We start from the raw sequence: 228276 nt of genomic DNA, 5'->3' as shown, positions 1-228276 counted from the left end.
ATCGCGGCGGCGCCGTCGGAGATCTGGGAGGAGTTGCCCGCGGTGTGGACGGCGGTCGGCATGACGGGCTTGAGCCGGGCGAGCGCCTCCATGCTCGTGTCGCGCAGGCCCTCGTCCCGGTCGACGAGCCGCCACATGCCCTGCCCCGCGGCCTGCTCCTCCTCGGTGGTCGGGACCTGGACGGCGAAGGTCTCGCGCTTGAAGCGCTCCTCGGACCAGGCGATCGCGGCCCGCTCCTGGGAGAGCAGGCCGAGCGAGTCGACCCGTTCGCGGGTGAGACCGCGGCGCCGGGCGATGCGCTCGGCGGCCTCGAACTGGTTGGGCAGGTCGACGTTCCACTCGTCCGGCCAGGGCTTTCCGGGCCCGTGTTTGGAACCGGAGCCGAGCGGGACCCGCGACATGGCCTCGACACCGCAGCTGATGCCGACGTCGATGACCCCGGAGGAGATCATGTTGGCGACCATGTGGCTCGCCTGCTGCGAGGAGCCGCACTGGCAGTCGACGGTGGTGGCGGCGGTCTCGTAGGGAAGTCCCATGGTGAGCCAGGCGTTGCGCGCCGGGTTCATGGACTGCTCGCCGGCGTGGGTGACCGTACCGCCGACGATCTGCTCGACGCAGTCGGCGGGGATGCCGGTGCGACCGAGGAGTTCACGGTAGGTCTCGCCCAGCAGATAGGCGGGGTGCAGATTGGCGAGCGCGCCTCCGCGCTTGCCGATGGGGGTGCGTACGGCTTCGACGATGACGGGTTCCGCGGCCATGAGCTCGTCCTCTCCTCGCCCGGGCGGGGTGTCCCGGCACTCCGCGTCGGGGGGCGTACGGGGAACTGGTACGCGTTCTAGTTCTGTGTGCAGTCTTATGACTGCTACCGCCGGTACGCAAGGGTTGTGCACACACCCGCGTGCGCCGATTACCGGCAACAGTTGCCGTCGCATCCCTTGCCAGTTGTAGAACCCGTTACTACCTTGCGGGCACCTTCTGATGGACCGTCAGACATGGAGCGTGTTGCCGATGCCGTGCCCCCACCTCCCCGAAGGGTTCGACGCCACCGACCCCGATCTGCTCCAGAGCCGCATCCCCTTCCCGGAGTTCGCGCAGCTGCGGCAGACGGCGCCCGTCTGGTGGTGCCCGCAGCCGCGCGGCGTCACCGGCTTCGACGACGAGGGCTACTGGGCCGTCACCCGGCACGCGGACGTCAAGTACGTCTCCACGCATCCCGAGTTGTTCTCCTCCACCGAGAACACCGCCGTCATCCGCTTCAACGAGCACATCACCAAGGACCAGATCGAGGTCCAGAAGCTGATCATGCTCAACATGGACCCGCCCGAGCACACCCGGGTCCGCCAGATCGTCCAGCGCGGCTTCACGCCCCGCGCGATCCGGGGCCTGGAGACGGCCCTGCGCGAGCGCGCCCGGGCGATCGTCGAGGAGGCGAGGCGGAACGCCGGCCCCGACGGCTCCTTCGACTTCGTCACCCGGGTCGCCGTCGAGCTGCCGCTCCAGGCGATCGCCGAACTCATCGGCGTCCCCCAGGAGGACCGCACCCGGATCTTCGACTGGTCGAACAAGATGGTCGCGTACGACGACCCCGAGTACGCCATCACCGAGGAGATCGGTGCCGAGTCCGCGATGGAGCTCATCGGCTACTCGATGAACCTGGCCGCCGCCCGCAAGGAGTGCCCCGCCAAGGACATCGTGACCCAGCTGGTCGCCGCGGAGGGGCAGGGCAACCTCTCCTCCGACGAGTTCGGCTTCTTCGTGCTGCTGCTCGCGGTGGCCGGAAACGAGACCACCCGTAACGCCATCAGCCACGGCATGCACGCCTTCCTCACCCACCCCGACCAGTGGGAGCTCTACAAGCGCGAGCGGCCGGCGACCGCGGCCGAGGAGATCGTGCGCTGGGCGACCCCGGTGGTCTCCTTCCAGCGGACGGCGACCCAGGACACCGAGATCGGCGGCCAGAAGATCCGCAGGGGCGACCGGGTCGGGCTCTTCTACTCCTCCGCCAACAACGACCCCGAGGCCTTCGAGAACCCTGAGGCCTTCGACATCACCCGCGACCCCAACCCGCACCTCGGCTTCGGCGGCGGAGGCCCGCACTTCTGCCTCGGCAAGTCGCTGGCCATCACCGAGATCGAGCTGATCTTCAACGCCCTCGCCGACGTGCTGCCCGATCTGACGCTCGCGGGCGAGCCGCGCCGGCTGCGCGCGGCCTGGCTGAACGGGATCAAGGAGTTGCAGGTCCGGGTCGGCTCCTGACCGACCGGAAACAGACGGGGAGGCGGGGGCTCATCCCTCCTACGCCTGGGGCTCCCGCCTCCCGCCGGACCAGGCCCCCGCGGGCCCGGAACCGGATCTTCATGCTCCGCGTCTGAGGGAACATGCGGGGGACACACAGAATTCTGGCCATGATCGTCGCGCTGATCGCGCTCCAGCTCGGCTCGCTCATCGCACCGGCGTACGCGTGCGGCTGCGGAGCCATGATCCCGGACCGGAACCACCGGATCGGCGTCGACCGGGAGACCTCGGCCGTGCGCTGGGACGGCCGTACGGAGCAGATCGTCATGCGCTTCACCGTGCGCGGCGACGCCGAACGGGCCGCCTGGATCATGCCCGTACCCGGCCGGGCCGACGTCACGCTCGGCGACCCGGAACTCTTCGACGAGCTCGAACGGCTCACCCGCCCGGAGCACAAGAAGCGGTACTACTTCTGGCCGCGCGGCAAGGACTGGCCCTTCGACGGCGGCGCCTCGGACGGCGCGGGCGCCGCCCCGCCGCGTGCGGGCGCGGTCGGGGTCGTCGGCCGCGAGCGGCTCGGTCCCTTCGACGTGGCACGGCTCACCGCCACCGACCCGAAGGCGCTCAGCGGCTGGCTGGAGAAGAACGGCTTCGAACTCTCCGACGGGCTCGCGGCCGAACTGCGGCCGTACGTCGAGCAGAAGTGGGAGTACGTCGCGGTGCGCCTCGCGCCCGACGCCGACGGCACGACGCTCCGCGGCGAGCTCGACCCGCTGCGGATCAGCTTCGCCAGCGAGCGGCTGATCTACCCCATGCGGCTCTCCCGCCTCGCGAAGACCCCGCAGTCCCTCGGCCTGTACGTGCTCGCCGACCATCGCATGGAGCCCCGCGACGACATCGGCGGGCGGGCGCCCGAGGTGACCTTCGCCGGCGCGATCGAGCCGGAGGGCGCGGTCGCCGAACTCGCGGGCGGCGGCGGGCAGACGTATCTGACCGCGATCGACCAGGAGTTCCCCTTCCCGGAGCGGATCGACGGCGACCACGAGCTGGCCGCGGCGGCCGCCGACACTCCGTACCGGGAAGTGATCCACCACGACCGGCTCCTCACGGCCGGCGGCGTCCCGGTCTGGCTCCTCACGGTGGTCGGCGTGCTGGCAGCCGTCGGGACGGCCGTGGCGGTACGCGCTCGCCGACGGCGCCCTGCGGTACGTTCGGCCGCATGACCCAGGATCAGTGGACCACCGTCGACCGCTACTTCACCGACCTGCTCGTCCCGGCCGACGACGCGCTCGCCGCCACCCTCGCCGACTCCACGGCCGCCGGGCTCCCCGAGATCGCCGTCGCCCCCAACCAGGGCAAGCTCCTGAACCTGCTCGTGACCATGCAGGGCGCCCGCACGGTCCTGGAGATCGGCACGCTCGGCGGCTACAGCACGATCTGGATGGCCAGGGCACTGCCCGCCGACGGCCGGATGATCTCCCTGGAGTACAACCCGACCCACGCGGACGTGGCCCGCGCCAACATCGCCCGGGCCGGCCTCGACAAGATCGTCGAGGTCCGGACCGGCGCGGCCCTGGACACCCTGCCCCAGCTGGAGACGGAGGGCGCCGGACCCTTCGACTTCGTCTTCATCGACGCCGACAAGGCCAACAACCCGCACTACGTGGCCTGGGCGCTGAAGCTCTCGCGCCCCGGCACGGTCATCGTCGTGGACAATGTCGTGCGCGGCGGCAAGGTCCTGGACGCCGACTCCGACGACCCCGCGACCACCGGCACCCGCGAGATGTTCGAACTGGTCTCGCGCGAGCCCCGGTTGGACGCGACCGCGTTCCAGACGGTGGGTACGAAGGGCTACGACGGGTTCCTGCTGGCCCGCGTCGTGGCCTAGCGGGGCGCGCTCGACTGCCAGCCGGCGAAGAGCGGCACCGCGCCGGAGGCGTCGAGCACGACCACCCCGAAGGGCCGGTCGAAGGCGACCCTCGCGATCAGCTTGTGGCGGGGCGGAGCGCCGCCGCGGGTCATCGCGACGACGGTGACCGCAGCGGCCTCCACGCCCTGCTCGGCGACCTCGACGACGGCCTCCTGAACGGCGGCGGAGATCCACAGCGGCCGCTTGGCCGCGAGCCCGGTGAAATCGGCGGCCTCCGGCAGGCTCGCCGCCCCGACGCCCAGGGCGTCGAGCTGCGCATGCACATCGGTCTCCGTACGGAGCGTGAAGCGTGGCAGCGCGAGATCGACGGCCTCGGCGGCGAGCGGTTCGCGCCGGGCGTCCGGTGTCCAGGCCGCGGGCAGCACCTCGGCCGCGCCCGCGCCCTCCGCCCCCAGGAGGAAGCGGACCCGCGGGCCCGCCTCCCCCTCGCACGGCAGCTCCACGACGGTCGTCCCGTCCACGGTCCACACCCAGCGAGCGGGCACCAGCTGACGCATCGTCGGTACGGGGACGGTGTCGCCGTACACGTCCGTGAAGGGCTCGTCCCGGGTCAGGGCCGCGTTGAACTTCGCCCGCCAGGACGCCTTGAGGGCCAGGGCGTTGACAAGGACGAGCGCCTCGGAGCCGTCGAGCGCGAGCGGCAGCCGCCCGATCCGCCCGCCGGTGGACTCCCGTACCCACGCGTCGAGCCGCGCCTGCGCGTCCCGGTCGAGCGCCCCGAACCCGATGTCCGGCAGCGCCTGCCGGTACGCGGGGAGCAGCGGAATCCCGCTCCACACCCCGGTCGCCACGTCCAGCGCGTCCGTCCCCGCCAGCTCGCGTGCCACCACCGTCACCGCCTCGGCCGCCTCGTCGCCCGCGACCCCGAGCAGCACCCGCAGCTCCTCGGCGGTCTCCCCGCGCGCCCCGGCCGCGACCGCGCCCAGCGCCAGCCACAGCCCGGCCGGCGAACAGACGAAGTCCTCGTCGCCGTATGCGCCGAGGTGCGGCAGCCAGCGCGCACCGAGCGCGCGAACCGCGTCGGCGCGCGTGATCAGTTCCGTAGCACCCATATCCTGCCCTTCATGAGCATCGTCAAGATCAACGTACTGACCGTCCCTGCCGAACAGCGCGAGGTCCTCGAACAGCGCTTCGCGGCCCGCGCCGGGGCCGTGGAGGGCTCCGACGGCTTCGAGTGGTTCGAGCTGCTGCGCCCGCTGGAAGGCACGGACCAGTACCTGGTGTACACCCGCTGGCGCAGCGAGGAGGACTTCCAGAACTGGATGAGCGGTTCCATGAAGGCCGCCCACGGAGCCGGAGGTGCCGGCGCGGGCGGCGCAGGCGGCGCAGGCGGCGCAGGCGGCGAGGACCGGCCCAAGCCGGCGGCCAGCGGCTCCACGCTGTGGTCGTTCGAGGTCGTCCAGCAGGCCGCCCCCAAGTAATCGCGCGACGGGTACGGGTCATGCCCGCCACACTGGCCCGCATGACCTGGACCTTCCTGCCCGAGCACGTCGACACCCCGGACGCCACGGCCCTGCGCCGCGACTACTACGACGAGGTCGCGAGCCGCTACTGGAAGCGGCCGGCGACCGAGGCGGAGATCGACGAGGGGCTGACGAACGACGGGGTGGAGCTGCTGACCCCGCCGACCGGCCAGTTCCTGGTGGCCCGCCTCCAGGGCAGGCCGGCCGGTTGCGGCGGCGTCCTGATGCTGGACGGCGAACGCGCCGAGCTGACCCGGGTGTTCCTGCGCCCGGCCTTCCGCGGCCACGGCGGCGCGGGGATCCTGCTCGACGGCCTCGAGAGCGAGGCCCGGAAACTGGGCGCTCGCCGGATGGTCCTCAACACGCGCCTGGACCTGATCGAGGCGCGCACGCTGTACACGCGCCACGGGTACGCGGAGATCCCGGCGTACTGCGAGGGTCCGTACATGGAGATCTGGTACGGCAAGGAGTTGTAGACCTCAGGCGTGGTGGTCGCGGGGCGGCTCGGGCAGGTGGGGCCGGTCCGCGTCCGATCCGCCCAGCTCGGCCGTCAGCTCCTCCACCAGCTGTACGAGGTCCGTGGGCCGGTCCGGCCCCCACCAGTCGCCCAGCAGCTCGGCGAGCGACTCCTCGCGCGCCTTCGCCAGCTTGACCGCCGCCGCGACGCCTTCCTCGGTGAGGATCAGCTGCAGCCCCTCGCGGCGGGCGAGACGGCGCTCCTCGACCTGGCGGGACGCCGCGGTGATGGCCCGCAGCGGTACGGGGGTGGTCTCGGCGAGCCGGGCCGGTTCCACGGTGCCGTGGCGGCGGATGCGCAGCAGCAGCCAGCTCGCGGCGGGCAGCAGATCGAGCCCGGCCTTCGCGGTGATCGTCTCGTAGATCGCCTTGCGTCCCTCGCGTGAGCCCAGCACGGACAGGGCGCGGCAGCACTCGTCGTACGAGGAGCGCTCCACCGGGTTGGAGGCCAGCGTCTGGCTCGTGTCGGGGGCGGTGACCGAGCCGCGCAGCTTGTCCTCCTTGAGGAACCAGGCGACGCCGAAGGCGACGAGGACCACCGGCGCGGCGTAGAGGAAGACGTCGGTGATGGAGGTCGCGTAGGCGTGCAGCACCGACGGCCGCAGTGAGGACGGGAGTTCGGCGATGGCGCGCGGGTCGGCGGCGATCTGCTCGGGTCCGGTCCCGGGCGGCAGCGTCTGTCCGGCCAGGGCGTCGTCGAGTTTGACGGTGAGCCGGTTGGTGAAGATCGTGCCGAAGACGGCGACGCCGAAGGAGGCTCCGATGGACCGGAAGAAGGTCGCGCCGGAGGTGGCGACACCGAGGTCCTGGTAGGAGACGGCGTTCTGCACGACGAGGACGAGGACCTGCATGACCAGGCCGAGTCCGGCGCCGAACACGAAGAAGTAGATGCTCATCTCCCAGGCCGGGCTGGTCTCCGTCATCTCGTTGAGCAGGAGCAGCCCGAGGCCGGTGACGCCGGTGCCCAGGATCGGGAAGACCTTCCAGCGTCCGGTGCGGGAGACGATCTGGCCGGAGGCGGTGGAGGTGAGGAGCATGCCGAGGACCATGGGCAGCATGTGCACGCCGGACATGGTCGGGGTGACGCCCTGGACGACCTGGAGGAAGGTCGGCAGATAGGTCATCGCCCCGAACATCGCGAAGCCCACGACGAAGCTGATGACCGAGACGAGGGTGAAGGTCCGGATCCGGAAGAGCTTCAGGGGCAGGACGGGCTCGGCGGCGCGCCGCTCGACGTACACGAAGCACACCAGGAGGACGGCTCCGAGGACGGCGAGTCCGATGATCTGCGGGGAGCCCCAGTCCCAGGTGGTGCCGCCGAGGGAGGCCACCAGGACCAGGCAGGTGGCGACCGAGGCGATGAGGAAGGTGCCGAGGTAGTCGATGGTGTGCCGGGTGCCGCGTGCCGGGATGTGCAGCACGGCGGCGATCACGAAGAGGGCGACGACGCCGATCGGCAGGTTGATGTAGAAGACCCAGCGCCACGAGAGGTGTTCGGTGAACAGCCCGCCGAGCAGGGGGCCGAGGACGCTCGCGGCACCGAAGACGGCCCCGAAGAGCCCCTGGTACTTTCCGCGTTCCCGGGGCGAGACCAGGTCGCCGACGATCGCCATGGACAGCACCATGAGGCCACCGCCGCCGAGCCCTTGGAGACCGCGGAAGGCGATGAGCTGGGGCATGTTCTGCGCGATGCCGCAGAGGGCGGAGCCGATGAGGAAGATGACGATGGCCGCCTGGAAGAGCTTCTTGCGGCCGTACTGGTCGCCGAGCTTGCCCCACAAGGGGGTCGCGGCGGTCGACGCGAGCATGTACGCGGTGACGACCCAGGAGAGGTGCTCCATGCCGCCGAGTTCACTGACGATGGTCGGCAGGGCGGTGGAGACGATGGTCTGGTCGAGTGCGGCCAGCAGCATGCCGAGCAGCAGCGCGCCGATGGCGACCATGACGGTGCGGTGACTGTGCCCCTCCCCCGGCGCGGGGCCGCCGCCGACGTCCGGCGTGCGTACTTCCTGGGCCATGGGCGTCTCCGGGGCGTCTCCTCGGTGTCCGTACCTCTCCATCCTGGGCCGTATGTCCGGTTATGGCCTGCGGAAGGACAAGGCCGTTCATCTTCTGCTAGCGGGCGGCCTGCATAATCGCTGGCAGTTAACTGGGGAGGGACCCACACGTGGTCGGAATCGTCTGTCCTGAATGCGGTGTACACAGACCGGGTTGCGCCTGCGCCCAGGCGGAGATCGCCGCGGCGGAGGACTTCGACCCGCTGCGGATCCGGCCGTACGTGACGCTGGAGGCACCCGAGCCGGGGGCGCACGGGGTACCGCCGGTGCCGCCGGTGCCGCCAGCTCCGCCGATGCCGCCTGCTCCGCCCGTACCGGGCTCCATGAACCCCGGCCCGCTGCCTCCGGAGGCGGCCGCTCCGGACCCGCGGCTGATGCCGACCCCGGAGCCGGTACCCGTACCCGTATCCGTATCCGTACCCGCACCTGTACCCGTACCGCCGCAGCCGATGGCGCCGCCGGTGCCGCCGGCCGGGGAAGACGGGTATGCCAGGGAAGCCGGGTACGCCGGGGACCCCTCCGACACCGCGCCGCTGCTCCTGGGCGGGATCGGGGCGGACGCGGACTTCGACCGGCGCGGCAGGCGCGAGCGCCGTCTTGAGCAGGAGCGGCCCGCCGCGCGCCGGCGCGGTGCTCTCGTGGCCCTCGGAGCGGCCACCGCGGTGGCGGTCGTCGCCACGGCGGCGGTGGCGGCCGGTCTGCTCGGCGACGAGGGCGAGACGGACGACCGGGCGGCGGTGCCCACGGTCACCACGAGCGCGTCCGAGAACGTCGCCGTCTCCGAGGCGCCGCCCTCTCCGTCCGCTTCGACCTCCACCTCGGCCTCGGCGTCGGCCTCCGAGTCGGCGTCCGAGTCGGCCTCCCCCTCCCCCTCCCCCTCCGCGGCACGGGACACCTCGACCGCGCCGGCCGGACCGCCGTCGGCCTCGGGCGACCGGGCCACCACCTCCGCACCCGCGCCCACCCAGAACACGGCGGCCCCCACCCTGCGTTCAGGGGACTCCGGCGCCGAGGTCCAGGAGCTCCAGCGGCGGCTCAAGCAGGCCGGGTTCTACGGCGGGCCGGCGAACGGCGAGTACAACAAGAAGGTCGAGGACGCGGTCAGGTACTACCAGTCGTACAACGGCATCGAGGGGGACGCGAAGGGCGTCTACGGGCCGGCGACACGCCGCGCCCTCGAGGCGCAGACCACGGGCTGACCCCCGGTCGACCCCCGGCCGACCACGGACTGCCCCCCCGTCCGGCCCCCCGGCCGACCACCCGAGCTCACCGGCAGACGACCGTCCGCGCGCCGCGCGCGAGTCCGCGATGCGGGACGGATTGGCGGAGACGGCCCTTTGTTTTGTATCGTGAAGGAACAAAGTGGCCCCGCCCGCACTCCCTGACCGGTGGGCGGGACCGCTCTGTTCTCCTCCCACCCCTCTGGAGACCGTCGATGCCTGCCCCCACCCCGGCAACGCTCACCGCCCGCGCCCTCCTCCTGGACATGGACGGCACCCTCGTCAACTCGGACGCGGTGGTCGAGCGCTGCTGGCGCCGATGGGCCGAGGAGCACGGGCTGGACCCGGAGCAGGCGCTCAAGGTCGTCCACGGCCGCCAGGGGTACGCGACGATGGCCGTCCTCCTCCCCGACCGGCCCATGGAGGAGAACTACGCCGACAACCGCGTGATGCTGGCCCAGGAGACCGCCGACCTCGACGGCGTCGTCCCCGTCCCGGGCGCCCCGGCCTTCATGGACGCCCTCGACGGCCTCCCGCACGCGCTGGTGACCTCGGCCGACGAGGCCCTCGCGCAGGCCCGGATGGGCGCGGCGGGGCTGCGCGTACCGGAGGCGCGCGTCACGGCGGAGTGCGTCGGCGCCAGCAAGCCGGACCCGGAGGGCTTCCTCAAGGGCGCCGCGCAGCTGGGCTTCGATCCGGCGGACTGCGTGGTCTTCGAGGACTCCGAGGCCGGCATCCAGGCGGGCCGCGCGGCGGGCATGCGGGTGGTGGGCGTGGGCCCGAGGGCTTCGGCCTTCGCCCCGAACGTCCACGTCATGGACCTCACGGAACTGGCGGTCGAGGCGCTCCCCGACGGCACGATCCGCCTGACGTTCCCCGCGTAACACTCCCGGGCCGCGTCACACCCCCCGGCCGCGCCACACCCCCGGGCCGCGTCACACCCCCGGGCCGCGCCACACCCGCGGGCCGCCCGGCGGCCCTCAGAGCCGCGCCGGGGACGGCCGGGCCAGCCTCCCCCGCGCCACCAGTTCCAGCGCCGCCGCGACCGCCACCGCCTGGACCACGAGCAGCGCGACGAGCACGAACAGCTGCACCGCCCCGGCCTCCCACACCGACGCCCCGCCCAGCAGCATCCCCACGAACGCGCCCGGCAGCGTGACGAGCCCCACCGTCCGCGTCTGGTCGAGGCCCGGCAGCAGCGCGTCCGACGCCGCCTTGCGCGCCACCTCCAGGCGCGCCTCGCGCTCCGGCAGCCCGAGCGCGAGCCCCGCCTCCACCTCGCCCCGCCGCGTCTCCAGCTCGTCCAGCGCGCGCCGCCCGCCGAGGACCGTGGCCGTCAGCGCGCCGCCGATGAGGATGCCGGTCACCGGGATGAGCGCCACACCCCGTACCGGTACGAGCCCGGTGAGCAGGAGCGCCCCGACGACCGGCACCACGCCCGCCGCGATCGGCACCCCGGCCCACCACCAGCCGCGCCCGGGCGCGGGCACGACGCGCCGCCCGGCGGTCCACACCGCCACCCCGTACATCAGCAGCAGGAAGGCAAGGAGCAGCGGCAGATACCGCATCACCCAGCCGATCACCAGCGACACGGCCACCAGCTGGACCGCCGCGCGCCCGCCCGCGATCAGGGTGTCGCGGGCGCGTCCGAGCCGGGCGAGGGCGACCACGCCCGCGGCGAGGACGAGCAGGACGGCGAGAACCGCCCCAAAGGTGACATTCACGTCCAGAAGCACGCACCAACCCTAGGGCCGGAAAGTGGAATTGTTGTTCCGTCACACCCCTTGATGTGACGTGCCCATGTCGCCACCCTGTTACCTGGCGCACCCCCCATCGAAACCTGGCGCCGCCACGATGACCGGGCCGCCTGGCGACCCGCCCACGGACGGCACGGTCAAGACACCCCCACCCCAAGGGAGTTAGCATGCTCGCCGCAAGCATCTACGCGCGTCAAATAGCCCGTCGCGCGACCGTCCTCGCCGCCACCGCCGCCCTCACCGTCACCGGCCTCCTCGCCACCGCCCCGACCGCCCAGGCCGCGATGCCCACCCCGGTCAGCGCCGCCACCGCCCGTACCTACCTCGCCTCGCTCACGGTGAAGGCGGAAGGTTCCTCCACCGGCTACAGCCGCGACCTCTTCCCGCACTGGATCACCCAGTCCGGCGCCTGCAACACCCGTGAGGTCGTCCTCAAGCGCGACGGCGTGAACGTCGTCCAGGACTCCAGCTGCGCGGCGGTCAGCGGCAGTTGGTACTCGCAGTACGACGGCGCCACCTGGTACGCCGCCTCCGACGTCGACATCGACCACGTCATTCCGCTCGCCGAGGCCTGGCGCTCCGGCGCGAACTCCTGGACGACGAGCAAGCGGCAGCTGTTCGCCAACGACCTCACCCGCCCCCAGCTCATCGCCGTCACCGACAACGTCAACCAGGCCAAGGGCGACAAGGACCCGGCCGAGTGGATGCCGCCGCGCACCGCGTACCGCTGCACGTACGCCCGCGCGTGGGTGCACACGAAGTACTACTGGGGCCTGAGCGTCGACTCCGCCGAGAAGAGCGCCCTGCAGTCGGTCCTGAACGGCTGCTGAGAACGCTTCCTGCACCCCTTCGTCGTTCCGTACCGTACGGCGGGACGACGGAGGGGGCATCACGATGGCGGCCGGAAGACTCAGACTCGGACCACTGCTGCGGTACGTCGACGGAGTGACGGGCGACTGCGCGACGGTGTGGGTCGAGACCGACCGCCCGTGCACGGCCGAGGTCCGGGGCGCGTCCGGCGCGGGCGGCAGTACCCGCACGTTCCAGATCGCCGGCCATCACTACGCCCTGGTCCCGGTGACCGGCCTGGAGCCCGGCACGACGACCGCGTACGAGATACGGCTTGACGGCCGCCTGGTCTGGCCCCTGCCCGACTCCCGCTTCCCACCGAGCACCATCCGGACCCCCTCCCCCGGCGACGGCGTGCGCGTCGCGTTCGGCTCCTGCCGCTGGGCGGCGAAGCCCGCGACGGGCCACGACCCGGTCGGCCCGGACGCCCTGGACACCCTCGCGACACGTCTGGCCACCCACCCGGACGCCGAACGCCCCGACGTACTCCTGCTGTTGGGCGACCAGGTGTACGCGGACGAGACCTCGGCGGCCACCCGCCGCTGGCTCGCCGCGCGCCGCGACCCGCGCGACCCCCCGGGCTCGGAGGTCGGGGAGTACGAGGAGTACACCCGGCTCTACGACGAGTCCTGGCAGGACCCCGAGGTCCGCTGGCTGCTCTCCACCGTCCCGAGCTGCATGATCTTCGACGACCACGACGTCATCGACGACTGGAACACCAGCGCCGCCTGGCTGGCGGCGATGCGCGCCACGCACTGGTGGCGCGAGCGCGTGCTGAGCGGACTGATGTCGTACTGGGTGTACCAGCACCTCGGCAACCTCTCCCCGGCCGAACTGGCCGCCGACCCGCTGTACACGGAGATCCTCTCGATGCCGGACGGCACGGAGCCGCTGCGGCGGTTCGCGGCCGAGGCGGACGCCGATCCGGCCCGCGCGCGCTGGAGTTACCGCAGGGACTTCGACCGGACCCGGCTGGTGATGATCGACACGCGGGCGGCCCGCGTGCTCCGCGAGGACGCGCGAGCGATGCTGGCCCCGTCCGAGGCGGCCTGGGTACGCGAACAGGCGCTGGCCGGCCCGGGCACGTACGACCATCTCCTCGTCGCCACCTCGCTGCCCTGGCTGCTGCCGCCCCTGATCCACGACGCGGAGAGCTGGAACGCGGCGCTGTGCCGCGGCGAGCGCGGCGGGCCGGACGGGCGCTGGGCACGGTTCGCGGAGAACCTGCGGCAGCGCGCCGACCTGGAGCACTGGGCGGCGTTCCCGTCGTCGTACGAGGCGCTGACCCGCCTGCTGACGGAGGCGGGCAGCGGCCCGGACGCGCCGGCGACGGTGTGCGTCCTGTCCGGGGACGTACACCACGCTTACGTGGCGGAACCCCGCTGGCCCGACCCCGAACCGGAGGCGCGGGTGGTGCAGTTGACCTGCTCGCCGCTCCACAACGCGATCCCGCGCCCGGTACGCCTGGGCTTCCACTTCGGCTGGAGCCGGCCCGGTCGATGGCTCGGCCGGGCTCTCGCCCGGCACGGGCGGGCGGGCCGCCCGCCGGTCGAGTGGGACCGGACGGGCGGCCCGTGGTTCGGGAACCAGCTCATGACGCTGACCCTGCGGGGGCGTTCGGCGCGGCTGGCCCTGAGGCAGGCCCGCCGGGGCGGGCGCCTGGTGACTCTCGACGAGCGAACGCTCACCGAAGAACCGCGGAAAACCCCCAACGGCGCCTGAGGGCGCGGGCGTGACGCTTGCCACAGATCGCGCATGGCCGAATGTTGAACTTGCAAGCACTATTGAGGGGAGCCTAACCTGACGACCTCATCGGTTCCGTCCCCCACGTTCCGTTTCCCATGGGAACGGACCAGACCGAAGGAGTCCCGTCCCCATGAACAACCTGACGAACCGCCTGAACCAGGCCCAGCCGTACGCGCTCGGACTGTTCCGCATCGTCATCGGCCTGCTCTTCGCCTGCCACGGAGCCGCATCGCTCTTCGGCGTCCTCGGAGGCGTGATGGGCGGCACCATCCCCGCCGGCACGTGGCCGGGCTGGTACGCGGCGGTGATCCAGCTCGTCGCAGGCGCGCTGGTGGTGCTCGGCCTGGGTACCCGCAGCGCCGCCTTCATCGCCTCCGGCTCGATGGCGTACGCGTACTTCAAGGTCCACCAGCCCGAGGCCCTCTTCCCGCTCCAGAACAGCGGTGAGGGCGCGGCGCTCTTCTGCTGGGCGTTCCTGCTGCTCGTCTTCACCGGCCCGGGCGCGCTGGCGCTCGACCGGCTCTTCGGTGCCCGCGGCGCCGGCTCCACGGCCGACGAGGCGCAGCGCACGCCCGTCGCGGCGTAACCCCGCGCACCCGCTGCCACACGTTTCGGCGTCATCGGCATCAGGGGCCGGAATCCGCAAGCGGCGGTTTCCGGCCCCTGCCCCGTTTTCACGCCGTACCCCCGCGTACGCTCTAGCGCTGTGAACGTGCTCGACAGCATGGGGTCACTGCGGGCACTCACCGCGGGCCCGTGGATCTACGCGGCGGTGGCCACGTCGGTACTTCTCGACGTCTTCCTGCCGGTGCTGCCGAGCGGGGTTCTGGTGATCACGGCCGCGACGGCGGCGGCGACCGCCACGGCGGCCTCCCCGGACGTACCGTCCGTGCTCCCCCTTCTGCTCTGCGCGGCCACCGCTTCCGTGCTCGGCGACTTCGTCGCGTACCGCCTGGCCTGGCGCGGCGGGGCCAGGCTGGACCGGGCGATCGCGCGCTCGCGCCGGCTGACCGTCGCGCAGGAACGTCTCGGCGCGGCGCTCGCGCGCGGCGGCGGGCTGCTCGTGGTGATCGCGCGCTTCGCCCCTGCGGGCCGCTCGGTGGTCTCCCTCGGCGCGGGCGCGGCCCGGCGGCGGATCGTGGAGTTCCTGCCGTGGTCGGCGCTCGCGGGCGTGGCCTGGGCGAGCTACAGCGTGGCGCTCGGCTGGTTCGGCGGGCTGTGGCTGGGCGCGACCTGGTTCAGCGCGGGGGTCTCGATCCTCGCCCTGTTCCTGGCGGGCGCGCTGGCCGCCTACGTCATACGGCGTCCGGCTGCGGCTCCCGCTCCGGCTTCTTGAGCCCGCGCACCTCGAGGCCGTCGAGCAGCCGCGCGGTCGCCGCGGCGATCTCGTCCACGGCCTGGTCGAACACCTCGCGGTTGTGCGCGGCGGGCCGGTGGAACCCGGAGACCTTGCGGACGTACTGCAGCGCGGCGGCGCGGATGTCGTCCTCGGTGGCCTCGTAGGGCAGGGCGGGCGGTCGGAGGGTCTTGATGCTGCGGCACATGCCTCCAGTGTGGCGCGCGCCACTGACAACGCCAGGTGCCCGGCGTCCGGGTCCCGGCGTCGGGGGTCCCGGCGCCAGGTCCCGGCGCCAGGCTCCTGGCCGCGCAGGGCCGCCGACACCCAGGCCCCGGGCACCAGCGGGGCCGACCTCCAGTCACCGGGCCGAGATTCCGGCGCGGGGCCGCCGGCGATCTCAGGTCCCCAGGCTTCTCCGGCTCCGGGCGTTGATCTCCGCGGCGCGCGCCCGCAGCTCTCTCATCGGGGTGGCCAGCTGTACGTCTCCGGGCTCGGCCTCCCACTCGCCGCCGACGCCGCCGTTGACGGGCCGGATCAGAAACCGGCCGGCGACGCTGTCCACGTAGAAGCCGACCCGCCCGGTGGCGGTATCGCGTACGAGGTCACCGACCTCGGGCAGTGGCTGCACGAATCCCCTCCGTCCCGGAATCCCCTGAGTCGCAGATCTCTAGAGATACACCCAGAGACACCCGAAGACCCCTCCCTGTCAACGTATCTCTAGAGATGTCCCCCGATGGACGGATCGACCGCTCGGGTCGGCGCACACACGTACCCCACCACGGAGAACGGCGCCGTAGGGTGTCCCGCAGACGGAAGGGAGTGGTCCACCCATGACTGACCAGGACAGCGGTCGTCGGCCCAAGTACCAGCGCATCGCCGACGAGTTGAGAACCGCCATCCAGTCAGGCGCCTTCGCCCCCGGCGACCGGCTCCCCGGCGAGAACGATCTGATGACCACCTACGAGGTGGCCCGGATGACGGCCCGCCAGGCCCTGTCCGTGCTGCGCAACGAGGGCCTCGCGGAGGCCCGCAAGGGCGCCGGGGTCTTCGTCCGCACCTTCCGCCCGCTGCGCCGGCGCGGCATCCCGCGGCTCGCGCGGGACCACTGGGGCACGGGCCGCTCGGTCTGGTCGGCGGACATCGAGGACCGCGCGCTGGAGGTGGACCAGATCAAGGTCGACGAGGCCGCGGCGAGCCCGCGGGTCGCCGCGGCGCTGGGCCTGCCGGCCGACTCCACGGTCTGCGTCCGCAGCCGCCGCTTCGTCCTGGACGACAAGCCGGTCCTGCTCTCCATCTCGTACCTCCCGGCGAGCCTCACCCAGGGCACACCGATCACGGCTCCCGACACGGGCCCGGGCGGCACCTACGCCCGCCTGGCCGAACTCGGCCACCAGCCGGTCCACTTCCGCGAGGAGATCCGCTGCCGCATGCCGACGGCGGACGAATCGGACCGACTCGCCCTGGAGTTCGGCACGCCGGTGATCCTGATCGGCCGTACGGCCTTCACGGGAAAGGGAGTTGCGGTGGAGCTCAACGAGATGACGCTGGACTCGGCGTCGTACGTCCTGGAGTACGACTTCGACGCGTGACGGCGAAGACACTGCCGGGAGCCGCGTACGCGACCTCGCCCATGAAGACCTCGGGGGCGCTCCATACGGCCTGCTCCGGCTCACCCCGGCCTCGGCGGCGGCCCGCCCGGCCTGCTCGGCGGAGAGGCGTCCAGGCCCCTCGCCATCGGCCTCACAGACGAACAGCTCGCACCCCCGGGCTAGTTCGGTGAGCGCGGGGCACGGCTCGAAGTCCCCCGAGTACGCGATCGGCGAGCCGGTCGGCGATCCCGGGCGGCCCGTACGGCGGGAGCGGGGCGTCACTGACGACGTCGGCGGGCGTACAACAGCCCGTAATAAGCGGCCAGCAGATCGGCACAGTGGTCGGCGTGAAGATGCGAGATCCACACGGCGTCGATCTCGGCGGCGGCGGTGTGTCGGCCAGATACCCGGAACAGTGATTCCCGGGCCTGGGGTAGGGCGTGGTGGATCCCAGCACGGCGATCCGGAGGGTCAACTCCCCTCCGCCTCCCGCCGCGCGGCGGGGATCCCGTGCTGCTGGACGTCGGCGTTGACCTGCCCACCGAGGGTCATGACGTTGAGCGTCGCCGAGTTCTCGTTGGCGATGGCCTTCTCGACCCTGGCGACTAACGTCGTGAAGCAGTCGCGCTCCGAGAGGTTGTGGTACGGCCCGACCTTGGCGGCGAAGTACACCCGCTCGTGCCCGAGCAGCTGCTCGGTGGACCGGTAGTTCTTCCACTGCTCGCGGTACCGGTACACGCTCTCCAGCGACACCGACGCCACCACGATCAGACTGAGCACGGTGGCGGTCATCTTCGCGAACCCGAGATCGAGATTGACGCCCACGGGCACGAGCGCACCGCCGACGACGGAGAGGGTCCGCATGCGCAGATGCATGGCCTTCATCTTGGTGGCCTTGCGGTCGTACCACTCCTGATACTGCGTCAACCTGCTCTCGACATACCGCTAGGGCGTCATCTCGCCCCCGGCCACCTCAGCCTCGGGCGCGTCCCCCCAAGCGCCCACGCAGTCAACACGCACGACTCACGGGACGCGAACAGTGGAGACGACACGGTGGGCGCCGACCAGGTTCACGTCGTCTGCCGGGGGCAACGGGGCGCGCCCGTACTCGAACTGCCGGAACTTCGGGGCCTGCGTAATGCCGACCCGACACGATCAGGCGACGGGGCGAACATATGCCCCCGTGGCCGGCACGAGCTCGCCTCCCCTACCGTCTTCCCAGAGCCCGGTGGCATGGCAATGCCGCCGGGCTCTGCTGTGTGTACCGGTCACTCCCGCCGGGCCGGAACCAACGGCGCTGATGGGCAAACTGCCCCACGGGGACAGCCTGCAGCGCTCCAAGGCCGCCCGCCGTGTTCAACTGCCCAGCGCGGCATCGCCCCGGCGCCTGGCCCGCCGAAGGACCGCCTCGTCGCTGCTGCATCGCGCCCCCTCTCGCCTTCGGGCAGAAGGGCGGCTGCGTCATGTCCGGGGTCAGTCGAGCGGAAGCTCCTGGTGCGCAGCCACGATCGCATCGATCCGATGCGCGAGGTCGAAGTCCGCTTCGGTCAGCCGAAATCCAGCGTCGTGCGTGGTGATGGTCGCCCGCAGGTGGTCCATCCGCAGGTCGAGGTCCGCATGGGGTGCCCAACTCCCGCCGCATCCGGGCCGACCGGGTTTCCACTGCGATCTCGGCCACCGCCCGCGCGATCCCAGCCGTGGCGTGCCGCGCCATGTACACCCCGCGGTCACGGCGCGCGGTCGGCGGGACGGTATCGAGGACCTGAGGCCACAGAGCGCCGGCCTCCACGCCGAGCCCGAGGCGCCCGTAGCAGGTGGCCCTCTGCACTTCGAGGTAACCCTGGGTGCGGCGGCACGCGTTGCCCCAAGGGAGGTCGTCGTCGACCCGGCAGAGGAGCCCGTCGGCAGTGTCGATGAGGTGGTCGACGGCGGCGCGGTCGCCGATGAGGCTGGCACCGTGCGCCTGCTGCTGCAACGACATGACCCGCACCTTCGGGGCGAGCCGGTCGGTGTCGACTGGCCCGTTCTTCCTAGGGCTCGGCGGACGAGCCGGCTAACGCGCCACGCGGTAGCGGAGGTAGACGAATCTCGAGCTGAAGGTGCGGGTCTCGACGAGTTCGAGATCCACCCGGCGCTCGCGTTGGGGAAAGAACGAAATGCCACCGCCAACCAGCACCGGGTAGACCATGGCCCGGTACTCGTCGATGAGACCCAACGCGGCCGCCTCGGCGGCGAGGGTCGCGCCACCGATCGCGATGTCGCCCTCCCCCGGCTCGGCTCGCAACCGCTCGATCTCCTCCGCAAGGCCGCCGGAGGCCAGGCGGGCGTTGCCCTGCACAGCCGACAGCGTGGTGGAGAACACGACCTTTGGGAGCGGATTCCAGAGAGCGGCCCACTCGAGCGTGGAGTCGTCGAGTGACGGATCCTGGTCGGCGGTCTCCCAGTACAGCATCGTCTCGTACAGCCGTCGTCCCAAAAGGTGGACGCCGACCTCTCGAATCTCGTCGATCCAGAAGCGAAAGACCTCCTCGTCGGGCGCCGTCCAGTCGAAGTCGCCGTCCGGCCCGACGATGTAGCCGTCAAGTGAGACGTTCATCGAATAGGTCACGCTGCGCATCAGAAGTCCTCCTCGGTAACGGCTTCGACCGTGCGGCTCGCGGGATCCCTGGGACGTGTCACCTCACGAGATCATTTCGTTGAGAAAACCTCACTCGGCGAACGGTCCGCTGTGCTCGAAGTCCGTCACAGGCTGCGGCCCGTAGATCTCGGACGCTACCCGTACCCATACAGGATGGCCTGCACCTCTAGCAGCGACTCGCCCCGAGCGAACATGCCAGGCCGCATGCGCACCTGATCCAGGTCATAGACCGTCCCGGCCTTCGCCGTCACAAGCAGCCGTACCGCGTAGACCTCGGCCATCCGCTCTTCGACCTCTGCGGGCGTAAGCCAGTCCACCGCCGTCGACTCGTCCCGTGTTCGCTCGATGCCGCCCGAGGGCATGCACCGGAACACCAGGGCGTCGATGCCACAGGGCGTGTTCTTGTGGACCCCGTCATCCAGGAGCCGGCCGACCCCAGCGGAGCCCGGCGACGCATCTGGCACGTAACTGGCACGACGCCTCTCCCCCGCCTCCCCGGCTGAGGAACGAACAAGGCCCAGGGTTCCGGTTCGATACCGGTGACCTGGGCCTTTGCCGTGCTACCTGCTGGTGGGCGCGGACGGTTTCGAACCGCCGACATCTGCTTTGTAAGAGCAGCGCTCTACCCCTGAGCTACGCACCCGTGGAATGAGGCAACAGCGTACATGGCCCATGGGTGGGTCCCGCAAACCGATGCGGGGCCGGGGGGTAGCCCCACCACGGGACGGTGGGTCGCCGGATCGGCAGGGGTGGGGTGGGTTTGTAGCGTGGCGGGACAGTCAGCGCGTTACCTGGGGGTTTGAAGGTCATGGTCGCTCGTCGTCGTATCCGCACGCTCCTCGCCGCCGGTGGGGCCGTCGTCGTCGTGCTCGGGGTCGGTGGGTGTGGGAGCACGGATGCCGCGGGGGCGCCCGTGGAGGAGAAGAGCTTTGCCTTCTCCGCGGGGACGCTCACCGTCGACTCCGACAACTCCGAGCTGGAGATCGTGCCCGCCGACATCAAGGACGTGCGCGTCAGCCGGCAGGTCGAGGGGTGGGTGTTCATGGGGAATGGGCCCGAGGCCGACTGGCGGATGGAGGGTGGGCGGCTGACGCTGCGGGTGGAGTGCGACGGCGTTGCCAGTGACTGCGACTCCGTTCACCGGATCCAGGTGCCGCGCGGGGTCGCCGTCACCGTCGAGGACGACAACGGGAAGGTCACCGCCGACGGGTTCGACACCGCCCTGAAGATCACGGCCGACAACGGTGAGGTCATCGTGCGCAACGCCTCCGGCGCGCTCGATCTGAGCAGTGGCAACGGGGAGGTCGTCGTGGAGGGTGGCACCACGTCCGGGCAGGTCGTCGCGCGGTCCGACAACGGGGCCGTACGGCTCGCGCTGAGCGCCGTGCCCGCGCGCGTGGAGGCCGTCAGCGACAACGGGGAGATCGACATCGCCCTGCCCACGGGCTCGGCCTCCTACGACGTCGACGGGCGCAGCGACAACGGCAGCGTCCGGATCGACGTGCCGACGCGGAAGGGCAGCGCGCATGTCGTGACCGCGCGCAGTGACAACGGGGAAGTCGTCGTGCGCAGCGCGAACTGATCGGCCCGTGTGTTCGTCCTTACCTGGTGGGAGAATGAACCGGACCGGGCAGGGCGGGCGGACACAGCACGGGAGAGGGACGTGGCGGCGACTCACGCGAGGGGCAGTTCCACGAGCGCCGCGACGGGGGCAGGGGTCGGGCGGGTCGCGCTCATGCTTCCGCTGCTCGCCGTCGCCCTCCTTCCCGGCGCCTTCGCCGGCGGTGGCACCAGACGCTGGTTCGGTGGGCGCGGCGAGAGTCAGCGGGCCGAGGCGCAGGCCGCCAAGGACGAGGCGGCCGCCGCCTTCTACGAGCTGGACACCGCCCAGCGCGATCTGCGGATCTCCATCGAGACGATCACGGCCGTCGACAGCTCGCCGGGCGCCCGCCGCGCCGTCGACGGGTTCGCGGCCCTCGGGCAGCGGATCGACGAGGTCAGCCACGCGTACATCACCGCCGTCGACGCGCACGATCTCGACCGGGACGAGCTGGACGCGGCCACCGCAGGCCGCGCCCGCGCCGAGCTGACGCGGGCCAAGGACGAGCTCGTACGGGTCAAGGGTGAGCTGGACCGGTTCGGGGAGGGGCTCGGGCCGCTCCTCGACAAGGCCGAGACGCAGCTCGCCCGGCTCGCGCCCGCCGTCGAGCGGGCGCGACAGGCGCTCCGGAACGCGAGCACCGCTCTCGACACGGTCAGGCAGTCCGGGCTGCGGGCGGATGATCTCGCCGCGCGGCTCGCCGCGCTCGGGCCCGAGCTCACCCGGCTCAACGAAGGCGCCGGACGTCACGGCGTCGCCGAGACCCTCCAGCGCGCCGACCAGGTCCTGCGCGAGGCCGAGGCCGTTCGCACCGAGGCCGAGCGGCTTCCCGAGCGCGCCGCCGAGACCGACAGGCGCCTGGTCTCCCTCCGTACCCGCGCCGAGGCGCTCACCACCCGGGCCGGCGCGGTCGAGCCGGTCCTGTCCGAACTCCGCCGCCGCTTCTCCGCCGCCTGCTGGCAGGATCTGCAGTACGTCCCCGCGACCGCCGCCGACAACGTCCGCCAGGCCGAGGAGAAGCTCAAGGAGGCCGCGAAGGCCCGCGAAGAGCAGCGCTGGCCCGATGCCACCAGCCTCCTCGCCACCGCCCGCGCCCTGCTCAACTCCACCGACGAGGCCGTGTCCGCCGCCGGCGACCGGCTCCGCCGGCTCGACGCCGTCGCCAAGGACCCGAAGGCGGAGATCGACCGCGCCCGCTTCGCGATCCGGGACGCCCAGCGTCTGGCGATGGCGGGCCGCCACACGCCCGACCCCCGCCATGCCCGCCCCCTGGACGACGCGGTCGGACGGCTCGACCGGGCGATCGCGGCCCTCGACAGCGGACGCCACCCCGACTACTGGCACTTCCTCACCGAGCTGGAGGCCATCCGCGCCACCGCCGCCCACGTCGTCGAGCTGATCCGGGAGGAGCGGGGCGGGGGCGCGGGTCACCGCTAGGGCCGGCGCGGGTCACCGCTAGGGCCGGCGCGGGGAGCGCTAGGTGCCCGGGCCGCCGGGTGCCCAGGACCCGCCCGGTTGAGCGGGTCGCGGGAAAGCGTCAGGCTGGTTGCACGCGACCTCAGCGCGAACCTGGGCGCGAGGGTGAGGACGAGCGCGAGCTGGTGGTGTCGGCGTTCCGACAGGCCTCGGTCTCGATGTCCCTGTTCGACCTCGAGCAGCGCTACCTGCGGCTCAACGACACCGCGAGCCAGGTGATGGGGCTGCCGGAAGAGGCGCTGCGGGGGCGGTTCTACCTGGACACCGTGCCGGAGGACGTGACCAGCCTGGGCGTCCTGCGCTCGCTGCGGGAGGTGGCCGAGACCGGCCGGCCGGTGCATTACGAGAGTTACACGCGGGCGCCCTCCGGGATCCGCGAGCACGCCTGGAACCGGGAGATGTGGCCGGTCCGGGAGGGGACGGAAAGCTCTGCGCGGTCGCCCTCTCCGCGTTCGACAGCAGCGAGCAGCACTGGGCACGGCAGCGCCTGGCCGTACTCGACCAGGCGGCGGTCTCGATCGGTACGACCCTGGACGTGACCCGCACGGCCGAGGAGCTGGCCCGGTTGGTCGTGCCGATGCTCGCGGAGTTCACCAGCGTGGACCTGCTCGACGAAGTACTGCGCGGCGAGGAACCCGCGGCCGGTCCGCCGGACGCCACGGTGGTACTGCGCCGGGCCGCGCACCTGTCGACGTCCTCGACGTCCGAGGGCACCCCGGAGGCCGTCGTCGGCCTCGGCTCGACCGACACGTACCCGCCCTTCTCCCCGCCCGCCCGCGCACTGCGCTCCGGGCAGGCGGTGCTGAGCGGCAGCGGTGAGCCGGACTTCGACCGGTGGACGCACGCCGTTCCGGCCCGCGGAGAGATGGCGCGCGCCAAGGAGCCCAGCTCCATGATGGCGGTACCGCTGATCGCCCGGGGCACCACGCTCGGCGTCGCCGTCCTGTTCCGCTCCCGCCCCGACGCGTTCACGGAGGACGACGTCACACTGGGACGCGAGCTGGCCGGCCGCGCCGCCGTGTGTGTCGACAACGCGCGCCGCTACACCCACGAGCGCTCCACCGCCCTGGTCCTCCAGGAGAGCCTGCTGCCGCACGGGCGCACCCGGCAGGCGGCCGTGACGGTCGCGACCCGGTACCTGCCGGCCGGCTCGCGGGCCGGTGTCGGCGGCGACTGGTTCGACGTGATCCCGCTCTCCGGCGCGCGGGTCGCCCTGGTCGTCGGCGATGTCGTCGGCCACGGGATCCACGCCTCGGCGACCATGGGGCGGCTGCGTACGGCGGTACGGACCCTCGCCGATGTCGACCTGCCGCCCGACGAGCTGCTGGCCCACCTCGACGACCTGGTCATCCGCCTCGCGAGCGAGGACGAGGACGACGACGTGGCCGGCACAGGTGGACACGGAGGCGGGGGCGGAAGCGGAGGCGGGGGCGGAGGCGAGACCGGCGCCACCTGCCTGTACGCGGTGTACGACCCGGTCGCCCGGGTGTGCACGGCCGCGAGTGCCGGCCATCCGCCGCCCGTCGTCGTCCTGCCGGACGGTACGGCCGACGTGCCCGCGATCACGCCCGGCCCGGTCCTCGGCGTCGGCGGCCTGCCGTTCGAGGCCACCGAGCTGGAACTGCCCGAGGGCAGCCTGCTCGCCCTGTACTCGGACGGTCTGGTCACGGCCCGGCGGCGCGACGCCGGCGCCGGCATCGAGGAGCTGCGCCACATCCTGACCGCCCCCTCCGAGCCCTCCCCCGCGGACGCGCTGGAGGCGAGCTGCGACCATGTCATCGAAACCCTGCTCCCCGAGCCCGAGCGTCCCGCCGACGACGTCGCGCTGCTCCTGGCCCGGACCAGCGCCCTGCGCGCCGACAAGGTGGGTGTCTGGGATCTCGCCGCGGACCCGTCCGTCGTCGCCGACGCCCGGAAGCTGGCCGCCGAACGCCTCGCCGCGTGGGAACTCGGCGACGAGGTCGCCTTCGTCACCGAACTGGTCGTCAGCGAGCTGGTCACCAACGCCATCCGCTACGGGGCCGCGCCCATCCAGCTCCGGCTCATCCACGACAGCAGCCTCATCTGCGAGGTGTCCGACGGCAACTCCACCTCGCCGCATCTGCGCCGCGCGCGGGTCTTCGACGAGGGCGGCCGCGGTCTGCTCCTGATCGCCCAGCTCACCCACCGCTGGGGCACGCGGCACACGGGGACCGGCAAGACGATCTGGGCCGAGCAGACGCTCGCCCGATGACCGAGGTCGCCCGCTAGCCTGTCCGTATGCCTCGTTACGAGTACCGCTGCCGCACCTGCGGCGACACCTTCGAACTCAGCCGTCCCATGGCCGAGTCCTCCGACCCCGCCGCCTGCCCCGCCGGGCACGACGACACCGTCAAGCTGCTCTCGGCCGTCGCCGTGGGCGGTACGGCGACGGCGACGGGCGGCGGCCCTGCCCCCTCCGGAGGCGGAGGCGGAGGCGGCTGCTGCGGCGGAGGCTGCTGCGGCTGATCAGCTGCCCAGGCAGCGCAGGATCGCGAGGACCCGTCGGCTGTAGCCCTCGCCCGGGGAGAGCGGTGGGGTGGAGTCCCGGGCGAGCAACCTCCCCGGCGTCCCGGCCCCAGCCCCAGCCCCAGCCCCAGCCCCAGCCCCAGCCGAGTTTGCTCATGATCCGTCACGCCGGTCGGCGCACCCCACCGCCCGTCGCCCCGTGCGGGTCAGGTGTCCTCAGGCCGGGTCGGGCAGCGCGGCGGGGGAACCGTTGAGCTGCGCGGGCAGGGTCGAGCGGTGCTCGGCCACCGCCGCGCGGAAGCGGCGCAGGATCTCCTCGCCCGCCGCCACGCCCCGCTCGGCGAGCACGTCGAGGTGCGGGGCGGTCCAGGCCGTGTCGGCGAGTTCGCCGTGGCCCGGGCGCCAGGCGCGGTCGGCGGCGAGCAGCAGGTCGGCGTCGAGGAGCGAGTCCCCTGCGGCCAGGGTGAGGGTGGCGCCGCAGCGGCGGGCGACCTCCCGCATGGCCGCGCTCTTGGTGAGCGGCTTGGGCACGGCGTACACCTTGCGGCCCTGGAGCGAGACCGCCCAGCCGCGGTCCTCGGCCCACTCGCCGAACCGCTTCAGCCACTCCTCCGGCAGCCGCTCCCGATCCACGACGAGGTACGCGAAGAGGTCCTCGGCGACCCGGTGCTTGCGCACCCAGGACAGGTCGGTGGTGGCGGTGAAGTACGCGCGGATCTCGGCGAGCGGCGCGCACTCCTCGGCGAGCCGGCGCACGACCGCCTCGTGCCAGTCGCGGTCGGCGACACCGTCGACGAGGAGGTGCCCGCCGTTGGCGCAGATCGCGTACTTCGGTACGGGGCCGGGGAGTTGGATGCGCTGGTACTGCTTGCGGGTGCGGGTGGTGGTGGGGACGAAGACGGCTTCGGCGGCGAGCTCCTCCAGGAGCACGGCCGCGTCCTCGGTCATGTACGACAGCGGCTTGGACTCGTGCACCTCGATGCTGAGCAGCCGGGGCGCCTGCGCGTCGGGCATGCCGAGCGCGAGGGCGGCCGAGGAGTAGATCAGCGTACGGTCGAGGTCGCTGGCGACCATCACGACGGGAGCGGTACTCACTGGGAGACCACCGCCTTGCCGTCGGCGCCTGTGGCGCCTCTCGTGTACTGGGGGTGGATCAGTCCCACGCAGGTGTACGGGAGTCCGTCGACCTCCTCGACGGGCACGCCGCGCTGTTCGGCGAGCAGGCGTACGTGGGCGAGGTCGGCGCCCGCGCCGCGCTGGGCGAGGATCTTCCAGGGGACGCGGCGCAGCAGGACCCGGGTGGTCTCGCCGACGCCGGGCTTGACCAGGTTGACGTCGTGGATGCCGTACTCCTCGCTGATCCGCTCGACGGCCGCCCAGCCCTCCCAGGTGGGGGTGCGGTCGGCGCTCAGAAGCTCCTTGACGTCGGTGTCGACGGCCTCGGCGACCTCGTCGAAGCGGGCCGCCACGGCGTCGAGGAAGACGCCCGAGACATCGGCGCCGGCCAGCTCGCGGTAGAACTTGCCGCCGTGGAAGTCGTCGGGTCCGACGAGGTCGGCGCGCAGGACCGTACGCGATATCAGGCCGGAGACGGTGGAGTTGAGGCAGGCGGAGGGGATGAGGAAGTCCTCGCGGGTGCCATAGGTGCGGACGCACGAGCCGGGGTCGGCGAGGACCGCGATCTCCGGGTCGAAGCCGTCGAACTCCCTGAGCGCCTCGGCCAGTTCGCGGGTGATGGCGCCCTTTCCGGTCCAGCCGTCGACGAAGACGACGTCGGCCGGGTCGTGGTGGGCGGCGAGCCAGCGCAGCGCGTTGGCGTCGATACCGCGGCCGCGGACGATGGAGACGGCGTAGTGGGGCAGGTCGAGGCCGTGGCGGGCCTGCGCCCAGCGGCGCATGAGGACGCCGACGGGCGTGCCGGCGCGGGCGAGCGAGACGAGCACGGGCCGTCCGCTGCCCCGGCCGGACCGCTCGGCGAGCACGGTCTCGGTGACGGTGCCGACGGCGCGGGCGATCCGCGCGGCGGAGGTCTCCAGGGCGGCGTGGAACAGCTCCTGGTACCGGTCGCTGGGCTGGTACTCGACCGGCAGCGACTCGGCGTAGTGGGCGCCGCCGCTCTGGATCGCCTCCTCGCGCTCCTCGGTCGGGGCCTCCAGCTCGACGTCCGAGAGGTCCTGGAGCAGCCAGCCGACCTCCTCGGGCGCGTACGAGGAGAAGGCGGGGCCGCGGAGGGGCTCGGGCAGCATGGAGCTCCTTTCGGGAGCTTCGGTGGCGGGAGCGGGTACGGACGAAGGGCCGTACGACGGGACGTACGAGGGGACGGACGAAGGGCCGTACGACGGGGTGTGCGAAGGGACGGACGAAGGGACGTACGACGGGGTGTGCGAAGGGACGTACGACGGGACGACGGCGAGCAGCACGTGCGGGATGTGCGCCGCGAGCTGGGCCAGCAGGCCGTCGGGGGCGTGCAGTTCGGGGGTGTCGGCGACGGAGTCGACGACGGCGACGACCGCGTCGAAGCCGCCTCCGGCGACGTTGTAGGCGTACCGCTCGCCGGGTCCGTCGGCGGGCGCGTCGTGGGCGGGGAAGACGAGCCGGGTGCGTATGGCGTAGCCCGGGTCGTCGACGGCGAGGACGGGCGAGCGGGTCGTGGTGGAGTACGAGACGTCGTGCCCCGCCCGCTCCAGCGCGACGGCGAGCCGCAGCGGCGCGTACATCAGCTCCTCGAAGCCGAGGACCAGGACGCGCCGCGCACCGCCGAGGGCCGTGGCCAGGCGCTCGGTCATGGCCGGCAGGACGTCGGCGAGGGCCACGGCGTGCGGCGCGGTGAAGCCGTGGCGCCCGCCGTCCGGAACGGCCGCCGGCCAGCCGAGCTCGACCCGTACGGGCACGGTCCGGGTCGACCGGGGCGCCCGGGGCGGCGGGACCGGGGCGGTCTCGTGCGCGGCGACGAGCGCCTGGCCCTTCTCCAGGACGCCGTCGGGCAGCCGTACGGTGCCGGCCGCACCGGCCACCAGGTCGATGCGGGCGCCGATCTCCCGGGCGAAGCTCTCCAGCCGGCCCAGATCGGCCGCCGAGCGCATGTCGACCAGCGCGACGATCACGTACCGCTCACGCGGGTAGCGCTCGTGCAGGTCCCGGATGGTGTTGAGGACGGTGTTGCCGGTGGAGAACTCGTCGTCGACGAGGACCAGCGGGCCGTCCCCGGCGAGCAGCTTGGGGTCCTCGGGGAGCAGCAGGTGCGAGGTGGCGTGCGAGTGGGACTCCTCGAAGCCGCCCGCGCTCGCGACCCCGTCGACGGGCCGCCGCGTGGAGTGCAGATAGGGCGCGAAGCCCATCCCGTCGGCGACCGAGTGGCCGAGGCCGGTGGCCGTCTCCGCGTAGCCGAGGACCACGCTGCGGGCGGTCTCCGCGCGCCCGAGGAGGTCCCGTACGCGCAGGCCCAGGGCGAAGCCGGAGCCGTAGACGACGCTCGGGCGCTGCGGTACGTGCTTGCCCAGCACCTGGGAGACCAGCAGATGCGCGCGCTTGGGGTTGCGGCGCAGTGCGAGGCCCAGCAGGCCCGGTAGCTTCTCGTCGCCGATCAGTTCGACGCCCAGTCGCTCCGCGACCCAGGTTCCCGACCACACCACGTCCCGATTCACCTTCCGTCAGCCGGCCAGTCCGGCGGTGAGCAGATCGACGAAGCCGACGTCCTCCTTGGCGACGCCGAAGACCTCGGCGCGCAGCAGGGTCCGCTCGGCCCACGCGCGATGCGGCTTCACCTCGTTCATCTTGTTCGTGTAGGCGGAGCGCATGACTCCGCCCCCGCCGCGCTCGGGCCGCAGGATGTCCTGGGCGTCGCTGTACTCCTCGTGGCTGACCACGGAGAGCGCGTGCACCGGCACCACATGGGTGGGGTGGATGCAGGTCTTGCCGAGCAGGCCGTTGGCCCGGTCGAGTTCGATCTCGCGCAGCAGCCCGTCGAGGTCGTGCTCGATGAGCGCGGTGCGCAGGTCCTCCGCGCGGCCCTCCAGGAAGGGGCTGCGGCGCAGCTGGGGCTTGAACATGCGCTCGCCGAGCCGGAAGTACTCCCAGACGGGTCCGGTGATGGTGAAGCCGGTGCCGTCGGAGCGGCCGAGGACGTTGACGACGTCCGCGATGACATGGGCGACGAGCTGGACGTCGTAGGCCGTCATGTCCGGCGGTCGGCGCAGTCCGTACGCGGAGCAGAAGTCGGTGACGCCGAGGCGCAGGGCGAGGACCCGCTCGCGGTACTTGTCGACGATCGCGGCGATGCCGGCGAGGGTCTCGGCGCGGGTCTCCAGGTGCAGCAGCTCGGGCGACTCGAGGACGGGCATGGCGAAAAGTCGCCGTCCGCAGGCCTTCTCGGCGACGCTGAGCGCCTCCAGGAAGGCGCGTCCGCGGGTCTCGGTGAACTTCGGCAGGACGAAGCCGGACAGCAGACGGACGGTGTCGCCGAGCCGCGCGGTCAGATCGGTGATCTGGCGGGGCTCACGGACCCGGATGAAGAGCAGGGGCACATCCTGGGGGGTCTTCCCGTCGGCGCCGGTCTCGCCCGCCGCGAGGTCGGCGAACTGACGGACGAGGTTGACCTCGGCGGCCTCCACATCGGCGTCGGCGATGGAGTCCTCCAGGCACAGCACCATGGAGACGACTCCGCGTGCGGCCTGTTTGCGCACGTCGTCGGCGAGCCGCGGCCGGGTGGCCGGGCTGTAGAGGGTGGCCCCCAGGGCCACGGCGAGCGTGCTCGCCGGCGAGTCGGCCGTGAACTCGGCCGGCTCCTGGTGGAACAGCCCGGCCCGCGTGGCGGACGGGATGTGCCCGAAATGACGCATGTAACTCCCCCGACTGCCTCTGCGGGCCCTGACGACATGTGGCCGGTAATAGTACGTAGGTGCGGGTGTCCTCAGTTCCCTTCGTGTATGAAATCCAGGTAACTCGTCCGCATCCGTCGCATGCCGCGCACCCCTCCGGGTACATCACGCCACGTCGGTACGGCCCCCGCGTTGTCCCCCGGTCGGCCGGGGAGGCAGGATGACGGTCATGACGCACGCGATGCTGAAGGGCTCCAACGTCCCTCTCGACACCGCGGCCGTACGGGCCGTGCTTCGCTGGACCCCGGGCCCCGGGGTCCCCGACGTGGACGCCTCGGCGCTGCTGCTCGGCGCCGACGGGCGCGTGCGCTCCGACGAGGACTTCGTCTTCTACAACCAGCCGCGCCACCCCTCCGGTCTGGTGCGCCGGCTGCCGAAGAAGCGGGTGGCGGAGGGCCTGACCGACACGGTCGAGGCCGATCTCGGCGGGCTCGACCCGTCGGTCGACCAGGTGGTGATCGCGGCCTCCTCGGACGGCGGCACCTTCCGGTCCGTCTCCGACCTGCGGATCCTGCTGTACGACGCGGGTGCGGCGGACCAGGAGCCGCTGGCCCTGTTCGACGTGACGGCGGAGACGGGCGAGGAGACGGCGGTCATCTGCGGCGAGCTGTACCGGCGTGGGGAGGGCTGGAAGTTCCGCGCGGTGGGGCAGGGCTATCCGACCGGGCTCATCGGCCTCGCGACCGACTTCGGGATCTCGGTGGACGAGGGCACGGACGGGGACGGCGACGGCGGTACGGACGGGGACGGCGACGGCGGTACGGACGGGAGCGGGAGCGGTTCCACGGACGTCACCGCGGACCCGGCCCCGGACCTCGACGCGACGGTCGTCCACCCTCCTGTGGCCGCCCCCGGCCCCGTACCGGTCCCTGTCCCTGTCCCGCCCCAGCCGACCGCTCCCCCGGCGCCCGTACCGGCCTACGGCTATCCGCAGCCGGCCGCGCCCGCGCAGCCCGCGTACGGCTATCCCCAGCCAGCCGCGGCCGCCGCGCCCGCACCGGACCCGAACTTCCGGCTGCCGCCCATGGGTCCGCAGTTCGTCCGCCCGTAAGCCCATGGGCTAGGCCTTCGTCTTGTAGCCGCGCCCCCACTGCAGGCCCCATCCGTACAGCCGGTCCAGCTCCGCCTGGAAGCCGTACACGAATTTCACCTCGCGGCGGACGACCAGTTCGTCCTTGACGTTCTCGACGGTGAACACCGCGCAGGAGCGGGCCTGCGGGGCGCGCTCGTCCAGTTCGATCTCGATCCGGGGGCCGCTGCTGGGGTAGAGCGTCACCTTGGCGTGGGTGCGGTCGAACGCCGGCGTCTGGTCGTAGATGTAGACGAAGAAGAGCAGCCGCTTGATCTCGTTGCGGTGGTCGAGGTTGATGAAGATCGTCTCGCCGGAGGGCGAGCCGAAGCGGTCGTCGCCGCTGAGCTTCACGTACGGCGCCGTGTTCAGGTCGCCGAAGAAGCCGCCCAGCGGCTGCACCACGCCCTTGCTGCCGTCGGCCAGCTCGTACATGCAGCCGAGGTCCAGGTCGACGTTGACGACGCCCTGGGTGTGCGCCTGGACGACCTCGGGCTTGAAGAGCTTCGAGGGGTGGCGCAGCAGCCGGCCGCTCTGCTTGGAGCGGCCTTCTATGTCCGAGGTGCGCATCCGCCAGGAGAGGTTGACGCGCAGGTTGCCGGTGGCGGCGCCCTGTTTGGTGAGCGAGACCGTGGGGCGCCGTTTGGTGAGGTCGATGGAGTTGCTCGACGCGCTGCCCGAATCGAACTGTGCCGCCCTGCCCGGAAACAGGCCGTCCCAGAAGCCCATGCGCCCCCACCCCCACTCGAAACCGGTTCATACGCCGCGGGGCGGCCGGGTGCACCGGCCGCCCCGCAGTGAAGCGTTCCTCATTGCCGGGGCTGTCACACCCCGGACGACACCTCGGTCTTGTCCGAGGCGTCAGCTTTTCCCTCTGCCGCCGCCAGCGCCTTGTTGCGCCGGACGGAGGACCAGAAGGACCAGGCGATGAGGGCGACACCGATGAGACCGGTGACGACCTCGGGGATCTGGTACCGGATGGTGACCATGAGGATCACGGCGAGCGCGCCGATGGCGTAGTGGGCGCCGTGCTCGAGGTAGACGTAGTCGTCGAGGGTGCCCTGGCGGACCAGGTAGACCGTGAGCGACCGGACGTACATGGCGCCGACGCCGAGGCCGAGCGCCATCAGGACGATGTCGTTGGTGATGGCGAAGGCACCGATGACGCCGTCGAAGGAGAAGGACGCGTCGAGCACCTCGAGGTAGAGGAACATGAAGAAGGCGGCCTTGCCGGCGAGCTGGACGGCGGAGACCTTCTTGCCGCTGCGCTTGGCCTCCTCCTCGAGCTCGTGCTCGTGCTCCTCTTCCTCCTCCAGCTTGTTCTCGAAGTAGCCGGAGAGGCCGCCGACGACGAGGTAGGTGATCAGACCGGCGACACCGGAGAGCAGGACGGTCGCCGCCTTGTCGACGTGCACACCGCCGTGCTGGTGGGCCTGGGTCGCGAACGTCATGGCGCTGATCAGCAGGACGATCAGGGCGATGCAGACCGAGAGCATGTCGATCTTGCCGAGCTTGGCCAGCGGGCGCTCCAGCCAGCCGAGCCACTTGATGTCACGCTCCTCGAAGATGAAGTCGAGGAAGATCATCAGCAGGAACATGCCACCGAAGGCCGCGATCGACGGGTGCGCGTCGGTCACGAGCTGTTCGTAGCGCTCGGCGTCGTTGAACGCGAGATCGACGGCCTCGATCGGCCCGATCTTGGCGCTGATCGCGACGATCACGACGGGGAAGACCAGCCGCATGCCGAAGACGGCGATGAGTACACCGATGGTGAGGAAGATCTTCTGCCAGAAGGCATTCATCTTCTTCAGGATTCCGGCGTTGACCACCGCATTGTCGAAGGACAGCGAGATCTCGAGGACGCAGAGGATCGCGACGATCCCGAATGCCTCCCACCCCCCGTAGAGCACCGCTGCGACCAGACCGAGCGCCGTAATGGCGAACGACCAGCCGAAGGTTTTCAGAACCACTGTCTACCCCATCGTTTTATGTACGCGGCTTTACGAAACGTTGACCCCGAAGTCTAGAGCGATGCCCCGGAGGCCGGACGCGTACCCCTGTCCCACCGCCCGGAACTTCCATTCGCCGCCGTACCGGTACAGCTCGCCGAAGATCATCGCGGTCTCGGTGGAGGCGTCCTCGGAGAGGTCGTAGCGGGCCAGCTCCTGGCCGTCCGCCTGGTTCACGACGCGAATGAACGCGTTGCTGACCTGGCCGAAGGTCTGGCCCCGATTGTCGGCCTCGTGGATCGAGACCGGAAAAACGATCTTGTCGCAGTGGGCGGGGACCTTGGTGAGGTCCACGATGAGCGACTCGTCGTCGCCGTCGCCCTCGCCGGTGAGGTTGTCACCGGTGTGTTCGACGGAGCCCTCGGGGCTCTTGAGATTGTTGTAGAAGACGAAGTGTTCGTCGCCGAGCACCCGTCCCGACTGGCACAGCAGGGCGCTGGCGTCGAGGTCGAAGGGCGCGCCGGTGGTGGAGCGCGCGTCCCAGCCGAGGCCGACCAGCACCTGGGTGAGGTTGGGTGCGGCCTTGGAGAGGGAGACGTTGCCTCCCTTGGCGAGCGTGACGCCCATGTGTGGATCCTCCCCGGTGAGTAACTGCTGATGAGGCACGTCCGGCGCCGCACGGACTGTGCGGCGCCGGACGGATCAATGCTGTGACGCTGCGTGACTCAGACGTTGACGCCGAAGTCCGCCGCGATACCGCGCAGGCCCGAGGCGTAGCCCTGGCCGACCGCGCGGAACTTCCACTCCGCGCCACTGCGGTACAGCTCGCCGAAGACCATGGCGGTCTCGGTCGAGGCGTCCTCGGAGAGGTCGTACCGGGCGATCTCGGCACCGCCGGCCTGGTTCACGACGCGGATGAACGCGTTGCGGACCTGGCCGAAGGACTGCTGGCGGTTCTCGGCGTCGTAGATCGACACCGGGAAGACGATCTTGGCGACATCGGCGGGCACCGTGGCCAGGCTGACCTTGACCTGCTCGTCGTCGCCCTCACCCTCGCCGGTGAGGTTGTCACCGGTGTGCTCGACCGAGCCGTCGGCGCTCTTCAGGTTGTTGAAGAACACGAAGTCCTGGTCGTTGCGGACCTTGCCCTCCGCGCTGACCAGGATGGCGCTGGCGTCGAGGTCGAAGTCCGTCCCGGTGGTGGTGCGGACGTCCCAGCCCAGACCGACCGTGACAGCGGTCAGGCCAGGGGCCTCCTTGGTCAGCGAGACGTTGCCGCCCTTGCTGAGGCTGACTCCCACGAGTCCCTCCATGTGGTTTCCAGGGGCAGCGCCCCCGTCGTGCGTTGGCATCGGATCAACGAGTGGATCCTAGTGACGGGTTCCCGGACGGGACAGCCGATTCACCCCGATGTTCAGAGAGTGTCGAGCGCCTTGAGGTAGTCGTTGAGGTCGCGGGCGTCCGGGAGGGCGTTGACGACGCTCCAGCGGACGACGCCCTCCTTGTCGATGATGAAGGTGCCGCGCACGGCGCAGCCCTTGTCCTCGTCGAAGACGCCGTAGGCGCGCGAGGCCTCGCCGTGCTTCCAGAAGTCGGAGAGGAGCGGGTACTCCAGGCCCTCCTGCTCGGCGAAGATGCGCAGGGTGTGGATGGAGTCGTTGGAGACGGCGAGGAGCTGGGTGTCGTCGTTGACGAACTTCGGCAGGTTGTCGCGCAGCTCGCACAGCTCGCCGGTGCAGACGCCGGTGAAGGCGAAGGGGTAGAAGAGCAGCACCACGTTCTTCTCTCCCTGGAAGTCGGAGAGCCTCACGGTGCGGCCGTGGTTGTCCTTGAGCTCGAACTCCGGGGCCTTGGTGCCGACCTCGATCGCCATCGCGTGCGCATCCCTTCACTGGACCGGACAGGTCATTGGACCGGACAGGTCGTTGGACCGAACAGGTGAAGGCCAAGCTTAGGACCGGCCCCCGGCCCGGGACGCACAGAGCCCCCGCCGACGGTCTCGGCGGGGGCTCCTGCTGCTTGGGGATCAGCGCTTGGGGGCGACCAGTCGGCTGCCCGACCAGTCCTTGGCCACGCTGATGCTCTTGGTCTGGGAGAAGCCGGCGGTCTGCGCGGCGTCACTGATGTCGCTCGGTTCGACGTAGCCGTCACGGCCGGTCTTGGGCGTCAGCAGCCATACGACCCCGCCGTCCTCCAGCAGGCCAATGGCATCGACCAGGGAGTCCGTCAGATCTCCGTCCTCGTCGCGGAACCAGAGCACGACGGCGTCGGCGACGTCGTCGTAGTCCTCGTCAGCGAGGTCCGACCCGATGATGGACTCGATGCCTTCGCGGAGATCGAAATCGACGTCGTCGTCGTAACCGATCTCCTGGACCACCTGTCCGGGCTCGAACCCCAGCCTCGCTGCCGGGTTGGTCCGCTCCTCCGCGTGGTCCGCGGTCGCGCTCACGGCTTGCCTCCTGATCATGTATCGGAAAATGCTTCGGCCACGCGCGTACGCGCAGCGCTGGCCGTAGTCCACACGGGCTGGGCGGATCGCGCAAGTACCCGGCCGCCGAGACCGCCGAAACGGTGACGTTTGGGGCCGTCTCGCCGCATCTTCCGGGCCGGTTCCACTCCGCTCCGTGACATAGGGCACACGCTTCGTCCCGCTTTACGGGCTTCCGCCGCTTCAGTCTGCCGAACGTACTGACGAAACGCATGCGCGGGTTGGGCGTAAGGTTGCGATTTGACCCAACCAGGCACCCAGCGGGGGTTACCCCTCGGTAGAGATGACGTTTGACACCGACGGGGTACACGATGGACATCCCGGCCTCCCCGTGGGCTCCACCGAACAGCGAAGGAACAGCGTGGCTTCCGGATCCGATCGCAACCCGATCATCATTGGCGGCCTTCCCAGCCAGGTCCCGGACTTCGATCCGGAGGAGACCCAGGAATGGCTGGACTCCCTCGACGCCGCTGTCGACGAGCGGGGCCGTGAGCGCGCCCGCTACCTGATGCTCCGCCTGATCGAGCGGGCCCGCGAGAAGCGCGTGGCCGTGCCCGAGATGCGCAGCACGGACTACGTCAACACGATCGCCACCAAGGACGAGCCGTTCTTCCCCGGCAACGAGGAGATCGAGCGCAAGGTCCTCAACGCGACCCGCTGGAACGCCGCCGTGATGGTCTCGCGCGCGCAGCGCCCGGGCATCGGGGTCGGCGGCCACATCGCCACCTTCGCCTCCTCCGCCTCGCTGTACGACGTCGGCTTCAACCACTTCTTCCGCGGCAAGGACGAGGGCGACGGCGGCGACCAGATCTTCTTCCAGGGCCACGCCTCCCCCGGTGTCTACGCCCGCGCGTACCTCCTGGACCGACTGAACGAGACGCAGCTCGACGCCTTCCGCCAGGAGAAGTCGAAGTTCCCCAACGGCCTGTCCTCGTACCCGCACCCCCGGCTGATGCCGGACTTCTGGGAGTTCCCGACCGTCTCGATGGGCCTCGGCCCGATCGGCGCGATCTACCAGGCCCGGATGAACCGCTACATGGAGGCGCGCGGCATCGCCGACACCTCCAAGTCGCACGTCTGGGCGTTCCTCGGCGACGGCGAGATGGACGAGCCGGAGTCGCTCGGCCAGCTGTCCATCGCCGCCCGCGAGGGCCTGGACAACCTGACCTTCGTCGTCAACTGCAACCTGCAGCGGCTCGACGGCCCGGTGCGCGGCAACGGCAAGATCATCCAGGAGCTGGAGTCGCAGTTCCGCGGCGCCGGCTGGAACGTGATCAAGCTGATCTGGGACCGCTCCTGGGACCCGCTGCTCGCCCAGGACCGCGACGGCATCCTGGTCAACAAGCTGAACACCACGCCCGACGGCCAGTTCCAGACGTACGCGACGGAGACCGGCGCGTACATCCGCGACCACTTCTTCGGCGACGACCAGCGGCTGCGCTCGATGGTCGAGGGCATGTCGGACCACCAGATCCTGCACCTGGGCCGCGGCGGTCACGACCACAAGAAGATCTTCGCGGCCTTCGCGGCGGCCAAGGCGCACAAGGGCCAGCCCACCGTGGTGCTCGCGCAGACCGTCAAGGGCTGGACGCTGGGCCCGAACTTCGAGGGCCGCAACGCGACCCACCAGATGAAGAAGCTGACGGTCGACGACCTCAAGCGCTTCCGTGACCGGCTGCACATCCCGATCACGGACGCGCAGCTGGAGGACGGCCCGCCGCCGTACTACCACCCGGGCCGGGACTCCGAGGAGATCCAGTACATGCACGACCGCCGCAAGGCGCTCGGCGGGTACGTCCCGACCCGTGTCGTGCGGTCGAAGCCGCTGGTCCTGCCCGAGGACAAGACCTACGCCCCGGTGAAGAAGGGCTCCGGCCAGCAGTCGATCGCCACCACGATGGCGTTCGTCCGGCTGCTCAAGGACCTGATGCGGGACAAGGAGATCGGCAGGCGCTTCGTGCTGATCGCCCCCGACGAGTACCGCACGTTCGGCATGGACTCGTTCTTCCCGAGCGCCAAGATCTACAACCCGCTGGGCCAGCAGTACGAGGCCGTGGACCGCGAACTGCTGCTCGCGTACAAGGAGTCCCCGACCGGCCAGATGCTGCACGACGGCATCTCCGAGGCGGGCTGCACGGCCTCGCTGATCGCGGCCGGTTCGGCGTACGCCACGCACGGCGAGCCGCTGATCCCGGTCTACGTCTTCTATTCGATGTTCGGTTTCCAGCGGACCGGTGACCAGTTCTGGCAGATGGCCGACCAGCTCGCGCGCGGCTTCGTGCTCGGTGCGACCGCCGGCCGTACGACGCTGACCGGTGAGGGCCTCCAGCACGCGGACGGCCACTCGCAGCTGCTCGCCTCGACGAACCCGGGCTGTGTCGCCTACGACCCGGCCTTCGGCTACGAGATCGCGCACATCGTCCAGGACGGCCTGAGGCGGATGTACGGCCCCGACGCCGAGGACGTCTTCTACTACCTGACGGTCTACAACGAGCCGATCCAGCACCCGGCGGAGCCGGAGGACGTGGACGTCGAGGGCATCCTCAAGGGCATCCACCGCTTCAAGGCGGGCGAGGCCGGCGCGATCCCCGCGCAGATCATGGCCTCCGGTGTCGCCGTGCCGTGGGCGGTGGAGGCGCAGCGGATCCTCGCCGAGGAGTGGAACGTGCGCGCCGACGTCTGGTCGGCGACGTCGTGGAACGAGCTGCGCCGTGAGGCCGTGGAGGTCGACCGGCACAACCTGCTCCACCCGGACGAGGAGCAGCGCGTCCCGTACGTGACGCGGAAGCTGTCCTCGGCCCAGGGGCCGTTCGTCGCCGTCTCCGACTGGATGCGGTCGGTTCCGGACCAGATCTCCCGCTGGGTGCCGGGCACCTACACCTCGCTGGGCGCGGACGGCTTCGGCTTCGCGGACACGCGGGGTGCGGCCCGCCGCTTCTTCCACATCGACGCCCAGTCGATCGTGCTCGCGGTCCTGACCGAGCTCGCCCGTGACGGCAAGGTCGACCGCTCGGTCCTGAAGCAGGCCGTGGACCGCTACCAGCTGCTCGACGTGGCGGCCGCGGACCCGGGCGCCGCCGGCGGCGACGCGTAGCAGCCGCTCGGCGATCCGGCCGGCGAGGGGCGGTGGGACCGATGGTCTCGCCGCCCCTCGGCGTTGCCTACGATGCCTGGCATGAAGGAACGAACCCCGCAGCTGCGCTGGGAGACGCGCACCCAGACACCGCTGCTGGGGCTCGCCGTCGTGTTCGGCATCGCCTATGCCGTGCCGATCGTGGCGCCCGACGCCGAACCCTGGGTGCACCGGCTGTGCACCCACGTCGAGTGGGTCGTGTGGGGCGCGTTCGCCGCCGACTACGCCGTACGACTGGCACTGGCACCCGCCAAGTGGCACTTCGTCCGCAGGCATCCGCTGGACCTGCTCGCGGTGCTGCTCCCCCTCATTCAGCCGCTTCGGCTGCTCCGGCTGGTCGCGACACTCCTCCTCGTGGGCCGGCGGGCCCGGATGGCCCCGCAGATCACGCTCACCACGTATGTGGCGGGCGCGGTGGTCGGGCTGATGATGTTCGGCTCGCTGGCCGTGCTGCACGTGGAACGGGAAGCGCCGGACGGGAACATCAAGACGCTCGGCGACGCGGTGTGGTGGTCGTTCACCACGATGACGACCGTGGGCTACGGCGACCACGCGCCGAAGACGGGCCTCGGCCGCGCCCTCGCGGTCGGCCTGATGCTCTCGGGGATCGCCCTGCTCGGTGTGGTCACCGCCAACATCGCCGCCTGGTTCATCTCCCGCTTCGAGCGCGACGACGCCCAGGAGCGGCGTCAGACGGAACTCCTGGAGAGGCTGTTCCGGGAGGTCCGCGAGCTGCGCGCCGAGGTCGCGCGGCTCTCCTCGCCGGCCCCGGTGCCGCCCCAGGGCGAGGCCTCGACGGCCACCGGCCCGCCGCAGGGCGAGCTCCCTACCGCTCCCAGATCTTGAAGGCTCTGACCTGATACGGGGTCTGGGGCACCCAGGTCCCCCGCCCCGGATAGGTCTCGAACTCCCCGGTCTCGGCGCACTCGGCGGACTGGTACGTGGTGACCGGCCGTCCCGTCCGGTTGGCGAGGGCCTGGGCGCTCGTGCCGGGCGGCAGGGCGACACAGCTCTCGATGTCCGTACCGGCCAGCTCGTGCGCCTGGGCCTTGCCCTTGAAGTCCGCCTTGGGCCACAGACACAGCTGGCCGGGCGCGCACGCCCCGAGCTTCGGCGCCGGCGCGACGGCGGGCGCGACGGCGGGTGCGGCGGTCGGCGCGCCCGCCGCGGGCAGGGCCGCCGCGGGCAGGGCGGTGACCGCCGCGGGCAGGGCGGTGAGCAGGGTGGCCGCCAGTGCGGCCAGGAGTACGTGCTTCGTACGCATGTCGGTGAACCCCCCGTTGATCGTGACTCTCCGTAATCAGAACTCTGGCGGATGTCACTGCCTGTTGGGAAGAGGGTTCGAACCGGTTCACCCGGATAGGTGACAGCCCCGCCGGACGACGTCCGGCGGGGCTGCGGTCACGTCACGCCGACGCGTCAGATGTGGGCGCCGCCCGCACCCGCCTCCGCGTTCTCGCCACGCTTGGTCAGTGTGGCGACCAGGGCCGCGACGACGGCGACGACACCGGCGACGGTGAAGGCCAGGCCCATGCCGTCCATGAAGGTGTCGTGGATGACACCCCCGATCCGGTCGAGCATGTCCGGGGTCATGCCGGGCTGCTCGGCCAGTTCCGGCGGGACCATGCCGAACTCGGCGGCCTGCTCCAGGCGCGGGTCGGCGGGCACCGGGATGCCGGCGTCCTTCCAGTTCTCGGCGAAGGCGCTGGAGACCTTGGAGGACATGACCGCGCCGAGCACGGCCGTACCGAGCGCGCCGCCGACCTGCATCGCGGCCTGCTGCAGACCGCCCGCCACGCCGGAGAGCTCCAGCGGGGCGTTGCCGACGATGACCTCGGTGGCGCCGACCATGACCGGGGCGAGCCCCAGGCCGAGGAGGGCGAACCAGAGGGACATGACGAACGTGCCGGTCCCCGAGGAGAGGGTGATCATGCCGAACATGGCGGTGGCGGTGCACACCATGCCGCCGACCAGCGGGATGCGCGGTCCGAACCTGGTGATCAGCGCACCGGCCAGCGGCGAGGAGACGATCATCATCGCGGTCAGCGGCAGCAGGTGCAGGCCGCTGTCGACCGGGCTCAGCCCCTTCACACCCTGCAGGTAGAAGGTCACGAAGAACAGGCCGCCCATGAAGGCGAAGGCCATCAGGACCATCAGCACCACGCCCGCCGAGAGCGGGACGGAGCGGAACATGCCCAGCGGGACGAGCGGCTCCTTGACCTTGGTCTCCCAGAGGGCGAAGACGACGAAGAGCAGAACCGCGCCGCCCAGGCAGCCCCAGGTGTTGCCGCTCGCCCAGCCCCAGGACTCACCGGCCTTGATGATGCCCCAGATGAGGGACCCCATGGCGCCGGAGAGCAGCAGGATGCCGAGGATGTCGAAGGAGCGCGGGGCGTTCTCGGCGCGGTGGTCCTTCAGGATCACCAGCCCGAGGGCGAGCGCGACCACGCCGACCGGCACGTTGACGAAGAAGACGGACTGCCAGCTGACGTGCTCGACCAGCAGGCCGCCGACGATCGGGCCGCCCGCCGTGGAGGCGCCGATGACCATGCCCCAGATGCCGATGGCCATGTTGAGCTTCTCGGCGGGGAAGGTGGCACGCAGCAGGCCGAGCGCCGCCGGCATGAGCAGGGCGCCGAAGAGGCCCTGGAGGACACGGAAGGCGATCACGAGCCCGATCGAGTCGGACAGGCCGATCGCGCCCGACGCGGCGGCGAAGCCCGCGATGCCGATCAGGAAGGTCTGGCGGTGGCCGAAGCGGTCGCCGAGCTTGCCGGCCGTGATCAGGGCGACGGCGAGCGCGAGCAGATAACCGTTGGTGATCCACTGGACCTGGGCCAGCGAGGCGCCGAGGTCGGTCTTGATGGCCGGATTGGCGATGGCGACGATCGTGCCGTCGAGCGCGACCATCATCACGCCGACAGCGACGGCGAACAGCGTCAGCCAGGGGTGGCCTCGCAGGCCCTTCGCCGGAGCCGGGGCGGGGCTCCGGTCACCCCCCTGACTCTGTGGGGCCTTTTCCACGGTGGTCTGACTAGTCATGCCGCAGAGGCTAATGTCAGCGACTGACAATTGACAAAGCAATTCACGCGCCTGTAACTGTCACGTAGCTCACAGGTACGCTGAGCTGCACCGAGCATCGGAAAGTGGCGAAAAGAGGGCCATGTCGTGACGGTTTCCGGTCTGCGGGAGCGGAAGAAGCAGCGCACACGGGACGCGCTGCTCCGGGTGGCCCTGGAGCGGTTCACGACCCAGGGGTACGAGCAGACCACCGTGGACGAGATCGCCGACGCGGTCGAGGTCTCCCAGCGCACCTTCTTCCGCTACTTCTCCTCCAAGGAAGAGGTCGCCTTCGCCGTCCAGCAGATGGTGGAGGAGCGTTTCGTCCAGGCGCTGAGCGAGCGGCCCCCCGAGGAGGGCCCGCTCGACGCGATGCGCAACGCCGTGCTCTCCGCCTGGGACACCATCGGCGAGGCGATCATGGAGGTCGTGCCCGTCGAGCTGTATCTGCGGACCTTCCAGATGATCGAGTCGACCCCTGCGCTCCTCGCCGTACATCTGCGCCGCTCCACCGAGATGGAGGAGGCCATCGCCCGGCTCATCGCCGAGCGCGAGGGCCTGGACGTGGACGAGGACCCGCGCCCGCGCATCGCGGTGGCGGCGTTCAGCGGCGTCATGCGGGTGACGGGCCAGCTCTGGGGCCAGGGCACGGACCCGACCCTGGAGGGAATCCGGGCCCTCACCGAGCACTACCTCGACCACATCGGCCCGGCCCTCGAACCGGACTGGCGGAGCTGACGCCCCCTCACCCGCTCGGCGTACGCCCGCGCGTACGGAGTGTCACCACACGACACCTTCACAGTGATCCACCTCACTCGCCCGCCCTCGGCGCCGTGCCGGTCTCCTAGGGTGTGGCGCAGTGACTTCCTTCGACTCCTCCCCCACCCTCTCCATCTGGCGCATGCTGCTCGCGCTGGCCGTGGTGTTCGTGCTCCTGGCGACCACCGGCTGGACGACGATCCGGCATCAGCGCGGGCCAGGGGATTCCCGCGAGGCCGCGCTCGCCTCCTGGACGCACGGCAGGATCGGTCACCGGGCCCTGCCCGACCCGGCCGCCCCCGCCCGTACGATCGCCGCGTTCTTCGCCTCGATCGGCCCGGCGCAGGGCACCTTCCTCGCCGACGCGCACCCGCTCGTCGTCGGCAACCTCGACGGCGCGCCGGTCACGCTCCGCTACCGCGCCAACCGCCTCTCCCTCGCCCGGGCCCTCGACACCGAACGGAACAGGGTCACGGACACCCGGCTCACCGCCGACGGCCGGACCGAGGCGCTGCGCCGAGCGCACCGCTTCACCTCGCTGATGCGGCCGGACCGGCAGATCCTCGCCTTCGACCCGACCGGCGGCGGCCGGGCGGCCGAGGTGCTCGGCGATCTGGAACGGGCGCGGCGGGTCTCGGTGATCGTGCCCGGCGTCGACACCAATCTGCTCACCTTCCAGAAGACCAGCCGCAAGTACTCGGCTCCCGCCGGGATGGCCCAGTCGCTGTACGCCGCCGAACGCCGGGCCGACCCCCGGGGCCGTACGGCCGTCATCGCCTGGGCGGACTACACCGCCCCCGTCGGCGTCGGCATCGACGCCGCGATGGGCCACCTCGCCTCGGCGGGCGCGGTACGGCTCGTCGACATGACCGCCGCCCTGCCCGGCGACTCGCGCGTCAGCCTGTTCTGCCACAGCTACGGCTCCGTGCTCTGCGGGGTCGCCGCGCCCCGGCTGCCCTCCCGGGTGACGGACGTGGTCGTGGCCGGAAGCCCCGGCATGCGCGTGCGGAGCGCGGCCGAACTGTCCACCCGGGCCCGGGTCTGGGCGATGCGGGACGCGGACGACTGGATCGAGGACGTGCCGCATCTCGCGGTCGGCGGGGTCGGGCACGGGGCGGACCCGGTGGAGCCGGAGTTCGGTGCGCGGCTGCTCTCGGCGGCCGGCGCGAACGGCCACACCGGCTATTTCGAGCCGGGCACCGACAGCCTCGACAACTTCGCCTCGATAGGCGTTGGTTCGTACCAGCGCCTGACCTGTGCGAGCGCCGACAGCGCTTGTCGCAGCGGAATCTCCGGCGCGGAAGGGCTCTGACGCGCGTAGAGCGCGGGATTTCGTCCCCCGGTGCAGGGGCGACGCGCGGGCGCACGCCGCATACGATGAGGCACATGGGTGATGTGCTGGCCGGAATTCATGCCACCTGGGAGTTCGAGAGCGACGCCGTCGTCATCCGTTTCGAACGGGGGATCCGCGCACCGAAGCTGTTCCAGACGCTGCGCGAACGGCGTATCCCGCACGAAGCGTTGGCGTCGGTGACGCTTGCCCCGGGCAAGCGGGGCACCGTGGTGCTGCACGCCGTGCCGAGACCGGGCGCCGACCCGCTGATGGAGGCGGCCGCGGGGCAATTGAAGGAGGCGTGCGACCCGTACCGGCTGGTGCTCCCGGCCGAGCGGGAGGTCCTCGCCGAGTACTACCGGGATGAACTGCGGGCGCGGCTCCGGCCGGACGGGCCGTCTGACGGCTTCCTGGTGGCGGCGCCCGAGGGGCCGCAGTCCTTCAAGGCGTACGACGGTAAGGCGAGCTTCGACGGGTCGTCGGAGGTGCAGTTCCGCTGGTTCTGGACGGGCGCGTCCTCGGAGAAGTGGAAGGCGGGCGACCAGACCTTTCCGGTACGGGAGCTCAGCGGGGTCGAGTGGCGCTCGCCGGAGGTCTTCGACGGGTACCTGCGCCTGCTGACCCGGTCCGGAGACCCGCAGCCCGCGCAGGCGGACCATGATCCGGCGGCCGTCGTCTTCGGCCTCGGCTACGGCCCGGTCCACGAGTCCCTGCCGTTCGCCGCGGCGGTCCTGGCGGCGGTCCGCGGCGCGGGACGGGCGGTGGCGCCCCTGGAGGCGGAACGGCGCGATCCGGCGGGGGTCGCGGAGCGGATCCGGCACCTGGGGGAGCTGCATCAGGCGGGTCTGGTGACGGACGAGGAGTTCGCGGCGAAGAAGGCGGAGCTGCTCGCGGAGCTGTGACGCTGCGACGGGCGGCACCGGGAGCGGGGGCGGGGGCCGGGGGGCGGGGGCGTGTGGGGTGATACCAGGGTATGAGTGCGCGTCCGGCTCCCCGGTATGACGACCTCCGCCGTCCCGGCTGCCTAACCTGAGCGGGCCATGAGTACCAGACCTCCCGCCCCCGAGCCCCCCAAGACCCCCAGGCCCACCAGGTTCTCCGGGTTCTCCGGGTTCTCCGGGTTCGCCGCCCGGACCGCCCGACTGCTGGCTCCCGCCCGCGGGGTGATGCAGTCCTTCGGCGTCGCCCTCGCGACCCCGACGGAACCGGGCGCCCCGCTGCTCGCCGAAGCCCGCAACCGGTGGCTGAGGCTGCTCCCTTACGCGGTCGCCTTCGCCTTCGTCGCCTCGCTGCTCCCCACCACTATCACGGTCCTCGTCAACGACTACCAGGTCAACGGCGCCCTCGCCGGTGCCCTCGCCACCGCCCAGACCGCGCCGCTGCTGCTCGCCGTGACCCGCCCGCTCCAGGCGTGGTGGATCATCGGCGCCGCTGATGTGGCCGGAGCGCTGGTCATGCTGGCCGCCGACGGTCTCGACGGGCGCACCTGGCCGTGGACGCCGCCGCTCGTGGTCGGCTACCTCGCCCTGATGCTCGCCCTCGGGCTGCGCGAGTCGCGCCGGGCGCTGCTCGGCGTGTGGCTGGTGACCGGGGCGGCCGGTTTCGCCTTCGAGCTGGTCGCGCCCCGGAACACCGACGCCATCCATGTCCTGCTCTTCATCCTGAGCGGCGTGGTCCTGCTCCTCACGGCGGCACTGCGCGAACGCGGGGACGCCGAGCGCCGCACCGCGGCCGAACGGGCGCGCAGCACGCTCCTGGAGGAGAGGGCCCGGATCGCGCGGGAGCTGCACGACGTCGTCGCCCACCACATGTCGGTGATCACGGTCCAGGCGGACTCGGCGCCGTACCGGATCCCCGACCTGCCGGAGGCGGCCCGCGAGGAGTTCACCTCGATCGCCGCCAGCGCGCGGGAGTCGCTCGCCGAGATGCGCCGGCTGCTCGTGGTGCTGCGCAGCGAGGGCACGGAGGGCGAACGGGCCCCGCAGCCGGGCCTCGACCGGGTGCAGCAGCTGATCGAGGCGACGGTACGGGCGGGGGTGCCGGCGGAGCTGTCGATGGCCGCGGACCTCGAGGACTTCAGTGAGGTACCGCAGGCGGTGGACTTGTCGGCGTACCGGATCGTGCAGGAGGCGCTGGCGAACGTCGTACGGCACGCGCCGGGTGCGCGGACGAGGGTGTCGGTCCGTTCGGACGAGGGCTGGCTGAACGTCCTGGTCGTCAACGGCCCAGGGGCCGCCCGCACTTCGCCGCTGGAGGGCGGTTCCGGGACGGGGCACGGGCTGGTCGGCATGCGGGAACGCGTACGGTTGACCGGCGGCACGCTGGACACCGGTCCGCTGCCGGACGGTGGCTTCCGGGTGGCCGCGCGCCTCCCGCTGAACTCGAAGGACACGGTGTGACCATCCGCGTGATCATCGTCGACGACCAGGCCATGGTGCGGGCGGGGTTCGCCGCGCTGCTGTCGGCGCAGGCCGACATCGACGTGGTGGGCGAGGCGCCGGACGGGCGGGCGGGGGTGGAGGTCGCGCGGTCCGCGCACCCGGACGTGGTGCTGATGGACGTACGGATGCCGGAGATGGACGGGCTGGCGGCGGCGCGGGAGATCCTGAACCCGCCGGCCGGTGTCGTGCACCGTCCGAAGGTGCTGATGCTGACCACCTTCGACGTGGACGACTATGTGTACGAGGCGCTGCGCGCGGGCGCGTCGGGCTTCCTGCTGAAGGACGCGCCGCCGGCTGATCTGATCGCGGCGGTACGGGTGGTGGCGGCCGGGGAGGCGCTGCTGGCGCCTTCGGTGACGCGCCGCCTGATCGCCGACTTCGCGGCGTCGAAGCCGGCGCCGCGGGCGGACCGGGCGGCGCTGCGTCTGAACGGTCTGACGCCGCGTGAGACCGAGGTACTGGAGCTGATCGCGCGGGGCCTGTCGAACCAGGAGATCGCGAACCGGCTGGTCCTCGCGGAGCAGACGGTCAAGACGCACATCGGCCGGGTGCTGGCGAAGCTGGATCTGCGCGACCGGGCGCAGGCGGTGATCTTCGCGTACGAGTCGGGCCTGGTGACCCCGGGCGACGCGGGTCGCTGACGCGGGGCCCGCTGCGCGGACACTCCCCCACCCCACCCCACCCCTCCCCAAAACCCTGACGAGCCCGGGGTCCCGCCCCCGCACCCCCGCCCGCGGCTGCTCCGCGCCGCCCCCTGACCGACAGCCCGGACGCGGGCCCGGGGCCCGGGGCTCCGCATACGCGGCAGCTTCGCGCCGCAGCCCGGCCGACAGCGCGAACGTGGGACAGGGGACCCACTCCACGGCAGCTTCGCGCCGCCCACCCCGACCACCGGCCCGGACGCGGAAACCCAGGCCGGGGGGCCCGGGGCCCACGTGCCCGCGTACGCGGCGGCTTCGCGCCGCGCGTCCTGAGGACGCTGGTACCGGCCAGCCCGGCCCGGGGCCGGGGCCGGGGAGACCAGGGCTCCGCTCCGTACCCCGCACGCGGCAGCTTCGCGTCGCACCCTGACCGACAGCCCGGGCGCGGGGCCCGGGACCCACGTGCCGGCGTACGTGGTGGCTTCGCGCCGTAGGCCCCGGCCGGCGGCGAAGAGGCATGTACCGGCCCGCTTGGGGCGACGGTCGGGGAGGCTGAGGACCCGCAGGCAGCTTCGCGGCCGCGCCCCGCCCGTACGGCAACCCAGCACGGCGGCGGACCCCCGTATGCCGTGACCGCCCCGGCGCCCGTCCCCAGCCGAAGGCTGGGGCCCACCGCCCCGCCGTCCCCCGGCCACCGGGGGAAAACCCCACCCCCCGACGGGGGGCAGCGCCTCGGCCACCCCCTACCGGGGTATCGGTGCGGACTTGGCCCCCCGGTGTGACGTGCCGTCATCCGTCCGCTTCCTACCTTCCTCTCGCCACGGACGAGAGACACGAAGAGGGAGGGCGCCCCATGCGCCGCTACACAAGGACCTTGGTCGCCGCCGCGCTCGCCACGACCGTGGTGGTCGGGACGGCGGGGTGGGCGTCGGGGCAGGCGCAGCAGGCCGTGACCGGGGCGCCCGTCGGGGTGGAGGCCTGGCGGGGGGACGGGCTGCCCGATCCCGAGCGGATGACGCCCGCCCAGGTCGCCGGATTCTTCCGGGACTTGAGTCCGGAACGGCAGCGGGAGCTCGTTCGCGAGCACCCTTCCGTCGTCGGCAACCTCGATGGTGCTCCGCTGCGACTGCGGTACGAGGCGAACGCCCTCACCCTCGGCGAGCAGTACGCCGGTCAGCAGGTCCTCGCCTCCGACCCCCGGGGCCGGGGCCAGGTCGCCCTCGTCTACGGGGACGTGAGCGAGGCCGCGCACGTGGCCGTGATCGTGCCCGGTTCCGACATCGACGCCGGGAACGTGAAGCCGCTCACCGACATGGCCGAGGCACTGCGCCGGGCCACCCACGGCCGCACCGCCGTCATCGCCTGGGCCGGCTACACCACGCCGGTCGGCGTCGGCCTCGACGCCGCCACCGGGGACCTCGCCGAGGCCGGGGCGGCGCGGCTGACCCGGCTGACCGACGGGCTGGCCGCCGTCGGGGCGCCCGCCCCGTCCCTGTTCTGCCACAGCTACGGCTCCGTCGTCTGCGGACTGGCCGCCCATGACCTCAAGGCCAAGGACCTCGTCGTCCTCGGCTCCCCCGGCATGCGCGCCGACAGCGTCGCCGACCTGAACACCTCCGCCCGCGTCTGGGCCGCCAAGAACCCGTCCGACTGGATCGACAACGTCCCCAACGTCGAGTTCGCGGGGCTCGGGCACGGCGAGGACCCCACCGACCCCGCCTTCGGCGCCCGCCGCGTCCCCGCCGACGACTCCCGTGGCCACAACGGCTACTTCGCGCCCGGCACCCGATCCCTCCGTACCTTCGCCGCCATCGCCCAGGGGGATGTCCGATGAACCAGCTCGCCCAGCGCATCGAATCCCGCACCCCCGTGAACCGCGACCGCGCCATCGACGGGCTGCGCGCCCTCGCCCTGCTCGCCGTGCCCACCGGGCACTGGCTGCTCGGCGGCTTCACGCTCTCCTCCGACGGGGCCCTGCACAACGCCAGCCCCCTCGCCGCCTTCGGCGGACTCGCGCCCGTCAGCTGGATCCTGCAGATGCTCGGGATCTTCTTCCTGGTCGGCGGCTACGCCTCCGTCCTGTCGTACCGGAAGCACAACGGCTCCACCGGCGCGTGGCTCAAGGGCCGGCTCGCCCGGCTCGGCCGTCCCGTCCTCGGGGTCACCGCCGTCTGGGCGGCGCTGCTCCCGCTCCTCCACTACGGGTTCGGAGTGCCGGGCGACACCCTGCGCACGGCGTCGACCCTCGTGATCCAGCCCCTGTGGTTCGTCGGCGTGTACACGGTCGTGACCGCACTGACCCCGCTCTGTGTGCGCGCCGCCCGCCGGACGGGCGTGTGGGCCGCGGCCCCGCTGCTCGGCTCCGTCGCCGTCGTCGACTTCCTGCGCTACGGACCGTACGCGGACGCCGTGCCGTCCTGGCTGAGCGTGCTCAACATCCTGCCCGGCTGGCTCTTCGCCTACCAGCTCGGCGTCTCCTGGGGCGAGGGCAAGCTCACCCGGCGGCACGCCTGGGGACTGCTGATCGGCGGCGCCGCGCTCTTCGCCGCCCTGCTGCTCGCCTTCGGCTACCCGGCCTCGATGGTCGGCGTGCCGGGTGAGGCCCGTACCAACTCCCACCCGCCGTCGCTGCTCGTCCTCGCCCTCGCCGCCGCCCAGAGCGGCGCCGCGATCCTGCTGCGCGACCGGCTCGGGAAGCTGCTGAGGCGGCCCGCGCTGTGGGCGCCGGTCGTGGTCGTCAACCTGTCCGCGATGACGATCCTGTGCTGGCACCAGACGGCGATGCTCGCGGCCGCGATCCCCGCCTCGTACGGGGGTGAGGTCCCGGGCCTGGTCGGCGCGCCCGACACGGTCGGCTGGGTCCTCGCCCGGCTGGCCTGGATGCCGCTGTTCGCCGGGCTGCTCGTGCTCATCGGGCGGTACGCGCGCGGCTTCGAGTCCCCGTGGACGCGGGCCGGCACCGCCCGGCGGGCAGCGGCGGGGCTGCTCGCGGCGGGCTTCGCGGTCTTCGCGCTGGGGCTGGCGTGAGGCTACTCGCGGGCCGCCGACGTGAAGCTCATGTCGGGGTAGCGGTCCCCGGTCACCCGGTCGGCGATCGGTTCCAGTTCCGCGAGTTCGGCGTCGGTCAGCGTGATCCGCGTGGCCGCCGCGTTCTCCTCCAGGCGGGACCGCTTGCGGGTGCCCGGGATCGGGACGACCGTCAGACCGTGCACGGAGGCCCGCTGCTGCACCCAGGCCAGGGCGATCTGCGCCGCCGTCGCGCCGTGCGCCGCCGCGATCTTCAGGACCGGTTCGAGCAGGGCCGCGTTCCGCGCCGCGTTCTCGCCGGTGAACCGCGGCTGGTGCCGGCGGAAGTCGCCGTCCGACAGTTCCTTCGAGGCGTCCGCGAACGCGCCGGTCAGAAAGCCCCGGCCGAGCGGCGAGTACGGCACGAACGCGACGCCGAGCTCGGCCGCCGCGCCGACCGCGCTGCGCTCCACGTCCCGCGAGAACAGCGACCACTCCGACTGGACCGCGGCGATCGGGTGCACCGCGTGCGCCTCGCGCAGCTCGGCCCCGGTCACCTCGCTCAGGCCGAGGTGCTTGACCTTGCCCTCCCGTACCAGCTCGGCCATCGCGCCGACGGACTCGGCGAGCGGGACGGCCGGGTCGCGGCGGTGCATGTAGTAGAGGTCGATGGTGTCGACGCCGAGGCGGCGCAGGCTCGCCTCGGCCGCCTTCCTGATGTAGGCGGGATCGTTGTTGATCCCCCGGTAGCGCGGGTCGTCGGCGCGCCGTTCGAGGCCGAACTTGGTGGCGAGGACGATCTCGTCGCGGTGCGCGGCCAGGAACGGGGCGAGGAACTCCTCGTTGGTCCCGCTTCCGTAGGCGTCCGCCGTGTCGATCAGGGTGACGCCGGCCTCCAGGGCCGCGTCGAGGGTGTCGCGGGCGGCGGCCTCGTCCGTGTCGCCGTAGAACTCGCTGATGCCCATGGCGCCGAAGCCCTGGACGCCGGTCTCGGGTCCGTCCGTACCCAGCCGAACCGTGGAGATTCTGCTCACCGGGTCATGCCTCCCTGTAGTGACTGATCTTGATGTCGAGCACGGCGAGCGTGTCCTGGAGCTCGGCGATCCGGGACAGGACGTCCCGCCGCGTGCTCTCCAGGAGTTCGCGCCGCTCGTCGAAGGTGTGATCGCCCTCGCGCACCAGCTCCGCGTACCGCACCATCGAGGCGACCGGCATGCCGGTCAGCCGGAGTTTGCCGACGAAGTCCAGCCAGCTCAGGTCGCGGTCGGTGAAGCGGCGCTGGCCGGTGTGGGAACGGTCGACGTGCGGCATCAGCCCGATCCGCTCGTACCAGCGCAGGGTGTGCGCCGAGAGGCCGGTCCGGGCCGCGACCTCGCTGATGGTGTAATGCGCCTGAGTGGTCTGCGTGGTGCTTTCGATCACGCTCATGGGCCCCACGCTAGAACCTTGGAGTGCACTCGAAGCAAGTAGGCTCGGCTGCATGCAGAGCCTGGCGTTGATCGAGAACTGGCCCGTCCCCACCGCGGCCGCCGCCGTCGTGCGCGCGGACGGCACCCTGGCCGGGTCCCACGGCCCCACCGGACAGCGGTTCCCGCTCGCGTCGGTCACCAAGCCGCTGGCGGCCTACGCCGTCCTCGTCGCGTACGAGGAGGGGGCGATCGACCTCGACGAGCCCGCCGGGCCCGAGGGCGCGACCGTCCGGCATCTGCTGGCCCACACCTCGGGTCTCGCCTTCGACGAGCAGCGGATCATGGCCGCGCCGGGCACCCGGCGGATCTACTCCAACACCGGGTTCGAGGCGCTCGGCGACCATGTCGCCAAGGCGACGGACATCCCGTTCGCCGAGTACCTGCACCAGGCTGTCCTGGAGCCGCTGGGGATGACCTCGACGACGCTGGAGGGCTCGCCGGCCAAGGACGCGGTGTCCACGGTCGACGACCTGGTGCGCTTCGCGGCCGAGGTGCAGGCGCCCCGGCTGCTGGACGCGCGCACGGTGCTCGACGCGATGACGGTGACGTACCCGGGCCTGACCGGCATCCTGCCCGGATACGGACACCAGAAGCCCAACGACTGGGGGCTCGGCTTCGAGATCCGGGACGGCAAGTCGCCGCACTGGACGGGGGCTTCGTCCTCGCCGCGTACGTTCGGGCACTTCGGGCAGTCGGGCACGTTCCTGTGGGTCGACCCGGATGCGGGCGCCGCGTGCGTGGCACTGACCGACCGGCCCTTCGGGCCGTGGGCGGTGGAGGCGTGGCCGCCGTTCACGGACGCGGTGCTCATGGAGCTGCGCGCGTAGGCGACGGCTTCGTCCTGGGTGGCGCGTGGGTCGGGGAGGGACCGCCCGTGCCGCTCGGACGGTCCGGCGTGTCCGGGGTTTCCGGCGTGTCCGGCGTGTTCGGGGTGTCGGGGGTGTCGGGGGTGTCCGGGGTGTTCCGCGTGCCCTCGCTCGGGGTGTCCTGCGCCGCCGTGGTGGGGGTGCCGACGATGAAGTCGTCGCAGCGCTGGGCGGGGAGTTCGCCGCCCGGTCCCGACAGGACGACGGAGACCCGGCCGTCGGTCTCCTCCGCGTAGGCCGCCGTGCACACCAGCTGACGGATCGCCGTGCCCTCCAGATCGCCGAGAGGGAGGTTGAGACTGATCCGCAGCGTGTGCTCGCCGTTCGCGGCGGTTCTGACGGGCTCCTGGGACAGGAGAGGCCCCTCCTTGGCGTGCTTCCACGCGCTCGGCTCCGGCAGCCGGCTGTGGAGGCCTGCCGCACGTTCCGCCGCGTTCGGACCGTGGAGCAGCACGGTGAGCGCCTTGGGAGCGATGATCCCGCTGCCGAGCGGAGAGGTGGGCAGCACCGTGCCGGACCCGGGCTCGTACCCCTCCGAGCCGCCGAACGGTCCGCCCATGTCGCGGGCGACCGGGGTCAGTCTGCCGTCGGCGTCGACGTAGAAGAGGAGGAACCGGCTGTCCTGGACGGGAATGACGGCGATGGTCGCCGGCCCGCCGGCCTCCACGACGTCGGTCTGCTGGATGCCGCAGCCGGTGAGCGCGAGGGCGCCCGCGAGGAGGGCGCCGAGCCCGGTCCGGCGCTTCATCGCGGGATCCTCACCGTGAAGACGGCTCCGCCGTCGGGGTGGTTCGCGGCCGTGACGGTGCCACCGTGCAGCCGGACGTTCTCCAGGGTGATGGCGAGACCGAGTCCGCTGCCCGTGGAGCGGGTACGGGCCGGGTCCGCCTTGAAGAAGCGGTCGAAGACATGCGGCAGGACCTCGTCGGCGATGCCGGGCCCCCGGTCGGACACCTCGGTCACCAGCCAGTCGCCGTCGGCACGCACCCGCACGGTCACCGGCGGTCGTCCGTGCCGCAGCGCGTTGCCGACGACGTTGGCGACGACGATGTCGAAGCGGCGCGGGTCGAGCCGGGCGCGCACCCCGGCGGGCAGGTCGGTGCGGACGAGCGCCGGGTCGGTCCAGCGGCGGTGCTGCAGGGTCTTGCGCACGCAGTCGGCCGCGTCGACCTCGTCCACGTGGAGTTCGGCGGCGCGCGCGTCGAAGCGGGAGATCTCCATGAGGTCCTCCACGAGCACGGCCAGCTTGCCGGTCTCGGCGCTGATGAGCCGTACCGCCCTGGCCGTGTCGCTGTCGAGGGTGGCCGCGTCCTCGTCGAGGACCTCGGTGACGGCGAGCATCCCGGCGAGCGGGGTGCGCAGCTCGTGGGAGACGTCGGAGGCGAAGCGGCGGGCGCGGGCCTCGGCGTGGCGGAGCTCGACGACGGAGCGTTCGAGCGCGGCGGCGGACTCGTTGAAGGTACGGGCGAGGTCGGCGAGTTCGTCGCTGCCCTTGGCGTGGATCCGCGTGTCGAGCCGGCCGCGCCCCATGGAGTCGGCGGCGCGCCGCAGCTCCCGCACCGGCCGCAGCACGCTGCGGGCGGCGATCAGGGCGGGGATCAGGGCGATGGCGAGCGCGGGCAGGGCGCCGTCGCGTGCGGCGAGGACCATCGCCTCGACGTTGGCCTCCTCGGCGTCGAGTTCCATGACGGCGTACAGCACGAGGCCGGTGCGGTGGACGGCGTCGGCCGGGGTGTGCGCCCTGAAGACGGCGGGGACGGCGATGGTGAGGTAGGGCCGGCCGTTCTTGACCACCCGCTGGAAGCTGCCGTGGGCCGAGGCCCGGGCGCGGGAGCGGAGTTCGGGGGTGATGACGGTGGAGGTGGGGCGTTCGGCGGACGAGACGCGGACGGATCCGTACTCGGCGTAGACGCGCCAGGCGCGGGGCTTGCCCTGCTTGGCGATCTGTCGGAGCACATCGCGCAGCGAGTCCGCCTCGATGGGCAGCGTGACGCCGAGGGTCTGGACCTGCTCGCGGAAGGCGGAGACGGCGGTGTCCTGGGCCTGTTCGAGGATGGCGTTGCGGGCGGCGCGGTAGGTGAGGGCGGCGGTGGTGCCGCAGCCGACGGCGGCGACGAGGAGGAAGGCGAGGACGAGCCGGGTGCGGAGCCCGAAGGGGTGGCGGCGGCGTCGTGGGGCGCGGCGGCCGCTCACAGCGGCCCGAAGCGGTAGCCGAAGCCGCGCAGGGTCTGGATGTAGCGGGGAGCGCCGGCGGAGTCCTCGATCTTGGTGCGCAGCCGGCGGACGCAGGCGTCCACGAGGCGGGAGTCGCCGTGGTAGCTGTGCTCCCAGACGTGTTCGAGGAGCTGCTGGCGGCTGAAGACCTGTTCCGGGTGGGCGGTCAGGTGGAGGAGGAGCTTGAGCTCGGACGGGGCGAGGGCGAGGCGCTCGCCGGACTTGGCGACGGTGAGACCGGCGCGGTCGATGGCCAGCTCGCCGTGGAACTCGACGGCGGGGCGGCCGGCTCCGGGCTCTTCGATGCGCCGGAGGACGGCGCGGATGCGCGCCTCGATGACCTCGGTGCGGGCGGGTTTGACGATGTAGTCGTCGGCGCCGGCCTCCAGACCGATGACGACGTCGAAGTCGTCACCGCGCGCGGTGAGCATGATGATCGGCAGCTGGCTGGTCTCGCGGACCTGGCGGCAGACCTGGACGCCGTTCATGCCGGGCAGCATCAGGTCGAGCAGCAGCAGGTCGGGGCGGAACTCCCTGAGAAGGGAGAGCCCGGCCTCCCCGGTGGCGGCGGTCCGCACGTCGTGACCACGGCGACGGAGCCCGAGTTCGACCCCTTCGCGGACGGAGGGGTCGTCTTCTATGAGAAGCACGCGAGGCATTCGAGCAGTATCCCAAGGTCGGTCGAAGGGGATCTTCGGAGGGGAAGGCCGGTGGCGGGGTGTCGCGGCGGGTGTCCGCCCGGCGGTGAGCGACGGCTCCCGGTCGCGCGGCCGCGGCGGGCGTCAGCCTCGCCGCGCGAGGCCGCGCAGGCGGTGGGCCGCGCCGGTCAGCAGCGCCTGCACCTCGGTGAGCCGGAGGGGGCGGGCCAGGAGGCCGAAGACCGCGAGGACGACGAGGCCACCGGCCGCGCCCGCCGCGAGCGCCCCCGCCGGGGCGGTCACATCGGCGACGAGCAGCCCGAAACCGGCCGCGGGTACGGCGGCCACGAGCAGCCGCACGAGCGAGGACGCGGCCCCGGCCGGGCCGGCGCCGACCGCTGCCATACGCGCGGACGCGCCGGACGCGCCGGACGCTTCGAGCGTCCCGGACAGACCCGAGGCCGCCCCGCCGGCCAAGCCGGCGCCTGACGGGTCGGGCGTCCTGGCCGGATCGGCGCCTGACGGGACGGGCGTACCAGACAGACCCGAAGCCGCCCCGCCGACCGCTGCCATACGCGCGGACGCGCCGGACAGCTCCGACGCCGCCGGCCCCGACACGCCGGCGCCGGACGCTTCGAGCGTCCCGGCCGGATCGGCGCCTGACCGGCCGGGCGTCCCGGCCGGATCGGCGCCTGACGGGTCGGGCGTACCAGACAGGCCCGAAGCCGCCCCGCCGACCGTTGCCATACGCGCGGACGCGCCGGACGCGTCGGGCGTACCGGCCGGGGCGGCGCCTGACGGGCCCGCGGTCGCCGCGCCGGCACGGCCGCCGGACAGGCGGCGGCGCAGGGCGTACGCCGTCACGGCCCAGCCCGCCCACAGGGCGAGCGAGTAGCCGGCCGCCAGGCCCGCCACCGCCCAGGTCGGCGGGAGAAGGCGGTACGCGGTCAGGGACAGGCCCGCGTTGAGGGCCGCGATCACCAGGTTCAGCAGGAACGGGGTGCGGGTGTCGCGCAGGGCGTAGAAGGCACGGGTGCAGACGTATTGCCCCGAGAGCGCGACGAGGCCCGGGGCGAAGGCCATCAGGATCCAGGCCATCGCCCGGATGTCGTCGGCGCCGGTTCTGCCGTACTGGAAGACCAGGCTCATCAGCGGCACCGCCAGCGCGAACAGCGCGCAGGCCGCCGGGACGACGGCCGCCGCGCTCGTCCGGAGCGCGTACGACACGTCCCGCCGTACCCCCGCCAGGTCGCCGTCCGCCGCCGCCCCGCTCATCCGCGGCAGCAGCGCCGTCACCAGCGAGACGGTGACGATGCCGTGCGGCACGGCCCACAGCAGATACGCGTTGTTGTACGCGGCGAAGCCGAAGCCCCCGCCCGCGCCCAGCACCTCCGCCCGCGTCCCCGCCGCCGTCGCGAGCCTCGTCGTCACCCAGTACGCGGCCTGGTTGGTCAGGACGAGCAGCACCAGCCACCCGGCCGACCGCAGCGGCGCCGCCAGACCGCTGCCCCGCCAGTCGAAGCGCGGGCGCCAGCGGAAGCCGGCCGACCGCAGCGACGGCACAAGCGCCAGCGCCTGGAGCACGATGCCCGCCGTCGTGCCCCAGCCGAGCAGCGCCGTCTCCCCCGCCGTCAGTCCGCCGCCGGCCGCCGCCGTCGCCAGATAGAGCGCGAACACGGCGATGACGACGAGGTTGTTGAGGACCGGCGTCCACATCATCGCGCCGAACCTGCCCCGCGCGTTCAGCACCTGCCCGAGCAGCGTGAACAGCCCAAGGAAGAAGATCTGCGGCAGGCAGTAGCGGGCGAACGCGACCGTCATCGACTCCCGCGCGCCGCTGTAGTCGGTGTATGCGTCGACGATCGCGGGCGCCGCGAGCACCGCGCCCGCCGTCAGTGCCAGCAGCGCGCACACGCAGGCCGTGAGGAGACGATCGGTGTAGGCGACGCCCCCGTCCTCGTGCTCCTTGGCCGCCTTGACCAGTTCGGGCACGAAGACGGCGTTGAGCGCGCCGCCCAGGAGCAGCATGTAGACGATGGTGGGGATGGAGTTGGCGACCCCGTACCCGTCGGCGATCCCCCCGACGCCGAGCGCCGCGGCGACGATCGCCGAGCGGACGAACCCGGTCGCGCGCGAGACCAGCGACCCGGCGGCCATGAGCGCGCCGCTGCGCAGGACGGACGGGGCGGCCCGGCGCTGCTCCACGAGCGTCGCCGCCGTCATCGGCGGGCCAGATACGCCTGGAACGCCCGGTACAGCGCGTGGTTGGTCGTGCCTTCCAACGGTGTCTCCCACTCCCCCAGCGTCTCGACGGCCTGCCCGCCCGTGCCGAGCTTCCAGCGCAGCAGACCGTGGGCGCGGTCGTCCGGATCAAGGGTGGAGGGTATCCCGCGCATGTCGTAGACATCGGCTCCGAGGGCGTGGGCGTCGAGCATCATCCGCCACTGCAGCGCGTTGGAGGGCCGGACCTCGCGGCGGTGGTCGGCGGAGGCGCCGGTCTGGTACCAGACCCGGCGGCCGACGGTGATCATCGTGTGGGCGGCGAGGGTCTCGCCCCCGTGGCGGGCGAGGTAGAGCTTCATCCGGCCCGGTTCCTCGGCGTTGAGGACCGCGTACTGCCGTTCGTAGTACGCGAGCGAGCGGCCGAGCCGGAAGCCGTCGCGCTCCTCGGTGATCCGCAGGAGCCGGTAGAAGTCGGGCAGGTCGGCCGCCGAGCCGACGACGATCTCGACGCCGGACCTGCGGGCCTTGCGGACGTTGCGCCGCCACTCCTGGTTGAGGCCGCTCCACAGGTCGTCGGTGGTGCGGCCGGCGAGCGGGACCTGGTAGACGTGGCGGGGCTGGGCGTCGGCGCCGTCGGAGTCGCTGGTGGAGTCCCCGCCGCAGCGGCGCCAGCCGCGGGCCCGCAGGCGTTCGGCGACGGCGGTGCCGAGTGGGTCGACCTCGTCGGCGAGGACGTCGCCGAGCCGGCGCCCGGGCCCGGTGTGCGCCTTGAGGGTGGCGGCGTTCCAGCGGCGGAAGGCGGGCGAGGGCCCCATGCGTACGGCGAAGGCCCCCGCGGCCCGCAGGTGCCGGAGCAGCGGGGTGAGCCAGCCGTCGAGGTCCGGGTCGGACCAGTCGGCGACGGGGCCTTCGGGGAGGTAGGCGAAGGACTTGCGGGTGCCGGGGAACGGGCGCAGGAGGACGAGGGCGACGCCGGTGAGCTTGCCGTCTCCCGTTCGCCAGCCGAGGAGTTGAGGGCGCCAGCCTTCCTTGACGTCGGCCCAGGAGGGGAGTTGGAGGAAGCTGGGGCCCGGCTCGCTCCTCGCGAGAAAGGCACGGTACGCCTCGGCTGTTACGGGCTCCAGGCGGGTGGTGGCGTGCTGAGGTGCGGCCGTCACGAGCAGAGCTGACACAACGTGAGCCTCCTTGTTCCGCCCCCTCGGTCGGGGGGCGCACAGGATGCTCACAGCGTTCCTTGACCGTGCCGCGCGTCGTGTGTGACCGGACGATGACCGTTTCCCTGCAGCCCTTGTCACAGAGCGTTCACGGCGCTTTCGGCGGCCTACAGTCCGGGCATCCCACATCTTTTCCGGAGGCTTCCGTGATGCCCGTACGCACCCGAATACGCCAGACACTCGCGGCCGTCGCCCTCTGCGGCTCGCTCACCGCCTGTACGGCGGGTGCGGCGGGCGCGGCCCGTGACGCCGGCCCGGCCGGTGACGCCAAGCCGGCCGAGGGCCCTGCGAAGGTGACCGTCGTGAGCCCCGCGGCGGGACGGACCGTGACGATCACCGCATCCGGCGGCACCCTGACGGCGGTGAAGGTCGTGGACGCGGACGGCGGGGTGCTCGCGGGCCGTACCGGGGCCGGCGGGACGTCCTGGATCTCGGACCGCAAGGCGGTGCCGGGCACCTCGTACCGCGTGGAGGCGACGGCCCGTACCGCCCGGGGGAAGGAGACAACGACCCGGTCGACGTTCTCCACGGCCGAGGCGGCGCTGGTCAACAAGCTGACGCTGGCGCCGGGGAAGGACACGACGGTCGGGATCGGGCAGCCGCTGTCGATCGTGTTCGACCGGCCGGTGACGAACAAGGCGGAGGTGGAGAAGCAGCTCAGGGTGACCACCTCGAACGGCACGGTCGGGTCCTGGGGCTGGCTGAAGGACTGGTCGGGCAAGGACAGGGCGGACTGGCGGCCGAAGAACTACTGGAAGCCGGGGACCCGCGTGAGCCTGGACGCGACGCTCAACGGGACGGACTCGGGCGGGGGTTGGTTCGTACGGGACTACCGCACCGGCTTCACGGTCGGCGCCGCGCAGGTCGTGAAGGTCGACCTCGACCGGAAGACGCTCACCCTGGAGCGGGACGGGCGGGCGGTGCGCACGATCCCCGTCTCCGGCGGCACGCCGGGCGGCGACAAGCGGTCGTGGCGTGGCACGGCGGTCCTGATGGCGAAGGAGGGCACGATCCGCATGAACTCGGAGACGGTCGGGCTCGGCGACGCGTACGACAAGATGGTCGACTACTCGATGCGGCTGACGTGGTCGGGCATGTACGCCCACGCGGCCCCGTGGAACGGGGCGTACTTCGGCCGCGCGAACCGCAGTTCGGGCTGCATCGGCATGAGCACGGCCGAGGCGGCGTCCTTCTACGCGGCGGTACGGGTCGGGGACCCGTTCGAGATCCGCGGCGCGGACACGAAGGGCACGGTGGCGGAGGGCAACGGCTACGGCGCGTGGAACGTGAGCTGGGAGCGGTGGCGCGCGAAGAGCGCGGTGGCTCACTGAAGCGAGCGCGACCCCGACGGGGCCCGGCCGCCCGGCATGCGCCGGGACCACGGCGACGCGATGGCCGGCGGCCGGGCCGGCATGCCCAACCGCCGGGCGACGGCCCGCTCGCCCGGGACGCCGACACCACCTGGGCCATGCCCAGCACGAACCGAGGCCACAACGCCGCGGCCCGGCCGGAGCCGGAGCCGGCTTCGCCGTGCCCGGCGCGGGCGGAAGCCGTGGCCGCCCGAGTTCCGGGCGCGCCGCCGGGCTCCCGGCCCTGCCCGGAGCCCGCCCCGGCCGACGACCTGGCCCTTCGGCGTCAGGTCGCGCGCATCTCCCAGAGGAGGATCTCCGCGTCCGTCGTGGCCATGAGTGCGAGGTCGCGCGCGCCGGTGACGCGGGCCGCGTCGCCCGAGGTGAGTTCCTCGGCGTCGAGGCGGACCGTGCCCCGCACCACGTGGGCGTACACGAAGTCCGCGTCCGGGACGGCGGTGCGCTCGCCGGGCTCCAGGCGCCTGACGTGGAGCATCGCGGCCGCCTCCGGGAGGGCGTACGGAGTGGAGTCGGCGATGCCGCGGACGATCTCGTACGAGGGCTCGCCGCCCGGCTCCAGCGGTGCGAGCCACATCTGGACGAAGACCAGCGGCTCGTCGCCGTCGTTGCGCTCCTCGTGCCGGACGCCCCCGGCCGAGCTGAGCCGCTGGACGTCCCCGGCGCGGACGACCGTGGTGTGACCGGCCGAGTCGTGGTGGGTCAGCTCGCCCTCGACGACCCAGGTGACGATCTCGGTGTGACTGTGCGGGTGCTCGGCGAACCCGGCGCCCGGCGCGAGCCGCTCCTCGTTGCAGGCGAGCACGGCGCCGAAGCGGAGGTTGTCGGGGTCGTAGTGCCGCCCGAAGGAGAAGGCGTGCCGGGTGTCGATCCCGGCGTCGGGGTCGCCCCCGGGGTAGCGGTCGGCGGCGCGCTGGATACGGATCACGGGGAAACGGTAGCCGCCGGGCGGCGGCCCCCGGGACGGGGAAACAGCCCCGACCCCGCACGTCGCCGTCCCGATAAGGCAGTCTTGTCCCGTGCCAGAACCCACGAACACTCCTCACCCGCACTCCGCGACCCTGAAGCGCCTCGAACAGTCCTCCGGGCGGCTCGCCGCCAACGCCATTGCCCGTATGGACGAGACGCTGCCGTGGTACCGGGCGATGCCGCCCGAGAACCGGTCGTGGATCGGTCTGGTCGCCCAGGCCGGTATCGCCGCGTTCACCGAGTGGTTCCGGCACCCGGAGACCCCGCAGGCCATCTCCACCGACGTCTTCGGCACCGCGCCCCGCGAGCTGACCCGGGCCATCACCCTGCGCCAGACCGTCGAGATGGTCCGTACGACCATCGAGGTCATGGAGACGGCGATCGAGGAGGTCGCCGCCCCCGGTGACGAGTCCGTGCTCCGCGAGGCGCTCCTCGTCTACGCCCGCGAGATCGCCTTCGCGACCGCCCAGGTCTACGCCCAGGCCGCCGAGGCCCGCGGCGCCTGGGACGCCCGTCTCGAGTCCCTCGTCGTCAACGCGGTCCTGTCCGGGGAGGCCGACGAGGGCGCCGTCTCCCGCGCCGCCGCCCTCGGCTGGAACTCCCCCGAGCACGTCTGCGTCGTCCTCGGCACCGCACCCGACGGCGACAGCGAGCTGACCGTCGAGGCCATCCGCCGCGCCGCCCGGCACGCCAAGCTCCAGGTCCTCACCGGTGTCCTCGGCGACCGGCTGGTCGTCATCGCGGGCGGCAACGACAACCCCCTCGCGGTGGCGAAGGCGCTGATCGGACCGTATGCGGCCGGTCCCGTCGTCGCGGGTCCCGTCGTCCCCGATCTGCTCGCCGCGACCCGGTCCGCGCAGGCCGCCGCCGCCGGTCTCAAGGCGTGTTCGGCCTGGCAGGACGCGCCGCGGCCGGTCCTCGCGGACGATCTGCTGCCGGAGCGCGCCATCGCCTCTGACCCTTCGGCCCGCGAGCAGCTGGTGGAGGAGATCTACAGACCGCTGGAGGAAGCGGGCTCGGCGCTCCTGGAAACACTGAGTGTCTATCTGGAGCAGGCGAGCAGCCTGGAAGGCGCCGCCCGGATGCTCTTCGTGCACCCCAACACCGTGCGCTACCGGCTTCGACGTGTGACAGACGTCACCGGCTGGTCACCCTCCGACGTGCGTTCCGCCTTCACGCTGCGGATCGCGCTCATCCTGGGGCGCTTGGCCGACGGAGATTCGCAGTCCTAGACTTTTGTCGAACACCAACAATTCCCCCGACGGTTCTTCGTCCTAGTCCCCACGGGCGCCAGGGACCGTCCCCAAGAGAGAGTGTGAGGGTGCTCGTACTCGTCGCTCCCGGCCAAGGCGCTCAGACGCCCGGCTTCCTGACTCCCTGGCTCGAACTCCCCGGTGCCGCCGACCGCCTTGCGGCGTGGTCCGACGCCATCGGGCTCGACCTCGCCCACTACGGCACGAAGGCGGACGCGGACGAGATCCGCGACACCGCCGTGGCCCAGCCCCTTCTCGTCGCCGCGGGGCTGCTGTCCGCCACCGCGCTCGGCGAGATCGCGCCGGGCGCCGTCGCGGGCCACAGCGTCGGTGAGATCACCGCCGCCGCGTTCGCCGGCGTCCTCGACGACACCGCCGCACTGCGTCTCGTACGGACGCGTGGACTGGCGATGGCCGAGGCCGCCGCGATCACCGAGACCGGCATGTCCGCGCTGCTCGGCGGCGACCCCGAGGTGACCGTCCCGCACCTGGAGAAGCTCGGCCTGACCCCGGCCAACGTGAACGGCGCGGGCCAGATCGTGGCCGCCGGCACGCTGGAGCAGCTGGCCGCCCTGGAGGCGGACAAGCCCGAGGGTGTCCGCCGGGTCGTCCCGCTGAAGGTCGCCGGCGCGTTCCACACGCACCACATGGCGCCCGCGGTCGCCAAGCTGCAGGCCGCGGCGAAGGAGCTGACCGTCGCCTCCCCTGCGGTGCGCTACGTCTCCAACAAGGACGGTCAGGTCGTCACGGAGGGCGCGGAGGTCATCGCCCGCCTGGTCGGCCAGGTCGCCAACCCGGTCCGCTGGGACCTGTGCATGGAGACCTTCAAGTCGCTGGGTGTCACGGCGCTGATCGAGGTGTGCCCGGGCGGCACGCTGACCGGTCTCGCCAAGCGCGCCCTGCCCGGCGTCCCCACGGTCGCCCTGAAGACCCCCGACGACCTCGACGCGGCCCGCACGCTCGTCGCCGAGCACACTGCAGCCTGAGAAGGAGCCGTAGAGCATGTCGAAGATCAAGCCCAGCAAGGGCGCCCCGTACGCGCGGATCATGGGTGTCGGCGGCTACCGCCCCACCCGGGTCGTGCCCAACGAGGTGATCCTCGAGAAGATCGACTCGTCCGACGAGTGGATCCGCTCGCGCTCCGGTATCGCCACCCGTCACTGGGCCTCCCCCGAGGAGACCGTGACCGCGATGTCCGTCGAGGCCTCCGGCAAGGCCATCGCCGACGCCGGGATCGCCCCGGAGCAGATCGGCGCCGTGATCGTCTCCACGGTCTCGCACTTCAAGCAGACCCCGGCCGTGGCCACCGAGATCGCCGACAAGATCGGCGCCGGCAAGCCGGCCGCGTTCGACATCTCCGCCGGCTGCGCGGGCTTCGGCTACGGCCTCACGCTCGCCAAGGGCATGATCGTCGAGGGTTCGGCCGAGTACGTCCTCGTCATCGGCGTCGAGCGGCTGAGCGACCTGACCGACCTGGAGGACCGCGCGACGGCCTTCCTGTTCGGCGACGGCGCCGGCGCGGTCGTGGTCGGCCCCTCCGACGTGCCGCACATCGGCCCCACCGTGTGGGGTTCGGAGGGCGACAAGTCCGAGACGATCAAGCAGACCGTGCCGTGGAACGAGTTCCACGTCGGCGACGTCTCGAAGCTCCCCCTCAACGAGCAGGGCGAGATCAAGTTCCCCGCCATCACGCAGGAGGGCCAGGCGGTGTTCCGCTGGGCCGTCTTCGAGATGGCGAAGGTCGCCCAGCAGGCGCTGGACGCCGCCGGAATCTCGGCGGACGACCTGGATGTCTTCATCCCGCACCAGGCGAACATGCGGATCATCGACTCGATGGTGAAGACTCTCAAGCTGCCGGAGCACGTCACGGTCGCGCGTGACATCGAAACCACCGGCAACACCTCGGCCGCCTCGATCCCGCTCGCGATGGAGCGGCTCCTGGCGACCGGAAAGGCGAAGAGCGGCGACACGGCGCTCATCATCGGCTTCGGGGCGGGTCTCGTCTTCGCCGCGACGGTCGTTACCCTCCCCTAGGCACACCGGATCTTCCGGAAGCCCCTTACCTCAGCAATCACAGAAGGAGCGCCACCATGGCCGCCACCCAGGAAGAGATCGTCGCCGGTCTCGCCGAGATCGTGAACGAGATCGCCGGCATCCCGACCGAGGACGTCGCGCTCGAGAAGTCCTTCACGGACGACCTCGACGTCGACTCGCTGTCCATGGTCGAGGTCGTTGTCGCCGCTGAAGAGCGCTTCGACGTCAAGATCCCGGACGAGGACGTCAAGAACCTCAAGACGGTCGGCGACGCGACCGATTACATCCTGAAGCACCAGGGCTGATTCGGCCCCTGCTGACTCGGTCAGCCACCCGGCGGTGGCGCCGTATTTCGACCATCACACACGTGGAGAAAGAATTCCTGTGAGCTCGACCAATCGCACCGTGGTCGTCACCGGTATCGGCGCAACCACACCGCTGGGTGGCGACTCCGCATCGACCTGGGAAGGTCTGATCGCGGGACGCTCCGGCGTCAAGCCCCTTGAGGGCGAACGCTTCGCCGAACTGCCCGTCCAGATCGCCGCACTCGCCGCGGTCGACCCGGGTGACGTTCTGCCCCGCCCGCTCGCCCGCAAGCTGGACCGCTCGGCGCAGTTCGCCGTGATCGCGGCCCGTGAGGCGTGGGCCGACGCGGGCTACTCCGCCCCTGCCGGCGAGGACGAGAAGATCGCGCCCGAGCGGCTCGGTTCCGTCATCGCCTCCGGCATCGGCGGTGTCACGACTCTGCTCGACCAGTACGACGTGCTGAAGGAGAAGGGCGTACGCCGCGTCTCCCCGCACACCGTGCCCATGCTCATGCCGAACAGCCCCTCCGCCAACGTCGGCCTGGAGGTGAACGCCCGGGCGGGCGTGCACACCCCGGTCTCCGCGTGCGCGTCGGGTGCCGAGGCGATCGGCTACGCCGTCGAGATGATCCGTACCGGCCGGGCCGACGTGGTCGTGGCCGGCGGCACGGAGGCGGCGATCCACCCGCTGCCCATCGCCGCCTTCGCCAACATGATGGCGATGTCCAAGAACAACGACGAGCCGGCCAAGGCCTCGCGTCCGTACGACACGGCCCGTGACGGCTTCGTGCTCGGAGAGGGCGCGGGCGTGGTGGTCCTCGAGTCCGAGGAGCACGCCAAGGCGCGCGGCGCCCGCATCTACTGCGAGGCGCTGGGCCAGGGCCTGTCGGCCGACAGCCACCACATCGCGCAGCCCGAGCCGACCGGCCGGGGTATCGCGGCCGCGATGCAGAACCTGCTGGACTCGACGGACCTCAAGCCCTCCGAGGTCGTACACCTGAACGCGCACGCCACGTCGACCCCGCAGGGTGACGTCGCCGAGATCAAGGCGCTGCGCAAGATCCTGGGCGAGGACCTGGACCACGTCGCGATCTCCGCGACGAAGTCGATGACGGGTCACCTCCTGGGCGGCGCGGGCGGCATCGAGACCGTCGCGACGGTCCTGGCGCTGCACCACCGTCTGGCCCCGCCGACGATCAACGTCGACGACCTGGACCCGGAGGTCGACGCGGACATCGTCCGCGACGAGCCGCGCGAGCTGCCGCAGGGCACGATCGCCGCGATCAACAACAGCTTTGGCTTCGGCGGCCACAACGTGGTCCTGGCGTTCCGTACGGTCTGACCCCGCAATCGCGCGTGAGGCCCACCCCGACTCGGGGTGGGCCTTCGCCACACCCGCCGGACGGAGTCCGGCACAGCGCCCCGAAGCCCGCGAAGCGGTGCGAGGAGCGCACGAAGAAGAGGCCAACAGCTTCGGCTTCGGCGGCCACAACGTGGTCCTGGCGTTCCGCACGGTCTGATCCGCCGTCACGCTCCTTCGAAGGCCCCCTGCCGGAACGTCCCGGCGGGGGGCCTTCGAGGTGTGGTCACCGTGTGGTCACCGGGCGGTCGGAACGACCGGGGGACGGAGCCCGTCGAGAACTCAGACCACCTGGTGCAGCCAGCGCACCGGGGCGCCCTCGCCGGCGTACCGGAACGGCTCCAGTTCGTCGTCCCAGGGCTTGCCGAGCAGTTTGGCGATCTCCGCCTCCAGCTCCGTCTCGCCGCGTACCGAGCGCGCCAGGGCGGCGCGCAGGCGGTCCTCCGGGATCAGGATGTCGCCGTGCATGCCGGTGACCGCGTGGAAGATGCCCAGTTCGGGCGTGGCGCTGTAGCGCTCGCCCTCGGCCGTCGGGCACGGTTCCGCGGTGACCTCGAAGCGGAGCATCTGCCAGCCGCGCAGCGCGGAGGCGAGCTTGGAGGCCGTGCCGGTCTCGCCCTGCCAGGAGAACTCGGCTCTCCAGGTGCCGGGGGACGCCGGCTGGCGGATCCAGTCGAGCTGGACCCTCGCACCGAGGACGCCCGCCACCGCCCATTCGACGTGCGGGCACAGCGCGCGCGGTGCGGAGTGAACGTACAGAACTCCACGTGTCGTCACCGGGACCTCCAGTGTGGGACGAGGTTCGCCTTTCCCAGCGGCCTCAGTAAACAACATCGGGAGCAAAAATCCGCAAACCCCCGAAAAACGGACAGCATGTGACGTGATGTAATTTACCGGAGCCGGTTGGCAAAGGTGCCTCTGGTTCGACGGGGGAAAAGCTACCGTGCCGCACCCCCCTTGGGGTGACGTACGGTCGGTCCGGGGGCCGGTGGACACGAAGCTTTCACTCGCCAGGACGCCGAACGGACGCCGTGGGAGGGGCCGAGGCATGCGACACGGCCGACATCGTCTCCGTACCGCCGTCGCCTCCGCGGCGGCGGCGCTGCTGTGCGCGGGCGCGCTGACGGGGTGTGACACGGCTGACCACCGGGCCCCCGCGGCGGCCGGAACCCCGAAGCCGACGCCGAAACCGACCCCCCTGTGGGACCGCTCCCCCGGCTCCGTCGCCGCCGTCGGCGACTCCATCACCCGCGCCTTCGACGCCTGCGCGGTCCTGGCGGACTGCCCCGAGGCGTCCTGGGCGACCGGCACGGACACCGGGGTCAACAGCCTCGCCCTGCGGCTGCTCGGGCCGGAGAAGGTGGCCGCGCGCAGCTGGAACCTCGCGCGGACCGGGGCGCGGATGGCGGAGCTGCCCGAGCAGATGGCGCGGGCGGCCGCGCGGAAGCCGGAGCTGGTGACGGTGATGATGGGCGCCAACGACGCCTGCCGGCAGCGGCCCGAACTGATGACCCCGGTCGAGGAGTTCCGCGACTCCTTCGCGTCGGCGCTGGGCCGGCTGCGGGCCGCCGCGCCCACGGCGCAGGTGTACGTGTCGAGCGTGCCGGACCTGAAGCGGCTGTGGTCCACGGGGCGGGTCAGCCCGATGGGCCGGCAGGTCTGGAAGCTGGGGATCTGCGCCTCGATGCTGGCCGACGCCGAGGATCTGAGCGCGCCGGCCGAGCAGCGCAGGACGCTGGTGCGGGACCGGGTCGTGGCGTACAACGCGGCCCTGCGGGAGGTCTGCGCGAAGGACCGGCGCTGCCGGTACGACGGCGGGGCCGTGTTCGGCTTCCGCTTCGACGGCGGGCAGCTCAGCCCGTGGGACTGGTTCCATCCGAGCAAGGACGGGCAGGCCAGGCTCGCGGAGATCGCCCATCGGCAGGTGACGGCGCCGGAGCCGCCCGCGTAGGGTTCCGGATCATGACGATCACGAGGATCACGAGCGAGCCCTTCGGCTCGGTCGACGGTACGGACGTGACGCGCTGGACGCTCCAACGCGACGCGGTGCGCGTGCGGGTGCTGACGTACGGCGGCATCGTGCAGTCGGTCGAGACACCGGACCGGGACGGCGTCCCGGGTGACGTGGTCCTCGGCTTCCCGGACCTCGAGGGGTATCTGAAGCGCCCGGAGCCGTACTTCGGCGCCCTGGTGGGGCGTTACGCCAACCGGATCGCGGGCGGGACGTTCACCCTCGACGGGCGGGTGCACCTGCTGGCCCGTAACGGCGGGCCGCACAGCCTCCACGGCGGCGAGCGCGGCTTCGACAAGCACGTGTGGGACGCGGAGGAGACCGCGGGCGGGGTACGGCTGTCCCGGGTGAGCCCGGACGGCGAGGAGGGCTTCCCCGGGCGCCTGGAGGTCTCGGCGACGTACACGCTCGACGGCGACGGCTCGCTGCGGATCGCCTACCGGGCGCGGACGGACGCGCCGACGGTGGTGGCGCTGACGAACCACACGTACTGGGATCTGGGCGGCGCTCCCGAACTGCGGGTCGCGGCCGGGCATTTCACCGTGCGGGACGGGTCGGGGATTCCGACCGGGGAGATCGCCCCGGTGGACGGCACCCGGCTCGACTTCCGTACGCGGAGGCCTGCCGGGGTGGGGCTCGACGACAACTTCGTGCTCGACGCGGGCGCGCCGGAGGCGGCCGAGCTGTACTCGCCGGTGACGGGGCGGGTGGTGACGGTGGGGACGACCGAGCCGGGGCTCCAGGTGTACGCGGACGCGATGTTCTCGGGGATCGCGCTGGAGACGCAGGCCTTCCCGGACTCCCCGAACCGGCCGGAGTTCCCGTCCACGGTCCTGCGGCCGGGCGAGGAGTACGCCTCGGCCACCTGGTTCCGCTTCGGGACGCGCTGAAGCCCCGGGGCGGTTGTCAGGTTCCGCCCCGGGGCTGGTCATGCGGGCTCAGACCTCCAGCGCGGCCGTGAGGCGCGCGTCGGTGAGCGAGTGCGCGGCCCTGACCTCGTACGCGCCGGGGACGAAGGCCCAGTCGTTCTTCTCCTCGTCCCAGATCTCGAAGGCGCGGCGGGGCAGCGGGATCTCGACCTCGGCGGACGCGCCCGCGGCGGCCTCGACGGACGCGAAGCCGGCCAGCCAGCGCGCCGGGCGTTCGACCGTGTCGGTCCGGGGCGCCAGGTAGATCTGGACGACCTCGCGGCCGGTCCGGGTGCCGGTGTTGGTGATCCGGACCTTCGCCGCCGTCGGGGTGACCTCCAGGGAGTCGTAGCTCCACGTGGTGTAGCCGAGGCCGTGGCCGAAGGCGTACGCGGGGGTGGTGCCGGCCTTGTCCCAGGCGCGGTAGCCGATGAACACGCCTTCGGCGTAGTCCAGTTCGCCGCCGGTCGGGGCGACCTCGGTGACGGGGACGTCGGCGAGGGCGACGGGCCAGGTGGTGGGGAGCCGGCCGCCGGGCTCGGCGGCGCCGGTCAGGACGTCGGCGAGCGCGGCGCCGCCCTCCTGGCCGGGGAACCAGCTGAGCAGGATCGCGGCGACGTCCTCCCGCCAGGGCATCTCGACCGGGGAGCCGGCGTTGACGACGACGACCGTGTTCGGGTTGGCGGCGGCCACGGCCCGTACGAGATCGTCCTGCCGGCCCGGGAGGGCGAGGTCCTTGCGGTCGAAGCCCTCGGACTCGACGCGCTCGGTGGTGGCGACGACCACGACGGCGGTGTCGGCGGCGCGGGCGGCCTCGACGGCTTCGGCGATCAGTTCGTCGGGGTCACGGCGCGGCCCGAGGTGGACGAAGGAGAACATGACCGCGGGCAGCGGGGGCGCGAACTCCTTGTTCAGGGTGTGGCGGAGGGAGACCTCGACGGGCTCGCCCGCCGTGAGCGCGACCTTGCCGCGCTCGACCGGGGAGCCGAAGAACGCCTCGAAGGGGTCGGTCTCCGGGCCCATGGTCTGGACGCCCTCGTAGACGGTCTCGCCCGCGACGGTGAGGGTGAAGGCGCCCAGGCCCCGGGTGCCGAAGGCGTGCTCGCCGGACTCGCGCGGGGTGAAGGTGCCGACGACCTCGATGGAGTGCAGGGTCTCGTGGGTGACACCGGCCGGCAGGTCGTCGCCGATCCACTGGACCTGACCGCTCGGCAGGCTGCCCTCGCCGAGGACGGTGCCGTCGGCGCCGCGGCAGACCGCGCGGAGGGTGAACCCTGGTTCGACGGAGCCGGCGGGGGTGAGTTCGTCGCTCGGGTCGGCGCCGAGCGAGAAGGTCAGGGACCCCCCGGGAAGCGCGGCCAGGGCGGCGGTGAGGCCGTCGAGCGGGGAGACGGTGTGGTCGGGGAAGACCTGGGCGGAGCCGCCGCCGAGGACCCGGGCGTCGCGGGCGGCGGCGCCGGAGAGGGCGACGGTGCGCCCCTTGAGCGGCAGCGCGTCGCCCTCGTTGCGTACGAGGACGAAGCCGCGGTGGGCGATCTCGCGGGCGAGCGCCTCGCCGTCGACGGCGGCGGGGGGCTCGGTGACGACCGGCGGGGCGCCTTCGAGGGCGCCGACGCGGGCGGCGAGCCGGAGCACGTTCCGTACGGCCGTGTCGACGGCCGACTCCTCGACCTCGCCGGCGCGGACGGCGGCGGCCAGGGCCTCGCCGTAGACGGTCTGCGGGCCGGGCATGGCGACGTCGAGGCCGCCTTCGATGTCGCCCTTCGTGGAGCGGGCGGCCATCCAGTCGGAGACGTTGTAGCCGTCGAAGCCCCACTCGCCGCGCAGGACCTCGTTGACGAGGTGGTGGTGCTCGGTCATGGTCACGCCGTTGACCTGGTTGTAGGCGGTCATGATGCCCCAGGGGTGGGCGTTCTTGACGATGGCCTCGAAGGGGGCGAGGTAGAGCTCGCGCAGCGGGCGGGCGGCGACCTTGTTGTCGACGGTGAAGCGGTCGGTCTCGGCGTCGTTGGCGACGAAGTGCTTGACCGTGGTGCCGACGCCGCCGTCCTGGACGCCCTGGACGTAGCCGGTGCCGATCTCGCCGGTGAGGTACGGGTCCTCGCTGTACGCCTCGAAGTGGCGGCCGCCGAGCGGCGTGCGGTGCAGGTTGACGGTCGGGGCGAGGAGGACGTGGACGCCCTTGCGGCGGGCCTCCTGGGCGAGGAGGCGGCCGGCGCGGCGGGCGAGGGCGGGGTCCCAGGCGGCGGCGAGCGCGGTCGGGGACGGCAGGGCGATCGAGGGGTCGTCGGCGGTCCAGCGGACGCCCCGTACGCCGATCGGCCCGTCGGACATGACGAGCGACCGCAGCCCTATCTCGGGCAGCGCGGGCAGTGACCACATGTCCTGGCCGGCGAGCAGCCGGGCCTTGGTGTCCAGGTCGAGCTTGGAGAGCGCCGCCTCGACGGCCTGCTCACGGACGGTCTCCGCGCTGATCTCCGCCATGGCCGTACCTCCTCGTTGAAGTCGTGGTGGGCACATGGTGGCCTGCCTACCTGTAGATCGGTAGGTTACGTTACTGTTTCGTTATGTTGCCATGGCGTACCGTCCTGTCGACAGGGACCTGCGGAAGGCGACGGAGAGGGGGCCACGGCGATGGTGCGGGCCAGGAGCGAGGAGCGGCGCGGGGACATCGTGCGCGCGACCCTCGAAGTGATCGCCGAGCGCGGCTACCGGGGCGCCTCGCTCGGCGCCGTCGCCGAGCGGGTCGGGCTCACGCAGCAGGGTCTGCTGCACTACTTCCCCACGAAGGAGGCCCTGCTCGTCGCGGTCCTGGAGGAGCGCGACAAGTGGGACACGAGCGGGGCGGGCGCGCGCGAGGGCTGGCGGCTCGACCTGATCGACTCCCTCGTCGAGTACAACGCGATGCGGCCGGGGATCGTGCAGACCTTCTCCGCCCTGCTCGGAGAGAGCGTGACCGAAGGCCACCCGGCGCGGGCCTTCTTCACCGAGCGGTACGCCCAGGTGCGCGCGGAGATGGCGAACGTACTGCGCCTGGAGTTCGGCGAGCGCCTGCCGAGCGGCCTCACCCCGGAGCGCGCGGCGCCGCTCCTGACGGCCGTGATGGACGGGCTGCAGTACCAGTGGCTGCTCGACCCGGCGGCGGTGGACATGCCGGCCGCGTTCCGGGACTTCCTGATCCTGCTCGGGCTCCGCGCGGACGATGGGCACGCGAGCGACAAGTGAGGGCACCGTAGCGGGAGTTACGGGTGAGCCGGGATACTGCGCGGGCCGGTTCCCGACCCGATGGAGGGCTCGCCTGTGCTGCCTCGAATACGCCTGCCCCGGACACGCCTGCCCCGGATACGCCCGCCCCGGACACGTCATGCCTCGCTCGGTCTCGCGCTGATCACCGCCTCCCTGGTCCTGGCGACGCCTCCCGCGTCGGCCGAAGGGGCCACGGCGGCCGACACCGCCGGCACGGTGGAGGAGGCGCGCCTCGACCGGGCCGCTCCCCAGGAGATCCTGCGGCGCAGCGGATTCGGCACCGTGGCACCGGAGTTCGCCCGCGCCCTGGTCGGCGCGCGGTCGTACGAGGAGGCCGAGCGGGCGGTCGTACGGCACGGTGCGCGGCTCTGGCGGGACGCGGTCGACCGGGCGCAGGGGCGTCACGTACGGGGTGATCTCAGCCGGGACGACGACCGGCCGCTGTACTGGGCGCGACTCGGTATGACCCGTGAACTGCGCGGCTGGCAGCCGGAGTTCGCTCTCGACGAGGCCGGGCGGGCCAGGCTGCTCGACCGGCTCGAACGCTCCTCGCGTGGCCAGGACGCGATCCGCTTCCCGGCGGGCAAGGGCGTCAAGCGGGTCCTGATGACCGGCTTCGACCCGTTCACGCTCGACCGGGACGTCCGGATCAGCAACCCGTCCGGGGCCACCGCGCTCGCCCTGGACGGCACCTGGATCCGTACGGCCGACGGGAGCCTCGCCCGGATCGAGACGGCCGTCTTCCCCGTCCGCTGGCGGGACTTCGCCGACGGCACGGTCGAGCGGACGCTGCGGGACCGGCTGCCGGAGGTGGACCTGTTCACCACCGTGAGCCAGGGCCGGGTCGGCCGCTTCGACATCGAGCGGTTCAACGGGGCCTGGCGGGGCGGCTTCCCCGACAACGAGAACCTCGCGCGCACGGAGACCGTCCCGGTCGCCGACCCGGCCACGCAGCCCCAGTGGACGGCGACCACCCTCCCGTACCGCTCGATCGTCGCCGCGAGCACCGGGCGTTTCCCGGTGTACGACAACACGGCGGTGACCGAGATCCCGGCCGGGTCGAGCACGCCCGTGGCCCGCCCGGACGGCCCGACCGCCGGTTCCACGGCCCGCGCGGGCGGCGGCGGGAACTACCTCTCGAACGAGATCGCCTACCGCGCGACCCTGCTCCGCGACCGGCTCGGCCTGCCGGAGCTGCCCGGCGGCCATGTCCACACCCCGGTCCTCCAGTTCGGCGCCGGCAACACGGACCCGGCGACGGGCGCGGTCACCGATCCGGAGTTCGTACGCAACCGGCTGGACATCATCGCCCAGGTGCGGGCGATCATCGGGGTGGCCGCCTCGGACCGCGTCGCCGGGTCCTCCACCCCCTGACGCGCCCGGACCGGAGTCCAGCCCCGCCCGGTCGCGAGATGATGAGGGACATGATCGTCGCCGCCACGCAGTTCGCCCCGGTCGCCGGGGACATCGAGGCCAATGTCCGTACCGCCGCCGAGCTGATCCGGGCGGCCGCCGCCGACGGGGCCCGGCTCGTCGTCTTCGCCGAGCTGGCCCTGACCGGCTACGAGCCGACGCTGATCCGGGACACCCCCGGTCTCGTCCTGTCCGAGGACGACGCGCGCCTGGAGCCGATCCGGGAGGCGTGCCGCGCGGCCGGCGCGGCGGCCGTCGTCAACGGCCCGGTGCGCACGGCGCGGACGCGCCCCGGAGTCACCACGCTCGTCATCGGCCCGGACGGCTCGCTCCTCACCCGCTACGACAAGCAGCATCTGTACGGGATCGAGCAGGAGGTCTTCTCCCCGGGCACGGCCGACGGCCGCTTCACCCTCGACGGCGTCCGGTTCGCGACCGCCACCTGCTACGACAACCGCTTCCCCGAACTGGCCGAGCGGGCCGCCGCCGACGGCTGCGCGGTCTGTCTGGCGAGCTCGGTGCTCTCCGCCGACAACGACTCCTTCGAGAAGGTCTATCCGACGCGGGCCCGGGACTTCGGCCTGTACGTGGTGCTCGGCAACGTCCTGGGGCGCAACGAGGACGGTGTGGGCGCCGGCGGGGCAGGCGCGTGGGGCCCGGACGGCGAGCGGATCGCCGACGCGGGCCCCGACCGGCCGGGATTCGTCCTGGCCGAGTTGAACATCTGACGCCCTAGGACCGGGCCTGGGCCTGGGCCTGTACGGGGGCCGGGGTGGCGGGCTCCCTCGTGGCGGGCTCCGCGGTGTCCGGTTCGTTCTCGCCACGCAGGTCGCGGGCCAGGAGCGTCGCGCCCGCGACCGCGCCCGGCATGAGGAAGACCGCGACGAAGGGGACGAGGAAGGCCAGGGTCAGCGGGACGCCGAAGCCGAGGGTCAGCATCCGGCGGCCGCGCAACAGGCCGAGCCGCTCCTTGAGTTCGACGCGACGGCGCTGGAGGGCGACGGCCGTCAGCTCCTCGGCGAGGAAGAAGCCGGAGACGCAGAAGCCGATGGCCGGGACGACGGTCTGGCCGACCACCGGGATGAAACCGCAGGCGAAGAGGAGGATGCCGTAGCAGGCCACCCGGAGCAGGACCCGCAGGCTGTCCCGGGCGGAGATCCACAGCTCGCGCCAGAGCGGGAGGCCGGACTCGGGGACCTCACCGCCCTCGGTGCGGTCGACCTGCTCGGAGAGCGACTCGTAGAAGGGCTGGCCGACCAGCAGGGTCACGGCGGTGAAGGTGACGACCGCGAGGAAGAGCCCGAAGGCGAAGACCAGGACGGTCAGCGTGCCGCGGAAGACGCCGAGCCAGGGCGAGGACCAGTCGTCGGCGAACGGGGTCGCCCAGGCGGTCAGGTCGTCGGCGCCGTAGCCGAGGCCGGTGAGCGCGCCCACGTACAGCACGAGCGTCACGAGCCCGGGCAGCAGCCCGAACCCGAGCCAGCGCCCGTGCCTCCCCACCCACTTCTGACCCTGCACCAGATAGCCGAAACCCGTCCCGAAATCACGCATGCCGATCAGCCTATAGGGCGGCGAACCGAGGCCCTCTTGTTGTCCGGAGCACGACAGGGTAGACCCCTGCGTACTGATCACCTACGGAGGTTGCGTACGCATGGCGAGACCCCGAACCGTCCTGATCACCACCGTCAGCGGCGCTCTTCTCGGAGCGCTGACCCTCTCCGCGCTGCCCGCGAGCGCCGCGCCGGGCCCGGCGCGCGACCCCCGTCCCGTACGCGAAGGAGCCGGGCGGGACACCGCCTCCGTGGCGCCCGGCACGCGCACCGCCCGCTCCCTCACGCCCGACGTGACCCTCCGCACGGACGGCGGCTATCCCCGCCGTACCGAGCTGACCGTGCCGCCCGTCGACCCGGCCGACAAGTCGATCAGGCTGGGCCTCGCGCCGTACCACTCCCTCGCCCCGCGCCTCAACGCTCTGCAGAAGCTGGGCGACCGGGTGAGCGTCGAGGTCGCCGGGCACTCGGCGGGCGGACACGAGCTGTATCTGGTCACGGTGACCGCCCCGGAGAGCGCCCGCGAGGCGCGTGAACAGGAGCGGATGCGCGAGCTGATCGAGAACGCGCCCGCCGCCGCGGCCAAGGATCCCCGGATCAAGGCCGCGTACAAGACCCCGGTCTTCATCAACAACAACATCCACGGCAACGAGTGGGAGGGCACGGACGCGGCCCTGGAGCTGATCGAGGAGCTCGCGACCGCCACCGACGGCAAGACGGCCGGGCTGCTCGCGAGGACCCGGATCCTGCTGAACGTCACCGCCAACCCGGACGGCCGGATCGCCGGTACCCGCGCCAACGCCAACGGCTTCGACCTCAACCGGGACTTCATCACCGCCTCGCAGCCCGAGGCGCGCGCGATCCGCCGGATCGCCATCGACCGGCAGCCGGCCGTGATGCTGGATCTGCACGGCTACGTCAACGGCACGCTGATCGAGCCGACGACCCCGCCGCACGGCGAGAACTACGAGTACGACCTGTTCCTGAGGAACTCCTACGCCAACGCGCTCGGCATGGAGAAGGCGGTCAACGGGCTCGGCTACACGCCCCACAAGGACGGGGTCGAGCCGGCGGTCATCCCCTTCCGTGACGAGGAGGAAGGCTGGGACGACTGGCCGCCGATCTTCACTCCGCAGTACATGCCCTTCCAGGGCGCGGTGGCCGCGCACACCATCGAGTTCCCGATGACCGTGAACAACCGCGCGTACGACACGCTGCCGGAGGCCGAGCTGCGCCGCAGGTCCGCGATCAACGTGGACATCGCGGGCGCGGCGATGCGGGCGACGCTCGACTACACGTACACGCGTCGCGCGTCGGTGATCGCCGACCAGATCGAGACGTTCCGGCGGGGCGCGGCGGGCGAGGCGCAGCGGCCGGTCTCGGAGGAGACCGTGCCGGGGGTGCCGGGGATCGGTCCGGAGGACGTCTACACGACGGCCTTCCCGCGCGCGTACGTGATTCCGGCGGGGCGCTCGCAGAGGTCCACGGTGGCGGCGGGGCGGCTCGTCGACCATCTGGTCGCCAATGACGTACGGGTGGGGCAGGCCGCCGACGGCTCGTACGTCGTCGACATGCGTCAGCCGAAGCGCGGGATCGCGAACGTGATCCTGGCGGAGGGCCGGGACATCAGCGCGGACGTGTCGACGATGTACGACATCTCGGGCTGGAGCCTGGGGCTGCTGTGGGGCGCGACGGTGGAGAAGGTGAGCGGCGGTCCGGTGCCGCGCGTGGTGCGGACGGTCCATGCCGCCTCCCCGACGGGCCGGGTCGCGCCGTTCGGGGACCTGCTGCTGCGGCTCGACGACCCGAAGGAGCTCGCTGCGGTCAACGCGCTGCTCGCGCAGGGGGTGAAGGTGCGCCGTACGGAGGACGGCGCGGCGGTCGTGCCCGGCTCGGCGCGGGCCCTGGCCCGGGTGCTCGCGGAGCGGTACGGGGTGGTGTTCCGGGCCACCTGGCAGCGGGGGACGGCTCCTCTCGAGCGGACCCGGGTGGCGGCCTCGGTGTCGGCGGGTGAGCTGTTCGCGCTGCGTGAGATGGGCTTCGAGGTGGTGCCGGTGTCGGCGCAGGTCCTGAACGCGGGCTTCGACTGGTCAGCCGTCGACGTGCTCTTCGTGTCCCGGGGGCTTGATTACGGGCAGCTCACCCCGGCCGCGCGGGAGGCGTTCGGCGCGAGCGGTGCCGGGGTCGTGGGCATCGGTGCGGCGGGCGCGGCCTTCAACACGGCGGCGGGGCTGATCCCGGCGACGGCGGTCGAGGGCAACGGGGACGCGAACGGGGTGGTCGCGGTCCGCAACGCGGGCGGCGCGCTCACCGGCGGCGCCCCGGGGCACACCTTCGTCTACTCACCGATGTGGTTCACGGAGCTGGGGGCGGGGGTGCGGGCCGAGCAGTCGTACGCGGCGGCCGATCCGCTGGTCTCCGGGCACTGGCGGGCGGCGGGTCCGGAGGGCCGGGGTGGCCCGGCGGACGCGGCCGGTCAGGCGTCGGTGGTCAGCGGGACGGCGGCCGGGGGTGTGCCGGTGGTCCTGTTCGGTACGGAGCCGCTGTTCCGTGATCATCCGAAGGGGGCGTTCGCGCAGGTCGGGCGGGCGCTGCTGGCCCGGTAGCGGCTCCACGCGAAGAGGGCCGCACCCCGGTCGGTCGGGGTGCGGCCCTCCACCAGCGTACGCGCAAAATCAGACGGCCAGTTCGACCGTGATGTTGCCGTGGGTCGCCTTGGAGTACGGGCAGACCTGGTGGGCCTTCTCGAGCAGGCTCTTGGCGGTCTCCACGTCCACGTTCGGGATGGTCGCGGAGATCTTGACGATGAGGCCGAAGCCGTCGTCGTTCTTGCCTATGCCGACCTCGGCGGTGACCGTCGAGCCGGAGATGTCGGCCTTCTCGTTGCGGGCGACGACGCCGAGCGCGCCCTGGAAGCAGGCGCTGTAGCCGGCGGCGAAGAGCTGCTCGGGGTTGGTGCCGGCGCCGGAGCCGCCCATGGCCTTGGGCGGGTTGACGACGACGTCGAGCTGACCGTCGTCGGTGGCCACACGGCCGTCCCGCCCGTTCTGGGCGGTGGCGACGGCGGTGTACAGGACGTCGGACTGCTGAATGGACATGCGGGTCTTCCTTCTGCTGGTTCGCCGCGACTCGCGCCCACGATCGCGACGGCTGAGGGAAGACTAGCCGGTCACCGAAACGATCATCTTTCCGGTGTTGTCCCCGCGGAGCAGGCCGAGGAAGGCCTCCACGCCGTTCTCGATGCCCTCGACACGGGTCTCGTTGTACTTGAGCTCGCCGGAGCGCAGCCAGCCGCCGACCTCCTGGACGAACTGCGGCTGCAGGCCGTAGTGGTCGCCGACGAGGACGCCCTGGAGGCGCAGCCGCTTGCCGATGATCATGGCCATGTTGCGCGGGCCGGGCACCGGCTCCGTGTCGTTGTACTGCGCGATCATGCCGCATATGGTGGCGCGGCCGTGCACGTTGAGCGAGGAGATCGCGGCTTCGAGGTGGTCCCCGCCGACGTTGTCGAAGTAGACGTCGATGCCGTCCGGGGCGGCCTCGCGCAGCTGGTCCTTGACCGGGCCGTTCTTGTAGTTGAAGGCGGCGTCGAAGCCGTACTCCTCGACCAGGAGCTTGACCTTCTCGTCGGAGCCGGCGGAACCGATGACCCGGGAGGCGCCCTTGAGCTTCGCCATCTGGCCGACCTGGCTGCCGACGGCGCCGGCCGCGCCGGAGACGAAGACGGCGTCGCCCTCCTTGAAGGAGGCGACCTCGAAGAGGCCGGCGTAGGCGGTGAGGCCCGTCATGCCCAGCACGCCGAGGTAGCTGGAGAGGGGGGCCAGGTCCGGGTCGACCTTGGTGGCGTGCTGGGCCGGGACGTCGGCGTACTCGCGCCAGCCGAGGCCGTGCAGGACGTGGTCGCCGACGGCGAAGCCCTCCGCGTTGGACGCGACGACCTCGCCGACCGCGCCGCCGTCCATGGGGTGGTCGAGCTTGAACGGCGGGACGTACGACTTCACGTCGTTCATCCGGCCGCGCATGTACGGGTCGACGGAGAAGTGAAGGTTCCGCACCAGGATGCGGCCCTCGGCCGGCTCGGTGACGGGGGTCTCACGGAGGGCGAAGTCCGCCGGGGTGGGCCAGCCGTGCGGACGGGCGACGAGGTGCCACTCACGGCTGGACGCGGGAAGTACGGACATCTGCACGGCCTCCTGGGATTCAGGCTGAGAAAACTTCAGTCAGGCAATACTTCATTACCTGAAACAACCATGCCTCTGGATATTTCATGTTGTCAAGTATCTGGGTACGATGAAGCCCATGGCCATCTCACGCACAGACCCCCTGACCCTCGAAGTCGTCGAGCTGATCGGCACGGTCGTGTCGCGGTACCACCAGGAGTACGAGCAGGCGGCCGCGGAGCACGCGCTGACCGGCGCCCAGGCCCGGGTCCTCGGACTGCTCTCCCTGGAGCCGGTCCCCATGCGCAGGATCGCCCAGAAGCTCAAGTGCGAGCCGTCGAACGTCACCGGGATCGTGGACCGCCTCGAATCGCGCGGTCTGGTGGAGAGACGCCCCGACCCGGCCGACCGGCGCGTCAAGCTGGCCGCGCCCACCCCGGAAGGTCTGGACACCGCCCGCCGGCTGCGGGAGTCGCTGGACTTCGCGCGCGAGCCGCTCGGGCAGCTCACGGAGGTCGAGCGCACGCTGCTGCGGGACCTGCTGAAGCGGATGCTGGGCGAGGACGCGCTGTAGCGTCCGCCGCACCGCGAGACCGGCCCGCCTAGGCCTGCGCCTGCGCCTGCGCCTACCAGCAGATCCAGAGGAAGCAGGCCGTCTTGGTGGGGCTCGGCGTGGGAGCCGGGGCGGTCGCCGTCGGCGAACCGCCCGGCGCCGTCGCCGTGGGGCTCACGCTGCCCGTGCCGCTCGGCGTGGGACCGGTCTGCGAGGCCGGCGCGGACGGCGAGCCGGACGGCGCGGTGTCGCTCGACGGCCCCGGCGGCCCACCACCGGAGCCCTGAGAGCCACCGCTCCCCGAGCCTCCACTGCCCGAACCGCCGCTCCCCGACCCCCCGCTCCCCGAGCCCCCGGACGTCGCGGCGCGCGTGGCCGTCGGGGACTCCGAGGCCGGCTCGTCGACCGGGCTCGGCCCGTCCGGCGGCGTGGCGCTCTCCGAGGGCACCGGCGGCAGCGAGGTCTCGACGACGTCTTCCTCCTCCACGGCCGTGGCGGCCCCGCCCTCGGCCGGCGGCTCGAGGGCCAGCTGCGCCAGGCTCAGCGCCCCGGCCGCGAGAACGACCCCCAGCGTGCCGACCAGCACCCCGCGCCCCTTGCGGCTGCGCGCCCGGCGGCCCTTGCGCGCGGCGGCCCGCCCCGACGGGACAGGCCCGGCGTCCCCGTCCCGCCCCCGGGCGGCACGACGGCCGCCCCGGGCCGGGCGCGCGGGCTCGAGCGGATCCAGTTCGTAGACGTACTCGGGCACGACCTCGGGCTCGGGCACGACCGCGGCGGCAGGCACGGCAGCGGCCGCAGGCACGGCTTCGGCCACCACCTCGGTCGCGTACACGGTCGCGGGTGGGGCCGCGGGTGGGGTCGCGTACGCCGTCGCGCGGGGGGATTCGTACGCGCGGGGGGATTCGTACCGCAGCTCCTCGACGGGGGTTCCGCACCCGGCACAGGCGAGGGCGCCGTTGAGATGCCGTCGGCACTGGTGGCAGTAGTCCATGGCGCCCGCAGGCTACGTCTCCTGTGGACAACTGAGGTAGCCGTCGACGTGAGGATCCTGTGAGGAAACCCCAGGTCGGCGGCGTGTCGTCGCGATTCTCCCGCTTCGGGCAGGATGGGCGCATGACCTCAGCCGATCCTTTCGGGCCACGTGAGTTCCAGCTCGTCCTGCTCCGCCGGATGGCCGACCACCAACCGGATCTGGTCGAGGCGGCCGTACGCGAACTGGGAGCCACCCGGACCGAGATGCGCGAGGCGAACCGGCGCTGGCAGGCGTGGGCGCACGGCCGCGGGGGCCGTGGCGAACTCGCCCGCTACCGCTCGGTGCTCGGCGAGCCCGTGGCGCGCCGCAGGGTCGAGGCGTACGACTCCGAGATCCTCCAATGGGAGCTGGCCCTCTGGCCGGACCTGCGCTGGGAGGTCCTCGTGGGCCCCCTCGGCAGCCGCACGCGCCCCGACGTGTGGGGCAGGGGACTGGTCCGCGCGCCCGGCTCCCCCGTGCCCGAACTGCGCACCGAGGCCGACCTGCGGCCCTGGAGCTGCACGGTCGCCGAGGTCGGCAACGCCTTCCCGCCGGCCCGTCCGCGCGACGGCAGCGCGCCCACCCGGCTGCGCCTGGACTTCACCCTTCCCGACGGCACCCCGCGCGCCGCCGAGTTCACCTGGGGCCTGCTGCAGCGCCTGCTCTGAACGGGACCCGGAGCGCACCGGCCCGCGCTGACCCGGCGTCAGGCAGGCGGCTCCCCCGGGCGGCCCGACGGCACCCCCGGGCGGCTCAGCCCAGCGCGCGCCACGCCGGAGCCGGTCGCACGATGCGAACAGAACGCCGAAGCAGAACCGCGTACCACCTCGCTCCGTGCCAGCACCGCACTCCGGAGGATCTGTCGTGACCGTCAGTCTTGAGCAGCTGCGCCGTTGCCATCTCGCCGTCGACCTGGGCGCCGCCCGCACCCGGGTCTTCGTCAAGGGCGCCGGGCTCGTCGTCGACGAGCCCAGCGTCGCCGCCGTGAACACCCGTACCGGCGCACTGATCGCCGTCGGTGCGCTGGCCGAGAAGATGACCGGCCGCACGCCCGACTACATCCGGGTCGCCCGCCCCGTCTCCGGCGGCACCGTCGTCGACATCGAGATGGCCCAGCGGATGCTCCGTCACCTCCTCGGCGAGAAGCTCCGCCGCCAGCTGCGCCGCAAGCCCCGGCTGCGGGCCGCCGCGTGCACCCCGCACGACAGCGACCCGCTCGCCCAGCGCGCCGCCGTCGAGACCCTCGTCGGGCTCGGCGCCCGGCGGGTCGAGCTGGTCGACACCCTGATCGCCGCGGCCGTGGGCTGCGGACTCCCCGTCGAGCAGCCCACCGCCACCATGATCATGGTCTGCGGGGCGGCGACCACCCAGGTCGCCGTGCTCTCGCTGGGTTCCATCGTCACCGCCGAGCGGATCCCGGTGGGCGGTGACGCGATCGACCACGCGGTCATCCAGCACCTGCGCCACCAGCACGAGCTGATGCTGCCCAGCCAGTCCGTGCGCCCGCTGCAACTCGCCCTCAGCGGCAACGGTCTGACCCCCCATGGCCCGACCTCGACAGAGATCCACGGCCGGGACGTGGCCACGGGCCTCGCCCGCTCGGTGACCGTCGAGACCGCCGCCGTACGCGAGGCGATCCACACCCCGCTGACCGCCGTCCTCGACGGCATCGGCAAGATCCTGCGCGACTGCCCGCCCGACCTCGTGGCGGACCTCGCAGAGCGCGGCATCATGATGGTCGGCGGCAGCGCGCTGCTGCCGGGGCTCGACCAGATGCTGCGCGAGGCGACCGGGATGCCGGTGCACATCGCCGAACGGCCGGACGTGTGCGCGATCCTCGGGCTCGGCGCGATGCTGGAGGGCAAGATCCAGCCGATGGTCCTCGACCCGCTGGCCGAGGCCGAGTGACGGTACGGTCACTGTCTCCCGCTTTGTACGACAATGAGCCCATGCCACTCATGGACCAGGGCGGACCGGCCGGCGAACCGGCGGAGGACCCGGCAGGGGACCCGGCCGAGGAGCCGGCAGGGGACCCGGCAGGGGACCCGGCCGAGGAGCCGGCAGGGGACCCGGCCGAGGACCCGGCTCCGCGCCTGCCGATGCTGCTCGAAGCGGTCCTGAGCGTCGGCACCGACCTCGAACTGCGGACCACGCTCCAGCACATCGTGGACTCCGCGGCCGAACTGACCGGGGCCCGCTACGGGGCGCTCGGGGTCGTCGACCCCGAGCGCCACCGGCTCACCGAGCTGTTCACCGCCGGGATGACCGAGGCCGAGCGGCAGCGGATCCCCCGCCTCCCCGACGGCCGCACCGGGCTCCTCGGCGTCCTCGTCCGGGACCCGCGGCCACTGCGGCTCGACGACCTGACGGCCGATCCGCGCTCCGGCGGGGTCCCGGAGGGCCATCCCCCGATGCGCTCCTTCCTCGGCGTCCCGATCCGCGTCCACACCGAGGTGTTCGGCAACCTGTACCTCACCGAGAAGCACGGCGGCCCGTTCACCGAGGAGGACGAGGCCCTGCTGCGCGTCCTCGCCTCGCAGGCCGGGATCGCCATCGGCAACGCCCGGCTGTACGAGACGGCCCGGCAGCGCGAGCGCTGGATCGAGGGCGCGGCGGCGGTCACGACGGCCCTGCTCACCGGAGAGCCGGCGGCCGACGCGCTGATGACGGTCGCCGAGCGGGCGCGGCTGCTCGCCGACGCCTCGGCCGGGGTCGTCCTGCAGCCCACCCCGGAGGGCGGGATGGAGATCGTGGCGGCCTCGACGGTGGACGACCCGGGCGACCTCGTCGGCACGACGATCGCGCCGGGATCGCCCGTCCTGGAGCAACTGCTCGGCGGGCAACCGGTCTTCGTCGAGGACTCGGCCACCGATCCGCGGATGACGACCCCTGTGAGGTCACGGTTCGGGCCCTCGATGATGCTGCCGCTGCAGAGCGGCGGTCAGCTCATCGGCACCCTCGCCCTCCCCCGGCGGCGCGGCGGGCGCCCGTACACGGCGGTGGACCGGCTACTCGCCTCGCAGTTCGCCTCCCAGGCGGCGCTCGCCCTGGTCCTCGCGGACGCGCGGCACGACCGGGAGCGGCTGGCGGTGTACGAGGACCGCGACCGGATCGCGCGTGATCTGCACGACCTCGTCGTCCAGCGGCTCTTCGCCACCGAGATGATGCTGGAGTCGACCCGGCGGCGGGCCGAGGACCCGTCCGACGAGAACGCGCTGCTCGGGCGGGCGGTGGACGAGCTGGACTCCACGATCCAGGAGGTACGGACGGCCATCTTCGCCCTCCAGCAGCCGCCCGCGGACGCGCCGGCCTCCTTCCGGGGGCGGGTGCTGCGCGAGACGGCCGGCGCGGCGGCGCTGCTGGGCTTCCAGCCCTCGGTCCACTTCTCCGGCGCGGTCGACGCGCTGATCGACGGCGCCGACGCCGACCGGCTCCTGGCCGCCCTGCGCGGCGCGCTGGCGGCGGCCCACCGCCGGGCGGGCGTCACGGCGATCACGGTCCAGGTGGCGGCGACCGGTGAGGGCCCGCGTCTCCAGGTGACGGACGACGGCCGGCCGCCCACGACCGTGCGCTGGCCGTAGGCCCCGTACGGCCCAGTACCGCGCGCAGCGCCCCGCGCACGGATCTTGACTGGTGGGGTGGACACCGACGCCAAGCCCCCCGCCGCCGCCTACCGCAATCTGGCGATGGCCACGGTCGGCTTCACACTCACGTTCTGGGCGTGGAACCTGATCTCGCCGCTGGCCCCCTCGTACGGTGACCGGCTGGAGCTCAGCTCCGTCCAGCAGTCGCTCCTCGTCGCGGTCCCCGTCCTGGTCGGATCGGTCGGACGGATCCCGGTCGGCGCCCTCACCGACCGCTATGGCGCGAGACGGATGTTCCCGCTCGTCTCCGCGCTCACGATCGTGCCCGTGCTGCTGCTGGTCGTCGTCAAGGACAGCTATCCGGCGATGCTCGCCGTCGGCTTTCTCCTCGGCCTCGGAGGCACCACGTTCGCCATCGGCATCCCCCTCGTCAACTCCTGGTTCCCGCCCTCCGAGCGAGGCTTCGCGCTCGGAGTCTTCGGGATGGGCATGGGCGGGGTGGCGCTCTCCGGCTACTTCACCCCGCGCATCGCCGAGCACGGCGAGAACCTGCCGTTCCTCGTGGTCGCCGGCGCGCTGACCGTGTACGCGGTCCTCGCCGCGCTCCTCGTCACCGACCGGCCCGACCGGCCCGTGCCCACCGCGTCGCTCGTGAGCCGGCTCGGCTCGGCGGGGCGGCTGCGCGTGACCTGGGAGCTGGCGGCGCTGTACGCGATCGGCTTCGGCGGAATCGTCGCGTTCGGCGTGTATCTGCCGACGTACCTGAAGACCTGGTACGCACTCGATCCGACCGACGCCGGCGCCAAGGCCGCAGGGTTCGCCGTCGCCACGGTCGTCTTCCGGCCGATCGGCGGCTGGCTCTCGGACCGGATCCACCCGGCGCTCGTCACCGCCGCCGCGCTCGGTCTCGTCGCGCTCCTCGCCATCGTCCAGGCCTTCGACCCGCCTCTGAACCCGGGCGGAACGATCGCGCTGCTCTGTATGGCGGCCGGCCTCGGCACCGCGAGCGGCTCCGTCTTCGCCCTCGTCTCGCAGGTCACCCCACAGCGTCAGGTCGGCAGCGTGACCGGGATCGTCGGGGCGATGGGCGGGCTCGGCGGATTCGTGCCGCCGCTGGTGATGGGCGCGATCTACAGCGCGAAGGACTCGTACTCGATCGGCTTCATGCTCCTGTCCGACCTGACGCTCGCGGGGTGTGTGTACGCCTACGGCCGGATGCGGACGATCGGGCCCGCCGAGGAGAACGGGGACCGGGAGGTGAGCAAGGTCGCAGCAGGCCGCCCCTGACTCCCCCTGACAGGTGGGAAGAATGCCTCCAGTCATGGACCGACGCGAGGAGGACGACCGTTGAGCACGCTGTTCCCGGCCCTGGCGGCCGGATCGGACCGGCTGGAGCGTCCCGCCCTTCGCTTCGGCACCGAGACGCTGACGTACGGCGAACTCGCCGCCGCGGCGGGCGCCCTGGCCGCGCGGATCGACGGCACGGGCCGGGTGGCGGTCTGGGCGACGCCGACCGCCCGGACGGCGGTCGCCGTGGTGGCGGCCCTGCTCGCCGGGGTGCCGGCCGTCCCGCTCAACCCCCGTACGGGCGAGCGGGAGCTGGCGCACATCCTCGGCGACAGTGCGCCGGGCGCGGTCCTCGCGGGCGCGGCGGACGAGCTGCCCGCGGGGCTTTCGGGACTCCCCCGGGTCGACGTGGACGTACGGGCGCGGGGCGCGGCGGTCGTCGAGTCGGCGGACCCCGAGTCCGCCGCCCTGATCGTCTACACATCGGGCACCACGGGACCGCCCAAGGGCGTCGTCCTCTCCCGGCGCGCGGTGGCCGCGTCCCTCGACGCGCTGGAGGAGGCCTGGGCGTGGACGGCGGACGACGTTCTCGTCCACGCCCTGCCGCTGTTCCACGTCCACGGGCTCGTCCTGGGGATCCTCGGCCCGCTGCGGCGGGGCGGCTCGGTGCGGCATCTGGGGGCGTTCTCCGTCGCGGGCGTGGTGCGGGAGCTGGGTGCGGGTGGCGGCACGATGCTGTTCGGCGTACCGACGATGTACCACCGGATCGCCGACGCGGTGGGCGAGGACCCGGCGCTGGTACGGGCGCTGGCCGGGGCGCGGCTCCTCGTCTCCGGCTCGGCGGCGCTGCCGGTGCACGACCACGAGCGGATCACGGCGGCGACGGGCCGGACGGTGATCGAGCGGTACGGGATGACCGAGACGCTCATGCTGTGCTCTGTGGGGGCGACCCCCCAGACCCCCGCTTCCGTGCGGGTGGGCTCCGGGCCGCGCCCCGGGTCGGTCGGGCTGCCCCTGCGGGGCGTGGAGCTGCGCCTGGTGGAGGAGGACGGCACGGAGATCGAGGCGTACGACGGGGAGAGCGTCGGCGAGATCCAGGTCAGGGGCCCGAACCTGTTCACCGCGTATCTGAACCGGCCGGACGCGACCGCCGCGGCCTTCGACGGGGAGTGGTTCCGGACCGGGGACATGGCGGTCCGGGAGCCGGACGGATCCGTCCGGCTCGTGGGACGCAAGGCGACGGACCTGATCAAGAGCGGGGGCTACAAGATCGGCGCGGGCGAGATAGAGAACGCGCTCCTCGACCACCCGGAGGTGCGGGAGGTGGCGGTGACGGGCGAGCCGGACCCGGATCTCGGGGAGCGGATCGTGGCGTGGGTGGTGCCGGTGGACACGGAGAAGCCGCCGGTGGCGGAGGAGCTGGCCGACCATGTCGCGCGCCTGCTCGCCCCGCACAAGCGGCCGCGGGTGGTGCGCTACCGGGAGGCGCTGCCCCGTAACGACATGGGCAAGCTGATGAAGAAGGCACTCCATGACTGAGCGGCTCGCGGCCCGGGACGTGATCGCCCTGGTGACGGACGACTTCGCACCGGCGCTGACGCGGCGGGCCCCGGCGGAGGAGTGGGTTCCGGAGGACGAGCCCGTCGCGGCGGGCGAGTGGACTCCGGAGGACGACGCGGTCGCGGCGCCGGACGGGCCGCTCGGCTGGCCGGGTTACGACGCGGCGCGCGCCCGCGCCGCCGAACGCACCGGCGAGGAGGAGTCGGTCGTGCACGGCACGGCGACGGTGGGTGGCCGGGCCTGCGTGCTCGTCGCCTTCGAGTTCGGCTTCCTGGGCGGCTCGCTGGGGCAGGCGGCCGGGGACCGGCTCGTCGCCGCGTACCGCACGGCGGCCGAGCGGCGGATTCCGCTGGTCTCGCTGGTGGCGACGGGCGGCAGCCGGATGCAGGAGGGCATGATCGCCCTGACCCAGCTGCAGCGCGTCGCCGCCGAGACGGTACGGCTACGGGAGGCGGGCGTCCCGCATGTCACGGTCCTGCGCGACCCGTCCACGGGCGGCGGCTGGGCGACGGTCGGCGCGGGCGCGGACGTGATCCTCGCCCTCCCCTCCGCCCAAGTGGCCTTCGCAGGCTCCCGCGTCCGCCCTCCGCACGCGGACCCGACCGCGTACACGGCCGAGGACCAATGGGACCACGGCCACGTGGACGCCCTCGTCCCACCGGAGGCCCTGCGGGGCGTGCTGGCACTGTGGCTGCGCCTCCTCACGGGCACGGACGGCAGCCCGGTCCGGGGCCCGGCAGGCCCCGAGGCCGGGGCCGAGGCCGCTCCCGGGGCCGGGGGCCCGGCGGCACCCGCCGCCCGGCGGGGCAACGAGCCCGAGGCTGCGGCCTCGGCCTCGCCCTCACAATCCGGCGCACGCCCGGGCGACACGGCGGGCACAGCCGCCGACCCCGGGCAGGGCCCGGCAGGGCCCGAGGCAGATCCCGGCGCCCCCGGTTCCGGGTGGGGTTACCCGGACGCCGGGCCCAAGCCAGGCTCCGTACCCGCGCCCGCTCCCCCGCCCCGTGCTCTCGCCGAGGTTCCCCCGCCCGGGACGGGGTGGGCGGCCGTCTCGCGGGCGCGGGATGCGCGGCGGCCGCGGGCCGGGGCGTATCTGGAGGCGTACTTCGGGGAGCGCGCGGCGATCCGTGGGGACCGGGTCGGGGGTGTGGATCCGGGGGTGGAGTGCGGGTTCGGGATCCACGCCGGCCGGGTCGTCGCGTACGCCGCGCAGGACGGGTCCCCGACCCGGCCCGCGGGGTATCGGACCGTGGCCCGGCTCGTGCGGCTCGCGGACCGGCTCGGGATCCCCGTGCTCACCCTCATCGACACCCCCGGCGCCGCCAACGACGCCGAGGCCGAGCGGGCCGGGGCGGGCCCGGCGATCGCGGACGCGTTCGCGGCGATCGCCGGGGCCCGGGTCCCGGTGACCTCGCTCCTGATCGGCGAGGGCGGCTCCGGCGGGGCGCTCGCGCTGGCCGCGCCCGGCAACACCTGGGCCACGCCCGACGGTTACTTCTCCGTCATCGCGCCCGAACTCGCCGCGGCCATCCTCAAGAGGACCCCCGACCAGGCCCCGGTCACCGCCGACCAGCTCCGGCTGCGCCCGCAGGACCTGGTGGACCTGGGTGTCGTCCGGGGGATCGTGACCCGCGACGCGTAAGCGCGCGAGAGGCCCGGCACGGCGACGCACGCCGTACCGGGCCTCCCTCCCCCTACTTCACCCCCACCGCCCGGATGATCTCCTGCTTCACGGAGCCGCCCCGGTCGTCGGACGCCCCGGCCCGCAGGGACACGAACGCCGCGCCGTCCGGTACCCGCAGCTCACCCGTCCAGGCGCCGCCCGCGGTGGACCGCAGGGCCACCCGCTGCCAGGTCGCGCCCTCGTCGTACGAGACCTCAAGGGAACCACCGCCGATCGTTCCCGTGCCGGCGGCGCCCTTCACGTACTCCGCGAAGAGCGCGACCGGCACCCGGCCGCCGCCGCGCACATCGCCCCTCAGGTCGGTGTCGACGTCGAAGCCGAGGTTGATCAGCGGAAGGAAGGTGTCGCGGTCCTGCGGCGTCTCCTTCGACCGGAACGTCCACTCGGCGTGGCCGCGCGAGGAGAGCCGCCAGCGCGCCGGGTCGAGCGTCGTGTCGGTGACGACCTTGAACTCCGCCTCCTCGGCCGGGGCGTTCCAGGCGTACGCGCCGGAGCTCATCCTCCGGTCGACCCGCGTCCCGTTGACGTACACCTCGGTGAACTGGGTCATCGAGTCGTCGCCCCACACGTTGCCGAAGCCGGTGTGGTCGGGACCGGAGTCGCCCCAGCCTGGGGTGTTGAACCGCAGCTGGTTCCCGGCCCGCTGCTGTCCCCAGCCGAGCCCGGTGCCCAGCCACGGGTGCCAGACCGGCTTGAACCAGTCGAGCGTCGTACCGCTGCCGCCCCGGTACGAGACGATCCCGCCCCGCTCCTCCAGAGAGTCCCCGAGGTCGACCGACTCGTGCCATCCCTGGCCCTTGCCGGTGGAGACGTACTCGGTGCGCTCGGCCGGGAACGCGATCCACTCCTTGAAGCCGAAGCCGACGGGGAAGGTGTCGGTGATCGAGTAGCGGAACTCGCCGCCGATCTCCTCGCGACCCGTGGGCATGTGGAACCTGGAGCGTACGGTGGCGAGTTCGTCGCCGTCGGGGCGGTAGACCAGGTCCGTCGGGATCGCGCCGGGGTGTCCCTCGGAGAGGTCGTAGACGTACGGCGTGTACGGCGTGCCGGTCACGTCGACGAGGTGCCCGCCCGCGGCGGCCGAGGCCAGCCGGGCGCCGTCGGCGGCGTCGACGGTGGCGACGGTCAGCGGCCGGTCCTCGTACTCCTCGGTCCCGAACCAGGTGTTGAGCCGGCCGGCCGCGGCGTCCGTGACGAACAGGAGGGCGGCCCCCGCGTCCTGGGCCGTCTGCGCGATCCGGACCGGCGTCAGCGCTCCGGCCCGGACCAGGACGGCCTTGCCCTTCACGTCCTTGCCCGCGTACTCGGCGGGTGTTCCGGTGCCCACGTCGACGAGTCCGAGCCGCGACCGGCCCTCGAAGGTGCCCGTTCCGGGCTGCGGGAGGGCGCCGGAGAGCCGGGCGCCGCCCGCGCTCGCCTCCAGGCGGGGCTTGCCGAGCCGCCAGACCGTGCGGTACTCGAAGGTGCCGGTGGCGGGCTTGCGGGTGGGCGCGGCGAAGACGGAGTCGTACGCCACGGGCACGATGACCGCGCCGCCGTAGGAGCCTCCGTTCGCGTCCCGGTCGAACTCCATGACCAGCTGACGGGTCTCGGTCCGCTTGTCGACCTCGGCCCGGATCTCCTTCAGCCGGCGTCCGTCGAGGGTGATCTCACGGTCGCGGTCGAGGACGATCTCGGGATCGGTGAGGAGGCCGAGACCGAGGGAGTCCTTTCCGTGGGAGCCGCGCACGTCGAGCCAGGAGGAGACGGTGTACGTGCCGGGCTTCAGGCGCAGTTCGAGCGTGCCGGACTCGCCGACGGTCGCCGGGAACGCCTGCTCGTCCTGGGCGAGCCTCGTGAGGCCGAGGTAGGCGGGGGTGGGGGCGCCGTCACGGTCCTTGACGTGGATCGTGAGGGTGTAGCGCTCCTCCTCCTTGACCAGGCCGAGCGCGGTGTGCGCGACCGGGGTGCCCGCGGCCGTGGCGGTGATCCGGCCGGACGAGGTGCCGACCGGGGCGGCGGCGCCGTCGCCGGTGACGGTGGTCTGCGCGGTGCCGTGCGCCGGGACGGTCAGCGTCGCGTCGGCGAGGGTCGCGACGCCCGCCGGCATGCCCTCGACGGCGAGGTTCAACTCCACCGCCGTGTCCGAGGAGTTGGTGTACGTGACGGTCCGCGTGACCGGCTTGTTCGCCTCGTACGGCCAGGAGAAGAAGCCGAGGTCGGCGGAGCCGGTGGCGGTGACGTTCGCGGCGATCGCGGCGCCGACGTCGACCCGGCCGGCGCCGAGCGCGTAGGCGGAGGCGTCGAGGACCTTGGACGTGGACATCAGGGCGCTCTTGAGCTGGGCGCCGGTCCAGTCGGGGTGCTTCTCGGCCAGGAGCGCGGCGACGCCGGCGACGTGCGGGGTCGCCATCGACGTACCGCTCATCGAGGTGTAGAGGCCGCTGCCCGAGACCAGTTGGGAGCGGGCGGCGAGGATGGAGACGCCCGGCGCGGACAGGTCGGGCTTGAGCGCCTGGTCGCGGTAGCGGGGTCCCTGGCTGGTGAAGTAGGCGGCCTCGTCGGCGGAGTCGACGGCGCCGATGGTCAGCGCGGAGTCCGCCGCGCCGGGAGAGCCGATGGAGCCGGGGGCGCCGGAGTTGCCGGCGGCGATGACGAACAGCGCGCCGGTCTCGGCGCTGAGAGCGTTCACCGCCTGGGCCATCGGGTCGGTGCCGTCACTGCCCTCGCTCGAACCGAGGCTCATCGAGACGATCTTCGCGTCGATGTCCTTGGCGGCCCACTCCATGCCGGCGATGATCTCCGACTCGCTGCCGTAGCCCTCGTTGCTGAGGACCTTGCCGACGGCGAGCGTGACGCCGGGTGCGACGCCCTTCTCCAGCCCGTCCGAACCGGCGCCGCTGCCGCCGACGGTCGAGGAGACGTGGGTGCCGTGGCCGTTGCGGTCGGCGACCTCCTGGCCCTCGATGAAGCTCTTGGACTCGGCGACCCGGCCGGCCAGGTCGGGGTGGGAGAGGTCGGCCCCGGTGTCGAGGACGGCGACCTTGACGCCCTTGCCGGTGAGTCCGGCCTCCCACGCCTTCGGGGTGCCTATCTGGGTGTTGGACTGGGCCATGGTGGCCTCGACCCGGCCGTCCAGCCAGACCTTGCCGCCGGCGGAACGGGTGGCGGGCGAGGTGAACGCCCGCCAGAACGCGGCCGGGTCGGTCGCCTCCACCGCCGCGCCGCCGATGCTGGGCAGGGCGCGGACGGTCTCGGTGCCGCGCGGCGCGGCGGCGCGGGCGCCCTTGCCGTACGTGACGATGAGCGGCAGTTCGCCGGTGAGGCCCTGCTCGATGAGGCCGCTGACGTCGAAGAGACGCCGGTCGAGGACGCCGGAGTCGAGGTAGGGGCGGGCCTCGTCGGGGACGACGGTGACCCGGCCGTTCACGATCTCGCTGCGTACGGCTCCGGTGGCGCCCTTGGCCCGCTCGACGGTGACGGTCTTCTTGCCGCCGTCGAGTTCGGTGACGGTGACCCGGTCGCCGGTGACGAGCGTGACGGTGGCGCTCGGCGCGGCTCCTGTGAAGGTGTCCGGCACGGTGGCCGTGGCCGTGGCCGTGGCCGCCCCGGCGGCGGCGGTCTGCCCTGCCGTGAGCAGCACCAGGGAGAGGCCCGCGGCGAGCAGGCCGGCCCTTCCTCCTGCGGAAGGTCTGATCATCGACGCACTCCTCGACACCCGGGGAAAGGGGTGGTTCCGGGTGTCGCGAGGAGTCTGTTCCGAACGCCGGTAGTTGAGTACAGAACTGCTTGGCGGCTATGTGCCGTGGCGGCCAACCGCCAGTTCAGGCCGTGGGCTTGAGGGCGTCGTACCGGCGGAAGCCACGCCCGTACAGCGCGAGCAGACCGACGGCGAGGACACAGGCGATACCGCCGCCGGTGATGGCGACGGCCGGTGAGGTCAGATCGGCGACCGAACCGGCGAGGAAGTCGCCGAGCCGCGGCCCGCCCGCGACGACCACGATGAAGACGCCCTGGAGCCGGCCGCGCATCTCGTCCGGGGCCGCGACCTGCATCATCGTGTTGCGGAAGATCATGGAGACGGTGTCGGAGTAGCCGGCGAGGGCGAGCAGGAGCAGCCCGAGCCAGAGGTTGCGGGTGAGTCCGAAGACGGCGATCGCGGTGCCCCAGCAGGCGACGGCGAGCAGGATCGCCTGCCCGTGGTGGCGGATGCGCCCCTGCCAGCCGCTGAGCACTCCGCCGAGGAGCGCTCCGGCCGCCGGGGCGGCGGCGAGCAGTCCGGTGGTGCGGGCGTCGCCGTCGTACCAGAGGACGGCGACGACCGGGAACAGCGCGCGCGGGTGGGCGAGGATCATCGCGCAGAAGTCCGAGAAGAACGTCATACGGAGGTTGGGCCGGGTGGCGAGGAAGCGCAGCCCGTCGAGGACGGAGGCGCGCTTGGCGCCGCTCCTCTCCGGGAGCATCGCGGGCAGCCGCCACATCGCGTAGAGGGCGGCGGAGAAGGCGATCGCGTCGACGAGGTACGCGGTCTGGTAGCCGGCCACGCCGACGATCAGGCCACCGAGGCTCGGCCCGACGAGCGTCCCGAAGGTCATGGTCATGGAGTTGAGCGCGTTGGCGGCGCGCAGCTGCTCGGGCGGCAGGAGCCGGGGGATCATCGAGGTGCGGGCGGGCGAGTTGAGCGCGCCGCAGACGGACTGCAGGGCCACGATCGCGTACAGGAACCAGACCCGGTGGAAGCCGGCGAACGCGGCCGTGGCGAGGGCGGCGGAGAGCACGGCGGAGCCGGTGGCGCTGGCGAGTCCGAGCTTGCGGCGGTCGACGGTGTCCGCGATGGCGCCGCCGTACAGGCCGAAGACGATCAGGGGGACGAGCGAGAAGAGCCCGACGAGCCCGACGGAGAACGGCGAGCGGGTGATCTCGTACACCTGGAGCGAGACCGCGAGCGCGGTCATGCCCTGGCCGACCCAGGAGACGGTGTTGCCGAACCAGAGGCGGCGGTAGTGGGGGGAGGTCCTGAGCGGGGTGAGGTCGGCGAAGACCCGGCGCGGGGCCGGGTTCTGCGTCTGCGTCATGCGGCGTCTGCGTCAGCGGCGGCGGGGGCGTCGGCGGCGGCGGCGTCGGCGTCGGCGGCGTCGGCGTCGGCGTCGGCGGCGTCGGCGGCGGCGGTCAGGTCGAACCGGAGCTCGGGCCGGGCCCAGTGGATGCCGCCCGTGGGGTGGATCGTGCCGGTGCGGCGGGCGCCGGTGCGCAGGTAGAACTCCTCGGCGGGCGGGTGCGCGACGACGCGTATGGAGGTGAGTCCGGCGGCCCGGCCCTCGGCGACCATGTGCTCCATCAGCAGCCGCCCGATCCCGCGCCCTTGGGCCTCGTCGGAGACGAAGGCGAGGTCGAGCTCGGCCTCGTCGAGGAGGAGGGCGTAGAAGCCGAGGACGCGATCGTCCTGGTCGACGGCGACATAGACGGGATGGTGCTCGATGTACGAGCCGCCCACCTGGTACCCGGAGACCATGGCGGCGTACTCCCCGGCGTAGGCGGAGGAGGTCCGGACGAGGCGGGTGAGCCGCTTGGAGTCCTCGGCGGTGGCCCGCCGGAGTGTGATGTCGACCATGGGGCGAGTATAGGAGCGCATTCCTGGACGGCTCCTTACATTTATGCGTCGAGGCAGCCGGTCAGCTCGTCCGGGTCGACGGCGTCGAGGCGGGCGGCGAGCCCGTGGAGCAGGTCCCGCAGCTCGCGGATCTCCGACAGGTCGAGCCCGGTCGCGGCGGCGATCCGGCGCGGCACACCGAGGGCCTTCTCGCGCAGCGCGGCCCCGGAGCCGGTGACGCGTACGGTGACGGAGCGCTCGTCCTCGGGGCTGCGCCGCCGCTCCACGTACCCGGCCGCCTCCAGCCGCTTGAGCAGCGGCGACAGCGTGCCCGAGTCCAGCCTCAGCCGCTCCCCGATCCCCTTCACGGGCAGCTCGCCGTGCTCCCAGAGCACCAGCATGACGAGGTACTGCGGATAGGTGAGCCCGAGCTCCTTGAGCGCCGCGCGGTAGACGCCGTTGAAGGCGCGGGTGGCGGCGTGCAGCGAGAAGCAGATCTGGTGGTCGAGCCGGAGGAAGTCCTCGTCCCTGACCTTGCCGAGCGTGTCCATGGCTTCAGGGTACGGGACAGCTCATCGCGAGCCATTGAGTTGTGCACAACTGAATTGCACGCTACCTTCATAACCGCACCCCGACCGAGACCCGGAAGACGAGGACCCCCATGAACGCGCTCTACACCGCTGTCGCCACCGCCAACGGCCGCGAGGGCCGCGCCGTCAGCTCCGACGGCCACATCGACCTCCCGCTCGCCCACCCGCAGGCCCTCGGCGGCAACGGCCAGGGCACGAACCCGGAGCAGCTCTTCGCGGCCGGCTACGCCTCCTGCTTCGCCAGCGCCATGGGCGCGGTGGCCCGCCAGGAGAAGATCGACGTCTCGGACGTCTCGATCACCGCCGAGGTCTCCATCGGCAAGGACGAGAAGGACGGCGGCTTCGGCCTCGCGGTCGTCATGCGCGCCGAGCTCCCCGACCACCTCCAGGGCGAGCCGGGCCGCGAGCTCCTCGAGAAGACCCACGCGTACTGCCCCTACTCCAAGGCCACGCGGGGCAACATCCACGTCGAGCTCGTCATCGAGTAACCACGAGAATCGGCCGTCCGGGCGACGGCACGAGAATGCCCCCGGCGTGACGTACGTGTCGTACGTACGCCGGGGGCGTTGCGGTGGCCACACAGGTGGAAACCTGCCCGGGGTCGATCCCTGGCCGCCGTGACGTTGCGTAGCACCGCTCGACCCGCGAGGAGTAGTGGGACGGCTCCGTGGGCGCGTCCACTCCTATCGTGGAACCGCAGCACAGTGACGGTCGGCGCCGAGGTGGGCAGCACATGGGGAAACAGAAGATCGACTACGCGGCGGTCTTCCACGCCCTGCCCGGCATGGTGGCGCTCCTCACCCCCGACCTGGTGTACGCCGACGCCAACGAGGACTTCCTCCGACTGGCCGGGCGCTCCCGGGAGCAGCTGCTGGGCCGCTACATCTTCGACGTGTTCCCCGAGAACCCCAACGACCCGGCGGCGGCCGGCATGCGGGAGACCCGAGCGTCGATGCTGCGCGTGGTGGCCACGGGCGAGCGCGACACCATGGCCCTGCTGCGCTACGACATCGAGGACCGCGAGAGGCCCGGACACTGGGTGGAGCACTTCTGGAGCCCGGTCAACGCACCCGTGCTGGGCCCCGACGGGCGGGTGGTGCTGATCGTGCACCGGGTGGAGGAGGTCACCGAACTCATCCGCGCCCGTGGCGGCACGGGCAGCGACAGCAGCCGGGCCCACGTGCTGGAGGCCGAGCTCTACACCCGCGCCCGCGAACTGCAGGAAGTCAACGAACGTCTGCGCCGCGCCCATGCGCGCGAGCGCGAGGTCGCCCTGGCCCTGCAGGCCGCGATGCTGCCCCCGCCGACGCCCATCGGGCACCACCGGGCAGCCGTGCGCTACCGGCCCGCGGTGGGCGCCCTGAACGTGTGCGGAGACTGGTACGACCTGGTCGACCTGCCCGGGGACCGCATCGCGGTCGCCGTGGGTGATGTGGTCGGCCACGGCCTGGGAGCCGCCTGCGCGATGGGGCAGCTGCGCAGCGCCCTGAGCGCGGCCGCTCGCGTCGCCGACGGCCCGGCCCGGGCCCTGGACGCGCTCGGGCTGTATGCCCGTCATGTCGACGGAGCCGAGGCGACCACGGTGGTGAAGACGTACATCGACTGGGACACCCACACCCTCACGTACAGCAGCGCGGGCCACCCACCACCCGCCCTGCTCCACCCCGACGGCACCGTGACCTTCCTCGACCAGGCGACCGACCCGCCTCTCGGCGCGCGCCCCGAGCACGTCCCGCGGCCACAGGCCGGTACGGCCTTCGCCGAGGGCGCCACCCTGGTCCTCTACTCCGACGGCCTGATCGAACGCCGCGACGAGGACATCGACGCCGGCCTGGACCGCCTCGCCGACTCCCTCGTCCGCCACGGGCAAGCCGACCCCGAAGCCCTGGCCGACGCACTCCTGGCCGACCTCCTCCCACCGGCCGGCAACACCGACGACACGGCGCTGGTCATCATCCGCCTGTGACCCGTCCGCCCTCGCCGGACAGACCGCCGGCTGGTCGTGGATGGTGACGGCCGACCGAACCGCCGGGGCAGATCGCCGAAGGGGCGAGGGACGGTACGGTGTCGCGGTCCGTGAGCGCCACCGAGGTGTCCTCGGTCATGCGTTGATCAGGCCCGGCCGGCCGTGCCGTCCTCGACCGGATCGAGCATCTCCTCCTTCGGCGGCGCGACCGAGTCCGCGCTGGTGCGGCCGATTCGGGCACCGAGCCGGGTGGCGATGGGCTCGGTGTAGCGGGCGGTGAGCGGGCCGAGTACGACGAGAACCAGAACGTACGCCGTGGCGAGCGGTCCGAGAGACGGCTCGATGCCCGCGGTGACGGCGCGTCCCGCGATGACGATGGAGAACTCGCCGCGCGCCACCAGCGTGCCACCCGCGCGCCAGCGGCCCCTGGCGGAGATCCCGGCACGCTTGGCGGCCCAGTAGCCGGTGGCGATCTTCGTGGCGGCCGTCACGACGGCCAGGGCGAGGGCGGGGAGGATGACGGGCGGGATGCTGGCGGGGTCGGTGTGCAGGCCGAAGAAGACGAAGAAGACGGCTGCGAACAGGTCCCGCAGCGGGCTCAGCAGGTTGTGTGCCCCCTCGGCGACCTCACCGGACAGGGCGATACCGACGAGGAACGCGCCGACGGCGGCGGAGACCTGGAGCTGCTGGGCGATGCCGGCGACGAGCAGGGTCAGGCCGAGGACGACCAGGAGCAGCTTCTCGGGGTCGTCGCTGGAGACGAAGCGGGAGATGACCCGGCCGTACCGCAGCGCGAGGAACAGCACCACGCCCGCGGCGCCGAGTGCGACGGCCAGGGTGACACTGCCTGCCGCGAGGCCGACTCCGGCGAGCAGGGCGGTGATGATCGGCAGGAACAAGGCCATCGCCAGGTCCTCGAGCACCAGGATGCTCAGCACGACCGGTGTCTCGCGGTTGCCGAGGCGGCCCAGGTCACCCATCACCTTGGCGATGACGCCGGACGACGAGATCCACGTGACGCCGGCGAGAACGACCGCGGCGACGGGCCCCCACCCCAGCAGCAACGCCATCGCCGCACCCGGAAGCGCGTTGAGGGCGGCGTCCACGAGCCCGGCGGGGTACTGGGTCTTGAGGTTGGTGACCAGGTCGGCGGCGGTGTATTCCAGACCGAGCCTCAACAGGAGCAGGATGACGCCGATCTCGGCGCCGATCGCCACGAACTCCTCGCTGGCGCCCAGCGGCAGCAGCCCGCCTTCACCGAAGGCGAGACCTGCGAGGAGGTAGAGGGGATGGGGGAGAACCTCAGCCGCCCGGCGATACGGCCGAGCAGGCCGAGGCCGAGGCCGAGGATGATCGCACCGAACTCCGACTCGATCAGGTTGCGATCGAAACGACTCCCCCGCCCCACCGCTCCAAAGGCGCTGGATCTATGACGTCCGGCGGGTTCGTGGAACCATTCGCATCTGCTCATCGTCGAATGAATCGGGTTCGGCACCGCACACAAAACCGTTGCTCAGCAAAGCGGTTCGGACCGCCAGGCCCCGCGGGGTCCGAAGGTCCGGCCTGCACGACGCTCAGCTGGTGCCCGGTCCGAGAACACGTCCCACCGTCCCCGAACGCCCGCTCCCTGACCGGCACGCGCCAAGGGGCCCGACAGACAAACCTCCTGGAGATCGCCTTCATGTATCCGAGACCACGCCGACGGCGCGTGCTCGCCGCTTTTTCCGTGCTGATGCTCGGCGCGCTCCTGTCGCCGGCGGCGACCGCGAGCGCCTCCCCCACAGCACCCGAGGCTCCGGAGCCTGCCCGAATCGACCTGGTTCTCGACCTGTCCGGGTCGATGAACGAGAACGACGCCGGCGGCCAGACCCGCCTCGCCGCCGCCAAGCAGGCGGTCACCCGGATCATCGACACCGCCCCCGAGCACGCCCCGCTGGGACTGCGCGTCTACGGCGCCACGTATCCCGGGCAGGACAAGAAACAGGGCTGCGCCGACACGCAGCAGGTCCTGCCGGTCGCTGCGATGGACCAGGCGGCGCGTGCCGAGGCCAAGAAGCGGGTCGCGGGCTTCACGGCGGTCGGGTTCACACCGATCGGCGTCTCGCTCCGCGAAGCCGCCAAGGACCTCGGCACGAGCGGTAAGCGCCGCATCATCCTGGTCTCGGACGGTGAGGACACCTGCGCACCGCCACCTCCGTGCGAGGTGGCCCGCGAACTCAAGGCACAGGGCATCGACCTCGCCGTGGACGTGGTCGGGTTCCGGACGCCCTCGTCGGCACGTGCGGAGCTGAAGTGCATCGCCGACGTGACCGACGGGTCGTACGCGGACGCCGACGACGCCGACTCGCTGACCGCCAATCTGGGCACCCTGTTCCGCAAGGAGTGGCGGACGTACCACGCCACCGGCAAGCCGGTCGAGGGCTCGCGGGGCGGCTGCCAGGACGCTCCGCTGGTCTCGCCCGGCCAGTACCTGGACAAGTTCACCGGGGGACGCGACCTCTACTACAAGGTCAAGAAGCGGCCGGACCAGCGGCTCCAGGTGAGCGCCACCGCCGTCGCCGAGGAGGGGTACTCGCGCGGTTCCATCATCACCGTCGCGGCCGGCCCTGCGGGCACCTCGGGCGACGGCAAACCCTACGCATGGCTGCGGGAGTTCTCCCAGTCGATGGGGTGGGCGAACGTCATCTCCACCGGAGGCCGCAGCGAGACAGGGTCGGGCAACGAGTCGCCCGCGCCGGACGACACCGGCTGCATCGTGGTCGAGAACCAGATCACGAAGTCCGGCGACAAGCCCATGCCCGTCGAACTCCTTGTCGGCATCGCCGACAAGTCGACCCAGCAGGCGGGCGCGCGGACTCCGCAGACCCGTACCGGGGCCGACGCCGAGGGCGGCTTCTCCTTCAACAGCGCCACCCCGATCGGACCGGGCACCCACCGGCAGTCCATCGCCGTCGGTGAGGCCCCCTTCTGGCGGGTGGACCTGAAGGCGGGCCAGAAACTGACGGTCAAGGCCGGCGTGGACCTCCCGGACGACTTCCCCAACTCCGTCGTCACCGGGTGGGGCGTCACCATCTACAACGCCATGCGCGAGTCGACGCAGTGCAACGAGGACCACCGCGTGACCGAGCTCCTCGCCGGCCGGACCGGGCACATCGAGCGTGTCTGCGGGCCCTGGGACATCACGGAGAAGGGCGGCGCGAGCAGCTCCGCCTCCAAGGGGTACGACGTGCCCGGCACGTACTACATCCAGGCGCAGATCGCCGAGCCGAACGACAAGGCGAAGGGCATCGTCGTACCGATCTCGCTGACCGTGGACGTCTCCGGCACACCGCGCTCCGGTTCCGGTTCTGGTTCCGGTTCCGGAAACAGCCCGGTGTTCTTCTTCGGTGACAACGCCGCCCAGGGCCCCTCGCAGTCCGGTGCGAACGGGAACGGCGAACAGGGCGGGACCGGCGGCACAACGGCTGCCGCGAAGGACGATGACTCGCCTTTGGGCAAGCTCGCGCTGCCGTTCGGTATCGGCGCCGGGGTCCTCCTGCTCGGCGGCATCGCCTTCTACGCCCTCAGGCGCCGCGGGGCGGCCTGACAGCGGCGCTCGCGCGGGTGGGACGACCAGGCTGAGCGCTCCGGCGTACGTCTGACTCACCCGTGCGGGCGGGCCGCGGCGCGGGCCTCGGTGAGGAGGCCCCACGAAGGTTCACACGGCCTCTTGGCGGTCCACTTCTTGATGCACCACTGCGCGGGCGGGAGCGTTGACGGGCCTCGGCCCATCTGGGCGGCCGTCGGCTCTCGGACACGGCTCCCCGATGAGAGAATGAGGAGACCGGACCACGGAGGTGGATCATGGGAGAGGCGCGCACGGTGATGGACCGCCTCACCGAGGCGGTGACCCATTCGGACCTGGACACGGTCGCCAATCTCTACGCCGAGGACGCCGTCGCCTTCACCCCGGACGCGGGAGAGGTACGGGGACGGGAGGCGATCGTCGCGTACTGGCGCATGATGACCGACGCCGTGCCGGTGGGCTCGTACACCCCCATGAACACGTACGAGATCGGTGACACCGCGATCGACGAGGGCGTCTTCAGCGGCCGGAACACGGGCCCGATCCTGCTCCCCACCGGCGAGACGCTGCCGGCCACGGGCAAGGAGGTCAGCATTCGCGGGACCGACCTCGCGACTGTGCGGGACGGCAGGATCGTGAGTTACCGGTTGTACTTCGATCAGATGGGCTTCCTGGACCAACTCGGCCTGCTGCCCGAGGCCTGATCCACCGCTGACCCGGCCGGGGGCCGAGGCATGGGCCCGGACGGGGGCCCGGACGGGGGCCCGGAAACGCGTGGCACCTGGGCCTGCCCACTCGGTGGTCGAAGATGCAAGGCACCCCCGCGTAATACGACTTGAGGTGGGTGGCCCGCTGGTCATGCGCTGCGGGCTCGTCGGCTCAGGCCTGCCGCCCGTCGGGGCCGACTGGTTCACCGCTGGCCCGGGGCTGGCTACTGGCGGATTTCGGCGAAGATCATGCGGTGCCCGCGGGCTGTGTCCACGTACTCGCGGACCCGGTGGATCAGCTCGTCCCGGAATTCGAGGACGAAGCAGTAGTCGTTGCCGTACTGGTTCCCGTTGGCGAGCGTTGCCGTCACGCTCGCCTCCGCGACCCCTCGCTCGCTGTCGGCGTGGATCCCATGGAAGGTGACGGCGACGTCGCGCACGAACAGACGGGGGAAGCCCTCGGCGAAGAAGTGCACGATCGCCTTCCTGCCGATCATGTGATGCGTCGCCCCGAGCGTGACGGCGACGGCGTTCCCGGGGGGCGAAAGCCATTCGGCGTCCTCGGTGAGGACCGCGGAGATCCGGTCGGGGTCATAACTGGCGAACGCCTGGAAGGCGTTCTGGATGATGAGGCTGCTCATGAGTCCACTGTGGCCGTCGGCGCGCGCCGGCGTCTTGGACAAATGTTCCGATCGGTCTCCTCGTAGCATGGGGTGATGCGATCCGCTGTGGGTGAGCGTGAGGCTGTGGCCGGGTGGGAGGTTGCGAGGCCATCACGGCACGGCCGGACAGCCGGCGTCAGCCTGGCCGGATTCCGCGATCGGGGCACGGGCCCGGTCGACCTGCCGGTGATCCCTCACCCGGCCCTCACCCTCGTCGTCGAGTTCGGCGGCGGTCCGCTCGTCGTGGGCGACGCCGCAGGCCGGCAACAGCGCGGAAGTCTCGTCGCCGGGCTCGCACCCGGTGCGGTGCGTATGCGGGGCGAGAACATCACGTGTGTGGAGGTGCACCTCTCCCCGTTGGTCACGCACGCCGTGCTGGGTGTCTGCCCGGCGGAGCTGGAACGTACCGTGGTCGCCCTCGACGACCTGTGGGGCCGGGACGCGGCACGGCTGCGGGAGCAATTGGGCCAGGCCCCGTCCTGGGAGGACCGTTTCGCGTTGACGGACGCCTTCCTCGCCCGTCGCCACGGGACGGGGCCGTCGGTGGACCCGGAGGTGGTCCGGGCCTGGGACCGGATCCTCGTGAGCCGCGGCCGAGTCAGGATCGAGGAACTGGCAGCCGAGGTCGGCTGGAGCCGCAGGCGCCTGTGGTCCCGGTTCCGGTCGCAGATCGGCCTGCCTCCCAAGCGCGCCGCGACACTGGTCCGCTTCCGCCACGCCGCCCAGCGTTTGACCGCGGGCTGGAGCGCGGCAGACGTTGCGACGGAATGCGGTTACGCCGACCAGTCCCATCTTCACCGGGAGTTCCTGGCGTTCACGGGAACGACTCCCTCGACGATGGCCGGCGACCCTGGGCTGGCGGTGGACGACATCGCGTGGGCGGGGCACGACGCCGGCGAGACACGCCAGCTCCCGCCCTCACCACGGGCGCGTGGGTGACGTTCACCCTGTGGAGCACAAGCTGCGCTGCCGTACGCGGGGAACTCGAACTGGCCGATGTCACTCTCGAAGATCGGGAGGTCGCGCAGGCTCAGGTAGTGGCGTTGGCGTGCGATGGCTCCGGTGTTGTCGTTCATGGGTCTCCGCAGGGGCGTGGCGCGGGCCGCGGCCGCGCCCCTGCGTCGGTTCTGGTCATGGAGTGGTGGCCTTCGGGCGGGGCTTCTTGTCGGAGGCGCGGTTTCGCGGGCGGCGCTTCGCGGCGGGACGGGGCTCCGTGGCCGGCGCTTCGGCGTTGGCACTGTCGGCCGGGGCGGCGGGGTGCCACCAGTCGGCAAGGGCAGGGGACGCGGCTGGAACGCCGAATGTGACGCGGGACACGGCCGCCGATGGGCCGGACGAGGGAATCACACGCGCCGCGTGACCCGCGTCCAAACATTGTCCAAACAGGTGTGATGTCCTGCTCTGGACGGGTCGCCAGGATCCTTCATGCTCACGGTCGGAATCGTCCGACCAGGCAAAGTGCCCGGTCAGAACGATTCTGCTTCACCATGAGCTGGTGGGGCGGGTGGGACTCGAACCCATTTCAGTGACGCGTCTCACCTGCGACGATGCCGAAGAGCCGGACATATCCATCCGATTCCATCCGGCTGCGTCCCCCTTCGATCCCACTCGATCGGGGGTCGTTGGGCGTTCGCCACACCGGCCCCCTTCCTCCCGCGCTCCTGCCACACCCGCGAAGTTCAGGACTTGCTCCCCGCGCTGTCGCCCCGGATCACGGCAATGCTGCTGTCCGAGTTCCCATCCCCCATGCCCGTCTTCGCCAACAGTCCGGAGTTACCTTCTGTAGCGCTATGGCCTTCCGTCTCTGCCCCTCGACCTCCTCACCTGCGGCCTCCCTATGCAGGAAGCTGAGGCTCAGGCGCCTGAGATCGGACGGCCGCTGAACAGTCCCGCTGTCGGTAGACGTGGTGCTGGAGGCTACGGAGCGGCGCCGCCGATGGCCAGGACGAGCTTCGCGGGATTGCGACAGCCAGGGCGGCGGTGAGGCCGGCGGACTCGGCCGGGGCGATCGTAGGCGGTCAGTGAGCGCATGACGGGCTGGCCAGTGTGGTCGTTGTGCCAGATCCCGGCGGCGAGTGCGAGGACGCGCTGAGGACGCGGACGATGACACCGCCGGGGGTGCCGCCCTGGTGGCGTTCGAGCCGGTCTGAGCTGCGTGGCCAGGAATGACCATCCCAGTCCACAATGGATTTGGTGACCATGCGCGACGCGGCGTCCACCTCCGCACGCCTAGCGTCGAATCGTCGAACGACACGACACCAAACGAGGAGGGCCCCATGTACGTCGTGGTCCAGCACAAGATCTTGAACCCGGAGACAGCGTTTCCCCGTGGCCAGGCCCTTATCGACGGCATCGGAGCGCCCGACGGCTCCCGGGTGCTGCAGTTCTACCCGCACGTCGACGGATCCGCCGTGACGTGCCTCTGGGAGACAAAATCCGTTGAAGACGTCCAGCGCTTCGCCGACACAACTCTCGGGGACTCGAGCATCAACGTCTGCTACGAGGTCGACTCGGAGATGGCATTCGCCGAACGTCCACTCGGCCTGAGGCCGTCGTCGGCTCCTGTCACCTAAGGTGAATGATCCGAGGAGTTAGTGGTCGTATGCGGTCAGCGAGCGCATGACGGGCTGACCTGTGTGGTCGTTGTGCCAGATCCCGGCCGTGAGTGCGAGGACGCGCTGCAGGACGCGGACCATCACACCGCCGGGGATACAGCCCTGGTGGCATTCGAGATCGAGTTGGGCTTTGAAGGTCTGGTTGACCGACTCGATGGTCTGCCGTAGCGACCTGAACAGCTCGGACCCGGCCCGCGCGGGCTCGCCCTTGCGGGCCGGCGGCAGCAGTCGGATTCCCCACTGCGTGAGTTCACGTTCGAACGCGGCGCCGTAGTAGTGGCGGTCGCTGATCTGCGTCTGCTCTGGGTGGAGCCAACGAGGTCGGACTCGGCGTCGAGGATGCCGAGAAGGGTCTGGCGTTCGTCGGCTTTCGCGCCGGTCAGAGCGAACGCTACGGGCAGCCCGTGGAGGGTGCACACGAGGTGCAGCCGCGGTGCTGTACGTCGGCCTTCTCTTCGCCGCCCTCGCGGAGTTCGGCTTTCCCATGGGCGGCGGTGGCTCATATCCCCAATGGCAGGGTGTGCCTCTCACCACCGGGGTGTTCACCTTCCTCGGCCTCCTGTGTTCCGTCTCCGCGCTGACCGCCTTGGCTTTCATCGGCTGCGCGCTCCGTTCGCCGCGGCCGCGCACGGCGTGGCCTGCGCGCTGCTCGTCGTACTGACGCTGGTGATGACGGGCGCCGCGTACACGGCCACCTACCCGGAGGAAAACCCGCTTCCACCCCAGCCGATCCACCAGTGTCGCAGCAGCGACGACAACAGCGAGTGCCCCGGCGGCTGACCCCGCCGACCCCGGCTCCGAGGTCGGCGGGGTCAGCCGCCTCCCTCACGAGCGTCCGGGCCCACTGACCACGACAGCCAAGCCGCGGACGACCATGAAGGCCACGGCACGCGATGCGCCGTGGCCTCCGCTCAGGTGCCGGGGATCAGCAGGGGCGGTTGTACCAGTTCATGGCCTTGCTGGTGGAGCCGCCGTAGCCGGACAGCGTCAGCGTGTTGTAGCCGCTGGTGGGGATGAGGTAGTAGGTCGGCGTGAGTGTGACCGTCGTCCCGGCCGGAATGCCGCTGGGAGCGGACAGATTGACCACCTGTGTGGTGCCCGTCGCGCTCGGCACATAGCCTGAGTCGGAGCTGACCTGGAGCCCCTGGTAGCCGGGCTTGCTGACAGTGACCTTCCAGGTGCTGCCGGCCGGCACGCCGGTCGTCGAGGTGATGGTGAAGGCGAACTTGCGGTTGTAGGAAGGCCCGACGCAGGTCTGACCCAGTGTCGCGCTCTGAATCCCCACCGACGCGGTCTCAGTAGCCGGAGCGGCACTGGCCGCTCCGCCGCTGGAGAGCAGGGTCGCGGCGGAAACCGCGAGCGTTCCCGCCACCGAAAGAAGGCGGCGGTTCGCCCGCCCCGTCGTGATCTGCATTCCCGATCCTCCCCGCCGCGGCTGCGGCGATCCGACACCTCGGTCCCGCTCCGGGACCGAGCCGTGCTCGGGCCGACCCCACCTGCGGGTCGTTCACACGGGTAGGCGCATGACCTACCGTCGCGCGCCTCCCCGCGCGCCCGGAGCAACATAGCCGACGGGAACACGCCAAGGGACGGGAAAACCGGAAATATGTCGGCCCAGAATCATCTTGATCGCTGATTCATCGGTTCCGGTTCGCTCTACTGACGATGTTTACGGCCGAACCGATTCGGCACTCCTTCGTTCCCTCCCCGGGGCGCCGCACGCCGGCGCCGGCACCAGGACCGTACGGACGAGGAAGGTGTCGAGGCAGGACGCCGATGCCGACGAGAAGGCCCATCTGGGCCATGGTGACGAGCGGCAGTCCGGCGAGGACGACCCCGGGCATGTGAAATCTCCTCACCGACAGGCGGCAACCACCCCTCGACCATTTCGGGTTGAGACCCCGCACCATCGGCGTAGCGTGAAATCAGGCCCACTCCTGTGATAGGCGGGCAACGGGGCCCTCGGGGGATGTCACACCCGGGCGCCACCACAGGCGCGGCGCCTTCCGAGCGGAGCTGGTGAGGGTAAGGGCACGAGGAGCGATGGCCATGGGCAAGCTCTCGATCGACGCGTTGCGCGAACGGGTACGCGGGGCGGTCGTCACCCCCGGCGACGATGCCTACGACGACGCGCGCAAGGTCTACAACGCCATGATCGACAGGAGACCTGCGGTCGTCGTGCAGTGCGCCAACGCGGGTGACGTCATGGCCGCGGTCGACTTCGCGCGGGAGAACGAGCTCGATCTGGCGGTCCGTGGTGGCGGGCACAGCGTGCCCGGCTTCGGTACCTGTGACGACGGTGTGGTGGCCGATCTGTCCCCCATGCGTGGCGTCCGCGTCGACCCCACGCGGCGAACCGCGCGTGCGGAGGGCGGGGCCACCTGGGGTGACTTCAACGCGGCCACACACGCTTTCGGTCTCGCCACGACCGGCGGAATCATCTCCACCACCGGTGTCGGCGGGCTCACCCTCGGCGGCGGCATCGGCTACCTCGCTCGCGGACTCGGCCTGAGCTGCGACAACCTGGTCTCGGCCGACGTGGTGACCGCGGACGGCCGACTGGTCGTCGCGAGCGAGAAGGAGCACGACGACCTCTTCTGGGCGCTACGAGGCGGAGGTGGCAACTTCGGCGCGGTGACCTCCCTCGAATTCCGGCTCAGCCCCGTCAAGGACATCTACGGCGGGCCGATCCTCTACGAACTGGAGAACGCCGGCACCGTACTGCGCTCGTTCCGCGAGTTCATCGCCGAGGCGCCGGAGGAACTCGGAGGATTCCCGGCCTTCCAGATCGCCCCGCCGCTCCCGTTCATCCCGGAGGACCGGCACGGCGACACCTTCATCCTGATCGTGTCCTGTTGGGCGGGGCCGCTCGACGAGGGACCGCGCGCCCTCCAGCCCTTCCACGACTTCGCGCCGGTCGTCGCCGAGCACGTCGGCCCCATGCCGTACCCCGCGCTCAACAGCGCCTTCGACGCGCTCGTACCACCCGGCCTCCAGCACTACTGGAAGGCCAACTTCGTGACCGAGCTCAGCGACGCCGCGATCGAAGCACATCTGCAGCACGGACCACGCGTACCCGCCGTGAACTCGACAGTCCACATCTACCCCATCAACGGCGCTTGCCACCGAGTCGCACCGGAAGCGACGGCCTTCGCCTACCGGGACGCCTCGTTCGCCACTGTCATCGCCGGGATGTGGCCCGACCCCGCCGACAACGAGGCCAACATCGCCTGGGTGCGCGACTACTACCAGGCGACCGCCCCGCACTCGGAGGAAGGCGGATACATCAACTTCATGGCCGACGACGACCAGAGCCGGATCAGAGCCAACTACAAGGGAAATTACGACCGCCTCGTCGAAGTGAAGCGGACGTACGACCCGGGAAACCTGTTCCACCTGAACCAGAACATCACGCCTCAGCAGGTCATGACGGCCGGCGGCTCGCCTCGATGAAGCTGGTGACACGGTTCGCGTAGTCGTCCGGGTGCGTGACGTGGGGGATGTGTCCGTCGAAGGTGTGCGTCTTCGCCCGGGGCAGCGCCTCGGAGAGGCGGGCGGTCCTCCACGAACTGGCGTGCCCCGGCGAGGGTATCTCCCGCCCGCAGGTGGGAGAGGACTGTGGTCGGACGCACGTCGACGGCTCGTACAGCGCAGCCTGCCACCCACGACAGTGGCCGGTCCTACCGGTGCACGACTCCCCTCGACGGCCTCGGATCCGTAGGATTCGAGCGGTGGGGCCGCTCGCAGAAGGGGCGGCCTGGCCTTCCGCCGGCCATATCGGACCCGCCCTGCGACAGGCCGTATCCGCAGGTCAGAGGCCATACTGATACCCGCAGCGCCACTGATTCTTCCGCTCATGGTCCAGCCGTCGCAGAAAACGCCGGTGTTCCTCTCTGGTCTCCTCCATCAGGTGCGCGCAGCTGTTCCATGCGCCGCCGGACCAGGATGATGCCCACTGCCACCGCCGCGACCACGGCGGCGAGCACCGCGACACAACGCCGGGACGAACCGTACGTGCACGATCACATCACCCAGGAGCAGCGCGGTGAGGGCGGCCACCGCTCCACCGGCCAGGAGCGCGGCCGCGACAGGCGGCCAGGAGCGTTTCCGACTGGTCACGCTCCACCCTCGACCGGTGCGATGAAGCGGTACCCCTGTCCGGTGACGGTCTCGATCCAGCGGGGCACCGCGGGATCGTCCCCGAGCACGCGTCGCAGTTCGGCGATCCGGTTGTCCACGGTTCACGCGTGGTGCCGGCGGTCTCCCAGCCCCACAAAACCTCCAGCAGCCGTTGCCTGGGGAGCCGTTCGCCGGGATGGGTCACCAGATAGTCCAGCGGCGCACCGGCCTTCGGGGTGAGCACCAGCTCCCGCCTGCTTCCGGGGGGGTCGGCCCGTCTTCGCCGGCCGCGTCCGCGGGGCCCGACCGAGATTCTGGTACGCGGTGGACCGCCCCTCTCGGCCGCCATCTGCGCTCCGAAGGCTGCCTCAGAGGCTGAGGACCAGCTTGCCGCGCACCCGGCCCTCCTTGCTGATGCGGTGTGCCTCCGCCGCCTCCTCCAGCGGGAGGACCGCTTGGACCTCCACATGCACGGCACCCGAGTCGATGAGCGTGCCGATCCGGCGCAGCGCCTTTCCGTCGGGGGTGACGATGACGCGGCGGGCCGTGATTCCGGGAAGGCGGTACGTCTCGTCCACGGGTTCAGGAAGGGTGATGAGGGTGCCGCCGGGGCGCAGCAGCCCCCAGGACGCGTGCTGCACCGGGCCTCCGACGGTGTCCAGGACGACGTCGAAGGGGGCCCCGGCAGCCAGTTCGGCGGTTACGCGGTCGATCGGCTCGTCGACGCCGAGGCGGCGCAGGAAGTCCAGGTTGCGGGCGGAGGCGGTGGCGGTGACGTGCGCTCCGAGGTGACGGGCGAGCTGCACGGCGAAGTGACCGACGCCGCCGGCACCCGCGTGCACCAGGACCCGCAGCCCGGGCTTCGCTCCCGCCGCCTCCAGCGCCTGCCATGCCGTCAGCGCGGCCAGGGGCACGGCGGCGGCCTCGGTGTGGGTCAGCCGGGCGGGTTTGGGCGCCACGGCGGAGGCGGGCAGGACGGCCAGTTCCTGGTAGGCGCCGCCGTAAGGAAGCGGGAGCATCCCGTACACCTCATCGCCGATCGCCGGGCCGCCGGGCACCGTGGCCCGGACGACGCCGGACACGTCCCAGCCCATGCCGAGCGGGAACGGCAGGTCGCTGCGCACCGCGCCCTCGCGGTACTTCCAGTCGACGGGGTTCACCCCGGCCGCCTTCACCTCCACGAGGACGTCTCCGTCCGCCGGTGCCGGCGCCGGCCGCCGGGTGAGTTCCAGGACGCTTTCGTCGCCGTACCGGGAGAAGACCACTGCGCGCATCAAGACGGGCTCCTGTCGTGTCGAGGGGGGTGTGGTGCGGTCGCACCTCCGTCACCTTCGCCGCACCGTGGAAGCGGAGCCACTACCCCGTGAGTACCCGGCGGGACGCGGGCCTGACCGGCAGAGGGGTACTCGCAGGGACAGGCAGAGCGCCGCCGGCGCCGCACATACTGGCGCGCATGAACTCAGCGAACGAACTCGGCCGATTCCTGAGCTCGCGCCGTGCCCGGGTGACCCCGGTGGAGGCCGGACTCCCCCTCCTCGACAGGCGCCGGGTCGCGGGGCTCCGGCGCGAGGAGGTGGCCGACCTCGCGGGCGTCAGCGTCGTCTACTACACACGCCTGGAACAGGGCCGGGCCCGCAATCCCTCCGACGCCGTGCTCGACAGCCTGGCCCGCGTCCTAAGACTCGATCCGACCGAGCGTGCCCACCTGTACGACCTGGCGCACCGGGCCCGCGGCGCAAGGACGACGCTCGCCTCGGCCCCGGTCGACGCCGAGGAGACGGAGGGGGACGACGGCGTCCCGGTACGGGACGGGCTGCGGCGTCTACTGGCCGCGGTGGGAGCCGTCCCGGCGTACGTCCTGGATCCCGTGATGGACGTTCTCGACGCCAACGACCTGGCCCGTGCCCTGCTCGGCGACCCGGTACTTACGCCTGCCCGGCGGCTCAACCTCGCCCGGCACGTCTTCCTCGACGCCGCCGCGCGGGAGCTGTACCCGGGGTGGGCGGACGTGGCACGGCAGACCGTCGGCTTCCTGCGCCTGTCGGCCGGACGCCGTCCCGGGGACGCGCGGCTGGCCCGGGTCGTCACCGAACTGAGCCGCCGCAGCGAGGACTTCCGGCACCTGTGGGCGGCACAGGAGGTGCGGGACAAGACGCACGGCACCAAGACCTTCCGGCATCCCGTGGTCGGCGGCTTCGACCTCGCGTACGAGACGCTCGCGCTGCCCGGCGACGAAGGCTGGTCCCTGGTCGTCTTCACGGCACCCGACGCCCGCGCGGACGCCGCGCTGCGGCTGCTCGGCAGCTGGACGGCACCGAACCCGGCGCCGACCCGCACGAGGACTGATAGCGTGACTCACGGATTCGACTCCTGAATCCGTGAATAAAGATCGAGGGGAGATCTCATGCTGCCTACGCCACTCAACAAGGAAGAGCACGCGTCGCTGCGCGTGACCCTGCCGCGGAACGCGCGGTACGGCGCGACGCAGCAGGTCGCCGCACTCCAGGCGGTGGAGTTCCCGGAGGTCGCGGTGACCTACCCGATCATCTTCGTCGAGGGCCCGAGAGGGCTCACCCCCTGCGCCCTGCTGGGCCTTGAGCAGGGCCGCAACCAGTACGTCACACGGGACGGCGACTGGCGCCCCCACACGTACCGGCCGGCCTCGGTCCGCGCGTACCCGTTCTTCCCGGTCGAGGAGGAGGACGGAGAGATGACCGTGTACATCGACGCCGACTACGACGGCTGGAGCACGGTCGAGGGCGATCGCCTCTTCGAGGACGACGGCTCCCTCACACCGTTCCTGGCCGAGCGCGTCGAGTTCCTGCGGCAGTGCGCCTGGGAGGCACAGCGGACCCGGAACTTCACCAAGGAACTACTCCGCCTCGACCTGCTGAAGCAGCAGACGCTGACGGTGACCCCCGCCGGCGGCGACACCGTCCAGATCGGCGAGTACTGGGCGGTCGACGAGGAACGACTGAAGGAGATCGGCACCGGCGACCCCCTCGCCGACCTGATCTCCCTCAACCTCAAGGGCTATCTCAAACTGATCCACACCCATCTCATCTCGCTGCAGAACCTGACGGGCCTCTACAGCGAGCTCGCCAACGACTGACGGGGGGGGGAGGGAAGGGCGGAGGCAGGGACGGGGCGGGATCAGTCCTCGTGCTGCCCGCTCCGACGGGCAGCACGCGCCCGGTTGCCGCAGCCGATCGAGCACCACGCCTGGTCCCGCCTGCGCGCGAGGAAGAACATTCCGCAGCTCGGCGCGGGGCAGCGCCGCAACCGCGCCTGCTCCGGCCCGGCGGCCAGCACCAGCGCCTGCCGGGCGACCGCCGCCGCGACCGGCCCGCCGGCCTCCTGCTCCGCGAGACGGCCGGCGTCGTCGACCCGGAACGTCACCGGAGCCCGCGCGGCCAGCGCGTTGAGCCGCGCCCGCGCCGGCCCCGGCAGCGGCGCCTGCCGCGCCGCCGCGTCCAGCGCGTCCCTGACCGGGGCGCGCAGCTCCGCCAGATCCTCCAGGGGCAGGTCCGCGAGTTCCCGGTCGAGCGCCTTCTCCCGCCAGGACGCCAGCAGCTCCGGATCGGCCAGCAGATCGACGTCCACACCCGCGTGCCCGGCTCCGACGACGACGGTGTTGGCCAGGTCGAGGACCGGCCGCTCGCCGATCCACGGCATCTCGCGCAGGTTCTTGAGGGTCATACCACCAACCTACCGGACCCACGGATTCACCACGTCGAATCCGTGATAGCTTCCCATCACGGATTCAGCGATCTAAATCCGTGAGTCGACATGTGAAGGGGTTCCCATGAGCACGACCATCGAGTACGTCCGCTTCGCCTGCGCCGACCCCGAGCAGCTGACCGCCCACCGCGACCAGCTCATCTCCCTCCTGCGCGAGCGGTACGGTTCCGACTTCCTCGGCGCGCACCTCGCCCGGTACGAGGACGGCTCGCTCCTCGACCTCATCGTCTGGGCCTCCCCGGAGGCCGCCGCCCGCGCGGCGGAGGAGATGCCCGGGGACCCGGCCGTCGGGGAGTTCTTCAGCCTGATCGGCGAGGTGCACGAGATGCGGCACGCCGAAGTGCTGCACAGCGCCCAGGACTGACCGGACGCCCCCGATGAAGAAGAAGAGAAGGAGGCAGGCGCCGTGCCCACCGCCGAGGAACTGATCAACGCCCGGACGGTCGACGAGCTCGCCGCGATCATGGCGGCGGCCGGCGCCGCGCCGGCGCCCGCCCTCCACGCCTGCGGCGGTCACCTCGACGGCCGGTCGTTCAGCGAGCGCGTCGCGCCCTGGTCAAGGAGGCCGTACTCGCCGACCTGCCCGACGGCTACCCGGCCTTCGCCGCCGTCGTCCGAACGGCCCTCGGCCAGGCCGGATTCACCGGCTGGATGACCTACCCCGTCAACGCCGCCGTCGCCGAACGCACCCTCGCCCACAACGTGTTCGAGCCCGCCCTCGATCTCCTCGCCGACCTCACCCCGCGGCTCACCGCGGAAACGGCCGTACGCCGCTTCCTCCAGCACGACCTCCAGCGGGCCCTGCGGACGATCCTGCCCTGGACAGCCCACCCCGACCCCCACGTACGCCGCCTGGCCAGCGAGACAACGCGCCCCCGCCTCCCCTGGGCGCCCCGCCTGCCCGCACTCGTCGCCGACCCGACCCCCGCCCTGCCCGTCCTGGACGCGCTGTACCGCGACCCGTCCGAGTACGTCAGACGTTCCGTGGCCAACCACCTCAACGACATCAGCCGCGACCACCCGGACACGGCCGTCGCCACCGCCGCCCGCTGGCTCACCGACCCCGCCCCCACCACGCGGGCCACCGTCCGCCACGGCCTGCGCACCCTCGTCAAGGCCGGCGATCCGCAGGCCCTGGCCCTCCTCGGACACGACCCCGACGCCACACTCCACGTCACCGGACCCGAGGTCCGCACACCCGAGGTACGCGTCGGCGGCGAACTCGCCTTCCGCTACCAGGTCACCAACACCGGCTCCCGCGCCGCGAGCCTCGCCATCGACTACGTCATCCACCACCGCAAGGCCGACGGACCCCTCAGCCCCAAGGTCTTCAAACTGACCACCCGCACCCTGGAACCCGGCGAACAGTGGTCCGGCCTGCGCCGCCACTCCTTCCGCCCCCTCACCGCCGCCGCTACCACCCCGGCGTGCACCGCGTTCAACTCCAGATCAACGGACGCCCCACGGCACAGCGGACTTCACCCTCCTGGCGCCCTGACTCCCGCAAGGCCCTACGGGCGGGGGAACTCCGGCAGTTCGGCGTGGGTGACGGTGTAACCGCCCTTGACGACTGGAGCGTAGGGGGCGGGCGCCATGCAGGTGCCGACCTCGGCGTCCTCGCCATTCGGAAGCAGGTTCACCCCGTTCCACGAGAAGCCCACCCGGTCCGCCTTGCCGCCCTTGCCGCCGTCGTGGACGCTCAGCCCGACGCGCTTGCCGAGCCGGCCGGTCTCCTCGTGGCTGACCTTGGTGATCAGGGCGGAGACGGTCGCCGTGCGCGGGCCGGTGACCAGGCACTCCACCTGGCCCTCGAAGGTGTAGGTGATGTTCTGTTCGGCCGAGTAGTGCGAGATCCGCACGGTCCCGCGCGCGTCGACGGGCAGTCCACGCGAAGCCCCGGGCCGCGGCTGGGTGAACGGGGCGGCCACCGCGTCGAAGCTGAACGAACGGACGTCGTCGTCCTTCAGATACGGCAGCACAATGTCGCCACTGCCGACGACCCGCGCCACGGCCGGTCGGCGGTCCTCCGTCTGCTGCTCGGCGGACGAGGCGACGGACGAGGCGCACAGGGTGAGCCCCGCGACGAGGGCCGCGACCGTGGCGGTGACGGTACGGCGGGCAGACAGCGAAGCCATGATGATCTCCTTTTCCCCGAGGGGAGTTGACTGGCGGAACGCGATCTATCCTGCGCTCTGGCCGCCGCCCTGCCATCGGCTCCAGGCCGCAGATCCGCGCGCCGACCCCTCCCCCGTCCGGCCGAGCGACCGTCACCCGGCAGTCGTACGTGGTGGAGCACGGCCATCGCGACCGGGGCAGATGCGCGGAGCAGTGCAGGCAGGTTCCCGCCTCCTCAGCCCCCGCCCGTGCCGTCGTCGGTCACCGTGACCTCCAGCCAGTCGTCCGGCTCGGCGCACCAGTACCGCGAGGACCCGGGCCGCGCACCCGTAGCCTGCCCCAGGCGCGCCAGCGCCTGGGGGGTGAATCGGGCACGGTCGGCGTCGTAGGGGGTCGTTTCAGTTACCCGAACAGCCATGCAGGACGTGTCCGTATCGAGTATCCGCTTTTCACCGAAGACCGTTCTCCGCTTGACGGTTGGCGGCTTGGCTGAATGAGGTGTCTTCCTCGCCTGGTTCCGTCGCCATGGTCCTGGCCCGCCTCCCCCTCACCCTCGCCGCTCTCGGCTCCGCCCTTGTCCTGGTCCTGGTCCTGGTCCTGGTCCTGGTCCTGGTCCTCCTCTGAGCCGTGGTCCAGACCCCTCGCACAAACCCCCTCCCCCGGCGATCTCCTCTCGACGAACCATGTGTCCGGCGGAGATGGCCCGGGGCGGGTGGACTCGCTTACGGCCGGCTCCTCATGGCTCCTTCGGCGGAGGCCGGCCACTGGGCGACGAGGTGGGTGACCATCGCGCCGCCGCGGTCGCTGAGGTGGAGGTGGTCGACGAACAGTTCGAGACCGTTGTCGCGGGCGACCTCGTCCCAGCTGTCGCCTAGCAGGTAGTACTTGGTGGCCGCCAAGTAGGCCGTGGTGAAGCCGAAGTCGTACGTCGGCCGCTGCCCCTGGTCCCGGAGGTGGTCGGCGAACCGCTCGTTCACGGGCACGTAGTCGACCGTCGCGCGGGTCGCGGCCTCCTTGATCACGGCGTTGTAGTCGCGGAGCCTGCCGTTGATCTCGGAGTCGAGATCCTCGCCCGCCGGAGGCAGGGACAGCAGAGCGATACGGGCAGAGGTCTTGTCCTTGATGCGGTCGACGATCGCGCCGAGGTTGGCCCGGAACTCCTCCGACGGGACACCGTCCCGGAGGTCGTTGGCGCCGATGAGGATGGTGACCCTGTCGGGGGCGCACGCCACGATGTCCCTGTCGACGCGGCCGAGCAGGTCCGCGCTGGTGTTGCCGTTGTCGCCGGCGTTGACGAACGCGTAGCCCCGGAACTCGGGCTTCGCTCGCAGGTCGCCGACCCAGTCATGGCCGAGCGATCCCTGCGTCATGCTCGCGCCGGCCGCGACGACCACCGGTCCGCCGGCCTTCGGGCGACCGTCTGCACACACGTCAGCGGCCGCATGGGCGGGGCGCGGCCGGCATCCTCGGACTTCGTCGCGGCGGTCGCGCAGGCGCTGCGGATCGACGTCACGGTGCTGACGGGCCAGCCGTACGTGGCCCCGATGCAGGAGGACCGGCTGGCGGAGCTGATCCGGCCCATCCGCGAGTCCCTCGACCTACAAGACCTCGGCGATGACCCCCGGGGCACCACCCGCACGGCCAGCGAACTCGTAACCGCCACCGAGGATCTGTGTGCCCATGTCCGCGCCACCCACCTGCACGCGGCGGCGGCAGCTCTTCCGGGCGTCATCACGGAGCTGACCGTCCTGTGCTGGCGCGCTCGCCGACGACGGAGCTGCGGCGGGCCCTGGGTTCCGCCGACCGCACCGCGCACGACGTCACGGTCAAGCTCGGTTCATCGACCTCGCCAGCGTCGCCCTCGACCGGCTCGGCTGGGCCGCCGAGCGGGCCTCGGACCCCTGTCTGGCAGCCATGCGGCACTACTTCCGGGGGCTGGTCCACTTCCCCGAAGGCGAGTACAGCATCGGCCTACGCCTGATCCGCTCTGGACACAGCCTCCTCAACCCGAACAACTCGGCCGCGAGACACTCACGGTCGCCGGCCAGCTCCACCTCTGCGGCTCCGTGCTCGCCGCACGGGCGCAGGACGAGCGGACGGCCGGGTCATCGAGAACGTGGCTGTTGACTGCCTGCTCAATGACGGTGAACCGCCCGCTGGAGAGCGCGGCAAAGTACGCGGAGTCGAAGCGGGACCGGCCCGTTCGACGAGGAATCCCTGCTGGCGGCCGTGGTCACCGAGGCGCAGCGCGTTCCCGTCACTCAGGGTGCTGGGTGCGGGTGTCGGGGGCCTGTCCGCCAGCCTCGACGGAGGACGACGAGCGGTCCCAACCCCTACCGACAAGCCTCCGACCATCTGGCCCATGGGGCGCCGACAAGGCACAGAAATAGAGCCTAGATCAGGCGCCCCGACGCGTCAGGCAGCTTCGCCCTGGTGGGCCCGGCCGCCGCGCCACTCCACCCAGCGCGGGTCGTCGAGGAGGGTGTCCGAATCTTCGAGACCGGCTCGCCGCAGAAACTCCAGGACATCCCGGTCGCTGTGAGCGAGACCGGGGACGCCGCCCTGACGGACGGTGACAAGTCCAGCGCCCCTCCACCTCCTGCTGGCAGCAAAGACGTCGTTTCGAGAGGCGCCCTCACCAGCAGGAGCGTCCTACCACACGGAGGCCAGGGCTGGCCGCCCCTGACTTGGCGTATCACTTCGCGGTGGAACAGCAGGTGACGCCGACGCGGCCGGGCGGCAGCCCACGGACGCCGCCCGAGGATGCCGATAATCGCCCATCTGACACTGACTTGGAGTAATGCTTCTCACACAAAACGCCACCGGCGAAGGTGATTCGGTAAGTATTTCACGAGATTGCCAGTTTTGATCGCTACACAAGCCCGGGTCCGAACCGACCGGATTCCAGGCATAGTTTGTGTGCTCCCTGTGAGCCCGGATTGACTGCCCCCCACTGATCCATTCTGTGGGGGCTATAACGGTGCGTAACACCCGTCCACTCGTCATATCCATGGCGCTCACCATGACCGTGCTCGCGGGCACGGAACAAGCAGCGCAGGCCGTCGGCCTGTGGTCTGCTTCCAGATCCGGCCCGGGTGCCGGCGAACTACCCGAACAGGGCTGGGGGTCGGCCCGCGGACGCGGCCATGCCGCCTCCGGTGACGCCACCGACGCGAACGCGTCCGGCGGCCGCACCGGTGCGCTGAAGGCGCCCGGCGAACTCGCTCCGGACTCCGGCACCACCCGGCTGAAGCTGGGCAATGCGCCCAAGGCGCCGCTGCCGTCCTACCGCAAGGTGCCGGCGCCGCGCCAGGCCGCGCCCAAGGGCTTCGACCCCAAGGCCAGTGCGGAAGTGCCGGGTAAGCGAGCCGCCGATGCGCGTACGTTCGCCAACCCGGACGGCACCTTCACGACCCGCTACTACAACGAGCGGGTCAACTTCCTCGGCGACGACGGTAAGTGGAAGGAGATCGACACCCGGCTGGCGAAGTCGTCCCCGCTGGCGCGGACCGAAAGCGTCCCGGGACCCGGCTGGCAGACCAAGTCGACCGAGGACAAGGTCTACTTCTCCGAGTTCGCGGACGCAGAAACGTTCGTTCGCCTCGGTGTCGACGACACCGCGGGGATCGGCTACTCCATCGAGGGCGCGGCCCGCTCACAGGGTCGCGTCAACGGCAGCGTGATCACGTACCCCGAGGTCCGCCGCTCAACGGATGTGGAACTGATCGCCGGCAGCGAATCCGTCAAGGAGACGCTGATCCTCAAGGACAAGGGCGCGCCGACTGAATGGCGCTTCCCGCTGGCCCTGGACGGCCTGACGGCGAAGCTCGACGGGCACGGCGGCATCGTCTTCCACGACCCGGCGGGCCGCCAGAAGGGCTGGATGCCGGCCGGCTGGATGGAGGACTCCAACAAGGCGCCGAACTCCGACGAGGGCGTCATCTCCTCCGGTGTCACCTACGGCCTCGTGCGCGAGGGCTCGCGCCAGGTGCTGGTCGTCACGCTGGACGAGAAGTGGCTGAACGATCCCGAGCGGGTCTTCCCCGTGAAGGTCGACCCCTCCGTGAACGGTCTGGAAGCGGCCTCCGGCACGTACGTCGAGTCGCCGTACAACCAGAACTTCTCCAGCGCCGGCGAACTCAAGGTCGGCACGTACGACGGGGGCGGCCACAAGGCGGCCTCGTTCCTGAAGTTCAACGGCCTGGACACCACCCTCAAGAACGCGTTCGTCATCAACGCGAACCTGAGCCTCTTCAACACCTGGTCGTACTCGTGCACGGCACGGCCGGTGACGGTCCACGAGATCACCTCGAACTGGTCCGAGGGCAGCACTTCCAGCTACCCGGGTCCTGCGACGGGTGGCGCGCTGGGCTCCAAGTCCTTCGCGCACGCCTGGCGCCCCGAGGGCTCGACGAGCTGGCCCTGCGGCGCCGGTACGTGGGAGTCGATCCCGCTCGGCGATGCGGGCCGCAGGCTGGTCGACGACTGGACACACGGCCGCAAGGCCAACTACGGCCTGGCCGTGAAGGCGGCCACGGACGACTCCAGGACCTGGAAGAAGTTCAACTCCGACAACTCCGCGAGCGGCAAGCCCAGCCTCGACGTCACCTGGTCGAAGTACGGGGCGACGTACGGGTTGGGCGGCTTCGTCCAGGCCCCGACGGCCACCAGCGAGGGCGCCTTCAAGGTCACCGTCACCAACCAGGGGCAGCAGACCTGGGGCAAGACGAGCAACTTCAAGCTGCGCTACAACCTGTTCGACGCCAACGGCAACCTGATCAACGGCGACAACTGGAGCAACGTCCGCTGGACGCCCATGCCGTACGACGTCGGACCCGGCGGCTCAGCCACCGTCGACGCCAAGATCGCCCCGCTGGCGCCCGGCACGTACACGATCCAGTGGACCATGGACGAGTACGGTACCCGTGCCTTTGTCGACGACGGCGTCCCGGGCCCGACGGTCCGCTTCGACGCGGTCAACGCCCCGCCGTACCTGACGGGCGCAGCCCCGCCGAGCGGCACGGTCGTCGACACCCTCACCCCGACGCTGTGGGCGACCGCCACCGACCAGGACAGGTCCCCGAGCGCGCTGACGTACCAGTTCGAGGTGTGCGAGGTCGAGGGCAAGGACGTCCGGAAGAACTGCCGCGGCAACACGCATGCGCCTTCCGAAAGCTGGACGGTCCCGGCCGGCTGGCTCACCTGGGCCAAGACGTATGCCTGGTACGCCTACGCGAACGACGGCAAGGACCAGTCGGCGCGGACCGCGCCGTCGATCCTGACCACTCAAGTCCCGCAGCCCGTCATCACCTCCCACCTGGGCGGCGCGGACAGCGGGCGCACCTTCGGCGAGCGGGCCGGCAACTACGCCACCGCCGCCACGGACGCGGCCGTGCCGAGTGCGGGCCCCGAGCTCGCGGTCACCCGTACCTACAACTCGCAGGACCCGCGCACCGCCAACGCCTTCGGCGCCGGCTGGGCGACCCGCTGGGACATGCGGGCCGTCGCAGAGCCCGACGGCAGCGTCGTGATCACCCTCGACAGCGGCAGCCAGGTCCGCTTCGGCCGCAACGCCGACGGCACCTACAGCGCGCCGTCCGGTTCGGTGGGCGTACTGACCGCTGTCACCGGCGGAGGCTGGACGCTGCGCGATGCGGCGAGCACCCTTCACACCTTCGATGCGACCGGACGCCTGACCAAGGTCAAGGACGGCCACGGACGCGAGCAACTGCTCACTTACACGAGCGGCAAGCTGACCAAGGCCACGGACGCGCTGTCGAAGCGCGCGCTGACGTTCACCTGGAGCGGCGCGCACGTCGCCTCGGTGTCCACCGACGCCGTCGGTCCGCTGGCTCCGGCGCTGAAGTGGTCGTACACGTACACCGGCGACCAGCTGACCAAGGTCTGCCCGCCCGATTCGACCACAGCGTGCTCGACGTACGAGTACACGGCCGGCTCGCACTACCGGGGGATGGTGCAGGACGCCAACCCGGTCGGCTACTGGCGGCTGAACGAGGCCGAGGGCGAGACCGCGGCCAGTGAGGCGGTCTCCCGCACGGGCATGAACGCCGGCCACTACCGCGACGTGACCCTCGGCTCCACGGGCGTGCTGGGCGCGACCGGCAACAAGGCGGTGTCCTTCAACGGCACCAGCTCCTATGTCGAACTCCCGGAATCCACGCTGGCCTCGTCGACCGTGCTGTCGGTGGAGCTTTGGTTCAAGACGGACAAGCCGAACGGCGTGCTCGTCGGATTCCAGGACGATCCTCTGGGCCCGACGCACCCCAACGTCTACAACCCGGTCCTGGCCATCGACTCCGCGGGCAAGCTGCGCGGCGCCTTCGAGAAGTCGGACGGCGGGCTCGTCCCGATGACCTCGACCGCCGTGGTCACCGACAACACGTGGCACCACGCTGCCATCACCAGCACCGGAACCGGTCAGACGCTCTACCTCGACGGCACGGCCGTGGGCACGCTCGCCGGTCCGGTCAACCACTCCAGCAAGACCTTCACCTATCTGGGCGGCGGCTTCACCGACCAGAGCTGGGACGGCGCCGGGACCTACGGAACCCGCTACTACCAGGGGCTGATGGACGAGGTCGCGGTCTACCACCGCGCACTCGACGCGGGCGCGGTCAAGGCCCGCTTCGATGCCCGTACGGGATCGTCGAAGCTGACCAAGGCCACCCTGCCGTCGGGCCGGGTGGGCGCGACCGTCGAGTACGACGGTGACACGGGCCGTGCGACGAAGGTCACCGACGAGAGCGGTGGCCTGTGGCAGATCTCCGAGCCCCGCTACGCGGCCGGCTCGCAGGCATACTCGGACGCCGTCCACGCGTCGGGCGCGGTCAACTACTGGCGCTTCGGCGAGAACAGTGGGGCGTCCGCGGCGGACGAGATATCCGGCGGCGGCAACGGCTCCTACCGTGACGGTGTCGCGCTCGGCGGTGTCGGGGCGTTCCTCGACGGCGACGACGGCGCGGTCACCCTCGACGGGTCCAAGGGCGTCATCGCGGTTCCGGCCGAGTCCATCTACGATGCCACCGCGCTCTCCGTGGAGCTGTGGTTCAAGACGGACAAGCCGTCCGGTGTGCTGCTGGGTCTGCAGAACACGGAGCTCGGCACCACCCCGACGATGTGGAACGCGAGTCTCCTCGTCGACGCGGAGGGCAAGCTCCGCGGCCACCTGTGGGACGGTCCGTCCGCGGGCTGGCCCGTCATGGGCGGCGTGAAGGTCACCGACAACAAGTGGCACCACGTCGTCATCAGCGGCGGTTCCGCCGGGCAGTCGCTCTACCTCGACGGCGCCAAGATCGGCTCCAAGTCCGGTGTGGTGAAGCCGGAGACGCTGGTCCACGCCTACCTCGGCGGCGGCTACTCCAGTGAGGCGTGGGACGGCCAGGCCCGTGCCACCCGCTACTTCAACGGCCAGCTCGACGAGGCCGCGTTCTACACCAAGGAGCTGGACGCGGCGACCGTCGCGGACCACTTCAAGGCCCGCAACCGTCTGGTATCCGGCAACGGGAGCCAGTACGAGGGCGTCGTGATGGCGGACGCCCCGGCCGGCTACTGGCAGCTGGACGAGACCGGCGGCACGACCGTGGTCAACAAGGTCGCAGCAGCCGGAGCCAACGGCACCTACACCAAGGCCACGCTGGGCGGTCCCGGCGCGTTCGGCACCGGCGACGGCTCCGCCGCCGAGTTCAAGGGCGACGGCTGGGCCGAGCTCGCCGGCGGCCATCTGCCGAACACCGACCTGTCGGCCGAGCTCTGGTTCAAGACCACCAAGCCGGGCGTCCTCTTCAGCGACCAGGAGAAACCGCTCCCGGACGCCGTCTCCTACGCACCGGTCCTGTACGTCGGCTCGGACAACAAGCTCCACGGCCAGTACTTCACCCGTGGCGTCGGCGCGACCAACACCTCGCCGAACACCGTCACGGACAACGAGTGGCACCACGCCGTCGTGACGGCGCAGGGTTCCACCCACACGCTGTACCTCGACGGCGCACAGGTCGCGCAGACCACCACCGTGCCGGTCACCCACGAAGCCAACCAGCGCACGTACATCGGCGCCGGCTACACGGCGTGGTGGCCCGCGTCCCCGGGCGACGGCGTGCAGTACTTCACCGGCCAGGTCGACGAGGTCGCGGTCTACCCGCGCACCCTCACCGGTGACCAGGTCGCCCGCCACTACGACGCCCGTACCCATGCCTCGGGCTCTTCCCTCACGTCGACGGTGACGGTCACCGACCCGACCGGCGCGACGACGTCCAGCACCTTCGACGCGGTCCGCGGCCAGCGCCGTACCGCCACGACGAACGCGGACGGCGGTGTCACCACGTACGCGTACGACACCGGCGGATTCCTGCACACGGTCACCGACCCCAACGGTCACGCGACCATCACCGGTCACGACGAGCGCGGCAACCCCGTCTCGACCACGACCTGCCGCGACGCCAACTCCTGCTGGACCTCCTTCGCGGAGTACTACAACAACCCCGCGGACAAGCTGGACCTGCGCAACGGCAAGCAGATCGCGCTCCGCGACGGCCGCTCCTCGGGACCTGCGGACAACCGCTACCGCACGACGACCTCGTACACGGCACTCGGCCTGACCGACACGGTCACCTCGGTCGACGGCCGTACGGCGACGACCACCTACACCACGGGCACCGAGCCCGCGGTGGGCGGCGGCACCACCCCGGCCGGACTGGTCGCCACCAAGAAAAGCACCGGCGGCGCCATCGTCTCCTACGCGTACTTCGCGAGCGGTGACCTGGCCAAAACGACGGCGCCCTCCGGAGCGGTGTCGACGTACGCCTACGACGGCATCGGCCGGAAGGTCACCGAGACCCAGGTCTCCGACGCGAACCCCGCCGGTGTGACGACCTCGTTCGCCTACAACGCCATGTCCCGCGTCACCGCGGAGACCGGGCCGGGCGTCAAGAACGAGATCACCGGTGTCACCCACACCGCCAGGATCAGCCGTACGTACGACGCGGACGGCAACCTGCTCACCGAATCCACGGAGGACACCACCGGCGGCGACGCCACCCGCACCACCACCTACCGCTACAACATGCGCGGCCTCAACGACAGCGTGACGGACGCGGCCGGCAACCAGGCGACGTACAACCACGACGCCCTGGGCCGGGTGATCAGTGAGACGGACCCCGCGGGCAACGTCGTCACCCACACCTACACCAAGCGCGGTCAGCTGGCCGAGTCGGTCCTGAAGAACTGGACCGGCGACCCGTCCGGCCAGACCCGCGACCTGGTCCTCGGCTCCAAGGCCTACGACCCGGCGGGCCGCCTCGCCTCGACGACCGACGCGATGGGCGCCACGACCGCCTTCACCTACTACGACGACGGCCTCCAGGCCACGACGACGGCGAAGCAGGTCACCCAGTCCAACGGCTCGAAGAAGGACATCCTCCTCGGGGCGACGGTCTACGACGGCGCGGGCAACCCGGTCTCGGCTATCGCGAGCGGCGGAGCCGCGACCGTGAACACGGTCGACGCCCTGGGCCGCACCACCCGCTCGGTGTTCGACCCCAACGGTCTGAACCGGGTCTCCACCTTCGCGTACGACGCGGAGGACCGGCTCACCGAGCAGACCCAGTCCATCGACGGCACCGGCAAGAAGGTGACCTCGACCACCGAGTACGACGCGGTCGGGAACCCGGTGAAGGCGACCGTCACCGACGGCACCACGACCCGGGTCTCCTCCAGCACCTTCGACCAGCGGGGTCTCCCGCTCACCCAGACCAGCCCGCGCGGCATCACCAGCACGGGCCGGTTCGACGAGTTGGGCCGCCTGGTCGAGACGACCGCGCCGCAGGTGCAGGCCGAGGAGAACGGCGGTGCGGCCACGGCCGTCACGCCCAAGTCCCTCATCGGCTACAACACCTTCGGCGAGGCCACCGAGTCGCGTGATCCGCGCGGCCTGGTTACGAAGACGGAGACCGACAAGCTGGGCCGCACCGTCGCGCTCACGCTGCCCGACTACACCCCGCCGGGCACGGCCACGGCCATCACGGCCGTCTCACGCACGGCTTACGACCAGCTCGGCAACGTCGCCTCCACTACCGACCCGCTCGGGCGTACCCGCTCCTACGCGTACGACCAACTGGGCAACCTGGTCCGCTCGACGGACCCGGCCGCCGGCACGCAGAGCCTGCAAGCTCCCGGTGCCACGACCTTCAGCGGAACCTCCACGGCCCTGTCCGGCGGCGGTGTCTCCACCTACACCTGGACCCCGACCGGTCTGCCGCTCTCCGCGACCGACCCGACAGGAGCACGCACCGAGTCCACCTACGACGAACTGGGCCGCAAGCTCACCGCCACCACGGTCGAGCGCAAGCCCACCCTGCAGAACCTCGTCTCCCGCTTCACCTGGGACGACGCGGGTAACCAGGTCTCCTCGACCACGCCCGCCGGGCGGGTCACCAGCGCGACCTACGACAAGGCCGGTCAGACCCTGACGGTCACCGACCCGGCCGGCGGTGTCAGCCGCGCCGTCTACGACGGCCTCGGCCGCGCGATCGAGAGCAAGGACGCGACCGGCCGCAAGACGGTCACCGCGTACGACCTCATGGGCCGGCCGACGTCCGTAGCGGACTACGGCACGGGCACGACCGCGCTGCGCACGTCCAGCACCGAGTACGACGCCGACGGAAACGTCACCGCATCGGTCTCGGCCACCGGTGCGCGCCGCACGTACACGTACGACGCGCGCGGCCAGCTCACCAAGCAGGTCGAACCGGTCACGGCCACGGACTCGATCACGACGACCTTCGGCTACGACGCGGCGGGCAACCGCACGCGCCTGACCGACGGCCGCGGAAAGGCCACGTACTACACGTTCAACACGTGGGGCCTGCCCGAGTCGACGATCGAGCCCGCCACCACCCAGCACTGGAACGCGGACGTCCGCACCTGGACGAACGTCTACGACGCGGCAGGCCGGCTCATCACCGAGCTGCTGCCGGGCAGCGTCAAGCGTCAGAAGACGTACGACGACCTGGACCGCGTCATCGGTGAGACCGGCTCCGGCACCGCCGTGGCCACCCGGCCGCGCTCCCTGTCCTACGATCTCGCCGGCCGACTGACCGGCGTGGGCGGTGACGGAGTCCTCGCGGGCAACACGTACACCTACAACGACCGCGGTCAACTCCTGTCCACCGACGGCCCAGGCGGTACCTCGTCCTACGCGTACGACGCGGACGGTCAGATGACCTCCCGCACGGACGTGGCGGGCGCGACGGACTTCACCTACGACCTGGCCGGTCGCCTCGACACCACGACCGACCCGCTCACCGGCACCCAGGTGCGCAGCGACTACGACGCGGCCGGACGCCCGACCGTCGACGAGTACGCACGCCCCGCCGCCGGCGGCACGTGGACGGTCGGCTCGAAGCGCTCTTACACCTACGACTCCCTCGGCCGACTCACTGACGACAGCATCAAGAACACCACCACAGGTACCGCCGTCCAGGGCACGGCCTACGAGTACGACCTCGACAACCGCCTGGTCAAGAAGACCGCGTCGGGCACGGCGGGGGCAGGCGCCAGGACCTACGCCTACGACCTCGCCGGCCGCATGACCGCCGAGACCAGCGCAGGCACCACCACCGCCTTCGAGTGGGACAAGGCCGGCAACCTGACCAAGAAGGGAGACATCACCGGCACCTACGACTCCCGCAACCGGCTCACGGCCTGGGGCACCCAGACCTTCGACTACTCCGCACGCGGAACCGTCAAGGGCATCGCCGACACCGCAGGCCCGGCCCGCACCATCAACTCGGACGCCTTCGAGCGCACCGTCAACAACGGCACGAGCACCTTCACGTACGACTCGCTCGACCGGGTCATGACCCACAACGGCACCGTCTTCACCTACGACGGCGGCTCCAACAACCTGGTCAAGGACGGCACGTCCACCTACAGCCGCACCCCCGGCGGCACGCTGCTCGCCAGCGCCACCACCGGGACCGCCGGCTCGGCCCGCCTGGCCGTCACCGACGGCCACACCGACCTGGTCGCCAGCCTCTCGGCGGACGGCACCTCGGTCACCTCGTCCCGCGCGTACGACGCCTCCGGCAACGTGACCGCGAGCGGCGGAGCCAACCCGTCGGTCGGCTACCAGTCCGGCTGGACCGACAGCTCCACCGGCGAGGTCAACATGGCCTCCCGCTGGTACCAGCCCGGCACCGGCGGCTTCACCAGCCGCGACACCTGGCAGCTCGACCCGAACCCCTCCGTCCAGGCCAACCGCTACACCTACGGGAACGCCAGCCCGATGAACGGGATCGACCCGACGGGCCACAGCGTCCTGGACTGCTTCAACCCGAGCTTCTCGAGGTCGAAGTTGGGCATCTTCGGCTTCGCCGCCAGGCTCACCGTGAGCCCGTTCTGCGTCGGCTGGGAAACGTGGATCTCCGGCCACGACAGCGGCGGGGCACACGGCAGCGGGCACGGTTGCGACGGCTCCCCGATGGAGCGACAGCAATGTGCCGCGGTCCGCAACCCCTCCCCTCCCTGGCGCTACGACCCCGAGGGCATCACCTCGGAGAAGCGACAGCACAGCCGCTACAAGCCGGACAGGAGTGGCAGTGGCCACAACTACTCGGGGGGTGGGCGGAGCCGTGGCGGCACCTCCACGCTGACCCGTCCGAAGCGGCCGACGGCACCTCCGAAGCCGAAGATCCCGCAGAACCCGTACGCCGGCAAGAACCCGCCGCCGGCTCCGAAGCACATCCCCAAGCCGGACTGGAACCCGAGCACGGCCATCTGGACGGCCACCGAGGCCGTCGACATGGTCGTCAGCGGCGCCAACCTCCTCGCGATGCTCGCGGGCGGCGCCGACACGGTGCTCACCCCGGACCAGGTCCCTGACACACAGACCGCCCCGGGCGCCGACCCGGGCACGGGCACTGACAGCGACGACGAACCGCGTGACTGCAGGGTGAACGGCAAGGGTTGGACCCATATTGGTGTCCCCGACGCCGCGAATGGGAAACGCGCGACCAAGGCGGAAGCCTGCCTCGACTCCGAAGAGGTCAAGGACGGAAGCGGGACGGAGAAGGAGATCAAGCCGCCCGGCTACAAGTGGGCCCGCGACACGGCCCGATGGCTGGGCCTCGAACCCAGACTCAGCATCAACGCCTGCCACCTGATCGGAGCGGACCTCGGCGGTTCCGGATCCGACCTCGCGAACCTCGCGACCTGTTCCCGCCAGGCGAATGCAAACGTCAAGGGCCCGGGGCACATGGAGGACCACATGTACAGCATCGAGAAGAAGGTGCGCGAGGCCGTCGATGACGGGCAGATAGTGCGGTACACCGTCGAACCCCACTACTCCGGGAATCGAACGGTACCCACAGCCTTCACGATCAAGGCAACGGGATGGTACAAGGACGGTCGCCCCGGAATTAGCATCAAGGGGAAGGAAGGCATCGTGCCGAACTCCATCTACAGCCCCAGGTTCAATCAGTGGCGCAATCTGGGCACCTGGAACAAGCCCGGAACGACCGATCCCATACCCACTGGAGCCACCCCGTGAGTACCGATCTCAGCGAATCCGGCAGGCACCCCGCCATCGCATCACTCCGCCGGCTCATGCCGTCGGACCGCGGACAGAACGAGCAGGTGGACTGGCCGGCGATCGAAGCCGCGTGGGGCACCACCTTCCCCTCCGACTACGTAGCTTTCATGGCGGAGTACGGATCGGGCGGCATCAGTGACTCCTTCGAGGTGATCCGTCCCAACACGCCGGTCCTGGACGGCACGAGCGGCATGGGGCAGGAGACCGCCAACGCCGTCGCGGACTGGCCGGCCTCCAGCCGCCCCTCAGCGACGCGCGATCTCAGACCGCCCGTCATTGCTTGGGGCGTCACCGTCGTCGGAGACATCGCCTGTTGGCGCACTTCGGCGGCGAATCCGGACGACTGGACGGTGGCTGTTTTCAGGAACCGAAAGCGGGATCCCTGGAGGGAATACGACTGCGGCATGGCGGAGTTCCTGCGCCGAACCTTCGCCGGTGAGTGGGACGAGAACCCTTTCGGAGACGAGACGCTCTGGAACTGTGTCCCCCAGGAATTCATCCATTGGCGTGAAGAGGCCGATCTCTTCGACGAAGACAATCCGTGGGCCGGTATGTAGTCCTGGTCCCGCATGAATGACAGCGCACCCCCGCGCCGGCTCCACCAGCGCGGGGGTGCGCTGTTTCGTGTCTGCGGACCAGATTCCACTGGGGCGGTGTCGCCGTCGGACTCGACTCCGAGGACGTCGTGGCCGATCTCGGCGAGCGAGGCGGCGAGAACACCTTCTGGAGTCCGCCCGGCGCTCCCATCGCGACGACACGAGGGCCGGGCGGCACGTTTCCAGAAAACCGGCTGGCCCGGCCGGGGTGGAGGCGCACAAGGGGGGCCAACAACTCGCGCTGGCCATGCGGGGGTTCTGCGCAATGCCGGGCGGTCGTACGCTCGGTTGCCCACCCCACGGCAACGGGGTCGTGGGGCCCCGAACAGATGGGGGCCCAGTGGCGCACACCCGGCGTTCTCAAGGCCGCAACGACGATTCGGCGAGGACGGCGCCGCAGTCCTGGATGACGCAGGCAAGCCGAAACAGCGCAACATCGGCGCGAGCTGCCCCAAGCTCAAGGAGAAGAAGCACGGAAAGTGGAGCCTCTACTTCGAGCTGGAGGACGGCGAGAACGGTGACCGGCGCCGTGTCCGCAGGTTCGGGTTCGCCACCAAGGACGCGGCGATGAAGAAGGCGGCCGAGCTCTACCGGGAGGCCGTCAAGGGGACCGACATCCTCAGCGACGCCACCGTGGCCGAGGACCTGGACGCATGGATCGCCCGCAAGAAGCGGCTCGCCCGCACGACGACTCACGGGTACGAGGATCACATCAGGCTGTACCTCAAGCCCCACCTCGGGCACATCAAGCGGCGCGACCTCAAGCTCCGGCACATCGAGGCGATGTTCACGGCCATCGAGCGGGAGAACGCCGAGCGGCTTCTGCACCACGCGCGCATAGTCGAGCTGACGGAGGCGCGCGACGCCGCACACACGGCGTGGGTCAGGGCCTCCGGGAAGACGGAGGAGCGTCGCGTCAGGCGCCGCGCGTACCTGGATGCGAACGCGGCGCTCCGCGAGGGCAGCAAGGGACGGCGGAAGATCACGTCGGTCAACACGATGCACCGCATCCTCGCGACCTTGAAGTCCTTCATGTCGGACGTCATCAAGCGCGGCGACTACACCACCAACTGGGCAAAGATGGTGGAGCTTCCGCCAGTGAAGAAGCCCACGGCGCTGGTCTGGACGCCGGAACGCGTCGACGAGTGGAAGCGGACGGGCCAGAAGCCGTCCCCGGTGATGGTGTGGACTCCGGAGCAGACGGCCGACTTCCTCGCCTTCATCGCGTCCGACCGGTTCGTTGGGCTGTGGAACGGGCTCATCTTCAGGGGACCGCGCCGCGGGGAGATGTGCGCGCTGCCCCCGTCGGAGGTCAGCCTGTACTCGCCGGTGCAGTACTTCCGGATCTCGGCACAGGTCGTCGAGGTCGCCTACCGGGTGTACGACGAAGCGCCGAAGCAGGACAGCGTCCGCACCGTCACCCTCGACGCCGGCACCGCCGAGCTCTGGGTGGAGTTCGACACGACGCGTAGGAAGGAGCGCGAGGCGTGGGGCGACGCCTACGTTGAGAGCGACCGCTTCTGGGTGCACGAGGACGGCACGCCGCTCCACCCGGACTGGATGAGCCGGCGGTTCCACCGGCTCGTCGAGCTTTCCGGGCTGCCCCCGATCCGCTTGCACGACACCCGGCACCTGTCAGCGGCACTGGCCCTGCTCGGCGGGGCGAAGATGAAGGTGGTCCAGGTGCGACTGGGCCATAAGTCGTTTCAGGTGACGTCCGACACCTACACGGCGGTCCTCCCGCAGCTCCTGGACAACGAGGCCGAGACCACCAGCTCCGTCGTCCCCCGGCCGCAGCCTGGCTCGGCGCCGGCCTCCGCGAACGCCAGCTCGAGCAGGCCGGAGAAATCTGCCGCTGATCACGCGGAGGCTCTGGTCCCTGCCGAGGGGCCGCAGGTGACGCGGGACGGGGTCAGCGATGCGCCGAACGAGGGGTTCGAGCGCGTCGCGTGACCCGCGTCCAATCTTTGTCCAATCAGGTGTGCTTTCCTGCTTAGGACGGGCCGCCAAGACCCTTCGTGCTCACGTCTGACCGGCGAAGTGCCTGGTCACGACGTTTCTTCTCGGTGGGGCGGGTGGGACTCGAACCCACGGCCGACGGATTATGAGTCCGCTGCTCTAACCGGCTGAGCTACCGCCCCTGACGGCGTGGCGCGTACATGTGTGCGCGCCGTCTGCCGCAGCATAGCCGCTCATACGATCTCCTGCTCCGGATGCTCGGCAACGCTCGACCATGAGGACTGCGCAGCGTGGCGCATGGTTCCCGGGCAAAAGAAAAAGGACCCCGAAGGGTCCTCTTTCGCTTGCTCCCCCGGCTGGACTCGAACCAGCAACCCTCCGGTTAACAGCCGAATGCTCTGCCAATTGAGCTACAGGGGATCGCGCTCCCCCGACTGGACTCGAACCAGTAACCTGCCGGTTAACAGCCGGCTGCTCTGCCAATTGAGCTACAGGGGATTGCTGCGTTTGCACCGAACGTACCCACCTCGGGTGTCCCGAGCGGCGCGCGTTCGCTGCGACACATACATTAGCGCAAGCAGGGGGGTGCTCCGCCAATCGGTATGCCGTGGGCGCTCGTGGGCACCAGTGAGGCATCAGGGAAGCTCCAGGGAAGGGTGGTGCCGCCGTGCGGTACAAGCTGACGTTCGTCGCGGGTGTGGCCCTCGGTTACGTCATCGGCACGCGGGCCGGGCGTGAGCGCTACGAGCAGATGAAGAAGTCCGCGAAGGAGTTCACGCAGAACCCGGCGGTGCGCAACGCGGCCGAGTCCGCAGCGCAGAGCAGTCGCCAGGTCGCCGGCAAGGCGTTCCACGTCGTGAGCGACAAGGTCGGCGACAAGCTGCCCGCATCGGTCACCGAGCGGATCCACGCCCTGCGCCATCACAACGGCCAGGTGACGACGACCGAGGACGACTGGGGTGTGAGCAACACCTGAGCGTCGGGCCACGCCCGAAGGCCGGCGACGCCCGGGCCGCCCCGGGTGCGCCTCCGGCTTCGCACTCGGGTCCGCAGGGCCGCACTCGGGTCCGCGGGGCCGCACTCGGGTCCGCGGGGCCGCGCCCCGGTCCGTGCCCGAAATCCGATCCCCTACCCCGCACGCGCTCCCCCTATTCCCCCGCGTGCGGCAGAATCTCCTCCCATGGGGATAGTCGCCGGCTTGGACAGCTCTGCTGAGTTCACACGCATCGTCGTCTGCGACGCGGACACGGGTGCCGTACTACGGCAGGGCTATGCCCCGCACCCCGGTGAGCCGAAGGCCACCGACGTCGACCCGCAGGCGTGGCTGCTCTCGCTCGGCGAGGCCGCCGGCGGCGGGCTGCTCGAAGGGGTGCGGGCCATCGGTGTCTCCGCCCAGCAGCACGGGCTCGTACCGCTGGACCCGCAGGGCGGGCTCGTGCGGCCCGCGATGGTCGGCAACGACAAGCGGGCGCAGGTGGCCGCCGCCGATCTGGTCGAGGCGTTCGGCGGCCGGCAGGCCTGGGCCGAGGCCGTCGGGTCCGTACCGCAGTCCGGGCAGCCGATCGCCAAGCTCCGCTGGCTGGCCCGCTCCGAGCCGGAGAACGCCCAGCGCGTCGCGATGCTCCTGCAGCCGCACGACTGGCTGGTCTGGCAGCTGCTCGGCCGGCCCGTTCGCCGTACCACCGACCGGGGCGCCGCCTCGGCCACCGGCTACTGGTCCGCCGGCGCCGGCGCCTACCGCCCCGACCTCGTCGAGCTGGCGCTCGGTCACCAGGCCGCCCTCCCCGAGGTCATCGGTCCCGCCGAGGCCGCCGGGACCACCCCCGAGGGGCTGCTGATCTCCGCCGGTACCGGCGAGACGATGGCCGCCGCGTTCGGCCTCGGCCTCGGGTCCGGCGACGCGGTCGTCTCGCTCGGCGCCTCCGGCTCCGTCATGGCCGTGCACCACGAGGCGCTCGCCGACCCGCAGGGATTGATCACCTCCTTCGCCGACGCGACCGGCATGCACCTGCCCGTCGTGCACACCTCCAACGCGGTACGGGCGCTGCGCGGCAGCGCCGAGATGCTGGGCGTGGAGAGCCTGGAGGAGCTGTCGGCGCTGGCCCTGAAGTCGACGCCCGGCGCCTCCGGACTGGTCCTCCTCCCCTATCTGGAGGGCGAGCGGACCCCGCGGCTGCCGCACACCGCCGGCACGCTCAGCGGGCTGCGCCGCGAGTCGATGAAGCCCGAGCACTTCGCGCGCGCCGCGTTCGAGGGCATGCTCTGCTCGCTCACCGACGCCCTGGACGTCCTGCGCGGGCGCGGCGTCGAGGTGCGGCGGGTGTTCCTGCTGGGCGCCGCGGCCGAGCTGCCCGCCGTCCAGGCCGTCGCTCCGGCGATCTTCGGCGCGCAGGTCGTCGTCCCCCAGCCGGCGGACTACGCGGCGCTCGGCGCGGCCCGGCAGGCCGCGTGGGCGCTCGGGGTCGCGCAGGGCACGCTGTCGCCGGCCGCTCCCCCGGCCTGGCAGGGCGCCGCCGCCCAGGTCTTCGAGCCGGGTGACGAGCTGGCGGTGGGTCAGTCGGTGCGGCAGCAGTACGCGGCCACGCGGGAGCAGATCCACCCGGGTGCGTTCGGCGCGTAGCGCAGCGAAGTCCAAGACTCGCGAAAACCCGGTCGTAACGTCGCAGGGGCGCGGGCGATAGTAGGACCCGTGCTCCTACGACTTCTCCGAACCCACCTACGACCGTACAAAAAGCCCATCGCCCTGCTGGTCCTGCTCCAGTTCCTGCAGACCTGTGCCTCGCTCTATCTGCCGACCCTGAACGCCGACATCATCGACAACGGTGTCGTCCACGGGGACACCGGCTACATCCTGCGGTTCGGCGCCCTGATGATCGCGGTCTCCGTGCTGCAGGTCGTCTGCAACATCGGCGCCGTGTACTACGGCGCGCGGACCGCCTCCGCCGTCGGCCGGGACGTGCGCGCCGCGGTCTTCGACCGGGTGCAGTCCTTCTCCGCCCGGGAGGTCGGGCAGTTCGGCGCGCCGTCGCTGATCACCCGGACCACCAACGACGTCCAGCAGGTCCAGATGCTGGTCCTGATGGCGTTCACCCTCATGGTCTCGGCGCCGATCATGTGTGTCGGCGGCATCGTCATGGCGCTCGGGCAGGACGTGCCGCTGTCGGCGGTGCTGCTCGCGGTCGTGCCGGTCCTCGGCATCTCGGTCTCGCTGATCGTGAAGAAGATGCGGCCGCTGTTCCGGACCATGCAGGAGCGGCTCGACACCGTGAACCGGGTGCTGCGCGAGCAGATCACCGGCAACCGGGTGATCCGGGCGTTCGTGAAGGACGACTACGAGCGGGAGCGCTTCAAGGGCTCGAACACCGAGCTGACCGATGTGTCGATGGCCACCGGCCGGCTGATGGCGCTGATGTTCCCGACGGTGATGACGGTCGTGAACGTCTCCAGCGTCGCGGTGGTCTGGTTCGGAGCGCACCGCATCGCCGGCGGCGGGATGGAGATCGGCGCGCTGACCGCCTTCCTCGCCTATCTGATGCAGATCGTGATGGCCGTGATGATGGCCACGTTCATGTTCATGATGGTGCCGCGGGCCGAGGTGTGCGCCGAGCGCATCCAGGAGGTCCTGTCCACCGAGAGCAGCGTCGTACCGCCGGCCGAGCCGGTGCGGGCGCTGGAGCGGCGCGGTCATCTGGAGGTGCGGGGCGCGGACTTCCGCTACCCGGGCGCCGAGGAGTCGGTGCTGCGGGAGGTGGAGCTGGTGGCGCGGCCGGGCGAGACCACGGCGATCATCGGCTCGACGGGCAGCGGCAAGTCGACGCTGCTCGGCCTGGTGCCGCGCCTGTTCGACGTGACCGGCGGCGAGGTGCTCGTCGACGGTGTGGACGTACGGAGGCTGGACCCCGAGCTGATGGCGCGGACCGTCGGGCTCGTCCCGCAGAAGCCGTACCTGTTCTCCGGCACGGTGGCGACGAACCTGCGGTACGGAAAGCCCGACGCGACCGACGACGAGCTGTGGCACGCGCTGGAGGTCGCGCAGGCGGCCGACTTCGTGAAGAAGCTGGAGAACGGGCTGAACGCGCCGATCGCGCAGGGCGGCACGAACGTGTCCGGCGGGCAGCGGCAGCGGCTCGCGATCGCGCGGACGCTGGTGCAGCGGCCGGAGATCTACCTCTTCGACGACTCGTTCTCGGCGCTCGACTACCGGACAGACGCCCTGCTGCGGGAGGCGCTCAAGGAGGAGACGGCGGACTCGACGGTCGTGATCGTCGCCCAGCGGGTGTCGACCATCCGGGACGCCGACCGGATCGTGGTCCTCGACGAGGGCCGGGTCGTGGGCACCGGGCGCCACCACGAGCTGATGGCGGGCAATGAGACGTACCGGGAGATCGTGCTCTCCCAGCTGACCGAGGCGGAGGCAGCCTGATGGCCGGTCCTGGCGGACGAATGATGGCCGGCGGCGGCCCCGACCAGCGGTCGATGGACTTCAAGGGCTCGGGCAAGCGGCTGCTCAAACAGCTGGCGCCCGAGCGGGGCGCGCTGTGGCTGATGCTGATCGCGGGTGTGCTCAGCGTGGCGGCCTCGGTGGTCGGTCCGAAGATCCTCGGCAAGGCGACGGACCTGGTCTTCGCGGGTGTGGTCGGGCGGCAGATGCCCGACGGCACGACGAAGGCGCAGGCGATCGAGGGGCTGCGGGCCAAGGGCGACGGCGGGATGGCCGACATGCTGTCCGGGGTCGACTTCACACCCGGGCAGGGCATCGACTTCGCGGAGGTCGGTGAGGTCCTGCTGTGGGTGCTGGCCATCTATGTGGCGGCCGGTCTCCTCATGCTGGTCTCGACCCGGATGTCGATCAAGGTGATCAACCGGACGATCTACCGGATGCGCGAGGACGTGCAGGCGAAGCTGGCGCGGCTGCCGCTGTCGTACTTCGACAAGGCCAAGCGCGGCGAAGTCCTCAGCCGGGCGACCAACGACATCGACAACATCTCGCAGACGCTGCAGCAGTCGATGGGGCAGCTGATCAACTCGCTGCTCACCATCGTCGGTGTCCTGGCGATGATGTTCTGGATCTCACCGCTCCTGGCGCTGGTCGCGCTGGTGACCGTGCCGGTGTCGGTGGTCGTGGCGACGAAGGTCGGCAAGCGCTCGCAGCCGCACTTCGTGCAGCAGTGGAAGTCCACGGGCAAGCTCAACGCCCATGTGGAGGAGATGTACAGCGGCCACGCGCTGGTGAAGGTCTTCGGGCGGCAGGACGAGTCGGCCGCCGACTTCCGCGAGCAGAACGAGGCGCTGTACGAGGCGGGGTTCAAGGCCCAGTTCAACAGCGGTGTCATGCAGCCGGTGATGTTCTTCATCTCGAACATCAACTACGTGCTCGTGGCCGTGGTCGGCGGGCTGCGGGTGGCGAGCGGAACGCTGTCGATCGGTGACGTGCAGGCGTTCATCCAGTACTCGCGTCAGTTCTCGATGCCGCTGACGCAGGTCGCGTCGATGGCGAACCTGGTGCAGTCGGGTGTCGCCTCGGCCGAGCGGATCTTCGAGCTGCTCGACGCCGAGGAGCAGGCGCCGGACGCTCCGGTGAGCGAGCATCCGGCGGAGTCCCTGGGCAAGGTCGCCCTGGAGGAGGTGTCCTTCCGCTACGAGGAGGACAAGCCGCTCATCGAGGATCTGTCGCTGACGGTGGAGCCGGGCCAGACGGTCGCGATCGTCGGCCCGACCGGCGCCGGCAAGACGACGCTGGTGAACCTGCTGATGCGGTTCTACGAGGTGACGGGCGGCCGGATCACCCTCGACGGCGTGGATGTCTCGGCGATGTCCCGCGAGAATCTCAGGTCCGGGATCGGGATGGTCCTGCAGGACACCTGGCTGTTCGGCGGGACCATCGCCGACAACATCGCGTACGGCGCGACACGCGAGGTCACCCGGGAGGAGATCGAGGAGGCGGCGCGAGCCGCGCACGCCGACCGGTTCATCCGCACCCTGCCCGAGGGCTACGACACCGTCATCGACGACGAGGGTTCGGGCGTCAGCGCGGGCGAGAAGCAGCTGATCACCATCGCGCGGGCGTTCCTGTCCGACCCGGTGATCCTCGTCCTCGACGAGGCGACCAGCTCCGTCGACACCCGCACCGAGGTCCTCATCCAGAAGGCGATGGCCCGCCTCGCCCACGGGCGTACGTCGTTCGTGATCGCGCACCGGCTCTCCACCATCAGGGACGCGGACGTGATCCTGGTGATGGAGAACGGCTCGATCGTCGAACAGGGCACGCACGACGAGCTGTTGGCGGCGAGCGGGGCGTACGCGCGGTTGTACGCGGCCCAGTTCGCCCAGGCGGTCGCCGAGGTCGACTGACGACGCCGGCCTAATCCAGGTATCCCCTGAGCTGGTCCGCGAAGGCGTGGTCCCGCAGCTTGCTGAGGGTCTTGGACTCGATCTGGCGGATGCGTTCGCGCGTCACGCCGAAGATCCGTCCGATCTCCTCCAGGGTGCGGGGCCGGCCGTCGTCGAGGCCGTAGCGGAGCTGGACGACCTTGCGTTCGCGCTCGCCGAGGGTGGAGAGGACGGCCTCCAGGTGCTCGCGCAGCAGCAGGAACGCCGCTGATTCCACGGGACTTGTGGCGTCGCCGTCCTCGATGAGGTCGCCGAGGGCGACGTCGTCCTCCTCGCCGACGGGGGCGTGCAGGGAGACCGGCTCCTGCGCGAGGCGCAGTACCTCGCTGACCCGCTCGGGCATCAGGTCGAGCTGGGCCGCGACCTCCTCGGGGGTGGGTTCGTAGCCGCGCTCCTGGAGCATCCGGCGCTGGACGCGGACGACGCGGTTGATCAGTTCGACGACATGGACGGGGACGCGGATCGTCCGGGCCTGGTCGGCGAGGGCCCGGGACATGGCCTGGCGGATCCACCAGGTCGCGTACGTCGAGAACTTGTAGCCGCGCGCGTAGTCGAACTTCTCCACCGCCCGGATCAGGCCGAGGTTGCCCTCCTGGACCAGGTCGAGCATGGTGAGCCCGCGTCCGACGTACCGCTTGGCGACGGAGACGACGAGCCGCAGATTGGCCTCGATGAGGCGGCGTTTGGCCATCCGGCCCATGACCACGAGCCGGTCCAGGTCGAGCGCCAACTGGGAGTCCAGATCAGGGGTGTTGGCAAGCTTCTCCTCGGCGAAGAGCCCGGCCTCGACGCGGCGGGCGAGCTCGACCTCCTCGGCGGCGGTCAGCAGCGGGATCCGGCCTATCTCCCGCAGGTACTGGCGGAAGAGATCGGAGGACGGGCCGTTCCCGCCGAGTTCGGCGCGGCGGGGAACGGGCACGTCCGGCACGTCCGGCACGTCGTCGACGAACTCGACGGGGGCGGGACCGGCGTCGGGCTCCGGCCCTTGGGGCGGCACGCCGCCGGCCGGGGACAGAGTCGGGGACAGAGTCGGGGGCACGGTCGGGGACAGGGTCTGGGTCTGCACGGGGGCGACCTCCAGGGTGATCGCTGCCGGTTCGGGGGTGTGCGGCAGCGGGACGGAGGCAGCCGGGCCGCTGCTGTCCGTCCCGTACACGATGAGCGGAACCACGGGGTCGCGCTCCGAGGGCTCAGGCACCGCCCCCCAGTGTGGGGTACGACACATCTCTGCCACGAGGGGCGTGCGGTGACTTTTTGCATCCGGTCCGTGACCGGCCGGTTACCGCCCGGCTCAGAGCGCCGCGGCCCCGTTGTTGCGCAGCGACTGGGCGTACTGGGTGAGGACCCACAGCTCGTTCTGTACGGCGGCCAGCTGTTCCGGGTCGGCGTTCGCGCCGAGGCGGGCCAGGGTGCCCTGGATGTCGCGAATGCGGCGGTCGACGGCGCGCAGGCGGACCGTGACGAGCTGGTCGCCCGCGTAGGCCTCGTCGACGGCCTTGGCGAAGATCGCCTCGACGGCGAGTTCGGTGACGAGCGCGCGGACGGTGTCGTTGGGCGCGGCCTCACGGACGACGGACAGGTAGTCGGAGGGTGCGCCGGTGGCGCCGCCCGCGTCCTGGATGCACTGGCGGACGGCCGCGTAGGGCGGGGCCGTGAACTCGTCGACGCCGTACGCGTCGAAGGCCGGGGAGACCAGCTCGGGGCGCTGGAGGGCGAGCTTGAGCAGTTCGCGCTCGGTGCGGTGGGCGGGGCTGCGCAGGTTGAGCGCCGGACCGGCGGGCGCGGTGGGCCGCGCCTGGTTCTCGTACTCCCCCGTGGCCCTTCGGGCACGGGAGGCACCCCCATGCTGCGGGGCCGCCGGCGCCGGACCCTTGCCGCCGCGGTCGCGGGCCCAGCGGGCGAGCTGGGCGACGCGCCTGACCACGAACTGGGTGTCGAGGATGCCGAGCATGCCGGCGAGCTGGACGGCGACCTCGTGCTGCGCGCCGACGTTCTTGATCCGGGCGACGATCGGCGCGGCCTCGTCGAGAGCGGCGGCCCGGCCGGCCGGGGTCTCCAGGTCGTAGCGCTTCACGATCTGGCGGAGCGCGAACTCGAAGAGCGGGGTGCGGGGCTCGACGAGCTCGGCGACGGCCTGGTCGCCCTTGGCGAGGCGGAGGTCGCAGGGGTCCATGCCGTCCGGGGCGATGGCGATGTACGTCTCGGCGGCGAACTTCTGGTCGTCCTCGAAGGCGCGCAGGGCGGCCTTCTGGCCGGCGGAGTCGCCGTCGAAGGTGAAGATGACGCGGGCCGAGCCGTTGTCCATCAGGAGCCGGCGGAGGATCTTGATGTGGTCGCCGCCGAAGGCGGTGCCGCAGGTGGCGATGGCGGTGGTGACGCCGGCGAGGTGGCAGGCCATGACGTCGGTGTAGCCCTCGACGACGACGGCCCGGCTGACCTTGGCGATGTCCTTCTTCGCCAGGTCGATTCCGTAGAGGACCTGGGACTTCTTGTAGATCGGCGTCTCGGGCGTGTTCAGGTACTTGGGCCCGTTGTCGTCGTCGCGGAGCTTGCGCGCGCCGAAGCCGACGACGTCGCCGCCGACGTCCCGGATGGGCCACATGAGCCGGCCGCGGAAGCGGTCGATGGGGCCGCGCCGGCCGTCCTGGGAGAGCCCGGAGAGGATCAGCTCCTTGTCCGAGAAGCCCTTGCCGCGCAGGAAGCGGGTGAGGTGGTCCCAGCCGGCCGGGGAGTAGCCGACGCCGAAGTGCTCGGCGGCGGCCTGGTCGAAGCCGCGTTCGGCGAGGAACTTCCGGCCGATCTCGGCCTCGGGCGAGGCGAGTTGGTCGGCGTAGAACTGGGCGGTGACCTTGTGGGCCTCGACGAGACGGATGCGCTCGCCGCGCTGGTGGCCGGGGTTGTAGCCGCCCTCCTCGTACCGCAGGGTGATGCCCGCCTTCGCGGCGAGGCGCTCGACCGTCTCCGAGAAGGAGAGGTGGTCGATCTTCATCACGAAGGCGATCGTGTCGCCGCCCTCCTGGCAGCCGAAGCAGTGGAACAGGCCCTTGCTGGGGCTGACCTGGAAGGAGGGCGACTTCTCGTCGTGGAAGGGGCACAGGCCCTTGAGGTTGCCGCCGCCGGCGTTGCGGAGCTGGAGGTACTCGGACACGACGGCGTCGATCGGGACCGCGTCCCGTACCGCCTTCACATCGTCATCGTTGATCCTGCCTGCCACGCAGGAAGTCTACGGGGGGTCCGGGGGGTCGTCCCCCAGGAAGACGCGGCCGGGGGGTCCGGGGGGTCGCTCCCGCAGGAAGACGCGGCCGTGGGGTCAGCCGTGGGCGGGGAGGCTTTCAGATCAGGCTCTCCAGGGGTACGGAGGGGTCCGCGAGGGAGTCGGTGTCCACCGGTGACTGGGCGCGGATGAGCTGCTGGATCGGATCTGTGACGTCCCACACATTCACATTCATCCCGGCCAGCACCTTGCGGTCCTTGAGCCAGAAAGCGATGAACTGCCGCTTGCCGACGTCCCCGCGCAGCACCACCTGGTCGTAGGAGCCGGGCGGCGCCCAGCCCGAGTACTCCATGCCCAGGTCGTACTGGTCGGAGAAGAAGTACGGGACGCGGTCGTAGGAGACGTGCTGACCGAGCATGGCTCGGGCGGCGGCCGGGCCGCCGTTGAGGGCGTTGGCCCAGTGCTCGACGCGCAGCCGGGTGTGCAGAAGCGGGTGGTGGGCGGCGGCGACGTCGCCGGCCGCGAAGATCTCGGGGTCGGAGGTGCGCAGCGACTCGTCGACGGCGATGCCGCCGCCGTGGGCGCGGTCGACCAGGGCGAGGCCCGCGGCCTCGGCCAGCGCGGTGCGCGGGGCGGCGCCGATCGCGGCGAGGACGGCGTGGGCGGGGTACTCCTCGCCGTCGTCGGTGCGGACGGCGAGGACCATGCCGTCCTGGCCGACGATCTCGGCGAGCCGGCCGCCGAAGACGAAGCGGACGCCGTGCTCGGTGTGGAGATCGGCGAAGAGCTGGCCGAGCTCGGGGCCGAGGACGTGGTGGAGCGGGGTGGGCTCGGACTCGACGACGGTGACCTCGGCGCCGTAGCCGCGGGCCGCGGCGGCGACCTCCAGGCCGATCCAGCCGCCGCCCGCGATCACCAGGTGGCCGTTGTCGCGGCCGAGGGCGGCCAGGACGTGGCGCAGCCGGTCGGCGTGGGCGAGCCGGCGCAGATGGTGGACGCCGGCCAGTCCGGTGCCGGGGATGTCGAGGCGGCGCGGCTCGGCGCCGGTGGCGAGGAGGAGCCGGTCGTAGCGGATGGTGGTGCCGTCGCCGAGGCGTACGGTGCGGGCCTCGCGGTCGACGGCGGTGACGGGCTGCCCGAGGTGGAGCTCGACCTCGGCGCGGGCGTACCAGGCGGCCTCGTGGACGAAGACGCTGTCGCGTTCCTCCTTGCCCGTGAGATAGCCCTTGGACAGGGGTGGGCGTTCGTAGGGGTGGTCACGCTCGTCGCCGATGAGGATCACGCGCCCGTTGAAGCCCTCGGAGCGGAGGGTCTCCGCCGCCTTGGCACCGGCCAGTCCCCCGCCGACGATGACGAAGGTCTGATCTGCGTCGACCACTTGATGCCTCCTCGTTGCGACCGCTTCTACGCTACGCCTCCGGGCGTTCGGCGAGCCGTTCCGCCTCGGGCCCTGAGCCGAGCGTCCCGCACGGAGCGTGGTGGCGGAAGAGGGCGGGGCCGCCGAGGGTCAGCTTCGGCGGGGGCGCAGGCGGGCGTGGAGGGTGCGGGCGGAGGCGTCGGTGAGGGAGGCGATCTGGTCGATGATCACCCGCTTGCGCGACCGGTCGTCGCCGGCCGCCACGAACAGGGCGCGGAACTGCGGGTCGAGGCCCTCGGGGGCGCGGGCGGTGAGGCCCTCGGCGAGTTCGGCGAGGACGATGCGCTGGTCGGCGCGGAGGGCCTCCTGTTCGGCGCGCTGCATGACGTACCGGTCGGCGACGGCCTTGAGAACGGCGCATTCGTTGCGGGTCTCGCGGGGGACGACGAGTTCGGCGGCGTACCGGGTGAGGCGGCCGGATCCGTACGCCTGGCGGGTGGCGCCCTCGGCGGCGAGGCAGAAGCGGCCGATCAGCTGGCTGGTGGCGTCCTTGAGGCGGGCCTGGGCGACGGCCGATCCGTCGTAGCCGTGCGGCCACCAGTCCTGGTCGACGAGCCGGTCGAGGGCGTCGGCGAGCTCCTGCGGGTCGGTGTCCGACGGTACGTAACGGCCGATGGCGACGGCCCAGATGTCGGCGCGCTCGGGCTCGGCGAAGAGCATGTTCGGGTCGATGTGGCCGGCGTGCAGGCCGTCCTCGAAGTCGTGGACGGAGTACGCGACGTCGTCGGACCAGTCCATGACCTGGGCCTCGAAGCACTTGCGGTGGGCGGGGGCGCCCTGCCGGGCCCAGGCGAAGACGGGGAGGTCGTCCTCGTAGACGCCGAACTTGGACGAGTCGGGGTCCTCGGGGTGCCCGCCGCGCGGCCAGGGGTACTTGGTGGCGGCGTCGAGGGCGGCGCGGGTGAGGTTGAGCCCGACGCTGACGAGGTCGCCGCTCTCCGTGTCGGGGACGAACCGCTTGGGTTCGATGCGGGTGAGCAGGCGCAGGGACTGGGCGTTGCCCTCGAAGCCGCCGCAGTCCTTGGCGAAGTCGTTGAGGGCCACTTCGCCGTTGTGCCCGAAGGGCGGGTGGCCCATGTCGTGGGCGAGGCAGGCGGCCTCGACGAGATCGGGATCGCAGCCGAGCGCGGCACCGAGCTCGCGGCCGACCTGCGCGCACTCCAGGGAGTGGGTGAGCCGGGTCCGGGGGCTGGCGTCCCAGGCGTGGCTGCGGGATCCGGGGGTGACGACCTGGGTCTTGCCGGCGAGTCTGCGCAGGGCGCTGGAGTGCAGCACCCGCGCGCGATCCCGCTGGAAGGCGGTCCGCCCGGGCCGCTTGTCGGGCTCGGCGGCCCAGCGCTCGGTCGCGGTGTCGTCGTAGCCGGGGGTGTCCGTGATGCCTTCCATGCACCGAAGGTAACCGGCGGGACCGACAGGTGGGGTTAGGCGGAGGTGAGTTCTCGCCTGGGGGTGGTGGTGGGGGCGGTGAGGGTCTGGTCGTAGCGGTGGAGGACGAGGCGGGCGAGGGCGGGGTGGGCGCCGAGGGGGGAGGAGGCGATCCAGGGGGCGTGGGCGGCGCTGCGGGTGGCGAAGAGGCCGGGGGCCGTGAAGCAGGAGGCGACGGCGATCCGGTGGCGGCCGCGCGCGGCGAGGGCGTGCAGGGCCTCGGGCACGGTGGGGGTGGCGGCGGAGGCGTACGCGGCGACGACCGGTACGCCTCCGAGCCGTTCGCCGAGCAGCGCGGCGGTGCGGCGGATGTCGGCGGTGGACTCGGGGTCGCGGGACCCGGCGGCGGCGAGGACGACGCCGGTGGAGCGGGACGCGCTGTCGGCGGCGGTCCAGCCGGCCTCGGCGAGGCGGTCGGCGAGGGCCTCCACCAGCAGCGGGTGCGGGCCGAGCGGGGCGGCGATCCGGGTCCGCGGCGCCGGCGCGGCGGCGGCAGCGGCGGGCAGGTCGTGCTTGACGTGGTAGCCGCGGCCGAAGAGGAGGGGGACGAGTACGGCGTCCTCGCCCGCGAGCTCGTCGAGGACCTCGCCGACGAGCGGGGCGTTCAGCTCGATGTGGGCGAGGCGGACGTCGAGGCCGGGGCGGAGTTCACGGACCCGGTCGAGCAGCAGGGCGAGCGTGGCGCGTGCCCGGGGGTCGCGGCTGCCGTGACCGACGGCGACGAGGGTGGGGCTGCTCGTGGGCCTGTTCATGGGCGGCCTGCGCGTTCTGTCGCGGTGGAGACGGCTCAGCTGGCTGCCGAGCTGCGTCGTGATCCGGCCGAGCAGCTCGGCAGTGCTGTCGAACGTGGTGTCCGGCTCCGTCATGCACCGATCCTGGCGGCGGCTCGTTGCCGCCCCGTTGCGCCAGGGTCACGACTGTTTTCCTTCGGCTCACCGCCCGCCCGGAGCCGCTGTCAGGCGCCCGTGTCCAGCCAGACCCGCAGGTCCCCGATCTCCTCGAAGCCGAGGGCCAGCGCGGGCGGCAGGTCGTCGCCGGACTCGTAGCCGACGACGGGGACGCCGTCGCGTACCAGGGCGAGACAGCCGGCCCACGCCTCGGCCGGGTCGGTGCCCTCCGCGGCGAAGAGGTTGGACACGCCGGTCACCGTGCCGCTGTCGCTGAGCACCGCTCCCCCGACGATCCGGCCGTCGGCGCCGTACCCCGCGACGACCGCCGTCGCCGGGTCGGCGAGCAGCTCGGCACGGAACAGGGCGGCCTCGTCGGCGTCCCCGCCGCTCCACGCCGTGGCCCAGGCGGCCAGCTCCTCCGGGGTGCGGACCGGGCGCCACGACGCGTCCGTGGACGGCACGGGGAGTCCGGCGGTCCGGTGGATCCAGCGCGCCCCGAAGAGCAGTTCGAAGCCCTCACCGGCCAGGTCGAGGCCGGCGAAGCTGTCCTTGACCGAGGCGCCGGGGGCGCTCCGGTCGATGGTGTCGAGGACGTCCCGTACGGACGCGTCGGCCGTCAGCGTCACCGCGTCCGGGTAGTACAGCGGGGTGCGGCGGCCGTTGGTCCAGGCGCGCGGGCCGAAGGCGCCGGGGCGGCCGTGGGCGCGGCACATCGCCTCGCACCACTCGGCGTTGTTGCGGACAGCTTCCATGATCATGCGCGGATCGTACGGGTTGCCCCCTCCTCCCCTCATTCTTTTATCTAGCGGAATATCTTTTCCGGCATGCGAATGACTCCCTCTCTCGCCCGGCGGGCGGCCGCCGAACTCGTCGGCACCGCCGCCCTGGTGGCCGTCGTCGTCGGGTCGGGCATCCAGGCGGTCGCCCTCAGCCAGGACACAGGGGTGCGGCTGCTGGCCAACTCGCTCGCCTCCGCCCTCGGGCTCGCGCTGCTCATCGCCCTCCTCGGCCCGATCTCCGGCGGCCATCTCAACCCGGTCGTCACCCTCTCCGACTGGTGGGCCCGCCGCGGTGAGGACGACGCGCCGGGCCTGCGCCAGGTCACCGCCTACACCGCGGCCCAGCTCGTCGGCGCCGTCATCGGCGCCCTCCTCGCCGAGGCCATGTTCGGTCGGGCCCCCGGCACCTGGTCCACGCAGGTCCGCTCGGACACCCATCTCCTGCTCGGCGAGACCGTCGCCACCGCCGGGCTCGTCCTGGTCGTCGAGGGCCTGCGGCGCATCGGCCGCTCCTCGCTCGCACCGGTCGCCGTGGGCGGGTACATCCTGGCGGCGATCTGGTTCACGTCCTCGGGCTCCTTCTCCAACCCTGCGGCGACGATCGGCCGCTCCTTCTCCGACTCGTTCACCGGAATCGCCCCCGGCTCGCTGCCCGGATTCGTCGGGGCGCAGCTGCTCGGCGCCCTGCTCGGCATCGCCCTCGCCGCCGTTCTGTACGGCCGCGGTGAACCGAACGGCCCCGTTCGACGTCGAGAGGAGTGACGGGGCAGACAAGATCGACGGAGGTTCGTCCATGCGACGCGTAGGACCGGTACTCGCCCGGCTGAAGCGGGTGCCGCCGCTGCCGCGCACCACGCGCGCCCGGCGCCGCACCGTCCAGGCCGTGATGCTGAGCGCCGTCCTCGCCCTCGCGCCGGCCACCTGGACGCACGCCGCCGCCGACAGCCGGCTGCGGACCACCGCCGACGTGCCCGCCCAGGACGTCGCCGTCGTCTTCGGCGCCGGCCTGTGGAAGGGGCGGCCCACGCCGTACCTCGCGCACCGCCTCGACACCGCCGCCGAGCTCTACCGGGCCGGCAAGGTCAAGGTCGTCCTCGTCACCGGCGACAACAGCCGGGTCGAGTACGACGAGCCCGACGCCATGCGCGCGTACCTCGCCGAGCGCGGGGTGCCGGACGGCCGGATCGTCAGCGACTACGCGGGCTTCGACACCTGGGACTCCTGCGTCCGCGCGAAGAAGATCTTCGGTGTCGACCGGGCCGTCCTCGTCACCCAGGACTTCCACATCAAGCGGGCCGTGGCCCTGTGCGGGGCGGCCGGAATCGAGTCGTACGGAGTCAAGGTCGTCGAACCCCACGACTCCGTCTTCTACTACGGCGGCGTCCGGGAACTCGTCGCGGCGGGCAAGGCGGCCGTGGACGCGACGCTGCGGCCGGATCCGCACTTCCTCGGGGAGCGCGAGGAGGGCGTGACGGAGGCGCTCGCGTCGGCGGGCTGACCCTGGCAGGACCTCACCTCGCGGACGGTCCGCGGGGGAGCAGGAAGCACAGGACTTGTAATCCGGCGCGCCCCTTCCCGTAACACGCCCGTCGCACGCTTTCCGCATGTCCGAGGCTGTCACCACCCCCACGCACTGCCCCTACTGCGCCCTCCAGTGCGGTATGTCGCTCCGCCCCACGGCCGAGCGGTCCGTCGAGGTGGTCGAGCGCACGGACTTCCCCGTCAACCGGGGCGCGCTGTGCGGCAAGGGCCGCACCGCCCCGGCCGTGCTCTCCTCCCGGGTCAGGCTGACCGGGCCCCTGGTCCGTTGCCCTGACACAGGCGCCCTGAAGCCCGCCACCTGGGAGGAGGCTCTCGCCGCCGTCGCCGACGGGCTGCGCCGGACCCGCGCCGACCACGGACCCGATGCCGTGGGGGTCTTCGGCGGCGGCGGTCTCACCAACGAGAAGGCGTACACGCTCGGCAAGTTCGCCCGGCTCGTCCTCGCCACCTCGCAGATCGACTACAACGGCCGCTTCTGCATGTCGTCCGCGGCGGCCGCGCACACCCGCGCCTTCGGGCTCGACCGGGGGCTCCCCTTCCCGCTGGAGGACATCCCCCGCACCGGCTGCGTGATCCTCGTCGGCTCCAACCTCGCCGAGACCATGCCGCCCGCGCTGCGCTACCTCACCGAGCTGAAGGCGAACGGCGGAAAGCTCATCGTCGTCGACCCGCGCCGCACCCGCACCGCCGAGCAGGCCGACCTCCATCTCGCGCCCCGGCCGGGGACGGACCTCGCGCTCGCGCTCGGGCTGCTGCATCTGGTCGTGTCCGAGGGCCGCACGGACGAGGAGTTCATCCGGGAGCGTACGGAGGGGTGGGAGGCGGCCCGGGCCGGGGCGATGTCCCACTGGCCCGAGCTCGTCGAGCGGATCACCGGCGTGCCGGTGCCGCAGCTGCGCGACGCCATGCGGATGTTCTGCGACGCGGAGACCGGGATGGTGCTCACCGCGCGCGGCCCCGAGCAGCAGTCGAAGGGGACGGACACGGTCGGCGCGTGGATCAACCTGTGCCTGGCGACGGGGAAGGCCGGGCGGCCGCTGAGCGGCTACGGGTGCCTCACCGGCCAGGGCAACGGCCAGGGCGGCCGCGAGCACGGGCAGAAGGCCGACCAGCTCCCCGGCTACCGCAAGCTCGACGACCCGGCGGCGCGGGCGCACGTGGCCCGGGTGTGGGGGGTGGCGCCGGAGTCGCTGCCGGGGCCGGGGCGCAGCGCGTACGAACTCCTCGACGCGCTGGGGCAGGACGTGAAGGCCCTGCTCCTGATGGGCTCCAACCCGGTCGTCTCGGCGCCGCGCGCCGCGCACATCGAGGAGCGGCTGCGCTCGCTCGACTTCCTGGCGGTCGCGGACGTGGTCCTGTCGGAGACGGCGGAGCTGGCGGACGTCGTGCTGCCGGTCACCCAGTGGGCGGAGGAGACGGGGACCACGACCAACCTGGAGGGCAGGGTGCTGCTGCGGCAGCGGGCCATCACTCCGCCGGAGGGCGTCCGCAGCGACCTGGAGGTACTGCACGCGCTGGCCGGTCTGCTCGGCTGGGAGAAGGGCTTCCCGACGGACCCGGAGGAGGTCTTCGACGAACTCCGCCGCGCCTCGGCGGGCGGCCCGGCGGACTACTCCGGCATCAGCTACCGCCGCATCCGCGAGGAGAACGGCGTGTTCTGGCCGTGCCCGGAGGAGCCGGCGCCGGACCCGGACCTGTCGGCGGCGGCGCCGGATCGGCCGACAGCAACCGGTCTCGCGGCCGAGGCCGCCGACCTGCCGGCGGGCGTGGCGGACGCGCCGAGCCAGGTGGTTCCTGCCTCGGGAACGTCCGGGGCCGAGCCCCGCGACCCGGTGCCGGGCGCCGCGCGAGCGGGCGCGGACGGAACCGGGGCCGAGCCCGGCGACCCTGCGCACGCCGCCACGGGCGCGAGCGCCTCGTGGGCGGGCGCCACGGCGACGGGCGGTGTCGTGCCGGCCGCGGCTCCGCGGCCGCACCCCGGTACGCCGCGGCTCTTCCTCGACCGGTTCGCGACCGTCGACGGGCGGGCGCGGTTCGTGCCCGTCGTGCATCGGGCCGCCGGGGAGGAGACGGACGCCGAGTATCCGATCGTGCTGACGACCGGGCGGGTCGTCTCGCAGTACCAGTCCGGGGCGCAGACCCGGCGCGTCGACGAGCTGAACGCGGCCGCGCCCGGCGCCTTCGTGGAGCTGCACCCGCGGCTCGCGGAGCGCCTCGGGGTGGGCGAGGGCGAGCGGATCGCCGTGATCTCGCGGCGCGGGCGGGCGGTCGCGCCTGCCCGGATCACCACGGGCATCCGGCCGGACACGGTCTTCATGCCGTTCCACTGGCCGGGCGAGGGGCGGGCGAACACGCTCACGAATCCGGCGCTCGACCCCGTCTCGCGGATGCCCGAGTTCAAGGTGTGCGCGGTCCGCCTCGAGCCCGCCAGTCCCCGCCCCGAATGAGCGGGCCGTGCGGCGTGCCGGGCGCCGCGAACCAGACCCAGGCACGTACGACGGCCCCGTCCCGCTCTCGTACCACCTCGCGCTCGGCCCGCTCGTAGCCCGCGGGCCCCTCCAGGTGGTCCAGTACGAAGAGCAGTTCGCCGTACGCGCCGGGCGCGGCGGTCACCAGGTCGCCCGCGATCCGGCCGTCGCCGGGAACGGCGTACGGATAGCCGGGCCCGTCGTACAGGAGCGCGCCCGGGAGCCCGGCCGGCTCCTCCGAGGAGGTCCGGCCGAGGAGGAAGCGGTCGTGGTTGTACTCGCCGGGCCGCAGCGTGCCGTACACGAAGAACGGCAGCTCCCTCACGGAGTCACCGTCTCGGCCTCGATCCACGCCAGGTAGGCGGCCGAGGCCCGGACGATCGGTGTGGCGACGATCTCCGGGGTGTCGTAGTCGTGCACGGCGAGGAGATGGGCCTCCAGCGCCGCGTACCGCACCTCGGTCGTCTTGAAGAGGACCTGCCATTCCTCCTCGGTCTCGATCGCGTTCCGCCAGTGGTAGACGGAGGTGACGGGCCCGGAGACCTGCGCGCAGGCGGCGAGGCGGGCCTCGACCGCCCCGCGCGCGAGCTCCTGGGCCTTGGCGGCGCTGTCGGTGGTGGTCAGTACCGTGAGTGCGAGGGTCACGCCGTCACCGTACCGTCAGGCCGCCGTCGCGAACTGCGCCGCGTACAGCCGGGCGTACGCGCCTCCCGCCGCCAACAGTTCCTCGTGTGTGCCCTGTTCGGCGATCGCCCCGTCCTCCATCACGAGGATCACGTCCGCGTCCCTGACGGTGGAGAGCCGGTGGGCGATGACGAAGCTGGTCCGGCCGTCCCGGAGGGAGGACATCGCCTTTTGGATGAGGACCTCGGTGCGGGTGTCGACGGAGCTGGTCGCCTCGTCGAGGACGAGGATCACCGGCTCGGACAGGAACGCCCGCGCGATCGTGATCAGCTGCTTCTCGCCCGCGCTGAGCCCCGCCCCGTCCTCGTCGAGGACCGTGTCGTAGCCCTCGGGCAGGGTGCGGATGAACCGGTCGGCGTGGCTGGCCATGGCGGCCTCGACGATGCGATCGCGCGAGACCTCCCCGGGGACTCCGTACGCGATGTTGTCGGCGATGGTCCCGCCGAACAGCCAGGTGTCCTGGAGGACCATCCCGATCCCGGACCTGAGGTCCTCGCGGGACATCGCCGAGACATCCACGCCGTCGAGGGTGATCCGGCCGCCCGTCACCTCGTAGAACCGCATCAGCAGGTTCACCAGCGTCGTCTTGCCGGCGCCGGTCGGGCCGACGATCGCGACCGTCTGGCCCGGCTCCACCGTCAGCGACAGATCCTCGATGAGCGGCTTCTCCGGCTCGTAGCGGAACGCCACCTTCTCGAAGGAGACCCGGCCGGTGGCCCGCTCCGCGCGCCGGGCGCCCTCGGGCGCCGGGGACTCCTCCCGCGCGTCGAGAAGGTCGAAGACCCGCTCGGCGGAGGCGACTCCGGACTGCAGCAGATTGGCCATGGCGGCGACCTGGGTGATCGGGCCGTTGAACTCGTACGAGTACTGGACGAAGGCCTGGACGTCGCCGACGGTCAGCGTTCCGCTCGCCACCCGCAGCCCGCCGACCACCGCGATCAGGACGTAGTTGAGGTTGCCGACGAAGGTGAGGGCCGGCTGGATGAAGCCGGACATGAACTGGGCGCGGAAGCTCGCCCCGTACAGCTCCTCGCCGAGCTCGTCGAAGCGTGCCACGGCCTCCTCGCGACGCCCGAAGGCGACGACCTCGGCGTGCCCGGTGATCATCTCCTCGACATGGCTGTTGAGGCGTCCGGTGACGGCCCACTGGCGGACGAACTGCGGTTGGGCGCGCTTGCCGATCCGGGTCGCGACGAACAGGGACAGCGGCACGGTCGCGAGCGCGACCAAGGCCAGCAGGGGCGAGATCCAGAACATCATCACGAGCACGCCCACGAGGGTGAGCAGGGCCCGGGCCATCTGGCTGAAGGCCTGTTGCAGGGTCTGGGTGATGTTGTCGATGTCGTTGGTCGCCCGGCTGAGGACCTCGCCGCGCGGCTGCCGGTCGAAGTACGACAGCGGCAGCCGCGCCAGCTTGCTCTGGGCCTGGGCGCGCAGCCGGTGTCCTGCCCGCTGGACGACGGTCGTCGCGAGCCGCGACTGCGCCCAGGTGAGCGCGGCGCCCCCGGTCACGAGCCCGAGGGCGAGGGCCAGCGCCCGGCCGACGGCCGGGAAGTCGACGCCGGCCGGGCTCGCGGCGCCGGTGACGACGAGGTCGGTCGCGCGGCCGAGGATCGCGGGGGCGAGGACGGAGAGGGCGACGGCGGCCGCGGCGGCGGCGAGGACGGCGAGGAGGCGGGGGCGGTCGGGGGCCATGGTGCGCAGCAGCCGCAGGCCGGAGGAGCGGAAGTCCAGGGAGCGTTCGAGGGAGGGGGTGGCGATGCCGGGCCCGCGCTGCTGCACGGCGGGCCCTCGCCGCTGGGGGGCACTCACGCTGCTTCCTCCTCGGTGAGCTGGGAGAGGACGATCTCCCGGTAGGTGGGGTTGTCCCGCATGAGCTCCTCGTGGGTTCCGGTGCCGACGACCCGGCCCTGGTCGAGGACGACGATCGTGTCGGCGTCGCGGATGGTGGAGACCCGCTGGGCGACGACGACGACGGTCGCGTCGGAGGTCTCCTCCCTGAGCGCCTCCCGCAGCAGGGCGTCCGTGCGGTGGTCGAGGGCGGAGAAGGAGTCGTCGAAGAGGTAGACCCGGGGCCGGGCGACGAGGACCCGGGCGATGGCGAGGCGCTGACGCTGTCCGCCGGAGAGGTTGGTGCCGCCCTGCGAGACCGGTGCGTCGAGCCCCTCGGGCAGGGCGCGGACGAAGTCGTCGGCCTGGGCGACCTCCAGGGCGTGCCACAGCTCCGCTTCGGTCGCCTCGGGCCGTCCGTACCGCAGGTTGCTCGCCACCGTCCCGGAGAAGAGGTACGGCTTCTGCGGGACGAGTCCGACCGTACGGGCGAGCAGTCCGGGGTCCATGGCGCGGACGTCGACGCCGCCGACCCGGACCTCGCCGCCGGTCGCGTCGAAGAGGCGCGGTACGAGTCCGAGGAGGGTGGTCTTGCCGCTGCCGGTGGAGCCGATGACGGCGGTGGTGCGGCCGGGCCGGGCGCTGAGGCTCACCGCGCGCAGGACGGGTTCCTCCGCGCCCGGGTAGCTGAAGCCGGCGTCGACGATGTCGAGCGTGCCCGGTCCGCGCAGCCGGTGCACGGGGGCGACCGGTGGCGCGACGGAGGGGCGGGTGTTCAGGATCTCCTGGACGCGTTCGGCGCTGACCTCGGCGCGGGGCATGTGCATGAGGAGGAAGAGGACCATCATCACCGACATGGAGATCTGGAGCAGGTAGCCGAGGAAGGCGATCAGCGAACCGGCCTGCAGGGCGCCGGAGTCGAGCCGGTGCGCGCCGACCCAGAGGATGCCGGCGGTGGCCAGCTGCCAGATGACCAGCACGATCGGGAACATCACGGACTGCAGCCGGCCGACGCGCAGACCGACCGCGCGCAGCTCGTCGTTGGCGGCCGCGAACCGCTCCCGCTCGTGCCGGTCGCGGACGAAGGCGCGGACGACCCGGATGCCGGTGATCTGCTCGCGCATCACCCGGTTGACCCGGTCGACGCGCTCCTGCATGCCCCGGAACAGCGGTCGCATCCGCAGGACGACGGTGCCGACCGCCCCGGCCATCAGCGGGACGAAGAGCAGCAGGACGACGGAGAGCGGGACGTCCTGGTCGAGGGCCATCACGATGCCGCCCACGCACAGCAGGGGCGCGGCGACCAGCATGGTGAGGATGAGCACGGCGAACGTCTGGACCTGCTGGATGTCGTTGGTGGTGCGGGTGATGAGGGAGGCGGCGCCGAAGCGGCTCATCTCCCGGGCGGAGAAGTCCTGGACGCGCCGGAAGACGGTGCCGCGCAGGTCCCGGGCGATGCCCATGGCGATCCTGGCGCCGACGTAGGTGGCGGTGGCGGCCGCGGCGGCCTGGAGGAGGGTGACGGCCACCATCAGGCCGCCGCCGCGCAGGACATGGGCGGTGTCGCCGCGCAGGACCCCGTTGTCGATGACGTCGGCGTTGAGGGTGGGCAGGGCGAGGGAGGCGAGGGACTGCACGAGCTGGAGGAGGACGACAAGGGCGAGGGTGCGCCGGTGGGGCCGCAGCCGGCCGGCGACGAGTCGCAGCAGCATGGATCTCGTCCGTCCTCAAGCGCCGTACGGGCGGACCGACTTGGCGTCCCGCAGGGCGTCGGCCCACCAGGCGAGCTGGTCGAGCATCGACTTGGCGGCGGCGTCGGGTGCTGTGGGGTCCTTGTGGCGCCCGTCCTCGTCGAAGTGCGTGTGCGCGTGGTGGAAGGAGACGGTGTCGCGGACGGTGACGGCGTGCATCTCGGCGTAGACCTGGCGCAGCTGCTCGACGGCGCGCAGTCCGCCGGACATGCCGCCGTACGAGACGAAGCCGACCGGCTTGGCCTGCCACTCGCCGAAGTGCCAGTCGATGAGGGACTTGAGGGAGGCGGGGAAGGAGTGGTTGTACTCGGGGGTGAGAACGACGAAGGCGTCGGCGGCGGCGAGGACCGGGGAGACCTTGGCGAGTTCGGCGCGGACGGCGGCGTCGGGCCTGTGCGAGAGGGAGGTGGGCAGGTCGATGTCGGCGAGGTCGACGACGTCGACGGTGAAGTCTGCGCGTTCGGCGGTGCGGGCGAGGAACCAGTCGGCGATGACGGGCCCGAACCGCCCCTCGCGGTTGCTGGCGACGACGACGGCGAGCCTGAGCGGCGTGGAGTGGGCGACGGGCGCGGAGTACGCGGAGTTCGTGAGGTCCATGCCGAGGATCGTGGTACCTCAACTTTGGTTGAGGTCAAGCGGCGATTCCCGGGGCCTACGGTGAGGGGTATGACGGGTATGACGACACCTCCGCCCCACATCGAGATCGACGGCGTCCCGGCGGCCGACCCCGGGCTCCTCGCCACGCTCATGAGCGGCTTCGGCCACTTCACCGCGATGCAGGTACGGGACGGGCGCGTCCAGGGCCTCGGGCTGCACATCGACCGCCTCGACCGCTCGACCCGGGAGCTCTTCGGGCAGGCCGTCGACGGCGGGCACGTCCGCGCCCTCCTGTCCGGCGCCCTGAAGACGGCGGGCCTGCGGGACGCGACGGCGCGGGTGTACGTGTACGAGGGCGTCCGCACCGTGGTGACCCTCCGCGAGCCCGCGACGGCGTCCAGGGCCCCGCAGCGCCTGAAGTCCGTGGACTACTGGCGCCCGGCGGCCCACATCAAGCACCTCGGCGGCTTCGGGCAGGCGTACCACGGAGAGGCGGCCCGGCGGGAGGGCTTCGACGAGGCGCTCCTGACCTCCCCGTCCGGCGAGATCGCGGAGGGCGCGATCACCAACATCGCCTTCTGGGACGGCACTTCGCTGATCTGGCCGTCGGCCCCGTGTCTGACCGGCGTCACGATGGCGCTCCTCCGGTCCCGCCTGGAGTCGGTACGGCGCCGGGTGACGCTGGCGGACCTGACCGGGCTGCGGGCGGCGTTCGTGACGAACTCGCGGGGGATCTCGCCGGTGGGCCGGATCGACGAGGTGGAGTTCACGGTGGACGAGGAGCTGATGGGCCGGGTGTACGCGGCGTACGAGTCCGTCGAGTGGGACGAGCTGTAGACCCGGTCACCCGTTCGGCACGGGGTGTCAGCTGACACCCCGTAACCCGCTCCGACCTGCGTAAACGCCCGCCCGCCAGGCGACACACCGCATCGGACGGAGTAATTCTGATTCTCCATCAGCAGGCGCGGGGCGCGCCGCGGCACTTACCTCGGTCCTACGGAACACCGCTCGCGCGCCCCGGAGGATCCCCATGCGCACCACTGCCCGCCTGCTCACCGGTACCGCGCTGACGGTCGCGGCCCTCGGCGCCCTCGGCTCACCCGCCGCGTACGCCGGGGACTCCCAGGCCCTCGAGGTCTACCCCTCCACCGCGACCCCGGGCACGACCGTCACCGTCAACACCCTCGCCTGCGGCTCCCACGGCCACGGCATCGGTGACGCGCAGTCCCTCGGCGCGGGCGAGTTCCAGCTGAATCCGAGCACGCACAAGGAGGTCGTGGTCGGCCAGTTCACGGTCCCGCAGCACGCCAAGCCGGGCACCTACTGGATCAGCGTGGCCTGCGACAACGGCAAGACCGCTCGCGGCGAGCTCGTCGTCAAGCACAAGGGCCCGAGCGGCCATGTCAAGACCGGTGTCGGGGGCAGCGTGGGCCCCGACACCGCCCGGATCACGGCAGGCGCGGCGGTGCTGGCCGCGGCTGCCGTCGGCGGTACCTGGCTCCTGCGTCGCCGGGCGAGCGGCGCGCAGGGTCGCTGAGGTACACCGCCCGTCCTGCCCCCGCCGCGCGCCCGATCGAGGCCCGGCGGGGGCAGGACCACATCTCTCTCTGCTCACATCACTGGAGGAACGCTCGGTGAGCAACAGCAGCAAGGGCTGGGGCATAGCCGTCGCCGCCTGCGTCGGCATCTGGCTCGTCCAGAACGGCTCGGAGAACGTCACCCCGCCGATCCCGTCCGCCGCCCAGGCGTTCGCCGCCGGGCCGAACGAGCACACGGACGCCGCCGCCGACCCGCTGCCGCCCTCCGCCCCGGTCCGGCTGCGCATCCCCGAGATCGACGTCGACACACCCATGACGCCGCTCGGGCTGGGCCCGGACGGCGCGCTGGACGTCCCGCCGGCGGGCGACCGCAACCTGGCCGGCTGGTACGAGGACGGCACCCGGCCCGGCGCCAAGGGCACCGCGATCGTGGCCGGCCACGTCGACAACGCCCAGGGCCCCGCCGTCTTCTACGCGCTCGGCGCGCTCAGGAAGGGCAACCGGATCGAGGTGGACCGGCAGGACGGCCGTACCGCCGTCTTCACGATCGACGCCGTCGAGGTGTACGGGAACAAGGACTTCCCCGACGAGAAGGTCTACGGGGAGGCGGACCGCGCCGAGCTGCGGGTGATCACCTGCGGGGGCGGTTTCTCGAAGAAGTCCGGCTACCAGGGGAACGTCGTGGCCTTCGGCCATCTCATCGGCGTGCGCTGACCGGCCGTCCTCAGCTCCACTGGTCGAAGGCGAGCTTGGCGACCAGCGAGAAGACGACGAAGAGCAGCACCCCGCGGACGAACTCGGAGCCCTTCTTCAGGGCCATCCGCGCGCCGATCATCCCGCCCGCCAGGTTGAACACCGCCAGGACGGCGGCAAGCTGCCACAGGACGGTGCCCTGGTAGGCGAACATCGCGAGCGCGCCCGCGTTGGTGCAGACGTTGACGATCTTGGCGGTGGCCGAAGCGGTCACCAGGTCGAGATGGAGTACGGCGGTGAGCGCGAGGACCAGGAAGGTGCCGGTGCCCGGTCCGAACAGTCCGTCGTAGAAGCCGATCCCGCCGCCGACGAGCACGATCGCGGCGACGATCCTGGCCCGGGTCACCGGGGCCTTGTCCTCCGCGCGGGTCCCGAAGGACGGGCGCAGCATCACGAAGGCGGCGACGCCGAGCAGCACCACCATGATCACGGGGCGCAGCACCTCGCTGCTGATCCCGGCGGCGAAGAAGGCGCCGCCCATGGACCCGGCGAGGGCCGCGAGCCCGATCCGTACCGCCGTCCTCACCTGCACGGGCGCCTTGCGTACGTACGTGATCGCGGCGCCGGACGTGCCGACGATCGCGACGGCCTTGTTGGTGCCGAGGATCTGGGCCGCCGGGACCTGCGGGAGCCCGAGCAGCAGCGCGGGCAGCATCAGGAGCCCTCCCCCGCCGACCACGGCGTCGATCCAGCCGGCCACGAGAGCGGCGGCGCAGAGCAGGACGAGCGTGGTCAGGGAGACGTCAGGAGGCATGATCGCGAGCCTAGGGAGGCGATGGGTGTGCCGTCCATCAATCCCGGGAGAGTTGAGCTACGTCAGAGGTTGTCCCGGTCGGGGCCCGGTCGGGCGCGGGCGGTGCGGCCGGGTCGACGGCGGCCGTGAGGAAGGTCGCGGCGAGGGCGCCGGCGGCCAGGAGCCCGGCGGCGAGCCGGCGCCGGGCCCGTTCGGTGGCGTGGTCGCGCCGGGCGCGGTGCTTAGTCATGGCTGAAGTCCTCGGTGTGGATGCGGCGGGCGGGCACCCCGGCCCGGACGAGAGCGTCGGTGGCCGCGCGGGCCATCGCGGGCGGCCCGCACAGATAGACGTCGTGGGCGGCGACGTCGGGCACCAGGTCGCGCAGGGCCTGCGGGGCAAGGGGGTCGAAGGAGGCGTCGGACGGACCGAGGAGATAGTGGAGGGCGGCCTGGCGCGCGCGGGCGATCCGCTCCAGTTCCTCGCGCAGGACGAGCCCGTCCGCGTCGGAGGCCCGGTACAGCAGCGTCACGTCGCCCGGTCCGCCGGGCAGGGTCTCGAAGAGCGCCCGCATCGGGGTGATCCCCACGCCCCCGGCGAGCAGCAGCACCTTGCGGCGGGTGCGGCGGTGGGCGGTGAGCGCGCCGAAGGGGCCGGTGGCCAGGACGCGGGTGCCGGGGCGCAGGCGCCTGATCCGGCGGGTGTGGTCGCCGAGCGCCTTGACGGTGATGCGCAGGGTGTCGTCGCGGACGGGCGCGGAGAGGGAGAAGGGCAGCGCGGTCCGCCAGAGCCTGCGGGACAGGAACCGCCAGCGGAAGAACTGGCCGGGCTCGGCGCACAGCCGCTCCAGGTCCCTGCCGCGGACGGTCACCGAGACGACGCCCGGGCCCTCGTCGCGTACCTCGGTCACGCGCAGGGTGTGGCGCAGCGCCTGCCGGACGGGGACGACGATCCGGTACCAGACGAGCAGGACGGCGACGGTCGCGTGCGCCATCGACCAGACCCAGACGGCGAGCACGCTCCCGGCGAGGTCGGGGCCGGCGAGCTGGTGCACGAAGCCGAGGGCGGCGGCGAGATGGCTGAGCAGATGGAGCGACCGCCAGGTCTCGTGGCGCAGCCGCCGCCGGGCGGCCCGGGCGGAGCTGACGCCGACGGCGGCGAACAGGACGGTGCCGGCGGTGGCGGCGGCGAGGGACGGGTAGCCGAGCATCCCGCGGGTGGCGGTGACGAGGTCGGTACGGGTGTGGGCGGCGTACCCGCAGAGCGCGAGGAGCGCGTGGGCGCCGACGAGCCCGAGGACGTACCGGCCGCCGAGGGCGTGCCAGCGGGCGAGCCGGTCGGCGCCGACACCGTGCTCGACGGCGGGGACCCGGGCCATCAGGAACAGCATGACGAGTACGCCGTACCCGGCGAGCAGCCCGGTCAGATGGGCGCCGGTCGCGAACACGGCGTCGAGCCGGGCGGAGGCATGGGCCTGGAACCCCCAGACGAGGGCGACGACCCCGGCGCCGCCGACGATGCCGTGGCGTAGCTGCTGGGGCGCGACTCTCGGGGTGTGGGCAATCGTTCCGCAGGGCGGAACGGGTGGGCACAACCCCTCACCGGGCCGCACCCGGCCCCTCTCCCGCACCGCCCGCTGCGCCAAGTACGCCGCAAGCGCGGGATGGCTCGGTTCCTGAACCTCGGTCGTCACATCCCGCACCCTAGGGTTCTTCGGTATACGAGAACCCCAGGTCAGCCCCTCCCCCACGATCCTTAAGGCCCCCTTGAGGACGCCCTGACCACGGGTTAAGCCTCACAGCCGCGCGCCTCACAGTGCGAACCGCCCAGATCTGAGATCAGCGTTCCGTACGGGAAACAAACGGGATGCCGCCGGGTAACACCAGCCCCGCACTCTTCGAGTCATGAGTACACGGATCGTGGTGGTCGGAGGCGGAACGGCGGGCGTCCGGCTCGCCCAGCGCCTGCCCGTCACCCTCCTCGGCGAAGAGCCGCACGCACCGTACAACAGGGTGCTGCTCGCGGACGTCCTCGCCGGGCGGTACGCGCCCGAGGTGATCGCGCTGCCCGCTCCGCAGGAGCCGGTGCGGCGCGGTGTGCGTGCGGTACGGATCGATCGTGCCGCCCGGATCGTGGAGTGCGAGGACGGGACGGAGGTCGGCTACGACCGGCTGGTCCTGGCGACCGGCTCGAACCCCGTGCTGCCGCCGCTGCGCGGACTGCGCGGCTCGCGGCTGCCGTCGGGCGTCCATCCGTTCCGTACGCTCGACGACTGTCTGGAGCTGCGGGCCCTTGTCCGGCCCGGGGTCCGCGCGGTCGTCATCGGCGGCGGTCTGCTCGGCGTCTCGGCGGCCCGCGCGCTGGCCGCGCTCGGCGCCGAGGTCGTCCTCACCCAGCAGGGCGAGCGGCTGATGGAACGCCAGCTGGACGTCCAGGCCTCGGCGCTGCTCCGCTCGCATGTGGAGTCCCTCGGTGTCGAGGTGCACACCGAGTGCCGGGTCAGCGGGCTCCGCCAGGAGGACGGCGCGGTCACGGCCGTGGAGCTCGCCGACGGTTTCGTGCTCGACGCCCAGGTCGTGGTGCTGGCCTGCGGGGTCCGACCGCGTGTCGGTCTCGCCAAGGACGCCGGTCTCGACGTCCGCAAGGGCGTCGTCGTCGACGACGAGCTGCGGACCTCCGATCCGTACATCCACGCCATCGGCGACTGCGCCGAGCACGACGGCCAGGTCTACGGCCTGGCCGGCCCGGCCCTGGAACAGGCGGACGCGCTGGCGGAGGTCCTCCACGCGGAGACCTCGACGACCACGGACTCGCCGCTCCCGCCCGTGGCCACCGCCGATGCCCCGGACCTTCCCCGCCCCGCCTACACCGGGACCCGGGCGCTGACCCGGCTCACGCTCGGCGGGCCCGTCTCCCTCGACCTGGCGGCCTTCGGCGAGGCCACGCCGCTGCCCGGCGACGACGTCGTCCAGCTGACCGACGCCACCCGCAGCGCCTACCGCAAGGTCGTCGTCCGCGGCGACCGCCTGGTCGGCGGCGTACTCCTCGGCGATCTCGCCGCGGTCGGGGCACTCGCCCGGGCCTGGGAGGGCGACGAGGCCCTTCCGCACGCTCCCCTGCTCCACCTGCTCACCCATGACGGAGGCTCCTGAGATGTCGACCACGCCCGTGCACACCCCCACCGTCGTCCTGGTCGGCCACGGCATGGTCGGCCAGCGCTTCCTGGAGGCGCTGGCGGACCGGGGCATCACCGAGCGCGCGCGCATCGTCGTGCTCTGCGAGGAGCCGCGCCCCGCCTACGACCGGGTCCAGCTGACCTCGTACTTCTCCGGCCGCACCCCCGACGAGCTCTCCATGGTCGAGGACGGCTTCATGGAGAAGCACGGCATCGAGCTGTACGTCGGCGACCCGGCCGAGTCGATCGACCGCGCGGCCCGTACGGTCACCGCGCGCTCCGGCCAGGTCATCCCGTACGACACGCTCGTCCTGGCCACCGGCTCGTACCCGTTTGTGCCCCCGGTCCCCGGCAAGGACGCCCGCGGCTGTTTCGTCTACCGCACGATCGAGGACCTGCTCGCCATCGAGGAGTACGCCAAGACGGCGACGACCGGCGCGGTCGTCGGCGGCGGTCTGCTCGGCCTGGAGGCCGCGGGCGCGCTCAAGGGGCTCGGGCTCGACACGCACATCGTGGAGTTCGCGCCCCGGCTGATGCCCGTGCAGGTGGACGAGGGCGGTGGCGCGGCGCTGCTGCGCACGATCGAGCAGATGGGGCTGAGCGTCCACACCGGGACGGGTACGCAGGAGGTCGTGACCGAGGACGGCGTGGTCACCGCGATGCGTCTGTCGGACGGTTCGGAACTGGCCACGGACATGGTGGTGTTCTCGGCGGGTGTACGGCCCCGGGACCAGCTGGCGCGCGACTGCGGCCTCGCGGTCGGCGAGCGCGGCGGCATCGCGGTCGACGAGCAGTGCCGGACGTCCGACCCGGCGGTGTTCGCGATCGGCGAGTGCGCGCTGGCCTCGGACGGCAGGGTGTACGGCCTGGTGGCGCCCGGCTACGAGATGGCGCTGACGGCCGCGGCGACGATCGCCTCCGCCGAGGAGCACCCCGCGGCGGCAGCCGCTGATGTCACTTTCACCGGTGCCGACATGTCGACGAAGCTGAAGCTGCTCGGCGTGGACGTGGCCTCCTTCGGTGACGCGCACGGCACGGCCGAGGGCTGCCTCGACGTCGTCTACTCCGACTCCCGCTCCGGTGTCTACAAGAAGCTCGTGGTCGACGGTGAGGGCGTGCTCCTCGGCGGTGTCCTGGTCGGCGACGCCGATTCGTACGGCATGCTGCGGCCGCTCACCGGCTCCGTCCCGCCGGTCTCCCCCGAGCAGCTGGTCCTTCCGGCGGGCGCGGGCGCACCGGTCGCGCTCGGCCCGTCCGCGCTGCCGGACGACGCCGTCATCTGCTCGTGCCACAACGTCACCAAGCACGCGATCACCCAGTGCTCGACGCTGCCCGAGGTGAAGAAGTGCACCAAGGCCGGTACGGGCTGCGGCAGTTGCGTGAAGCTGATCGGGCGGCTGCTGCCGGCGGCGACCGACAAAGGGCTCTGCGCCTGCTTCTCGTACACCCGCAGCGAGCTCTACGAGATCACCCGTACTCTGCGGCTGACGTCCTTCGCCGAGCTGCTCGACTCGCACGGGCGGCCGGAGGCGCGCGGCGGTGAGGGCTGCGAGATCTGCAAGCCGACGGTCGCCTCGATCCTGTCGAGTCTCGCCCCGACACTCGAACTGGGCGGCTACATCCTGGACGGAGAGCAGGCCGCCCTCCAGGACACCAACGACCACTTCCTCGCCAACATGCAGCGCAACGGCTCGTACTCGGTCGTCCCCCGCATCCCGGGCGGTGAGATCACCCCGGACAAGCTGATCGTGATCGGCGAGGTGGCCCGCGACTTCGGGCTCTACACCAAGATCACGGGCGGGCAGCGGATCGACATGTTCGGCGCCCGGGTGGAGCAGCTGCCGGCGATCTGGACACGGCTGGTCGACGCGGGCTTCGAGTCGGGGCACGCGTACGGCAAGTCGCTGCGCACGGTGAAGTCCTGCGTGGGGCAGACCTGGTGCCGCTACGGCGTCCAGGACTCGGTGAAGATGGCGATCCAGCTGGAGCTGCGCTACCGGGGCCTGCGCTCGCCGCACAAGCTCAAGTCGGCGGTCTCCGGCTGCGCGCGGGAGTGCGCGGAGGCGCAGTCGAAGGACTTCGGCGTCATCGCGACGGCGAGCGGCTGGAACCTGTACGTGGGCGGCAACGGCGGCGCGACCCCGCGCCACGCGGACCTGCTCGCCCAGGATCTGTCGGACGCCGAACTGGTGCGGCTGATCGACCGGTTCCTGATGTTCTACATCCGTACCGCCGACCGTCTGGAGCGCACCTCGGTGTGGCTGGAGCGGCTGGAGGGCGGCCTGGAGCACCTCAAGGACGTGGTCGTGCGCGACTCACTGGGGCTCTGCGACGAGCTGGAGGCGCTGATGGCGGCCCATGTCGCGGACTACCAGGACGAGTGGGCGCAGACCCTGGACGACCCGGACCGGCTGCGCCGCTTCGTGTCCTTCGTCAACGCGCCGGACGCGCCGGACCCGTCGGTGAAGTTCGTCCCGGAGCGCGACCAGATCAAGCCGGACCTGACCGTCCTCACCATCGGCAACCGCCTGGAAGGAGCCTCCGCCCGATGAAGCTCGAACTCTCCCACGACATCGAGGCCGACGCCTGGATCCCGGTCTGCGAGACCTCCCGGCTGACGCCGGGCCGGGGCGTGGCCGCGCTGCTCCCCGACGGCCGCCAGGCGGCGCTCTTCGTGGACCGCGCGGGGCGTGCGTACGCGATCGAGAACCGCGATCCCTTCACCGGGGCCCAGGTGCTCTCCCGGGGGCTGCTCGGGTCGGCCGGCGGTCGGACGTTCGTGGCCTCGCCGCTCCTGAAGCAGCGCTTCGACCTGGAGACGGGGAAGTGCCTGGACGACGAGGACGTCTCGGTGGCGGTCTTCCCGGTCCGCACGGTGTGACCCGAGGCGGACGTTGGACGACGTCGTCGCCGGTGAGCGGCTCCGGGCCGTGCCCGGGCAGCTCACCGGCGTGACGTACGACGATCCGAAGCCGTGATCAGCCCTGGACGGCGGCCGGGTCCATCCACATGACCTCCCAGTGGTGGCCGTCGGGGTCCGTGAAGGAGCGGCCGTACATCGTGCCGTAGTCCATGGGCTCCTTCGCCGCGGACCCGCCCGAGGCGAGCGCGCCGTCCACGAGCTCGTCGACCTTCTCGCGGCTGTCGGCGCTCAGGGCCACCAGCACCTCGCTCGTCCTCGTCGCGTCGGCGATCTCCTTGCCCGGCGTGGTGAACTCCTTGAACTTGGCCTCGGTCAGGAGCATCGCGAAGATCGTGTCGCTGATGACCATGCAGGCGGCGGTCTCGTCGGTGAACTGCGGGTTGAAGGAGTAGCCGAGCTTGCTCCAGAAGGTCTTCGAGGTCTCGAGGTCCTTCACGGGCAGGTTCACGAAGATCATCTGGGACATGGTGGTCTCTCTCCTCTGTCGTGCGCTCTGTGTCGGCGCTTTCGGGAGTTAAGACGGCGTGGCCGAGCAGAACTCATCGCTGTCGCCGGAACTTTTTTCGTCGGTCCTCCGATGATGCTTCGAGCAGGTGCCGGAGGCGACCCGTGCCGGAGGCGACCCGTGCCAGAGGCGACCGGTGCCGGAGGCGACCCGTGCCAGAGGCGACCGGTGCCGGATCCCGCTAGCGTCGGAACCATGAGCCCCGCAGGCAGGAAGATCACCGAGAAGCTCTCGGACGAGGCCCTCGCCGGTGCGACCGGCAGGAGCTGGGCCGACTGGTTCGCCCTGCTCGACGCCTGGGGCGCGACGGGCCGCGGACACACCGAGATCGCCCGCCATCTGGTGGACGCCGAGGGGGTGAGCGGCTGGCACGCCCAGTCGATCACCGTCGGCTACGAGCAGGAGCGCGGGTTGCGCCAGGTCGGCCAGTCCAGCGAGGGTGACTGGCAGGCGAGCGTGAGCAGGACCGTGAACGCCCCGGCCGCCCGGGTCACGGACGCCTTCGTGGACGAGGAGCTGCGCCGCCGCTGGCTCCCGGAGGGCGAGCTGGAGGTGCGTACCCATCGCACGGGCAGGTCCGTCACCGCCGACTGGGACGGCGGGACGAGCCGGATCTCGGTCTACCTGACGCCGAAGGGCGAGGCGAAGACCCAAGTGGGCCTCGGCCACACCAAGCTCCCGGACGCGGACGCCGTGGCGGCCTGCAAGGAGTTCTGGCGGGAGCGGCTGGCCGGCCTCAAGACGCTGCTGGAGTCCGGAGCCGGCGGCCAGGGCCGCTGACATTCCTACCGACGCTTCCCCTTCATGCGTTGTTGCTGCACTGTCAACTCCGTACCAACTCCGTACCCCTAGGTTCCGATAGCGCGCGACCCCGCCGCCGACCGGTGCGGCGGGGCGGTCACCACCACCCCCTCTGGAGTGAGACGTGGAGCGACGCAGTTTCCTGCGCGGAGCGGTCATCGGTACGTCGGCCGCCGCCTTCGGCGGCACCCTGATGCGCGGTGCCGCCTACGCGGCCCCCGCCCAGCCCGGCGCCGGCCCCTACGGGGCCCTCGGGGCGGCCGACGCCAACGGCATCCAGCTGCCGAGCGGATTCAGCAGCCGGGTGATCGCCCGGTCCGGCCAGACGGTCGCCGGCACCTCGTACACCTGGCACAACGCCCCCGACGGCGGCGCCTGCTTCGCCGACGGCACCGGCTGGATCTACGTCTCCAACTCGGAGATCTCCACCACCGGCGGCGCGAGCGCGATCAAGTTCAACTCCTCGGGAGGCATCACCGGTGCCTACCGCATCCTCTCCAACACCAACCGCAACTGCGCGGGCGGCGCGACCCCGTGGAACACCTGGCTCTCCTGCGAGGAGGTCAGCACCGGCTATGTCTACGAGACCGACCCGTGGGGTGTGAACGCGGCCGTCCGCCGGGCCGCGATGGGCCGGTTCAACCACGAGGCCGCCGCCGCCGACCCGGTGCGCAAGGTGATCTACCTGACCGAGGACGCCTCCGACGGCTGCTTCTACCGCTTCGTCCCGAACACCTGGGGCAACCTCTCGTCCGGCACCCTCCAGGTCTTGAAGGCCGGCACCTCGACCTCCGGCTCCTTCACCTGGGCCACCGTGCCCGACCCGGACGGCTCGCCCACCGCGACCCGTAAGCAGGTCTCCGGGGCGAAGAAGTTCAACGGCGGCGAGGGCTGCCACTACGCCAACGACACCGTCTGGTTCACCACCAAGGGCGACAACCGGGTCTGGCAGCTCAACCTCACCACCAGCACCTACGAACTGGCCTACGACGACTCGCTGGTGGTCGGCGGCGGCGCCCCGCTGACCGGGGTCGACAACGTCACCGGCTCCTCCTCCGGCGACCTGTTCATCGCCGAGGACGGCGGCAACATGGAGATCTGCATCATCACGCCGGACGACGTCGTCGCCCCGTTCCTGCGGATCAACGGCCAGTCCGGCTCCGAGATCACGGGACCGGCCTTCTCCCCCGACGGCAGCCGGCTGTACTTCTCCAGCCAGCGCGGCACGAGCGGCAGCTCCTCGGGCGGCATCACCTACGAGGTGACGGGTCCGTTCCGCGCGTAGAGACGCTCCACGGGGGCCGGCGAGGGCCCCGCGACCCGCTGGGCGCCGCCGAGCAAGGCGGCGCCCAGCGGCGTCAGTGTGTGCAGGACCGCGTTGCCGTGCCGCAGGGTGGCGACGAGCCCGGCCTCGCGCAGCACGCCCGCGTGCTGGCTGGCCGAGGCGAGCGACACCCCCGCCCTGCGGGCCAGTTCGCTGGTGGTGCCGCCGTCGCCGATGGCGTGCAGCACCGCGGAACGGGTGTTGCCGACCAGCTTGGCCAGCGAGGACGACCCGCCCGGCTCCCGGACGCTCGGCACCTCGCAGTGGCTCGTCGGGTAGACGAGCACCGGGGGCAGCGTGGGGTCGCGCAGGACGACCGGGGTGCCGCGGCAGAAGTACGAGGGCTGGAGCAGCAGGCCCCGGCCGTCGAGGTGGAGATCGCGCTCGACGGGGTAGTCGGCCTCCAGGACGGGGGCCCGCCAGCGGAACATCGGCAGGGAGGCCAGGAGTTCGTCGGCGCCGCCGTCGAGCAGGGCCCGGCCGCGCAGCGCCCGCTCGGCCTCGACCCGCGCCCGGATGTGGGGCCAGTACGGCTCGATCGCGGCCCGGTGATAGCTGCGCAGGGCCCCGATGAGCCGGCTGAACGGCTCGGAGCCGCCCTCGGCGAGGGCGCGCAGCGAATGGGGCACGGTCCGGCCGCCGGCCCGGTCGGCGCCCAGCAGGGCCAGCTCGGAGCGGAGCCGGGCCTGCGGGGTCGCCCGCATCGCCTCCAGCCCCTCGTCGAGGCCCTGCACGCCCTCGGACGGGGTCAGGAAGTCGGGGAAGTAGCCGCGGCTGGGGACCAGGGCCGCCAGGAGCCGGGTCTCACCGTTGAGCCGTGTGCGGGTGTCCGCGCGCCATTCCCCGTAGAGGAGCGCCCCGCGCCGGTCTCTTAAACGGTGAAAACTGAGAATGGTTTCCCAGAGAACGTCCGGCCGGGCCGCCATCCGGACCCCCGCCACGTCGCTCGCGGTGAAATGAATCCGCAGCATTGAACCCCCACCTGTGCACTCGCAACCACCCCCGTCGATGAGTATGCACAGCATCACTGCACGTTACCAGGGTGTTTCAGCCACACTTGAAAAGCATCGCGGGGAACGGGGGCAAACCGAAAAGCTGTGCGTGTCGGGCAGGAAACCTTCAGGACCGAGGTGGCGTGGCGAAGACCGTGGGGGGCTTTGCGCGTCCGGCGGCGGTCGGCGAGGGTTGCGGCTCACCTGCCCGGCATGGGTAATGGGCGCGGTCGTCGGGTGGGGATCCGGCGGCCGCGCCCGCCCCGTTCTTTGCGGGACCAATCGAGGAAAGTTCAACTCGGAAGGTTCAACGCCCAATAATTCAACCGACTCCGATTGAACATGAACTCACATTTGGCGAACATCCCGGGGCGGACGAAATACGACGGGGCGGACACCTCCGCACAAGGTGTCCGCCCCGTCTCTCTTGCAACCCGGAGCCGCCGCCCATCGGTTGAGGGTCGGGGACGAGCGACGACTCCGGTGATCTTTGCTACTGAACGCTCGGTCAGCCGGCCGGCCGACAGCCGGCCGGCGACCGGTGGTCAGCGGCTGTCGCTGCCGCTCGACTCCGCCGCCGCGCGGCCGGCCTCCAGACGCGCCACCGGGATCCGGAAGGGCGAGCAGGAGACGTAGTCGAGGCCGACCTCGTGGAAGAAGTGCACCGACTCCGGGTCGCCGCCGTGCTCACCGCAGACGCCGAGCTTGATGTCCGGGCGGGTGGCCCGGCCGGACTCCACGGCGCTGCGGACGAGCGCGCCGACGCCGTCCTTGTCGATGGTCTCGAACGGCGAGACTCCGAAGATGCCCTTCTCCAGGTACGCGGTGAAGAAGCTGGCCTCCACGTCGTCCCGGGAGAAGCCCCACACCGTCTGGGTGAGGTCGTTCGTACCGAAGGAGAAGAACTCGGCGGCCTCGGCGATCTGACCGGCGGTCACGGCGGCGCGCGGCAGCTCGATCATCGTGCCGAGCGCGAGCTTCAGCTCGACGCCGGTCTTCGCCCGGACCTCGGCGATGACCTGCTCGGCCTCGTCGCGGACGATCTCCAGCTCCTGGACGGTGCCGACGAGCGGGATCATGATCTCGGCGCGCGGGTCGCCCTTGGCCTCGATGCGCTGGGCCGCGGCCTCGGCGATCGCCCGGACCTGCATGGTGAACAGGCCGGGGATGACCAGACCGAGGCGGACGCCGCGCAGACCCAGCATCGGGTTCTGCTCGTGCAGCCGGTGCACGGCCTGGAGCAGCCGGAGCTCGTTCTCGTGCGGCTCCTTGCGGGCCTCGGCGAGGGCGACGCGTACCGACAGCTCGGTGATGTCGGGCAGGAACTCGTGCAGCGGCGGGTCGAGGAGACGGACCGTGACGGGCAGGCCGTCCATGGCCTCGAAGAGCTCGACGAAGTCCTTCTTCTGGAGCGGCAGCAGCGCGTCCAGGGCCTCCGTGCGCTCCTCGTCGGTGTCGGCGAGGATCAGCTTCTCGACCATCTCGCGGCGCTCGCCGAGGAACATGTGCTCGGTGCGGCACAGGCCGATGCCCTGGGCACCGAAGCGGCGGGCGCGCAGCGCGTCCTCGGCGTTGTCGGCGTTGGCGCGCACGCGCAGCCGGCGGACGCGGTCGGCGTAGGCCATGATCCGGTGGACGGCCTGGACCAGCTCGTCGGCGTCGTCGGCGCCGGCGTGCATGCGGCCCTCGAAGTACTCGACGACCGGGGACGGTACGACGGGTACCTCACCGAGGTACACCTTGCCGGTGGAGCCGTCGATGGAGACGACGTCGCCCTCCTCGACGACCACGCCGGAGGCGGTGGTCATCCGGCGGCGCTTGGTGTCGACCTCGAGCTCCTCGGCGCCGCAGACACAGGTCTTGCCCATGCCGCGGGCGACGACGGCCGCGTGGGAGGTCTTACCGCCGCGCGAGGTCAGGATGCCCTCGGCGGCGATCATGCCGTCCAGGTCGTCCGGGTTGGTCTCACGGCGGATCAGGATGACCTTCTCGCCGGAGCGGGACCACTTGACGGCCGTGTACGAGTCGAAGACGGCCTTGCCGACGGCCGCGCCCGGGGAGGCGGCGATGCCGCGCCCGATCTGCTCGACCTTGGCGTTCTCGTCGAACTTGGGGAACATCAGCTGCGCGAGCTGCGCGCCGTTGACGCGCTGGAGCGCCTCGGCCTCGTCGATCAGGCCCTGGTCGACGAGCTGGGTGGCGATCCGGAAGGCGGCACCGGCGGTGCGCTTGCCGACGCGGGTCTGCAGCATCCACAGCTGGCCGCGCTCGATCGTGAACTCGATGTCGCAGAGATCCTTGTAGTGGGTCTCGAGCGTCTCCATGATCTGCATCAGCTGGTCGTACGACTTCTTGTCGATCGACTCCAGCTCGGCGAGCGGCACGGTGTTGCGGATACCCGCGACGACGTCCTCGCCCTGCGCGTTCTGCAGGTAGTCGCCGTAGACGCCCTGGTGGCCGGAGGCGGGGTCGCGGGTGAAGGCGACACCGGTGCCGGAGTCCGGGCCGAGGTTGCCGAAGACCATGGAGCAGACGTTGACGGCGGTGCCGAGGTCGCCCGGGATGCGCTCCTGGCGGCGGTACAGCTTCGCGCGGTCGGTGTTCCAGGAGTTGAAGACCGCCTCGATGGCGAGATCCATCTGCTCGCGCGGGTCCTGCGGGAAGTCGCGGCCGGCCTCGGCCTTCACGATCTTCTTGAAGTGCTTGACGAGCTTCTTCAGGTCGGCGGCGTCGAGGTCGGTGTCGACGGTGACCTTCTTGGCGGCCTTGGCCTCGTCGATGGCCTCCTCGAAGAGCTCGCCGTCGACGCCGAGGACGGTCTTGCCGAACATCTGGATGAGACGGCGGTACGAGTCCCAGGCGAAGCGCTCGTTGTCGGCCTGGGCGGCGAGGCCCTCGACGGACTTGTCGGAGAGGCCGATGTTGAGGACCGTGTCCATCATGCCGGGCATGGAGAACTTGGCACCGGAGCGGACGGAGACGAGCAGCGGGTTGTCGGCCTGGCCGAGCTTCTTGCCCATCTGCTGCTCGAGGGCGTCGAGGTGCGCGCTGACCTCGTCGCGCAGCTCGGCGGGCTCGGAGCCGCTCTCGAGGTAGACCTTGCACGCCTCGGTGGTGATCGTGAAGCCGGGGGGAACGGGGAGGCCGAGGTTGGTCATCTCGGCGAGGTTCGCACCCTTGCCACCGAGCAGGTCCTTCAGGTCCCTGTTGCCCTCGGTGAAGTCGTACACGAACTTCTGATCTTTGTTTTCCGACACGTGTCTCGACTCCTCGAGGCTCGGTTGGCTGCCCTGACGGCGAGGAACATACCCAGATCGAAGGCTTCTGGGGAGGTACGCCTACCGGTCACGTGGTCTTAACCACCCGTCCGCCAGCACATCGAAAGTAACTGACGAGTAGCTTCCGCTTTCAGACTCCGAAGCCCGCTTGACTCAAACCTGAGCTTACACGCTCACATGAGCGCCTTCCAGAGCATCTGCGTTCAACTCTTGAACACATAAGGGGTGGCACCCAGTGCCACCCCTCCAGAAGTGCAACGCCTCGAAATATGCTCATCTGAGCGCCACCCCTATCAAGGGTGGCGAGGATCACGCCGTCCGAACGGCTTGTTTCCCACGATCCGGACGTGATCTGGACGCCTCTCGCGCTCTTCCGAGCGCTTCCGGGCGACGTCAGCCGCCTGAGGTGTCCAGTTCCGCGTCCTCGCTGACCCCGGCGCAGTCGTACGGATCCTTGAGCCAGCCGTCCGGCAGCACGACCCGGTTGTTGCCCGACGTACGGCCACGCGGACCGTCCGCGCCCACCGGCCACGGCTGGTCCAGGTCCAGCTCGCTCAACTGAGCGCGCAGCTCGTCCAGGGACGAGGTGATCGCCAGCTTCTTGCGCATCTCGGAACCGACCGAGAAGCCCTTCAGGTACCAGGCCACGTGCTTGCGGAAGTCGATGACACCGCGCGACTCGTCGCCCAGCCACTCGCCGAGCAGCCGCGCGTGCCGCACCATCGCGTCCGCGACGACGCGCAGGCCCGGCTGCGCGTACTCCCCCGTGCCCTCGAAGCCCGCCACCAGGTCGCCGAAGAGCCACGGGCGCCCCAGGCAGCCGCGCCCCACGACCACGCCGTCGCAGCCGGTCTCGCGCATCATCCGCAGCGCGTCGTCGGCCGACCAGATGTCGCCGTTGCCGAGCACCGGGATCTCCGGGACGTGCTCCTTGAGCCGGGCGATGGCGTCCCAGTCGGCGGTGCCGCCGTAGTGCTGCGCCGCCGTCCGCCCGTGCAGGGCGATCGCCGTGACGCCCTCCTCGACCGCGATCCGCCCCGCGTCCAGGTAGGTGATGTGGTCGTCGTCGATGCCCTTGCGCATCTTCATCGTGACCGGCAGGTCGCCCGCGTTCGTCACGGCCTCGTGCAGGATCGCGCGCAGCAGCGGCCGCTTGTACGGGAGGGCCGAGCCGCCGCCCTTGCGGGTGACCTTGGGGACCGGGCAGCCGAAGTTCAGGTCGATGTGGTCGGCCAGGTCCTCGTCGACGATCATCCGCACGGCCTTGCCGACCGTCACCGGGTCGACGCCGTACAGCTGGATCGACCGCGGCTTCTCGCTCTCGTCGAAGCGGATGAGCTGCATGGTCTTCTCGTTGCGCTCGACCAGCGCCCGCGTCGTGATCATCTCGCTCACGAACAGGCCCTTGCCGCCGGAGAACTCACGGCAGAGGGTGCGGAAGGGGGCGTTGGTGATGCCGGCCATCGGCGCGAGCACCACCGGCGGCTGCACGATGTGCGGCCCGATGGCGAGGGGGGAGAACGCGGTCATTGGCCCATTGTCGCGTATCGCCTCACCCGTACGCCGGGCCCTGGTCGCCGCACCCCGCGCGCCGTGCCTACGTTCCGTCATGGCCGCCCACGGACAGTAGCAGTGGCGCGGACCGGCGGAGCACCGCACACCCCCCACCTGGAGGTTCACATGGCCCCTCGTCCGGCTCCCCCGCTCATCGCCGCCGTCTGCGCGGCCTCGCTGCTCGCGCTCGGCGCCCCCGGCACCGCCGCGGCTGCCCAGCACACCTGCTTCGGCCGCCAGGCGACGATCACCGGCTCGGGCATCGTCGAGGGAACGCCCGGCAACGACGTCATCATCGGCTCGGAGGGCGCCGACACGATCGACGGCAGGGGCGGCAACGACCTGATCTGCTCGCTGGGCGGGGACGACACCGTCGTCGGCGGCCTGGGGAACGACCGGATCGACGCCGGGGCGGGGAACGACATCGTCAACGGCGATGTCAGGAACGACAACGGCGACGCCTCCGGCGGCGGGCACGACCTCATCTACGGCGGGCCCGGCGACGACCGCATCACCGGGGACAGCCTCGCGTTCGGGGGCAGCGCCACGGGCGGCGGCGACGACCGCATCTACGGCGGCGACGGCGACGACGGCCTGATCGGGGACAGCCGCGGCGACGTCGATGCCTCCGGCGGCGGCCGTGACGTGATCGACGGCGGGCCCGGCAGGGAGAACATCACCGGCGACTCCCTGGCGATCTCGGGCGACGCGACCGGGGCCGGGAACGACGTCCTGACGGGCGGCCCCGGACTGGAGTTCCTCATCGGCGACAGCGGTTCGGTCTTCGGGAACGCGCACGGCAGCGGCGGGAACGACCGCCTCGACCTCGGCCCCGGCGGCGGCCTCGTCGTCGGCGACCACAACATCTTCGACCCCACGGGCGGGAACGTGTTCGGCGCGGGCGACGACCGGATCACGGGCGGCGCCGACGCCGACATCCTGGTCGGCGAGAGCTCGGTCGGCGAGGGCGCCGTCCCCGGCAGCGCGGGCGGCGACCGGATCGACGGACTCGGCGGCGACGACCTGATCTTCGGCGACAACGTCGACTTCGAGGCGACCACGACCGTCGGCACCGCGGGCGGCCGGGACCGGCTGTCCGGCGGCGACGGTGCGGACGCCCTGCGGGCCGGACCGGGCGACGACCGGCTCGACGGCGGACCGGGCAGCCCGGACACCTGCGACGGAGAGGCGGGCACGGACACCGCGACGGCCTGCGAGGTCGTCACGAACGTGCCGTGAGCGACGAGGTGAGGGGCCGGGATCACCGAGATCCCGGCCCCTCACCGTGCCGTGCCGTGCCGTCCGTGCCGTCCGTCCTGCTGCGCGTCAGTCCTGGTGAGCGCGCTCGCGCATCTTCTTCAGCAGCTCCTGCTTCTGTTCGGCCGCCGTCTTGCGATCGGCGTTGCGGCCCTGACCGGCGCCGTGCTGGTCGGCCCGGGACAGCTTCTTGCGCTGTCCGCCGACGCCGAGGAGGTTGTTGCGGCCCTTGGCCATGGAGTGGCTCTCCCATCAGTGAGATATGCGGTGGTCAATCGGCTGGCGCTGCGCGGGCGATCGGCCCGCGGCGCTCTCACTCGTAGATCTGGAAGAACGAGGACATGCCGCAGACGCTACCCCGCCGCTCTCCCCCGGGCACGTCGTTTTCGGGTGGCATGGCGAGTGAATGACAAACATTGAAATCTGTCAGCCGTCATGCCATAGTTGTCATGCGTCACCCCTCCGATCCCCTCCGAGGAGACCCCCATGACCGCCATGACCCCCACCCCCGCGACCTCCCTCCCCATCCGCTCCCTCGGCACCACCGGCCCGCAGGTCTCCGCCCTCGGCCTCGGCTGCATGGGCATGTCCGCGCTGTACGGCGAGAGCGACCGCGCCGAGTCGATCGCCACGATCCACGCCGCTCTCGACGCCGGCGTCACGCTCCTCGACACCGGCGACTTCTACGGAATGGGGCACAACGAGCTGCTGATCAACGAGGCCCTGCGCACGGCCCCCGCGGCCGCCCGGGAGCAGGCCCTGACCAGCGTGAAGTTCGGCGCCCTGCGCACGGTCGAGGGCGGCTTCACCGGCTACGACGGCCGGCCGGACGCGGTGAAGAACTTCGCGGCGTACTCCCTGCAGCGCCTCGGCACGGACCACATCGACATCTACCGGATCGCCCGCGTCGACCCGGACGTGCCGATCGAGGAGACCGTCGGCGCGATCGCCGAGCTCGTCGAGGCCGGGCACGTCCGCCACATCGGTCTCTCCGAGGCCGGCGCGGACACCCTGCGCCGGGCGGCGGCCGTCGCCCCGATCGCCGACCTCCAGATCGAGTACTCGCTGATATCCCGGGGCATCGAGGAGAAGATCCTGCCGACCGCCCGCGAGCTCGGCATCGGCATCACCGCGTACGGAGTGCTCTCGCGCGGTCTGATCAGCGGCCACGTCACCCGTGACCGCACGTTCGGACCGGGCGACTTCCGGGGCATGAGCCCGCGCTTCCAGGGCGACAACCTGCTGCGGAACCTGGACCTGGTGGACCGGCTGCGTGCCGTCGCCGAGGCCAAGGGCGTGACGGTCGCCCAGACCGCGATCGCCTGGGTCCTGGCTCAGGGCCCCCGGCACGGCGCCGACATCGTGCCGCTGATCGGCGCCCGCCGCCGCGACCGGCTCGCGGAGGCCCTCGGCGCCCTGGACGTCACGCTCGACGCCGCCGACCTGGCCGCCATCGAGCAGGCCGTCCCCCTGGACGCGGCGGCCGGGGAGCGCTACCCGGCGGAGCAGATGGCCCACCTGGACAGCGAGCACTGACCGCCCGGTCAGATGACAGGTACTGTCATCTCATGCCTACCGAGACCCTGACCGCAGAGCGCATCCTCGAAGCCACCGAGGAGGTGCTGCGGCGCTACGGTCCGGCGAAGGCCACGGTCGTGGACGTGGCCCGGGTGCTCGGTGTCAGCCACGGCAGCGTCTACCGCCACTTCCGCACCAAGGCGGCGCTGCGCGAGGCGGTCACGCACCGCTGGCTGACCCGCGCCGAGGTCGCGCTCGCCGAGCTGATCGAGACGTCGGACCAGCCGGCCGCGGAGAAGCTCCGGGCCTGGTTCGCCGGCCTCTTCGAGGCCAAGCGACACAAGGCGGGCGACGACCCCGAGCTTTTCGCCACGTACGGGGTGCTCATCGACGAGGCCAGCGGTGTGGTCGAGCAGCACATCGACGCGCTGGTCGGCCAGGTCCGGGAGATCGTCGAAGAGGGCGTACGGAAGGGCGAGTTCACCGCCCCCGACCCCGACGCCACCGCCCGCGCGCTCTTCTCGGCGACAGCGCACTTCCACGACCCGGCCTACGCCCCGGAGTGGCAACGCCCCACGACCGAGGCCGAGTTCGACGCCGTACTCGACCTGCTGCTGCGCGGCCTGCGCGCCTGACAGCACAGAGCGAAGCCCCCGGTTCCTGCGAGGAACCGGGGGCTTCTGCGTGCGAACAGCGTCAGCAGCCGAGCAGGCGGCTGCCCAGGTAGCCCTGGATCTGGTCGAGGGAGACGCGCTCCTGCTTCATGGTGTCGCGCTCGCGCACGGTCACCGCGTTGTCGTCCAGGGTGTCGAAGTCGACGGTGACGCAGAACGGCGTGCCGATCTCGTCCTGGCGGCGGTAGCGGCGGCCGATGGCGCCGGCGTCGTCGAAGTCGATGTTCCAGTTCTGCCGCAGGTCGGCCGCGAGGCCCTTGGCCTTCGGCGAGAGCTGCGCGTTGCGGGACAGCGGCAGCACGGCGACCTTGACCGGCGCGATGCGGTGGTCGAGGCGCATCACGGTGCGCTTCTCCATGACGCCCTTGGCGTTCGGCGCCTCGTCCTCGTTGTACGCGTCGAGGAGGAAGGCCAGCATCGTGCGGCCGACACCGGCGGCCGGCTCGATGACGTAGGGGGTCCAGCGCTCGCCGGCCTCCTGGTCGAAGAAGAGCAGGTCGTTGCCGGACGCCTTGGAGTGGGCCTTCAGGTCGTAGTCGGTGCGGTTGGCGACACCCTCGAGCTCGCCCCACTCGCTGCCGCCGAACTGGAAGCGGTACTCGATGTCGGCGGTGCGCTTGGAGTAGTGGGAGAGCTTCTCCTTCGGGTGCTCGAACCAGCGCATGTTCTCCTCACGGAGACCCAGGCCCGTGTACCAGTTCCAGCGCTGCTCCATCCAGTACTCGTGCCACTGCTCGTCCTCGCCCGGCTTGACGAAGAACTCCATCTCCATCTGCTCGAACTCGCGGGTGCGGAAGATGAAGTTGCCCGGAGTGATCTCGTTCCGGAAGGACTTGCCCATCTGCGCGATGCCGAACGGCGGCTTCTTGCGCGAGGTCTGCAGCACCTGACCGAAGTTGGTGAAGATGCCCTGCGCGGTCTCGGGGCGCAGGTAGGCGACCGAGCCGGAGTCCTGGGTCGGGCCGAGGTGCGTGGAGAGCAGACCGGAGAACTGCTTGGGCTCGGTGAAGGTGCCCTTGTTGCCGCAGTTGGGGCAGTTCAGGTCGGTGAGGCCGTTCTCGGGGAGGCGGCCGTGCTTCTCCTCGTACGCCTCCTCCAGGTGGTCGGCGCGGTACCGCTTGTGGCAGGAGGTGCACTCGGTCAGCGGGTCGGTGAAGGTCGCGACGTGACCCGACGCCTCCCAGACCTCGGTGGCCAGGATCACCGACGAGTCGACACCGACGACGTCCTCACGCGAGGTGACCATGTAGCGCCACCACTGACGCTTGATGTTCTCCTTGAGTTCGACACCCAGCGGTCCATAGTCCCAGGCGGCGCGCTGGCCACCGTAGATCTCGCTGCACGGGTAGACGAAGCCACGGCGCTTGCTCAGGCTGACGATGGTGTCGATCTTGTCGGCGGCCACGGTGCTCTCTTCATTACGACGACGAAGTGCGAATGCTTCAGATTACCGGCGCCCGCACCCCCCGTATCAAATCGGTTCGGCCTCCGCCCGCACACGGCCGAGCGCGGCGGGGCGTGGCCAGGACCACAAGTAGGACAATTGACAATCGTTTCCAGCTTTGTTGAAAATGAGTGTCATGAACGTACGTCGCCGCCTCATACCCACCACCGCCGTCGCCGGAGCCGTCGCCCTCGGTCTCGTGACCCTGTCCGCCTGCTCCGGAAACTCCGACGCCGCCGACAAGGGCAGTGGGAAGCTGGACGTCGTCGCGTCGTTCTATCCCATGCAGTACCTGGCCGAGCAGATAGGCGGCGACCACGTCTCCGTCAACACGCTCACCGCGCCCGGCGTCGAGCCGCACGACCTCGAGCTCAAGCCGAAGCAGATCGGCCAGCTCGGCGACGCCGACTACATCCTCTACCTCAAGGGCGTCCAGCCCGCCGTCGACGAGGCCATCAAGCAGGCCGGCGTCAAGAACACCGTCGACGCCACCACCCTCACGAAGCTCGAGGACCACGGCACCGAGGTCGGCCACGACGACCACGGCGCGGAGGAGCCCGGCCACGAGGGCGAGACCGCCGAGGAGCACGCCGAGCACGCGGGCGAGTCCGAGGCCGGCCACGAGGCCGAGGGCGAGTCCGACGCCGGAGCCGACCCGCACATCTGGCTCGACCCGGTGAAGTACGCCGAGGTCGCCAAGGGTGTCGGCGCCTCCCTGGAGAAGGCCGACCCGGCCCACGCCGCCGACTACAAGAAGAACACCGACGCCCTGGTCAAGAAGCTCGGCGAGCTGAACACGGCGTTCGAGACCGGTCTGAAGACCACCACCACCAAGACCTTCATCACCACCCACTCCGCCTTCGGCTACCTCGCCGAGCGCTACGGCCTGGAGCAGGAGGGCATCGCCGGCCTGGACCCCGAGTCCGAGCCGAGCCCCGCCCGCATCAAGGAGCTCCAGGACGTCGCGAAGAAGGACAACGTCTCCACCGTCTTCTTCGAGACCCTCGCCAGCGACAAGACCGCGAAGACCCTCGCCCAGGACACCGGCCTCAAGACCGACGTCCTGGACCCCCTGGAGGGAATCACGGACCGGTCCAAGGGCGATGACTACATCGAGGTCATGCGGTCCAACCTCGCCGCGCTGAAGAAGGCCCTCGGCGCGAAGTGATCCACGCACAGCAGGAGGCACCCGTGACGTCGCCCGTCATATCCGTCCGCGGAGCCACTGCGGCGCTCGGCTCGCGCACCGTCCTGCGCGGCATCGACCTCACCGTGAACCGCGGTGAGGTCGTCGCGCTGCTCGGCGCCAACGGCTCCGGCAAGTCGACCGCCGTCCGCTCCGTCATCGGCCAGGTGCCGCTGACCGGTGGCACCATCTCGCTCTTCGGCACCGAGCAGAAGCGATTCCGCGACTGGGCCCGTGTCGGCTACGTGCCGCAGCGCACCACCGCCGCCAGCGGCGTCCCCGCCACGATCCGCGAGGTCGTCTCCTCCGGCCGGCTCTCCCGCCGGAAGTTCGGCTGGCTGACGAAGGACGACCGGGCCGCCGTCGAGCGCGCCATCGAGCTCGTCGGCCTCGCCGACCGGGCCAAGGACTCCGTGAGCGCCCTCTCGGGCGGCCAGCACCAGCGCGTCCTGATCGCCCGCGCGCTGGCCTCCGAGCCCGAGCTGCTGATCATGGACGAGCCGATGGCCGGCGTCGACCTCGCCAGCCAGGAGATCCTCGCCGCGACCCTGCGCGAGCAGGTCGCCGGCGGCACCAGCGTGCTGCTCGTGCTGCACGAGCTGGGCCCCCTGGAGCCGCTGATCGACCGGGCCGTGGTGCTCCGCGACGGCTGCGTCGTCCACGACGGCCCGCCGCCGCAGGCCGTCGGCCAGCATGCCCTGCCCGGCCACGACCACGTACATCCGCATGCGGCCGGCGAGCCGCTCCGCACGGGACTGCTGACCTGATCATGGAATTCCTCGAACCCGACTTCATGCGGCGGGCGCTCCTCGCGGCCGTCCTCGTCGGCATCACCGCACCCGCCGTCGGCATCTTCCTCGTCCAGCGCCGCCAGGCCCTGATGGGCGACGGCATCGGCCATGTCGCGATGACCGGTGTCGGCCTCGGCTTCCTCCTGAACAGCAGCCCGGTGTGGATGGCCACCCTGGTCGCCGTCGCCGGCGCCGTCCTGATGGAGCTGATCCGGACGTACGGACGCACCCGCGGCGACCTCGCGCTCGCGCTGCTCTTCTACGGAGGCATGGCGGGCGGTGTGATGCTGATCCAGGTCGGCGGCGGCTCCAACGCCAACCTGCTGTCGTACCTCTTCGGATCCCTGTCCACCGTCTCCCCCGAGGACGTCACGGCGATCAGCGTCCTGGCCGCCTTCGTGGCCCTGGTCACGATCGGTCTGCGGCGCCAGCTCTTCGCCGTGAGCCAGGACGAGGAGTTCGCCCGCGTCACCGGTCTCCCGGTGCGGGCCCTGAACCTGCTCATCGCGGTCACGGCCGCCGTGACCGTCACGGTCGCGATGCGTGTCGTCGGCCTGCTGCTGGTCAGCGCGCTGATGGTGGTCCCGGTCGCGGCGGCGCAGCAGCTGTCCCGGTCCTTCCGTACGACGTTCGTCCTCGCGGTCCTCATCGGCACCGGCGTCACCCTGACCGGCACCGTCACCACGTACTACCAGGACCTTCCGCCCGGCTCGCTCATCGTGCTGCTCGCGATCGCCGTCTTCCTCCTCACGACGCTCCTCGCGACGCCCCTGGCGCGGCGACGTGCCCGGGCGGCGGAGGCCGCGGCCTCGTCCGCGGCGGAGTGCGACATGGCCGTTCCGGTCACGCGTCGACCCACGGACGATGCCACGCTCTAGCGGCCTGGCAGAATGGCGGGGGCAATCGGATACTCAAGGAGGCCCCTGTGGCGACGGCAGGACCCCCCGTACGCGGCCGCTCGACCAAACAGCGGGCCGCTGTGTCGGCGGCGCTGAACGAGGTGGACGAGTTCCGCAGCGCCCAGGAGCTGCACGACATGCTCAAGCACCGCGGCGACTCCGTCGGCCTCACCACCGTCTACCGCACGCTCCAGTCCCTCGCGGACGCGGGCGAGGTGGACGCGCTGCGCACCAGCGACGGCGAGACGGTCTACCGCCGCTGCTCGACGGGCGAACACCACCACCACCTCGTCTGCCGCGTCTGCGGCAAGGCGGTCGAGGTGGAGGGCCCGGCGGTGGAGCAGTGGGCCGAGACGATCGCGTCCCAGCACGGGTACGTGAACGTGGCGCACACGGTCGAGATCTTCGGGACGTGCGCGGACTGCGCGCAGAAGTGACCTGACCTGACAGACATACGTGAGGGCCCGCACCGGAGCGATCCGGTGCGGGCCCTTTCGCATACGGCGGTCGTGTATGGGTCAGACCCGCGTGCTGTACCGGTCGAGCACGGCCCGCAGCCGGTCGACCTCCGCCGGGTGCGCCACCCCGCGCTTGGGCAGGACGGCCAGGCCGATGCCGTACTTGTCGGGGGTCAGCAGGACGAACAGGTCACGTGTCTCGGCGTACCGGGTGAGCATCGTCCACCGGTACGTCGTGTCGCTCTCCCTCGACACCACACGAACGCCCGACCCGTCGACGAAGCCCCGGAACTCCCCCTGCGGGGCGAACATCCGGTGCACCTGCCGCCCCTGGAGGCTGGGAATCATCGCGTACATGCAGGCGATCAGCACCAGGCCGAGCAGGCAGATCCCGGCGCCGCCCAGGCTCGGCCCCTTCGGCCCGGTGAGGGTCAGGACGAGGGCCAGGGACATCAGGCCCCCGGCGCCGATCAGGACGGCGTTCTGCAGCCGCCCCGCCGGCGTGGCGCGCATCCGGGCGCGGAGCGCCTCCGTCGCGTCGGAGACGACGGGCAGATAGGTCAGCTCCACGGTCTCCCGCGTCGTCGCGGACTGCTCTGCGGACTGCTCTGCGGTCACGGCCCCTCCCGGCCTCGGCGGCAAGAGCCGTGATCGTAGCGGCCGGGCGGAACGGTGGTCCCGGGAGGGCCCTGGAGGGTCAGACGGCCGGGCCCTGCGGCGGGACCGTCGTCATCGCCGCGCGGTCCGCCGCCGGGATCGCGCCGAAGCGGCGGTCGCGGGAGGCGTACTCCACGCACGCCCGCCACAGGTCGCGGCGGTCGAAGTCCGGCCACAGCACGTCCTGGAACACCATCTCCGCGTAGCTGCTCTGCCAGATCAGGTAGTTGGAGGTGCGCTGCTCGCCGCTCGGCCGCAGGAAGAGGTCGACGTCCGGCATATCCGGGTAGTACAGGTACTTCTGGAAGGTCTTCTCGTTGACCTTCGACGGGTCGAGCCTCCCCGCCGCCACGTCCTCCGCGATCTTCTTCGCCGCGTCCGCGACCTCCGCGCGGCCGCCGTAGTTCACGCAGAAGTAGAGCGTCATCGCGTCGTTGTCGACGGTCTGCTCCTGGGCGACCTGGAGCTCCTGGACGACCGACTTCCACATCTTCGGCATGCGGCCGACCCAGCGGATACGGATGCCCAGCTCGTCCATCTCGTCGCGCCGGCGCCGGATCACGTCCCGGTTGAAGTTCATCAGGAAGCGGACCTCTTCGGGCGACCGCTTCCAGTTCTCCGTGGAGAAGGCGTAGAGGGAGAGGTTCTTGACCCCGAGCTCCAGACAGCCCTTCAGCACGTCGAGGACGACACCCTCGCCGACCTTGTGCCCCTCGGTGCGCGGCAGCCCGCGCTCCTGGGCCCAGCGGCCGTTGCCGTCCATCACGCAGGCGACGTGGTTCGGCACCAGCTCGCCGGGGAGCTTCGGCGGCAGGGCGCCGGACGGGTGCGGCTCGGGGGTCTTGTACTCCCGGCGGTTCCGTCCGAGGATTCCGCGTCGTGCGATGGCCATGCGATGGGTCTCCTAGCTCTTCTCTACGTACCGCAGCGAGCGCAGGCCGCGCTCCAGGTGCCAGTGCAGATAGGCGGACACCAGCCCGCTGCCCTCCCTGACGTGACGCGGCTCGCACGCGTCCGCAGTCGCCCAGTCGCCGGTCAGCAGCGCGCTGAGCAGGCCGATGGCCTCCGGAGAGGGTACGACGCTGCCCGGCACCCGGCAGTCGCCGCATATGACTCCGCCCGCCGCGACCGAGAAGAAGCGGTTCGGTCCGTGGAGGCCGCACTTCGCGCAGTCGTCGAAGCTGGGCGCGTAGCCGTTGACGGCGAGCGAGCGCAACAGGAACGCGTCGAGGATGAGGTGCGGCGCGTGCTCACCCCGGGCGAGGGTGCGCAGGCCACCGACGAGCAGCAGGTACTGCTGCACCGCCGGCTCGCCCTCGTTGTCCGTGAACCGCTCCGCCGTCTCCAGCATCGCCGTCCCGGTGGTGTAGCGGGCGTAGTCGGTGACGATCCCGCTCCCGTACGCGGCGATGGTCTCGCTCTGGGTACAGAGCGGCAGCCCGCGCCCGACGAGATCGCTGCCGCGCGCGAAGAACTGCACGTCGACATGGGAGAAGGGTTCGAGCCTGGCCCCGAACTTCGACTTCGTACGCCGCACACCCCGGGCTACGGCGCGTACGCGACCGTGACCGCGTGTGAGGAGCGTGATGATGCGGTCCGCTTCACCCAGCTTCTGGGTGCGCAGCACGATGCCGTCGTCGCGGAACAGACTCATGCGGCCCATTGTCCCGTACGGAGAGGACGCCCCGGGGCGGGCCGCCTCGAAACCCGTTCGTCCGCCGGTCTGAGTGGTGGCCGTCAAGGCACCTCGCCCCTGCTGCGCGCGTTCGCGTGGGCCGTGGCGGCGCGGAGGCGCTCCGCCGACGTGGCCTCGCGGACCTCCTCCGGCTCCACGTCCCACTCCCGCCCGCCGCCGAGCGGCCGCAGCTGTACATAGGGACCCTCGTGACCCATGACCGTCCCGACCCGTCCGGTGCGGATCTCGACGACGTATGCCCCGATGGGCAGTTTCATGACCGGCCCCCTTCTTCCCCCGGCAGTACGGCGGCGGCCAGGAGCCGGGCCGTTTCCACCGTGCAGCGTCCCAATTCGATGAGCGGACGGCACGGGTCGCCGGCGGCGAGGGTGACGACGTCGAGACCGAGGGAGGGCAGAACGATTCCCGCCCGTACGAGTGCCTCACGCAATTCCGTCACCGCCTCGCTCACTTCTTCGATGGACCCTGTTGTCGACCGCATGCCGTGTTCCTTCACCAACGCATCCCTTTCCGAATCCATTTCCCGCTTACTGCACCCAGGGTGGGGCCGGATCCGTAGAATCGGCAGATGCGCAGGTCCTACAACTGCAGGGCAGTCCATAGGAGTTAACCCATGGCCAGAGCACGACGACTGGACACGTGGCGGTTCTTCGGCCAGGAGCTGAAGGCGCAGCGGGAGGCGAAGGGGATAACGCAGGGGGAGCTGGGCGAGCGGGTGTTCGTTTCCGGCGGATACATCGGCCAGTTCGAACAGGGAATTCGGAAGCCGCAGCTGGATGTGGCGCAGCGAATCGACGACGTCCTACAAACCGGTGGTTTTTTCGAACGGACGTGTAGGCGGCTCATCAACGCGTCGCCGTACGCGAGTTATTTCGAGCCGGTGGTGGAGCTGGAGTCGCTGGCGACGAAGATCTGCGAGTTCGCGCCGACTGTGATGGCGGGGCTGTTGCAGACGGCGGAGTACGGGCGAGCCGTCGCGCTCGGCGGCAACCCGTTCGTCACCGACGCGTACGTAGACGAGATGGTCACAGCACGGCGGGCCCGTGCACACATCCTCAAGGACGCTACAAGGCCCGAGTATTGGGTCATCGTGCACGAGAACGTACTCCTCACCCCGATGGGCGGCCCGGCGGTGATGGCGGCACAGCTGGAGCATCTCGCCGCGCTCGTACGCGACCGAGCGCTGCTGGCACTGGTACTCCCGAGAGCTGCCGGAGCGCACGCCTACATGACCGGCACACTGAAGCTCATGGAGTTCGAGGACGCACCTCCAACCGCCTATACAGAGACGGAGTTTTCCGGAACGCTGCTGGACGATCCGGCAGTGGTGAAGCACGCACAGCGCGCCTACGATCTGCTCAGGGCCGCCGCTATGTCGCCGGAGGCGTCCCTGGCCCTGATCGAATCGGCGGCTGAGGACTACAGACGATGCGCGAGTACGACCTGAGCAACGCCCGCTGGTTCAAGAGCTCGTACAGCAACAGCCAGGGCGGCGACTGCGTCGAAGTCTCGTACGACTTCACCGGCGCCGCCTGGCGCAAGAGCACCTACAGCAACGGCGAAGGCGGCGACTGCGTCGAGGTCCTCGACGACGTCCCCGGCGTCGTCCCGGTCCGCGACAGCAAGAACCCCACCGGCCCCGCCTTGATCGTCCCCGCCGCCGCCTGGGCCGCCTTCGTCACCGGGCTGACGAGCTGACAAGCTGACGCTCCAAGCATCACCTATGGAACTCATAAGTTCGCCTTATGGGGTCATAGGTGGGGGGCGGGTACCGGCCCGCGAAAGCAGGTATTTAGGGTGACCTAAGCGACGGCAGCTCTCGCCGTCACGTCGCTTGCGAAGGGAACCCAGACATGCCCCGCCCTCTCCGGGTCGCGATCGTCGGCGCCGGCCCCGCCGGGATCTACGCCGCTGACGCGCTGCTGAAGTCCGAGGCCGCCGCCGAGCCGGGCGTGTCGATCGACATCTTCGAGCGGATGCCGGCTCCCTTCGGGCTCATCCGCTACGGCGTCGCCCCCGACCACCCCCGGATCAAGGGCATCATCACCGCCCTCCACCAGGTGCTCGACAAGCCGCAGGTCCGCCTCTTCGGCAACGTCGAGTACGGCGCCGACATCCACCTGGACGACCTGCGCGCGTTCTACGACGCCGTCGTCTTCTCCACCGGCGCCATGGCCGACCGCGAGCTTCGCATCCCCGGCGTCGAGCTGGACGGCTCCTTCGGCGCCGCCGACTTCGCCTCCTGGTACGACGGGCACCCGGACGTTCCGCGCACCTGGGAGCTGGAGGCCGAGAAGGTCGCCGTGCTCGGTGTCGGCAACGTGGCCCTCGACATCGCGCGCATCCTCGCCAAGACGGCGGACGAGCTGCTGCCGACGGAGATCCCGCCGAACGTCTACGACGGCCTCAAGGCCAACAAGGCCGTGGAGATCCACGTCTTCGGCCGCCGTGGCCCGGCGCAGGCGAAGTTCAGCCCCATGGAGCTGCGCGAGCTGGACCACTCCCCCACCATCGAGGTCATCGTCAACCCCGAGGACATCGACTACGACGACGGCTCGATCGCCGAGCGGCGCAAGAACAAGCAGACCGACATGGTCGCCAAGACCCTGGAGAACTGGGCGATCCGCGACGTCGGCGACCGCCCGCACAAGCTGTTCCTGCACTTCTTCGAGTCCCCCGTCGAGATCCTCGGCGAGGACGGCAGGGTCGTCGGCCTGCGCACCGAGCGCACCGAGCTCGACGGCACCGGCAATGTGACCTCCACCGGCCAGACCACCGACTGGGACGTCCAGGCCGTCTACCGGGCCGTCGGCTACCTCTCCGACGAGCTGCCCAAGCTGCCCTGGGACACCGCCTCCGGCACCGTTCCCGACGAGGGCGGCCGCGTGATCCAGGAGAGCGGCGAGCACCTGGCGTCCACGTACGTCACCGGCTGGATCCGGCGCGGCCCCGTCGGCCTGATCGGCCACACCAAGGGCGACGCCAACGAGACGGTCGCGAACCTGCTCGACGACTTCGCCAACGGCCGCCTGCTCACGCCCGAGACGCCGGAGGAGGACGCCATCGTCTCCTTCCTGGAGGGCAAGGGCCAGACGTACACGACGTGGGAGGGCTGGTACGCCCTCGACGCCGCCGAGAAGGCGCTGGGCGAGCCGCAGGGCCGTGAGCGCGTCAAGATCGTCGAGCGCGACGAGATGCTGCGCGCCAGCGGCGTCGACCTGGGCTGACGAGCCCACCTGGTCTCCCGGGCCCCGCCGGCCACGTGCCGGCGGGGCCCGGCCCGTCTCAGCGGCCCGGCGACACCAGGCCCGACTCGTAGGCGACGATGACGAGTTGGGCGCGGTCCCGCGCCCCCAGCTTGCCCATGATCCGGCTGACATGGGTCTTCGCGGTGAGCGGGCTCAGCCCCAGCGCATCTGCGATCTCCGTGTTGTTCAGGCCCCGGGCCACCAGGCCGAGAACCTGCCGTTCACGGTCCGACAGACCTTCCGGCCCTCCCGCCCGCGGCGCGTCCGGGGTCGCGAGGGCCCGGGCTATCAGCCGGGCCGTCGGCCCCGGCGAGAGCAGGGACTCCCCCGCCGCCACCGTCCGTATCGCGCCGAGGAGTTCGGCGGGACGAATGTCCTTGACCACGAACCCCGACGCGCCCGCCCGCAGCGCCTCCACGATGTGCTCGTCCGTGTCGTACGTCGTCAGGACCAGCACCTTCACCCCGGCCAGGTCCTCGTCCGCGGCGATCAGCCGGGTCGCCCCGATCCCGTCGAGCTCGGGCATCCGTACGTCCATGACCACCAGGTCCGCCCGCGCCGAACGGGCCAGCTCCACCGCCTCCTTGCCGTTGGCGGCCTGCCCCACGACCTCCATGTCGGGCGCCGAGTCGACGAGCATCGCGAACGACGCCCGGACGAGCGTCTGATCGTCCGCGAGCAGAACCCGGATCACGCCGCCACCTCCCTCACCGAGAGCGGCAGGGCCGCCGTGACCTCGAAGCCCCCGCCGGCGCGCGGGCCCGCGCTCAGTGTGCCGCCCACGCTCCTGGCCCGCTCCCGCATCCCGAGGATCCCGTACCCGGAGCCGCCCGTACCGCCGGGCGCCGTGCCGTCGTCCGTGACCCGTACGGTCAACACCTCGTCCGCCAGGCCGACATCGACCCGTACGGCCGCGTCCCGCCCCCCGTGCCGTACCGCGTTGGTCAGGGACTCCTGCACGATCCGGTACGCCGCCGCGCCCACCGCCGCCGGGACCTTCGCGTCCCCCGTCCGTACCGTCAGGTCCGCGCCCGAGGACCGTACGAGATCGGGCAGCGAGGCCAGATCCGGCAGCGGGCCCTCCGGGGCGGCCCGCAGGACGTCCAGCGTCGTGCGTACCTCGGCACGGGCGTCCCGGCAGGTCTCGGATATCCCGTCGAGCGCCCGGACGAGCGCCTCCCGGTCGAGCCGGTCGGGGTCGGCGACCAGGACATGCGCGGCGACCGAGGTCTGCACGCCGATGAGGGTGATCGAGTGCGCGAGGAGGTCGTGCAGGTCCCTGGCTATGCGCAGCCGCTCCTCGGCGACCTTCCGCTCCGCCTCGCGCTCCGCCCGCTCCACCACGCCCGCCACCAGCTGCCGGTAGAGCCGGATGCTCGCGCCGAAGATCAGCATCGCGATCACCCAGCCGGAGTTCTTCAGCAGCTCCACCAACTGGTGCGGGTTGACGAAGAGCTGGACGGTGAGCGTGACGGAGGTGACCGCGAGACCCACGATCACCGTCCGCTTCGCACGGCCGGTGGACGCGACCGTGTACAGCGCGGTCATCGAGGCCGGTATCGGCGCCAGGTGCATGTAGTCGAGCGCGTGGTACGGGGCGACGCAGGCCACCACGGCGATCAGCACCGGCATCGGCGCCTTGCGCCGCCAGGCCAGCGGGACGTGCGCGGCGAGGAGCAGCGCCCAGCCGAGGGCGTCAGGCCGGCGGCCGTCGTCGATGGTCAGCGCGAGCACGGCCGCGACGACCGCGAACACGGCGGCGGCCGTCGCGTCGCACCGCACCGGGTACGGGGCGGCCTGCGGGTCTCGGGTCAGAGCTGCTGCGAAGTCCACGGGGTCCATCCTCCCTGCGGGCGGGGGCCGTTGACAGTCCGGGAGGACCCCCGCCCGCCCCTGATCACACCCGTACGGGAGTCCGCTCCGGACCCTGACCGACGGCCGGCTCCGGCGCCCTGGCCAGCGGTCCCGGCCACCACACCTTCCGGCCGAGCAGCACGCTCGCGCTGGTGACGAGGTAGGTGCGGACCAGGAACGTGTCGAGCAGGACGCCGACCGCGATCACGAAACCGAGCTCGGCCAGCTGCACCATCGGCATGTTGACGAGGACCGCGAAGGTCGCGGCGAGAACGAGCCCGGCCGAGGCGATCACCCCGCCGGTCGTGCGCAGGGCGGTCAGGGCGGCCGCCCCCGGCTCCGTACCGTTCAGGCACTCCTCGCGCATCCGGTGCATCAGGAAGATGCCGTAGTCGACGCCCAGGGCGACGAGGAAGACGAAGGAGAGCAGGGCCAGGCCCGGGTCGGTGCCCTCGAAGCCGAAGAGGGACTGGAAGACGAGTCCGCCGATACCGAGGGCCGCGCCCCAGACGGCGACCACGGCGGCGAGCAGGATCAGCGGCGCGACGAGGCTGCGCAGCAGCACGATCAGGATGAGCAGGACGACGCCCAGGACGAGCGGGACGAGGATGTTCCGGTCGCGGGCGTTGGTGTCGGTCAGATCGAGCTGTTCGGCGCTGGGCCCGCCGACGTACACGCCGTCGCCGAGCGCGTCCCGCAGCTCTCTGATGGTCGCGGTCTCGGCGGCGGACTGCGGCGGGTGCGCGGCGATGACGGAGATCTCCGTCCAGCCGTTGCCGCTGCGGCCGCGTTCGGCGTTCGCGACGCCCTCGGTGGCGAGGGCGGTCCGCAGCGCCCGGGGCGCCCCGGCGGTCGGGGCGACGACGCTGATGGGCTGGGTGCCCTGCTCGGGGTAGGCGGCTGCCAGCGTCTTCATCGCGGCGACCGCCTCCGGGGTGGAGGTGAAGGAGTCCTGCTGCTTGAGGGCCCCCGGCAGGTTCAGGGCGCCGAGCGCGAGGGCCGCGAGGGCGACGGCGCCGGTGAGGAGGACGGCGAGCGGGCGTCGGCCGGCCGAGGAGCCCATCGCCGCGAAGAAGGAGCGGCGCGCGGCCTTCGGCTCGCTTCCGTACGCCGGGATCAGCGGCCAGAAGACGCGCCGGCCGAGAACGACCAGGAGCGCCGGGAGCAGCGTCGTCATCGCGACGAGCGCGCACAGGACCCCGACGGCGGCCGTGGGGCCCATCCCCCGGCTGCTGTTCATGTCGGCGGCGAGCAGGCAGAGCATGCCCAGGGCGACGGTGCCGGAGGAGGCGAGGACGGCGGGGCCGCAGCCGCGCAGGGCGGTGACCATGGCGTCGTACGGGCGCGGGGTGCGGCGCAGCTCCTCGCGGTAGCGGGAGACGAGGAGAAGGGCGTAGTCGGTGCCCGCGCCGAAGACGAGGATCGTCATGACGCCCGTGCTCTGGCCGGAGACGCTGATGTCGAAGCCCTGGTGGAGGGCGTAGGTGACGGCCATGGAGAGGTAGTCGGCGACTCCGGCGGCGACCAGGGGGACGAGCCAGAGGAAGGGGCTGCGGTAGATGACGATCAGCAGGGCGGCGACGACGGCGACCGTCGTGTAGAGGAGCGGGCCGTCGAGGGATTCGTAGACCTCGCCGGCGTCGGTGGCGAGGGCGCCGGGCCCGCCGACCTCGCCGGTGACGGTCGCGCGGATGTCCTTGACCAGTGCGTCCCTGGCCTCTTCGTCCGTGCCGGGCTCGGTGCTGGACACCGCGTACAGGAGCGTGGTGCCGTCCTGGGAGGGGACGGGTCGCGGGGTCGAGGTGAGCGGGTGCTCGGCGGCGACCTGCGCCACCTCCCGGGCTGCGGTGGCCTTGTCGGCGGGGGTCAGTCCGCCGTCGCGGTGGTAGACGAGGACGAGGTCGGTGGAGTCTCCGCCGGGCAGCTGCTCGGTGATCTTCGCGACCTGGGTCGAGTCGGCGCTCGCGGGCAGGTAGTCGACGGCGCGGTCGCGCTGCACGTCGCCGAGCTTCCCGGCGAGGGGTGCGGCGAGGGCGATCACGATCACCCACAGGGCCAGCACCCCCCAGCCGACGATCCTTCTGCGGCCCTCCATCGCGGGCTCCCTCCATCGGTCCTTCGGGTCGATCCCAGATTCCCGCCGCTCAGAGGTGGATTCGTCGCGCTGACGGCCGAGTTCGGCGCTACTGCCGGGGGCGGCGCGGGGGTGGCGGCTACTCCCGCGGGAGTACGGCGGTACGCGTACGGGCGGCCGCCCGCCGGGCCGGGTGGCGGCCGGGCTCATATTCTGGAAGGACCCGGAGGGGCGGGAAGGGAAGTGAGCGGCCATGGCCGTCCCCGTCGAGCACGCCCCCGCCGTCGCGCGGGCGCGGGACGCGGCGGCCCGGGAGTCGTGGGCCGAGGCGTACGCGCTGCTGGCCGAGGCCGACCGGCATCCCTCCGACGCGCTGGGCCCCGGCGATCTGGACCTCCTCGCGGACGCCGCGTGGTGGACGGGCCATGTGGACGAGTCGGTCGCCGCCCGGCTGCGGGCCCATGCGGCGTACGTGGCCGCGGGTGACCATCGCGGTGCGGGGTACGTGGCGTGGTGGCTGGCGTTCGAGTACCGCTGTCTGGGGCGGCCCGCGGCCGCCGCGGGCTGGCTGCACCGGTCCCGACACCACCTGGAAGGCGAACCGGACTGCCCCGAGCAGTGTTTTCTCGCCTGGACGGACGCGGAGGAGGCGCAGGCGCACCACGACCCGGGCGCGGCGCTCGCCGCCGCCCAGCGCATGGAGCGCATCGCCCACGACTCCGGCAACCCGGACCTGATCGCCCTGAGCCGCCAGGTCCACGCGGCGGTCCTGCTCGCGGACGGCCGCAGGGCGGAGGGCCTGGCCCTCCTCGACGACGCGATGTGCGCGGTCGTGGCGGGCGAGCTGAGCGGCATGTTCACCGGCTGGCTCTTCTGCCTTGCGCTGTCCCAGTGCATGGAGGCGGCGGACTTCGGTCGCGCGGTGGAGTGGACGGACGCGGCGATGTCCTGGTGCGAGGCCCCCTGGCCGGCCGCCACCTCGGCGCCGAGGGGCACCGACCGGCCCGGCGCCCCCGTCCCCCTCACCGACAACCCGTTCCGGGGCCTGTGCCGGATCCACCATGTCGAGGTGCTCGATCTCCTCGGGTCCTGGGCTCTGGCGGAGGCCGAGGCCGGGCGGGTGTGCGAGGAGGTGCTGGTGGACAGCCTGGACGTCGCGGCCGAGGCGCAGTACGCGGCCGGCGAGATCCGGCGCCGTCAGGGACGCCTCGACGCCGCCGCCGTCTCGTACGCGCACGCCCATGAGCTCGGCCGCGTCCCCCAGCCGGGTCTGGCCCTCCTCCGGCTGGCCCAGGGCAAGGCGGACGCCGCCGTGACCGGTCTGAAGCTGGCCCTGGCCTGTCGCAGCGACCCGGACCACGACCTGCTCGGCCGGGCCCGGCTGCTCGCCGCGCAGACGGAGGTGGCGCTGGCGGTCGGCGACCTGGACGGCGCCGCCGAAGCGGTCGCGGAGCTGGAGGCGCTCGCCGACGACACGGCGTTCCTGCGCGCCATGGCCGACACCGCCCGTGGCGCCCTCGCGCTCGCGCGCCACGAGCCGGCCGCCCCGCGCCCGCTGCGCCGCGCACTGGCCGGCTGGCTCGCGCTGCGGATCCCGTACGAGGCCGCGCAGGTACGGGTGCTGCTGGCGGCCGCCGACCGGGCGGCGGGCGACGAGGAGGCCGCCCGGCTGGAGCTCGCGGCGGCCCGGGCGACGTTCGAGCGGCTCGGGGCGGTTCCCGACGCGCGCCGCGCGGCGGCCCTGCTGGCGGGGAGGCACCGCGCTCTGCCCGGTGGCCTGACCGGCCGGGAGGCCGAGGTCCTGCGGCTCGTGGCGGAGGGCGGCACGAACAGGGACATCGCCCAGGCCCTGGTGATCAGCGAGCACACGGTCGCCCGGCACCTGAACAACATCTTCGCCAAGCTCGACGTGACCTCCCGTACCGCCGCCACGGCCTACGCCTACGCCCACGGTCTGGCCCGGCCCGCGCCGACCGCGCGGGCATAGGCCGTTTCGCCCATGCCCGGCTGCCCGCCGACGTGGGTGGTTCGGGCGATGTCCGGGCCGGGCCCCGCGGCCTAGAACGGATTCATGAACACCATGACCGCTGATCCCTCACTCGACACCCTGCCCCTCGACGGCCTGCGCGGCGCCGCCCGCGGCGACGTCGTCGTCCCCGGCGACCCCGCCTACGACGAGGCCCGCCGTGTCTACAACGCCCTCCACGACCGCCGCCCGGCCGTCGTGGTCCGCGCCGTGGACGCGGGCGACGTGATCGCCGGCGTCCTGTTCGCCCGGGAGAACGGGCTGCCGCTCGCGGTCCGCGGCGGCAGCCACGCCGTCGCCGGGTACGGCACCGTCGACGACGGTCTCGTCGTCGACCTGTCCCGGATGCGCTCGGTGCGCGTGGACCCCGTGACCCGTACCGCCCGTGCCGAGGGCGGCTGCACCTGGGGCGACTTCAACCACGCCACGCACGCCTTCGGCCTGGCCACCACCGGCGGGGTCGTCTCCACCACCGGCATCGCCGGTCTCACCCTCGGCGGCGGGATGGGCAACCTGGCCCGCCGCTACGGCCTGAGCTGCGACAACCTCGTCCAGGCCGATGTCGTGACGGCCGAGGGCACCCTCGTCACCTGTGACGCCGAGCGGCACCCCGACCTCTTCTGGGCGCTGCGCGGCGGCGGTGGCAACTTCGGTGTCGTCACCTCGCTCGTCTACCGCGTCCACCCGCTGTCGGACATCCTGGGCGGGGCGGTCTTCTACCCCCTCGACGGGGACGTGGCCCGGCGCTGGCGCGACATGAACGCCGACGCCCCCGAGGAGCTCAACACGATCTTCGTCGTCGCCCTCGGACCGGAGATGCCGTTCCTGCCGGAGCGCTGGCACGGACGCCCGATCTGCGGCCTGCTGACCTGCTTCAGCGGCCCCGCCACCGAGGACGAGAAGGTCCTGGGCCTGCTCGACGAGCTGGGCCCGGTCGTCGGCAGGTTCGTGGAGCGGATGCCGTACCCGGTGATCAACACGCTCTTCGACGAGCAGCTGCCGCCGGGGCTCTACCACTACTGGAAGGGGAACTTCAGCCGCGATCTCAGCGACGGCGCGATCGACGTACACATGCGGTACGGCGAGACGATGCCCTCGATGGAGAGCGACACGGCCATCTTCCCGATCGACGGCGCGTGCCACCGGGTCGGCCCGGAGGAGACCGCGTTCGCCTACCGCGACGCCGCCTTCTCGGCCGCGTTCGGTACGAGTCACACCGATCCCGCCGACAACGAGGCGAACATCGCCTGGACGCGCGCGTACGACAGGGATCTGCGTCCGCACACGCAGGAGGCCGGCTACATCAACTTCATGGACACCGACGACCAGGACCGGGTGCGCGCCAACTACCGGCAGAACTACGACCGCTTGCGGGCGGTCAAGCGCCGCTATGACCCCGGCAACGTGTTCCGCCTCAACCACAACATCGCGCCGTAGCCCTAGAGCAGTGTCCTGGCCGTGGCGAGCAGGCGGGCGGTGTCGTCGGCGCACAGCGCCAGCGCGTTGCCGACGGTGTTCAGCACGTCGCGTTCCGCCGGGCTGTACGCCCCGTCCGCGAGGGCGATCCTGGCTCCCTGGAGCAGGATGGACTCGCGTCCGGCGGCGACCAGGTGCGGGGCGAGCGGCTCCAGGGCCTCGTGGAGCTCGATGGCCAGGGCCGCGCCCCCGCTGCCCGCGTCCGGCAGGAATCGGCCGGTGTCGGCCGCGAGCGCCTCGACCAGGTCGGTGAGCTGGAGGCCGGTGCACTCGTCGAAACCGGCGGCGCGGACCGCCGAGACCGCGGTGTCCACCGCCGTACGGGAGGAGGTGCCGCCGGCCGCGAGGACGGCGAGGGCGACGGTGTGGACGGCGTCCCGCAGCATCGCGGAGAAGCGGCTCGTGGTCGGGTGGTCGAGGACGTCGGTGCCGAAGTGGGTGTGGCAGGCGGCGCATTCGACGACCGGTCCGGCGTGGCCGCGGGGCAGCACCGGCACGCCCAGGACGGCGAACCGCCGACGGCCCGTCCGGCGCCGGTAGTTGCGGTCACCGCCGCACTCCTCGCAGAAGAACTCTCCGTCCCCGACGGTGTTCCAGGAAGTACGCATGCCGCAGATGCCCACTTTTCGACTATGTGACTCTCGGGCAGACCGCACGCCGCACCTCCCTTAACGAACCGGCAACATTGCCGGCGTTGGCGTGATGTTAGCCACATCTGTGATGTGACGTCAGCACCCCGTCAGCAGATCGCCACCGACATGGCCGAGACGCGACATGCGGGGAGAGGCGACCGCGTTCCCGATCGCGTCCCGCGAGATCACCCTCAGGGGTGGAAAGACCGGTGCCCCGCATCCCCTCGGGGAATGCGGGGCACCGGCTCCCACGCTTCGGCGATGTCAGCGCGCGGCGCGGTTGACCGCGGAGATGACCGCCTTCAGCGAGGCACGGGTGGTGTTGGCGTCGATGCCGATGCCCCACAGGACCTTGCCGTCGATGGCGCACTCGATGTACGAGGCGGCCTGCGCGGAGGCGCCCTCGCTCATCGTGTGCTCCTGGTAGTCCAGCAGGCGGGCGTCCACGCCGATCGCCTGCAGGGCGGCGAAGAAGGCCGAGATCGGACCGTTGCCGGAGCCCGTCAGGACGGTGTCGACGCCGTCCACGACCGCCTCGACGGTCAGGGTGTCGGTGCCGTCCGTGTCGGACGTGGTCTGGCCCGAGCGCAGCTGGATACGTCCCCAGGCGTTGTGCGGGTTCGGCAGGTACTCGTCCTGGAAGACCGACCAGATCGCGGCCGGGGTGACCTCGCCGCCCTCGCTGTCCGTCTTCTGCTGGATGATCTTCGAGAACTCGATCTGCATCCGGCGCGGCAGGTCCAGCTTGTGCTCGTTCTTCAGGACGTACGCGATACCGCCCTTGCCGGACTGCGAGTTGACCCGGATGACGGCCTCGTAGGAGCGGCCGACGTCCTTCGGGTCGATGGGCAGGTACGGCACGGCCCACTCGATCTCGTCCACGGTCTTGCCGGCGGCGGCCGCGTCGGCCTCCATGGCGTCGAAGCCCTTCTTGATGGCGTCCTGGTGGGAGCCGGAGAAGGCGGTGTAGACCAGGTCGCCCGCGTAGGGGTGGCGCGGGTGGACCTCCATCTGGTTGCAGTACTCGGAGGTGCGGCGGATCTCGTCGATCTGCGAGAAGTCGATCTGCGGGTCCACGCCCTGCGAGAACAGGTTCATGCCCAGCGTCACCAGGTCGACGTTGCCGGTCCGCTCGCCCTGCCCGAACAGGCAGCCCTCGATCCGGTCGGCCCCGGCCATGATGGCCAGCTCGGCCGCCGCCACCGCCGTACCGCGGTCGTTGTGCGGGTGCACGGACAGGCAGATGTACGGGCGGCGGGTCAGGTTCCGGGACATCCACTCGAACCGGTCCGCGTGCGTGGACGGCGTCGAGCGCTCCACGGTGGCGGGCAGGTTCAGGATGATCTCGCGGCCCTCCTCGGGCTGCCAGACGTCACAGACCGCCTCGCAGACCTCCAGGGCGAAGTCCAGCTCGGTGTCGGTGAAGATCTCCGGGCTGTACTGGTAGCCGAAGATCGTCTCGTCGCCCAGCAGCTTGTCCGCGTACTCCATGACCAGCCGCGTGCCGTCGACGGCGATCTGCTTGATCTGCTCCTTCGAGCCGCGGAAGACGACCCGGCGGAAGGTGGGCGCGGTGGCGTTGTACAGGTGGACGGTGGCGCGCTTGGCGCCGACCAGGGACTCCACGGTCCGCTCGATCAGGTCCTCGCGGGCCTGGGTCAGTACGGAGATGGTGACGTCGTCCGGGATCGCGCCCTCTTCGATGATGGAGCGCACGAAGGCGAAGTCGGTCTCGCCGGAGGACGGGAAGCCGACCTCGATCTCCTTGTAGCCCATGCGGACGAGCAGGTCGAACATCTCGCGCTTGCGGGCCGGGGACATCGGGTCGATCAGGGCCTGGTTGCCGTCGCGCAGGTCGGTCGACAGCCAGCGCGGAGCCTTCGTGATGCGCTGCTCGGGCCAGGTGCGATCGGGGATGTGCACGGCCTCGTACCGGCCGTACTTGTGGATCGGCATCCCGGACGGCTTCTGCATCCGGGTCGCGTTGGTGATGGGCGTCGGGCGGCCAACGGGCTGAGACATTGCGTAGGGCTCCTCGGGTCCAGCGGGAGGGACGGCCGACTGTCGAACGCAACACCAGGTCCCGCGGGGAGGGGGTCGGCCTACGACTACAGGCCCTCGCCGCGGCAGCTAAGGAGAAGCAGCCCGAAACGCATGATGTGCCGCAGCCTAGCTCAGGACGGCGGAGTCCGGACGTCCTGTTTCAGTATGCGGGACGGGTGGGGCGTCAATACGAAAGGGTGACGAATCACTCCATTTCGCGGATCATGCTCGCGGCTAGTGACAGTCGCATGACTCAGTGCCACATTGCTGGGATGACCTCCCACGCGTACGTACCCGTCCACCCCGTCTTCTGCACGATCGTGCCGCCGCACATGCTGGAGCATCTGGCCAGGTCGGAGAACCCGGCCGTCCGCGAGGCCGCGCGGCACACGCTGGTCGCCGACGCCATGAACCGGACCAGCCGCGCCCTCTCCCAGCCGGCCGAGGCCCCCGCGGCCCCGCCGGCCGGGCCCGCCCGCCCCCGGCGCACGGTGTACGACGCCCAGGGCGGCACGGATCTGCCGGGCGTCGAGGTCCGGGCGGAGGACGGGGAGACCACCGGGGACGCGACGGTGGAGCGCGCCTACGACGGACTCGGCGCCACCTTCGACCTCTTCCTGAAGGCCTTCGGCCGGGACTCGATCGACGGAGCGGGGCTGCCGCTGCTCGCGACCGTCCACTACGACCGGAACTACGGCAACGCCTTCTGGAACGGCGAGCAGATGGTGTTCGGCGACGGCGACGACGAGATCTTCCTCGACTTCACCCTCCCGGTGGACGTGATCGGCCACGAGCTCGCGCACGGCTTCACGCAGTACACGGCGAACCTGGAGTACTTCAGCCAGTCCGGGGCGCTCAACGAGTCGGTCTCGGACGTCTTCGGCTCGCTGGTCAAGCAGTACGCGCGGGGCCACAGCGCGGAGACGGCCGACTGGCTGATCGGCGAGGGCCTGTTCCACCCGAACGTGCAGGGGACGGCGCTGCGCTCGATGAAGGAGCCGGGAACGGCGTACGACGACGACGTCCTCGGCAAGGACCCGCAGCCGGGCCACATGGACGACTACGTCCGCACCGGCCGGGACAACGGCGGGGTGCACATCAACTCGGGCATCCCGAACCGCGCCTTCTATCTGGCGGCGACCGAGCTGGGCGGCTTCGCGTGGGAGCGGGCCGGGCAGATCTGGTACGACGTGATGACCGGCGGCACGCTGACGCCCGAGACCCGGTTCTCGGAGTTCGCGGCGGCCACGGTGGCGGCGGCGAAGGCGCGGTACGGGGACGGGGACGAGATCCAGGCGGTCCTGAAGGCCTGGGCGGCCGTCGGCGTCCGGGCGGAGTGAGGGCCGGGCTGGTAGACAGGGCCCATGCGTATTCGAGTGCGGCGCACGGGCGGTTTCGCGGGGATCGAGCGGTCGGCCGAGGTGGACACCTCGGCCCTGCCGGACGCCGGGGAGTGGCAGGCCCTGGCCGACACCGTCCTCACCGAGGGCGGTGTCGAAGGCCGGGGAGTGCCGGACGGCTTCGCGTACGAGATCACGGTCGACGGCGAGACGATCCACTGCGCCGACCCCCGCCTCACGGACGCGCAGCGCGCCCTGATCACGAGGGTCCTGAAGGAAGGCGCCTAGCCTCCCTCGCGCCGAGAGGCCCGAGGGGGCCTCGCGGGCGCCGCCCTCCGGCCGGAGGGTGCCGGGCGAGCTAGAAGCCGAGCTTCCTCAGCTGCTTGGGGTCCCGCTGCCAGTCCTTCGCGACCTTGACGTGCAGGTCGAGGAAGACCGGGGTGCCGAGCAGCGCCTCGATGTGCTTGCGGGACTTCATCCCGACCTCCTTCAGGCGCTTGCCCTTCGGGCCGATGATGATCCCCTTCTGGCTGGGGCGCTCGATGTAGACGTTCGCGTGGATGTCGAGCAGCGGCCGGTCCGCCGGGCGGTCCTCGCGGGGGATCATCTCCTCGACGACCACCGCGATCGAGTGCGGCAGCTCGTCCCGTACGCCTTCCAGGGCGGCCTCGCGGATCAGCTCCGCGACCATCACCTGCTCCGGCTCGTCGGTGAGGTCGCCCTCGGGGTAGAGCGGCGGGGACTCCGGCAGGAGCGGGATCAGCAGGTCGGCGACCAGCTGGACCTGCGTGTCGCCCACGGCCGACACCGGCACGATCTGCTGCCACTCGAAGCCCAGCTCCTTGCCGAGCTGGTCGACGGCGATGAGCTGCTCGGCGAGCGTCTTGGAGTCGACCAGGTCGGTCTTGGTGACGATCGCGACCTTCGGGGTCTTCTTGATCCCGGCGAGCTCCTTGGCGATGAAGCGGTCGCCCGGGCCGAGCTTCTGGTCGGCGGGCAGACAGAAGCCGATCACGTCGACCTCGGCCCATGTCGTGCGCACGACGTCGTTGAGGCGCTCCCCGAGGAGGGTGCGCGGCTTGTGGAGGCCGGGCGTGTCCACGAGGATCAGCTGCGCGTCCGGACGGTGCACGATGCCGCGCACGGTGTGCCGGGTGGTCTGGGGCCGGTTGGAGGTGATCGCCACCTTCTGGCCGACCAGAGCGTTCGTGAGGGTGGACTTGCCCGCGTTGGGGCGGCCGACGAAGCAGGCGAAGCCGGCCCGGTGGACGGCTTCGGATTCTTGGTTACGAGCGCTCATGGGGGCCATTCTCCCCGATGCGGGACGCCGTCACGTACTCAGTGCCCGGCGCCGCCTCACCCACAGCCCCACGAGGGCCGCCGCTCCCCCACCGAGCACGGCCGCGGCGGCGAGCCAGGGCAGTGCGAGGAAGGAGGCGCGCCCGGACTCCCGTACGTCCTTCGCGGTGGCCGTGAGGGTCACCTCACCCCAGTCGAACTGCGGTGATCCCGTCCACCGCTCGGTGAGCCGGATCTTCTGGCGGGGCAGCAGCTCGGAGGGGATCGCCGCCAGGTCGCGGTCGAGCAGGGTGCGGCCGAAGACTCCCTCGGCCCGCAGGGCGACCTTGGGGTTGAGGGTGACGTTGCCGCGGTTGTGCAGGGTGTACGAGATGAGGGCGGTGCTCGTACGGGTCCCGGGGACGAGCGGCCGGTCCTGGTCGAGGGTGACGTCCTCGACGGCGAGGGCGGGGACGGTGGGGCCGTTGACCCGCAGGTAGACCCTGGCTCCGACGGCACGCTGCACGCCGACGGCCACGGAGCCGCCGCCGGCCTCGATGCGTTCGTCGAGGGCGACGACGGCGCCGGGGTGGTCGCCGGGCTCGGCGTCGGCGGGGACGGCGAGGGTGAAGGGCACGGTGACGGAGGAGCGGGGCGGGACGGTGACGCGGGTGCGCTGCGGCGTGATCCAGGCGCCGGCGCCGGTCTGCCTCTCCTGCTGGGTGCGGACGGCGAAGCCGCCGTCGCGTTCGGTGTTGTAGGCGTCGGCGCCGTAGACGCGGAAGGTGAGCGGGGCGCCGGTCTTGTTCGTGACGGTGACCTGGTCGGTCAGGGTCGTGCCGGGGTCCGCGGAGAGATAGAAGTACGGCCGGCTCCCGAGCTGGGAGGCGGCCGGATGGACGGCCCACTCGCCGTTCTCGGCGGCAGGCGCGGCGGGCGCGCCGAGCAGGACGAGGGTGGCGGTGAGGACGAGGACGTACAGCTTCCTGCGCACGGTGCGGTGAACCCCCCGGGGTCGGAGCGGGCCGACCGGGTGCGCGCCCGGCCCGCTGGTGTGTGGATCGCGTTCAGCTGAGCGTCAGGGTCAGGACGCCCGCGTACGCGCCCGGTGCCGTGAACGCCGGGACGTTCAGGGAGACCTTGGCGTCGACGGTGAACTCGCCGCCGGTGAGCGTGCCGTTAGGGGTCGAGGCGAGGGTCGCCCCGCCGCTGCCGACCGTTCCGGCGGAGCCGGGGACGCAGGTGCTGGGGCTGCCGGCCTTGGTGGTGCAGGCAGGGGTCCAGCTGAGCTGTCCGGCGCCGATGGAGCCGTCCGGTCCGGTGAAGTCGGTGACCTTGCCGGTCAGGGACCAGCCCGCGGGGCCGCCGCGGAAGTCCTTGACCGTCACCGTCTTCAGGTCGCCGGTCGCCGCGCCGCCCTGACCGAAGTTCACGGACGACAGCTGGACCGAGTCACCGGCCTGGGTCATCGACAGTTCGCCCGCCATGACGGCCGCGTCGAGCTTCTGGCTGTTCGGCGGCTGCGGGGTGTCGTCGATGACCGTGTACGCGGCAGGCCCCGCGCCCTTCTCCGGGTCCCAGGCCGCCCCTTCGTACGCCACGATCCCGGTGGTCGCCTTGTCGTTGACCATCAGGCGGGCGGCGAACCCGCCCTCGCTGTCGGTCGTGACGGTCATCCGGTCGGCGGTCTCCGCCGCGCCGGCCCGGCCGACGACGGTGACCTCGGCGAGCGGGGTGAACTTGGCGCCGGTCACGGTGACCCGGACGCCGGGTGCGCCGGAGGCCGTGCCGAGCGAGATGTTCCGCTCGTTGGCGCCCGGCTGCTCGCTCGCCGTGATCGTCTCGGAGACGGGGGCGGGCGGGTTGGTGACCGTACAGGGGGTGTCCAGCTCCATGAGGTAGCTGGTGTGGATGTTGTAGTCGCCGGGCGAGAGGGTGATCGAGCCGGGCTCGGTGACCGTGAACGTGCCGGTCATCGAGAACGGCGGGAAGGAGCCCTTGCCGGGGACGGGGTCGTTCTTCTTGGGGCCGGCGACGGTGACCGCGCCGGTCTGGGCGCCGCCGAGGACGACCTTGCCGGTCGGGGTCATGATGTCGGCCGGGAGGGCCAGGTCGACCGGGTTGGACGCGGCCGGTTTGGTGACCGTGTAGGTGACGGTGACCGTCTCGCCGACCTTGGGGGTGGGCTTGTCGACGGTGATCTCCGCGGTCGTGGTGCCGTCGATGGGCGGGATGCCGGCGATCGGCGGCGGGACGCAGTGCGTGGGGAAGTCCACCGCCTGGGACGCGGTCGTCAGGGCGCCGGCCGGAGCGGCCAGTGCGCCGCCGGCGGCGACCGCGAGGGCGGCGGCGCCGAGGACGGCGGTCCAGCGCTGTCTTCGGGTCCCCGTCCGGGTTCGCGAGTGTGCCATGTGTGTGCCCCCTCCTGAGGGATGAGAGGGCGCCATTGACGGCCGGGCGTCAAGAGAAGTCAATGGAATCGAAATGCGCCGACTGATGACCCATCAGATACTGTCAAGATCGACGTTTTACCTGGTCAGCACGGAGAGCGATCGTGCGGGACTCCGCCCTCCGGGACCGGACCACCACGTGAAGGGGGCCCGACGTGCCGTCGGGCCCCCTTCGAGTCGCCGGACCTCAGCCCGCCGTGACCGCCGCGCGCAGCTGCCCGTCGGGGCCGGCGAGCAGCACCGGGGTCTCCGGCCCGCCGAGGTCGCGTACGGCCGCGCGGTCCTCGTCGGAGGCGGCGTCGGCCGTCGACACGACGGCCGCGGCCTCCAGGGACTGGGCCCCACTGGCCACGGCCATCGCGACCGCGGTCTGGAGCGCGCTCAGCTTGAGCGACTCCAGGGCCACGGTCCCCGCCACGTACGTGCGGCCGGTCTCGTCCCGCACCGCCGCGCCCTCGGGCACACCGTTGCGGGCGCGGGCGCTGCGCGCCAGCGTGATGATCTTGAGGTCCTCGGCGCCGAGATCGCCGTGGTCGCGCTTAAGTGTCATGCCCCGAGCATAGGTCGGGGCACGGGGTCAGCTCTGCGCGGCCTTGGCCAGCTTGTCACCGGCGAGCTTGGCGAAGGTGTCGAACTCCTTCTGGCCGGCGGCGTCCGCGAGGTGCGCGAGCCGGGTCACGCCGGTGCCCTGGCGGGCGACCAGGATGTTCGACTCGATCTTCATGCCGAGCTCCGCGATGTTCAGCGTCATCCGGAAGGCGTGCGCCTCCTCGGCGCTCTGCGGGGCCGTGAGCTTCTTGATGTCGATGTTCATCGTGCCGCCGTCGGTCTTGGCGACGAACGAGGTGCAGGTGCCCAGCGCGGTGCCGATCGACGTGGTGTAGTCGGCGGCGCCGGTGCCGGCGAAGGTCATGATCTGCTGGCTCAGCTCGGATTCGGAGTTGCCGCGCTTGAAGTCGGCGCCCGGGCCCATGGTGGCACCCTCGACCTCGGAGTTGAGCAGACTGGCGAGCGGCTGGCACTCGGGCTTGTCCGCCGTCACCTTGGTCGGATCCGACGTGGCCTTGCTGGCCGTCCAGCCCGACGGCAGGTCCTTGGCCTCCAGGACGGCGGCCTTCATCTGGGCGGCCGTCAGCGGCGTGGCGGGCGCGGGCGCCGCGGACGTGGTCTGCTCGGCGGCCGGCTTGTCGGCCGACTTGTCCTTCTTCGCGTCGTCCTTGGCGGCGCCGCCACCGCACGCGGCGGTCAGCGAGAGCGCGGAGACGGCGAGAGCGGCGGCCAGTCCGTGGCGAATGCGAGTGCGCATGGTGAATGAGCCCTTTGCGGGTACGAGGGTGATGGGACAACCCGGCACCGGTGGGGGACGGCCGGATCGCGAGGAGAATATACGGGCCCGCTGACACCCCGTACGCCCAGAGTGCCGTTCAGCCCGCCACCGGATACATCGCCCCGCGCCGCCCCTCCGGGGAGACCAGCCACTGAAGCTTCCGCGCCGTCTTCTCCTCCGGCAGCGGGGTGTGCATGACGATCGCGAGGTCGGGCCGGGCGGGCACCCGCAGTTGGGTGGCCTCCAGGTACAGCGGGCCGACGAGCGGGTGCTCCAGGATCTTGCGGTTCTGGCCGCCCGGCATGATGTCCCGGCGCTCCCACAGCTCGGTGAACTCCGCGCTCACCTCCTTCGCCTCCTCCACCACCGCGCGGAAGCCGTCGTCGTCCGGGCACTCCGAGCAGGCCGCACGGAACTGGGCGACGACCTTCGGCGCGAGCTCCGCCCAGTCGGCCGCCCGGGAGCGGTAGAGCGGGTCGGTGAAGAAGGCGATCAGGCAGTTCTGGGAGATCTCCGGCCGCATGCCGAGGACGATCGACGCGGACTCGTTGTACTGGACGACGTTCCAGTACGCGTCCATGATGTGCGCCGGGAACGGCATCCACGCCTCGATGAGCCGTCGCAGCCCCTCGCACATGTCCCGGTCCTCCGGGGCCACTTCGGGCGCGGGCGGGTTGAGGCCGGCAAGGACGTACAGGTGGCGCCGCTCGGCCGGGCTGAGCCGCAGCACGCGGGCGACGGCGTCGAGGACCTGCGGGGAGACGGTGATGTCCCGGCCCTGCTCCAGCCACTGGTACCAGGAGACCCCGACGCCCGCGAGGACGGCGACCTCCTCGCGGCGCAGGCCGGGGGTCCGGCGGCGGGCACCGCCGTCCGGGAGTCCCGCCTCGGCCGGGGTGACACGGGCCCGACGGCTCATCAGGAACTCGCGCAGTTCGGCGAGTCGGTGCGCCTTGGTGTCATCGCTCTCGACCGCTGTGGCCACGTGTGCTTCCTCCCCCTGGATGCCTGGTGGTGCGACCAACAGGATAAGTTCCCGCTCCCCAGCCTTGTTCCCGCGCCGGGAGAGTCGTGGCCATGGCAACCGTCACCTCTCCCCCGACCGCCTCCGCTCCCCCGACCCTGACCGGCCGCGCCCGGCTCATCCTCGTCGTCCTGTGCGCCGCCCAGTTCATGGTGGCGCTCGACTTCTCCGTCCTGAACGTGGCGCTGCCGGTCCTCGGCGCCGACCTCGGCCTGAGCCACTCCGCCCTCCAGTGGGCGGTGACCGCCTTCGCCCTGCCGTCCGGCGGCTTCCTGCTGCTGTCCGGCCGGATCGGCGATCTGTACGGGCGCAAGAAGCTGTTCCTCGCGGGCCTCGCGCTTTTCGGCGCCGCCTCGCTGCTCGCCACCTTCGCCTGGGACCCGGCCTCGTTCCTCGCCGGGCGCGCCCTGCAGGGCCTCGGCGCGGCGGCGATCGTGCCGACCGGCATGTCCCTGCTGACCACGACCTTCCCGGAGGGGCCGCTGCGGGACCGGGCGCTCGGCATCTCCGGCACGCTGCTCTCGCTGGGCTTCACCGTCGGCATGATCCTGGGCGGGGTCATGACCGACACGCTCGGCTGGCGCTCCACCATGGGCCTGCTGGCCCTCTTCTCCCTGATCGTGCTGCCCCTGGCCCCCGGCCTGCTGCCCGAGTCCCGCACCCCGGACCGGCCCCGGCTCGACGTGCCGGGCGCGGTGACCGTCACCGGCGGTCTGCTCGCCGTGATCTACGCCCTGTCGACGGCGGCCGAGCGCGGCTTCGGCGGCGCGGACGTGCTGGTCACCCTGGTCCTCGGGGTGCTGCTCCTCGCCGCCTTCGTGGTCGTCGAGTCCCGCAGCGCGGCCCCGCTCGTGTCACTGCCGATGCTGCGGCGGGGCACGGTGGCCTTCGGCAACCTGGGCGGGCTCGTCACCTTCTCGATGATGTCCACGGTCGTCTTCGTGCTGACGCTGTATCTGCAGGAGACGCTGGGGCTCTCGTCCTTCGCCACCGGTCTGGTCTTCGGCGTGCAGGGCGTCCTGTCGGTCTTCGCCGGGACGCTCGCCCCGAAGGTGATCGGCCGGATCGGCGCCCGCCGCACCCTGGTGCTCTCGCTCGCGGGCCAGGGCCTGCTCACCGGTGCGCTGCTCGGCATCGGCGCCGAATCGGGCGCGCTGCTCGCCGGGGTCGCCGTCTCCCTGGCGTCCATGTGCCACCTCGGCGCGATCATCGCGTACGGGCTGACCGTCACCTCCGGTGTCCCGGACGCGGAGCAGGGTCTGGCGACCGGTCTGGTGACCACGACCCAGCAGGTCGGCCTCACCGTCGGCATCCCGCTGCTCGGCGTCCTCGCGACCACGGGCGGGGACCTGTACGGAGGTGTCCGCACGGTCCTCGCCCTGGACACGGCGATCGTGCTCGGGACGGCGGTTCTGGTCGCCCTGGGCCTGCGGCGGCGGTCCTGACAGTCCTGAGCAGTCCTGAGCCACGGCCGGGGGCGGGCTATGGCGCGGTGGCGGGCTATGGCCGGTGGCGGGCTACGGCCGGTCGAGGCGGAGCCGTACCGCCTTCGGAAGCCCGTCGACCACCAGGTCGTACGAGTCCTCGATGAGCTCCCGGACCATCCGGTCCGGGAGCCCGCCGACGGTCACCGTGTTCCAGTGGCGCTTGTTCATGTGGTAGCCGGGGGCGATGGCCGGATACTCCTCCCGGAGCCGTACCGCCTCCTCCGGATCGCACTTGAGGTTGACCCGCAGCGGACGGCCGTCGAGCCAGGACAGCGCGAACATCTTTCCGGCGACCTTGAAGACGGAGGTGTCCGGCCCGAAGGGGAACTCCTCCGTCGCGTCGTTGAACTCCAGGCAGAAGGCGCGCAGCTGGTCGGGCGTCATCCGGCTTCTCCTCCGACGGCCACGGGTTCCACGAGCACTGTCACGATCTTGTTCCGCCGGCCCGCGGGGGACTCGGCCGTCAGCCGCAGCGAGCGCCCGTCGGGCAGCTCCACGACCGCCTTGGCACCCGCGATCGGCACCCGGCCCAGCGCCTTGGCGAGCAGTCCGCCGACGGTCTCCACGTCCTCGTCGTCGTACTCGTCCGGGCCGAATCCGTACAGCTCGCCGAGGTCCCCGATGTCGAGGCGGGCGGTGACCCGGTAGCGGTCCTCGCCCAGCTCCTGGACCGGCGGGAGCTCGCGGTCGTACTCGTCGGTGATCTCGCCGACGATCTCCTCCAGGATGTCCTCGATGGTGACGATCCCGGCGGTGCCGCCGTACTCGTCGATGACGACGGCGACGTGGTTGCGCTCCTGCTGCATCTCGCGCAGCAGGTCGCCGGCGTTCTTGGTGTCCGGCACGAAGGCGGCCGGACGCATCGCCGTCGAGACGAGGTCCGCCTCGGCGTCGCGGTTGATGTGCGTCTTGCGGACCAGGTCCTTCAGATACACGATGCCGACGATGTCGTCCTCGTTCTCGCCGGTGACCGGGATCCGCGAGAAGCCGGAGCGCAGCGCGAGCGTGAGGGCCTGGCGGATGGTCTTGTACCGCTCGATGCAGATGAGGTCGGTGCGGGGCACCATCACCTCCCGTACGAGCGTGTCGCCGAGCTCGAAGACGGAGTGCACCATCCGGCGCTCCTCGTCCTCGATCAGCGACTCCTGCTCGGCGAGGTCGACCATCGCCCGCAGCTCGGCCTCCGAGGCGAAGGGGCCCTTGCGGAAGCCCTTGCCGGGGGTCAGCGCATTGCCGATGAGGATGAGCAGCTGCGGGATCGGGCCCATGACCCGGGCGAGCGGCAGCAGGACGTACGCGGCGGCGGTGGCCGTGTTCAGCGGGTGCTGGCGGCCGATGGTGCGCGGCGAGACGCCGACGGCGACGTAACTGACGAGCACCATCACGACGATGGCGACGAGCAGCGCCTCCCAGGTCTCGGGGAACTCCTCCAGGCAGGCGTACGTGACGAGGACCCCGGCCGCCATCTCGGCGGCGACGCGCACGAGCAGCGCCACGTTGAGGTAGCGGGTGGGGTCGGAGGCGACCTGGGCGAGCTTCGCGGCGCCGCGGCGCCCGGACCGTACGGCCTCGGCGGCACGGAAGCTGGAGACGCGGGCCATGCCGGCCTCGGCGCAGGCGGCCAGCCAGGCGACCACGACCAGCGCGACCGCGCCGAGGATGAGCGATGCGGTCATCGGGGGCTCAGGAGACGGTCGGGGCCGGGGACGGGCCGGTCAGGCCCTTCTCCGCGCGCCAGCCGTCGACGATCGCCGCCTGGAGGCCGAACATCTCGGCCTTCTCGTCGGGCTCCTCGTGGTCGTAGCCGAGCAGGTGCAGCACTCCGTGGACGGTGAGGAGCTGGAGCTCCTCGTCCATGGAGTGCTGCGTCGGCGCGTCCTTGCCCTGCTGGGTGGCGACCTCGGGGCAGAGCACGATGTCGCCGAGGAGCCCCTGCGGGGGCTCCTCGTCGTCCTTCGACGGCGGGCGCAGCTCGTCCATCGGGAAGGACATGACGTCCGTCGGGCCCGGCAGGTCCATCCACTGGATGTGGAGCTGCTCCATCGCCGCCTCGTCCACGACGATCACCGAGAGCTCGGAGAGCGGGTGGATGCGCATGCGGGCGAGGGCGTAGCGGGCGATGTCGAGGATCGCCTGCTCGTCGACCTCGGTTCCGGACTCGTTGTTGACGTCGATCGACATGGTGCTCAGTTACTACTTCCCGTTGCGGCTGTCGTACTGCTCGTACGCGTCGACGATACGGCCGACGAGCTTGTGCCGGACGACATCCTGCGAGGTGAGCATCGAGAAGTGGACGTCCGGAACGCCGTCCAGGATCTCGCGGACCTGGCGCAGACCGCTCTTCGTGCCGCCGGGCAGGTCGACCTGGGTGATGTCACCGGTGATGACGATCTTGGAGTCGAAGCCGAGGCGGGTGAGGAACATCTTCATCTGCTCGGGGTTCGTGTTCTGCGCCTCGTCGAGGATGATGAACGCGTCGTTGAGCGTCCGTCCTCGCATGTACGCCAGCGGCGCGACCTCGATCGTGCCCGAGGCCATCAGCTTCGGGATCGAGTCGGGGTCGAGCATGTCGTGCAGCGCGTCGTAGAGCGGCCGCAGATACGGGTCGATCTTCTCGTAGAGCGTGCCGGGCAGGAAGCCGAGCCGCTCGCCCGCCTCGACGGCCGGCCGGGTCAGGATGATCCGGGTGACCTGCTTGGACTGCAGGGCCTGGACCGCCTTGGCCATGGCCAGATACGTCTTGCCGGTACCGGCGGGGCCGATGCCGAAGACGACCGTGTGCTTGTCGATCGCGTCGACGTACCGCTTCTGGTTGAGGGTCTTGGGGCGGATGGTGCGGCCGCGGCTGGAGAGGATGTTCTGCGTGAGCACCTCGGCCGGGGTCTCCTGGCCTGCCTCCGCGTTGCCGTTCTCGCTCGCCCTGAGCATGGCGATCGAGCGTTCCACTGCGTCCTCCGTCATCGGCTGCCCGGTGCGGAGCACCAGCATCATCTCGTCGAACAGTCGCTGGATCAGTGCGACTTCCGCCGCCTCGCCCACCGCGCTGACCTGGTTGCCCCGGACATGTATGTCGGTCTTCGGGAACGCCTTCTCGATCACACGCAGAAGGGCGTCACCGGAGCCGAGAACGGTCACCATCGGATGCTTGGCGGGGACGGTGAAGTGGGCGCGGGCCTCGCCCGGCGCGCCATTGGGGGCTGTGGGTGTCTGAGTCATGGGCCGGCACTGAGGCCTGCACATACCTCCCGTTGCAGGGTTCTCGCCGCTCGACAACCTCTGGGATCCAAGCCTACGACTTGTCACTGACAAGGCCGAAGCGTTTTTACGGGGTCACGCGCTACGGCGGAAGCCGATCGTGGGGACGGCCCGGCGCAGGGGCCAGGGGCGGGTGGCGGCCGGGAGCAGCCGCTCCAGGAAGGCGTAGCGGCTGCGCAGCGCCTCCGGGTCCTGGCAGACGTGGTCCTGGACGTGCTCCCACCAGGCGGCGACCTCGCCCCAGCCGGGCGCGGAGAGCGAGCCTCCGAACTCCTGCACCGACAGCGCCGCGGTCAGTCCGGCGAAGGCCAGCCGGTCGGCGAGCGGCCAGTCCGCGAGGGTCCCGGTGACGAACCCGGCGACGAAGACGTCGCCGGCGCCCGTCGGATCGAGGGCGGAGACCTCGATGGCCGGCACCTCGGCGGTCTCGCCGGTGGCCCCGTCGACCGCGTAGGCGCCCTCCGCACCCAGGGTGACCACGGCGTAACGGACCTTGTCGGCGAGCGCGCGGGCGGCGGCCCGCGGGCAGTCGGTGCGGGTGTAGCGCATCGCTTCCTGCGCGTTCGGCAGGAAGGCCTCGCAGTGCTCCAGGTCGCTCAGGCCGTTCAGGTCCCAGCCGCCGGTCTCGTCCCAGCCGACGTCGGCGAAGACCTTCGCCCCGCCCCGTGCGGCCTGGGCGACCCACTCCTCGCTGCGCCCCGGTACGAGGGAGGCGACCGCGGCGCGCGCGTGCGGCGGGTAGGCGGGCAGGGCGCCGTCCAGCGGCGGGGCCTCGTGGCCGTGGGAGACCATCGTGCGCTCGCCCTCGTACGCCATGGAGACGGTCACCGGGGAGTGCCAGCCGGGCACGGTCCGCGAGAGCGAGAGGTCGATGCCCTCGCCCTGCTCCAGGGCGTCCCAGCAGTACTCGCCGTAGTGGTCGTCGCCGAAGGCGGCGGCGAGCGAGGTGCGCAGGCCGAGGCGGGCGAGGGCGGTGGCCATGTTGGCGACGCCGCCGGGGCTGGAGCCCATGCCTTTCGCCCAGGACTCGGTGCCGCGCACGGGAGCGCTGTCGAGGCCGGTGAAGATGATGTCGAGGAAGACCGTGCCGGTGAGGAAGACGTCGCAGTCGGGATCGGTGGGCTCGCGCAGGCGCACCAACGGGTCGACCCCGGCGTCGTGTTGCTGCTCTCCCCTTGCTGTGGTCACGGCAGGCTCCCCGGTCGTGGTGCGGATCAGGCCAGTGTGCCCGATGGGGGCCGGGCGGCGGGGGTGACGCAGCTCGAAAAGTGGCGCCTCCTACCCGGGGAAACCGACCCCAAACCCATAGTGACCCAGATCACAACCAGAAAGGGCGTATTCCGGCCTCTCCGGGCTTCTCGGGGCCCTCGGTCGCTTGATACAACAAGTCCCGCGATCCCGTGCAACACCGGGCGCTCCACCCCCTCTTCCTTTCGTTCCTGGAACGCCCATGTCGTCGCGCCCGCGTGCCCTGGGGCCCCTTGTCGCCCTGTTCACGGCCGGTTATCTCGCCCCGTACCTGCTGCCGACCGTCGTCGGCCGGCTCTCCGCCGGACTCGGTCTCACCCCCGCCGCCGCGGGCCTGGCCGGATCGGTCCTCCTGCTCGCCTCGGCCTCGGCCGGCTTCACCCTGGCCGCGCGCGTGGAGCGGCTCGGCCCGCGCAGGGCGGCGCGCATCGGCCTGCTGGCCATGTGCGCGGGCTACGGCTCGGCGGCACTGACCGCGAGCGTTCCGCTGGTGGTCGGCGGCGCGGTCGTCGGCGGTTTCGGCTCGGGTACGGCGACGGCGGTGGCCGCGGCCGGTATCGCGGCGGGGCGCGATCCGCACCGGGCGTCGACGCTCGGCCTGCTCTCGGTCTCGGCGACGGCCGGCGCGCTCTACCTCACACTCCCGCACCTCGGGGACGGCCACGCCCTGCCGTTCGCCTCGATCGCGCTGGCGGCGGCGCTGGTGTGGCCGCTGACGGGCGGGCTGGCGGGCGGGTCGGCGGGCGGGTCGGCGGATGGGCGCGTACGGACCGCCTCGACGGAGCGCGGCCAGGGCGGGGCCTCGCCGCTCCCCCACCGGCGTTCGGGGCTCGTCCTCGCCGCCGCGATGCTGCTCTGGTCCCTGGCGCAGAACGCCCTGTGGGGCGTGAGCGGCCGGATCGGACTCACCCAGGCCGGGCTGAGCGAGGTCACCGTCGGCGCCGTCTTCGCCGTGGCGCTGGGCGCGGGGCTCGCGGGGGTCACGGCGGCCGGGGCGCTCGGCTCGCGGCTGGGCCGCGCCGTCCCGATCGGGGCCGGCACGGCGGTGATCGCCGTCTGTGTCCTGGTCAGTTCGGCCGCGGGAGGCCTCGGGTCCTTCGCGACCGGCGAGATCCTGTGGAACGTGTTCTACCCGGTCGTCCTGTCCTACCTGCTCGGCCTGGCCGCGTCCCTGGACCCGCGCGGCCGCTGGGCGGTGCTCGTCGGCTCGGCGTCCTCGCTGGGCGTGGCCTGCGGCCCGGTCACCGGCAGCGTCCTGTCCGAGGCCGCCGGGTACCCGGGCATGGGCCTCGTCCTGTGCGCGCTGCTCCTGCTGGTCGCGGCCCCGATGACCGCGGTCGCCCTGCACACCTCCGGCCGCCCGCTGGTCCCCGGCTCCATCCACCGCCGCGGCGGCGCCCCGGCGGCGGTGGTCGCGGGCACGACGATCTCGCCCACGGGCCTCGTCCCCCAGATGGGCGCCCCGGAACAGCAGGTCACCGAATTCCCGGTCCCCACGCCCCGCAGCCGCAGAGACCGCCGCGCCTTCCACCTGGCCCGCCCGAGCGACCGGGGCTGAGCCTGTCGGGGGTAGGGGCCGGGGGTTTCCTTCCCCCACCCCGCCCCTTCCCGAAACCCTGCCAGGGGCTGGTGGGGGTGGGCCGATGTGGTGGCGACGCCCCCACGGCCCCCGAGGCGACAGCTTCGCGTCGCAGCGAGATCCCGCCCCCTGGGCGGAACATTCAGCCTCGCCGGCGTTTGAGGCGCGGGGTCTGGGGCGGAGCCCCAGTTCGGGAAGGGGCGGGGTGGGGAAGGAGCCCGCCGCAGGCGCCCCCGACCCGCACCGGAACCCGCACCGGAACCCGCACCCGAACCCCCGCCCGCCCCGCCCGCCCCCTACTCCGCGTCGAAGTCGTACGCGTCGACCTCCGCCAGATACCCCGCCCGCCGCTCCTCCTCGTCCTCCAGGAACGCCGCCTCGAAGGAGTTCCGCGCCAGCGTCCGCAGCTGCTCCCGCTCCAGCCCCAACGCCCCCCGCACCGCCTCGAACGTCTCCCCCACGTACCCCCCGAAGTACGCCGGATCGTCCGAGTTGACCGTCGCCATCAGCCCCACCGCCAGCATCGACGCCAGCGGGTGGTCCTCCAGGACGTCGATCGCCCGCAGCCGTACGTTCGACAGCGGGCAGAGCGTGAGCGGCACCCGCTCCCGGACCAGCCGCTCCACCAGCTCCGGGTCCTCCATGCACCGCAGCCCGTGGTCGATCCGCTCCACGCCGAGGACGTCCAGGGCCTCGCGGATGTACGCCGGCGGGCCCTCCTCGCCCGCGTGGGCGACCTTGCGCAGGCCGAGCGCCTCCGCCGCCGCGTACACCTCGCGGAACTTCGCCGGCGGGTGGCCGACCTCCGCCGAGTCCAGGCCCACACCGGTGATCCGGTGCAGATACGGCTTCGCGGCCTCCAGCGTCGCCATCGCCGACTCGGCGGACTCGTCGCGCAGGAAGCACATGATCAGCCGCGTCGAGACGCCGTGCCGCTCCTCGGCCCGGTCCAGCGCTCGGGCCAGGCCCTCGATCACCGTGCCGATCGGCACCCCGCGAGCCGTGTGCGCCTGCGGGTCGAAGAAGATCTCGGCGTGCCGCACCCCCTGCGCCGCCGCCCGCGCCAGATACGCGTCGGCGAGCTCGGTGAAGTCCTCCGCCGTGTGCAGGACGGCCATCAGCCCGTAGTACAGGTCCAGGAAGGACTGCAGATCGCTGAAGAGGTACGCCTTGCGCAGCTCCTCGGTGTCCGCGTACGGCAGGGTGACGCCGTTGCGCGCGGCGAGCGCGAACGCCAGCTCCGGTTCGAGGGTGCCTTCGATGTGCAGGTGCAGTTCGGCCTTGGGCAGGGGGAGGGGCATGGTGTGTCGTCTATCTCTTGGGGAGGGGGACCCTCATCAGGTCCTGGGCAATGCTCAGCTCGCCGTCGAACCCGGCCGCCCGCGCCTGCCGTTCGAACTCCGCGGGGTCGCTGTACCGCTGCGAGAAGTGGGTCAGGACGAGGTGCCGCACCCCCGCGTCGCGCGCGACGGCGGCGGCCTGTCCGGCCGTCAGATGGCCGTGGTCGGTGGCGAGCCGGACGTCCTCGTCGAGGAAGGTCGACTCGATGACGAGCATGTCCGCGCCCTCGGCGAGCGCGTGGACGCCGTCGCAGAGCCGGGTGTCCATGACGAACGCGAACCGCTGACCGCGCCGTACCTCGCTGACGTCCTCCAGCGTCACGCCGTCCAGGACACCCTCGCGCTGGATCCGGCCGACGTCGGGGCCCTTGATGCCGTGCGCGGCGAGCCGTTCGGGAAGTATGCGGCGCCCGTCGGGCTCGGTGAGCCGGTAGCCGTACGACTCGACGGGGTGCGAGAGCCGGTACGCGTCCAGGGTGTACGACTCGGTGGCGGCGAGCGGGCCGTCGGCGGCCACCGGGGTCTCGGTCAGTTTCACGGTCTCGCGGTAGGCGGTCGCGTACCGCAGCCGCTCGAAGAAGCGCTGTCCGCTCGCCGGGTAGTGCGCGGTGACCGGGTGCGGCACCTGGTCGAGGTTGATGCGCTGGATCACGCCGGCCAGGCCGAGCGAGTGGTCGCCGTGGAAGTGCGTGACGCAGATCCGGTCGATGTCGTGGGCCGCGACGCCCGCCCGCAGCATCTGCCGCTGGGTGCCCTCGCCCGGGTCGAAGAGGATGCCCTGGCCGTCCCAGCGGAGCAGATAGCCGTTGTGGTTGCGGTGCCGGGTCGGGACCTGGCTGGCGGTCCCGAGCACGACGAGTTCACGTACGGACAAGAGAAGGCTTTCTATCCGGGGGGCCAGTTGAGGCCGCGGCCTCCGAGGACATGCGCGTGGGCGTGGAAGACGGTCTGGCCCGCGCCCGCCCCGGTGTTGAAGACGACCCGGAAGCCGCTGCCGTCGACCTTCTCCTGCGCGGCGACCTCGCCGGCCTCGCGCAGCACGTCGGCGGCGATGGTCGGCGCGGCCGTGGCGAGGGTGGCGGCGTCGGGGTAGTGGACGCGCGGGATGACGAGCACGTGCGTGGGCGCCTGAGGGTTGATGTCGCGGAACGCGACGGTCGTCTCCGTCTCGCGCACGATCGTCGCCGGAACCTCTCCGTCCGCGATCTTGCAGAACAGGCAGTCGCTCTGCGGCTCTCCGGCCATGGCCCGGGCCTCCTCGCCTTGGTGATCAGTTACCCGGGCATCGTATCGGCCGCACGAGCCCGCGGTGCGGGCGTCGGGCGGCCCGCCGGGCGGCCCGCCGGGCGGGGTGGTGGGCGGGGCGGCGCCGGGCTCCGTGCCCCGGACCGGACCGGACCGGGCAGGGCAGGGCCGGAACGGCGGCCCCGGGGCGTTACCTCCCGCGCTCCGACGCCGGGGCGCGACGACCGAGGGCTGAGCGGCTTGCCCAGTACGTGATGACCACCGCCCAGAACAGCGGCGTGCCGAGACCGCCGACAACCCCCGCGTCCGCCCGCCACAGCGCGAGCGACACGACCGAGTGCAGGCCGAGCAGGCCGACGGCGACCGCCATCGCGAGGACCGGTCTGCAGCCACGGGCCACCAGGAGGAGCGGGCGGCGCAGCCGCGGCGGCACCCGCCGGGTGATCCACAGCGCCCAGCCGGCCCAGCCGCCGACGAGGACGGCCGCGCCGATCAGATACGGGACGAGGGCCTCGCTCCCGGTCGCGCCGGTGCGCACCGGAGCCGAGCCGAGGGCCGCCGCGAGGAAGCCGGCCAGGGCGACCCAGCGGGCGCCCGCGACCGTGCCCCAGGCCATGGTCTCCAGGTTGTAGCGGGCCTGCCGGTCGTCGATGTCGAGCGCCGCGGACTCGACGAAGCCCTCGGCGGCCTTCGTCCACGCCCCGCGCCGGAACCAGCGGCGGCGCAGATGGAGCAGGGAGAGGTTGTTGTGCGCCTCGCTGCTCTGCGGGTCGAGCCGCAGAGCCGTCTCGTAGGCCCGCTCGGCGACCCGGTGCTCGCCGTTGCGGTGGGCGGTGAGGCCGACGAGGAAGTGCGCGTCGCTCTCCTGGGGGGCGAGCGCGACGGCGGTCCTGGCCGCTTCGTACGCCTCGCGCCGGCGCTCCTTGCGGACGGACCGGTCGAGGACGGTGCCGAGCGCGTAGTGGCTGCCCCAGTAGTGCGGGGCGAGTTCGACGGAGTGCCGGGCGGACCGCTCGGCCTCCTCGTACTCCTTCAGCGCGAGCAGGATGTGGGTGCGCATCAGGCAGCCGGGCAGCGAGTCCGGTTCGGCGCGCAGGGCCCGTTCGACGGAGTCGAGGGCGTCCCGCTCGCGGCCCAGGCGGTGCTGGCAGCGGGCCAGGAGGACGAGCGCGGTGGCGTCGTCGGGCTCGGTCGCCAGATGACCGGCGACGAGCGCGGCGGCCTGCTCGTAGCGTCCGACGTCGAAGAGCGCGTCGGCCCGCTCCATCGCCCGGCTCATCAGATCTTGTCCCGGTCGTGCGTGATGCTGAGCAGATTCGGTACGAGCCCGAGCCAGAACAGGATCTGGGGGACGAGGCGGTCGGTCCACGGCACGGCGACGATCAGCAGCGCGCACAGGGTGGCGAGCGTGGCCTGCCCGAGGACGACGCGCGGCCAGAACTCCCGCCGCACCAGGGCGCGTACGGTGAGCTGCGCGCCGGTGCGCATCCGCCGGTAGCGGCGCCAGGCGCCGAATCCCCAGACCGCCGCCATCAGGCACACGGCCCAGAGCCGGGTGCCGAGGTGGATCGGCAGCTCTTTCGGCTCCTGGCCGTCGGACGGGAAGATGTCCGCGGTGACGCCGGCCATCACGAGGCACAGCAGGGCGAGCCACCGGGTGCCGCGCAGCATCCGGTAGACGGCCTTGTCGAGCTCCTTGCGCAGCTGGTCGGACCCGGGGGCGGCGGCGAGCCCGGCGGCGTACGTGTCGGCGGCCTTGGCGGCCGACGTACCGGGCCTGGCGGCCTCGCGCTCGGTGCTCACCGTCACGGCGACGGTGTGCGTCGGGTCGATCCGCAGCAGCTGGCGTACGGCCTCCTCGGCCGTCTCCGTCCGCTCGTGGAAGGAGGCGACCCTGTACATCGTCTCCCAGGGCTGGGCCTCGTCCGGTCCGATCCGCACCGCCTCACGGGCCTCGCGGAGCGCCTCCTCCGGGCGGTCCGGGGCCAGTTCGAGCAGCAGCTCGGCGAGCTGCCTGCGCGGGCCCCATGCGTCCGGATCGATGCGGATCGCCTGGCGCTGCGCCGCGTCGGCCTCCGGCAGCCGGCCCAGTCGGCGCAGGGCCACGCCGCGCACGAAGTGGGCGTCGAGGTACTCGGGTTCGAGCCGCAGCGACTCCAGACCGGCGGCGAGTGCCTCCGAGGGCCGCCCCAGGGTCAGGAGGCACTGGCCGAGCACCACCCACGCCTGATGGTCGTCCGGATCCTCGGCGAGGCGGCGGCCGATCAGCTCGTGGCTCTGCTCCGGGCGACACATCTCGTAGAGCAGCCGCGCCTGTTGGACCTGTGGATGCGTGGTCACAGCTTGCGCTTCTTCTTCAGGTAGGCGACCAGGTCGTCGTACATCCCGCCGTCGTTGGCGAACATCGCCACGTTGCGCGCGGAGGCGAACCAGGACTCGCTCGACGGCTTGATCTGCTTCGCCGCGCCCAGCAGATCCTTCATGTTGATCATGCGAACGGTGCCGGTGCGGGCGGAGTCGAGGAGCGCCGACTCGGCGGCGGTCTCGCAGACATGGGCGAGGTCGGCTCCCGAGAAGTCCTCGGTGGCCTTGACGAGCTTGCCCAGGTCGACCGACTCGATGGGGCGTTCGCGCAGGTGGTAGCGGAGGATCGCCTCGCGGGCGGGGGCGTCGGGCGGCAGCACGAGCAGGGTGCGGTCGAGGCGGCCGGGGCGGCGCAGCGCGAGGTCCACGTCCCAGGGGACATTGGTGGCGGCGAGGACGAACACGCCTTCGTTCTCGGCCCCGTCGATGCCGTCGAGCTCGGTGAGGAGCTGGTTGACGACATTGCGCAGTCCGCTGTGGTGGGTGCGCGAGCGCTTGGCTCCGAGCGCGTCGAGCTCGTCGAGGAAGACGACGCAGGGCGCCTGCGCGCGGGCGGTCTCGAAGATGTCGTGGACGTTCTTCTCGGACGTGCCGATGTACATGTCGAGGATGTCGGAGAGCGAGATCGACATGAAGCTCGCGCCGAGCTCACCCGCGACGGCACGGGCGATGAACGTCTTGCCGCAGCCGGGCGGGCCGTAGAGGAGCAGGCCGCCGCGCAGGGACTTGCCGTACAGCTTGCGCAGTTCGGGGTTGCGCATGGGGGCGAGGAAGGCCGCCTCCAGGCGGTCCTTGACCTCCTGCATGCCGCCGACGTCGGCGAGGCGTACGGAGCCGGGGCGGTCGACGTCCCAGGCGGACACGTCCCCGGCGTCACCGCTGCCGTCGGAGGTGAGCGGTGCCTCCGTCCCGGTGTCATCGCCGGTGACGAACCGCGGGCCGACGAGGTCCCCGACCTCCTGCTCGGCGGCGGCCCAGTCGAAGGCGGGGGTGTCGGGGACCTCAGGGGCCGGGGGCGCCGCGGGGGCCTCCTGGGCCGCGGTGGGTACGCCCATCGCGCGGATCATCAGGGCGCGGGCGGCCTCGTCGCCCGGCGCGTGCTGGAGCGCGACCGCGGCCTCCGTGACGGCCTCGTCGTTCCGGCCCTCGGCGAGGAGCAGTTCGGCGAAGTGCAGCCGCAGGTGCACGTCTTCGGGCGCGGCGGTGACGGCGGCGCGCAGACTACGGATCAGGGGAGACTCGTCGGACATGCGGCCAGCCTAGGGAGCGGCCCCGGCCCCTCGTCCACCGGGTTCCGGAAGATCTAGGGTGGCCGGATGAGACGCGAACGGGTGCCGCGCAGGCTGGTGGTGGGCGAGACCGTGTGGCTGTGGTCGGTGGGGCACGCGCACACCGCGACCCGGGACGCCCGTGGCTTCCCCGTCTACCCGGACTGCCGCGAACTGCTGACCCTGCGGCGCGCGGACGCCCGCCACGCCCAGCTGCGGCTGGTGTTCCGGGCGGGTCCGGGGCGACTCGTACCCGATGGGTTGGGCCCGTCCGGCTCGATCGGCGACCGGGCGGGCCGGGATCTCAACCTCCACGAGCCGGGCGTCGTCCACGGGTTGCTCGCCGAGGCCGAGGCCCGGGGCCTGTCTCCGGTCGCGCACGGGGTGACGGAGGTGGACGGCTGGCCGCTGTTCGACGCGCTTGTGTCGGGGCAGGCGCACCGGGTACCCCAGGACCAGGCGCCCTAGGACCAGCGGCTAGGACCAGCGGCCCGTCCGGCCGAGGAGCAGCGCGGTGGCGGCCGTTCCGGCCGTGGAGGTGCGCAGCACGCTGTGGCCGAGACGGTACGGCTTCGCTCCCGCCTCCTCGAACACCGCCAACTCCTCTGGGGAGACGCCCCCTTCGGGCCCGACGACCAGCACGATCTCGCCCTCGGCGGGGAGTTCGGCGTCGGCGAGCGCGCCGCTGGGGTGGTCGCGGTCCTCGTGCAGGACGGCGGCGAGGTCGGCCCCCGCGAGGAGCGCCGCCACCTGCTTGGTGCTCATCAGGTCGGCGACCTCGGGGAAGCGGGTGCGGCGCGACTGCTTGCCGGCCTCGCGCGCGGTGGCCCGCCACTTGGCGAGGGCCTTGAGGCCGCGGTCGCCCTTCCACTGGGTGATGCAGCGGGACGCGGCCCACGGCACGATCGCGTCGACGCCGGTCTCCGTCATGATCTCGACGGCGAGTTCCCCCCGGTCGCCCTTGGGCAGCGCCTGGACGACGGTGATACGAGGGGTCGGGGCCGGCTCCTCGTACGTGGCCGAGACCTGGACGGTCAGCTCGTCCTTGCCCTCGGCGGTGAGGACGACGCAGTCGGCCCACGTGCCCCGCCCGTCCGTGAGGACGAGCTCCTCCCCCGCGCGCAGCCGCTTCACGGAGACGGCGTGGCGGCCCTCGGGGCCGTCGAGAAGGAAGGTTCCGGTGCCGGGGACGGCATCGACGACGAAGACGGGGGCGGTCATGAGGCGCTCCTGTGGGCCTGCTCGGAGAGTGCGGTGTCGAGTTCGGCGGCCAGCACCTCGACCAGTTGTCCCGCCGGGAGTTCGCGGGCCAGCCGGTGTCCCTGGCCGGCCCACAGGGCCATCCCCTGCGCGTCACCGGCGGTGGCGGCGGCCTTGCGCAGGGGGCTGGTGAGGTGATGGATCTCGGGGTAGGCGGCGGGGGCGTACGGCCCGTGCTCGCGCATGAATCGGTTGACGAGCCCGCGGGCCGGGCGGCCGGAGAAGGCCCGGGTGAGCTCGGTGCGGACGAAGAGGGGGTTGGTCAGGGCCTGCTTGTGCAGCGTGTGCGCGCCCGACTCCGGGCAGACGAGGAACGCCGTGCCGAGCTGGGCGGCGTCGGCCCCGGCGGCGAGGACGGCGGCGATCTGCGCGCCGCGCATGATCCCGCCGGTCGCGACGATCGGCAGCTGCACCGCCTCCCGGACCTGGGTGACGAGCGTCAGGAGCCCGGTCCCGGCGAGGGCGGCGTCGGGGTCGTCGCGGTGCGTGCCCTGGTGTCCGCCGGCCTCGACGCCCTGCACGCAGACGGCGTCGGCGCCGGCCCACTGCGCGGCCTGGGCCTCCTCGGCGGAGGTGACCGTGACGATCGTGTACGTACCGACGCGGGCGAAGGCGTCGAAGGTGTCGCGGCCGGGGCAGCCGAAGGTGAAGGAGACGACGGGGACCGGTTCCTCCAGGAGGATCGCGAGCTTGGCGTCGTACGCGTCGTCGCGGCCGCTGTCGGTGTCGCCGAGCGCCGTCTCGTACCAGGTGGCCTCGCCGGCGAGCTGGTGCCGGTAGACCTCGATGGCGGCGGGGTCGGCGGGCTGTCCGCTCGGCGGCACGAAGAGGTTGACGCCGAAGGGCTGCCCGGTCAGCCCGCGTACCTGCTTGATCTCCTGGTACAGACCGCCGGCGGTCTTGTACCCCCCGGCCAGAAACCCGAGCCCGCCGGCCTCGCACACGGCACCGACGAGCTGAGGACAGGATGCGCCACCCGCCATGGGGGCCTGCACGATCGGGTAACGGGAAAGATCGTTCAGTGCGGTGGTGGACATGCAGGCATCGTGTCATGGCGGCGGGCCGGGACCGAATCCGTGGTTCCGGTGGTACGACCAAGGGGCGACGCCCGCGAATCCCGCGGGCGCCGCCCCTTCCGCACGGTGGCCTACCGGCCGTTGAACGCGTCCTTCAGACGCGAGAACAGACCCTGCCGCCCCGGCTGACTGTGCTCACCCGGGGGACCCCCGGACCCCCGGCAGCCACGCCTACCGCCCGTTGAACGCGTCCTTCAGACGCGAGAACAGACCCTGCCGCCCCGGCTGACTGTGCTCACCCGGGGGACAAACCCCCGGACCCCCGGCAGCCACGCCTACCGCCCGTTGAACGCGTCCTTCAAGCGCGAGAACAGACCCTGCTGCCCCGGCTGGAACTGGCCCGTGGGCCGTTCCTCGCCGCGCAGCTTCGCCAGTTCGCGCAGCAGCCGCTCCTGCTCGGGGTCGAGCTTCGACGGGGTCGTCACCTCGACGTGCACGATCAGGTCGCCGCGCCCGCCGCCGCGCAGGTGCGTGATGCCGCGCCCGTGCAGCGGGATCGACTGGCCGGACTGCGTGCCCGGGCGGATGTCGACCTCCTCCATCCCGTCGAGGGTCTGCAGCGGCACCTTCGTGCCGAGCGCGCCCGCCGTCATCGGGATGGTGACCGTGCAGTGCAGATCGTCGCCGCGCCGCTGGAAGGTCTCGTGCGGGATCTCGTGGATCTCGACGTACAGGTCGCCGGCGGGACCCCCGCCCGGGCCGACCTCGCCCTCGCCCGCGAGCTGGATGCGCGTGCCGTTGTCGACACCGGCGGGGATCTTCACGGTCAGCGTGCGACGCGAACGGACCCGGCCGTCGCCCGCGCACTCGGGGCACGGGGTCGGGACGACGGTGCCGAAGCCCTGGCACTGGGGGCAGGGGCGGGACGTCATGACCTGGCCCAGGAAGGACCGGGTGACCTGCGAGACCTCACCGCGGCCGCGGCACATGTCACAGGTCTGCGCGGACGTGCCGGGCGCGGCGCCCTCGCCCGAACAGGTCGTACAGACGACGGCCGTGTCGACCTGGATGTCCTTGGTCGTGCCGAAGGCCGCCTCGTTGAGGTCGATCTCCAGCCGGATCATCGCGTCCTGGCCGCGCCGGGTGCGCGAGCGCGGCCCACGCTGCGACGCCGTACCGAAGAACGCGTCCATGATGTCCGAGAAGTTCCCGAAGCCGCCCGCGCCGAAGCCGCCGGCTCCGCCGCCACCGCCGGACGCGGACAGCGGGTCACCGCCGAGGTCGTAGACCTGCTTCTTCTGCGGGTCCGACAACACCTCGTACGCGGCGTTGATCTCCTTGAACCGCTCCTGCGTCTTCGGATCGGGATTCACATCCGGGTGCAGCTCGCGCGCGAGCCGCCGGAATGCCTTCTTGATCTCGTCCTGGGACGCGTCGCGGCGCACGCCGAGTACGGCGTAGTAGTCCGTGGCCACTTACGACTCCGCCAGGATCTGTCCGACGTAACGTGCCACTGCGCGTACCGCTCCCATCGTTCCGGGGTAGTCCATGCGGGTCGGTCCGACCACGCCGAGTTTGGCGACTGCCTCGTCGCCCGAACCGTAGCCGACCGCGACGACGGACGTGGAGGTGAGCCCTTCATGGGCGTTCTCGTGCCCGATCCGTACGGTCATGCCCGAGTCCTTGGCCTCGCCGAGCAGCTTGAGGAGCACGACCTGCTCCTCAAGGGCTTCGAGCACCGGCCTGATCGTGAGGGGGAAGTCGTGGCCGAAGCGGGTGAGATTGGCGGTGCCGCCGATCATCAGCCGCTCCTCGTGCTCCTCCACCAGGGTTTCGAGGAGGGTCGCGAGCACCGTCGACACCGTGCCGCGGTCCTCGGTCTCCTCGAACGACTCCGGAAGATCCTGCACCAGCTGCGGCACATCCGCGAAACGGCGGCCGACGACGCGGCTGTTGAGCCGGGCCCGCAGGTCCGCGAGCGAGGTCTCGCCGAACGGCGCCGGGCAGTCGATCATCCGCTGCTCGACCCGGCCCGTGTCCGTGATCAGCACGAGCATCAGCCGGGCCGGAGCGAGCGAGAGCAGCTCCACGTGCCGGACCGTCGACCGGGTCAGCGACGGGTACTGGACGACGGCGACCTGGCGGGTCAGCTGCGCGAGCAGCCGGACCGTGCGGCCCACGACGTCGTCGAGGTCGACCGCGCCGTCGAGGAAGTTGTGGATCGCGCGCCGCTCGGGCGTCGACAGCGGCTTGACGCCGGCGAGCCGGTCGACGAACAGGCGGTAGCCCTTGTCCGTCGGGATGCGTCCGGCGCTGGTGTGCGGCTGGGCGATGTAGCCCTCGTCCTCCAGGACGGCCATGTCGTTGCGCACGGTGGCGGGCGAGACGCCGAGCTTGTGGCGCTCCGTGAGCGCCTTGGAGCCGACCGGCTCCTCCGTCCCGACATAGTCCTGGACGATGGCGCGCAGCACCTCGAGTCTGCGTTCGCTGAGCATCGCGCACACCTCCAGCTGTCGTATCGGGTTGCTTCGGTTGCTCCACTTTTGGCACTCGCCCTGTTCGAGTGCCAGGAATCCCCCGGCCAGTGTACGGCGGCGGGCATCGCTCCTGGCAAGGAGGCCGCTTCGGAGGTCGCGTCGTAGGCGCTAGCGTCGCGGTATGGATGTCGATTGGGAAGAGTACGGCTGGGAGCGTCTGGCCGACGGTGTGGGGCGGCGACGGCTGCCGGGCTGGGACGCCACGGTGGGCGTGGTGATCGGACGGGACGCGGTGCTCCTGTACGACACCGGCTCGACGCTCGCCGAGGGCGCGAAGCTGCGGGCTCAGGTCGAGGCGCTCACGGGCGGGCGGCGAGTGACGCACATCGCACTCAGCCACCCCCACTTCGATCATGTGCTCGGCACGGCCGCGTTCCCGGGGGCGGAGGTGTTCGGGGCGGTGGGCCTGGACACGCTGCTGCGGCGGGAGGGGGCCGCGCTGCACGGCGACGCGGTACGGCAGGGGGTGGACGCGTTCGTGGCGGCCGCGGCGGTGGAGGCGCTGGTGACGCCGGGGCACTCGGTGTCGGGCGAGTGGACGCTGGACCTGGGCGGCCGCCAGGTGCTGCTGGCGAACGTGGGCCCTGGCCACACGGCGCACGATCTGGCTCTCTGCGTCCCCGGCTCGACGGAGGTGGTCTTCTGCGGTGACCTGGTGGAGGAGTCGGGCGAGCCGCAGGCGGGCCCGGACGCGATCCCGTCGCGCTGGCCGGACGCCCTGGACCGGCTCCTCGCGCTGGGCGGGGAGGCCGCGGTGTACGTGCCGGGGCACGGGGCGGTGGTGGACGCGGCGTTCGTGCGACGCCAGCGGGATGAACTGGCACGCCGCTTCTCCGTCGCATAACGTCGCCCGAATGCGCAGCTACAACCCGGATCTGACGCCCCCTTGGAAGCGTTCCGCGCCCGTGCCGGAGGTACCGGCGGAGGTGGACCTCGTCGTGGAGGAGGTCTCGACGGGCTTCTGCGGGGCGGTGATCCGCTGCGAGGCGGGCACGGTGACCCTGGAGGACCGGTTCGGCAAGCACCGGGTCTTCCCGATGGAACCGCGGGGCTTCCTGCTGGAGGGCCGGGTGGTCACCCTGATCCGTCCTTCCGCCGCCCCCGCCCGGCCCTCCCGTACGGCCTCCGGCTCGATCGCGGTCCCGGGCGCGCGGGCGCGGGTGGCCCGTGCGGGCCGGATCTACGTGGAGGGCCGCCACGACGCCGAGCTCGTGGAGCGGGTGTGGGGCGACGACCTGCGCATCGAGGGCGTGGTGGTGGAGTACCTGGAGGGCATCGACGACCTCCCGTCGATCGTCGCGGAGTTCGCCCCGGCGGCGGACGCGCGCCTCGGGATCCTGGTCGACCACCTGGTGCCCGGCTCGAAGGAGTCCCGCATCGCGGCGCAGGTCACGTCCCCGGACGTCCTGATCGTCGGCCACCCGTACATCGACGTCTGGGAGGCGGTGAAGCCGTCGTCCGTGGGCATCGGGGCATGGCCGGCGGTCCCGCGCGGCCAGGACTGGAAGACGGGCGTCTGCCGCGCCCTGGGCTGGCCGGAGAACACAGGCGCGGCCTGGCAGCACATCCTGTCCCGGGTCCACTCCTACAAGGACCTGGAACCCGAGCTGCTGGGCCGCGTGGAAGAACTGATCGACTTCGTGACGGCGCCGTAGAGACGGGGGCGCAGCCGGATGCGGGCTCGCGCCTCACATGAAACCGTTGTGGGCAGTCGTCCCGCAGGGCGGGACGGGTGGGCACGGGGCGGCGCCCTTGCAGGCCCCTCGCATGGGCGCGGTGCCCGTCAGGCGCCTCCGACGGGGTCGGTGCACGCAAAGGCCGCGCCCCGCGGCGTCGCGTGGCCCCGGCCCTGATCCCCCGGCCCCTAGTCCACCAGGTCCCTGACGACCGCGTCCGCCAGCAGCCGCCCCCGCAACGTCAGGACCGCGCGCCCCGCCTCGTACGGCTCCGCCGCGAGCAGCCCGTCCGCCAGCGCCTTGCGGGACGCGGCGAGCCCCGCGGGCTTGAGCAGCCCCAGCTCGACGCCCTCCCGGAGCCGGAGCTCCAGAAGCACCCGCTCCACCCGCCGGTCCTCCGCCGACAGCACCTCCCGCCCCGCCCCGGGCGACCTCCCGGCCCCCAGCGCCGCCGCGTACGCGCCCGGGTGCTTCACGTTCCACCACCGCACACCGCCCACGTGCGAGTGCGCCCCCGGCCCCGCGCCCCACCAGTCGGCGCCGCGCCAGTACAGCTCGTTGTGCAGGCAGCGCCCGGCCTCGGAGGTGGCCCAGTTCGACACCTCGTACCACTCGAAGCCGGCCTCCGCGAAGACAGAGTCCGCTATCAGGTACCGGTCCGCGTGCACGTCGTCGTCGGTCATCGGCACCTCGCCGCGCCGGATCCGCCGCGCCAGCTGCGTCCCCTCCTCCACGATCAGCGCGTACGCGCTCACGTGGTCGGGCCCGGCCCCGATCGCCGCCTCCAGCGACGCCCGCCAGTCGTCGTCGGACTCCCCCGGCGTGCCGTAGATCAGGTCCAGGTTCACGTGCTCGAAGCCCGCCGCCCGCGCCTCCGCGACGCACGCCTCGGGCCGTCCGGGCGTGTGCGTGCGGTCGAGGACCTTCAGGACGTGCTGCCGCGCGCTCTGCATCCCGAACGAGATCCGGTTGAACCCGCCGGCCCGCAGCTCCGCCAGGTACGCCGGGTCCACCGACTCCGGATTCGCCTCCGTCGTCACCTCGGCGTCGTCCGCGAGCCCGAACTCGTCGCGGATCGCCGCCAGCATCCGTACGAGATCCCCGGCGGCGAGCAGGGTCGGCGTGCCCCCGCCCACGAAGACGGTCCGCACCGGCCGCGGGTCGTCGCCGAGCACCTTCCGGGCGAGGCGGATCTCCTCGACAACCTGCCCGGCGTAGTTGTCCCGCGAGGCGAGCACCCCGCCGGCACCGCGCAGCTCGCTCGCGGTGTACGTGTTGAAGTCGCAGTAGCCGCAGCGCGTCGCGCAGTACGGCACATGCAGATAGAACCCGAGCGGCCGTTCCCCGGCCCCTTCCAGGGCGTGCGCGGGCAGCGCCCCGTCCTCGGGCATGGGCTCACCATCGGGCAGTACGGAAGGCATGAGCCCATTGTCCCGTACTGCCCGACGTGAACCTCCGGCCTGTGGATAACCCGGCCCGGCCCGGCCGGGGCCGGGGCCGGGCCCCGGCTACGCCTCCCGCGCCCCCGCGTACATCTCCTCGATCAGGTTCTTGTACGTCCGCTCCACGACCGGTCGCTTCATCTTCAGCGACGGGGTCAGCTCACCGTGCTCGACGTCCAGGTCCCTCGGCAGCAGCCGGAACTTCTTGATCGTCTGCCAGCGCTGCAGGCCCTCGTTGAGCCGGTCGATGTACCCCTGGACCATCTCCTGGGTCTGCGGGGCGGCGACGACCTCCGCGTACGCCTTGCCCGCGAGGTCGTGCTCGGCGGCCCAGCCGAGGATGGCGGGCTCGTCGAGCGCGATGAGCGCGGAGCAGTAGTTCCGGTCGGCGCCGAGGACGACGATGTTGGAGACGAAGGGGCAGACGGCCTTGAAGTGGCCCTCGATCTCGGTCGGCGCGATGTACTTGCCGCCCGAGGTCTTGAAGAGGTCCTTCTTGCGGTCGGTGATCCGCAGGTAGCCGTCGGCGGACAGCTCACCGATGTCCCCGGTGTGGAACCAGCCGTCCGGCTCCAGGACCTCGGCCGTCTTCTCGGGCAGGCCGTGGTAGCCCTCCATGATGCCGGGGCCGCGCAGCAGGATCTCGCCGTCGTCGGCGATCCGGACCTCGCAGCCGGGCAGCGGCTTGCCGACCGTGCCGGTGCGGTAGGCCTCGCCCGGGTTGACGAAGGAGGCGGCGCTGGACTCCGTGAGGCCGTAGCCCTCCAGGATGTGGATGCCCGCGCCGGAGAAGAAGTAGCCGATCTCGGGCGCCAGCGCGACGGAGCCGGAGACGGCGGCGCGCAGCCGGCCGCCGAACGCCTCGCGGAGCTTCTTGTAGACCAGCGCGTCGGCGACCTTGTGCTTCGCCGTGAGGCCGAAGGGCGCGGAGGCCGTGCCGGTACGGCGGAAGTTGTCCTGGGTGACCTTGGCGTACTCACGGGCCACGCCCGCCGCCCACTGGAAGATCTTGTACTTGGCGGGGCCGCCCTCGCGCGCCTTGGCGGCGACGCCGTTGTAGACCTTCTCGAAGATGCGGGGCACGGCGGCCATGTACGTCGGCTGGACCACCGGCAGGTTCACGATGATCTTGTCGATGCGGCCGTCGACGGCGGTGACGTGGCCGACTTCGATCTGGCCGGAGGTGAGCACCTTGCCGAAGACGTGCGCGAGCGGCAGCCAGAGGTACTGGACGTCGTCCTTGGTGACCAGCCCGGTCGCGGCGATGGCCTTGGCCATGTACGACCAGTTGTCGTGCGGGAGGCGGACGCCCTTGGGGCGGCCGGTGGTGCCCGAGGTGTAGATGAGGGTGGCGAGCTGGTCGGCGGTGATGGCCGAGACCCGCTCCTTGACGGCGTCGGCGTGCTTCTCCAGGTACGCCTTGCCGCGGGCCTCCAGCTCGGCGAGGGAGAGAACCCAGTCGTCGCTCTCGACGCCCGTCGGGTCGATGACGACGACGTGGTGGAGACCGGGCAGATCGGCGCGGGTCTCGCGGGCTTTGGCGAGCTGCGCCGCGTCCTCCGCGATCAGCACCTTGGACTCGGAGTCGGCCAGGATGAACGCCGACTCCTCTGCGTTCGTCTGCGGGTAGACGGTGGTGGTGGCGGCGCCCGCGCACATCACGCCGAGGTCGGCGACGATCCACTCCACCCGGGTGGAGGAGGCCAGGGCGACCCGCTCCTCCGGCTGGACGCCGAGGTCGATCAGGCCGGCCGCGATGGCGTAGACCCGCTCGGCCGCCTGCCCCCAGCTGAGCGACTTCCAGTCGTCCGGTCCCTCGCCGGATGCGGACGGGACCGGATAGCGATAGGCCTCCGCGTCGGGAGTCCGCGCCACGCGCTCAAGGAAGAGGGTCGCCACGGAGGGCGGCCGGTTCTCGATCAGGGTCTGTGTGTCGCTCACGACGTCCTCCGGGCGGCGGCGGTGCGTTCTAACTGGCGAGTAACCTTCGAGCCGGGATCAGAGTAGATGGCCGAAGTCCTGCGCGTAAGAGCCTGCGGGCCGCCGCTTCATACCCGGTTGATAACAGAAGGAACGGCGAACGGGCCCCCGCACGGTCAGTACGTGGGCCCGTTCGATGTATCTGTCAGCTAAACGGCTGATTGCCGACCGATTGCCGGCCGATCACTTCTTGGCCTTGCCGCCACCGGACTCGTCGCTCGACAGGACGGCGATGAAGGCCTCCTGGGGGACCTCCACGGAGCCGACCATCTTCATCCGCTTCTTGCCTTCCTTCTGCTTCTCCAGCAGCTTCCGCTTACGGGAGATGTCACCGCCGTAGCACTTGGCGAGGACGTCCTTGCGGATGGCGCGGATGGTCTCGCGGGCGATGACGCGGGAGCCGATCGCGGCCTGGATCGGCACCTCGAACGCCTGCCGCGGGATCAGCTCGCGCAGCTTGGCGACCAGCCGCACGCCGTACGCGTAGGCGGCGTCCTTGTGGGTGATCGCCGAGAAGGCGTCCACCTTGTCGCCGTGCAGCAGGATGTCGACCTTGACCAGGCTGGAGGCCTGCTCGCCGGTGGGCTCGTAGTCGAGGGAGGCGTAACCGCGCGTCTTGGACTTCAGCTGGTCGAAGAAGTCGAAGACGATCTCGGCGAGGGGGAGGGTGTAGCGGATCTCCACCCGGTCCTCGGAGAGGTAGTCCATGCCGAGGAGCGTGCCGCGGCGGGTCTGGCAGAGCTCCATGATCGAGCCGATGAACTCGCTCGGGGCGAGGATCGTGGCGCGCACGACGGGCTCGTACACGTCGTTGATCTTGCCTTCGGGGAACTCGCTCGGGTTCGTGACCGTGTGCTCGCTGCCGTCCTCCATGACCACGCGGTAGACCACGTTGGGGGCGGTGGCGATCAGGTCGAGACCGAACTCGCGCTCGAGCCGCTCCCGGATCACGTCCAGGTGCAGCAGGCCGAGGAAGCCGACGCGGAAGCCGAAGCCGAGGGCCGCCGAGGTCTCCGGCTCGTAGACCAGCGCGGCGTCGTTGAGCTGCAGCTTGTCGAGGGCGTCGCGCAGCTCGGGGTAGTCCGAGCCGTCGAGCGGGTACAGACCGGAGAAGACCATCGGCTTGGGGTCCTTGTACCCGCCGAGGGCCTCGGTCGCGCCCTTGCTCAGGCTGGTGATCGTGTCACCGACCTTGGACTGGCGGACGTCCTTCACGCCGGTGATGAGGTAGCCCACCTCGCCGACGCCGAGGCCGTCGGCCGGCAGCATCTCGGGCGAGTTGGTGCCGATCTCGAGCAGCTCGTGGGTGGCGCCGGTCGACATCATCTTGATGCGCTCGCGCTTGTTGAGCTGGCCGTCGACGACTCGTACGTACGTGACGACACCGCGGTAGGAGTCGTAGACGGAGTCGAAGATCATCGCGCGGGCGGGGGCGTCGGCGACACCGACGGGGGCCGGCACGTTCTCGACGACCCGGTCGAGCAGCGCCTCGACACCGAGACCTGTCTTGGCGGAGACCTTGAGCACGTCCTCGGGCTGGCAGCCGATGAGGTTCGCGAGCTCCTCGGAGAACTTCTCCGGCTGTGCGGCGGGCAGGTCGATCTTGTTCAGTACGGGAACGATGGTGAGGTCGTTCTCCATCGCGAGGTACAGGTTCGCGAGGGTCTGCGCCTCGATGCCCTGGGCCGCGTCGACGAGCAGGATCGTGCCCTCGCAGGCCGCCAGGGACCGTGACACCTCGTACGTGAAGTCGACGTGCCCGGGGGTGTCGATCATGTTGAGGATGTGGGTCTTTCCCTGGCCCGCGCCCTCGGTGGGCGCCCAGGGAAGGCGGACCGCCTGGGACTTGATCGTGATGCCGCGCTCGCGCTCGATGTCCATCCGGTCGAGGTACTGGGCGCGCATCTGCCGCTGGTCGACCACACCGGTCAGCTGGAGCATCCGGTCGGCGAGCGTGGACTTGCCGTGGTCGATGTGCGCGATGATGCAGAAATTGCGGATCAGAGCCGGGTCGGTACGGCTCGGCTCGGGCACGTGGGTAGGAGTCGCGGGCACGCAGGGTCTCGTCTCGGGGCGATGTCGGATCGATACGTAGGCTCCATGGTCCCATGACTGCGGTGCGGCGCTCGGTTTGGGCGGGCAGGAGAGCTGCTGATACCGTGGACAGCTGTGTCTCGTATGCCCTCTCAGCTACGGGCCACGCACTCAGAAACATCATCGAACCTGAAAAGGCTCTTTTCGTGGCGAACATCAAGTCCCAGATCAAGCGGAACAAGACGAACGAGAAGGCGCGCCTGCGCAACAAGGCCGTCAAGTCC

At 71.7% G+C, this 228276-nt stretch carries 196 protein-coding genes, 4 tRNA genes and 7 pseudogenes (2 of these 207 running past the window's edge); 98 read left to right on the top strand and 109 right to left on the bottom strand.

Features of this window, described 5'->3' with window-relative positions:
• A protein-coding gene (locus tag FDM97_RS07885; protein WP_137989536.1) for a steroid 3-ketoacyl-CoA thiolase crosses the window boundary here: on the bottom strand, positions 1–758 show its 5' portion. Its footprint begins 412 nt before the window's first position; the window shows 758 of its 1170 coding nt (coding positions 1–758); the start codon lies at positions 756–758; its stop codon lies off the left edge, out of view.
• Positions 759–1008: 250 nt separating this feature from the next.
• Here FDM97_RS07885 and FDM97_RS07880 point away from each other — a divergent pair, with 250 nt between their 5' ends.
• The 3 genes from FDM97_RS07880 (at position 1009) to FDM97_RS07870 (ending at position 4123) form a co-directional block, all read left to right on the top strand.
• Positions 1009–2256 (top strand): cytochrome P450, encoded by a 1248-nt coding sequence (locus FDM97_RS07880; RefSeq protein WP_137989535.1) that lies wholly within the window; start codon positions 1009–1011, stop codon positions 2254–2256.
• Between the two features lie 149 nt (positions 2257–2405).
• Complete coding sequence (locus FDM97_RS07875) at positions 2406–3458, top strand: DUF2330 domain-containing protein (protein WP_254705530.1); 1053 nt, start codon at positions 2406–2408, stop codon at positions 3456–3458.
• Positions 3455–4123 carry an O-methyltransferase gene (locus tag FDM97_RS07870; RefSeq protein ID WP_137989533.1) on the top strand — a complete coding sequence of 223 codons (669 nt, stop codon included), beginning with the start codon at positions 3455–3457 and terminating at the stop codon, positions 4121–4123. Before FDM97_RS07875 ends, FDM97_RS07870 begins: the two co-directional genes overlap by 4 nt.
• Here FDM97_RS07870 and FDM97_RS07865 read toward each other — a convergent pair.
• Complete coding sequence (locus FDM97_RS07865; RefSeq protein ID WP_137989532.1) at positions 4120–5217, bottom strand: serpin family protein; 1098 nt, start codon at positions 5215–5217, stop codon at positions 4120–4122. The genes FDM97_RS07870 and FDM97_RS07865 overlap by 4 nt on opposite strands.
• 12 nt (positions 5218–5229) lie before the next feature.
• Between FDM97_RS07865 and FDM97_RS07860 the strand changes: the two genes are divergently transcribed.
• Both FDM97_RS07860 and FDM97_RS07855 read left to right on the top strand, forming a co-directional pair.
• Positions 5230–5586: an antibiotic biosynthesis monooxygenase family protein gene (locus FDM97_RS07860; RefSeq protein ID WP_137989531.1), complete on the top strand. Its 357-nt coding sequence runs from the start codon at positions 5230–5232 to the stop codon at positions 5584–5586.
• A 41-nt stretch (positions 5587–5627) separates the two neighbouring features.
• Positions 5628–6104 carry a GNAT family N-acetyltransferase gene (locus FDM97_RS07855; protein ID WP_137989530.1) on the top strand — a complete coding sequence of 159 codons (477 nt, stop codon included), beginning with the start codon at positions 5628–5630 and terminating at the stop codon, positions 6102–6104.
• Positions 6105–6107: 3 nt separating this feature from the next.
• On the opposite strand, the gene FDM97_RS07850 is transcribed toward FDM97_RS07855, so the two are convergent.
• Positions 6108–8162: an MDR family MFS transporter gene (locus FDM97_RS07850; protein ID WP_137989529.1), complete on the bottom strand. Its 2055-nt coding sequence runs from the start codon at positions 8160–8162 to the stop codon at positions 6108–6110.
• Positions 8163–8311: 149 nt separating this feature from the next.
• Between FDM97_RS07850 and FDM97_RS07845 the strand changes: the two genes are divergently transcribed.
• Positions 8312–9400, top strand: a complete 1089-nt coding sequence (locus tag FDM97_RS07845; protein WP_137989528.1) for a peptidoglycan-binding domain-containing protein — start codon at positions 8312–8314, stop codon at positions 9398–9400.
• A 236-nt stretch (positions 9401–9636) separates the two neighbouring features.
• Positions 9637–10305, top strand: a complete 669-nt coding sequence (locus FDM97_RS07840) for an HAD-IA family hydrolase (RefSeq protein WP_137989527.1) — start codon at positions 9637–9639, stop codon at positions 10303–10305.
• A gap of 96 nt (positions 10306–10401) precedes the next feature.
• On the opposite strand, the gene FDM97_RS07835 is transcribed toward FDM97_RS07840, so the two are convergent.
• The gene (locus tag FDM97_RS07835; RefSeq protein ID WP_137989526.1) at positions 10402–11157 is read right to left on the bottom strand and encodes an ABC transporter permease; all 756 of its coding nucleotides are present in this window, start codon (positions 11155–11157) and stop codon (positions 10402–10404) included.
• A gap of 188 nt (positions 11158–11345) precedes the next feature.
• On the opposite strand from FDM97_RS07835, the gene FDM97_RS07830 reads away from it, so the two are divergent.
• From FDM97_RS07830 to FDM97_RS07815, 4 genes are all read left to right on the top strand, one after another.
• Complete coding sequence (locus FDM97_RS07830) at positions 11346–12008, top strand: HNH endonuclease family protein (RefSeq protein WP_137989525.1); 663 nt, start codon at positions 11346–11348, stop codon at positions 12006–12008.
• 64 nt (positions 12009–12072) lie between these two features.
• Positions 12073–13749 carry an alkaline phosphatase D family protein gene (locus FDM97_RS07825; protein ID WP_137989524.1) on the top strand — a complete coding sequence of 559 codons (1677 nt, stop codon included), beginning with the start codon at positions 12073–12075 and terminating at the stop codon, positions 13747–13749.
• A 163-nt stretch (positions 13750–13912) separates the two neighbouring features.
• A complete protein-coding gene (locus FDM97_RS07820) occupies positions 13913–14359 on the top strand; it encodes a DoxX family protein (RefSeq protein WP_137994713.1) in 447 nt (148 codons plus the stop codon).
• Positions 14360–14497: 138 nt separating this feature from the next.
• On the top strand, positions 14498–15109 hold the full coding sequence (locus tag FDM97_RS07815; RefSeq protein ID WP_432816281.1) for a DedA family protein: 612 nt from the start codon (positions 14498–14500) through the stop codon (positions 15107–15109).
• On the opposite strand, the gene FDM97_RS07810 is transcribed toward FDM97_RS07815, so the two are convergent.
• Together FDM97_RS07810 and FDM97_RS07805 are read right to left on the bottom strand one after the other, a co-directional pair.
• Positions 15069–15317: a DUF2277 domain-containing protein gene (locus FDM97_RS07810; RefSeq protein WP_137989523.1), complete on the bottom strand. Its 249-nt coding sequence runs from the start codon at positions 15315–15317 to the stop codon at positions 15069–15071. The genes FDM97_RS07815 and FDM97_RS07810 overlap by 41 nt on opposite strands.
• A gap of 192 nt (positions 15318–15509) precedes the next feature.
• Positions 15510–15740, bottom strand: a complete 231-nt coding sequence (locus FDM97_RS07805) for a hypothetical protein (RefSeq protein ID WP_137989522.1) — start codon at positions 15738–15740, stop codon at positions 15510–15512.
• A 202-nt stretch (positions 15741–15942) separates the two neighbouring features.
• On the opposite strand from FDM97_RS07805, the gene FDM97_RS07800 reads away from it, so the two are divergent.
• The gene (locus FDM97_RS07800; RefSeq protein WP_137989521.1) at positions 15943–16701 is read left to right on the top strand and encodes a GntR family transcriptional regulator; all 759 of its coding nucleotides are present in this window, start codon (positions 15943–15945) and stop codon (positions 16699–16701) included.
• A 471-nt stretch (positions 16702–17172) separates the two neighbouring features.
• On the opposite strand, the pseudogene FDM97_RS07790 reads toward FDM97_RS07800, so the two are convergent.
• The 5 genes and pseudogenes from FDM97_RS07790 to FDM97_RS07770 all read right to left on the bottom strand — a co-directional run.
• Positions 17173–17631 (bottom strand): annotated as a pseudogene (locus FDM97_RS07790) (DUF4231 domain-containing protein); the annotation flags it as partial.
• Positions 17632–18174: 543 nt separating this feature from the next.
• A complete protein-coding gene (locus FDM97_RS36335; RefSeq protein WP_175439059.1) occupies positions 18175–18300 on the bottom strand; it encodes a 4a-hydroxytetrahydrobiopterin dehydratase in 126 nt (41 codons plus the stop codon).
• 454 nt (positions 18301–18754) lie between these two features.
• Positions 18755–19318 carry a dihydrofolate reductase family protein gene (locus tag FDM97_RS07780; protein ID WP_137989519.1) on the bottom strand — a complete coding sequence of 188 codons (564 nt, stop codon included), beginning with the start codon at positions 19316–19318 and terminating at the stop codon, positions 18755–18757.
• A gap of 272 nt (positions 19319–19590) precedes the next feature.
• Positions 19591–19752: pseudogene (locus FDM97_RS07775) on the bottom strand (NUDIX hydrolase); the annotation flags it as partial.
• Positions 19753–19907: 155 nt separating this feature from the next.
• Positions 19908–19982: transfer RNA gene (locus FDM97_RS07770), tRNA-Val, on the bottom strand.
• Between the two features lie 165 nt (positions 19983–20147).
• Between FDM97_RS07770 and FDM97_RS07765 the strand changes: the two genes are divergently transcribed.
• From FDM97_RS07765 to FDM97_RS07750, 4 genes and pseudogenes are all read left to right on the top strand, one after another.
• Positions 20148–20921 (top strand): DUF4097 family beta strand repeat-containing protein, encoded by a 774-nt coding sequence (locus FDM97_RS07765; RefSeq protein WP_137989518.1) that lies wholly within the window; start codon positions 20148–20150, stop codon positions 20919–20921.
• Between the two features lie 81 nt (positions 20922–21002).
• The gene (locus FDM97_RS07760) at positions 21003–22376 is read left to right on the top strand and encodes a hypothetical protein (RefSeq protein ID WP_137989517.1); all 1374 of its coding nucleotides are present in this window, start codon (positions 21003–21005) and stop codon (positions 22374–22376) included.
• A 164-nt stretch (positions 22377–22540) separates the two neighbouring features.
• Positions 22541–24648 (top strand): annotated as a pseudogene (locus FDM97_RS07755) (ATP-binding SpoIIE family protein phosphatase).
• 26 nt (positions 24649–24674) lie between these two features.
• Positions 24675–24902: an FmdB family zinc ribbon protein gene (locus FDM97_RS07750; protein WP_137989516.1), complete on the top strand. Its 228-nt coding sequence runs from the start codon at positions 24675–24677 to the stop codon at positions 24900–24902.
• 216 nt (positions 24903–25118) lie between these two features.
• Here FDM97_RS07750 and FDM97_RS07745 read toward each other — a convergent pair whose 3' ends face one another.
• The 3 genes from FDM97_RS07745 to FDM97_RS07735 are packed head-to-tail and all read right to left on the bottom strand — an operon-like array spanning position 25119 to position 29740.
• Positions 25119–25976 carry an HAD family hydrolase gene (locus FDM97_RS07745; RefSeq protein ID WP_137994710.1) on the bottom strand — a complete coding sequence of 286 codons (858 nt, stop codon included), beginning with the start codon at positions 25974–25976 and terminating at the stop codon, positions 25119–25121.
• A 17-nt stretch (positions 25977–25993) separates the two neighbouring features.
• Positions 25994–28534, bottom strand: a complete 2541-nt coding sequence (locus tag FDM97_RS07740) for a phosphoribosyltransferase (protein ID WP_137989515.1) — start codon at positions 28532–28534, stop codon at positions 25994–25996.
• An 18-nt stretch (positions 28535–28552) separates the two neighbouring features.
• Positions 28553–29740 (bottom strand): HpcH/HpaI aldolase/citrate lyase family protein, encoded by a 1188-nt coding sequence (locus FDM97_RS07735; RefSeq protein WP_137989514.1) that lies wholly within the window; start codon positions 29738–29740, stop codon positions 28553–28555.
• A 199-nt stretch (positions 29741–29939) separates the two neighbouring features.
• On the opposite strand from FDM97_RS07735, the gene FDM97_RS07730 reads away from it, so the two are divergent.
• Entirely contained in the window at positions 29940–30830 is an 891-nt protein-coding gene (locus tag FDM97_RS07730; RefSeq protein WP_137989513.1) for a TerD family protein, read from the top strand.
• Between the two features lie 9 nt (positions 30831–30839).
• On the opposite strand, the gene FDM97_RS07725 is transcribed toward FDM97_RS07730, so the two are convergent.
• From FDM97_RS07725 to FDM97_RS07700, 6 genes are all read right to left on the bottom strand, one after another.
• Positions 30840–31577 carry a TerD family protein gene (locus FDM97_RS07725; protein WP_137989512.1) on the bottom strand — a complete coding sequence of 246 codons (738 nt, stop codon included), beginning with the start codon at positions 31575–31577 and terminating at the stop codon, positions 30840–30842.
• Between the two features lie 95 nt (positions 31578–31672).
• A complete protein-coding gene (locus FDM97_RS07720) occupies positions 31673–32818 on the bottom strand; it encodes a DUF475 domain-containing protein (protein ID WP_137989511.1) in 1146 nt (381 codons plus the stop codon).
• A gap of 30 nt (positions 32819–32848) precedes the next feature.
• Positions 32849–33424, bottom strand: coding sequence for a TerD family protein (locus FDM97_RS07715; protein ID WP_137989510.1), 576 nt, complete (start codon positions 33422–33424; stop codon positions 32849–32851).
• A 98-nt stretch (positions 33425–33522) separates the two neighbouring features.
• Positions 33523–34098, bottom strand: a complete 576-nt coding sequence (locus FDM97_RS07710) for a TerD family protein (RefSeq protein WP_137989509.1) — start codon at positions 34096–34098, stop codon at positions 33523–33525.
• A gap of 113 nt (positions 34099–34211) precedes the next feature.
• Positions 34212–34670, bottom strand: a complete 459-nt coding sequence (locus FDM97_RS07705; protein WP_137989508.1) for a peroxiredoxin — start codon at positions 34668–34670, stop codon at positions 34212–34214.
• Between the two features lie 153 nt (positions 34671–34823).
• Positions 34824–35246, bottom strand: a complete 423-nt coding sequence (locus FDM97_RS07700; RefSeq protein WP_137989507.1) for a DUF3052 domain-containing protein — start codon at positions 35244–35246, stop codon at positions 34824–34826.
• A gap of 400 nt (positions 35247–35646) precedes the next feature.
• Here FDM97_RS07700 and aceE point away from each other — a divergent pair, with 400 nt between their 5' ends.
• Both aceE and FDM97_RS07690 read left to right on the top strand, forming a co-directional pair.
• Complete coding sequence (gene aceE, locus FDM97_RS07695; RefSeq protein WP_137989506.1) at positions 35647–38379, top strand: pyruvate dehydrogenase (acetyl-transferring), homodimeric type; 2733 nt, start codon at positions 35647–35649, stop codon at positions 38377–38379.
• 72 nt (positions 38380–38451) lie between these two features.
• Positions 38452–39264: a potassium channel family protein gene (locus FDM97_RS07690; RefSeq protein ID WP_432816199.1), complete on the top strand. Its 813-nt coding sequence runs from the start codon at positions 38452–38454 to the stop codon at positions 39262–39264.
• Here the strand turns inward: FDM97_RS07690 and FDM97_RS07685 are convergent.
• The gene (locus tag FDM97_RS07685; protein WP_137989504.1) at positions 39245–39682 is read right to left on the bottom strand and encodes a peptidase inhibitor family I36 protein; all 438 of its coding nucleotides are present in this window, start codon (positions 39680–39682) and stop codon (positions 39245–39247) included. The genes FDM97_RS07690 and FDM97_RS07685 overlap by 20 nt on opposite strands.
• A 155-nt stretch (positions 39683–39837) precedes the next feature.
• Entirely contained in the window at positions 39838–41460 is a 1623-nt protein-coding gene (locus FDM97_RS07680; protein WP_137989503.1) for an MFS transporter, read from the bottom strand.
• Positions 41461–41586: 126 nt separating this feature from the next.
• On the opposite strand from FDM97_RS07680, the gene FDM97_RS07675 reads away from it, so the two are divergent.
• The 7 genes from FDM97_RS07675 (at position 41587) to FDM97_RS07645 (ending at position 49679) form a co-directional block, all read left to right on the top strand.
• Complete coding sequence (locus FDM97_RS07675) at positions 41587–42216, top strand: TetR/AcrR family transcriptional regulator (protein WP_137989502.1); 630 nt, start codon at positions 41587–41589, stop codon at positions 42214–42216.
• A 121-nt stretch (positions 42217–42337) separates the two neighbouring features.
• Entirely contained in the window at positions 42338–43549 is a 1212-nt protein-coding gene (locus FDM97_RS07670) for an alpha/beta hydrolase (protein ID WP_137989501.1), read from the top strand.
• Positions 43550–43614: 65 nt separating this feature from the next.
• Positions 43615–44472 (top strand): DUF4429 domain-containing protein, encoded by an 858-nt coding sequence (locus FDM97_RS07665; RefSeq protein ID WP_137989500.1) that lies wholly within the window; start codon positions 43615–43617, stop codon positions 44470–44472.
• 138 nt (positions 44473–44610) lie between these two features.
• Positions 44611–45969 (top strand): sensor histidine kinase, encoded by a 1359-nt coding sequence (locus FDM97_RS07660; RefSeq protein ID WP_137989499.1) that lies wholly within the window; start codon positions 44611–44613, stop codon positions 45967–45969.
• The gene (locus FDM97_RS07655) at positions 45966–46652 is read left to right on the top strand and encodes a response regulator (RefSeq protein WP_137989498.1); all 687 of its coding nucleotides are present in this window, start codon (positions 45966–45968) and stop codon (positions 46650–46652) included. The genes FDM97_RS07660 and FDM97_RS07655 overlap by 4 nt, the downstream gene beginning before the upstream one ends.
• 853 nt (positions 46653–47505) lie before the next feature.
• Complete coding sequence (locus FDM97_RS07650) at positions 47506–48486, top strand: alpha/beta hydrolase (protein ID WP_137989497.1); 981 nt, start codon at positions 47506–47508, stop codon at positions 48484–48486.
• Positions 48483–49679, top strand: coding sequence for an acyltransferase family protein (locus FDM97_RS07645; protein WP_137989496.1), 1197 nt, complete (start codon positions 48483–48485; stop codon positions 49677–49679). Before FDM97_RS07650 ends, FDM97_RS07645 begins: the two co-directional genes overlap by 4 nt.
• A gap of 2 nt (positions 49680–49681) precedes the next feature.
• Here FDM97_RS07645 and FDM97_RS07640 read toward each other — a convergent pair whose 3' ends face one another.
• Both FDM97_RS07640 and FDM97_RS07635 read right to left on the bottom strand, forming a co-directional pair.
• The gene (locus FDM97_RS07640) at positions 49682–50692 is read right to left on the bottom strand and encodes an aldo/keto reductase (protein WP_175439058.1); all 1011 of its coding nucleotides are present in this window, start codon (positions 50690–50692) and stop codon (positions 49682–49684) included.
• A gap of 4 nt (positions 50693–50696) precedes the next feature.
• Positions 50697–51086 (bottom strand): MerR family transcriptional regulator, encoded by a 390-nt coding sequence (locus tag FDM97_RS07635; protein WP_175439057.1) that lies wholly within the window; start codon positions 51084–51086, stop codon positions 50697–50699.
• Positions 51087–51138: 52 nt separating this feature from the next.
• On the opposite strand from FDM97_RS07635, the gene FDM97_RS07630 reads away from it, so the two are divergent.
• Positions 51139–51954 carry a serine hydrolase domain-containing protein gene (locus FDM97_RS07630; RefSeq protein WP_137989494.1) on the top strand — a complete coding sequence of 272 codons (816 nt, stop codon included), beginning with the start codon at positions 51139–51141 and terminating at the stop codon, positions 51952–51954.
• On the opposite strand, the gene FDM97_RS07625 is transcribed toward FDM97_RS07630, so the two are convergent.
• The 5 genes and pseudogenes from FDM97_RS07625 to FDM97_RS07605 form a co-directional block, all read right to left on the bottom strand.
• On the bottom strand, positions 51935–52741 hold the full coding sequence (locus FDM97_RS07625; RefSeq protein WP_137989493.1) for a hypothetical protein: 807 nt from the start codon (positions 52739–52741) through the stop codon (positions 51935–51937). The genes FDM97_RS07630 and FDM97_RS07625 overlap by 20 nt on opposite strands.
• Positions 52738–54186 carry a sensor histidine kinase gene (locus tag FDM97_RS07620; protein WP_254705529.1) on the bottom strand — a complete coding sequence of 483 codons (1449 nt, stop codon included), beginning with the start codon at positions 54184–54186 and terminating at the stop codon, positions 52738–52740. The genes FDM97_RS07625 and FDM97_RS07620 overlap by 4 nt, the downstream gene beginning before the upstream one ends.
• Positions 54183–54866, bottom strand: a complete 684-nt coding sequence (locus FDM97_RS07615) for a response regulator transcription factor (protein ID WP_137989491.1) — start codon at positions 54864–54866, stop codon at positions 54183–54185. The genes FDM97_RS07620 and FDM97_RS07615 overlap by 4 nt, the downstream gene beginning before the upstream one ends.
• Before the next feature lie 774 nt (positions 54867–55640).
• Positions 55641–57068, bottom strand: a pseudogene (gene murJ / locus FDM97_RS07610) (murein biosynthesis integral membrane protein MurJ); the annotation flags it as partial.
• The gene (locus tag FDM97_RS07605) at positions 57065–58240 is read right to left on the bottom strand and encodes a lipid II:glycine glycyltransferase FemX (protein ID WP_137989490.1); all 1176 of its coding nucleotides are present in this window, start codon (positions 58238–58240) and stop codon (positions 57065–57067) included. The pseudogene murJ and the gene FDM97_RS07605, both read right to left, overlap by 4 nt.
• A gap of 191 nt (positions 58241–58431) precedes the next feature.
• Here FDM97_RS07605 and FDM97_RS07600 point away from each other — a divergent pair, with 191 nt between their 5' ends.
• Complete coding sequence (locus FDM97_RS07600; RefSeq protein WP_137989489.1) at positions 58432–59613, top strand: L,D-transpeptidase; 1182 nt, start codon at positions 58432–58434, stop codon at positions 59611–59613.
• 304 nt (positions 59614–59917) lie between these two features.
• Here FDM97_RS07600 and FDM97_RS07595 read toward each other — a convergent pair whose 3' ends face one another.
• Positions 59918–60574, bottom strand: a complete 657-nt coding sequence (locus FDM97_RS07595; RefSeq protein ID WP_432816280.1) for a pirin family protein — start codon at positions 60572–60574, stop codon at positions 59918–59920.
• Between the two features lie 94 nt (positions 60575–60668).
• Here FDM97_RS07595 and fasR point away from each other — a divergent pair, with 94 nt between their 5' ends.
• The 5 genes from fasR (at position 60669) to fabF (ending at position 65552) form a co-directional block, all read left to right on the top strand.
• Positions 60669–61850: a fatty acid biosynthesis transcriptional regulator FasR gene (fasR, locus tag FDM97_RS07590; RefSeq protein WP_137989487.1), complete on the top strand. Its 1182-nt coding sequence runs from the start codon at positions 60669–60671 to the stop codon at positions 61848–61850.
• A gap of 89 nt (positions 61851–61939) precedes the next feature.
• A complete protein-coding gene (locus FDM97_RS07585) occupies positions 61940–62857 on the top strand; it encodes an ACP S-malonyltransferase (RefSeq protein ID WP_137989486.1) in 918 nt (305 codons plus the stop codon).
• Between the two features lie 16 nt (positions 62858–62873).
• Positions 62874–63905: a ketoacyl-ACP synthase III gene (locus FDM97_RS07580; RefSeq protein WP_137989485.1), complete on the top strand. Its 1032-nt coding sequence runs from the start codon at positions 62874–62876 to the stop codon at positions 63903–63905.
• A 56-nt stretch (positions 63906–63961) separates the two neighbouring features.
• Positions 63962–64210, top strand: coding sequence for an acyl carrier protein (locus tag FDM97_RS07575; protein WP_137989484.1), 249 nt, complete (start codon positions 63962–63964; stop codon positions 64208–64210).
• Positions 64211–64289: 79 nt separating this feature from the next.
• Entirely contained in the window at positions 64290–65552 is a 1263-nt protein-coding gene (gene fabF / locus FDM97_RS07570; protein WP_137989483.1) for a beta-ketoacyl-ACP synthase II, read from the top strand.
• Between the two features lie 300 nt (positions 65553–65852).
• Here fabF and FDM97_RS07565 read toward each other — a convergent pair whose 3' ends face one another.
• Entirely contained in the window at positions 65853–66347 is a 495-nt protein-coding gene (locus FDM97_RS07565; protein WP_137989482.1) for a DUF3145 domain-containing protein, read from the bottom strand.
• Positions 66348–66618: 271 nt separating this feature from the next.
• Here FDM97_RS07565 and FDM97_RS07560 point away from each other — a divergent pair, with 271 nt between their 5' ends.
• Positions 66619–67521, top strand: coding sequence for an SGNH/GDSL hydrolase family protein (locus tag FDM97_RS07560; protein WP_137989481.1), 903 nt, complete (start codon positions 66619–66621; stop codon positions 67519–67521).
• An 11-nt stretch (positions 67522–67532) separates the two neighbouring features.
• Positions 67533–68471 (top strand): aldose epimerase family protein, encoded by a 939-nt coding sequence (locus FDM97_RS07555; protein WP_137989480.1) that lies wholly within the window; start codon positions 67533–67535, stop codon positions 68469–68471.
• Between the two features lie 48 nt (positions 68472–68519).
• On the opposite strand, the gene FDM97_RS07550 is transcribed toward FDM97_RS07555, so the two are convergent.
• Complete coding sequence (locus tag FDM97_RS07550; RefSeq protein ID WP_137989479.1) at positions 68520–70973, bottom strand: beta-glucosidase family protein; 2454 nt, start codon at positions 70971–70973, stop codon at positions 68520–68522.
• A gap of 150 nt (positions 70974–71123) precedes the next feature.
• Between FDM97_RS07550 and FDM97_RS07545 the strand changes: the two genes are divergently transcribed.
• The 3 genes from FDM97_RS07545 to FDM97_RS07535 all read left to right on the top strand — a co-directional run bounded on the left by FDM97_RS07545 (position 71124) and on the right by FDM97_RS07535 (position 73876).
• Entirely contained in the window at positions 71124–71714 is a 591-nt protein-coding gene (locus FDM97_RS07545; protein ID WP_137989478.1) for a TetR/AcrR family transcriptional regulator, read from the top strand.
• 117 nt (positions 71715–71831) lie between these two features.
• The gene (locus tag FDM97_RS07540) at positions 71832–73109 is read left to right on the top strand and encodes a pyroglutamyl-peptidase I (protein WP_137994708.1); all 1278 of its coding nucleotides are present in this window, start codon (positions 71832–71834) and stop codon (positions 73107–73109) included.
• 50 nt (positions 73110–73159) lie between these two features.
• Positions 73160–73876: a carbon-nitrogen hydrolase family protein gene (locus FDM97_RS07535; RefSeq protein ID WP_137989477.1), complete on the top strand. Its 717-nt coding sequence runs from the start codon at positions 73160–73162 to the stop codon at positions 73874–73876.
• A gap of 4 nt (positions 73877–73880) precedes the next feature.
• Here the strand turns inward: FDM97_RS07535 and FDM97_RS07530 are convergent, their stop codons facing one another.
• Positions 73881–74699 carry an EI24 domain-containing protein gene (locus tag FDM97_RS07530; protein WP_137989476.1) on the bottom strand — a complete coding sequence of 273 codons (819 nt, stop codon included), beginning with the start codon at positions 74697–74699 and terminating at the stop codon, positions 73881–73883.
• Between the two features lie 100 nt (positions 74700–74799).
• Here FDM97_RS07530 and FDM97_RS07525 point away from each other — a divergent pair, with 100 nt between their 5' ends.
• Positions 74800–77304 carry a M14 family zinc carboxypeptidase gene (locus FDM97_RS07525; RefSeq protein ID WP_137989475.1) on the top strand — a complete coding sequence of 835 codons (2505 nt, stop codon included), beginning with the start codon at positions 74800–74802 and terminating at the stop codon, positions 77302–77304.
• Positions 77305–77373: 69 nt separating this feature from the next.
• On the opposite strand, the gene FDM97_RS07520 is transcribed toward FDM97_RS07525, so the two are convergent.
• Both FDM97_RS07520 and FDM97_RS07515 read right to left on the bottom strand, forming a co-directional pair.
• The gene (locus FDM97_RS07520) at positions 77374–77796 is read right to left on the bottom strand and encodes an organic hydroperoxide resistance protein (protein ID WP_137989474.1); all 423 of its coding nucleotides are present in this window, start codon (positions 77794–77796) and stop codon (positions 77374–77376) included.
• Positions 77797–77859: 63 nt separating this feature from the next.
• Positions 77860–78879, bottom strand: a complete 1020-nt coding sequence (locus tag FDM97_RS07515; RefSeq protein ID WP_137989473.1) for an NADP-dependent oxidoreductase — start codon at positions 78877–78879, stop codon at positions 77860–77862.
• 118 nt (positions 78880–78997) lie between these two features.
• On the opposite strand from FDM97_RS07515, the gene FDM97_RS07510 reads away from it, so the two are divergent.
• Entirely contained in the window at positions 78998–79432 is a 435-nt protein-coding gene (locus tag FDM97_RS07510; protein WP_137989472.1) for a MarR family winged helix-turn-helix transcriptional regulator, read from the top strand.
• Positions 79433–79484: 52 nt separating this feature from the next.
• On the opposite strand, the gene FDM97_RS07505 is transcribed toward FDM97_RS07510, so the two are convergent.
• Positions 79485–80402, bottom strand: coding sequence for an SCO2400 family protein (locus tag FDM97_RS07505; protein ID WP_137989471.1), 918 nt, complete (start codon positions 80400–80402; stop codon positions 79485–79487).
• A 122-nt stretch (positions 80403–80524) separates the two neighbouring features.
• Here FDM97_RS07505 and FDM97_RS07500 point away from each other — a divergent pair, with 122 nt between their 5' ends.
• The 6 genes from FDM97_RS07500 to FDM97_RS07470 all read left to right on the top strand — a co-directional run bounded on the left by FDM97_RS07500 (position 80525) and on the right by FDM97_RS07470 (position 88496).
• Positions 80525–81091, top strand: coding sequence for a hypothetical protein (locus FDM97_RS07500; RefSeq protein ID WP_137989470.1), 567 nt, complete (start codon positions 80525–80527; stop codon positions 81089–81091).
• 196 nt (positions 81092–81287) lie between these two features.
• Positions 81288–82331 carry a rod shape-determining protein gene (gene mreB / locus FDM97_RS07495; protein WP_137989469.1) on the top strand — a complete coding sequence of 348 codons (1044 nt, stop codon included), beginning with the start codon at positions 81288–81290 and terminating at the stop codon, positions 82329–82331.
• 191 nt (positions 82332–82522) lie between these two features.
• Complete coding sequence (locus FDM97_RS07485; RefSeq protein ID WP_137994707.1) at positions 82523–84004, top strand: sensor histidine kinase; 1482 nt, start codon at positions 82523–82525, stop codon at positions 84002–84004.
• A 105-nt stretch (positions 84005–84109) separates the two neighbouring features.
• Complete coding sequence (locus FDM97_RS07480; protein ID WP_137994706.1) at positions 84110–85294, top strand: nitrate/nitrite transporter; 1185 nt, start codon at positions 84110–84112, stop codon at positions 85292–85294.
• Between the two features lie 60 nt (positions 85295–85354).
• Positions 85355–86833 (top strand): acyl-CoA synthetase, encoded by a 1479-nt coding sequence (locus FDM97_RS07475; protein WP_137989468.1) that lies wholly within the window; start codon positions 85355–85357, stop codon positions 86831–86833.
• Positions 86826–88496 (top strand): carboxyl transferase domain-containing protein, encoded by a 1671-nt coding sequence (locus tag FDM97_RS07470; RefSeq protein ID WP_137989467.1) that lies wholly within the window; start codon positions 86826–86828, stop codon positions 88494–88496. The genes FDM97_RS07475 and FDM97_RS07470 overlap by 8 nt, the downstream gene beginning before the upstream one ends.
• Positions 88497–88548: 52 nt before the next feature.
• On the opposite strand, the gene FDM97_RS07465 is transcribed toward FDM97_RS07470, so the two are convergent.
• From FDM97_RS07465 to FDM97_RS07450, 4 genes are all read right to left on the bottom strand, one after another.
• Positions 88549–92217, bottom strand: coding sequence for a S8 family serine peptidase (locus tag FDM97_RS07465; RefSeq protein ID WP_137989466.1), 3669 nt, complete (start codon positions 92215–92217; stop codon positions 88549–88551).
• 124 nt (positions 92218–92341) lie between these two features.
• A complete protein-coding gene (locus tag FDM97_RS07460; RefSeq protein ID WP_137989465.1) occupies positions 92342–93592 on the bottom strand; it encodes an MFS transporter in 1251 nt (416 codons plus the stop codon).
• Positions 93589–94128 carry a GNAT family N-acetyltransferase gene (locus FDM97_RS07455; protein WP_137989464.1) on the bottom strand — a complete coding sequence of 180 codons (540 nt, stop codon included), beginning with the start codon at positions 94126–94128 and terminating at the stop codon, positions 93589–93591. Before FDM97_RS07455 ends, FDM97_RS07460 begins: the two co-directional genes overlap by 4 nt.
• 41 nt (positions 94129–94169) lie before the next feature.
• Complete coding sequence (locus tag FDM97_RS07450) at positions 94170–94658, bottom strand: MarR family winged helix-turn-helix transcriptional regulator (protein ID WP_137989463.1); 489 nt, start codon at positions 94656–94658, stop codon at positions 94170–94172.
• Between the two features lie 110 nt (positions 94659–94768).
• On the opposite strand from FDM97_RS07450, the gene FDM97_RS07445 reads away from it, so the two are divergent.
• Entirely contained in the window at positions 94769–95185 is a 417-nt protein-coding gene (locus tag FDM97_RS07445; RefSeq protein ID WP_137989462.1) for an organic hydroperoxide resistance protein, read from the top strand.
• A gap of 245 nt (positions 95186–95430) precedes the next feature.
• Complete coding sequence (locus FDM97_RS07440) at positions 95431–96663, top strand: PP2C family protein-serine/threonine phosphatase (RefSeq protein WP_137989461.1); 1233 nt, start codon at positions 95431–95433, stop codon at positions 96661–96663.
• Here the strand turns inward: FDM97_RS07440 and FDM97_RS35700 are convergent.
• Together FDM97_RS35700 and FDM97_RS07435 are read right to left on the bottom strand one after the other, a co-directional pair.
• Positions 96650–96802, bottom strand: a complete 153-nt coding sequence (locus FDM97_RS35700) for a hypothetical protein (RefSeq protein ID WP_175439056.1) — start codon at positions 96800–96802, stop codon at positions 96650–96652. The genes FDM97_RS07440 and FDM97_RS35700 overlap by 14 nt on opposite strands.
• A 7-nt stretch (positions 96803–96809) precedes the next feature.
• A pseudogene (locus FDM97_RS07435) lies at positions 96810–98041 on the bottom strand (cation:proton antiporter).
• A 330-nt stretch (positions 98042–98371) separates the two neighbouring features.
• Here FDM97_RS07435 and FDM97_RS07430 point away from each other — a divergent pair.
• Together FDM97_RS07430 and FDM97_RS07425 are read left to right on the top strand one after the other, a co-directional pair.
• Positions 98372–100249, top strand: a complete 1878-nt coding sequence (locus tag FDM97_RS07430) for a vWA domain-containing protein (protein ID WP_175439055.1) — start codon at positions 98372–98374, stop codon at positions 100247–100249.
• 257 nt (positions 100250–100506) lie between these two features.
• A complete protein-coding gene (locus tag FDM97_RS07425; RefSeq protein ID WP_137989459.1) occupies positions 100507–100932 on the top strand; it encodes an ester cyclase in 426 nt (141 codons plus the stop codon).
• Between the two features lie 227 nt (positions 100933–101159).
• On the opposite strand, the gene FDM97_RS07420 is transcribed toward FDM97_RS07425, so the two are convergent.
• Positions 101160–101576 carry a nuclear transport factor 2 family protein gene (locus tag FDM97_RS07420; RefSeq protein WP_137989458.1) on the bottom strand — a complete coding sequence of 139 codons (417 nt, stop codon included), beginning with the start codon at positions 101574–101576 and terminating at the stop codon, positions 101160–101162.
• Positions 101577–101651: 75 nt separating this feature from the next.
• Here FDM97_RS07420 and FDM97_RS07415 point away from each other — a divergent pair, with 75 nt between their 5' ends.
• Entirely contained in the window at positions 101652–102536 is an 885-nt protein-coding gene (locus tag FDM97_RS07415) for a helix-turn-helix domain-containing protein (RefSeq protein ID WP_137989457.1), read from the top strand.
• Positions 102537–103604: 1068 nt separating this feature from the next.
• Here the strand turns inward: FDM97_RS07415 and FDM97_RS36330 are convergent.
• Positions 103605–103738: pseudogene (locus FDM97_RS36330) on the bottom strand (IS982 family transposase); the annotation flags it as partial.
• Between the two features lie 135 nt (positions 103739–103873).
• Between FDM97_RS36330 and FDM97_RS07405 the strand changes: the two are divergent.
• Entirely contained in the window at positions 103874–104170 is a 297-nt protein-coding gene (locus FDM97_RS07405; protein ID WP_137989456.1) for a hypothetical protein, read from the top strand.
• An 18-nt stretch (positions 104171–104188) separates the two neighbouring features.
• Here FDM97_RS07405 and FDM97_RS36990 read toward each other — a convergent pair.
• Positions 104189–104643, bottom strand: a pseudogene (locus FDM97_RS36990) (transposase); the annotation flags it as partial.
• 130 nt (positions 104644–104773) lie between these two features.
• On the opposite strand from FDM97_RS36990, the gene FDM97_RS07395 reads away from it, so the two are divergent.
• On the top strand, positions 104774–104992 hold the full coding sequence (locus FDM97_RS07395) for a hypothetical protein (RefSeq protein ID WP_137989455.1): 219 nt from the start codon (positions 104774–104776) through the stop codon (positions 104990–104992).
• A gap of 145 nt (positions 104993–105137) precedes the next feature.
• Here FDM97_RS07395 and FDM97_RS07390 read toward each other — a convergent pair whose 3' ends face one another.
• Complete coding sequence (locus FDM97_RS07390; protein ID WP_137989454.1) at positions 105138–105626, bottom strand: hypothetical protein; 489 nt, start codon at positions 105624–105626, stop codon at positions 105138–105140.
• Between the two features lie 635 nt (positions 105627–106261).
• Here FDM97_RS07390 and FDM97_RS07385 point away from each other — a divergent pair.
• Positions 106262–107665, top strand: coding sequence for an FAD-binding oxidoreductase (locus FDM97_RS07385; protein WP_137989453.1), 1404 nt, complete (start codon positions 106262–106264; stop codon positions 107663–107665).
• Positions 107666–108327: 662 nt separating this feature from the next.
• On the opposite strand, the gene FDM97_RS36145 is transcribed toward FDM97_RS07385, so the two are convergent.
• Together FDM97_RS36145 and FDM97_RS07375 are read right to left on the bottom strand one after the other, a co-directional pair.
• The gene (locus tag FDM97_RS36145) at positions 108328–108450 is read right to left on the bottom strand and encodes a winged helix-turn-helix domain-containing protein (protein WP_217510226.1); all 123 of its coding nucleotides are present in this window, start codon (positions 108448–108450) and stop codon (positions 108328–108330) included.
• A 249-nt stretch (positions 108451–108699) separates the two neighbouring features.
• Entirely contained in the window at positions 108700–109605 is a 906-nt protein-coding gene (locus FDM97_RS07375) for an NADP-dependent oxidoreductase (protein WP_137989452.1), read from the bottom strand.
• A 179-nt stretch (positions 109606–109784) separates the two neighbouring features.
• Here FDM97_RS07375 and FDM97_RS07370 point away from each other — a divergent pair, with 179 nt between their 5' ends.
• On the top strand, positions 109785–110705 hold the full coding sequence (locus FDM97_RS07370) for a helix-turn-helix domain-containing protein (protein WP_137989451.1): 921 nt from the start codon (positions 109785–109787) through the stop codon (positions 110703–110705).
• Positions 110706–110735: 30 nt separating this feature from the next.
• Complete coding sequence (locus tag FDM97_RS07365) at positions 110736–111443, top strand: SapC family protein (protein WP_137989450.1); 708 nt, start codon at positions 110736–110738, stop codon at positions 111441–111443.
• A 41-nt stretch (positions 111444–111484) separates the two neighbouring features.
• Here the strand turns inward: FDM97_RS07365 and FDM97_RS07360 are convergent, their stop codons facing one another.
• Positions 111485–112030, bottom strand: coding sequence for an ABATE domain-containing protein (locus FDM97_RS07360; RefSeq protein ID WP_137989449.1), 546 nt, complete (start codon positions 112028–112030; stop codon positions 111485–111487).
• Positions 112031–112136: 106 nt separating this feature from the next.
• On the opposite strand from FDM97_RS07360, the gene FDM97_RS07355 reads away from it, so the two are divergent.
• Genes FDM97_RS07355 through FDM97_RS07350 form a run of 3 tightly spaced genes read left to right on the top strand, consistent with a single transcriptional unit; the run spans position 112137 to position 113629 of the window.
• Positions 112137–112436 carry a hypothetical protein gene (locus FDM97_RS07355; RefSeq protein ID WP_137989448.1) on the top strand — a complete coding sequence of 100 codons (300 nt, stop codon included), beginning with the start codon at positions 112137–112139 and terminating at the stop codon, positions 112434–112436.
• A gap of 42 nt (positions 112437–112478) precedes the next feature.
• Positions 112479–112727: a hypothetical protein gene (locus FDM97_RS36325; protein ID WP_254705528.1), complete on the top strand. Its 249-nt coding sequence runs from the start codon at positions 112479–112481 to the stop codon at positions 112725–112727.
• Positions 112724–113629, top strand: coding sequence for a DNA alkylation repair protein (locus FDM97_RS07350; protein WP_254705527.1), 906 nt, complete (start codon positions 112724–112726; stop codon positions 113627–113629). The genes FDM97_RS36325 and FDM97_RS07350 overlap by 4 nt, the downstream gene beginning before the upstream one ends.
• Here the strand turns inward: FDM97_RS07350 and FDM97_RS07345 are convergent.
• Positions 113584–114207: a hypothetical protein gene (locus tag FDM97_RS07345; protein ID WP_137989447.1), complete on the bottom strand. Its 624-nt coding sequence runs from the start codon at positions 114205–114207 to the stop codon at positions 113584–113586. The two genes, FDM97_RS07350 and FDM97_RS07345, sit on opposite strands and share 46 nt — an antisense overlap.
• Before the next feature lie 215 nt (positions 114208–114422).
• Positions 114423–114605 carry a hypothetical protein gene (locus tag FDM97_RS07340; protein ID WP_137989446.1) on the bottom strand — a complete coding sequence of 61 codons (183 nt, stop codon included), beginning with the start codon at positions 114603–114605 and terminating at the stop codon, positions 114423–114425.
• Between the two features lie 80 nt (positions 114606–114685).
• Between FDM97_RS07340 and FDM97_RS36815 the strand changes: the two genes are divergently transcribed.
• Entirely contained in the window at positions 114686–114811 is a 126-nt protein-coding gene (locus tag FDM97_RS36815; RefSeq protein WP_284440283.1) for a hypothetical protein, read from the top strand.
• Between the two features lie 98 nt (positions 114812–114909).
• Here the strand turns inward: FDM97_RS36815 and FDM97_RS07335 are convergent, their stop codons facing one another.
• The gene (locus FDM97_RS07335) at positions 114910–115581 is read right to left on the bottom strand and encodes an SGNH/GDSL hydrolase family protein (RefSeq protein ID WP_349775399.1); all 672 of its coding nucleotides are present in this window, start codon (positions 115579–115581) and stop codon (positions 114910–114912) included.
• Between the two features lie 1616 nt (positions 115582–117197).
• Here FDM97_RS07335 and FDM97_RS07330 point away from each other — a divergent pair.
• The 3 genes from FDM97_RS07330 (at position 117198) to FDM97_RS07320 (ending at position 130342) form a co-directional block, all read left to right on the top strand.
• Positions 117198–127751 carry a LamG-like jellyroll fold domain-containing protein gene (locus FDM97_RS07330; protein ID WP_284440282.1) on the top strand — a complete coding sequence of 3518 codons (10554 nt, stop codon included), beginning with the start codon at positions 117198–117200 and terminating at the stop codon, positions 127749–127751.
• Positions 127748–128350, top strand: coding sequence for an SMI1/KNR4 family protein (locus tag FDM97_RS07325; RefSeq protein ID WP_137989443.1), 603 nt, complete (start codon positions 127748–127750; stop codon positions 128348–128350). Before FDM97_RS07330 ends, FDM97_RS07325 begins: the two co-directional genes overlap by 4 nt.
• Positions 128351–128956: 606 nt before the next feature.
• Positions 128957–130342, top strand: a complete 1386-nt coding sequence (locus FDM97_RS07320) for a tyrosine-type recombinase/integrase (protein WP_175439054.1) — start codon at positions 128957–128959, stop codon at positions 130340–130342.
• A 114-nt stretch (positions 130343–130456) separates the two neighbouring features.
• On the opposite strand, the gene FDM97_RS07315 is transcribed toward FDM97_RS07320, so the two are convergent.
• From FDM97_RS07315 to FDM97_RS07305, 3 genes are all read right to left on the bottom strand, one after another.
• A tRNA-Ile gene (locus FDM97_RS07315) sits at positions 130457–130530 on the bottom strand.
• 165 nt (positions 130531–130695) lie between these two features.
• Positions 130696–130768: transfer RNA gene (locus FDM97_RS07310), tRNA-Asn, on the bottom strand.
• Positions 130769–130773: 5 nt separating this feature from the next.
• A tRNA-Asn gene (locus FDM97_RS07305) sits at positions 130774–130846 on the bottom strand.
• A 169-nt stretch (positions 130847–131015) separates the two neighbouring features.
• Between FDM97_RS07305 and FDM97_RS07300 the strand changes: the two genes are divergently transcribed.
• The 4 genes from FDM97_RS07300 to FDM97_RS07285 all read left to right on the top strand — a co-directional run bounded on the left by FDM97_RS07300 (position 131016) and on the right by FDM97_RS07285 (position 136699).
• Positions 131016–131324: a YtxH domain-containing protein gene (locus tag FDM97_RS07300; protein WP_137989441.1), complete on the top strand. Its 309-nt coding sequence runs from the start codon at positions 131016–131018 to the stop codon at positions 131322–131324.
• Between the two features lie 204 nt (positions 131325–131528).
• The gene (locus tag FDM97_RS07295) at positions 131529–132968 is read left to right on the top strand and encodes an FGGY family carbohydrate kinase (RefSeq protein WP_137989440.1); all 1440 of its coding nucleotides are present in this window, start codon (positions 131529–131531) and stop codon (positions 132966–132968) included.
• A 69-nt stretch (positions 132969–133037) separates the two neighbouring features.
• Positions 133038–134771 carry an ABC transporter ATP-binding protein gene (locus FDM97_RS07290; RefSeq protein ID WP_137989439.1) on the top strand — a complete coding sequence of 578 codons (1734 nt, stop codon included), beginning with the start codon at positions 133038–133040 and terminating at the stop codon, positions 134769–134771.
• Positions 134771–136699 carry an ABC transporter ATP-binding protein gene (locus FDM97_RS07285; RefSeq protein WP_137989438.1) on the top strand — a complete coding sequence of 643 codons (1929 nt, stop codon included), beginning with the start codon at positions 134771–134773 and terminating at the stop codon, positions 136697–136699. The genes FDM97_RS07290 and FDM97_RS07285 overlap by 1 nt, the downstream gene beginning before the upstream one ends.
• Before the next feature lie 10 nt (positions 136700–136709).
• On the opposite strand, the gene FDM97_RS07280 is transcribed toward FDM97_RS07285, so the two are convergent.
• The 6 genes from FDM97_RS07280 to FDM97_RS07255 all read right to left on the bottom strand — a co-directional run bounded on the left by FDM97_RS07280 (position 136710) and on the right by FDM97_RS07255 (position 144442).
• On the bottom strand, positions 136710–137936 hold the full coding sequence (locus FDM97_RS07280; RefSeq protein ID WP_432816198.1) for an RNA polymerase sigma factor: 1227 nt from the start codon (positions 137934–137936) through the stop codon (positions 136710–136712).
• A 93-nt stretch (positions 137937–138029) separates the two neighbouring features.
• Positions 138030–139952 (bottom strand): DNA primase, encoded by a 1923-nt coding sequence (gene dnaG, locus FDM97_RS07275; RefSeq protein ID WP_137989436.1) that lies wholly within the window; start codon positions 139950–139952, stop codon positions 138030–138032.
• A gap of 118 nt (positions 139953–140070) precedes the next feature.
• The gene (locus FDM97_RS07270; RefSeq protein ID WP_137989435.1) at positions 140071–141330 is read right to left on the bottom strand and encodes an NAD(P)/FAD-dependent oxidoreductase; all 1260 of its coding nucleotides are present in this window, start codon (positions 141328–141330) and stop codon (positions 140071–140073) included.
• A 129-nt stretch (positions 141331–141459) separates the two neighbouring features.
• Complete coding sequence (locus FDM97_RS07265; protein ID WP_137989434.1) at positions 141460–142755, bottom strand: deoxyguanosinetriphosphate triphosphohydrolase; 1296 nt, start codon at positions 142753–142755, stop codon at positions 141460–141462.
• 35 nt (positions 142756–142790) lie between these two features.
• A complete protein-coding gene (locus FDM97_RS07260; protein ID WP_137989433.1) occupies positions 142791–143660 on the bottom strand; it encodes a sirohydrochlorin chelatase in 870 nt (289 codons plus the stop codon).
• An 89-nt stretch (positions 143661–143749) separates the two neighbouring features.
• On the bottom strand, positions 143750–144442 hold the full coding sequence (locus FDM97_RS07255; protein ID WP_137989432.1) for a hypothetical protein: 693 nt from the start codon (positions 144440–144442) through the stop codon (positions 143750–143752).
• Positions 144443–144508: 66 nt separating this feature from the next.
• Here FDM97_RS07255 and FDM97_RS07250 point away from each other — a divergent pair, with 66 nt between their 5' ends.
• The 3 genes from FDM97_RS07250 (at position 144509) to FDM97_RS07240 (ending at position 148452) form a co-directional block, all read left to right on the top strand.
• Positions 144509–145225, top strand: a complete 717-nt coding sequence (locus FDM97_RS07250; protein WP_137989431.1) for an aquaporin — start codon at positions 144509–144511, stop codon at positions 145223–145225.
• 31 nt (positions 145226–145256) lie between these two features.
• Positions 145257–145961 carry a SanA/YdcF family protein gene (locus tag FDM97_RS07245; RefSeq protein WP_137989430.1) on the top strand — a complete coding sequence of 235 codons (705 nt, stop codon included), beginning with the start codon at positions 145257–145259 and terminating at the stop codon, positions 145959–145961.
• A 106-nt stretch (positions 145962–146067) separates the two neighbouring features.
• Positions 146068–148452 carry a molybdopterin oxidoreductase family protein gene (locus tag FDM97_RS07240; protein ID WP_137989429.1) on the top strand — a complete coding sequence of 795 codons (2385 nt, stop codon included), beginning with the start codon at positions 146068–146070 and terminating at the stop codon, positions 148450–148452.
• Here FDM97_RS07240 and FDM97_RS07235 read toward each other — a convergent pair.
• From FDM97_RS07235 to FDM97_RS07215, 5 genes are read right to left on the bottom strand one after another with little or no spacing between them, the layout of a single operon-like run.
• Positions 148403–148798, bottom strand: a complete 396-nt coding sequence (locus FDM97_RS07235; protein ID WP_137989428.1) for a gamma-glutamylcyclotransferase family protein — start codon at positions 148796–148798, stop codon at positions 148403–148405. The two genes, FDM97_RS07240 and FDM97_RS07235, sit on opposite strands and share 50 nt — an antisense overlap.
• Positions 148795–149118, bottom strand: a complete 324-nt coding sequence (cutA, locus tag FDM97_RS07230; RefSeq protein ID WP_137989427.1) for a divalent-cation tolerance protein CutA — start codon at positions 149116–149118, stop codon at positions 148795–148797. Before cutA ends, FDM97_RS07235 begins: the two co-directional genes overlap by 4 nt.
• 15 nt (positions 149119–149133) lie before the next feature.
• On the bottom strand, positions 149134–150969 hold the full coding sequence (locus FDM97_RS07225; protein WP_137989426.1) for an ABC transporter ATP-binding protein: 1836 nt from the start codon (positions 150967–150969) through the stop codon (positions 149134–149136).
• Positions 150966–152699: an ABC transporter ATP-binding protein gene (locus tag FDM97_RS07220; RefSeq protein ID WP_137989425.1), complete on the bottom strand. Its 1734-nt coding sequence runs from the start codon at positions 152697–152699 to the stop codon at positions 150966–150968. The genes FDM97_RS07225 and FDM97_RS07220 overlap by 4 nt, the downstream gene beginning before the upstream one ends.
• Positions 152700–152714: 15 nt before the next feature.
• A complete protein-coding gene (locus tag FDM97_RS07215) occupies positions 152715–153335 on the bottom strand; it encodes an NADPH-dependent FMN reductase (RefSeq protein ID WP_137989424.1) in 621 nt (206 codons plus the stop codon).
• Between the two features lie 78 nt (positions 153336–153413).
• On the opposite strand from FDM97_RS07215, the gene FDM97_RS07210 reads away from it, so the two are divergent.
• The 3 genes from FDM97_RS07210 to FDM97_RS07200 all read left to right on the top strand — a co-directional run bounded on the left by FDM97_RS07210 (position 153414) and on the right by FDM97_RS07200 (position 155587).
• Entirely contained in the window at positions 153414–154172 is a 759-nt protein-coding gene (locus FDM97_RS07210) for an aminotransferase class IV (RefSeq protein ID WP_137994705.1), read from the top strand.
• A 193-nt stretch (positions 154173–154365) separates the two neighbouring features.
• Entirely contained in the window at positions 154366–154872 is a 507-nt protein-coding gene (locus FDM97_RS07205; protein WP_137989423.1) for a hypothetical protein, read from the top strand.
• A 97-nt stretch (positions 154873–154969) separates the two neighbouring features.
• Positions 154970–155587, top strand: a complete 618-nt coding sequence (locus FDM97_RS07200) for a class F sortase (protein ID WP_137989422.1) — start codon at positions 154970–154972, stop codon at positions 155585–155587.
• Between the two features lie 10 nt (positions 155588–155597).
• Here the strand turns inward: FDM97_RS07200 and FDM97_RS07195 are convergent, their stop codons facing one another.
• The 3 genes from FDM97_RS07195 to FDM97_RS07185 are packed head-to-tail and all read right to left on the bottom strand — an operon-like array spanning position 155598 to position 157921.
• Positions 155598–156380: a sulfite exporter TauE/SafE family protein gene (locus FDM97_RS07195; RefSeq protein WP_137989421.1), complete on the bottom strand. Its 783-nt coding sequence runs from the start codon at positions 156378–156380 to the stop codon at positions 155598–155600.
• A gap of 37 nt (positions 156381–156417) precedes the next feature.
• The gene (locus FDM97_RS07190) at positions 156418–156609 is read right to left on the bottom strand and encodes a hypothetical protein (RefSeq protein ID WP_137989420.1); all 192 of its coding nucleotides are present in this window, start codon (positions 156607–156609) and stop codon (positions 156418–156420) included.
• Entirely contained in the window at positions 156602–157921 is a 1320-nt protein-coding gene (locus FDM97_RS07185; protein ID WP_432816279.1) for a ferredoxin reductase family protein, read from the bottom strand. Before FDM97_RS07185 ends, FDM97_RS07190 begins: the two co-directional genes overlap by 8 nt.
• A gap of 340 nt (positions 157922–158261) precedes the next feature.
• Between FDM97_RS07185 and FDM97_RS07180 the strand changes: the two genes are divergently transcribed.
• Genes FDM97_RS07180 through nirD form a run of 3 tightly spaced genes read left to right on the top strand, consistent with a single transcriptional unit; the run spans position 158262 to position 162413 of the window.
• Positions 158262–159509, top strand: a complete 1248-nt coding sequence (locus tag FDM97_RS07180) for an NAD(P)/FAD-dependent oxidoreductase (RefSeq protein WP_137989418.1) — start codon at positions 158262–158264, stop codon at positions 159507–159509.
• A gap of 1 nt (position 159510) precedes the next feature.
• On the top strand, positions 159511–162084 hold the full coding sequence (nirB, locus tag FDM97_RS07175) for a nitrite reductase large subunit NirB (protein WP_175439053.1): 2574 nt from the start codon (positions 159511–159513) through the stop codon (positions 162082–162084).
• A complete protein-coding gene (nirD, locus tag FDM97_RS07170; RefSeq protein ID WP_137989417.1) occupies positions 162081–162413 on the top strand; it encodes a nitrite reductase small subunit NirD in 333 nt (110 codons plus the stop codon). Before nirB ends, nirD begins: the two co-directional genes overlap by 4 nt.
• A gap of 97 nt (positions 162414–162510) precedes the next feature.
• Here nirD and FDM97_RS07165 read toward each other — a convergent pair whose 3' ends face one another.
• On the bottom strand, positions 162511–162921 hold the full coding sequence (locus tag FDM97_RS07165) for a VOC family protein (RefSeq protein ID WP_137989416.1): 411 nt from the start codon (positions 162919–162921) through the stop codon (positions 162511–162513).
• Between the two features lie 234 nt (positions 162922–163155).
• Between FDM97_RS07165 and FDM97_RS07160 the strand changes: the two genes are divergently transcribed.
• Positions 163156–163740: an SRPBCC family protein gene (locus tag FDM97_RS07160; protein WP_137989415.1), complete on the top strand. Its 585-nt coding sequence runs from the start codon at positions 163156–163158 to the stop codon at positions 163738–163740.
• A 145-nt stretch (positions 163741–163885) separates the two neighbouring features.
• On the top strand, positions 163886–165046 hold the full coding sequence (locus FDM97_RS07155; protein ID WP_137989414.1) for an alkaline phosphatase PhoX: 1161 nt from the start codon (positions 163886–163888) through the stop codon (positions 165044–165046).
• Here FDM97_RS07155 and FDM97_RS07150 read toward each other — a convergent pair.
• From FDM97_RS07150 to dusB, 3 genes are all read right to left on the bottom strand, one after another.
• On the bottom strand, positions 165016–166056 hold the full coding sequence (locus tag FDM97_RS07150; RefSeq protein WP_137989413.1) for an ArsR/SmtB family transcription factor: 1041 nt from the start codon (positions 166054–166056) through the stop codon (positions 165016–165018). The two genes, FDM97_RS07155 and FDM97_RS07150, sit on opposite strands and share 31 nt — an antisense overlap.
• A gap of 566 nt (positions 166057–166622) precedes the next feature.
• Positions 166623–169334: a pyruvate, phosphate dikinase gene (ppdK, locus tag FDM97_RS07145; protein ID WP_137989412.1), complete on the bottom strand. Its 2712-nt coding sequence runs from the start codon at positions 169332–169334 to the stop codon at positions 166623–166625.
• A 414-nt stretch (positions 169335–169748) separates the two neighbouring features.
• Positions 169749–170885, bottom strand: coding sequence for a tRNA dihydrouridine synthase DusB (gene dusB, locus FDM97_RS07140; RefSeq protein ID WP_137989411.1), 1137 nt, complete (start codon positions 170883–170885; stop codon positions 169749–169751).
• Between the two features lie 150 nt (positions 170886–171035).
• Between dusB and FDM97_RS07135 the strand changes: the two genes are divergently transcribed.
• A complete protein-coding gene (locus tag FDM97_RS07135; protein WP_137989410.1) occupies positions 171036–172148 on the top strand; it encodes a calcium-binding protein in 1113 nt (370 codons plus the stop codon).
• A gap of 87 nt (positions 172149–172235) precedes the next feature.
• Here FDM97_RS07135 and FDM97_RS35695 read toward each other — a convergent pair whose 3' ends face one another.
• Positions 172236–172403 (bottom strand): DUF6243 family protein, encoded by a 168-nt coding sequence (locus FDM97_RS35695; protein ID WP_175439052.1) that lies wholly within the window; start codon positions 172401–172403, stop codon positions 172236–172238.
• A gap of 249 nt (positions 172404–172652) precedes the next feature.
• On the opposite strand from FDM97_RS35695, the gene FDM97_RS07130 reads away from it, so the two are divergent.
• Positions 172653–173702 (top strand): aldo/keto reductase, encoded by a 1050-nt coding sequence (locus tag FDM97_RS07130; protein WP_254705525.1) that lies wholly within the window; start codon positions 172653–172655, stop codon positions 173700–173702.
• A gap of 32 nt (positions 173703–173734) precedes the next feature.
• Positions 173735–174319, top strand: a complete 585-nt coding sequence (locus FDM97_RS07125; RefSeq protein ID WP_137989409.1) for a TetR/AcrR family transcriptional regulator — start codon at positions 173735–173737, stop codon at positions 174317–174319.
• 61 nt (positions 174320–174380) lie between these two features.
• On the opposite strand, the gene FDM97_RS07120 is transcribed toward FDM97_RS07125, so the two are convergent.
• Positions 174381–175763 (bottom strand): glycine--tRNA ligase, encoded by a 1383-nt coding sequence (locus tag FDM97_RS07120; RefSeq protein ID WP_137989408.1) that lies wholly within the window; start codon positions 175761–175763, stop codon positions 174381–174383.
• A 175-nt stretch (positions 175764–175938) separates the two neighbouring features.
• On the opposite strand from FDM97_RS07120, the gene FDM97_RS07115 reads away from it, so the two are divergent.
• Genes FDM97_RS07115 through FDM97_RS07100 form a run of 4 tightly spaced genes read left to right on the top strand, consistent with a single transcriptional unit; the run spans position 175939 to position 179115 of the window.
• On the top strand, positions 175939–176970 hold the full coding sequence (locus FDM97_RS07115; protein WP_137989407.1) for a metal ABC transporter substrate-binding protein: 1032 nt from the start codon (positions 175939–175941) through the stop codon (positions 176968–176970).
• Between the two features lie 23 nt (positions 176971–176993).
• On the top strand, positions 176994–177755 hold the full coding sequence (locus FDM97_RS07110) for a metal ABC transporter ATP-binding protein (RefSeq protein WP_137989406.1): 762 nt from the start codon (positions 176994–176996) through the stop codon (positions 177753–177755).
• Complete coding sequence (locus FDM97_RS07105) at positions 177752–178657, top strand: metal ABC transporter permease (RefSeq protein WP_137989405.1); 906 nt, start codon at positions 177752–177754, stop codon at positions 178655–178657. The genes FDM97_RS07110 and FDM97_RS07105 overlap by 4 nt, the downstream gene beginning before the upstream one ends.
• A gap of 47 nt (positions 178658–178704) precedes the next feature.
• Positions 178705–179115: a Fur family transcriptional regulator gene (locus FDM97_RS07100; RefSeq protein WP_137989404.1), complete on the top strand. Its 411-nt coding sequence runs from the start codon at positions 178705–178707 to the stop codon at positions 179113–179115.
• An 81-nt stretch (positions 179116–179196) separates the two neighbouring features.
• Here the strand turns inward: FDM97_RS07100 and FDM97_RS07095 are convergent, their stop codons facing one another.
• From FDM97_RS07095 to FDM97_RS07075, 5 genes are all read right to left on the bottom strand, one after another.
• The gene (locus FDM97_RS07095) at positions 179197–179754 is read right to left on the bottom strand and encodes a YcxB family protein (protein WP_137989403.1); all 558 of its coding nucleotides are present in this window, start codon (positions 179752–179754) and stop codon (positions 179197–179199) included.
• 79 nt (positions 179755–179833) lie between these two features.
• Positions 179834–180679: an isoprenyl transferase gene (locus FDM97_RS07090; RefSeq protein ID WP_137994702.1), complete on the bottom strand. Its 846-nt coding sequence runs from the start codon at positions 180677–180679 to the stop codon at positions 179834–179836.
• Positions 180680–180697: 18 nt separating this feature from the next.
• Complete coding sequence (recO, locus tag FDM97_RS07085; protein WP_137989402.1) at positions 180698–181447, bottom strand: DNA repair protein RecO; 750 nt, start codon at positions 181445–181447, stop codon at positions 180698–180700.
• An 83-nt stretch (positions 181448–181530) separates the two neighbouring features.
• Entirely contained in the window at positions 181531–181746 is a 216-nt protein-coding gene (locus tag FDM97_RS07080) for a hypothetical protein (protein WP_137989401.1), read from the bottom strand.
• Positions 181743–181970 carry a hypothetical protein gene (locus tag FDM97_RS07075; RefSeq protein ID WP_137989400.1) on the bottom strand — a complete coding sequence of 76 codons (228 nt, stop codon included), beginning with the start codon at positions 181968–181970 and terminating at the stop codon, positions 181743–181745. The genes FDM97_RS07080 and FDM97_RS07075 overlap by 4 nt, the downstream gene beginning before the upstream one ends.
• Before the next feature lie 132 nt (positions 181971–182102).
• On the opposite strand from FDM97_RS07075, the gene FDM97_RS07070 reads away from it, so the two are divergent.
• The 3 genes from FDM97_RS07070 (at position 182103) to FDM97_RS07060 (ending at position 184716) form a co-directional block, all read left to right on the top strand.
• Positions 182103–182936, top strand: a complete 834-nt coding sequence (locus tag FDM97_RS07070) for a helix-turn-helix domain-containing protein (RefSeq protein WP_137989399.1) — start codon at positions 182103–182105, stop codon at positions 182934–182936.
• Entirely contained in the window at positions 182918–183187 is a 270-nt protein-coding gene (locus FDM97_RS07065) for a DUF397 domain-containing protein (protein WP_137989398.1), read from the top strand. Before FDM97_RS07070 ends, FDM97_RS07065 begins: the two co-directional genes overlap by 19 nt.
• A 155-nt stretch (positions 183188–183342) precedes the next feature.
• On the top strand, positions 183343–184716 hold the full coding sequence (locus FDM97_RS07060) for an FAD-dependent oxidoreductase (protein ID WP_137989397.1): 1374 nt from the start codon (positions 183343–183345) through the stop codon (positions 184714–184716).
• Positions 184717–184774: 58 nt separating this feature from the next.
• Here the strand turns inward: FDM97_RS07060 and FDM97_RS07055 are convergent, their stop codons facing one another.
• Genes FDM97_RS07055 through FDM97_RS07045 form a run of 3 tightly spaced genes read right to left on the bottom strand, consistent with a single transcriptional unit; the run spans position 184775 to position 188686 of the window.
• Complete coding sequence (locus tag FDM97_RS07055; protein WP_137989396.1) at positions 184775–185431, bottom strand: response regulator; 657 nt, start codon at positions 185429–185431, stop codon at positions 184775–184777.
• Positions 185428–186579: a sensor histidine kinase gene (locus FDM97_RS07050; RefSeq protein WP_137989395.1), complete on the bottom strand. Its 1152-nt coding sequence runs from the start codon at positions 186577–186579 to the stop codon at positions 185428–185430. Before FDM97_RS07050 ends, FDM97_RS07055 begins: the two co-directional genes overlap by 4 nt.
• A 55-nt stretch (positions 186580–186634) precedes the next feature.
• A complete protein-coding gene (locus tag FDM97_RS07045; RefSeq protein ID WP_137989394.1) occupies positions 186635–188686 on the bottom strand; it encodes an MMPL family transporter in 2052 nt (683 codons plus the stop codon).
• A gap of 232 nt (positions 188687–188918) precedes the next feature.
• Here FDM97_RS07045 and FDM97_RS07040 point away from each other — a divergent pair, with 232 nt between their 5' ends.
• Positions 188919–190652: a helix-turn-helix domain-containing protein gene (locus tag FDM97_RS07040; protein WP_137989393.1), complete on the top strand. Its 1734-nt coding sequence runs from the start codon at positions 188919–188921 to the stop codon at positions 190650–190652.
• A gap of 93 nt (positions 190653–190745) precedes the next feature.
• Positions 190746–192128, top strand: coding sequence for an FAD-binding oxidoreductase (locus FDM97_RS07035; RefSeq protein ID WP_137994701.1), 1383 nt, complete (start codon positions 190746–190748; stop codon positions 192126–192128).
• 2 nt (positions 192129–192130) lie between these two features.
• Here the strand turns inward: FDM97_RS07035 and FDM97_RS07030 are convergent, their stop codons facing one another.
• Together FDM97_RS07030 and leuA are read right to left on the bottom strand one after the other, a co-directional pair.
• Positions 192131–192775 carry a TerB family tellurite resistance protein gene (locus FDM97_RS07030; RefSeq protein ID WP_137989392.1) on the bottom strand — a complete coding sequence of 215 codons (645 nt, stop codon included), beginning with the start codon at positions 192773–192775 and terminating at the stop codon, positions 192131–192133.
• Between the two features lie 288 nt (positions 192776–193063).
• Complete coding sequence (leuA, locus tag FDM97_RS07025; RefSeq protein WP_137989391.1) at positions 193064–194821, bottom strand: 2-isopropylmalate synthase; 1758 nt, start codon at positions 194819–194821, stop codon at positions 193064–193066.
• A 293-nt stretch (positions 194822–195114) separates the two neighbouring features.
• On the opposite strand from leuA, the gene FDM97_RS07020 reads away from it, so the two are divergent.
• Together FDM97_RS07020 and FDM97_RS07015 are read left to right on the top strand one after the other, a co-directional pair.
• Positions 195115–196182 (top strand): M4 family metallopeptidase, encoded by a 1068-nt coding sequence (locus FDM97_RS07020; RefSeq protein ID WP_137989390.1) that lies wholly within the window; start codon positions 195115–195117, stop codon positions 196180–196182.
• Between the two features lie 24 nt (positions 196183–196206).
• Positions 196207–196470, top strand: coding sequence for a protealysin inhibitor emfourin (locus tag FDM97_RS07015; protein ID WP_137989389.1), 264 nt, complete (start codon positions 196207–196209; stop codon positions 196468–196470).
• 70 nt (positions 196471–196540) lie between these two features.
• On the opposite strand, the gene era is transcribed toward FDM97_RS07015, so the two are convergent.
• From era to FDM97_RS06985, 6 genes are all read right to left on the bottom strand, one after another.
• Positions 196541–197491, bottom strand: a complete 951-nt coding sequence (gene era / locus FDM97_RS07010; protein WP_137989388.1) for a GTPase Era — start codon at positions 197489–197491, stop codon at positions 196541–196543.
• A gap of 21 nt (positions 197492–197512) precedes the next feature.
• Positions 197513–198454 (bottom strand): WxL protein peptidoglycan domain-containing protein, encoded by a 942-nt coding sequence (locus FDM97_RS07005; protein ID WP_137989387.1) that lies wholly within the window; start codon positions 198452–198454, stop codon positions 197513–197515.
• A 73-nt stretch (positions 198455–198527) separates the two neighbouring features.
• Positions 198528–199871, bottom strand: coding sequence for a WxL domain-containing protein (locus FDM97_RS07000; RefSeq protein WP_137989386.1), 1344 nt, complete (start codon positions 199869–199871; stop codon positions 198528–198530).
• Between the two features lie 226 nt (positions 199872–200097).
• Positions 200098–200460, bottom strand: coding sequence for a cytidine deaminase (locus FDM97_RS06995; protein WP_137989385.1), 363 nt, complete (start codon positions 200458–200460; stop codon positions 200098–200100).
• A 27-nt stretch (positions 200461–200487) separates the two neighbouring features.
• Complete coding sequence (locus FDM97_RS06990) at positions 200488–201216, bottom strand: hypothetical protein (protein WP_137989384.1); 729 nt, start codon at positions 201214–201216, stop codon at positions 200488–200490.
• Between the two features lie 118 nt (positions 201217–201334).
• Positions 201335–202222 carry a helix-turn-helix transcriptional regulator gene (locus FDM97_RS06985; protein ID WP_175439049.1) on the bottom strand — a complete coding sequence of 296 codons (888 nt, stop codon included), beginning with the start codon at positions 202220–202222 and terminating at the stop codon, positions 201335–201337.
• A gap of 92 nt (positions 202223–202314) precedes the next feature.
• Between FDM97_RS06985 and FDM97_RS06980 the strand changes: the two genes are divergently transcribed.
• The gene (locus tag FDM97_RS06980; RefSeq protein WP_137989383.1) at positions 202315–203706 is read left to right on the top strand and encodes an MFS transporter; all 1392 of its coding nucleotides are present in this window, start codon (positions 202315–202317) and stop codon (positions 203704–203706) included.
• 72 nt (positions 203707–203778) lie between these two features.
• Here FDM97_RS06980 and FDM97_RS06975 read toward each other — a convergent pair whose 3' ends face one another.
• The 5 genes from FDM97_RS06975 to FDM97_RS06955 all read right to left on the bottom strand — a co-directional run bounded on the left by FDM97_RS06975 (position 203779) and on the right by FDM97_RS06955 (position 208191).
• Positions 203779–204132, bottom strand: a complete 354-nt coding sequence (locus FDM97_RS06975) for an MmcQ/YjbR family DNA-binding protein (protein ID WP_137989382.1) — start codon at positions 204130–204132, stop codon at positions 203779–203781.
• On the bottom strand, positions 204129–205424 hold the full coding sequence (locus tag FDM97_RS06970) for a hemolysin family protein (protein ID WP_137989381.1): 1296 nt from the start codon (positions 205422–205424) through the stop codon (positions 204129–204131). The genes FDM97_RS06975 and FDM97_RS06970 overlap by 4 nt, the downstream gene beginning before the upstream one ends.
• A 7-nt stretch (positions 205425–205431) precedes the next feature.
• Complete coding sequence (gene ybeY / locus FDM97_RS06965; protein WP_137989380.1) at positions 205432–205929, bottom strand: rRNA maturation RNase YbeY; 498 nt, start codon at positions 205927–205929, stop codon at positions 205432–205434.
• 12 nt (positions 205930–205941) lie between these two features.
• Positions 205942–206964 (bottom strand): PhoH family protein, encoded by a 1023-nt coding sequence (locus FDM97_RS06960; RefSeq protein WP_137989379.1) that lies wholly within the window; start codon positions 206962–206964, stop codon positions 205942–205944.
• A 114-nt stretch (positions 206965–207078) separates the two neighbouring features.
• Positions 207079–208191 carry a carbohydrate kinase family protein gene (locus tag FDM97_RS06955; RefSeq protein ID WP_137989378.1) on the bottom strand — a complete coding sequence of 371 codons (1113 nt, stop codon included), beginning with the start codon at positions 208189–208191 and terminating at the stop codon, positions 207079–207081.
• A gap of 262 nt (positions 208192–208453) precedes the next feature.
• Here FDM97_RS06955 and FDM97_RS06950 point away from each other — a divergent pair, with 262 nt between their 5' ends.
• Positions 208454–209809 (top strand): MFS transporter, encoded by a 1356-nt coding sequence (locus FDM97_RS06950; protein ID WP_137989377.1) that lies wholly within the window; start codon positions 208454–208456, stop codon positions 209807–209809.
• Positions 209810–210126: 317 nt separating this feature from the next.
• Here the strand turns inward: FDM97_RS06950 and FDM97_RS06945 are convergent, their stop codons facing one another.
• The 6 genes from FDM97_RS06945 to FDM97_RS06920 all read right to left on the bottom strand — a co-directional run bounded on the left by FDM97_RS06945 (position 210127) and on the right by FDM97_RS06920 (position 216029).
• Positions 210127–211131, bottom strand: a complete 1005-nt coding sequence (locus FDM97_RS06945) for an adenosine deaminase (RefSeq protein WP_137989376.1) — start codon at positions 211129–211131, stop codon at positions 210127–210129.
• A 10-nt stretch (positions 211132–211141) separates the two neighbouring features.
• Positions 211142–212044 (bottom strand): ribonuclease Z, encoded by a 903-nt coding sequence (locus FDM97_RS06940; protein ID WP_137989375.1) that lies wholly within the window; start codon positions 212042–212044, stop codon positions 211142–211144.
• 11 nt (positions 212045–212055) lie between these two features.
• Positions 212056–212415 carry a histidine triad nucleotide-binding protein gene (locus tag FDM97_RS06935; protein WP_137989374.1) on the bottom strand — a complete coding sequence of 120 codons (360 nt, stop codon included), beginning with the start codon at positions 212413–212415 and terminating at the stop codon, positions 212056–212058.
• A 190-nt stretch (positions 212416–212605) separates the two neighbouring features.
• Positions 212606–213694, bottom strand: coding sequence for a tetratricopeptide repeat protein (locus FDM97_RS06930; protein WP_137989373.1), 1089 nt, complete (start codon positions 213692–213694; stop codon positions 212606–212608).
• On the bottom strand, positions 213694–214755 hold the full coding sequence (locus tag FDM97_RS06925) for a tetratricopeptide repeat protein (protein WP_137989372.1): 1062 nt from the start codon (positions 214753–214755) through the stop codon (positions 213694–213696). Before FDM97_RS06925 ends, FDM97_RS06930 begins: the two co-directional genes overlap by 1 nt.
• On the bottom strand, positions 214752–216029 hold the full coding sequence (locus tag FDM97_RS06920; RefSeq protein ID WP_137989371.1) for an ATP-binding protein: 1278 nt from the start codon (positions 216027–216029) through the stop codon (positions 214752–214754). Before FDM97_RS06920 ends, FDM97_RS06925 begins: the two co-directional genes overlap by 4 nt.
• 66 nt (positions 216030–216095) lie before the next feature.
• Here FDM97_RS06920 and FDM97_RS06915 point away from each other — a divergent pair, with 66 nt between their 5' ends.
• The gene (locus FDM97_RS06915; protein WP_254705523.1) at positions 216096–216515 is read left to right on the top strand and encodes a hypothetical protein; all 420 of its coding nucleotides are present in this window, start codon (positions 216096–216098) and stop codon (positions 216513–216515) included.
• Between the two features lie 9 nt (positions 216516–216524).
• On the opposite strand, the gene FDM97_RS06910 is transcribed toward FDM97_RS06915, so the two are convergent.
• The 4 genes from FDM97_RS06910 to hrcA form a co-directional block, all read right to left on the bottom strand.
• Positions 216525–217268 carry a 16S rRNA (uracil(1498)-N(3))-methyltransferase gene (locus FDM97_RS06910; RefSeq protein ID WP_137989370.1) on the bottom strand — a complete coding sequence of 248 codons (744 nt, stop codon included), beginning with the start codon at positions 217266–217268 and terminating at the stop codon, positions 216525–216527.
• The gene (locus FDM97_RS06905) at positions 217265–218344 is read right to left on the bottom strand and encodes a nitronate monooxygenase (RefSeq protein ID WP_137989369.1); all 1080 of its coding nucleotides are present in this window, start codon (positions 218342–218344) and stop codon (positions 217265–217267) included. Before FDM97_RS06905 ends, FDM97_RS06910 begins: the two co-directional genes overlap by 4 nt.
• A gap of 314 nt (positions 218345–218658) precedes the next feature.
• Complete coding sequence (gene dnaJ / locus FDM97_RS06900; RefSeq protein ID WP_137989368.1) at positions 218659–219798, bottom strand: molecular chaperone DnaJ; 1140 nt, start codon at positions 219796–219798, stop codon at positions 218659–218661.
• Positions 219799–220818 carry a heat-inducible transcriptional repressor HrcA gene (hrcA, locus tag FDM97_RS06895; protein ID WP_137989367.1) on the bottom strand — a complete coding sequence of 340 codons (1020 nt, stop codon included), beginning with the start codon at positions 220816–220818 and terminating at the stop codon, positions 219799–219801.
• A gap of 163 nt (positions 220819–220981) precedes the next feature.
• Between hrcA and FDM97_RS06890 the strand changes: the two genes are divergently transcribed.
• Together FDM97_RS06890 and FDM97_RS06885 are read left to right on the top strand one after the other, a co-directional pair.
• Positions 220982–221704, top strand: coding sequence for an MBL fold metallo-hydrolase (locus FDM97_RS06890; RefSeq protein ID WP_137989366.1), 723 nt, complete (start codon positions 220982–220984; stop codon positions 221702–221704).
• 10 nt (positions 221705–221714) lie between these two features.
• On the top strand, positions 221715–222515 hold the full coding sequence (locus FDM97_RS06885; RefSeq protein ID WP_137989365.1) for a DUF3097 domain-containing protein: 801 nt from the start codon (positions 221715–221717) through the stop codon (positions 222513–222515).
• A 209-nt stretch (positions 222516–222724) separates the two neighbouring features.
• Here the strand turns inward: FDM97_RS06885 and hemW are convergent, their stop codons facing one another.
• The 3 genes from hemW to lepA all read right to left on the bottom strand — a co-directional run bounded on the left by hemW (position 222725) and on the right by lepA (position 228013).
• Entirely contained in the window at positions 222725–223957 is a 1233-nt protein-coding gene (gene hemW / locus FDM97_RS06880) for a radical SAM family heme chaperone HemW (RefSeq protein WP_137989364.1), read from the bottom strand.
• Positions 223958–224044: 87 nt separating this feature from the next.
• The gene (locus FDM97_RS06875; protein ID WP_137989363.1) at positions 224045–225919 is read right to left on the bottom strand and encodes an AMP-dependent synthetase/ligase; all 1875 of its coding nucleotides are present in this window, start codon (positions 225917–225919) and stop codon (positions 224045–224047) included.
• Positions 225920–226141: 222 nt separating this feature from the next.
• Positions 226142–228013: a translation elongation factor 4 gene (gene lepA, locus FDM97_RS06870; RefSeq protein ID WP_137989362.1), complete on the bottom strand. Its 1872-nt coding sequence runs from the start codon at positions 228011–228013 to the stop codon at positions 226142–226144.
• A gap of 185 nt (positions 228014–228198) precedes the next feature.
• On the opposite strand from lepA, the gene rpsT reads away from it, so the two are divergent.
• Positions 228199–228276, top strand: partial view of a 30S ribosomal protein S20 gene (rpsT, locus tag FDM97_RS06865; RefSeq protein ID WP_137989361.1) — the 5' portion only. It continues 189 nt past the right edge of the window; only the first 78 of its 267 coding nucleotides appear in the window; its start codon is at positions 228199–228201; its stop codon lies beyond the right edge, outside the window.

Origin of the sequence: Streptomyces vilmorinianum (assembly GCF_005517195.1) — a bacterium.
GTDB lineage: Bacteria > Actinomycetota > Actinomycetes > Streptomycetales > Streptomycetaceae > Streptomyces > Streptomyces vilmorinianum.
Note: the sequence above shows the minus strand (reverse complement) of the source record. Positions and strands in the feature narration are given on the sequence as shown.

Coding starts and splice junctions, on each gene's coding strand:
- FDM97_RS07515 (WP_137989473.1), bottom strand. CDS start 78,879: ATGTCCGTACTTCCCGCGTCCAGCCGTGAGTGGCACCTCGTCGCCCGT.
- FDM97_RS07330 (WP_284440282.1), top strand. CDS start 117,198: ATGGCGCTCACCATGACCGTGCTCGCGGGCACGGAACAAGCAGCGCAG.
- FDM97_RS07320 (WP_175439054.1), top strand. CDS start 128,957: ATGAAGAAGGCGGCCGAGCTCTACCGGGAGGCCGTCAAGGGGACCGAC.
- FDM97_RS07190 (WP_137989420.1), bottom strand. CDS start 156,609: ATGACTAAGCACCGCGCCCGGCGCGACCACGCCACCGAACGGGCCCGG.
- FDM97_RS07575 (WP_137989484.1), top strand. CDS start 63,962: ATGGCCGCCACCCAGGAAGAGATCGTCGCCGGTCTCGCCGAGATCGTG.
- recO (WP_137989402.1), bottom strand. CDS start 181,447: ATGAGTCTGTTCCGCGACGACGGCATCGTGCTGCGCACCCAGAAGCTG.
- hrcA (WP_137989367.1), bottom strand. CDS start 220,818: ATGCTCAGCGAACGCAGACTCGAGGTGCTGCGCGCCATCGTCCAGGAC.
- FDM97_RS07345 (WP_137989447.1), bottom strand. CDS start 114,207: ATGGCTTCGCTGTCTGCCCGCCGTACCGTCACCGCCACGGTCGCGGCC.
- FDM97_RS07810 (WP_137989523.1), bottom strand. CDS start 15,317: ATGTGCCGCAGCATCAAGACCCTCCGACCGCCCGCCCTGCCCTACGAG.
- FDM97_RS07165 (WP_137989416.1), bottom strand. CDS start 162,921: ATGTCCCAGATGATCTTCGTGAACCTGCCCGTGAAGGACCTCGAGACC.
- FDM97_RS07650 (WP_137989497.1), top strand. CDS start 47,506: ATGCGCCGCTACACAAGGACCTTGGTCGCCGCCGCGCTCGCCACGACC.
- FDM97_RS07725 (WP_137989512.1), bottom strand. CDS start 31,577: ATGGGCTTCTGGGACGGCCTGTTTCCGGGCAGGGCGGCACAGTTCGAT.
- FDM97_RS07560 (WP_137989481.1), top strand. CDS start 66,619: ATGCGACACGGCCGACATCGTCTCCGTACCGCCGTCGCCTCCGCGGCG.
- FDM97_RS06950 (WP_137989377.1), top strand. CDS start 208,454: ATGTCGTCGCGCCCGCGTGCCCTGGGGCCCCTTGTCGCCCTGTTCACG.
- FDM97_RS07390 (WP_137989454.1), bottom strand. CDS start 105,626: ATGCAGATCACGACGGGGCGGGCGAACCGCCGCCTTCTTTCGGTGGCG.
- FDM97_RS07360 (WP_137989449.1), bottom strand. CDS start 112,030: ATGACCCTCAAGAACCTGCGCGAGATGCCGTGGATCGGCGAGCGGCCG.
- FDM97_RS07850 (WP_137989529.1), bottom strand. CDS start 8,162: ATGGCCCAGGAAGTACGCACGCCGGACGTCGGCGGCGGCCCCGCGCCG.
- FDM97_RS07135 (WP_137989410.1), top strand. CDS start 171,036: ATGGCCCCTCGTCCGGCTCCCCCGCTCATCGCCGCCGTCTGCGCGGCC.
- FDM97_RS07250 (WP_137989431.1), top strand. CDS start 144,509: ATGCGAATGACTCCCTCTCTCGCCCGGCGGGCGGCCGCCGAACTCGTC.
- FDM97_RS07780 (WP_137989519.1), bottom strand. CDS start 19,318: ATGCGCAGCGTGACCTATTCGATGAACGTCTCACTTGACGGCTACATC.
- FDM97_RS07045 (WP_137989394.1), bottom strand. CDS start 188,686: ATGGAGGGCCGCAGAAGGATCGTCGGCTGGGGGGTGCTGGCCCTGTGG.
- FDM97_RS07125 (WP_137989409.1), top strand. CDS start 173,735: ATGCCTACCGAGACCCTGACCGCAGAGCGCATCCTCGAAGCCACCGAG.
- FDM97_RS06970 (WP_137989381.1), bottom strand. CDS start 205,424: ATGACCGCATCGCTCATCCTCGGCGCGGTCGCGCTGGTCGTGGTCGCC.
- FDM97_RS07440 (WP_137989461.1), top strand. CDS start 95,431: ATGGGGAAACAGAAGATCGACTACGCGGCGGTCTTCCACGCCCTGCCC.
- FDM97_RS07040 (WP_137989393.1), top strand. CDS start 188,919: ATGGCCGTCCCCGTCGAGCACGCCCCCGCCGTCGCGCGGGCGCGGGAC.
- FDM97_RS07405 (WP_137989456.1), top strand. CDS start 103,874: ATGTACGTCGTGGTCCAGCACAAGATCTTGAACCCGGAGACAGCGTTT.
- ybeY (WP_137989380.1), bottom strand. CDS start 205,929: ATGTCGATCGACGTCAACAACGAGTCCGGAACCGAGGTCGACGAGCAG.
- FDM97_RS07750 (WP_137989516.1), top strand. CDS start 24,675: ATGCCTCGTTACGAGTACCGCTGCCGCACCTGCGGCGACACCTTCGAA.
- FDM97_RS07880 (WP_137989535.1), top strand. CDS start 1,009: ATGCCGTGCCCCCACCTCCCCGAAGGGTTCGACGCCACCGACCCCGAT.
- FDM97_RS06960 (WP_137989379.1), bottom strand. CDS start 206,964: ATGACTCAGACACCCACAGCCCCCAATGGCGCGCCGGGCGAGGCCCGC.
- FDM97_RS07150 (WP_137989413.1), bottom strand. CDS start 166,056: ATGCTGCGGATTCATTTCACCGCGAGCGACGTGGCGGGGGTCCGGATG.
- FDM97_RS07065 (WP_137989398.1), top strand. CDS start 182,918: ATGCGCGAGTACGACCTGAGCAACGCCCGCTGGTTCAAGAGCTCGTAC.
- FDM97_RS07875 (WP_254705530.1), top strand. CDS start 2,406: ATGATCGTCGCGCTGATCGCGCTCCAGCTCGGCTCGCTCATCGCACCG.
- FDM97_RS07020 (WP_137989390.1), top strand. CDS start 195,115: ATGACCTCCCACGCGTACGTACCCGTCCACCCCGTCTTCTGCACGATC.
- FDM97_RS06915 (WP_254705523.1), top strand. CDS start 216,096: ATGAGACGCGAACGGGTGCCGCGCAGGCTGGTGGTGGGCGAGACCGTG.
- dusB (WP_137989411.1), bottom strand. CDS start 170,885: ATGACCGCGTTCTCCCCCCTCGCCATCGGGCCGCACATCGTGCAGCCG.
- FDM97_RS07245 (WP_137989430.1), top strand. CDS start 145,257: ATGCGACGCGTAGGACCGGTACTCGCCCGGCTGAAGCGGGTGCCGCCG.
- FDM97_RS07825 (WP_137989524.1), top strand. CDS start 12,073: ATGGCGGCCGGAAGACTCAGACTCGGACCACTGCTGCGGTACGTCGAC.
- FDM97_RS07870 (WP_137989533.1), top strand. CDS start 3,455: ATGACCCAGGATCAGTGGACCACCGTCGACCGCTACTTCACCGACCTG.
- FDM97_RS07340 (WP_137989446.1), bottom strand. CDS start 114,605: ATGGCTGTTCGGGTAACTGAAACGACCCCCTACGACGCCGACCGTGCC.
- FDM97_RS07690 (WP_432816199.1), top strand. CDS start 38,452: ATGCCTGGCATGAAGGAACGAACCCCGCAGCTGCGCTGGGAGACGCGC.
- FDM97_RS07615 (WP_137989491.1), bottom strand. CDS start 54,866: ATGCCTCGCGTGCTTCTCATAGAAGACGACCCCTCCGTCCGCGAAGGG.
- FDM97_RS07550 (WP_137989479.1), bottom strand. CDS start 70,973: ATGGCGGAGATCAGCGCGGAGACCGTCCGTGAGCAGGCCGTCGAGGCG.
- FDM97_RS07075 (WP_137989400.1), bottom strand. CDS start 181,970: ATGCGGTCGACAACAGGGTCCATCGAAGAAGTGAGCGAGGCGGTGACG.
- FDM97_RS07260 (WP_137989433.1), bottom strand. CDS start 143,660: ATGACGGAGCCGGACACCACGTTCGACAGCACTGCCGAGCTGCTCGGC.
- FDM97_RS07295 (WP_137989440.1), top strand. CDS start 131,529: ATGGGGATAGTCGCCGGCTTGGACAGCTCTGCTGAGTTCACACGCATC.
- FDM97_RS07160 (WP_137989415.1), top strand. CDS start 163,156: ATGAGCCCCGCAGGCAGGAAGATCACCGAGAAGCTCTCGGACGAGGCC.
- FDM97_RS07050 (WP_137989395.1), bottom strand. CDS start 186,579: ATGGACCCCGTGGACTTCGCAGCAGCTCTGACCCGAGACCCGCAGGCC.
- FDM97_RS07580 (WP_137989485.1), top strand. CDS start 62,874: ATGTCGAAGATCAAGCCCAGCAAGGGCGCCCCGTACGCGCGGATCATG.
- FDM97_RS07545 (WP_137989478.1), top strand. CDS start 71,124: ATGGTGCGGGCCAGGAGCGAGGAGCGGCGCGGGGACATCGTGCGCGCG.
- FDM97_RS07030 (WP_137989392.1), bottom strand. CDS start 192,775: ATGCGTACTTCCTGGAACACCGTCGGGGACGGAGAGTTCTTCTGCGAG.
- FDM97_RS07455 (WP_137989464.1), bottom strand. CDS start 94,128: ATGGTCGACATCACACTCCGGCGGGCCACCGCCGAGGACTCCAAGCGG.
- era (WP_137989388.1), bottom strand. CDS start 197,491: ATGGCCCCCATGAGCGCTCGTAACCAAGAATCCGAAGCCGTCCACCGG.
- FDM97_RS07375 (WP_137989452.1), bottom strand. CDS start 109,605: ATGCGCGCAGTGGTCTTCTCCCGGTACGGCGACGAAAGCGTCCTGGAA.
- FDM97_RS07520 (WP_137989474.1), bottom strand. CDS start 77,796: ATGTCCATTCAGCAGTCCGACGTCCTGTACACCGCCGTCGCCACCGCC.
- FDM97_RS07015 (WP_137989389.1), top strand. CDS start 196,207: ATGCGTATTCGAGTGCGGCGCACGGGCGGTTTCGCGGGGATCGAGCGG.
- FDM97_RS07080 (WP_137989401.1), bottom strand. CDS start 181,746: ATGAAACTGCCCATCGGGGCATACGTCGTCGAGATCCGCACCGGACGG.
- FDM97_RS07500 (WP_137989470.1), top strand. CDS start 80,525: ATGACCTCAGCCGATCCTTTCGGGCCACGTGAGTTCCAGCTCGTCCTG.
- FDM97_RS07735 (WP_137989514.1), bottom strand. CDS start 29,740: ATGCGTCATTTCGGGCACATCCCGTCCGCCACGCGGGCCGGGCTGTTC.
- FDM97_RS06910 (WP_137989370.1), bottom strand. CDS start 217,268: ATGACCGCCCCCGTCTTCGTCGTCGATGCCGTCCCCGGCACCGGAACC.
- FDM97_RS07600 (WP_137989489.1), top strand. CDS start 58,432: ATGCCCGTACGCACCCGAATACGCCAGACACTCGCGGCCGTCGCCCTC.
- FDM97_RS35700 (WP_175439056.1), bottom strand. CDS start 96,802: ATGACCGAGGACACCTCGGTGGCGCTCACGGACCGCGACACCGTACCG.
- FDM97_RS07765 (WP_137989518.1), top strand. CDS start 20,148: ATGGTCGCTCGTCGTCGTATCCGCACGCTCCTCGCCGCCGGTGGGGCC.
- FDM97_RS07115 (WP_137989407.1), top strand. CDS start 175,939: ATGAACGTACGTCGCCGCCTCATACCCACCACCGCCGTCGCCGGAGCC.
- FDM97_RS07665 (WP_137989500.1), top strand. CDS start 43,615: ATGAGGCACATGGGTGATGTGCTGGCCGGAATTCATGCCACCTGGGAG.
- nirD (WP_137989417.1), top strand. CDS start 162,081: ATGAAGCTCGAACTCTCCCACGACATCGAGGCCGACGCCTGGATCCCG.
- FDM97_RS07220 (WP_137989425.1), bottom strand. CDS start 152,699: ATGCTGCTGCGACTCGTCGCCGGCCGGCTGCGGCCCCACCGGCGCACC.
- nirB (WP_175439053.1), top strand. CDS start 159,511: ATGTCGACCACGCCCGTGCACACCCCCACCGTCGTCCTGGTCGGCCAC.
- FDM97_RS07510 (WP_137989472.1), top strand. CDS start 78,998: ATGGCCATCTCACGCACAGACCCCCTGACCCTCGAAGTCGTCGAGCTG.
- FDM97_RS07485 (WP_137994707.1), top strand. CDS start 82,523: ATGCTGCTCGAAGCGGTCCTGAGCGTCGGCACCGACCTCGAACTGCGG.
- FDM97_RS07385 (WP_137989453.1), top strand. CDS start 106,262: ATGGGCAAGCTCTCGATCGACGCGTTGCGCGAACGGGTACGCGGGGCG.
- FDM97_RS07450 (WP_137989463.1), bottom strand. CDS start 94,658: ATGGACACGCTCGGCAAGGTCAGGGACGAGGACTTCCTCCGGCTCGAC.
- FDM97_RS07205 (WP_137989423.1), top strand. CDS start 154,366: ATGCGCACCACTGCCCGCCTGCTCACCGGTACCGCGCTGACGGTCGCG.
- FDM97_RS07530 (WP_137989476.1), bottom strand. CDS start 74,699: ATGCGTGATTTCGGGACGGGTTTCGGCTATCTGGTGCAGGGTCAGAAG.
- FDM97_RS07425 (WP_137989459.1), top strand. CDS start 100,507: ATGGGAGAGGCGCGCACGGTGATGGACCGCCTCACCGAGGCGGTGACC.
- FDM97_RS07365 (WP_137989450.1), top strand. CDS start 110,736: ATGCTGCCTACGCCACTCAACAAGGAAGAGCACGCGTCGCTGCGCGTG.
- FDM97_RS07210 (WP_137994705.1), top strand. CDS start 153,414: ATGACGACACCTCCGCCCCACATCGAGATCGACGGCGTCCCGGCGGCC.
- FDM97_RS07215 (WP_137989424.1), bottom strand. CDS start 153,335: ATGGACCTCACGAACTCCGCGTACTCCGCGCCCGTCGCCCACTCCACG.
- FDM97_RS07465 (WP_137989466.1), bottom strand. CDS start 92,217: ATGATCAGACCTTCCGCAGGAGGAAGGGCCGGCCTGCTCGCCGCGGGC.
- FDM97_RS06975 (WP_137989382.1), bottom strand. CDS start 204,132: ATGACGCCCGACCAGCTGCGCGCCTTCTGCCTGGAGTTCAACGACGCG.
- FDM97_RS07635 (WP_175439057.1), bottom strand. CDS start 51,086: ATGAGCGTGATCGAAAGCACCACGCAGACCACTCAGGCGCATTACACC.
- FDM97_RS07420 (WP_137989458.1), bottom strand. CDS start 101,576: ATGAGCAGCCTCATCATCCAGAACGCCTTCCAGGCGTTCGCCAGTTAT.
- FDM97_RS07840 (WP_137989527.1), top strand. CDS start 9,637: ATGCCTGCCCCCACCCCGGCAACGCTCACCGCCCGCGCCCTCCTCCTG.
- FDM97_RS07505 (WP_137989471.1), bottom strand. CDS start 80,402: ATGGACTACTGCCACCAGTGCCGACGGCATCTCAACGGCGCCCTCGCC.
- FDM97_RS07730 (WP_137989513.1), top strand. CDS start 29,940: ATGACGGTCATGACGCACGCGATGCTGAAGGGCTCCAACGTCCCTCTC.
- FDM97_RS06995 (WP_137989385.1), bottom strand. CDS start 200,460: ATGACACTTAAGCGCGACCACGGCGATCTCGGCGCCGAGGACCTCAAG.
- FDM97_RS07285 (WP_137989438.1), top strand. CDS start 134,771: ATGGCCGGTCCTGGCGGACGAATGATGGCCGGCGGCGGCCCCGACCAG.
- FDM97_RS07860 (WP_137989531.1), top strand. CDS start 5,230: ATGAGCATCGTCAAGATCAACGTACTGACCGTCCCTGCCGAACAGCGC.
- FDM97_RS07645 (WP_137989496.1), top strand. CDS start 48,483: ATGAACCAGCTCGCCCAGCGCATCGAATCCCGCACCCCCGTGAACCGC.
- FDM97_RS07535 (WP_137989477.1), top strand. CDS start 73,160: ATGATCGTCGCCGCCACGCAGTTCGCCCCGGTCGCCGGGGACATCGAG.
- FDM97_RS07625 (WP_137989493.1), bottom strand. CDS start 52,741: ATGAAGCGCCGGACCGGGCTCGGCGCCCTCCTCGCGGGCGCCCTCGCG.
- FDM97_RS07415 (WP_137989457.1), top strand. CDS start 101,652: ATGCGATCCGCTGTGGGTGAGCGTGAGGCTGTGGCCGGGTGGGAGGTT.
- FDM97_RS06945 (WP_137989376.1), bottom strand. CDS start 211,131: ATGCCCCTCCCCCTGCCCAAGGCCGAACTGCACCTGCACATCGAAGGC.
- FDM97_RS07130 (WP_254705525.1), top strand. CDS start 172,653: ATGACCGCCATGACCCCCACCCCCGCGACCTCCCTCCCCATCCGCTCC.
- FDM97_RS07060 (WP_137989397.1), top strand. CDS start 183,343: ATGCCCCGCCCTCTCCGGGTCGCGATCGTCGGCGCCGGCCCCGCCGGG.
- hemW (WP_137989364.1), bottom strand. CDS start 223,957: ATGCCTTCCGTACTGCCCGATGGTGAGCCCATGCCCGAGGACGGGGCG.
- FDM97_RS06890 (WP_137989366.1), top strand. CDS start 220,982: ATGGATGTCGATTGGGAAGAGTACGGCTGGGAGCGTCTGGCCGACGGT.
- FDM97_RS36335 (WP_175439059.1), bottom strand. CDS start 18,300: ATGGACCACCTGCGGGCGACCATCACCACGCACGACGCTGGATTTCGG.
- FDM97_RS07460 (WP_137989465.1), bottom strand. CDS start 93,592: ATGACGCAGACGCAGAACCCGGCCCCGCGCCGGGTCTTCGCCGACCTC.
- FDM97_RS35695 (WP_175439052.1), bottom strand. CDS start 172,403: ATGGCCAAGGGCCGCAACAACCTCCTCGGCGTCGGCGGACAGCGCAAG.
- FDM97_RS07000 (WP_137989386.1), bottom strand. CDS start 199,871: ATGGCACACTCGCGAACCCGGACGGGGACCCGAAGACAGCGCTGGACC.
- leuA (WP_137989391.1), bottom strand. CDS start 194,821: ATGTCTCAGCCCGTTGGCCGCCCGACGCCCATCACCAACGCGACCCGG.
- FDM97_RS07705 (WP_137989508.1), bottom strand. CDS start 34,670: ATGGCGATCGAGGTCGGCACCAAGGCCCCGGAGTTCGAGCTCAAGGAC.
- FDM97_RS06990 (WP_137989384.1), bottom strand. CDS start 201,216: ATGCGCACTCGCATTCGCCACGGACTGGCCGCCGCTCTCGCCGTCTCC.
- FDM97_RS07255 (WP_137989432.1), bottom strand. CDS start 144,442: ATGATCATGGAAGCTGTCCGCAACAACGCCGAGTGGTGCGAGGCGATG.
- FDM97_RS07195 (WP_137989421.1), bottom strand. CDS start 156,380: ATGCCTCCTGACGTCTCCCTGACCACGCTCGTCCTGCTCTGCGCCGCC.
- FDM97_RS07715 (WP_137989510.1), bottom strand. CDS start 33,424: ATGGGCGTCACGCTCGCCAAGGGAGGCAACGTCTCCCTCTCCAAGGCC.
- FDM97_RS07865 (WP_137989532.1), bottom strand. CDS start 5,217: ATGGGTGCTACGGAACTGATCACGCGCGCCGACGCGGTTCGCGCGCTC.
- FDM97_RS07815 (WP_432816281.1), top strand. CDS start 14,498: ATGGGGTCACTGCGGGCACTCACCGCGGGCCCGTGGATCTACGCGGCG.
- FDM97_RS07685 (WP_137989504.1), bottom strand. CDS start 39,682: ATGCGTACGAAGCACGTACTCCTGGCCGCACTGGCGGCCACCCTGCTC.
- FDM97_RS06935 (WP_137989374.1), bottom strand. CDS start 212,415: ATGGCCGGAGAGCCGCAGAGCGACTGCCTGTTCTGCAAGATCGCGGAC.
- FDM97_RS06885 (WP_137989365.1), top strand. CDS start 221,715: ATGCGCAGCTACAACCCGGATCTGACGCCCCCTTGGAAGCGTTCCGCG.
- FDM97_RS07555 (WP_137989480.1), top strand. CDS start 67,533: ATGACGATCACGAGGATCACGAGCGAGCCCTTCGGCTCGGTCGACGGT.
- FDM97_RS07070 (WP_137989399.1), top strand. CDS start 182,103: ATGGCCAGAGCACGACGACTGGACACGTGGCGGTTCTTCGGCCAGGAG.
- FDM97_RS07745 (WP_137994710.1), bottom strand. CDS start 25,976: ATGGTCGCCAGCGACCTCGACCGTACGCTGATCTACTCCTCGGCCGCC.
- FDM97_RS07265 (WP_137989434.1), bottom strand. CDS start 142,755: ATGGAAGGCATCACGGACACCCCCGGCTACGACGACACCGCGACCGAG.
- FDM97_RS07180 (WP_137989418.1), top strand. CDS start 158,262: ATGAGTACACGGATCGTGGTGGTCGGAGGCGGAACGGCGGGCGTCCGG.
- FDM97_RS07035 (WP_137994701.1), top strand. CDS start 190,746: ATGACCGCTGATCCCTCACTCGACACCCTGCCCCTCGACGGCCTGCGC.
- FDM97_RS07830 (WP_137989525.1), top strand. CDS start 11,346: ATGCTCGCCGCAAGCATCTACGCGCGTCAAATAGCCCGTCGCGCGACC.
- FDM97_RS07350 (WP_254705527.1), top strand. CDS start 112,724: ATGACCTACCCCGTCAACGCCGCCGTCGCCGAACGCACCCTCGCCCAC.
- FDM97_RS07855 (WP_137989530.1), top strand. CDS start 5,628: ATGACCTGGACCTTCCTGCCCGAGCACGTCGACACCCCGGACGCCACG.
- FDM97_RS06980 (WP_137989383.1), top strand. CDS start 202,315: ATGGCAACCGTCACCTCTCCCCCGACCGCCTCCGCTCCCCCGACCCTG.
- FDM97_RS07240 (WP_137989429.1), top strand. CDS start 146,068: ATGTCCGAGGCTGTCACCACCCCCACGCACTGCCCCTACTGCGCCCTC.
- FDM97_RS07370 (WP_137989451.1), top strand. CDS start 109,785: ATGAACTCAGCGAACGAACTCGGCCGATTCCTGAGCTCGCGCCGTGCC.
- FDM97_RS07525 (WP_137989475.1), top strand. CDS start 74,800: ATGGCGAGACCCCGAACCGTCCTGATCACCACCGTCAGCGGCGCTCTT.
- FDM97_RS07480 (WP_137994706.1), top strand. CDS start 84,110: ATGGCCACGGTCGGCTTCACACTCACGTTCTGGGCGTGGAACCTGATC.
- FDM97_RS07630 (WP_137989494.1), top strand. CDS start 51,139: ATGCAGAGCCTGGCGTTGATCGAGAACTGGCCCGTCCCCACCGCGGCC.
- FDM97_RS06905 (WP_137989369.1), bottom strand. CDS start 218,344: ATGTCCACCACCGCACTGAACGATCTTTCCCGTTACCCGATCGTGCAG.
- FDM97_RS07680 (WP_137989503.1), bottom strand. CDS start 41,460: ATGACTAGTCAGACCACCGTGGAAAAGGCCCCACAGAGTCAGGGGGGT.
- FDM97_RS07800 (WP_137989521.1), top strand. CDS start 15,943: ATGACTGACCAGGACAGCGGTCGTCGGCCCAAGTACCAGCGCATCGCC.
- FDM97_RS07660 (WP_137989499.1), top strand. CDS start 44,611: ATGAGTACCAGACCTCCCGCCCCCGAGCCCCCCAAGACCCCCAGGCCC.
- FDM97_RS06920 (WP_137989371.1), bottom strand. CDS start 216,029: ATGTCCGACGAGTCTCCCCTGATCCGTAGTCTGCGCGCCGCCGTCACC.
- FDM97_RS06930 (WP_137989373.1), bottom strand. CDS start 213,694: ATGAGCCGGGCGATGGAGCGGGCCGACGCGCTCTTCGACGTCGGACGC.
- FDM97_RS07445 (WP_137989462.1), top strand. CDS start 94,769: ATGAACGCGCTCTACACCGCTGTCGCCACCGCCAACGGCCGCGAGGGC.
- FDM97_RS07355 (WP_137989448.1), top strand. CDS start 112,137: ATGAGCACGACCATCGAGTACGTCCGCTTCGCCTGCGCCGACCCCGAG.
- FDM97_RS07470 (WP_137989467.1), top strand. CDS start 86,826: ATGACTGAGCGGCTCGCGGCCCGGGACGTGATCGCCCTGGTGACGGAC.